This is a genomic window from Pseudorhodoplanes sinuspersici, from assembly GCF_002119765.1.
Lineage (GTDB): Bacteria > Pseudomonadota > Alphaproteobacteria > Rhizobiales > Xanthobacteraceae > Pseudorhodoplanes > Pseudorhodoplanes sinuspersici.
Map to the genome: position 1 here is coordinate 2,380,999 of NZ_CP021112.1, position 229,906 is coordinate 2,610,904.

Sequence of the window (229,906 nt, forward strand, 5' to 3'; positions counted from 1 at the left end):
TCGGGGACGAGAATGGGCAGCCCGTCCCGCAAGGTGTTTCTGGTGAGATTCTTGTTCGGGGCGATCCGGTGATGGCCGGCTATTGGCAGAACGAAGAGGCCAGCGTCGCGGCTTTGCAGGATGGCTATCTGCATACCGGCGATGTCGGCGCTCTTGATGCCAATGGCTATCTGTTCCTGAAGGATCGCTCCAAGGATCTGATCATTTCCGGCGGCTCGAACATCTATCCGCGCGAGGTGGAGGAGGTGCTGTTGCGTCATCCCGGTGTGCGGGAAGTCTCTGTGATCGGCCGGCCTGACCGCGAATGGGGTGAGGTGGTGGTGGCCTATGTGGTAGGTGACGCCAGCCCGGTCGATCTCGACAGCCTTTGCCTGAACGCCATAGCGCGCTTCAAACGGCCAAAGAAATACATCTTTGTCGACACGCTGCCCAAGAACAATTACGGTAAGGTGTTGAAGACGGTATTGCGCGAACGAGAGTCAGGCCACCCCTAACCCAAACCTGCTGCTTGATCCGCGTTTATCCTCGCGATTGGCGGATATCCCGATATGCCTAACCCGGCTGTATTGTCGCGGTGTGCAAGCCATGATCCTCTTGAATGCAGTGCTGAAAGCGCTCTCGGATTCATAGCCGAGCGACAGAGCGATGACCGAAATGGAATCGTTGGACTTTGATAGCTTCTCTCCAGCCAGCAACATCCGCCACCGCGTAAGATATTCAATCGGCGTTTCTCCAACCTTGTCTTTGAATTTCTGAGCGAAGGTGGACCGCGACATTCCTGCGCACTCCGCTAGAGCGTCCAATGTCCAGCGCCGCGCCGGATCTGAGTGAATCGCGCTGATCGCCGCGCACAACTGCTTATCTGCAAGAGCGTAGAACCACCCGGTCCCGCCTTCGATACTGTCAGTCAGGTGCAATCGCAGGGCCTGAACCAGCATCATGTGAGCAAGGTGTTGTGCGACCAGAAAGCTGCCTGGCTGCCGTGCGTGCAGCTCCTGCATCATCCGCTCCACCGACCAGCGCAGCGCCGCCTGCTCTGTTTCTTTCCGGATATGCACAATGGGTGGCAACATCCGGAGCAGGACATCGCCATGATTGCCGCTGACGGCGAAGCGGCTGCCGACCAGAAAGAAATCACCGCCGCCATTGTATGTGACGACACCGCCATCCCGTGCCGGTGGAAAAATTGTGCCGGCATCGACAGAAGGCAAAGTCATATCGCTGGCCAGACGGAAAGGCCGCCCGCTCGGCAACACGAAGCAGTCTCCTGCCTGTAGGCGCACCGCGTCTGCAACACCGTCCACGCCGAGCCAGCACGCGCCGGAGATCACCGCATAGCATTTGATACGACCATGCTGATCGGAAAATTGGATCGACCAATCGCCGCCCGCATCGAAGCCAGCGGACACATAGCTGCGTGGTTTCAGCAGCGACAGCACATCTGAGAGCGGATCCATAGGCACCTTTATTTCCGCAATCGTTCGGACAGTCCATATATCCGGCCATGTATCCGGACGATTGCGAAGAAAATACGGACTTTGCAGCATAGCTCGTATTTCTTCGGGCTTCTAATTTGGGAGCATCTCGTAGAGGTGATCCCGCGTGTCATGCACGCATCTGACCATGATCGCGACAATTTTAGGTGTGGTTCGCCGGTTGACCGCGCGAGCAGCCAACAAGCCGCTGCTAAGCGGATGGAGAAACATTCATGACAATGTTTACGATCAATAGGCAGGCAGTGAATGTCGCCGCCGAGCCCGATACACCGCTTCTCTGGGTAGTTCGGGAGCATCTGAAACTCACCGGCACCAAATTCGGCTGCGGCATCGCGCAATGTGGCGCCTGCACCGTTCACGTTGATGGCGAACCGACACGGTCTTGCCAGACCCAACTCCAGGACGTCGCGGGTAAAACCGTAACAACGATCGAAGGTCTATCTCCGAACGCCAGTCATCCACTGCAGAAAGCCTGGATCGCCGAGCAGGTGCCGCAATGCGGCTATTGTCAGTCCGGTCAGATCATGCAAGCGGCGGCACTTCTCAAAGACAATCCCAAACCCACGCGCGAACAGATCATCGAACACATGGATGGCAACATCTGCCGCTGTGGGACCTATGTGCGAATTATCAGCGCCATCGAACGCGCCGCGCGGGAGGCTTGAACGATGACGAGAACACTGCAGCTAAGTACCGGCACACTCTCACGGCGCAGCTTTCTCGTCACACTCGGAGGGACCAGTGTCGCGGTCGCGTTCGGCAGTCTGTCCGATCGTGCTTTCGGGGCTATTGTGGCGCCGGCGATCGAGGGCGATTTCCAGCCGAATGCATGGGTGAATATTGCAGCCGACGATAAGGTAAGCATCATCTCGCCCGCATCCGAGATGGGCCAGGGCATCATGACAACGCTGCCGCTGCTCATTGCTGAAGATATGGACGCCGATTGGGACAAAGTTCGCATCGTCCAGGCTCCGTCCGACGCGAAGAAATACGGAAACCCGGGCTTCTACGGCATACAGCTCACCGGCGGTAGCGAATCCACGCGCGGCTATTACGAGCTGCTGCGTCTCGTCGGCGCGCAGACTCGTAAGATCATTCTGGCGAGCGCAGCCGGCATGCTGAAGGTTCCCGTGAGGGAGCTCGCAACCGAGCCCAACAAGGTTGTGCATAGAAGATCGGGCCGCTCGCTCAGCTACGGTGATGTCGCAAGGTTAGGAAAACTCCCAGACCCGCTGCCGCAGGCGACGAAGGCCGATCTGAAGCCGTTGGCCCAATGTCGCTATATTGGCAAGTCGAGCGTGCCTCGCATCGACGTGCCTTCCAAGGTCGACGGCAGTGCGATATTCGGCATCGACGTGCAACTGCCGAATATGCTGTACGGAGCCGTGCTGCGTGCGCCGGTACAAGGCGAGAGGCCGGAGGTGATCGACGATGCCGCGGCCAGGGCCATAAATGGTATCACGCACATTGTTGTGCTGCCTTATGGCGTGGGTATTATCGGCGAAACGGTAGAGGCGACAAAGAAGGCCAAGGAATTGCTCAAAGTCACCTGGAGCAATTCGTCGCGGATCCGCAACTACACGAGCGATCGTCTGCTGGAACAATACCGCAGCATTGGCCGCGATCTCACCAAAATTGGCGTCAATGCTTTCGCGGAAGGTGATGCACTGGCCGCAATCTCGAAGGCCACCACGGTCATCTCAGCCGATTACATGAGCGATCATGTCTACCACGCAACGATGGAGCCCATGAATGCCACGGCACTCGTGACAGGCGAAACCGTGGAAGTGTGGGCTCCGACACAGGGACCAACGGGCACGCAGGGCTTTGCCGCGAAGGTGGCCGGCACTACCCCTGATAAGGTCAAGGTGAACACGACGCTGCTTGGCGGCGGTTTCGGACGCAAGGCTGAGGACGACTTCATCATTGATGCCGTGTCGCTGGCCAAGCAGGTGAAGGGCCGCCCAGTCAAGGTCATCTGGAGCCGCGAAGACGACGTCCAGCACGACAAGTACCGGCCGCTCGAGGCGCAACATGTGCAAGTCGGACTCGATGCCAATGGCAACATCGTCGGTTGGCGTCACCGCATCGTGGCAGATTCCGTTTTCGCCCGCACGATGCCCAAATTGTTTGAGAAGGAGAAAGGCCACGACGATGTCGTGACCGAGGGCGCGCGTTTCAACTATGCCGTGCCGGCACATCAGATCGACTACATCCGCCAGGATAATGGCCGCGACGTCGGCTTCTGGTTCGCGGTCGGGGTTGGTTACACTAGGTTCGCCATCGAATGCGTGATCGACGAAATCGCGACCGCCAAGAACGTCGACCCTTTGGCACTCCGGTTGCAGCTCCTGAAAGATCAGCCACGCGCGCGCAAGGTCATCGAGACTGTCGCCCAAATGGCGGAGTGGAACCGCAAACGCGATGGACGTGCGCTCGGCCTCGCCTATTCCGATGCCTTCGGCTCCCATTGCGCACAAATCGCCGAGGTGTCGCTCAACCGGCAAAGCGGCGAGATCCGCGTGCACACCGTGTGGTGCGCTGTGGACGCAGGAATTGCAGTCCAACCGCTCAACATCGAATCGATGATGATCACCGGGATCACAAACGGTGCAAGCCATGCGCTGTTCGAGCAGATCAATATCGTCAATGGCGAAGTGCAGGAATCGAACTTCGACACGTATCGAGTAATCCGCATGTCCGAGGCGCCTGACATCAAGGTCACCGTGATTCCGTCATCTGATAATCCGATTGGGGGCATTGGCCAAGCTGGCCTTCCGCCGACCGGGCCCGCGATTGCCAACGCGGTAGCGCGGCTCACCGGCGGCGTGCGGCTTCGGCACTATCCATTCCTGCCGGAGCGGGTGAAAGCGGCGCTCAACGCCTGAATTCCAAAGCTTGCTCTTTGTCTTATTGCTGCCATCGCGGCTGCGGGCGCAGTCACGGTGCATAAATTCAAATATAGGGGGAAAGTCGTAGTGCGCATCTTCGTCACCGGAGCTACAGGCTTCGTCGGCTAAGCCGTTGTTCAGGAACTCATTAGCGCGGGTCATCAGGGCTTGCCCGCTCGGTTGCAACCGCTACCGCTCTTCTCGTCCCGACCAACGCGAAGAGCGCCGCCTACAATCCGCTGCTCGAAGTCCGTCGCGGTCAGTGGGAAGTGCGCGACGTGCAGAACGTGGCCGACGTGCTGGTCGATCCGGAAGGATCGTTGGAGAGACGGATCATTGGGAGAAGACCAGTCACGCTGCCGGTGTAGCGTCCTTTCTGTCTGATCCTAAGCGTCCCATCGAGACCACGCTGGTCGCGATGATGACCACGCCGCACCTTGGCAAGGAGGGACCGCACCCCGTCGTCGCTTCCGCCGCGAGAGAGTTGCTTAACAAGTCCGACAGCGCTCGATCTCGTCGTTCCGCTTTCTGACCTCAGCCGCACCAAGCCGTTGATCCGCCGATCCTCAACCAGATCGACCGTCGGTTCACCGAGGACCTCCACACGACGACGCGTCGCAACGCCTATCTCGGTATTCGCGAGGCCGTTGAGTCATTGTAAAGCATACAAGCGACGCCGGGCGCGTTGTCTTGTCCGGTAGACGACAGCAGATCGCACTCTCTCTTCGAGAGACCAGATTTTTGACCCACATTGCTATCATCACCGCCGACACCACTCGCGCCATCATCGGAATCGAGCTCACGTGCTCTATCGACGGATCGCTGTCACAAGCATCACAACATAGGCATCGGTGGCGTGGAATTCGACGATTACTTCGCCCGGTTGCGGCTAACTTGTCATCACACTAACCTCGTGCTCGGCTCTGACCTTACCCTGCGGCTTCACCAACGATGGCCTGCCGGTCGTGCTGCAGATCATGGGGCTTCGCGCACGACGACAGAGGCGATCCGTCGAGCGATACAGTCAAGAGAGCCTTACGCCCAACAGCCGACGACAACGCCTAAATGCTGAGAGGCTGTTGTGCTTATTTGATTTATCGCGCGGGAATGTAGGGCACCTCAGCCGCCGCACTTCGGCAGCAGAGTTGTTACATCGCGGACCAGAGCAGGCAGGGTCTGTTCCGCCGCCCGCTTGCCGGTCACGAGGCTCTCGGTGTAGTTCTTGACCACCTCGATGATTTTCAGGGAGTTATCGCCGGGGAACGAGGTCCATTCGGTGAGAACCGGCAACTGCTGGATGCTGGTCGTGTGGTTCTGGTTCTTGCCATAGAAGTCGCCAAGCATTTCTGGCTTCTTCACCGCGATCTCGTTGCCTGGCATATAGCCCGTATAATTGACCATTAGGGTCTGGCCGACTGGGCCGGTAACGAATTTCACATATTCCCAGGCCGCCCTCTGACGCTCGGCATCTTTTGCGAACACCATCGCCACGTTTCCACCCGCTGGCAGTTTGCCGTCGGTCGCAGCGAGGGGGAAGACGATCGTCTTAAAGGAAAACTTGCCAGCGATCTGGCGCTCTGCCGCGGCCACATAGGACGTCGAATCCGCGAGGATCCCGATTTTGCCCGCAACGAAGGACTGCCGCGCCTGGCCGAGCGCGAGGTTGGGCATGCCCGACTTGCCGAAGGCTTCCAGCGTCTTCAGCGCCCACATGCCCTTGTCGTCGTCAAAGGCGACGCTGCAGCCATCTGCCTTCAGGATGCGTCCGCCTCTGCTTGTAACCAGTGACTGGAACAGCCAATTCCCAGTCTGCTCCCACTGATAGTAGACGCCGGTGACCGATGTGCCGGCGTTCGCCTCAATCGCCTTGCCTGCCGCGAGAAGTTCGGGCCAGCTCTTGGGCAGCGCCGCGACATCGATGCCCGCTTTTGTAAGGAGGTCGGTGTTCACGTAAAGCACCGGGGTGGAAACGGCGAAGGGGAGGCCATAGAGTTTACTCTTCCATGTCCCGAGCGTTGCGAGCGTGGGATAATAACCCAGTGTGGCAAGGCCTCCATCTTGCGCGGCGAACGCATCCAGCGGCGTCCCAAGCCCTCGGTCCACGAACAGCCCGATCTGGTTGATGCCGTTGAACGCCACGTCCGGGAGGCGGCCTGTGATCTGGTCGCGCAGGATCTGCTGCGCCGCTTCTTCGTAACCCGCCACCGGATTGCGGAACTTCACCTTGATATCGGGATGCGCCTCGGTGAAACGCTTTGCCAGTTCCTGATGCAGTGCATTGAAGGTGCCGGGCGTGGTGTAGAGCACATCCAGCGTGATCTCCGCCCGAGCGGAATTCGCGCTTATCGCCAGGAACACGGCGGCGCCTGCGACGGTCATCCGGTTGAACATGTGGGGATCTCCAGTTGGGGTTACTTTGTGATCGTGACGGCGAGGCCGTCGATGAAGCGGCGTTGCGCGAACAGGAAGCCGAGGAGGAGTGGCGTGACGATGATCACCGCGCCGGCCATGAGCGGGCCTAGGAATTGCCCAGCTTCATCGTCGCGAAAGAGCAGGATGCCGAGCGCCGGCGTGGATATTTCCTCGCTGCGTACTGCGATCAGCGGCCAGAACAGATCATTCCAGTGCGCCACGACGGAGAAGATGCCAAAGGCGGCCAGTGCTGGTGCGCTCATTGGGATCATAATGCGCCAGATGATTTCGAACTCGCCGAGCCCGTCGAGCCGCGCGGCGTGGATGAGGTCGTCGGGGATGGAGCGGAAGAATTGCCGCAGCAGGAAGATGCCAAAAGCGGAGATTACCCAGGGCAGAATCAGCGCTGCATAAGTATCCAGAAGTCCGAATACATACAGCATAACGAAATGCGGAATCGCGAGCGCTTGTGGCGGCACCAGCAAACCCACCAGCACAGCCGAGAACAGCGTGTCGCGGCCATGAAAGCGCAGTTTCGCCAAGGCATAGGCGCAGGGAACGCAGACCAGAAGCTGTAAAGTAAAGATCGCCGTGCAGATGATGAGGCCGTTCAGCAGAAAGCGGAACATCGGTGCTGCAGTGAGCGCAACGCCATAATTCTCGATGCCGGCGAAGGTGGTCGGCCAGAGGCGGAATTCGGCTTGGAAAATCTCATCCGGTGGCTTGAGCGACAGGCTTACCATCCAAATGAAAGGCAGCAGCGCGAATGCCGCCGTGCCAACGAGAAGGACATGCCGTGCGAGGCGGCCTGCCAATCGGCGGGGGGTGGAATGCGCAATCACGCGTAGTGGACCCGCCGCTCGAGGAGTTTGGCTTGCGTTAGCGTAAGCGCGACGACAATAGCGAGATAGAAGACGGTCAACGCTGCTCCGTAGCCAGTGCGCAGGAAATCGAAGCTCTCGGTGTAGAGCCGGTGCAGCAGCACTTCGGAGGCATAATTCGGCCCGCCTTGGGTCAGCACGCGAACGCTGTCGAACACTTCGAAGGCGCGGCTCGCCGTAAGGATGACGATGAACATGATGACTGGCCCGAGCATGGGCAGGGTTACGATGCACAGGCGGTCCAGGATGCCGTCGGCCCCGTCGATAGCGGCCGCGTCATAGAGCTGCTGCGGTATGGACTTGAGCCCGGAGACGAATAGCACCATGGCGAAGCCGAAGCCCTGCCATATGCCGATCACGGCGAGGGCGATGAGGGCCGTGCTCTCGTCCCGTAGCCAGTTCATCCCTGTGATGCCGACCGCGGCCAGGGCGCGGTTCACGAGACCGATCGTCGGGTGGAGCATGGTGCCCCAGACGATCGCCATGGCCGACATGGTGGACATCACTGGGAGGAAATGCATGGCGCGGTAGAAGCCGCGCAGGCTTGGACTGGCCTCAATCACCAAGGCCACGACGAGGCCGAGAAACACCGTGCCGGGTACGACGAGCGCGACATAGAGAAGCGTGTTGCCCAGAGCCTTCCAGAAGGTCGGATCATCGAACAGCGCCGTGAAATTCGTGAAGCCTATAAATTGAAAGCTGGTACTTCCCAGTTGCCAGTCTGTTAGAGAGAACAATACGACGGCGGCAGCCGGGCCGAATAGAAGACCGATCAAGAGTGCCAGCGCAGGCGATACAGTGAACCAGCCGACCTTGGCTTCGCTCGATCTCGTTGCGGCGCTTTCTCTTGCAGGGGGCCTGACAGGGCGGTTCTCATCGAGGGCTGTCACGCTCATGCCGCCGCTCGCTCAATGCCGTTGAGGCGCCGCCCCAGGCTGTCGAATTGCATGAGGCGGGCTGGGTCAACCGATAGGCCGACAGAACGGCTCGGTTCGAAACGTGGTGCGTCGGGACGTGTACGTATCACGATCGATCCCGCATCATTCGCGAGCGTCACATTCAGAAAGATGTCCGAGCCGAGATTCTCGATGCTCGCAACGACCCCACGGACTGCACCATGGCTGGGAGCAGCGATTTTTGGGTCCTCAGGACGGAAGGCTATCTGTGTCGCTTTCTCATGCATGCCCGCAGGCAGCCCACCACCGAGCGCGATCCAGGATGTGCAAGAGACGACGTTGATCTTCGGACTGCCGATCATCTCGGCGACACGTAAATCCTGCGGATCGCGATAGAGCACTTCGGGCGGCGCGACCTGCAGCAGTTCTCCTCCCAACATCACGGCAATCCGGTCCGACATTGTCATCGCTTCGGATTGATCGTGGGTGACATAAACGAACGTGACACCCAGACGGCGATGCAGCGCCGTGATCTCGGTGCGCATCTGAACCCGCAGCTTGGCATCGAGATTGGAGAGTGGTTCGTCCATGAGAAAAACGGCAGGATGCCGCACCATCGCGCGGCCGAGCGCAACCCGCTGACGCTGTCCGCCGGAGAGCTGGCCCGGCTTACGATGGAGCAAATGCGCCAAGTCGAGCATGGCAGCAGCCTCTTGGACTTCGGTGCGGATTGCCTGCTCCAGGCGGCGTCGACGTGGGAAGGCATAGCCGAGCAAGGGCAGCCTCTCAACAAAGTTCAGACGCCGGGCGCGTAACGGAAGAGCGATATTGTCGAAGACGGTGAGGTGAGGGTAGAGCGCGTAAGTCTGGAACACCATCGCGATGTCCCGTTCCTTAGGACGTTCATCGTCCACGCAATTTCCGCCCATGCGAACTTCACCACTATCCTGAGCTTCCAGCCCGGCAATGATGCGCAACAGTGTTGATTTCCCGCAGCCGGAGGGGCCGACAAGCGTAAGGAATTCGCCGTCATGAATATTCAGCGAAACGCGATTGACGACTGCGTGTTCACCGTAGCTCTTTTCGATGGCGCGCAGTTCGAGTTCAGCCATGGCTGCTTCCCATCAACGGCATCTGAAGCGGACGCCCATCCATGCCTGAAATCGGGAGTCCAAGATGAGTGAGGATTGTCGGTGCGATATCGACGACGCAGGCGGGATCGGATCTGACCGCATCCGTACCGAAGCCTTGTCCGGCAATCATAAGGAATGGCGCCTGTTCGCTTGCGCCAAGTCCGCCGTGCTGACCCGCCCCGATAACGTCGGCCTTATCGCCAGCGCGCTGTGCGGTAAGACTCGTGCCAGCTATGCCGAAGCAGTTCGGAGCATTGCTTGAGCGCATCGAAAGCGCGAAAATCAAACCATGCTCCGAAGCTTGTCCGATCGACGGCAGATCATTCCTGCTGATAACGGTCTCGGCCCAATCGCAGCTGGCCAGGAACTCCGAGATCAAAGATTCGCGCGCGGAGAGATCGGGATGCAGGTAGATGAGCGCCGACGTGCCGTTGGAGGCGACAATGACATCACCTGAGTCGAGGCTGTCTTTCAGGCCGGCAGCGATAAGTTCAGCCTCGATGTCGATCACACCCTCGACGGTCTGATGGCCGTGGTCCGACCCAACCAGAAAAAGGACCTTCTCGCTTTCCGGAAGAGTGGCCACCGCGTCCATAACGCGTCCGGCATTACGATCCGCCTGTTGGAGAACGGCGATGTGATCAGGTGAGCCGAGGGGTTTTGCGTGTTGGGTTGCATCAGGCTCCCCGAGCCAGAGGATCGCCAGGGCGGGCACGTTCGAACGCGTGAGCACTGCCTCGTCGATGAAGCGCTGGGTCATTGCCCGCTCGCCCGCTTCATCAAGCGTGACGCGAAGCTGCTTTTTCTCGGGGACGGGAATGCGGCCGGGACCAAACGATCCGGCGCGGTGATAGACGTGACCATACCCATCGGGATCGTGGGCATACGCTGCGCCGGGCGACACATTATTAAAGACGATGGCGCCACCGCTATCCTTGACCCGTTCAGCCAGTGTCGGAACGTGGAGCGAACGGCCGGTCACCCGGCGCTTATGCTGAAGGAAGTCGGGATGGCCGGCATCGTGCCGCACGAGGTGACCGTCTTTCAGGAGCGCCATTGTGTTGCCTTGCAACCCGTGGCGAGCGGGATAGCAGCCGGTGGTGAGGCTGGCCGAGACGACGCGCGTGCAGGAGGGGAAGATTGTGCGGTAATTGGCAAACTGCTCTGACTGTCTGGCGAATGCCGCAAGATGCGGGGTGGTCTCGGTTGAGATGAGATCACGTCGCAGGCCGTCGAGAATGACGAGGATGGCGCGATGCATGTTCACGTCGCCACATCGTTCAGCAAAACGGAGAAGACGTCGTAGTTGCGAAGCTGTAACGGCACGGGGACGTTGTCTTTCAGCGGATGCGAGAGAATGAACGGGACGACCTGTTCCTCGAGGCCGCCATGGGAACGCAAGCGTTCGCCGGAAAGCTGCGACAAGTCGTGGTCGCGCGCATGGGCGCCCAAAGCGACACCCTTCCTCGCCACCACGGCGATATCTCCCTCGCGATCGGCCGGAAGGTCGAAACGCAGGCATGCCTCCTCACGTGGTGAGGCCATGGCCACACCGGGTGTCTGCCGAATGACATCGATCACCTCGGAGTGGGACAGCCCGGGCCGTTGAAGGTGGACACGGACAAAGCCCCCGAGTGCACCGTGATGGCGAACGAAGGGATCGGTAATCGGGCAAATAACGCGCGTCGTGCCGGGGCCGAACGCGGCGTCCAGCAGATCGCTGAGATAGATGACGTTGGGCGCGCCGTCCGCAACCGACATATCGCTCATGCCGTGGTCGGCAACGATTCCGAGGCGCGCGCCAAGCGAAAGGATCTGTGCCAGTCGCTGGTCCACCTCACGCATGAATTCTAGTGCTTCCGGCGCATGCGGTGCGTGCTTGTGCTGCACGTAGTCGGACAGCGAAAGATAGGTCAGTTCCGGCCGTTGTGTCTCAAGCAGGCGGATTCCGGCATCGAGGACGAACAGGGAGAGGTCGGCGGAATATTGGTCCGGCGCACGGCGCCCCACGAGCGCTTCGATCTCGGCAACGCCGTTCTCGGCCTCGCTCGCCTCGTCGGCTTTTTCAGCCGAAAAGGCGATGCCTTCGAGCCCATCTCTCACAAGCCCATGACCCAAGGCCTTGCGCAATTTGTCCTTGGCGGTGACCGCGGCAACTTTCGCGCCAGCTTCCGAGAACCCCGCAAGGAGTGTCGGCGCGCGCATCGGCGTCGCATCGACCATCATGATCTCCGCACCGGTTTCACGATCGAGGTAGAAGTTGCCGGAAACGCCGTGAACGGCAGGCGACACGCCGCAGACGATCGACACATTGTTGGGGTTGGTGAAGGTCGGCATCGCAGCAAGCGCCAAAGTGGCAAAACCCTCGCGCCGCATGCGGTCGATGGTAGGGATGACGCCGGCCGCACTTGCCGCTTCGATATAGGCGGGATCACATCCGTCGAAGCAGACGACGACCGCCGGTTGTTTCGGCCACGCATAAGTGCGCCCGTTGGCGGTGACGGCCGGTCGGTCGGCAGTATGGGAAAATGTGTCGGACGTCGCCCGGTTCGGCCGGCTCATCGGAATATCCGTGGGTTTTCCGTTGTGAGGCTTCTGATGTCTGTTGGCAGGGATAGGTAGCAACGCCATGCGACACATTTGTGACTTAAGAGGTACATTTGATCCCGTTTGAAATTCGTGAGACATGGGATCAGCGGCAGCCGGCGAAGCCGGATCCATCAACGGGAAGAAAAGAGGGCTCGCGTGAGCCAGAACAACGGCGGATCGACAGCAGACATCGAGAGCGGAGATGCCAGCGCCGATGCAGCGCTCATCGCCCGCATCTGCTGGTACTATTTCAAGGAAGGGCAGACCCAGGATGCCATTGCGCAGCGGCTGAAGATCACGCGCAAACGGGTCAATCGCATTCTTGGCGATGCCCGCGAGAATGGCTTCGTCCAAATTACGATCACTGATCCAGTTGGTGTCTGCGTCGCGCTGGAAGCGGGTCTTGTCGAGCGTTTCGGTCTAAGGCGAGCCATCGTCGTGCCCGCACCCATGGCCGAAACCGATGTTCGCGTTTTTCTTGGAGCGGCGGCGGGGCGCTATGTTTCTGAAGCTCTTCCACCTGCAGGATCGCTGGGCATCACGTGGGGTGGCACGATTAACGCCGCGGCGCAAAACGTGAAGCGCAGAGCGCGGGATGGAAGTCGTGTGGTGCTCTTGTGCGGCGGGCTGGCGCAGGGCACCCACGTCAATCCTTTCGACAATGCGGCCATGATGGCGCGGGCGCTCGATGCGACGTGCTATTACGTCACCGCTCCGATGTTTGCGGAAACACCAGCGCTCCGGGATGCACTCGTTGCCAGTGAGCCTGTCCGGTCCGTGTTGGCGATGGTGCCCAAGCTTGATTTGGCGTTGCTCAGCGCCATCGATCTGTCGGAGCAATCCAAGGCGCTCGAATACGGCGTGATCTCAAGGGAGACATGCCGCTCGCTGCTGGATGCGGGAGCCGTCGGAGACATCTGCGGCCACTATCTTAATGCAGACGGCCAGGTGATCGAGCACCCGCTCACAGCGCGGGTTGTCAATCCGGCGCTCAAGGACCTGCTCGCGATCAAGGAGCGTGTACTGGCCGCCGGAGGTCTGCAGAAGACCGCGATCATACGCGCGGCCATACGTGCAGGTTTGTGTGATGTGCTGATAACCGACGAAAGTGCTGCACGCGAACTCATTGCCTAGCCTATTTCGGAAGCCGACTGCGCGTCGGATCATGCCCGCAACAGTGATGGGATAGTGATCTCACACAGAATACCGCGTCAGGCAGCGATTGGCGGAGGCGGCGAGATACAACTCGCCTGGCGTCGTCGCTGAGCTCTTCCGCGAGCGGGCTTGTGTATCCCCGACCGTGCGTTTGTCCGGTTTGATGTTCCGCATATTCGGGGGAGACTTCCCCTGCCGCGTGTGCAAGGCCGGGATGCCAACGCCGCACTACGTAACCTTCCGCGGTCGAGTGCTCCGGCTTGAAACGCCTTAGCGCGCTCTCAAAATTTCAAGGTGATTTCAATAACATCAGTGTTCGCAGTTTTATTCCGACCGGCGCACCATCAGCCTCTCCGGCCCCATTCTTTCTCATCCGCGCCCGTTCGCCGATCTGCAAGAACCCTCGTAAAATCAGTCATTTCAGAATACATTGACGCCCGGCGCGGTTCGCGACCGTCCGTGGGCATCCGGCCTCTCCGGGTACACTGTGGTACACTGGAAGTGCCGGGTACACTGGCGGTCCGCTTGCGAGGGACCTATTCCCATGGATGAATGTCCGTCGTCAGATAATTTGAGACTGATCGGGCGTTTTACGAAGGGAGGCTCTGGCTCATCTGGGTTGGAGTTAAGCGGCTTGCACTCGATGCTGCAAGCGACGGTTTGCGATTGTCTCGCGCTTGATGCGCTGACGTTCTGCGAGGATCGTCTTGGCCCCCGAGTAAACGTCGGCCGGTGTGAGGTTGTCGATGCTCTCGTGATAGCGGACGTGGTTGTAATGCTCGACGAAGCCAGTGATCTGCGGCTCGAGATCACCGGGCAAGCAGTAGTTATCGAGCAGGATGCGGTTCTTCAGCATCTGGTGCCGGCGTTCGATCTGCCCTGGGTCTGGGGATGATATGGAGCTCCGCGCACATGCTGCATGTCTTTACTCTTAAGCCACGCGGCCAAGTCGTCCGCGCCGTAACTCGATCCGTTGTCGCTCAGAAGCCGCGGTTGCTGCATGACGGTGACGTGGTCGAGGCCGGAAGTCACGAGTGCCTGGTCGAGCGTGGCGGTGACGTCGGAGGCGCACATCGTCGGTCCCAATCTCCAGGCCACGATGTGGCGTGAGAAGTCGTCGAGCACGGTCGACAGATAATACCAGCCCCAGCCCGTGATCTTGAGGTAGGTGAAGTCGGTCTGCCAGAGCTGGTTGATGGCAGTGGTCTTGTGCTTGAACTGATTTGCCGCCTTGATCACCACATAGGCCGGACGGGTGATCAAGTCATGCGCCTTCAGCAACCGATAGACCGAAGCTTCCGAGACGGAGTACTTCTGTTCATCCATGAAGCGCACGGCCAGCTCACGCGGAGACAATTCCGGGTGGTGTGCGAGGCCAGATCATCGATCTGGCGCTTGAACACCCGCAAGTCCAGACCTTCGACAACGGGAGCAGGCGAGCGAAAGCGGTAAATGGAGACGCTACGCGTTGAGTGTCTGGTTAGGTGACTTCCTGGCGCTTTCCTTTGGTGGTGTTCGACCTGTCGCGTTTGATGAAACTGATCTCCCCGTTGCTCTCAAGGCACGCCGCTTCCACGTCGGCAATATCGGCGATGCCTTGCTGGCGCGCCTGACTGAGCAGGTCGTCGGCGCTGATCATCTCTCGCCTCATGTTCTTAAATAGCATCTTGCCGTCACGGACCAGCGGAAGCGGCGCCGGCTTGATTAGCCAGCCGAAGAAGCGGCTCCTGTAGCCCAACCAATCGAGGGCGAAGTCCCAAAAAACAATCGTGAGAACGAGAACGATGCCTTCCGAGACGGATCGATACTCCCTTGCAAAAGCGTTCTGCGCGGCGTCTGCAATGATAACGATAACAAGAACGTCAGTGAGCCCGATCGCGGCAGACTGCCGTCCAACCATAAATCGAAAAATCAAGAATAGGCCCAAATACATCAACGTCCCGCGAAGTATCATCTCCGCGATTGAATGAGTTGGCACGAACAGTTCGTACCAATCGACGCTGATTAACGTCTCCATAGCAAAATACAAATGCAAACATCCACCGACGCCTAACGAATGACAAGGTGTGTGGTTCCGAAACCCGGATCGAGGGTGACGCGGTCCGGCCTATGGACCTGGGTGTCCTTGCGGGTATATCCAATGGCGTCGGCCGGATCACGGCATCGACCGACAGGCAGGCAATATTGTGACAGTGCTACCCGCCCAGAAAATCCCGATGACAGATAGCAAGCTTAGAGTAAGAGAAACACGTCGAAGGAAGGGTTGCGATCTGAGAGCGCGCGTACGCGCGCTCATTATGGCCGTTGCACATAGAACCGTCAGAGCAATAAAGCTGGCGGCGACGATGATTGCCGGTAGGGCAGTTTCAGAAAGTGTGCGTGAGCACACAATTGTCGTCGCCCCGTAAATGATGAGCAAGTGCGTGGCCCAGACCAGCGGCCCGATGAGGACAAGCAGTAATGTCCTGAGAAGAGGCTGCGTATAAGCGTGCTCAGTTGCTGGGACATCTCCAGACATGATATCTATCCGATCGCACGCGGAAATCCGTGCACCAAAATAAGCCCGAATAGTCCCTGACACGCCGTGTAGAAAGCCAGCAGGGCAGTATTGTCGAACGTAACTCGCCGTTTGCGGTCGAGCTTCCCCGCGGCGTAGCGTGCCGCAGTGAAAAGCGACATGACGAGAACGGCGACTGCAATCTGGCCGGTCAGTGCGCTCGCCATATAGACCATTGCAGCATAGGAGTTGTCGGTCGGCCGCAGTCCCGCGTACCAGTGTGCGATCACCTCGATCGCAACTCCTCCGACGAGGCAGGCGGTGCCTATCGTCAACAATATTATGGAGCGGGCGCTGCGTCCCCCAGGGTGTGGAAGCACGCGGCCAGCGCCGAAAAAGGCAGTAATACCGAGAAATAACAGCAGCCCTGATATAACTGGCCACTTGATTGCGGGCAGTTTCATGCCTCCGGCAATCCAGTCTTGATACGATACCGTCCACAGGTACAAGTACGAAAAGACATACGACAGAAAGAGCGATCCGGCGACCAGCATTAGTACCACCATCGCCCACCAGGAATGCGATGCAGGACCGGTCACGTAGACCGGAAGCTTAATATCCTTGCTAATGCTGACCGGTCCGTGTCCTGGTCCGGGGTCGAGCGACCAGGCCCAGACAATGCAGGCGACAACGGCAATCGCGCCGCATAACAGTGCTGGCACGACCAGCTTGACGGTAAGCAACAGGAAGAAGGCAGCTGTGAACACTGCTGCTACGAAATGTGTCCAGCTCGGTCCAGGCATTTGGATGATATATTCCGGCTCTGCTTCGATCGGCGACGTTACAATTGTCTCACGGTTGCCGGTGGGCGCGTTCGGCAAGTAGTAATGTCCAGCTTCGACATCAGCGGCGAGATTGCGCTGATCCCAGAGCGGCTCGCGGCTGGTCACATGTGGGATGCTCCGCGTCGAATAGACGTCGCTCGGCAGCCATTCGAGCGTGCCGGCGCCCCATGGATTTCCGCCGCCAGGACCAGGCCGGAACCGGATCACGAGGTCGATCACAAAGATCAGGACACTGGCCGCGAAGATGAACGCACCGACGGTTGACACTGTGTTCAGCAGGTCCCAACCGAGCACGCTCGGATATGTCCAAACCCGTCTCGGCATCCCCATCAAGCCGGTCAAATGCATCGGGAAGAAGGCGACATTGAACCCGATAAACATCAACCAGAAGACCCAGTGGCCGAGACGCTCGGACAGCGGATTTCGACTGACCATTGGTGTCCAGTAGTAGAATGTCGCGAAAAGTGGAAACACCATGCCGCCAATGAGCACATAATGAAAATGAGCAACGACAAAGTAGGTATCGTGAACCTGCAAGTCGAACGGAACCATCGCGACCATAACGCCAGTCAGGCCGCCGAGCGTGAAGATGAAAAGAAAGCCCAGCACGAACAACGATGGTGTGTTGATCCGAAAGCGCTCTTTGCCGGCGGCTATCGTTGCGATCCACGCAAAGACCTGAATGCCGGATGGGATCGCAACCGCCATGCTGGCAGCCGAAAAAAAGCTCATGCTGAGCGCTGGGATGCCAGTCGTGAACATGTGGTGTACCCACAGCCCGAAGCTGAAGAAACCGGTGGCGATGAGCGCAACCACGATAAGGTGATATCCGACCAGCGGTGTGCGAGCCATAGTCGGAATCATCATTGAGACAAGCCCGGCGGCGGGCAGAAAGATTATGTAGACCTCTGGATGGCCGAAGAACCAGAACAGATGCTGCCACAGGAGAGGATCGCCACCTTTGGCCGCAGTGAAGAACGGCCAGCCAAATGAGCGTTCGATTTCAAGCAACATCGTTGCGAGGATCACCGCCGGGAAAGCGAAGATGATCATTCCCGCGAAGATCAGCATGGTCCAGGCAAAGACAGGCATCTTGTTAAGTGACATCCCCGGCGGACGGGTGCGCAGAATGCCGACAACGATTTCGATCGCGCCCGCGATCGCCGATATCTCAATGAAGCCGATGCCGAGAAGCCAGAAATCCGCGTTGTTGCCCGGAGAATATTCGGTGAGCGTCAGCGGCGGATACATGAACCAGCCGCCCTTCGGCGCAAGGTCGTAAAAAATGGTCGAGAAAAACACCAGGCCCCCAACGATATAGGCCCAGATCGCGAATGCACTCAGCCTCGGAAACGGCAGGTCGCGCGCCGCCAACATTTGCGGAAGTAGCAGAACTCCGAGTGCTTCTATGGCTGGCACCGCGAACAGAAACATCATCGTGGTGCCGTGGACCGTGAAGAGCTGATTGTAGAGTTCCTGAGTGACGAGACGGTTGTCGCCGATCGCGAGCTGCGCACGCATGACCAGCGCGAGGGCGCCGGCAAGCAAAAAGAAAAGAAAGGCGGCCCCGAGATAGATCAGCCCGACGACGGTGTTGTTGACGGCGGTCAGTTGCCGGAATCCTGTCGGAGTTGCCCAGATGCGCTTGAGCTCCGCGACTTCGCCTTCCGGTCGCGGCGCCGGGTTCGGCAGGTCTGGCGCTGAGCATTTTGCCGTCATGACGCACCCCGCAAGGAATAGAGCAGCGCCAAACCGCCAAGATAAACGATGATGACTGCAGCCGAATCCATCCCCATACGCAGAATCGTGCGGTCGCGGCGCTCTGTGAGCCCGATCAGGAAAAGAGCGGTGACGGCGATGCCAAGGAGCGCGGCAACTGCCGAGAAGCTGCCAACACGGTTCATGACCGGGTCGCCGGATGACACCGCGTCGACTGCAAACAACAGTCCGACGTCGAAGAGGTTTGTGCCCAGAATGTCAGAGATTGCCATCGTGTAGAGGCCGAGACGGACGGCTGACAGCACCGTACTGACTTCGGGCAAGGAGGTCGAAATGGCGACAAGCACCGCGCCAACGAAGCTTTGCCCAAGGCCGGTCTGTTCCGCAATAATCTCCGCTGTGCGCGAAATCACATATCCTGCAGCCAAGATGGTCGCCGCTGCGATGACGGTTTTGGTGAGAATCTCATAAAGAGGCCCGTGCGTGGTCTGCTTTTTGGCCTCGCCGTCGCGCGGTGTCCTCGGTTCGATATTGCTTGCCTGCCAGGGACGGCGTCCCTCCGATCGGGAGAGCAGATAGATACTGCCGATCGCGAATGCGAGAATGAGCCATGTCCATGCGCCAATACCAAAAACGGAGACGTCGCCGACGAGAATCGCGATCGGTACGATGGTGAGTAACAGCACGTTGAGCGAGCCCTGCAGAATGACAACCGGATCAGGAACGACCGAGGTCAGCGCGCGGCGACCGATCGCAAAGTCAGCGACAGCAAGGATCGCGACCTGCATGGTGACGCCGCCGAGGATGTTGTTGACAGCCAGAGCGGCGCTTCCGGACGCGGCAGCGCTTACGCTGACCGCCAATTCGGGAAGAGAGGTCACACCGCCCAGCAGCAAAAGACCCAATAGCGCATGCCCAAAGTTCGTATGGACGCTGATGGCGTCGGCGTATCGCGAGATCTTGGCGCCGGCGATCCACACAAATGCTGCAGCCACCACAAAAATAATGACATTAATGATTAAGGGAAACTGCGAGAAATCGATCATGTCTATTTCAACGCGGCGAGAAATTGGGTCAGGGACTGAAGTTCGGCATCAGTGAAGATGCCAAAGGGAGGCATCCGGTTTTCCGGCTTGACATGTTGATTGTTCACGATCCAGCGTGCGAAGGCTTGCTCGTCATTTGGCAAGGCGCCCGCGGCAAGCGACATACGATTACCAACATGCGTGAGGTCGGGGCCGATCGTGCCAACGGCTGCAGTGCCACGGATCGTGTGACAGCTACCGCAACCGTGCGAGAGAAAGAGCATTTGACCAGCGGCTTGTTCGTTCTGATTGCGAGCCCCGCCTGCCTCGTTTGCTAGCCACTTAGCAAAATCATCAGTCGGCAAAGCAACAACATAGAAGCTCATGAATGCGTGGGCTCCGCCGCAATACTCCGCACATTGTCCTCGGCTAACCCCCGCCTTGTTTGCTACGAGATTCAACACGTTTTTACGGCCAGGGATCATGTCGAGTTTGCCGGCGAGCTTTGGCACCCAGAAACTGTGAATGACATCCGCGGTTGTGAGCTCAAGCCGGATCGTTTGCCCCACCGGAATGCGGATTTCGTTGGCGCTTTCGACGCGCGTACCGTCCGGCATTTTGTAGACGATGCGCCACCACCATTGTTCTGCCTTGACTTCAAGTTCGAGTGCGGGTTTCACAGCAGATTCGCCTGCGGATACATTCATGAGCAGCAACCCGTAGCCGAGCAGTGCAGTCAGGGAGACGACCGGGAAGACAAGGCCTCCGCCGACGACAAGCGCCTCGGTGCCGAGCCAGGCCGGGCGTCTAATGATCGCGGCGACGGCTAGAACAACAACGGTGACGAGGATCGTCGAGCCTCCCGCTGTCAACACCCAAAACAGGACCCACGTTCGTTCGGATTCGATCCCTTCGGGCGACAAAGCGGACTGCACGCCGCTACACCCGGCGAGCGCGACGGTTGCCGTTCCGGCGCAAAGCACGGGCGCGAACGGAGTTGACGCAGCGCTCATCGTTCTTTCCTTGCGCTGGTCTTGTCCTGGAGGGGCTGCGCTGTCGTGCCAAGGCTTTCGAAAAAGCCTGCGACGTCCCGTATCTGATCAGAAGTCATCCGCTTGGCGATCGGGGCCATGATCGCACCGTGGGCAGTGGTATCGCGCAGTCCCTGCTGCCACAGCTTGAGCTGATTGATCGTGTATGCCCCGTGCTGGCCCGCAAGAAGCGGAAAAGTGCCAGTGCTCCCGGTATGGCATGCGAGGCAAGGCGGGATGCCTTTGGAAGCGATGCCGAGCGTTGCTATCGCCTGGCCGCGCTCAATCTCTTCGGGCGTCGCATTCGATGGGGCGGCGAGAGCGGGAATGAGGCCTGCATAATATTTTGCGAGCGCGGCGATGGCGCTGTTGTCCAATTCGGCAGCGACCGGCTGCATAATGCCGCTTTCGCGCTGGCCGTCGGCATATTGCCGCAGTGCGGCCTGCAGATACGCCTCCGATTGTCCAGCGATGACCGGAACCAGATTGCTCACCGGTGGCGACGAGTCGAGGCCGTGACATCGCGCGCAGACTGAGATGGACTGGGTGCCGCTGCCAAAACGCGCCCGCTCGTTGGGGCTACGATGTTCGGACGCGTCCCGCGTCCGGGTCATTGTGGCGTATTCAACAGCGTCGAGTTTCGGCAGGGCGCGAAGGAATGCGACAATCGCCCAGACTTCGTCGTCTCGCGCAAGAGAAACCCAGGCCGGCATCCCGGTGTATTTGATGCCGTTTTTGACAATCCAGAAGAGCTCCTTGTCGGACCAGGTTTGGGTGCTCCTCGATAGGTCGGGAGGCGGCGGCAGCATGCGATGGACGATGGGATTGCTTCGTTCACCAGGTGCGCCGTGGCAGGGGACACACCCCCCCTGAAAATGGCTGGCTCCCAGGCGAATGAGGTTCGGATCATCAAGCGGAGGTGGGCTTTCGACGAACAGGCTGTGAGTTGCAACCGAGCGGTGCATTCCGAGTTCGAGCAGCCAACTGGTCCAGGGAAAATGTCCGCGGCTGGCTGCGACGCTGTACAGGCCAGACAAAGTGAACAAGGTAGCTCCGAGTAGCAGCACTGCGAGTGTCGCGCCGATCCACAATAGCGCCGGCTGAATGCGATCCGGCATGACAGTCATGAGACGCCGGTCCGCGGCACGCTGGCCAAAGTGAGTGGGGCCTGTTGTGTATCGAGAGCCCGGAGACCCCGAGATGCGAGAATGATGCCGGCCAAAACATATGTCGCGGGACACGCAAAGAGCATAAGGAGTCCCGCCAACTGCTGATCGCTGCTTATTTCAGCGATCGACTGAATATGACTTGATTCAAAGGTCGAGGCGTAGAGCGGTCGCGGAGCAAAGACGAGTAGAGCTCCCAACAGGCAAAACAGTTTTCCCGTCACCAACAGCGCGAGTGAGGCACGCCAAAAATCGCGAGCAGGCTGAACAAGAACAGAAAGCCAAAACCATAATGCGAGAAGGAAGAGAAGCGTTTGCGTTGCAGCGAGCGCCACGACTCCCGCGACTACAGCGGCAAATATGACGGGAACATGTGTCGTCCACAGCACGAAAATCTGAGCGAGCGTCGCTGCCGGCAATGTTTTCGAAATACACGAGCACGATCGCAAAGTCATTCCAAGCGGGAGGGATAGTGCAGCGAGCGCGAGCAGCGGTGCCGCTATATTCATGAGGCCAATATGCACAATCATGTGTCCGGCCACCGACCCGTGCCCGAACACTGGCGTTGAAGAAAGCAATATGATCACGATGGATGCGACATAACGGCGTGTCATAGCGTATCTCGTTCTCGCTGTCGGCAGAACGGCTATCCGATCATGAGGAAATAAGTTGCGGTCAGTGCGAGCAGCGCGAGCGCAACGGATGTCCAAAGGATGCGACGAATCGCCCCGCCCTTCACGATCCGGCCTGCGCGCGCCTCCGTCGGCGAGATCGTAGGATTGATATCGTCGCTTGATGCTTTTCGCTGCCTCAATCGACCCTCGTGGTATATGGCACAGCTGCTTTTGCTCGCTGTGAGAGAAACGTGACGCCGTCCTACTTGTTCCGGCCACTTGTCGTGCCGTAAGCGCACCGATTTGCGATCGTCGCATTGCCATTGCGAACTTGGTTACCGCCCTGGCCTTCAGTGGAATAATGACGCCATTGCGCTGACGAAGGAGCTAGTACGCCTTCCGGTAGCCGACCCATCTGGCCGTGCCGCTCCGGCTTCGGAGTGTACGCTGGCGAACCAATGTCGAACGAGGGCATTGGTTACAGCGAGGCGCTCTCAAGGTTCGCGCTTCACAGAAAACCAAGACAGACGAGGTGACGATGCTGAACTCGTAGCAGCTTCTGGCCTGATCGCGACATTGACGATTGCTTCCCCGGCCATGAGCCAAAGCAATCAACCGGGAGCGGCGGTGTCCCCAAAAGCCCAGACAACGACACAGCCTGCAGCGGCCGGCACCGCGTCGCAGCAAGAAGTGAGCTTCTTCACAAATGCAGAGCCGAACACCTGGCGCGCCTCCAAGCTGATCGGAATGGATGTCTACGGCGCCAACAACCAGGACATCGGCGAGATCAATGACGTCCTGGCCGATCGAAATGGTCAAATTAGAGGGCTTATCCTCGACGTCGGTAGGTTCCTCGGCGCCCTCTGTTCGCGAAGGGGGCGAGGTGCCATTCCACGGCGGGCTATTGATAAAGGGCAGTTCGCCGTGATGCTCGCTGATAGGCATCGCGGAAGCCCAATTCTTCGGCCAGAACGATCTCGCGGATATCCCCGTCGTAGCTGTCGCCCGCGACACGGTGCGGGCGAAAACCGTGCGAGAAGATACTGAATTCCATTGGCGCCTCCGGCCTCATCTGCGGTTGACACCAAGGGGCACTGGTCTTGCGTCAGGCGCGCGCCACCTGCCGCGTCGTGTTTTCGTCGCGATACTGGCTCCAGACATTGTCCAGGAACGCCAGGCTCTTGGGGTCGAGATCGATCTCAGGCTCGACATCGCGGTCCCAATGACCGTACTTGTCCTCGCCTGCGACCAGCATCGCCGATCGGCGAGCCATGGTCGAACGTGTATGCGCCGGCATGTAGAAGAACGCGATACCGATGCGCCGATCGTCGGAACGATTGGCGGGAGACCCATGCACCGTACGTTCGTGATGCATGGAGAATTCACCCGGCTCCAGCGGCATCTCGACGCCTTTGGCGTCATCGACAATAACTGTCTGACCACGCGCCAGAAGATTGTTGGCGTCATAAGTCTCTTCATGCTCTAGATCTGGCCCGCGGTGACTGCGCGGGATAACACTCATACACCCGGCCAATGAGTCCGCCTTCGACAGCGCCACCCACACCGTCACTTCCTCATGCGGGTCAAGACCGTAATAGGCTGAATCCTGATGCCAGGAGACGAAACGCGGATCATGTGCATTTTTGGCGAAGGCCGACGAACCGAACAGCAGGACGTCAGGTCCGATTAGAGCCTGCACCGCAGCGACGATGCGCGGATGGCGGGCAAGATCGACCATCCACGGAAACGCGAGGTGTGCCTTGATCTTCAGCCGTTTATTGACTTCCTCACCTGAGGCCTTCTCATACGCTTCGATGCGACGGCGATATTCAGCGGCTTCTTCAGCGCCAAAAGCGCGTATCGGCGACAGATAGCCTTCACGTTTGAAGAATTCGACTTGCTCTGAGGTGATTACACCGGTCATGTCTTGGCCTCGACTCGCATTGGCTATTTGTTTCGGCAAAAGAGTTCACGCACTTCCGCGTGCGACACGCGGGAGTTACAGAAAAGAGACGCAGTGTAGTTTTAAGATTTTCTGGCGGTCAAGCGACGCCGTGGTGATATTGTGAGCATGAGGCTGTGCAGATGAGACAAAAAATAAGCACCACAAAAAATCAGCCACGCCGCCGTGGACGACCGCAAGGCGATGAGGTGAAGATCGCCATCCTGAAGGCCGCGAATGAACTGCTTGAGGAGCAAGGATATTCAGGCTTCACGATTGAAGCCGTTGCCGCACGTGCGGGCGCTGCACGATCGACGATCTATCGGTGGTGGCCCAATCGCGGCGCGCTGGCGATGGCTGGCTTCCTCTCCGAGACGGCGCCGAAGATCGCATATAAATGGACGAAATCGCCCATTTCCGACATTAAACAGCAGATGATGATAGTCGCCGAAGTGTATGGCGACAAAGTCGGACGCACGATTTCCGCCCTTGTTGCACAAGGACAAGGCGATCCCGAAACACTGAAAGCTTTACTCGAAGGCTATGTCCGGCCTCGGCGCGATGAAGCCAAGCTTGTTCTGATGCGCGGCATTGAATGTGGCGAGTTGCGCAAGGACATCGATCTCGATGTCGTCGTCGATTCTCTCTACGGCCCGATCTGGTATCGCATTTTGGTGCCGCATGCGCCGATTTCCGCAAAATGGGCAGGCAAGCTTGCCGACCAGGTCTTCCGCGGGCTGCGAGCGAGATAAAGGACAGTCTGTTTCTTTTTCTAAGGTAGGCACCCGCCAGTTCGACAAACTGGCACGCGGATTGCTGGAAATCTTCCAACTACGGGATGTGCTCCTTGCACGCAGGTGTGCAGCACGACATCGAGTTGGTGATGCAATGGTTTCGCCTTCGAATTGGAACAGCGTGCGCCAGGACAACGCTCTTGACTGCTTCGGCTTCACGCCGCGGTCTTGCCACGCATCTCAACGCACGATCACCCGTTTTCCCTCACAGCCTGGCCGTTGCATTTCAGTCATTGTCGGCGTCGATATGAAGGAGACCATCCGATGAAAGTGTCCGTCCTCATTGTCTCTGTTCTGGCACTCGCTATCAGCGGCGCTGCGCACGCCGATCCGGTCAAGATCGGAGTCATCCTGCCGCAAACCGGCGTCGGCGGCATTCTCGCCAAGCAGATGCAGGCGGCAATCGAGCTCGCCATGACTCATCTCGATGGAAAGATCGGTGGCCAGCCCACCGAAATCAGCTGGGGCGACAGCCAGGCCAAGGTCGACGTTGCGAAGCAACTGACGGACGAGATGGTAAAGTCGAAGAAAGTAAACTTCGTCGTCGGGCCGCTGTTCTCGTCGGAAATGATGGCCGTCTACGCACCGGTGGCGCGTACCGATACATTCGTCATCTCGCCCATCGCCGGCCCCGCGCCGATCGCTGGACAAGGCTGTGTCGCCAATTTCTTCAATGTCTCGTCGCAGAACGACCAGCAGGCCGAAGCGATGGGCGCCTATCTCCAGAAACTCGGCGTGAAGAAAGCCTACCTGATGACGACCAACAATCAGGCCGGCAAGGACATGATCAGCGGCTTCAAGCGGTTCTACAAGAACGAAGTCGTCGGCGAGGTCTATACGCGCTTCGGCCAGGTCGACTTCGCCGCCGAGCTGAGCGAACTGCGCAACGCGCAGCCGGACGCGACTTTCATCTTCTATCCCGGTGACATGGGCGTGCAGTTCGTCAAGCAATATGCGCAGGCCGGCATCATGAAATCGTCGCCGCTCTATACGGTCTGGACGGTCGATCAGGCCAGTCTGCCAGCGATCGGCAATGAGGCGATCGGCGTCAAGTCGGCCAATGTCTGGAGCATCGATCTTCCCAACAAGGTCAATGTCCGCTTCGTGAAGGACTTCGCCTCCAAGAATGGATTCCTTCCGAACGACTATGCCGCGCACGCTTATGACTCGATCATGCTGATCGACAGCGCCGTCAAGGGCGTGAAGGGTGACCTGTCCAGGAAGGATGATCTGCGCAAGGCCCTGACGCTGGCGCAGTTCGAATCCAATCGCGGCAAGTTCGCCTATAACAGCAACAATTTCCCGATCCAGGATTACTACGTCCGCGAAGTGGTCAAGGACGAGAGCGGCACCCTTGTCACCAAGACGATCGAGACGGTGATGACCGGCCAGAAGGACTCCTATTATCAGGACTGCAAACTGAAGAACTAGAGGGGGTTGCCGATCCTCATCGACGCACCGGACTGGAGACTGAAAGCTTGCTGTTTATCGAGCAAATTCTGAACGGGCTGCAACTCGGCATCATCCTGTTTCTGATGGCCGCGGGTCTCACCTTGACCTTCGGCATCATGAATCTTGTGAATCTCGCACATGGCTCCCTCTTCATGATGGGGGCTTATCTTGGCGTCACCTTCCAGGTCTGGACCGGGTCGTTCGTCGGCGGCCTCATCATGGGAACGCTCGGGACGTTCCTGATCGGCCTGCTGCTGGAATTCGTTCTGATCCGCTATCTTTACAAGCGGGACCACCTCGATCAGGTGCTCTGTACGGTCGGCATCATTTTCTTCTTCAATGAAGCGACGCGGATGATCTGGGGGCCAGAGCCCTTGCATGCGCCGATCCCGGCATTCCTCACCGGGACGATGGAGATTCTGCCGAGCGTCCCTTACCCGACCTATCGCTTTGCGATCATCATCGCGGGGCTTCTGGTTGCGGGTCTGCTCTATATCCTGATCTCGAAGACCCGCGTCGGCATGCTGATCCGCGCGGGCGCGAGCAACCGCGTGATGACGACCGTGCTCGGCGTCAACATCAACCTGATCTATGCGTTGATCTTCGCGCTCGGCTCGGCATTGGCGGGCTTCGCCGGCTTTGTCTCGGCACCGATCCTCACGGTTTATCCCGGCATGGGCGACAACATTCTGATTTTGACGCTGGTCGTGCTCATCATTGGCGGCATGGGATCGATCAAGGGCGCTTTCGTTGCGGCTTTCCTCGTTGGTCTCATCGACACGATCGGCCGCGCCTATCTCAAGCAGGTCATGGGTCTGTTTCTGCCGCCGGTTGCGGCCAACACGGTCGCGCCGGCGGTGGCATCGATGCTCATCTATGTGCTGATGGCGGTCATCCTGTTCTTCAAGCCGGAAGGGCTGATCCCGCCGCCGGGAACGCGGCGTGCCATCTCTGTCGCGGCTCATACGCACTCCTTCGAAGTCTCAGCTTTTGCCGGCCTGTTCGAACGCTGGCGTGTCCCTGTCCTGATCGGGCTTTGTGTCACGCTCACTTTAGTCCCGGCTGCGGCCTGGCTATTCGATGAACCCTTCTGGCTCGATCTCGTCACCCGCATGATGATCTTCGCCATCGCAGCGCTGAGCCTCGACCTTCTTCTCGGGCATGCTGGGCTCGTCAGCTTTGGTCACGCGCTTTATCTTGGTGTCGGTGCCTATGTGGTCGGCATCATGTCGCATCACGGCATCAATAACGGCTTCATTCAGTGGCCGCTGGCGATGCTGCTCTGCGCGCTGGTCGCGCTGCCGGTCGGCATGATCTCGCTGCGCACCAGCGGCACTTTCTTCATCATGATCACGCTGGCTTTCGCACAGATGATGTATTTCGCCAGTTCCAGCCTCTACAGCTATGGCGGCGATGATGGCCTGTCACTGAACCAACGCAGCCAGTTTGCCGGCCTTATCGATCTTTATGACGCGCTCCAGTTCTATTACGTCGTCCTGTTCCTCTTGGCGCTGATGGCGCTGTTCAGCTCGCGCATCATGCATTCGCGCTTCGGCAATGTGTTGCGCGGCATCCGCATCAACGAAACGCGGATGGAAGCCGTTGGCTATCCGATCTTCCGTTACAAGCTCGCAGCCTATGTCCTGTCGGCCGTCGGCTGTGGCCTCTCTGGCGCCCTGCTCGCCAACGCCGCTGAATTCGCCGGACCGCAATTCATGGAATGGTCGCGCTCGGGCGAATTGATGATCATGGCCATCTTCGGCGGCCTTGCCACGACCTTCGGGCCGATCATCGGCGCCTTCGCCTATCTTGGTCTCGAGAAATATCTCTCGGCCCTCACTATCCACTGGAAGCTGCTGCTCGGCCCGATCCTGATCCTGGTCGTCTTCCTTGGACGCGGCGGTCTCTACTCACTCCTGACGCCGGCGCCTGAAGCGTCTCGCAACGCACGGAGTTCATCACGATGGCGGAAGCCATACTTCGGACTGTACAACTCACGAAGCGTTTCGGTGGGCTGAATGCTGTCGATAATGTCGATTTCGATCTGACCGAAGGAGAACTGGTCGCCGTCATCGGCCCGAATGGCGCCGGCAAGACCACATTCGTCAATCTGCTCGCCGGTGCGCTGCGGCCCGATACCGGCGATGTCATCTATGACGGCACATCCATTGCCTCGCGCCCGGTCCATGCGCGCGCGATGTCCGGTATCACGCGCTCGTTCCAGATAGCCAGCATCTTTCCCGAACTAAGCGTGACCGAGAATGTGATGATCGCTGCACAAGCGCATGCTGGCCATAGCTTCCGCTTCTGGAAGCCGGTTCATTGCGAGGTCGCCCTTCACGCCACGGCAACAGAATGTCTCACCAGTCTTGGCCTTCAGGGCCATGCGCATCGCCCGGCCTGGTCGTTGTCGCATGGCGAGAAGCGTCTTCTGGAAATTGCCATGGCCTTGACCTCGAAGCCGCGTGTCCTGCTGCTCGATGAGCCGATGGCCGGCCTCGGCATCGAGGAAGCGCGCCACATGATCAATTTCATCCGCAAGCTAAAGAACGACTACACGATCCTACTGGTCGAGCATGACATGGATGCTGTGTTTGCGCTTGCCGACAGGATCATTGTGTTGGCCTCCGGTGCGATCGTTGCCAGTGGAACACCTGACGAGGTGCGGATCGATTCGGAAGTCCGACGCGCCTATCTCGGCGACGATGAGGAGGTGTGATGCTCAGTCTTTCCTGTGTTCAGGCCTCCTATGGTTCGAGTCAGGTTCTGTTCGATGTGAACCTCGATGTTCGTGATGGCGAAGTGGTCACGCTGCTTGGCCGCAACGGCATGGGCAAGACGACGACGGTATCGACGATCATGGGACTCGTCCCCGTCCAAGGTGGCAATGTAACCTTTGCCGGTCAGTCGATCGGCTCGTGGCCGACCTATCGGGTTGCGCGTGCCGGCCTCGCGCTGGTGCCCGAAGGTCGCCAAGTTTTTCCTAACTTGTCCGTACTGGAAAACCTCATTGCGACGGCAGCTAACCGAGGCGGCGTCTTGAAGCCATGGAATCTCGACAGCGTCTTCGAATTGTTTCCGGCGCTTGCCCCCTTGCGCAATCGCAGTGCCAGTGTGCTCTCCGGCGGTGAGCAGCAGATGCTCGCCATCGGCCGCGCGGTTATGACCAATCCAAAGCTGCTCATCCTCGATGAGGCAACGGAAGGCCTCGCGCCGAAGATCCGCGGCGAGATCTGGCAGGCTTTGTCGCGCATCAAGGCGACGGGTCAGGCTGTGCTGGTCATCGACAAGAACATGAAGGCGTTGAGCCGCATCGCCGATCGCCATTACATTCTGGATAAAGGTCGCACAGTGTGGATGGGCACGTCTACCGATCTCATGAATGATGACGAACTCCGACATCGTCTTCTGAGCGCCTGAAGCAATTTAGTTCAAATGGGTTGCGCAAGGGGACTTCGGCAAGACTTAGTCGCAGCACCCCCGATGTAACGGAGATAGGTCCGGACGGCAGGATTGTCAGCCAGTCCGCAGCCTCCTCTCCCAACATCCCAGTAGGTACAGCCCGCCCCCCGCAGCGGTCCCGTAGCTCAGCCGGATAGAGGAGACCGCTTCTTTATCCGGCTGAGCTACGGGACCGCGCGACGGGCCATGCAGCACGGGACGACGAGTGCACCGGTAATGATTCCTGGAAGCTCACGGGCGCGCTGGAAACGCCGGGTACATAGACGGGTACACTGAAAAATACTCGTCCAAAAACTCATGTTAGTTCAAATGGATAGAAGAAGGTTCGATCCCGCCCCTGGGCACCATAAATAGGCTAAATGGTTGACCTAGAAGGGCAATCGAGCGCAAAAAGTCTCTCAATCACCCGAGTGTAGCACACGGGTGACACGCATTGGCGCTGAGAACTGTCCGACCGACCAAGCGGCGAAGATCGTCGCACCATCAATTCAGAAAGCGTGTGCCTGCCGACGTGCTCGCGCTGGCGAGGGGACGGTGCATCACATTTCGTCTGCCAATCGGGCAGGGGAATGAGGTCTCTGTAGTCGTCACGGTCAGGCGGGAAATCTCGCTCTCATTGCGGACGCCCATTGCGATGCTCGCAAAGGAGCGTCACGCGGCTATCGTTCTTCAATTTGAACGGTGGTGCATCGCTGTCCGCACGGGACAGACAGACAGCCCACGCCAAGCGGACGATATTTCCGCGCCGTCGCTCCCCGTCTTGAATGAACAGACACCACTCACTTTTGAGGCATTGTGGAAGCTTTGGGAACGGGAAGCAAAACCAGCGCCAAGCACAATCTCGACGTGGTGGGGATACGTCCTACAATTCCAACAGCATCTAGGCCATAAGGATCCACGCCGCGTTACACCGGACGATGTGGTTGCGTGGAAGGATGCCTTGCTGGCTCGCGGTCTTACAAGCGTCCGAGATGGGCATCTCGCGGCGATCAAAACGCTTTTCAATTATGGGGTTGCCAATCGGCTATTGAAGCGCAATCCCGCGCAGGGTGTGACGACTGCCCGCAAGACACGGGCTGGCAAGCGCAGGCTTCCATATGATGACGACGAAGTCGCGCGGCTTCTTTCGTTAGCAGATCACGCAACGCGGTTATCGCGCCGATGGCTGCCGTGGCTGACAGCTTTCAGCGGTGCTCGCATCGGCGAGGTAGCGCAACTGTGGGGCAATCGTGTCGTCGTTGTGGACGGCATCCACGTCATGAAGATTGCACCTGCTGCCGATGGCGGAACGATCAAGAACGCCGGTTCTGAGCGCGACGTTCCGATTCATCCGGCCATTATAGAGCGCGGTTTTCTCGATTTTGTGCAGGCGAAGGGGGACGGGCCGCTCTTCTATGGCACCGGGAGGAAGAAGAAGCTAAAGTCCAACGGCAGGCCCTCGAAACATGCGTCAAAGGGGATAGCGAACCATCTCGCGACCTGGATTCGCGAGCAGGGGTTTACTAACCCGAGAAAAGACCCGAACCACGCGCTTCGACATTGGTTCAAATCCAAGTGCCTTAAGATGGGCACCCAAGACAGCGTTGTTGACGCCATTCAAGGGCACACACACGAGAGCGAGTCGGCAGATATCTATCGCCACGTCACTCTTGAGATGATGTCGGAAGCCATCAATCGGATACCCGTCCCCGTCATGACCGCGCAGCCAAATCTCATGAGGCTGCCCCAAACTGATCCGCACCAATCCCCGAATCCGTTGGCAGATGCCAGCGAGCGCCGACGCGCGCATTCGCGTCATTGAAGGAGCACTACCATGATCGACGTTGATAATATCGATCCCACCACGGACCGCGCGAGGTATGTCCTCGCGTTAGCCAACGCCCTCGAAGGCAACGAAGAAAACACGGTCGGCTCGACCGATACCGCGCTCATCTGCGAAGCATTGCGAGCCCAGAGCATGTTGATCGACGCCGGGCTGGCCTGATCACATCCAGCAACATGTCTCAACGAAACCTTGCCACCGACGCGATGTGCTGCCTCGCGTCGGTGTTTTTTTGTGCATGTCACCGACCTTTCTCGAAAGGGATGCCGAAACGCCCTCCTAAACCTTCCTACAAGCGTCTAGCGTTATCTCAACCAAGCTCAAAACCTGCATGGAGCACCAAAATGCGGATGGAATTGAACGGCAAGACCTACGTTGATCAGAAGTCTTGCGCGGGAATCGTGTGTCGGACTGAGAAGTGTCTGGCTGCATGGCGCACGCGCGGCTACGGCCCGTCGTACTACCGGGTCGGTGGTCGCGTGATGTACTGCCTCGACGATATTGTTTCGTTCATCAACGGCACGAAGGTCGAGGCCGCATAACCCTAGAAAAGCAAAACCCGCCGGGCCAACGGCGGGTGATGCAGAAACGAAAGTCTATCTGATGTATAATAACCATAGCGAAGCACGCGATGCGTGGCAAGGTTTCCGTAACAACAGCGGTATTCGCGCTTGCTACATCGAACGTGGATCACTGTTTGAAAGTCGCATCCGCTTCTATCATCGTAAAGGGGGCTTTTACGAGTTGAGCGTGCGCGATGTGCGCTTTTATCTCGACCTCATGTTTAGAGGAGGCACGGCACGTAGCCGCTTAATCCGCCTCTATAAGCACGCACGCCGTGCGGATTGCTTGGTCACGCATTATGCGTGACGTGGGACTTTTCGAGCGCGCTGCGATGGAGCTCCATCGCGGCGGTTACTCTCCACTGCCAATTTTCGCCGGTGGCAAGAAACCCGGGTTCTATGGCGGCCTTAGCGCCGATGGCACCAAAGGGCCTTGGTTTGGATTAAGTGATTGGCAGGACTTCTGCACGACTCGCGTGTCTGAGGCGAAGGCTGCTTCTTGGGGGCGGATGTCGGACCGCTACGGTGGAGGTATTGGCCTCGCCTGCGGTTATGGCGGGTTGGTGGCAATCGACATCGACGACGACGTGCTGATCGAACCGTTGACTGCGGTGTTGCCGTCGGTGGTGGTGGCCAAGCGTGGCCGGAAAGGGCTCACGGCGTTCTATCGTGGTGATCACCCCCGCGATGATGAGCAGTGGTGGCAGAAGCGCAACTACAAGACTGCTGAAAAGCGAGGCTTGCTCGACTTCCTTGCCGTTGGAGCGCAGACCGTTTTACCGCCAACGATCCATCCTGACATCAGCCAGCCGTACGAGTGGACCACCGAACGAACGCTAATCGACACGCCGCTTGCAGACTTGCCGGTGTTCACGGCAGCGCACCGCGCGAAGATGGAAGACCTGCTACGCGCGCACGGTTGGGATGCCCCAGCCCCGCGTCAGCAGAGTGAGTCTGTAGACCGGCCTGCGCGGTCGCAGAGGCCGGGGGCGTCGGATAGCGATTTTGATCGGGCTATCCGTGTCGCGCGCCCGCGATGGCTGCGACATCCGGCGCTTGGCCTGCAACGCCTGCATCGCGTATCCGGTGGATGGCGCGCGGTAGCGAGTTTTCGTGCGTCCGGCGGTGGGCGCGCTCTGGGCAAGCGCGGTCACAGTCTTTCGATCCGCGATAGCGGTGAGATCGTTGACCATGGAGGGCGCGGATATAATGACGTCACGCTAGTCGCGGAATGTCTCAATATCTCGAACGCTGAAGCCTTCGCATGGCTGCGCGTCCAGATCGGTTGGATCGATACGCCTGATCCGGTGTCGGCGGTGCGGGCGACGTACCATGATAATCGCGTCAGTCTTGAGGATGCCGCCGCGCGTCTACAGACGATTACAGGTACTGAGTTTGAAGCCGCCATTTTGAAAGGCATCGCGGTTAGAAATCAGACCGTACTCAAGCCGCTGCTAATCCAGCCAACGCATCCGGTCACGGTGGTTCGGTCGGAGGCAGGCGTCGGGAAGACACATGCAGCGCGTACCGGCATCGGGAAGCAGGCTCGGCTCGGCCGTCGCATTGGCTATGTTGTTCCACGCCATGACCTAGCAGAACAGATCGCAGCGGACCTCGCCCTGGATAACATCAAGGCCGAAGTCTATCGCGGCTATGAGAGGCCTGATCCGTTCGTGTCTGACCATGCCATGTGCCGCAATCTTCCGGCCTACAAGGCCGCGCGTGAACTAGGTGTTGGTATCAGGGAATCTATTTGTGAGCGCAGAATTGATAATGAGACCGTCCGGTGCCCCCTCGCGAATATGTGCGGCATGGAGCGCCAACGCGAGTCGCGTCCTCAAGTCTGGATCATCCCAGCGCCTTTGCTGTTTTCAAAGCGTCCGGACTTCATTTTCGGGCCCGATGCCATTGTGTTCGACGAGTCGTTCATTGACGGTGCAATAGGCGACACGGTGCAAATTGATGTTGCCGCGCTGCTCGAATCCAAGATCGAAGGCTGTAGCGACATTGACAGTGACGCCGTGTTGCCCTTCCGGATGCGGCTCGCCGATGCAGTCAAGATAAACGGCGACGGCCCGCTGTCCCGTGCTGCACTGATTAAGTCCGGTATCGACGCCGAAGATGCCTATTGGGTCGGTTGGCTTGAGCAGAAATGCGTTGACCAGCACCGTCTGCGACCGGATATGAAGCCGGGCGAGCTTAAAAGTCTCACCCATCGTCATGCGGCCCGGAACAAGCTGGCGCGGGATGCCGGGGCGCTCTGGCATGAGATCGCGATATTCCTTGAGGAACGGAAGATCGAAGCCATCATCGGTGACCGATCACAATCGGGGCGGATCACGGTGACGGGCGGCAAGGTTTTCGTAACGCCGCTACGAACGGTGCACCCGTCATGGTGTGATGCGCCGATGTTCGTTCTTGATGCCACCGCACCTCCCGCAGCGCTATTGCGAACCGCATTCGATGGTTTTGACGATGCAGGATTGTTGCGCACCGTGATTGAACAGCCGGATGTTGCCGCCAAGTGGCCTGAACACGTCCGAGTGCGGCAGATCATGGGCGCTCCGGTCAGCAAGGGAAAGCTGGGATTATGGAAAGCTCCCAAGCCCCGAAATGTGCGGGACGTTGTTCGGCTCATTCGTCTTCGAGCAGCGCTGGCCGCGCCCGACCGGATTGGCATCATCACCTACAAAGATTTGCTTGACCAAATCGAGGGCCAGCTTCCAGAAAATGTGACCGCTCGGCATTTCGGTGCTCTGGCGGGTATGAACGATATGCAAAACGTTGCGGGGCTGATCGTGATTGGTCGCCCCGCCCCTAAAAGGTCAGACGTTGAGGCCACCGCGTCCGTTTTCGCAGGACGCCCGGTCTCCGGTGGTGAGCGGTATTTTTTCGATCAACATCCGGGCGGCATCCGGCTTGCTGATGGCTCTGTCATTGCGGTCTCGGTGGACTGCCATCCTGAGCCGATTGCGGAGGCGCTACGCTGGCGCATTACCGTAGGCGAGTTGTTGCAAGCGGTCGGACGCCTACGGCCTCACAGACGTTCTGAGCCTTGTTGGTTGGACATCATATGTGACGTGCCATTGCCGGTCCCGGTTCATGAAGTGGCGCGGTGGGGTGATGTGGCACCGGGGGCGGAAGCTGACATGGCGGCGCAGGGCGTCATCCTGACGAATAACCGGGATGCCGTGACAGCCTTCGGGGTGTCGGACTGGGGTGCCAGAGGAGTCGGTGGTTTCTCTATAGAATCTCTTATTAGAGATTCCACCGACTCCTCTCCCGTTCGAAGGTTCACCTATCAGAAGGCTGGACCCGGCCAGAAGCGCTACTCTGGCCTCTGTCTTCCCGGTGTTCTACCCAGTGGCGCGACGTCGCTGCGAGCATGGCTGGAAGACCGGCTAGGACCGCTGGCGAGCCTCGACGTGGAGCGAGAGAAAGAAAACTTTAGGAGCCGTCTAACATGACCATTCGAGTAGCCCTTGCCGTCGTCGCCATGATCGTTGGCGTTGCTGAAGCAGCTTCAGCGGCACGGTTAGAGCGCGGTCAGTCCGGCGTTCTGAAAACAACGGCGCTGGCCTGCCCGACACACGACAGCATGCGAGCGGTCTTGAAAACTGCGGCTACTAACTTTGATGCGGCTCTCGCGAAGAGCGCAGGAGAGGGATGCAGGTCGTTTGACAAGGGGACGGAAGTCTTCGTCGTCGAAGTCCCGAACGCGATCCTAGCCTGCGTGCGGCCAAAGGGCGAGAAGTCGTGCGTGTGGACCGCGCAAGATCGCATTTACGCAATCGATTAAGAGGCGCCCGCTGGCGATGGTCGAGTTCGTGGTACAGTGGTGTGAGTTTCGCGCTATGGCGTGCACTGCTAAGTCGGCGCCTCAGTCAGGGTGCAATAAGGGTCGTTGTCTGGGCGTAACCGTCCGCACAAAACGGCTGCTGGCAAGCTTCTATCGGTTTGCCCGCAATGATACGCCAAAAGCCTCGTAGACGACCGTATCTGCTCAAAACAGACATGATGGCCCTGAGCGGACGTCAACGAGCCCTTGCGCCCGGTGGCAAGGCGATGAGGAAGCGCTATGCTCACAAACCTGCGCAGCCTGCCTCCCGCTCCATCGAGTGGGCATTTATCGCCTCTCTTCGGGCGTGGCTCCGCGACCGGATGAGGCTGACGATTTCGGCCTCGAACCGAATCCTCAACTTCGCTGCCTGTCTATCTAGCCATTCTGCTATGACCACCGCAGATTGATGATTGTCATAGATCATGTGGCGCAATCGCCTCGGTCCAACACCATCGGACAGGGTAATAACGCTCAGATCGCTGGCGATCTTATCTGGCACTGACTGTGAATTGATCTCGCAGCCGGATGTTCCGACCGCTAATTCTCGGCCGTATACGCATTTGAACAACCCAGCCACTCCGAGCAGTATTAGGCACGTAATTGGAATGCCAATCATGAAACCGAGCACCTTCGGAAGAATTTCCTCCAACCCAAAGAAGTCGAACACATAATAAAATAATGCGCGAGCTCCTTCGTTCGCGCCCATCAAATCACTTGCCAAAAAGAAACCAACAAGCACAACGCAGGTGAAAATCAGTGCCAAGTTATAGAAGATAAGAAGCCTGCTTAAGATTAAAAATGTTACTCGCGCCAATCGAGTGCCGATGGCGCCAGCAGCAAGCGTCAAGGACGCCTCGTCATCAATTGACCGTAGAACGAGTAACCTGACCGAATCGTGCAGACATATCGGGGCCATGGCTGTCGCCGACGCAAGTTCATTTATCTTTTTCTTCTCAGCATGAAGCGATTTTATGAACGGAAGGCACACTATCGCGAGACCGAGGGCCACGCCATAAAACGACCAAGAACTCGCTTCCAGACGCGATATGAACGGTAAAATCAGAAAGAAGAGGACAAGCAGCCCCGCGAATAGCACCGCATTTGTCTTTCTCGTCCGCTCAGGATCATTGTCTGTCGGCACAACTGACACAAACGGAGTTGCAAGAGTTACTAGGAGAGGCAAGATCGGAGTCAAATCATCCAAGCGGGCTAAAGCACGAAGCGCCAGATTTCCGCCGTGGCTATGTGCAATGACAACTTGAATTGACTTTGGAAAGAGTAAGCGTTCTTCGCGCAGATGCTTTGCGAGAGCCTCTGCGCCTCGATCGCGATGCATTATAGAATTTGCGCCAGACCAAAAAAATGGACTAGTGAGCGGAGCAAAGCCCCTGCGCTCTAACTCGAAATGCAATTGTTTTGCAAACCGAGACTCTTTGTCAAACCAGAAGGGGCTTCCTTTGCTGCTTCGCAACGGCATTCGAAGCGCCAAGCGTCCCCAAGTCCCATGTACGAGTGTAACCCTTAGTGGGATGTCCTGCGACATGAGCTATTCCGCGCGACTGAAGGATCGTTCGGCACGATTGTAGTAGGGAACGCGCATCCACTCAATTCCGCATTCGGGCCATCTGCGACCCAACGCAACATCCGTCGTGCGCAGCTGTTGGCTAACAGAAAGGTCTTAGACGCGCCCACCGCCGGTTCGGACAACTTGCAAACTGCAATGCTTTGGGTCCTTCCGAGGGCCTCCCCCTTGCGGGTGACGCGCGACCCCGGCCCCTTACCAGAGAATGGGTTTTCAAGGTCGGTTGTTGTTCTCCGCGTCGCCGTGGCTGCAATGTGGGGGCGATGCGTAACGGTGACCGAAGTTGACTTATAGATGACAGCGCGTTGCCCGATCTTGATGGGAGATTTCACTCACCCTCAAGAGGCCCCGTCCGATGCCTGCAACCGGTCCGCTTTACCCACATTATTTTAACGCCCGCGTCCCGACCAAGACGCGGAGCCGCAATCGACGTACTGCCGAAATCCCGGAACGTGCCCCGCCTCACGTCAGGCTATTTTTCAGCCTGTTAGGCATGCAGGGCCTTAAGTACGATGAGATAGAAATTGGATCAGGCGTGCTCCGCTCCACTCAGAAATCGTGGAAGCGCAAGAGTTTCCCCTCGTTGACCAGCCTTCAATCAGTCTTCTCTTTCTTGGGATGGGACTATGTGCCCGTGCCCTCGCTAGAAGCGATGCCCGGAGAAATTTCCGCCGAGCTTGTGAAGCTCGCCCGCCAGATTGAGGCCGACATTCCAGCGGTCTGGCGAGCGGCTGTCGCAGTCGGTGTTGAGCAGGCGCTACTCAACATGAGCATCGCGGAGAAACGCGCTGTACTTGAAGCACGTGCCGCCAACGATAACGCCCTGTGCAGGCGCGCTCGCAAGGTCTCAACCTCCACGGACTAAGGGCTACTCGACCGCTCTCTCTATTCTGCTCGCTTTGATCCACACTGCTTTTCGTCACTCACGCTCTGACAAAGCAAAAATGACAAACGCGGCGGTGGTGTTTCCTTTTCTTCCACCACCGTCGCGGTTTTCTATCCAAGGACCGACTGCATGAAACCGCTTTCTCGCCGAAAGGCCGCCGCATACCTCGGGTTCGCGCCGAATACACTCAAGTCGTATGAGGCGAAAGGGGCTGCTCCGACGCACATGCGCATCGGCAGCACTATCCGATATGCGCTCGCTGACCTCGACGCTTGGCGCGAGGCACATAAGGCCGGTGGCGCGCAATGATCATCACCGATACCCGTCCGCTGAGTGAATTGTACACCGACGACGTCGTTCGGCTTCACCGTGCTGAAATCAACCGCGTTATCGCGGAAGCCAAATTGCGGATTGAGGCGGCAAGGGCACGCCGCGAAGCCGCCAACACCCGTGGAGTCGAAAAATGAGCCGCGCAAGCCTTCTCGAAGACCTGAAAAGCGCCACGGCGGACTACGCCTCCGCTCGGCAAAAACTCGCCGACGCACAGTTCTGCCAACGGCATGGCATGGCGCACGACATCGCGGCTGCAACCATGATCGAACATACCGCCTACCAACGCTGGCTCCGCGCCGGTACTGCTTTCACACGCGGGCGCTAAAAAAGGAAATCCGATGGGCCTCATGGAAAAATTCTTTGGCAAAGCTACCACTATCACCTCGGCGATGATCCGCGACGAAATCGCGCGTGCCGAAAGCGAGGTAAAGGCGCTGGGTATCAAGCTCGGGGGCGCGCTTGCTGGCGTGGCTGCAATGTCGGATTCCGAGCACGTCAAGGCTGAGGGCGAGATCGCCGTGATCGAGCGCGCTATCACTCGCCTTGAAGCGCGAATCGAACATTTAAAGGCAGAGCTTCCCGCCGTGATCGTAGCGGAAGAAGCCACAGCAAAGACCGCCACCGACGAAGCATTGCGCCAGCGCGCCGAAGCGGCACGCAGGGCGAATACGGTTGAGGCAAAGAAGTTGCTTGCCCGCTATGATGACCTTGGATCGCAAATGGGCGACGTGTTCCAGCGGCTCAAAGAGATTGCCGATGAGGCGAACGCCATCAACTTGGCGCTGCGCGACAACCCGGTTTCAGCACCTGTCACGAGCTACCACGTCCTTTACCGCAAAGCCGCCGACCGCTACGCCAGCGAACAGCGCGAAGCCCGCCCTTGTTGGGTTTATCCCGATGGAACTATGGAACCGGCGACACTGGACGCGAACGGCAAAGTCAAACCGGTTGAGCCGAAGTGGCTTCACCATGAGCAGAAATTTGTAACGGCCCAACTCGAAAGCCGCGAGGTTATTATCGCTCGCACCTCGCCCCGACCCGGCCAATATGAACTTCCGCTGCCTGAAATTTTGGCTCCGGGATTTGCTGGAGGTGCCGCACATTGGCCGCGTAAGCGATGACCGCACCCTTAGAGATCGCGCTGGATTTCCCGTCGAGGTTTCGACGGGGCTGATCTATGACCGGCTGACGGCGTAACAGAATAGGCAGCGCGGCCCTGATTTTTGGACAAGTGCTGCAAACCCTTTCGGCGTGACTCCGGAGGTGATCGACGAACGCGACCTTCGTCACTTCACGTCTTGCCTCAATGCCCATTTCGGAAACTGACTAACATGGCTACCGGCTTCTCTGTATTCGTCAACATTGGCGGCAAGGTCAACCCCAGCCTCAATGCGTCAGTCGCCCAGGCGAAGTCGCAAGTTAGGGGACTTGAGGCGACACTCGCTGGCATCGGTGCGAGGCTCAATGCGCCATTTGTTGCCGTCAACAAGCATCTTGCAGAAACCTCTAAGCGAATGGCGATCGTGCAGCGTGCGGGCCGTAACGCAACGTTCGGCGTCACTGCACCGACTGGTTTTTTTTCTGTGAGCGCGATCAAGGCGGCGACGGAGCGCGACAAAGCCGCCAATCAGCTTGAAGCACTTGGCGGCGTTGAGCATTCCGAACGGCTGGCAATCGAAGGTTACGCCGACTCCATCGCTGAAAAGTACGGACGCGCCACCGACATTCTTAAAACGTTCAACGAGATGTTGAAGGCTGGATTCGACGTGAAAGCCGCGAAAGGTTCGATTGCTTCGATCCTCGAAGGCTCTGTCGTCGCGGGCGACATGTCCGGCGCGGATATTGCTGGCGCAGTGAGCAAAATTGTTACGCAATACGGTCTCAACATGAAGACCGTTGAGGATGCCAGCGCGAGCAGCCGTCGCATTGTGGACAATCTGGTTTATGGAGCAAATTCAACCAGTGCGACGATGCAGCACATGGTTGACGCCTATAAGTTCGTCGGTTCGGCCGCATCGGCGGCAGGCGAGTCCATTGAATCCACCAATGCCCTGATCATCGCTTTGTCAAAAGCCGGTCAGCTTGGTTCAGAGGCTGGCGTCGCGTTGCGCAGTGCCTATGTCCGCGTGCTCAAGCCGACGAAGGAAGGCCGGGCCACGATGGCGCGGCTGGGTCTCGATTACGGGAACTACGTTTCGGGCGGCAAGCGAACTGGCTCCGGTGTCGCGGCTGGATTGAGCGCCGCCGGATTCGACATGTCCGGCCATGAGAAGGAAATCGACGCGGCGCTGGCACAAAACGAGGGCAACACCGAAAAGCAACGCAAGGCGATCTATGACGCGGTGGTGGCTAAGTTTAGCTCGGAAGCCGCGAAGGACCGCGAGTCGGTGCTGCAAGCGGTGGACTCCGCTTTCACTATGGCTGGCAGCAAGATCGACCTCACTAAACTTCTGATCGACCTCAAAAAGCATGGTGCGAACCAAGGCGACCTCGCCCGTATTTTTGAGGGGCGACAGTCGGTTCGCATGTTGAGCCTGCTGAAGGCGGATCTTGAAGGCATCTTAAAAGACATCAATGAAAATGCGCCTAGCTATGGCGGAAAGACTTTCGCCAAGAGCAATCAGGGATTGCCCGAAGCCATCCGCAGGTTGGATGCGGCGTGGCAGGTTTTCAGCAATACCTTGGTGAAGGCTGTCACTCCCGAGATCGTCGGCATGATGGAGCGGCTCGCATCCACCGTGAAGAACCTCGCTGCGACCAGTCCCGGAATCCTCAAACTCGGTATTGGCTTCGCCGCGGCGGCGGCAGCCGCCGGACCGCTGCTCCTTGTCCTGGGTGCGGTTGGGCGTGTCGGACTGCTTGCCATGCGAGGGCTCAACTTCGCGCTGCTCGGCCTGCTCTTGCCCTTCCGGTTACTTGGCACGGCCGTGGCGGTTGGACTCGGTTGGGCCGCAACGCGCTTGAGCGCAATGGTGATCGGCCTGCGCATGCTGACGGCGCTCGGGGCCGGGGCAACGCTGGCTGCGCTCGGCGGCTCTCTGCTTGCGCTCGGCCGCGCCGTGCTCCTTTTCCCGGTCACGGCGCTTCGTGCCACCGGCCTTGCGATGTGGGCGCTAGTCGCTAACCCCGTTGGCCTGATCATTACTGCGCTGGTTGCCGCTCTCGCGGCGCTGGGCGTGTGGGTCTACAACAACTGGTCTGGTATCAAGCAGTTCTTCGCCGGGTTCGGCGAGGGCTTCATGAATGGCCTCGGTCCAGCCGCTGGATCAGTGAAGGCGCTCGCGGATGGTCTCGGCTCTGTCGTCAATTGGCTTAGCCAGGTGCTCGGGCCGCTCGATGCAACGAATGCGAAATGGCGTGAGTGGGGCGCAACGCTTGGCGGTGTCGTGGCGCAAGGTGTGCAGCTTGTCATTAGCGGCATATCCAATCTGATTGGCCTCCTCGGGACCGTGATCGGCAAGGCAATCGCTGCCGGTAGCGCAATCAAGGGAATGTTCACCGGCGCAGCCTCAGCACCGGCGGGCGGTGCGGCTCCCGCCGTGCCGTTGGCGGGTGCTCGCGCGCTCGGTGGGCCCGTGACCTTTGGCAAGCCGTACCTTGTCGGAGAGCGCGGCCCCGAGCTTTTCGTGCCCGGTTCGAGTGGCCGTATCGAGACGAATGACACGCTGCGTCGGTTGACGGCCGATGGCGCAACGGCAGTCGCGGCGACTGAGAGTAGGACGGTTCGAGGTGGAGCGATTTCTTTCAACCCCGTCTTCAATATCTCGGGGGACGATCCTCGCGGCATTGGTGTGCAAGTACGGGCTGAGATGCAGCGCTTCCTTGTAGAACTGGAATCAGAGCAGCGAGGGTTGTTGAGTGACTAGAGTCTAAGCCGCTTCTGCGTCTCTTCGGTCGCGCTCAATTCGCATGACCAAAACCCGCCGGACAGCGCCGTTCGCTTCGAACTCGACCTCATCCTCTTCATTCGCACCAACAAGTTGTTTGCCCAGAGGACTCGCTGCTGAAATTTGGCCATTGACCAAATCGTCACGATTCTCGGTCAGTTCAAAGCTGATCGTCCTATTTTCATCGATATATCGCACGACAAGACGGTCGCCAATCTTTGCGCCGGTCGAGGAAATTGCGCGGTATTTGGCGGGGGTACCTCCGAGAACCTGTGCTGATACGCGCTTCGTCTCACGATGCTCGGTGTAGACAGCAGGGGTGCTGATTCCATGACTCGGACGGATATTCAGCCGATCAAGCGTATCGAATAGGTCAGCCATACATCCGTCGGGGTCCACTGTGAAGCTGGACGACCAGCACCGCCAGAATTTCCAGCCAACGCGTTCGAGCACACGCTGTCGGGTCATATCGGCAGCCCACCGCTCCGGCCCGTGATACTTGTCACCATCGCATTCGATGGCGAGCCGTGCGCTTCCATCTCCCTCAACGACCATATCGATTGAAAAGCCCATCGCGCCGACTTGCGGGAGCACGCGGAACCCGCGCGCAACCAGTCGGCGCAGGATTTCGCGCTCGAAATCGGAATCGCAGCGTGCCTCCAAATCACCTGTAGCTTGGGGGCGCCCCTGCATCGGCTCGCGCATGTGGCGGATCACGTTCGCCTTGAGGTCCTTCGGATTAAGCTCCTCTTCACGAACTGATCGCACGAGGTAAAGCCGATCACGAGCACGCGACATTGCGACATTAAAGCGTTGCTCAAAGTGCAATGCAGTCTGTGCTTGCTTCTTGGCTGAATCAGCAACCATCGATAGGAAAACAATGTCTCGCTCGTTGCCTTGGAACGTTGCACTGTCGCCGCACGCAATTTTGTGCCGCATGACAAGCTCTTCTCCGAAACGCTCCAAGATCATCCGATTGATCAGTGCCGCCTGCTTCGAGCCGATTAGAGAGATAACGCCAATCGTCCGGAATGCATCCGCTTCGCCCTTTGTCGCGAGCGAAGGCGTTTCGATAATCTTGGCAATCTCGTCAACGATAACCTCCGCTTCGCGATGATTGATTTTGTCTCCGCTTCGAACGCCGTCCGGGACGTATATGTCCACAAGGGGCGGGTCGATACGCTCTTGAACCGTAGGGATTCGCAGAGGCACAAGCGCTTCGGTATAAAACTGAGTTGAGAACTGGATGATCGGCTCGACACATCGGAAGTGCTCGCGCAACATAACGAACTTGTCGGGAAACATGACCTTTGCAAGGTCGTAAAGCGACGATCCCGGCAAAAGGAGTGTCTTGAAAGGTTGTCCCGCAAGATAGGTGCGCTCTAAGCGATCAATCTTGGCATTCTCAATGAAAGCCGCCGAAGGGCTTACCTGTTTGTCGTCGCCTACTACCAAGATTTTCTTTCCACGCAACAACGCGGTTATTTCTTTAATGTCCGACTGAGACGCCTCGTCCATAATCACAAGGTCAAATGTGCCCACTTCGCCAGGCAATTGCTCGGCAACCCGCCATGAAGGCATAATCCAGCAAGGCACGCCGCCGTAACACGCAGCCATCGCCTGACGAGCCGCCCTTCGATGGCGCGAGGCACCAGCCCCTTGTCCTCCCCCAATTTTTCGCAGCGATGCAGCAAATGCCATAAGAGCCGCCTTCACAGGCCCGGTCATTGACTGCGCCAAGCCGTAGAACGTTCGCTCGCGGACGAGGCGCTCGAATGATTTTGATACCGCGTGGTCGAGGTTTGAACGCTCTCCGGCTAGAGTATGCATTAACTCCCGCTGATCGTTGCGCTGGAGAAAGTTCAGAGAAGTCGCCCAATCCCATGCTTCACGCCAATTCGCGGGTATGATGGGATCGGCATCTTGCGACGCCGGTTCTTGCCTTAAGCGCTGAGCCCATGCAGGAGCACCGGCATTTTCGATTTGATCGGCGATCAGGGCGATGGTCTCGAAGGTAATTCGGCGGTCTGCGATGTCGTTTAAAGTGTTCAAAAGGCTGTTCCAGATGGACTCAATCTTCTCTGGTGCTATGTCGCGCCTTCCGACGGCCTGCTCAAGAAAAGTCGCCACGATTGGGCCGAGCTTCTTAGCCGATGGTTTGAACAGACTTGCCACGCGGGCGACTTCCGCACGCGAAGCAGATAGGCGCGTTGCGGCCGCTGCATCCCGCAAGCAGTCGCGAAGCGCCTCCATTTTTGTAATGTCCGGCCAAAGGGAGCCGGGGGCTTTTGCAAGAACGTGGGGTAGGCACTCTGAAAGTTGCTCTTGCACCTGTGGTGCTATTTGGAGAACAGCCTTGAGCGTTGCGTTCAGTCCGCTAATGGCGGTTATCGTCACTCCATAGGCGGGTGATGTGCCAACATCTGTTGCGATAGCGTGCCACTTTGTCGTCACTTCCCTATGCCGCACTTGCCACAGATAAAACGACCGAACATGGGTCCATTCAGCGGCGGACTGCGGTGGACGGCCAACGATGCGCACTTCCTCGACAACGGGTTTTAATTTCTTTTCGGCGAATGCAAACAAGCCGAAGGCGTTCTGACCTTCCGAAAGCTTCTTTAGGATGTTGTCAAATTCGAAATTGGCTTCAGCGACGTTGGGCACAACTACAGGTGTTTGAACGTACCGGCGATATTCGTCCAGCAATGAAGATGCGCTGTCGATAAAGTCGAGCAAAGCAGGGAAGGCGGGTGGTCGCTCCGTCGCGCTATCCTCTGAAAACGCTCTTAGCCAAGTGTGTTGGTCGAGGTGTTTTGCAGATGCAATGAGCGTGTCCAGATAGTTCGCGGCCTGTTCGGCCAGCGCAACCGACTCTAGACTAGCGAGCTTCGGAGTGAAGTCTGTCACAGACGCTGCCCGCTCCGAATAGTCCTGCGACCTTGAAATGTCGTCATGAAGGCGAGCTAAAGCATCCGCCGATGGCAGATCGGATGTCGAAGGATATTCTCCGCCGAGATACTCAATTCTTTTCCCAAGCGACATGCGGCAGCGGCGAACGACGTCGAGGGCTTTCGGCTCGATGCCTGTTTCTGAGAAGAATGCGGCGGGCGCATCATCGAACCATTGACACGCTTCGCGCGATGAAACTACTGCCTTGGCAAGCTCTGCCGGAGAAACGCCCCGCCCCGGCACTTCGGAGAGCTGCACACGTGCGCTCTCTTCCATTTGGGCGTCGATTGCAGCGATGCGCTGACGCATTCGGACAATGGATGACTCCAAGTCCCTGATAAGACGCAATTGTTCGCCTGGCTTTACGCTTTGAACAATCGATTGGAGAACCCGAACAGCACCCTCCAGTTGCTTTAGGCCCTCGCGCTCCGAGGTCGTAATGCTGATGGAAAGTTCACGCACTTCCTCGGGAAGTTTATCGCGTAACACCGAAAGCGCCGCCTCGCCGTGCGACACGACTAGCACGCGGCGGCCCGTTGCGAGATAGTGGCAGATGATATTGGAGATTGTGTGCGTTTTGCCTGTGCCCGGCGGGCCTTGCACGACAACCCCATCTTCTTTCTCAAGCCGCCGAATAATCTCGACTTGCTCATCATTAAAGGGCATGGGGAAGAACAATTCTCCGAGCGGCGATGGCGGCTCGTCGGGTTCAGACATTACCGGCGCGCCACCCATCGTTTCCGAAAGGGGCTTCCATGCATCGGACTTTGATGCCTTCGGACCCATCACAAGGGTCGTCGCGGGACCAGGCAACTCTTCCTTATTTTCTTCGACTGACTTTTGTAGGTTCTGGATATCCTTTAGTACGAAGCTGTCGTTCCGTCGCCGCGCGAAGATGACCCAAGTGTCGGACACTGTGAGTTGCTCGCTGGCTGGAGGCACTTCGGAGGCAGGTTCGACGTGATCGCTGTCTGGCAGATAGCGGCCTTCCGCATCCAATTGCGACTGGCACGCTCTCAGGATCGGCTCGAAGGTTTCTCGTGCGAAAGGCGATACCCCATCGTCTTCCGCACTCAAAGCCAGCGCGCGCCTCGCTGTATTCTGCGCAAGCGGAACACCATCTAGGCGAAGCTCTTCGTAAGGGCGCAGGTTGATAACGGCGTCCGCTTGGCGTGGCCGGATACGAATTAGTCCGCCAGACTGTTCGTTAATCTCGACTTCGATGAGCCGCTCCAGCAGCGGCAGGTCGATGAGAACACCTTCTTTAATCCAGCGCGTGAGGCCAATGCCCCAGACAAGTTCGATTGCTGCATCCGGTCCGCCGAGTTCGACCTGTTGAACAGCTTCGAACAGTCGATGATAGAGTGTAATGCAGCGTCTTCTGGGTAATTCTTCATTCGCCCACGACAACCATGGACCTGCGATGTAGGCCGCAGCTTCGGCGCTAATATCTGGCCTGTCTTCGAGACGAAACCGGATGTCGAACTTTCCTTGATCCTCCTTCGCCAACGCAGGGTGGCAGTCTTCGATCCGCGCCCTCTTCTCGGCGACTAACTTATCTTTTTCAGTCAAAGGTACCGTTGCGATAAGGAAGTCGCGCAGTTTCGGTTCTTTCTCCGGATCATTCGAATTTTCTAGCCACTCAGCTAGTGAGTCCGATGCCTTGGGGGGATTATGTCTTTTGAGTCGCTCTATCGTCAGCCAAATCGGACCGTCATCATCTGACTGATCATGTTTCACACCAGGAAGGCCATGAAACTGGTGCTGATGGAATTGATAGGTTTGGCCGCTCGCAAGGCGATAGTCAGCAAGCTTAAACGCCGCCTTTTCGTCGAGCTTCACGACCTGTTCGACGTAACCGAGTAGTTCGTGCAACCGCTCGGCGGCGGTACTTCTGTTGTCGCTCAAAACTTCCCCCGTTCCGCAACTTACCGCGCGGCCCACCCCATTTTAAGCATGCAATTTAGAGATGCATCCCTTCAGAGCGGACCAAGCGGCCTCCTATTTTTTGAAGCTTGTCTATGCTAACACACTGATAACGTTAAACTCTAGGGGGGCGACGGATGGTGCAACCGGCCAGCAAATTTGCGGTTCCCCAAGCTCTTTTGGGAGGGATGAGCTGCGCCAGCGTTGGCCGTTCCCTGCCGAAACACCTGAAATCGACAGCGGTTTGGCACACCGCCTGCCCGTGTTGGCCAAGTCGGGCAACGGCAGTCCTTCTAATCAGCGCCGACCGCGCGCTTGGCGCAGGAGAGTCGCTAACGTCGAAGAGTGACGAGGCCTGCATTTTTGTCGCGCCGTGCGGCACTTACGGAGTCCAAGTCCAACTGGACCGAAAAACTCGTTCAATCGGCCCCTTATTCCACTTACGCTCTTCCCACATGCTCCGGCCGTCATGGGCCAGCTTGGCAGCATCTGTCATCGCGTCAAAGACGGCGCCGGAAATATACGACCCATAGCTTTCTTCGCGAATGCTACTAAGCTTAGCAGCCACGTTGGGGGCTCTGCCAATCCAAATAAGGTCATTGCTATTCCGGATTCCGGCGCGAACGACGAGTACATCGCTGGTATCGACACCAGCGCAATGAGCGAGCCTGAAGGTGCCATTGCGCAGTTTCTCAAACTTCGCTTCGAATTTCGGACGCAGCAGTTTTTGAAACATCCAATTTATTTGAAGTGCGCATTTCGTTGCATTGGTGTTCTTATGACCTTCCAAGAACACGCCCATGACCCGATCGCCATCAAAGCTACGGATTTCACCGTGATGCGCGCGGATGAGCCGAGAACTAGCGGCCAAGAATGCTTTGCAAATTCGCGCAGCAACGCGACTATCCCACATCGCCAGATTCGTTGAATCTGCAAGATCAGCATAGAGCAACGTAGCCTTTAAATTTACCCCACCACCCGCCAAGGCAACCGTGTCAGACGTTGGTACCGTTGTTCCGTCGCGGATGTCCCAAGCCTGACTGAGGACGCCATCAATGTCTGCCGCCAAGTCATCGCGCAGCGCCATTGTTCACTGCCTGACCATCAATCCAACTGGGTGCGTGAGTGCAACCGCCACCAAGAAAACGCCCACGGGGACGACGGATAGCGCGGACAATGCAAAGGCGACCTTCACAGCGTCAAACTTCATTTTCAAAATTTCAGAATTGCGCCACACCTGACCTAGAACGTCGTTCATTAACTGATCTTTGCTCTGCGCGATAAACTCACTCATGAATTTCGCTTCAGTTCGGTGAGCAATCTCGCGAAAGTAAAAAAGCGAGGCCGCTCCACCAGAGAGATTGGGAAAGATACAGCGATAAGTATAATAGATGCTAGTGACTAGTAGCCCTGAGCCAATAGCGCAGGGCAGGATGATGTACCAAACACCAATATCGTCGCGGTGGACGTTCACCGCCATAAAGGTCAATGCAGCGACATCGAGAGCGAAGAGAAAGGTTGCTTTGCTTTCAACTCGCGGAAAGAACCCCAAAATTCTGTCGAGTTGATTAGTCGCCACCTGAAATCGATCATCGTTCATAATCTGTCCAATTCAAATCACAGAGCTTGGCTGTCGATAAGATGCCGGTGAACCTAGCCTAGGTTGACTATTGCGAATCGCCTCGCATTCATCGAAGCTGTCAATATCTGTGTCCACTGACGGAAGCGTCACGATTTTTGGGCCAGACCATGCGGCCGCTGGCATTGCGGCAGTGCCGCCATTTTAAGATATTGGCCCGGACACTTTCCGGAAGACGCAGACTGTATGAAAAGCAATCCGCGCTATCGTTAGCGCGTGTGACGTATCGAGGTAAACATCAATGGGCTCTTGGAATAAGGATCGCGCGACCAAGCGCATCAACGACAAGATTTCCTCACTGCCTCTTAAAGATATCGAGATCAAGGACTATGTCCGCGATACAAACCTGACAGGGATACCCGGAACGGTCGCATACCGAGTGGACGGCGTTCATCTCTATGCGGACATCCTCAACCTTATCGACATGCTGCATGTGACGAACGTTGAGGGCGAGACATGCCATAAGCGAACACTACGTTTTCTCAATCTGCACTACCGGGCGGTTCATCGGATTATTGGCCGCGTGGACTCAATTCTGGTCGACTTTCATAATCAGCGATTGCATTCAGTTTTTGCCAAACCTTATGGTGAAGAAGCAAAGCGCGTGCACCGTGCGGTGGCGACCGGACAACTTATTATCGATGTTCTCGCGCGAACAGGCGAGGACGCAGACCATCCGTCCGCTAACATGCGAATTGGTGTCGACACAGGAAAAGCATTGGCCGTTAACAATGGTAGACGCGGTCATCGCGAACCACTTTTTCTTGGCGAACCCGCGAATCATGCAGCGAAACGTGCCACTGGCGGTGCTGCCACGGGTATCTATCTCACCAATTCCGCACGCAAAGTGATTGGCCTTCAAGAAGTAAAAAGCGAGGATACAACTCCGTTAACTACTGCGGAAATTGAGGCCAGCCAAAAGGCCGCTAACCTAGACGTTACGGTCGAGCAAATCGTCAAAGAGTGGAAGGAGGATTTGGAAAAGAATCCAATCGGCTCCTTCGAGTTCAAGGGCCACACCCCGCCCTACAAAACGCTCGACATAGAAACCCTCTCGGCGAAAAATTCGCGCCGCCAGGATGCCACAACGGTTTATGCCGATATCGACGGGTTCACAGCTTATGTGGGCCGCAACGTTGCCGACGACGACGATGCTAAGCACGTTATCCGTGCACTTCACGTCCTGCGTTCTGAACTCGACGCCGTTCTGATGGAAGACTTCGGTGGTCGTAAGGTGCGCTTTATCGGGGATTGCATCCACGGCCTTCTTGTCGAAGGGACCGCACAGACGACCGACGTCGAAGGGAGCATCAGTAACACGACGTTGTGTGCTGGCGGTATGCGCAGCAGCTTTGATCTAGCAATTAGCCGTCTCAAAGCCAACGGTACTGATGCGACCAGTCTCGGTCTAGCCATTGGATTCGAGTTTGGTCCAGTGAACGTGACCCGGCTCGGCATGAAGGGCGATCTTATACGCTGCTCGGTCAGCCGTGGTGTCGTCGCCGCCGAAAAGGAGCAGGCGCGGTGCAAAGGCACTGAAACTGCTATTGGTGAAATCGCCTACGACGAGGGTACCGATGCTGTTCGTGCCATCTTCGGCGACACGCGCGTGCGTTCAAAATTGGACTACGACACGGCGGTGAACGAAATGTCATCCAAGAACGACAAGACGGCTCGGGCAGCGAAGGCGCTGGCTAGTGGTCCCCTTCTCAAGCCCGCGACCGCTGCGGCTACGCCGCTGTCATTCCCTGACCGCGCGACCGGACCGGCGAAGCCCGACGGCTTTGCATGACGTGGTTTTTCTCTGATGTAGCCCGTTTCAAAGCCGAACGCGAAGCACTTGAATCCTTCGGGCTTACGCACAGTTGGTTCGTTTTTGACGGCTGGCGGTACGATGACCGGATGCGCCTTGTTCTTGACGCGGACATAGTTGTCGGTGGCAAGACTTGGCCCATCTATCTTCAATTTCCGCAGTTCTATCCTGACGCGCCACCTTCAGTGTTTCCTCGCGGCGATGACTCTCGTTGGTCCTACCATCAATATGGTGCGGGCGGTGAGCTGTGCCTTGAATACGGCGCCGATAACTGGACACTGGACTTAACCGGCGTCGATGTTATCGAGAGCGTTTATCGGTTGTTACAGGGGGAAAGTCCCGCGCCGGGAGAAACTCGCACAGTCGCGTCACGCCATTCGGAAAGTTTGGGACGGAGGCTGCGCTCAAAGACGTTCCGCTTTCTGAGGACACGCGCCGATACGGCTTTTCTCGCCGATATGACGGAAGGAGAGTATCGCACAGGAGCGGCGGTTTACTGCTTCCACAAGGATGCGATTGTCTTCGCTGTCCGGTCCCTCAACGGGGCCGCCGAATGGATTAACCCCGACGTCCCTGGACAGTTGGAGGATGAATATTACAAGCGGAACTTCGTTGCGCTGCGGCTTGGCGAAAAGACCGCACTTCCACCAACGAGCAGCCCTTCCGCTTTTCGTGAAGCTGCAGGGCTCGCGCAGGATGCTGGGCCAGTCGTCCTTGTGTTTCAGGGACAGGCGTCGCACGCGTTCTATCTCACGGCAGACAGCGTCATCGAAGCGTTCGTCATCCCGGCGCAGATGGAGGCGCGGCGCACTGATGCAGTCTTCGATGGCCTCAAAGATAGAAAGGTTGGACTCGTCGGCTGTGGTTCTCTGGGCAGCAAGATTGGAGCCATTATGACCCGCGCCGGAGTCGGTAAATGGTTACTTGTAGATGACGACCTCCTGTTGCCGGACAATTTCGTCCGAAACGAGCTAGATTGGCGCGACGCTGGTAGCCACAAGGCATCGGCGCTCGCACGTCGCATGGAGTATATCAATCCCGAGATCGACACGAATGTCTGGCTCACGGAGCTAGGCGCGCAGACAGCTTCTGAATCGGCCGAGGCAATCATGCTGCTGCTGGGCGAATGTGATTTGATTATCGATGCAACTGCCAATCACAGCGCTCTGAACATTATTTCAGCCGTCGCCAAGGTGAAGGAGAAGCCGGTGGTCTGGGCCGAAGTATTCGGCGGCGGTATAGGCGGCCTGATGGTACGCTACCGGCCGGGACTCGAGCCCTTGCCGCCTCTGATGCGCCGGGCAATCGAGAATTGGTTTCGTGACCAAAGCGCCCCGCCGGTCCGCAATGCCCGTTCTTATGAGTCCGGTGCCGCCGGAGATGTGCCGCTTATCGCTAATGATGCCGATGTGTCAGCAGTTGCCGCGCACACAGCGCGCTTCGCGATTGACCTTCTCGCTCGTCCGGCCTCAAGCTTCCCTCATTCGGCATATGCTATCGGCCTTGGCGTCGGCTCCGTGTTCACAGAACCATTCGATACACGACCCATCGAGGTCGGACAGCCGCCCGCCGAACAGCCGCCGCAATTGCTCAGCGAAGCTGAGACCAAAGCAGAATTGACAAGATTGATTGAATATTTTCAACGGAAGCCAGATGAAGTTGGTGTTGCCCCACCGAATAATCAAGCGCCTGCGACGTAAACTGCGCGGGCGCACCCGCGAAATTGGTGGCATCATTGTCGGCGAGCACGTCGGTCACGATGAGTTCCGTATCGTCGATCTCTCCTTTCAAAAGCGCGGTGGAACCTTTGCGCATTTTGTGCGCGATCCTGCGCATCACGAAGCTTTTCTGGATGATTTCTTCACCAGAACGGGAAAGGACTACAAACGATTCAATTATCTTGGCGAGTGGCATTCGCATCCGACATTCGACCCCTTACCAAGTGGGCCGGATATCAGAACGATGTTCAAATTGGTTGAGGACCCAGAGGTCGGTGTGAATTTCGCCATCTTGATCATTGCGCGGCTACGCGGATGGTCAACAGTTGAATTGTCGGCGACTCTATTTCGAACCGGACACACACCTGAACCGGTCCAAGTTGAAGTAGACGTCGCCCCTGATACGATCGATAAGCAAAGCACCTTCGAGAGGTTGCTTGCGCTTTTCTACAATGTTCGGACCTAGGCTCCTGCGTGCCTCCTCACGCCGCGCTGTTGAATTATTTTCCGAATCTCAGTGCACACCGGCCCGATGCGCGGCGTTAGCTCATCGGCAGTGGAGGGCACGATGTAAGATAGAGGGGTAATTCCCTTTAGGTCGGACGGAAGAACCAAGTCTGGCATCGCGGGGTGAACCAAGAATGTGCGATGGCGCCCGAGTCGACCAATAAACATCCCTAGCTCGAATACGACATTGTCGCGCATAGCTTGGCGAGAAGCGCCACGTGATTGCACGACGTCCTCAAATTTTGCGACGGCAACAGCGAAGTCTGAGCTCTCGACCGCATTTTCGAGCGCTTCAAGCGGATAGCTGCTCGCCCAAAAAACACCGTTAGTCCATACAACCGGCAACGCATCCCGTTGCAAACCAGACGAAATCTCATTGGCAACGTCTAGTGCTTCAACCGACGAAATGATGAATAGCCTAGGCTTATCATTGGGCGGCTTGATCAGCCGATTTCGGTCGAACAGTCTGTTTGAAAGAGTCCGCGCGATAAACTTCCAGGTGGTTGGATATTGATCGCACACTTCTATAAAAGTTCTACCCGACAATTGTAGCGCGACTACGGTACCGCTTGCAGAAACGGTTGCCGAACGCGGATTTGCAGAATCAATCGCTGACATCTCGCCAACATGATCGCCTGGACCCAAAGTCCGGACTTCGACACCGTTTGCGACCACGCTTACCGACCCGGCAATGAGAAGAAATACGTCGTTCTTGTCGTCATTCTGAACGATAAGGCTTTCGCCCGGCTTGAACTCTTTGAGGTCGCCGACAGCAATAATCGATTCAGCAATGAGTTTGTCGTTCTGAAGAAAAGGCTGTCGCAACAAAGCTTCGATAAGCGCATTGCGATTGTCGCCCTGAAAACGCTCGATCACGATATGCTCCAAAAAATCAGTGTCGTGCTCATCATGCCGCGCCGCAAACTTAATGCGTAGTCGGCACGGGGCACTAATTCAATTGCCGCAATCCGGAGGCTAAAAACAACCAGCATTTAAATCGTTGGCGCCATTATATCTAGTTGAACTCATTGAATAATGGCGGGCGGAGGGGGGGGTGGCCTCTGCCTCCAGATTCGTAGTCATCGAAATCTCGCTCGTCTTTGTGAGCCGTGTAGTCCGGACTTCCATTTGATTCGGTCAATTTTTTTCCAAGTTGGGCAGGCGAGATCAAAAATCCTTTGGCGGCATGGAAATAACCCACATGCACCCTAGATGGTCCGCCAATCCGGGAGGTTGCCGGTGCCACACACGAGTGCTACACAACGGCCAGTTAGGTGATTGAGAGAGTCGTTACGGCACTGTTGCGACTGAAAATCGCAGTGTCGGTGGTTCGATCCCGCCCCTGGGCACCAAAGGCGCCGATACGTGGGCAGCAAGCCTCGATATCATTGCAGTGGAATGTTCAGCTTCTGAACCAGGCTCATCCATTTTTCTAGATCAGTTGCGAACACGCGGCCCCATTGCTCGGCGCTGCCGCCAACGGCCTCAGCGCCGAGCTTCGCCACCATGTCCTGCAGCGGCGGCGTGCGGAGGATATCGTCAATCTCCGTATTGAGACGCTGAACGATCGCTTTCGGCGTTCCTGAACGCACAGCAACACCAAACCACTGGGAAAGGTCGACCTGCGGAAAGCCGAGCTCGCTCAAAGTCGGTACGTTGGGCAACGACGATAAACGGTTCTTTGTCGTCAGCGCATAAGCACGCAGTATGCCGGCCTCGATTTGAGGGATTGCGGGGCCGGCGCCGATGATGATGAGTGGCACCTGACCGCTGATGGCATCGGTCATGGCCGCGCCGCCACCGCGATAGGGCACATGCTGAATCTTCGTGCCGGCAAGAGAGTTCAGCCATTCCCCGGCGATATGATGTGAAGACGCGACGCCTGCGCTGGCAAAGCTCCATTCGTCCGGCTTTGCTTTTGCCGCTGCGAATACGTCGCTCAGGCTTTGTGTCGGCCGTTTGACGGTGCCGGCAATGATCATCGGCTGGTTTACGATCTGAATCACGGGGTCGAGCCCCTTACCGATGATGGGCGTGGGGTTTGCGTAGAGTACAGGCCCGGAAATGGTGAAGAGGGTATAGCCGTCTGGTTCTGCGTTTGCGGTTTCGCGGGCGGCTATCGCCTGGCTCGCGCCGCTCCGGTTCTCGACGACAATGGACTGGTTGAGCCGCTTCGAGAGTTGATCGGCGATCGCGCGTGTCAAAGGATCGGCCGAACCTGCGGGCGGTACGCCAACCAGCCAGCGAATGGGCCGCCCACGCGGCCATGTATCTGCTTGCGCCACAGCGCTTGTGGCTCTCGCGGCGGCGGTTGCGGCGACTACTCCAAGGATTGATCGACGACTAAGCATGCTGGTGTTTCCTCTCCTGTGGTCTTTTCTGTTATTGTAGAATTTGGCGTTGGCGTTCCGCCCGCCACGGCGCGCCCGAGATCGAAAGCTGCCGCCGGGCCGCCGATGCGTTCGATCAGTGCCGCCTGATCTTTTTTGGCTTCGAGGTCGACCGCCTCCGGATCGCAGATTGCTCTCAAGGCGCTTTCCATTTGCTCGAACACCATTTGGTGTTCCGGCGATAAACTGAGGTTCGTCGTTTCCTCGGGATCGTTCACCAGATCGAACAGTTCAGGTTCATGGCGGACGTAATAGTGATACTTCCAGCGCCCGCGCCGCAGCATGTAGGCGCCGGTATTCGATCCGACCGCATGATATTCGCTGAGCACCGTGCGACTGAGGTCCAACGGCTTTTTAGCAATTGCGTGCAAAGATTGACCGCTTGCATCGGGCAGAACCTCGGCGGCATCAAGCCCGAAGCTTTCGACCAGTGTTACTGAAACATCCAGCAAGCTGACCGGCGTAGCGCAACGCCCATGTTCGAAATCCGGACCCGCGATAATCAACGGAACATCGGTGGATTCGCGGTAGAGGTTTGACTTTCCCCACTGTCCTCGCGCACCAAGATTGTCACCATGATCCGATGCGTAGATAACACGCGTCGTATCCATCAATCCGGTGGCTTCGAGTGCGGTCATCAGCCGCCCGACATTGTGATCCAACCACGAGATGAGCCCGTAATAGGCCGCGATTGCAGTCTTTCGCTCGACATCATCCTTGAGTGTCGTCTCATGGCTCCAGAAATCTTCATGTTCCTGCAGCCAGGGATGCAGTTTGTAACCCGTGCGGGGATGAAGTTTCGGTTCAGGCAGGTCGTCGCGCCGATAAAGCTCAAAGAATTTTGGCGGTGCTACGAGGGGGAAATGCGGTGCGACGAATCCGACATACAGGCACCAGGGCTCGTGCGAAGTTCGGCTCCTGTCGTGCAGCCAGTCAACGGCAAGATCGGTGATGGCGTGATCGTAGCGAGTATAGTCTGATTCGCCCGGGCCGATGTAATCACCCAGCATTCGTTTGGCGTTCGGGCGGTTTTTCGGTAGCGGGTCACGGATCGAGGCCCAGACCATGCCGACGCCCTTATGGAGATGCATCGGGATATGTTCAGCGTCAAAGCCGGTCGGAAGATCCTCTTTCTGATAATGGAGCTTCCCGATCGATTCGACGGCAATGCCGGCGTCCTGCAGCGCATGCCCCCAGCTACGGATGCGGCCATCGTAACCGAAGGAATTATCCCAGTAACGGCAGCGATGAACGGCTTGGCCAGTCGCCATCGCGGCTCTGGCGGGCACGCAGATCGGGCTCGGCGTGACCGCATTGGTGAACATCGTGCCACGTGCCGCGAGACGATCCAGATTCGGCGTCGAGGCAAAGGGATGGCCCGCGCAGCCCATGGCGCGCGCCTGATGCTCGTCTGAAAGAATGACAAGCGTATTGGTCGGCGTCATGGCTCAGATTTCCAGAAAGTCGCGTCGGTCTGCCGCGACCTGCAACTTGTCGATGATACGAAGAAAAGTGGTGCGCTCCTGTGGGGTTAGTGCATCGAGCAACTGCTCTTGCCGCTGTTGCATCGCCGGCAAGACTTTGGCGTGCAAAGCGCGGCCAGCGCGCGTGAGCGACATATAAGCGCTTCGGCGGTCATCATCGGTGCGCCGGACGGAAATGAGGCCGCGCGTCTCGAGCGCGCGAAAAATTCGACTGATCTGCCCGGGGTCAAAACCGGCAAGATCTGTGATCGCGCTGCCGTTCATCTCGCCGTGCAGCGACAGCAGGGCAAGGATCCGCCATTCCGGAACACGCAGATTTCCGGCGCGTTTCAGAACGAAGCCCGCCTGGCGGTTGAGCTTCGCGCTGAGCGTCGACAGGCGGTACGTGACATAGAGTTGGAGCGGACGCTCGCCAGCCCCGTCAATACTCTTGAGTTTGCGGTTCTCGGGCATCTGCCTCTCCTTCGGTCCATTCTAATTGATTAATCAATATTTGATCAATCAAATATTTAAGGCGAAATGGCCACCTCCTTTTGCGGCGGTCACGCTCTCAAAACCGCGTGGGAAGGTTTACGGGCTATTTGTCGAACGGCAGCGATGCTTCCAGCTTGATTTCTTTCAGGATGACGTTCGAGCGAACATGCTTGATGCCGGGCAACCGGAACATGAAATCCTCAAGGAACCGGTTATAGGCGTGCATGTCGCGCGTCACGACGCGCAGGTGGTAATCGGCGTCACCCGTCGTCGCGAAACATTCCAGCACCTCGGCGCGCGCCGTCACGCGCGATACGAAGGTTTCGACAAAACTCGTGTCGTGCCGCTCCAGCGAGACATGGATGATGGCTGACATGTTAAAGCCCGCTTTCTCGCGATCGACCAGCGCGGTGTAGCGGCGAATAATCCCGCCATCCTCCAGCGCGCGAACCCGCCGCCAGCAAGCCGAAGTCGACATGCCGACGGTGTCCGCCAGCTCCTGGTTGGTCGCGCGTGCATCGCGCTGCAGTTGGGCCAGCACCCGCTCGTCCTGCGCTTCCAGCATTTTTCGACGTTGCTCCTGAAACGGTAATTCCTACCGTTTTGCGGTCATTGTTGCAAATTATTACCGATCTGGCCAACAGCATGCCTAAAATTGGTCTAATCTGCCACGCGGTCCGAGTCACAATCACACCGAAGAAATCGGCAAGCGGGAGAAGCCGATGCACCAGCCATCGCACATGCTGGACCATTACGAACTGGCTGACCGTTACCAGCGAACCAAGGGGCGAGTTTTTCTCACCGGCACGCAGGCGCTCGTCCGTGTTCTGCTCAATCAGGCGCGGAGCGACCAGCTGGCTGGTCTCGACACAGCGGGCTTCGTCTCGGGCTATCGCGGTTCGCCGCTCGGCGGGCTTGATCTTGAGCTCTGGCGCGCCCGCGAGCTGATCGTGCAGAACCGCATCGAATTTCTGCCCGCCGTCAACGAAGACCTCGCTGCAACCGCAGTGCTTGGCTCGCAACAGGTCGAGACTAACTCCGATCGCAAAGTTCAAGGCGTGTTTGGCCTCTGGTACGGCAAGGGCCCGGGCGTCGATCGGGCAGGCGATGCCTTGAAGCATGGCAACGCCTATGGCTCATCACCGCATGGTGGGGTGCTGGTCGTGGCAGGCGACGACCATGGCTGTGTGTCGTCATCGATGCCGCATCAGTCGGACGTCGCTTTCATGGCGTGGTTCATGCCGGTGCTAAACCCGGCTGATATCGGCGAGTATCTCACCTTCGGTGAATACGGCTATGCGCTCAGCCGCTTTTCCGGGATGTGGGTCGGCTTCAAGGCAATCTCGGAGACGGTGGAGTCGGCAGCGTCGGTCACGCTGCAGGCACCGCGCCTCTGGAGGCAGCCCGATTTCGAAACGCCGCCGGGTGGTCTGCATTATCGCTGGCCGGATCTGCCGGGACCACAGATCGAAGAGCGCATGGAGGCAAAGAAGCATGCCGTCTATGCTTTCGCCCGTGCCAATCCGATCGATCGCCGCATCTACAACATCGAGAATGCGCGCTACGGCATCGTCACGACCGGAAAGGGCCACCGCGATCTGATGGAGGCGCTGCGTCTTCTTGGACTCGATGAGAGAACATGCCGCAGGCTCGGGATCGATATTTACAAGGTCGGCATGGTTTGGCCGCTCCCGCTGCACGATGCGCTGGAATTCGTGAAGGGCAAGCACGAGATCCTCGTCATCGAGGAGAAGCGCGGCATCATCGAAAGCCAGTTCAAGGAATATTTTTACGACTATCCGGGGCGTAAGCCTGAGCGCATGGTCGGCAAACATGACGAGAACGGCAATCGTCTCGTGCCCTGGACCGGCGAATTGTCGCCACGTGCGCTTGCAACGATTGTGGCCGGGCGGCTCGACAACATGTTTCCGGAGCTGTCCTTGAAGGCGCGCGCGGAGGCACTCATGCCCACGGCAGACCGCCTCATCCAGATCGCGGGTGCCACGCGGACGCCATATTTCTGTTCGGGCTGCCCACACAACACATCAACGAAAGTGCCCGAAGGGTCGAAGGCGCTAGCAGGCATCGGGTGCCATTTTATGGCGAGTTGGATGGATCGCGAGACCTCCTCGCTGATCCAGATGGGAGGCGAGGGCGTGAATTGGGCTGCCTCGTCAAAGTTCACTGGCGCCGGGCATATCTTCCAGAATCTCGGCGAGGGGACCTACTACCACTCTGGTTCGATGGCCATTCGCCAGGCGATCGCGGCCGGCGCTAACATCACATACAAGATCCTGTTCAATGACGCGGTGGCAATGACCGGGGGCCAACCGGTCGACGGTCCGCTGAGTGTTCAGACGATCGCACATAGTGTGCGCGCCGAGGGCGTGTGGCGAATCGCGCTCGTGTCCGACGATCCATCGAAGTTCCGCGCCGACGATTTTCCGCCCGGCACGGCCATCCATCACCGTCGCGATCTCGATCGCGTGCAGCGCGAATTGCGCGACGTGACGGGCGTCTCGGTGCTGATCTACGAACAGACCTGCGCGACCGAAAAGCGGCGCCGGCGCAAGCGCGGCACAATCGAGGAACCGCAGAAATTTGTGGTGATCAACGACCTCGTCTGCGAGGGCTGCGGCGATTGCTCGGTGGAATCAAACTGCCTGAGTGTCGAGCCCAAAGAGACACCGTTCGGCCGCAAGCGCACGATCAACCAATCGACCTGCAACAAGGATTTCTCCTGCCTCAATGGTTTCTGTCCGAGCTTTGTCACGGTGGAGGGCGCCCGGCGGCGCAAGCCGCGCGCTTCGGACCATGATCCTGTCGGGCGCGCGCAGTCATTGCCCTTGCCGCCGCCGGTTGTGCTCGATCGTCCCTTCGATCTCCTGGTCACCGGTGTCGGCGGCACCGGAGTCATCACCATTGGCATGCTGGTGACGATGGCGGCGCATCTGGAAGGGCGGGGCGCGTCGGTGCTCGATTTCACCGGCTTTGCGCAGAAGTTCGGCCCCGTTCTGAGTTATGTACGCATCGCTGCGCACCCTGACGATATTTATCAGGCGCGGATCGATCAGGGCGCCGCGGACGCGCTGATCGGGTGCGATCTTGTGGTCTCGACGTCGCCAAAGGCGTCAGGCACGTATCGCCCCGGCATGTGCGCGGTCGTCAACACCGCCGAGATGCCGACCGGGGATGTTGTACGGTTTCGGGACGCCAGTCTTGCTATTCCGGCGAGGCTGCGCGCGGTGGAAAAGCTGATTGGTGCGGAGGCACTGAGATGCCTGAATGCCAACAAGGCGGCCGAAACATTGCTCGGTAATGCCGTGTTCGCCAACATGATGATGCTGGGTTTCGGTTGGCAGTGCGGTCTTGTGCCGGTCTCGCACGCCGCATTGATGCGCGCGATCGAACTGAACGGCGTCTCCGTCGAGCAAAACAAAGCGGCTTTCGCCTGGGGCAGGCTTGCCTGTGCGGACGCGGCCTTCTTCAGGCAGGCGATGGGCGGCGATGAACCCGCCCCGGAGACGCTCGACGACGTCATCACGCGGCGCGAGGTTTTCCTCACCGCATATCAAGGCGCTGCTTATGCGCGTAAGTATCGCGCGCTTGTTGACGATATGCGGCATGCTGAGGCGGCTTTTGGGTCGGACAAAGTCACCGATGCTGTGGCGCGTTCGCTGTTCAAGTTGATGGCATATAAGGACGAGTATGAAGTTGCTCGGCTGCATGTCGAGACCGGGTTCATCGACCGGTTGAGAGACGAGTTCGAGGGCGATTTCAAACTCACCTACCACCTTGCGCCGCCATTCATGCCGAGTACGCAGGACTCTCGCGGACGTCCGAGGAAGCGCGAATTCGGCCGTTGGATGCAAATTCCGTTTAAAATACTTGCCCGGCTGAAATTCTTGCGGGGTACGCCGTTCGACATTTTTGGTTACAGCGCCGAACGACGCATGGAACGCGACCTCATTGTCTGGTTTGAGGCCATTATCGCAAAGCTGCAATCGCAACTCAGTTCGGAGCGATTAGACAAGCTGGCAGAGATCGCCGAGCTGCCTCAGGATATCCGCGGATATGGACCCATTAAGCATCGAGCGATAGCAGATGTGCGTGCTGAGATGGAAAGAAGGCTACCAGGTCCGAGTGGAGTGACGGTTTCCTAGAGCGTGATGCCAAGAGTGCGATTCGAGCGAACCGGTACCCACTTCGCTCGAAAACCCTTCGCGGGGGGCTGATTATCCCGACCATCCTAGTCGCTGCGACGTTCGCTTCGCGGTTTCGATGAGATCATCGAGGTGCTGTTGGGGAATTTGACAAGCGAAGATTGGTTGCTAACGAGCGACATCGCGGCGCGGAGCTTGCCTTGCGGATCGCAAATCGGGGCCGCGAGCGCGCGGAAGCTATGGAAGACTTGTCCGTCGATCCAGGAAAATCCGTCCCTGCGAACCTTGTCGATGATTGATTGGATGTCCTTTTCTGAGGGTTTTCTGATCTTCCATTTGCTAAAGTTCAAACTTTAGAACTGATTTGGATCTCTCCCGCTCTTGATAAGCGAGAAAGATACGTCCAGCGGCAGAGTCGTAGATTGGCAGAACTGTTCCCAGACGAAGGTCCGACAGGATCGGCGCGACGTCATTGCGACCGGAACGCCAGCCGGCGTTGGTCTGCCACGCGGCGAATTTTTGAAGGCAGGTGATGAGATCCGCATAGCAGTCGGTGGCTGCAGAACATTGGTCAATCGTATGGCTGCCGACGTTTCGATAGACCGGTAGGAAAGATGCGTTTGTAGCGCTTATCCACTCACTCCCAAACGGCCGCGCGAAAAAGGCCGACATTCGCATGTCGGCCTTTTTCATTTTTCGTAAAATTTTAAGTCAGGCTTCGTTGAGCATTACTGATGGGCGAAGTCTTTCTGCACCAGCATGCGCACGTTGATGTCCGGATCCTGATCGATGTAATAGCTACCGGCTAGGGTTCCGGCTGGCTGAGGCTGGGCATTCCGTGATTGATTGCTCCTGACTTGAGCACGCGCCTTCCGTGCGCCACGATCGACAGCTCGAGCCTGCGCGCCGCGCGCTTCGATCGTTATCGTCGGCGCTGAGCGATAGGCCTGAGCAGTTGCAGGGGTGTTGCCGTGAAAATTGTCGATAACTTGGCCCTGTGCGGCGGAAGCGCCAAAAGCCAATGATGCGACAAAAAACGTGAACTTCGCAGCGTAAACAGCGAGGCTGGTGGAACGATATGTGGTCATTTCATCTCCATTTTTCTGAGCGATCCATCGATCGTCTGTGGATGATCGAAAGCTAATCGGCTTTTGTCGCAGAGATATCGCGGTGCGGGACGGCGAATGTCTTGGCTCGTCGCGCGGGGCGCCGCTGACACGCTTTGATACAATTTTCCCCAGCAGGCCGAATTGTTTGAGAGTATAAGGACTTATGGAGAGCTTCCATGAACCCGGTGCCGCATATCGCCGTTGTTGACGACCACCGCGACATTCGCGATCTGGTCGGCAAGTATCTTGACCGCCATGGCTATCGCACGAGCCTTGCCGAGAATGCGGCGGCATGCAGGCGTCTTGTCGAGCGCAATGCTATCGATCTTGTCGTGCTCGATATCATGATGCCGGGAGAGGATGGGCTGTCGCTCTGCCGTTACTTGCGGGAATCGACAAGTTTGCCGGTGATCATGCTCACCGCCATGGCGGAAGAGACCGACCGCATCGTCGGCCTGGAACTCGGCGCTGACGACTACCTCACCAAGCCGTTCAATCCGCGTGAGTTGCTGGCCCGCATCAAGGCGGTGCTACGCCGGGTGCAAAGCCTGCCGCCGCAGCGCGGGCAGATCAAGGCGAAGGAAGTGCGCTTCGACCGCTGGTCGTTGAATGTCGGACGCCGTGAACTGACCGACCAGGATGGCCTTGTTGTACCGCTCAGCACGGCCGAGTTCCGGCTGCTGAGCGTCTTCCTCGACCATGCCGGCCTCGTGCTCAGCCGCGACCAATTGCTCGACCTGACGGTCGGGCGAAACTCCGAGCCATTCGATCGCGCCATCGACAACCAGGTCAGCCGGTTGCGCAAGAAGATCGAAGCCGATCCCAAATCGCCCGCTCTGATCAAGACCCATTGGGGCGGCGGCTACAGCTTTTCAGCCGAGGTGCCAGCGCAATGATACGGTTGTGGAATCGCAGCCTGACCACGCGCTTTGTCGCCATCATGTTGCTGGCCCTGGCGCTGTCGCAGGGCATCAGCTTCCTGCTGTTCGCGGATGAACGCGGACAGGCTCTCTATCGCGCCATGAAGGCCGAATTCCTGAGTCGGTCTGCGACGGTGGCTCAGGTGCTCGAATCGACGCCGCCGGCGTCGCGGAACGATATTCTGCGCGCAAGCGACACGGGCTATTCGCGGTTCTGGGTGTCCCGCGATTTTCCCTCCGATGCGTCGCGCTGGCGCGAAGAAGCCAAGCTTCGCCTTGCCGATCCGTTGCCGAGCGTGGCCAGCCTTGCCAACCCGGTGGCCGAAGAACGACGTGCCGTCACGCCGGTCGTTGCAACAACGGCTGGGGTGACGAGCGTCGAGACTACAAATTTGCGCCCCTGGACGGACCTGCCGGCCCATGCCTGGCCGTTGTCCCGGCCGGCCAAATTCCTCTATCTTGATGACTCAAGCGGCATGGGCTTGGCTGTCCAGCTCAAGGACGGCTCGTGGCTCAGCACCGCCTTCGCCAAAAAGATGGTCAACCCCCTGTTGACCTCGCAATCGATCATCTCGCTCGCGGTAACAGCGGTCATCCTGTCGATCTGCGCCGCCTTTATCGCACGGAACATGACCCGCCCAATGCGGCGGCTGGCGGTCGCCGCCGAGGCGCTGGGCCGGGGTGAAACGCTGCAGCCGCTGCCGGAGCGCGGGCCCACCGAAATTCGCCAGACCGCCGAGGCTTTCAACCTGATGCAGGCGCGGCTGCAGCGCTTCGTCGCGGATCGCACCCGTATGCTGGCGGCAATCGGGCATGATCTGCGCACCCCGATTACCTCGCTGCGGCTGCGTGCCGAATTCGTCTCGGACGATGAGACCCGCGAAAAAATGTTGAGCACGCTGGACGAATTGAAGAGCATGACAGAGGCCACGCTCGCATTCTCACGCGAGCAGGCGATTGCCGAGGAAACCCGCAATGTGAATCTGTCGGCACTGGTGGAGAGCCTGTGCGATGACCTGGTCGAACTCGGCTACCACGTCTCATTCCTAGACTCGCCCAAAATCGGCTATCGCTGCCGCGCGGATGCGCTCAAACGCGCGGTGCGCAATCTGGTGGAGAATGCCGTGCGCTATGGCGAACGCGCACGCGTCAGCGTGGCATCGCGCCCCACTTCCATCGAAATCGTCGTCGAGGACGACGGACCGGGAATCCCGATCGAGACCATGGACAGCGTGTTCGCACCGTTCTTCCGGCTCGAGAATTCCCGCAATCGCGAGACCGGCGGCATAGGTCTTGGCTTGTCGATCGCGCGCAATATCGTGCGCCATCACGGCGGCGATGTGATCCTCAGCAACACCGGCTCGGGGCTGCGCGCGGTGATCAGTCTTCCCGTCGTGGAGCTGCGGACCGAGGGCAAGACCGCTGTTCGCCGTGTGCCCCTGGCCGGCCTTGGTCTGAGGCTCGATAAACGTTCGCCAGCGGTGTGAGGGTTCATCGCACTGCTGGCGGAGCCAATTGCCAAAACTTTTCGGCTGAGCGGCGAGGGTGAGCTGACGACATCAACGTGCCGCGATGCTTATCCGGGCCGGACGTTGCCCGCCTTGACGATGTCGGCCCATCGCGCCACTTCGGATGTGACGAACGCTTGGAATTCCCCCGGTGTGCTGCCGCTGACCTGAAAGCCTTGCGAAGCGAAAAAGGTCTTCACGTCATTGCTTTCCATCACGCTGCGGACCTCCTGGCTCAATCGTTCAACGATGGCCGGCGGCGTACCAGCCGGAGCAAACAGGCCTTGCCAGGACAGCACTTCAAAGCCCGGCAGCCCGGCTTCATCGATGGTCGGGACATCGGGGAGAAGCGGATTGCGACTCTTTGACGTGACAGCGATGGCGCGGATCGTACCCGCACGGATCTGAGGCAGGACCACCAGCAGATCTCCGAACATCGCCTTGATCTGCCCCGCCATGAGGTCGGTAAGCGCCAGCGCCGATCCGCGATAGGGCACGTGAACGAGCTTTGTATCTGCCTTGAGGTCAAACATGACACCGGTCAAATGCATCGAGGTGCCGTTGCCCGGTGTGCCATAGGTCAGGGTGTTGGGGTGCGCCTTGGCGAGGGCGATGAATTCGGCGAGGGTTTTCGCCGACACGGAGGGATGCACCACCAGAACCAGTGGCGCTGTCACCACCAGCGATACTGCCGCGAAGTCCCGCTGCGGCTGATAAGACAAGTTCGGAAAAAGACTCGGGGCGACGCCATGCGTTCCGGTTACGCCCATGAGCAGCGTATATCCGTCCGGTGCGGATTTGGCGACGTAATCCGAACCGATGGTGCCGCCGGCGCCACCGCGATTCTCCACGACGACGGGCTGGCCGAGACGTGTTCTCAATCCCTCCGCAAGCTGCCGGGCGAGCACATCCGTGCTGCCTCCGGCAGCAAAAGGCACAACGAGTCTGATGTTCTGCGAGGGCCAAGCCTGAGTCTGCGCTTGTGTTGTCACGTGGCTCGTTGCCAGCGCCAGGCTGGACAAACCGGTCATCAATGCTTGGCGACGCGTCAGCATGTCGGAGATCCTTGTACAAGAGAGGAAGAGGGTGATTGCCAGCCGCCTCCGCCTGCCGTTTCGATGACGAGCAGATCGCCGGCATTCCAGACAAAACGTGATTTGGATGCGAGCACCTCGATTTTTCCGGAACTGCGCTCGATCCAGGCTGCAGACGGAGCGCCATCGCCGCCACCCTGCGCACCGGACGCACCGCGCGTATGCCGTTCGCCGCGATAGGACACCATCGCGCTGCCTTCCAGCAGTCGATAGGCGCGATGGATGCCATCACCGCCCGCATGGAGTCCGGCACCACCTGAACCCCTGCGGCGCATCACCGCTTCGACGCGGACCGGTGCTGCGGTCTCCAGCACCTCTGCAGGCAGATTGCGCGCGTTGCTGACATCGGTGGAAATTCCTGACACGCCCGGCCCCGCGGGGCCGCCACCCGCACCGCTTGCGATGATCTCGGTGAAGAACCAGTCGCGCCCCGCAGCGTCCTTGCCGCCAGCCGACAGGACAACCGCGACAGCGCCGTTCGACGCATTGGCTGCATCTGCTTCGGCCAGGCGCGACATTGCCGTGAGCATGGCATTGCATGCCAGCTTCACCGTCGCGGTGCGCGCGTTGACAGCCGCGGGGAAGCGCGGATTGACCACGCTGCCTTCCGGCAGTTTCAACGTGACATGAGCGAGCATGCCGTGGTTCGGTGGCGCCTCCGGTGCAAGATGGCGCATCACCGCGAAGGCCGCAGCGACGAGACCGGACGGCGCGGCATTGACCGGGCCGATTGTCTGCGGTGACGAGCCAGCAAAGTCGATTTCGAGCCGTGGCTGTTCCTTGCCGCCGCTTTTGCGAAGCGTGACGCGCAAGGGCACAGGCTCTTCGCTCAATCCGTCGCCATCGAGCGCATCGTCCACAACGACGACATCGTCCCGCAACCGGCTTAATGCCGCTGCTGTCATCTGGCTTGCATGTTCGAGCAAAGTTTCGCTCGCTTGCGCGAATGCGGCGGGACCCATTGACCTGAGCAAAGTGCCAATCTCACGTGCACCCAGAGAGACGGCTGCCCATTGCGCACCCAGATCGCCGCGCAGCAGATCGGGCGTGCGGCTGTTGGCGGCGAGAATAGCCGCAACGTTTGCATCTTCCTTACCGCGTCGCCGCCAATGCACCGGCGGGATGCGCAAGCCCTCCTGGAATATTTCGCGGGCGTCGGGCGGAACGGACCCTGCCGCCAAGCCGCCGACGTCCTGATGGTGAAGAATGGTCGCCGCGAGAGCCACGGTACGATCATGAGTCCGGACGGGACGAACGACAATGATATCCGGCAGATGCGTGCCGCCGGACCATGGGTCGTTCTGCAGAAATCCGTCGCCTTCTTGCATGGAATCGGCCGGGAATACGTCGAGGAGCCCACGCACTGCAGGGATCATGCCACCGAGCAGCAGCGGCAGTGAACTGGCCTGGGCGAGGACCCGACCGTCCGGCAAGAATAGCGCGGCGGCGCAATCCATCCCCTCGCGCGCCACGACTGAACATGCCGCCCGGAGCAAGGAATCCTGCATGCGGTCGGCGAGGCCTTCCAGTGCGATGCGGAAGATTTCGTGCGCAGCCGCCGTGCGGATCGCATCACGGTCGTTCATGGCGCAGGATCCGTGGCGGTGAGCAACAAGGCAGCGTTCGGCAATATCTCGCACGTCCAATCCGGCGGCAGCCAAACCGTGGTGTCGATCGCATCGATCAGCGCCGGACCGGACAACCGCGCACCGATTGGCAGCGATGCACGCTCCCAGATCGGGCATGATGCTGGCGGATCGGTTGCAACAAGTCTTTGTTGAGCCGGATGGTGCAGCGTGCCGTTTCTGGTTGCATCAAATTGCAGGCCAGCTTCGTCGCCGAAAGACAGTGTTGCAATGCTCCGCAATGCGAGAATGCGCCGCTTCGTTTCGAAGGCATGGCCGCGCACGCGCTCATGCAATGCATCGAATCTTGCTGTAAGGGTGGTTGCGTCATCGCTTTCGCTCACGAAAGCGATAGTCAGGCTGTGACCTTGCCCTTGGTAACAAATGTCGAGTTCATGATGCACCGTTGCTGCACAATGGCCGCCCGACCACTGCATCAAGGTCTGGCGCAAGGAAGCGGTGTCTTCGGCGGCGAGCTCCGCCAGAACACTGATCGACGTCTGCTCAAGTGGCATGTCAATCGGCCGCTCTGTTTGCTCGCAAAGCCCGACATGCATGAGGCCGCCAGCCGCAAGAACGCCGGAAGCGCGCGGTACGATCACTGTCCGGCATCCGACGCGATCCGCAATCTCGGCGGCGTGGAGCGCACCGCCGCCACCTGCCGCGACCAGGACAGCGTCGCGCGGATCGATCCCGCGCGACAGCGCCTTGCGCCGGACTGCCTCTGCCATCATGGCCTCGGCCACCTTCACCGCACCGAACGCAACGGCCGGAGCATCCTGCCTGTTGATGCCGAGCCCGCCCACCATCGCATCCAGCGCAAGCTGACGATCGAGCATCAGATTGGCGCCCAGCTTTGCCGGCAGCAAACCCGCGAGCAGAGAGGCATCGGTCAAGGTCGGTGTATGACCTCCACGCCCGAAACAGGCTGGTCCGGGCGAACTTCCGGCGGAGTGTGGTCCGACACGGAGCAATCCGCCAACCATTTGAAGGATCGATCCGCCGCCAACAGCCACTGACGTCACATCCGCGGACGGCACGCGCACATCCAGTCGGCCGAGCGTCAATTCATTGGATGTCAGCACTGCGCCCTCGGCGACGAGGCAAATGTCGGCCGTTGTCCCGCCGATATCGAGGCCGATAGCCGGCCGGGTGGCCAAGGCATTGCGCACCACGTTCTCTCGGATGGCCTGCGCCGCTGCGGCAGGACCCGACATGGCGAGCGTTGACGGTGCTGCTGCGCATTTTGCGGAAGGAGCAAGACCTCCGACCGATCGCATGATCCAGGGTGCGGGCAAGCTTTGCCTTGCAAGAGACTGGTCGAGGCTTCGAAGATAGCCGGAGACCGTTGGCCGGATATAGGCGTCAAGGACCGTTGCAAGGCTGCGTTCGAATTCGCGCAGTCGCGGGTCGACCTGATGCGACAGAGAAAGATGAGCGTTCGGCCAACGTGCTCTCAATGCAGATGCGACAGCCAGCTCATGCGTGGGGTTCAGCGGCGCAAACAGAAGGCAGATCGCGATGGCCGGCATTTCTTGCGAACCAAGGCGCGCCGCGATCTGATCGGCCAGTTGCTCAAGTGCTGCGGAATGAAGCGGCACCACGATATTTCCGCGCGAGTCAACGCGCTCTGGCAATTCGAACCGCAGCTCTTCCGGACAAATGTCAGGAGGAACCGGTGGCTGAGGAAAAGGCTGATTGATATCCCGGCGATTCTGCCGGCCGAGCGTCAGGACGTCGGCAAAGCCTGCGGTGGTCACCAGCGCAACCGGCGGCTCGCGGAGTTCTAGGAGGGCGTTCGTCGCGATAGTGGTTCCGTGGCGCAACCGGGCGATGTGATGAGGAGCAATTCCTTCCTCACGCAAAAAGCTGAGGAGGCTAGTCGCAATGGATTCGGCCGTATCGGCCGAATCCCGCAATCGCTTTGCAGTGCGCCAGCGATCCTCACCTTTCGGTGGCTTGGCAACGAAATCGACGAATGTTCCACCCACATCGATGGCGATATCCCATCCTGCAACGGCTTCATTTGTTGTGATATCGTCTGCTGCTTGATCGACGGGAGAGGACAGGCGCCGCATCAGTTCATGTGTCCGAAGCGGTTCGCAGCGAAGGGCGCAAGATCGATTTGCGGCGATCGGCCGGCCACGAGATTTGCAATCTCCCGTCCCGTGCTCGGCGCGCCGCACATGCCAATGTGACCATGGCCGAAGGCCAGCCAGGCATTTTCAATCTGCGGGGCGCGATCGATGACAGGCAGACTGTCCGGCATGCAGGGGCGATGACCCATCCATTCCGTCGTATCGCTGGTGTCGAGATGCGGAAACATTTCGCGCCCTTTCTGCAGCAGTCCTTTTGCCCGCGCGAAATTGGGAGCGGCGTGAAGGCCGGCGAATTCCACCGAGCCAGCGAGGCGAAGCCCCATGCGCATGGGGTTCACCATCATATTATGTTCAACGGCCATAACGGTGTGCTTCAACTGGAGATTATTGCTGCGCACGGTCACGTGGTAACCACGTTGCGTCTCCAGCGGCACGCGCGCGCCAAGCTGCGTGGCGACTGCTCCGGACCAGGCGCCACTCGCGAGCACCACGCCTTCGCAACCGAGCGTCTTGCCGTCGTCCAGAACAAGGCCGGTAACGCGGTCGCGTGTTCGCTGCACAGCTTTGACATGTTGACGCTCGAATGTTGCACCATCCTTGATGCATTGCGCGAACAGGGCTTTGGTCAAAGCGGACGGGTCGAGCGTCGAGCCATTATCAGGCGCCAGAATGCCGAAGCGAAAGCGCCCTTTCAGATCCGGCTCAAGCGTCTCGAGTTCGTCCTGATCGACATCGCGCAATTCGACGCCGAGGTTGCGCCGAAGCGCCATCCCCCATTGCCATTGACGCGCGGTCTCGGCACTCGAGTAGACGTAGAGGCAGCCGCTGTGACGGACGAGGCCGGTTGCATTGGCACGCTGCAAAAGCGGCTCGTAGCATTCAAAGATCGGCGCCAGCAAACCGCGCAGCGCCGCCGCAATTCGCGTCACTTCGGCTGGTGAGGTGTGGCGCATGAAACGCAACAGCCAGGGCGCAGCAAATGGCGCATAGGACCAGCGAATCGTGAGCGGCCCGAGTGGGTCGAGCAGCCAGCCCGGCACCTTTTTCCACATTCCGGGCATGCCAACCGGAAGGCAGGCCGAGGGCGATAGGGAGCCGGCATTGCCAAATGAGGTGGCCTCACCCGGCTCCTTTGGATCGATGAAGGTGATGCGGTGACCGTCGCGCTGCAGCCAGGCGGCACATGCGGTGCCAACAATACCATTTCCAACGACAGCGATATGCATGACGCCCTGATGAAGTCTCTATGACTCTTTGCTTGTCATGCTATCCCGGTGCGCATCTTCCGCACAAGAACCGCAACACGCAGACCATCGTCCGGATCTATGTCCGGGTCCCGAATGAGGAAGTCACCAGCTCTTTTTGATGCCGGAATGGCCGGGACGACAATCCGAGGTCGGCAGAGCAGAGGGCGCCATGCGGGATTGAAAAGCACCGGCGGCTTGTCACAAGCCATGCTTTGACGAACTCGCGTGATGGATAGAACTTCTTTCGAGCCAAACGACGCGCTTATGAGTCCCGCCACAAGAAGCGCGCGTGTCTTACGGCTCCAGTTCTGTGTCCCAGTACAAATAATCCATCCAGCTATCGTGCAGATAATTCGGCGGGAACAGCCGGCCGTTACGATGCAGATGCTGTACGCTGGGCTGGAACGGCATCTGCGAGGGAAACATATGCGCTTCCGCCATCGTCAGGCTGCCCTTGCGCAGATTGCAGGGCGAACAGGCGGCAACGACATTGCCCCATGTGGTCTGGCCGCCGCGCGAGCGCGGGACCAGATGGTCGAAGGTCAGGTCATCGTCCGAACCGCAATATTGGCAAATGAATTTGTCGCGCAGGAATACGTTGAAGCGCGTGAATGCCGGATGCGAGGAAGGTTTGACGAAAGTTTTAAGCGATACCACGCTCGGGAGCTTCATCTCGAAGCTGGGCGACCGGACAGCGTGATCGTAATTGGCGACGATATTCACACGTTCCAGAAACACCGCCTTGATCGCGTCCTGCCAGGACCACAGCGACAGCGGGTAATAGCTCAAAGGGCGGAAGTCGGCGTTTAAAACCAGAGCCGGAAAGCCGCCGGAAGAAACGTGGACGTTCAAGCGATGGCGCTCCTTTCAAGCACCGGGATAAGGTACTCATGATAGGGGAGCGTGACGAGAATGTGAAGGCAGGCCGGGCGCTTACCGCATATGCGTAAAAACGCAGGAATATCGGGCCTTTGAGCTAGTCCGGCTCATCCCGCCTGCTTTCCAAGCGCTCCTAGAGGCCGAATCGCCGGGCCAGAAATTCGCCGCCGTGGCGCAGGCCTTCCTGGTCAATTCCGTGCCCCACACCGGACGAAATGTGCCATTCGACCGGCACGTCCAGCGCCGACAACGCCGACGATCCGTGAAACAGAGCCTGGACCGGGATCAGTTCGTCGGAATCGCCGTGGATCAGTAACACCGGCGGACGGGACACAATCTCACCCTGGACGGTCTCCGGCGGGCCGTCATTGGGCATGATGAACATGCCGGAATAGCCAACGATGGCCGCCGGCGGCGTGGCGCGGCGCAGCCCCGCATGCAGCGACATCATCGTGCCCTGGCTGAAGCCGACCAGCGCCAACGCGCTCGGCGGCAATTGCCGGCGCGCCAGTTCCTTGTCGATATAATCGTTCAGCGCCGGCGCGGCCTTGTTCACACCCAGCCAGCGCTCGTCCGGATCGCGGAATGTAAGGCCGAACCATTGGCGTCCGACGGGCGCCTGTCCGCAGGGCTCCGGCGCATGGGGAGAGACGAATGCGGTGTCGGGCAGCATCGGCTGCCACGCACGGCCGATATCGATCAGGTCGTTGCCGTCGGCGCCATAACCATGCAGGAAAACAACGAGACGCTTGGCCTTGCCGGATTTCGGCTCAAGACTTGGTCCGCTCAGTTCGGCCATTGCGTGTCACTTTCTTTTTCGGATTGGATTTTTTGTTCGTCGATTTCTTATTCGAAGATTTCTCGGCCGATGCAACGGCCTGGATTTGCTTCTTTGCCGGCGATGGTTTGTCGGGCACTGGAGCACCCTCGCGCCGTTTCACGACGTGATAGTGAGCCCATAGCAGATGCGCGGCCACTCCGCGAAACGGCCGCCAGGCATCGCCGATCGTGATCATTTCTTTCGTCGTCGGCCGCGCCTTGAGATTGAAGGCGATGCGCGCGGATTCCTGCAAGGCGAGATCGCCGGCTGGCCAGGCATCGGCATGGCCGAGACAGAATAGGAGATAGATATCGGCCGTCCACGGACCGATGCCGTGCATCGCGATCAGCATTTGATGTGCCGTGTCGGCGTCGCTCTGCGCGATGTGATCGAGGTCGAGATTGCCCTTGGCGATTTCGGTCGCGATCGCCTTGATCGATTTGATCTTCGCCGCCGACAATCCGAGACGGCCGAGCCTGTCCGCCCGTGCGCGTCGCAAAGCGTCATGGTGAAAAGGGTCGAAGGCCTCCTTCAGACGCGCCCAGATCGCGCCGGCGCTGGCCGTCGACAATTGCTGTCCGCAGATGATGCGGGCGAGGCCTGAAAAGCCGGGCTCACCCCGGCGTAGGGCCGGCTCGCCGGTCTTCTCCAGCATGGGGGCGAGGCCTGGGTCTGCCACGATCAGTTGTGCCAGTGCGTCGGCCAGGTCGGATTGGGAGTGGAGGAAGTGGGTCATCGGCGTGCGGCATACTCCGTCACCCTCTCCCCTTGCGGGAGAGGGCGGTTCCGAGCAAAGCGAGGAACCGGGTGAGGGGTTTGTTGCAGCAAGACTTTCATAAAGCTACCCCTCACCGGGCTCGCATCTTTGATGCTCGCCACCCTCTCCCGCAAGGGGAGAGGGTGAAACCGATTGCGCGGCTAAGACAGTAATTCAAATGCGTCCACCCGTTTTCCGTTTTGCGCCGTCACCAAACGGCTATCTGCATCTCGGCCATGCATTCTCGGCACTGCTGAATGCCGACCTAGCGCGCGCCGGCGGCGGACGCCTGCTGCTGCGGATCGAAGATATCGACCGGTCGCGATGCCGGCCTGAATACGAGCAGGCCATTTATGAAGACCTTGCCTGGCTTGGCATCGATTGGGAAAAACCGGTGCGGCGGCAATCGGAGCATTTTGACGCCTATCGTGATGCGCTGGAAAAACTGCGTTCTTTGGGACTGATCTATCCAACCTTCGAGAGCCGCGGCGAAATAGCGCGCATGATAGCGCAGCAAAGCAATGCGCAGGATTGGCCATGCGATCCGGACGGGGCGCCTCTCTATCCTGGAAACCGCAATGCGATGAGCGATGCGGAGCGGGAGGCGCGGGTCCAGGCGGGTGAGCCTTATGCGCTGCGGCTCGACATGGCCTCCGCCATCGCCCGCGTCGGTGCGCCGTCATGGAGCGAAACAGGCGGGGGCCCGACCGGTGAAACCGGCAGCATCGCTGTGCAGGCCTGGGGTGATGTGACCTTGGCGCGCAAAGACGTGCCGACCAGCTATCATTTGTCGGTTGTCATCGACGATGCATTACAGGGCGTGACGCAGGTGGTGCGCGGGCAGGATCTGTTCTGGTCGACCAGTGTGCACCGGCTGTTGCAGGCGCTGCTGGATCTTCCTGTGCCGGCCTATCGGCATCACCGGCTGATATTGGATGACGAAGGCCGGAAATTATCGAAATCCAGCCGTGCCACAGCGCTTCGGGCGCTTCGAGCCGAGGGGCGGACACCGGCGGACATTCGAAAGATGGTGGGTTTGGCGTCAGGGTGAATGGTCCCGGTCATGGGCGCGTGGCAGACTTGCTTCGAATCATGGTGGCGAAGCGACCAAAACGGAAAATGGCGAAGCGGAGCCCCAGTGCGCCGCGCACACCGTCGCGTGTCCGGTCTGAACGCCGTCAGATCGAAAATGCGCTGGCCGCGCTCGCTCATGACATTCGCACGCCGCTGACCGGCGTACTGGCGCTGTCCGAACTGCTCGCAGCATCCGATCTCCCCGAGCGCGAGCGCGGCTGGGCCAACGCCATCAAGCGGTCGGCAGAACACCTTTCGCTGTCGACATCGATCGTGCTCGATGCCGTGAAAGCCGATGCGACCGGGCTTGTCCTGCGCAAAGAGGTGTTTTCGCCGCGAGAACTCGCCGAAGACGTCGCGGCGTCGCTTGTCGCGCGCACGGACGTGAGCGGGCTTTCGGCCGGTGTGTCGATTGCCGAGGACCTTCCGGAAACGGCGAAGGGCGACCCGGTGCGGTTGCGCGCGGCGCTCGAAAATATCGCCGATAACGCGGTGAAGTTCACCGCGCGCGGCCAAGTCTCATTCAACGTCACCGCAAAGCTTGCGCCTCGCAATCGCGTGCAACTGACGTTTGCTGTTTCCGACAGCGGCATCGGCATGACACCGGCCGAGATCAAAAAGCTGTTTCGTCCCTTCGCGCAGGCCAATGAGGACATCTCGCGCCGCTTTGGCGGAACGGGTCTCGGTCTCGTTCTGGTGAGGCGGTTGGCGAAAGCGATGGATGGCGATCTCACCGTCACCAGCAAGCCCGGACAGGGCAGTACGTTCACGCTGACGGTGCAGGTGGCACCGGTGGCGACGTGAGTTTTCACCTGCCCCGTACGCACGACTTCACCCTCCCCCTCCAGGGGAGGATCGAAACAGAACCCGATTCAAGTTTTCAAACAGCCACGCGTCATCGTCGCCGCGGCGCGAATGCGCGCGGCCTTATAAAAGTGAGGGACGACGATGCGCCGGCAAGCGCAGGTCAGTCCTTGTGATGCTGCGCGGCTTTCACCGTGCAGCCGCCTCCCGGCGCATCGTCGGCAGCGATTATGCGGCCACCGGGCCGCGCTTTACGCCGGATGTTTTGTCGCGGGCTCAAACGCCTCCCGCGCACGTCCCTTCCGTGTCAGCCAGCTCCTGGCAGAGGCTCTTAGTGGCCTCGGGCGGAGCCCCGGTGCCGCCCGAGTGCGAGCTTGCGAAGCCCGCCCGCAGGCGCTGCATCCCGCTCCGCCATTCAGAACGCCTCCGGACGGCGCCCCTCACCTGAGCGAGACGCAGAAGGTATATAGTCCTATAGGAATTCTGTCAAGAGTGGAGCGGCGACTTCGCGACGACGCCGGACCTCTCCTCGACTTCGCAAGGCCGCAGCATCTGAAATCCAGGTGCGGTCGTGGGGACGCAAAATAATCTCGTAAGAGCACCGAAGGATGTTCGCGGCTCCTCCGTATCAGTTCCAGATATCACGGCGGCCGCCGCCTTTTCCGCCGCTGTGAGTTGGACTGGTAGGAGGATCTGAATGCGTTGGCTTTTTCCGGCTCTGACGGCGATCATGGTGCAGACTATTCCCTCGCTTGCATTTGCGATGTCACCGGCTCCTTTGGGAGAGCTCCGCACAGCGATCGGGGAGAGACCGATCGTACAAAAGGTCGCGTGCTGGCGCTATGGTTGGCGTGGTTGGGGTGTCTATCCGGGATGTTACAGACCACCGGTTTATCATCCGCCACGTGTTTATGTGGCGCCTGTCTATGTTGCGCCACCAGTCTATGCTCCGCCTCGTCGCTGCTGGATCAATGGCCGCTGGCGGGTTTGTTGATCTCGGCGTGCGTGGTTGGCGAAGCAAGATGGCGGTTGGGCCGTATCGGCAAATACCGACCGGCCGGACATAGACAAAGTTCATGATGGACACGGAGCCGGATGAGACTCTTGTCGTGCTGGTCGCAGCGCGCGACCAGCGTGCGCTCCGCGTCCTCATGGAAAGGCATATGCCGCGAGCGTTGCGTGTGGCGCAGCGCATTGTGAGCAGTGCTGCAGACGCCGACGATATCGGGCAGGAGGCTTTCATGCGCGTCTGGAAACACGCGGCATCATTCGATCCGGCGACAGCCCGTTTTACGACCTGGTTTTATCGCATCGTGCTCAATCTCGCCTTTGATCAGGCGAGAAAGCCTATTCACCGGCCGATTGAGGACGCGTCGGATGCCCATGCGCCCGGTATCGCTGCGGTTGACCGGATGATCGAACAGGAGCAGCAGATGATGCTCACCAACGCTCTAAGCCTGCTGACGGGTCGGCAGCGTGCTGCGATTGCGCTGTTCCATATGGAGGGCCTGAGCGGGAAAGATGCCGCTCAGGCGATGGGGCTGACCGAAAAGGCATTCGAGTCGCTCCTGACGCGTGCACGGATGGCTCTCAAGCAACATGTTGAACAAATCGGGCAGGGGCGCCGGAGCTACGCATGACGAGGCAAGAATTTCTGATGCTGGTTCAAACGTGGGGTGCCGATATCTCACGTTGGCCACGACCTCAACAGGGTGCAGCCCGGCGGTTTGCGCTCACTGACGAGGGAAAAGCCATTCTGGACGAAGCCATGAGCTTCGATCAGCTGCTGTCAATCAAGCCCGACATCAGGCCCGATCGACCCGCTGATGTCGCTTTCGCGGTGATGCAGCGCGTCGCGGCCGAGCGTCGGGCGCGGTGGCAGGATTGGCTGCCGCGTTGGTGGGTGCCAGCAAGTCTTGCCTGTTCGGCATTGGTCGGCGTTTCGCTCGCAGTTGCCATTCCGCCTGACCGTTATGCCGACAAGCCCGAGGCCACGATTGATTTTTTTCTTGACGGTGGCTCGGTGTCATTCTGGAGCGCACAATGAGTTCAAAATGGTTTGTGATAAACCGGCGCAACGGTTTGCTGCTCGCGTCACTTTGCCTGAATGCCGTCATGGCGGGCTATATTGCGACGGTGTGGATGAAGGCGGAGCGGCCCTTCGAAGCGCTTGCTGGGACGCGGATCATCGAACGTGTGGCCAGCAGGCTTCCGCCGTCCGATGCGGATATTCTCTGGCGCGTCTATCGCGACAAGCAGAATAAACTTGCAACAGCACGCGAAAACTATGTGTTGGCCCTGGTAAGGCCCGTCCGGCTTATCAGACAGGACAACCTCGACATCGACGCCCTGCGGAGCGCGATGTCCGACACGCGCGAGAAGCGTCAGAAGATCGGCGACCTGGTGGCTGAGACCTTTATCGATGCGGTGGCGAAGATGTCGGCAGAAGGGCGTCGCAGGCTTGTCGGTGGCATCGCAATGCGATGAGTCGAGCGATCGTCGCCCAAGCCCGTCTGCAGTTCCATCAGATCTGAGATACAGGAGAGATGAAAACCATGACCGAGACGCCATGTACCGTCGTGACTTGGCAGCGCTTTCAATGGATGGCATTCGCCACGGCTATTCTTGTTGCATCGTCAATGATGCCGTCGCCGGTTCTCGCACAAACGAAGACAGGCACGCTGCGCGATGCGTGCCGGGAAGACTATCAGCGATTCTGCGCAAACGTGCAGCGCGGTGGCGGCCGCATTCGTCAATGCATGCTCGAAAACGCCAGTTCGTTGACGCCGCAATGCCGGGACTCTTTGAAGGCCCTGCAGGAAGGTCAAAGGCAAAAATAAGGGCAAGCGGATTGAGGCAGGAAGGTTCAGTTGCCGTTCGTCCGCTCCACGATCCGAACAACGTCGGTCATGATCTGATTGATCTGAAAATCCTTCGGCGTGTAGACGGCGGTGACGCCAGTTTGCTTGAGCGTCAGCTCGTCTTCCGGCGGCACGATGCCGCCGACCACGACCGGTATATCGTCGAGTCCTTCAGCGCGCATGCGATCCATCACGTCGCGCACCAGCGGCACATGACTGCCGGATAAGATCGACAGCCCGATCACGTCGACGCCTTCATCCTTCGCGGTCTTGACGATCTCAGCCGGCGTGAAACGGATGCCGCCATAGATCACGTCCATGCCCACATCGCGTGCGCGAACCGCAATCTGTTCGGCGCCGTTGGAATGGCCATCGAGACCGGGTTTGCCGACCAGGAATTTCACGCGGCGACCGATCTTCTGCGACACGCGTTCAACCTCGGCGCGAACTGGTTCGAGCTGTTCGCCACCGACCTGACGCGCGGCTTTCGGCACGCCGGTCGGTGCGCGATATTCGCCGAACACCTCGCGGAAGATGGCTCCCCATTCGCCGGTGGTGACGCCGGCCTTGGCGCAGGTGATCGAGGCCGGCATGACATTGCGGCCTTCTGTGGCCGCAGCACGCAATTCCTTCAGCGCGGTTTCGACGGCGCCGGCATCGCGCGCCGCACGCCACGCATTCAGCCGCGCGATCTGTTCGGCTTCGACCTCATGCGGCACGGTGAGGATGGCATCGACGCCGCCGGTGAGTGGCGAGGCTTCGCTCTCGACGAATTTGTTGACGCCGACGACGACGCTGTCGCCGGCTTCGATCGCTTCCAGCCGCTTGGTGTTGCTCTCGACGAGCTGCTGTTTCATGTAGCCCATCTCGACCGCGGCGACCGCGCCGCCCAGCCGCTCGATGGTGGCCAGTTCTTCCTTGGCGGCGCGTTTCAGCTCCTCGACTTTTTTCGTGATCTCGATCGAACCATCGAAGATGTCGGCATAGTCGAGCAGATCCGATTCATAGGCGAGGATCTGCTGTGCGCGCAGCGACCATTGCTGATCGAACGGGCGCGGCAGGCCCAGCGCTTCATTCCAGGCCGGCAGTTGCACCGCGCGGGCGCGCGCCTTTTTTGACAGCGTCACTGCCAGCATTTCGAGGAAGATGCGGTAGACGTTGTTTTCCGGCTGCGGCTCGGTGAGGCCGAGCGAGTTGACTTGGACGCCGTAGCGGAAGAGGCGTTGCTTCGGATCGCTGATGCCGTAGCGCTCCGCTGTGATTTCATCCCACATCTCAACGAAGGCGCGCATCTTGCACATTTCGGTGATGAATCGCATCCCGGCATTCACAAAGAACGAGATGCGGCCGACCACTTCGCCCATGCCACCCTCCGGCACTTCGCCGGATTCGCGCACCATATCGAGGATCGCGATCGCGGTGGCCAAAGCATACGCAAGCTCTTGTACCGGCGTGGCGCCCGCTTCCTGCAGATGGTAGGAGCAGACGTTCATCGGATTCCATTTCGGCATCTCCTGCGTCGTGAACAGGATCGTGTCCTTGATCAGACGCATCGACGGGCCGGGCGGGAATACATAAGTACCGCGCGATAAGTACTCCTTGATAATGTCGTTTTGGGTGGTGCCGGTGAGTTTGTCGCGCGGCGCGCCGGTTTCGTCGGCCACCGCGATATAGAGCGACAACAGCCACGCCGCCGGCGCGTTAATGGTCATAGAAGTATTCATGCTCGCGAGCGGAATATCCGCGAGCAGCGTCCTCATGTCGCCGAGGTGCGAGATCGGAACGCCGACTTTTCCGACTTCACCCGCCGCCAGCGGATGATCGGAATCGTAGCCGGTCTGGGTGGGGAGATCGAAGGCGATGGACAGGCCCGTCTGACCCCTGGATAAATTCTGCCGGTACAGCGCATTCGACTTTTCCGCGGTCGAATGTCCGGCATAGGTCCGGAAGATCCAGGGCTTGTCCCGTTTCGGTGTGTCGTTCTTCTTGTCGACCATTCGATCTCCGAACCGGAATTTATCTAACGTTTGATCAAGCCGATGATCACGAGCAGGATCACGGCGCCGATCACCGCGTTGATGATGGCAGCGATAAAGCCGGTCCCGATCGCGATGCCAAGCCGGGGCAGCAGCCAGCCGGCGATGAAGGCGCCGACGATGCCGACGACGATATTGCCGATCAGACCGAAGCCGTAACCCGTGACGATAAGGCCCGCGAGCCAACCGGCGATGGCGCCGACGATCAGCCACACGATAATGCTCTCAATACCCATCTTCGTCTCCCCGTTGCGCAGGAGCCGCTGCTAAGCCCCGCCCCCGCGACTTGTTCAGTTTGCAGCGGAAGCATCGTAACGCGGGCGGAACCGCAAGTCAGTTTCACCGCACGATCGGGGACAGGCGGTAAAGCCGACAGACAGCGCCGATATTGCGTCGCAGCATATCTGATCGCGGGGTGCGTGCAACGGCTTGTTTGCAGGGAAAATTGCGGGTGGACGTCAGTCTGCCGGTGCAAAATTCTCGCGTTCGCGAATGACGCTGGCCTTGCCGTCATCCACAAGCACTTCTGCCGGCGCGGGGTGACCCAGGAAGTCGACCGGGCTCGCGGACAGTCCATAAGCGCCTGATTGAAGAATCGCGATCAGGTCGCCGGCCTGCAGCTTGGGCATGTCGACCTTGCGGGCGAGCGTATCGAGCGGCGTGCAGAGCGGGCCAACGATGCTGCAGGTTTCGGCGCGCGGCTCGGTCATGCGCGCCGGTGCGACGATGGGATAATCGCGTTTCATGACCTGGCCGAGATTGCCGGACGCGGCAAGGTGATGATGCATGCCGCCGTCGGTGACGATGAAGCGCGATCCGCGCGACATCTTGCTGGCGACAACGCGTGCGACATAGAGCCCGCCCGGACCCGCGAGATAGCGGCCCGGCTCGACAATGACGCGGGCGCCCTGCAGCAATGGGTCGGCCGCCTTCATCGCGATGAGCGGGGGGAGCCCTTTCCGAAGGGCGTCAAGGTCGAGTGTACGATCGCCGGCATAGTAGGGAATGCCGAGGCCGCCGCCGAGATCGATGCTGCGAAGCGTGCGGCCGCTGTCGCGGGCGATGCGTGCCGACAGGTCGAGGCCATGCTTCCATTGCGTGAGCAGGGTTTCAGCTTCGAGAATTTGCGTACCGGCAAAGAGATGCAGACCGGCAAGGTCGAGATGCGTCTTGCCGGCGAGAGCTGCCAGAACATCGCCAATCTGTTCTTCATCGAAGCCGAACGGCGATGGCTTGCCGCCCATGCGCATCGCGCCGCCTTGCGCCGATGCCACGGGATTGATGCGGATCGCCACTGCGACGGTCTTGCCATGACGCGCGGCAATGGCTTCGACGCGATCGATCTCCTCGAAACTCTCGAGATGGATTTCGCCGATGCCGCCCCGGATGACGTGTTCGAGCTCATCGTCACGCTTGCCCGGTCCGGCAAACAGGATGTTCTGCGGTTTTGCTCCGGCGCGTCTTGCACGTTCGTATTCGCCCGCGGACGCGATTTCGATGCCGGCGCCTTGCTGGACGAAGAGAGCGGCGACAGCCGGGTTCGGATTGGCCTTGATCGAGAAATAGATCTCGGCAAAGCCCGCCAGCGCTGCTTTGAGCTGCGCGAAACAGCGCCGCATGATGGCGGCGTCATAGATGTAAAGCGGCGTGCCGAATTCCTCAGCCAGCGATCGCACCGTTCGGCCGCCGACAACAAGATCGTTATCTTTGACCGAGAAATACTCGTTCACGAGCTGACCGGCGAGATCTTTGCCCGCGTGCTTGTCAGTGGCCAGCATGGCCTGCCCGCTCCGCGACCAGCGCCTTGTAATCGACCTTGCCATTCGGCGTGACCGGCAATTCGGACACAAGCTCGATGTCGCGCGGCATCATGAAGGTGGCAAGTTTCTCCGATGCGGCCTTGAGCGTCACCGGGACATCGACGGCGCCGTTTCGCGCCACTGCGACCGCATGCACACGCTGGCCGATCAGCGGGTCGGGCAGGCCGATCACGGCGATCTGCCGGAACTGGCCGGTGGCCATCAGCACTTCCTCGACCTCGGTCGGGCTGATGCGATAGCCGGACGACTTGATCATCGCGTCGTCGCGGCCGACGAAATAAAGAAAGCCGTCCTCGTCCTCGACCACGCGATCGCCGGAATAGCAGACGATATCGCCGCCGCATTCGGCAGGGATCAGCGGGTTTTGCCGCAGCACGCGCGCCGTGTCCTCAGGCCGCTTCCAATAGCCAAGTGAAACGGTCGGGCCGCGATGCACGAGGATGCCGGGTTCGCCCGGCTTTGCCCGTTTGCCATCGGCGGTGACGACAAAGACTTCGCATTCCGGAATGGCCTTGCCGATCGATGTGGGGCGGCGGTCGATTTCCTCCGGCGGCAAATAGGTCGACCGGAAGGCTTCGGTCAGGCCGTACATCCAGACGATGCGCGTGTCGGGAAGCAATTGCCGCAGACGGGCGGTCGTGGCGGAGGGCACGGCGCCGCCCGAATTGGTGATGTAGCGCAAGGACGGCAGGCTGGTCTTTTCCAGCAACGGCGCGGCACGTGTCAGGATCGACCAGATGGTCGGCACGCCGGCGAGACCGGTACAGTTGTGATCGCGGATGGCGCGCACGATCTCGTCACCGAAGCGGAAGGTCAGCAGCACCAGCGACGCCCGTTGTTCGACTGCGGTGAGAAGCTGGTTCAGGCCGTAGTCGAAACTGAACGGCAGAATCGAGAGGATGCGATCGTCGCCGGTGATGCCGAGATAGGTGCGGACGATGCGCGTGCCGGCGATCAGGTTGCGATGGCTGAGCATGACGCCTTTCGGGCGGCCCGTCGAACCTGACGTGTACATGATGGCGGCAAGATCTTCGCCAATGCATGGGGAGGGCGGGAGCGGTGTGTCCGCTTGCGGAATGCCGTCCGTGCGGAGCACTTTGAGCGTCGCAAGTGCGTTCAGTGTTTCGCCATGCGCGCCGGCAAGGTCGTCGTTGGTGATGAGGATGGCGGCTTCGCAATCCTCAATGATGTGGCGGGCCTGTGCCGGACGAAGCAGCGGATTGATCGGCACGAACACGCCGCCAGCCCGGCTGATCGCAAAGATCGCCGCGCATTCTTCGATCGATTTCGGCAAGAGGATCGACACGCGATCGCCGCGCTGCAAGCCCATCTGGTGCAGGGCCGCTGCATATCGGTGAACCAATGCCCGAAACTCGCCATAGGTCACGCTGCGCTGCGCCGTTATAAGCGCGGTGCGGCCGCCGTCATCGCGATCGGCCGCCTCCAGCAGGTGATGAACGAGAACGGGCGGGGTCGTCACGAGCGTTTGCGCTCCACGAAGGCAATCAGCTTGCCGAAGGTTTCGAAATTTGACGGCTCGAAATCGTCATCGGCAATGTCGATCCCCAGCCGCTCGGTGAGAAATGCTGCAAGATCGAGAATGCCGAGCGAATCGATCAATCCTCCCTCGAGCAGCAGCCTGGATTCATCGATCGGTGCTCCGGCGAGGCCTGGGAAGCGCTGGCGCAGATAGTCGGCGAGCAACTCTCGCGTATCGATCGTTTCGGGTGACAGCATATTCGCTCCAGTCATTGCGATGGTCATATTTGCAGGAAGACGAATTCGGAATACGCAAGGTCGCATTCCGGCGGTGCCGTCTTGCCTTTGAAGAAAGCGGGCGCCGGCCACCCAGTGAAAAAGCTGCCGGCGACACGTTCTTGAGCATTCGCATTCATCGCCATCAACAAGAATTTTTCGCGCAACAGAAAGCGCGCAATGGCCCCCATATGCGTTTTCACCAGGGAGCGGCTTTCAGCGTAGATAAGACGCGCGATCGGCACGCCGCGGCGCTGTGTTCTGGAAAAGATTAGTGGATGCAAGCGCTCGCCATCCCACAAGCCGGCAGGAGTACAGCCGAGCGCTGCGTGATCGTCCAGCATGCGCCGGATTGCAGGAGCGAATGCATCCGATGGCAGCTTGTGCCACGGGACGACATTGGCCTTTCGCGCCGGTTTCAGAGCCTGGAACGGCAACATGAAAATCAGCGTGCCTTCGGTCCAGTTGCGGAAACCGAAACGGCCGATCATCGCCCGTACCGGCTCGGTCGGTGTCAGGTCGGTGTAAAGCGTCGTTTCGCAGGACACGACCTGCTGCAACATGCGCGGCCCGCGCCAGCGATGACGCTCATCGATGTACCAGCTCGACAGATTGACGACGGGATAGCGCTGGCCGTCCTGTTCGCGTGCGCTCGGAATGGCCAGGATGACCCCGACGTCGTTCCCCTCTGCCTGCAGCAGGTAGCCGGTCCGCTTCGTGGAGTCGGTGGCACCATATCGCTTGAGCCGCGCCAGGCCGGATTCCCAGAAGGATCTGGGCGCAGCCGGGAAGCCGCGTGCAAGCACCGGCATCGCCTCGTCCAGGGATTGAAAGCCGATAGGCCTCAGCATGGGTCTCTTGCCGCGTCGGAAATCGGGTGAAACAAGCCTTGTTGGCAGCAAACCTTGAGAAAGGGCCTAAGAACGGGCGGTTCGCGACATCCTGACGCGGCCTTTAGGCCGGTTATTTCGCCGCACCCCGGTCAGAGTTCCCAAACCCGGTTTCAGAGTTTCAAACGCCGTCCGCGTGATGTCCGTTGCGGCGCAGCATGGTCTGCGTCACAATTGCCGACGCAGCGCGTCTAGTGGAGCGGATTTGACATTCGCTCTCATCTAGCCGCGGGCTCGCCAAGCGAATGTCAAATCCAAAGCTCCACTAGAATCCGTTACTTGCTAGTGGTCCTTTGATTCTAACATTCGCGAAAGAGCCTGCCGAGAAGGGATGCGAATGTTAGAATTGGACCACTAGCCGGAGGCCAATGCGATGACAGCCGTCGCCAAACTCAAGGCCGTGAAGGATCTTTATTCGGTCGGGGAAATCCCGCCGCTCGGGCATGTCCCCGAGAAAATGTACGCCTGGGCCATTCGTCAGGAGCGGCACGGCCCTCCCGAAGAGTCAATGCAGATCGAAGTGGTGCCGACCTGGCCGATCGGCGAGGACGAGGTGCTGGTGCTCGTGATGGCGGCGGGCGTGAACTATAACGGCGTCTGGGCCGGGCTCGGTCAGCCGATCTCGCCCTTCAATGTGCACAAGCATCCCTTCCATGTCGCCGGCTCCGATGCCTCGGGCGTGATCTGGGCCATTGGCGCCAAGGTGAAGCGCTGGAAGGTCGGCGACGAAGTCATCGTCCATTGCAATCAGGACGATGGCGACGATGAGGAATGCAACGGCGGCGATCCGCTCTTGTCGCCGTCGCAGCGTATCTGGGGCTACGAGACGCCGGACGGTTCGTTCGGACAATTCTGCCGCGTGCAATCGCGTCAGTTGATGCCCAAGCCCTCGCATCTCGCCTGGGAAGAAGCGGCCTGCTACACGCTGACACTGGCCACCGCCTATCGCATGCTGTTCGGCCATGCGCCGCATACGCTCAAGCCCGGCGACAATGTGCTGGTGTGGGGTGCTTCGGGTGGCCTCGGCGTGTTCGGGGTGCAGCTCTGCGCGGCGTCGGGCGCCAATGCGATCGGCGTGATCTCGGACGAAACCAAGCGCGATTATGTTCTGGGCCTCGGCGCCAAGGGCGTGATCAACCGCAAGGATTTCAAATGCTGGGGCCAGATGCCCACGGTGAATACGCCCGAATACAATGAGTGGGTGAAGGAAGCCCGCAAGTTCGGCAAGGCGATCTGGGACATTACCGGCAAGCGCGACGTCGATATCGTGTTCGAACATCCGGGTGAGGCGACATTCCCGGTGTCGTGTCTCGTGGTGAAGCGCGGCGGCATGGTGGTGTTCTGCGCCGGCACATCGGGTTTCAACATCACCTTCGATGCCCGCTATGTGTGGATGCGGCAGAAGCGCATTCAGGGCTCGCACTTTGCGCATCTGAAACAGGCCAGCTCCGCCAATCAATTCGTGCTCGATCGGCGGATCGATCCCTGCATGGGCGAGGTGTTTCCGTGGGAGAAGATCCCGACGGCGCATCAGCTGATGTGGAAGAACCTGCACAAGCCGGGCAATATGGCGGTGCTGGTCAGCGCCCCGCGTGTCGGCCTGCGCAATCTCGAGGACACGATCGAAGCGGCGGGCGGGTAATCTTGGAAGCCGCTCATTCCCGCACTCGGGTCCGGCTTCGCCGGCCCGAGCACAGGCTCCGGCGGGAATCCAGACTTGTGATTCTGAACAAAGAATTTTAGACGGCTTTCGCTTTTTCAATCCGTGCGGCGCGCATCTTCAGAATGGTGGCATTCAATTCGCCGCCATAGATGAAGATCGATGCGGTCCAGTACAGGAAGACCAGCGCGATCATCGGCGAAGCAAGGCCGGCATAATAGACCGAATAGGTGAAGGCGAAGTCGGCCAGATATCGCCCGAAGGCGACGCCGGTGATCAGCCACAAGACCAGCGTCGCCAGGATGCCGGGCGCGATTTCGCGCCAGCGCCGTTTGCCGGCCGGCAGCCATTTGTGGACGATAATCAACGGGACAACCAGCAGCACGCTCGCCGTGGCGAGGCGGATGAAGGTGACGACATCGCCGAACGGCTCCAGCGCCGGAAAGCGCCGCGTCAACGTGTTCCAGATCAGTGGCGCCAGCAGCACGAGAAACGAGATCGCCAGCATGCCGATGGCGGCAAGGATCACATAGCCGATGGCTTCGATGCGCAGGAGCCACATCGGCCGCGTCTCGACCACGGTGTAGGCGCGGTTCAAACCGATCCGCAAACTCTCGATGCCGCTGGACGCGAAAAACAAGGCGAGCGCGGCGCCGACCGTCAGCACCTGCCCATGCGCGCCGACCAGGACATTGTGGATCTCGCGCGAAATCGGCCCGGCCACTTCCTCCGGCCAGGCTTCTAGCAGGAGATTGGCGGCTTCGTCGGCGAGGTTTTGCGACCCCATCATACCGGCCAGCGCGGTCAGGACGAGGAAGAAAGGAAACAGCGCCATCAAACTTGACAGCGCGATATGGCTCGCAATCGCCCAGCCGTCGTCGGCGTTGAATTGCCAGAAGGCATCCAGCGCGACGCGCCATGTTTTCTTCAGAAACCGCAAACCGTGTTCCCCGCGCGGAAGATCTAAAATATTGCGCGCAGTCTAATGCAAAACCGGTAGCCAACGTTTCGCCGATCGCTCGCTGTAGCGACATAGGCAAATGCGCGCTATCTCTCAAGAGCGGCCTTGTCCGTGGCAAAGCCGATCAGGCCGCTTGAACCTCGATGAGGAATTGGCGGATCTGGGTTTCGAGGCCTTCCGCCTCCTGTGCCAGCGCGTCGGCCAGCACCTTCACATCGGCCGCGGTGGCGCGCGCCTCGAGCGTGGCACTTGCAACGCGGCTCATCGCATTGGCGCCGTTGCGGGCTTCGGTCGATGCGCTGTTGACGCCCTCGGCGATGATCGCGACAGCGGAATTCTGTTGTCCGACCGTTGCCGCCACACTGGCGGCCATGGCCGACATGTTCTCGATGATGCCGTTGACCCGTGCGATCGCCTGTGTGGCATCGGCGGTGGCCGACTGGATCGCGCCGATCTGGCAGGCAATGTCTTCGGTCGCGCGCGCAGTCTGGCCGGCCAGCGATTTGACCTCCGACGCGACGACGGCAAAGCCGCGTCCGGCCTCGCCGGCGCGGGCGGCCTCGATGGTGGCGTTCAACGCCAGGAGGTTGGTCTGGCCGGCGATGGACTGGATGAGATTGATCACTTCGCCGATGCGGGTCGCTGCCTTGGCGAGTTCAGCCATGGTGGCGTTGGTGCGGCGCGCTTCCGCAACGGCTTGCGTGGCGACATCGGTTGATTTCTGCGCCTGGGTGGCAATCTGACCGATCGAGGCGGCCAGTTCATCGACCGAGCCCGCGGCAGTGGTGACGTTGCTCGAGGCCGTCATCACGCGATCTTCCGCCGTTCGTGCTTGCGCAGACACGGCATCGGCTGACGCATTGAGGCGACCGGACGCAGCTTCAAGGCGTTCCGCCGCGCCGCGCACCTTGTCGAGAACGGCATTCACCGACCGTTCGAAATTCCCGATCTTTGCCGCGATGGCTTCGCCGCGGATTTCGCGCGCGCGGGCGGTTTCATTGTTGGCCTTTGCAAGGTGTTCGCGCTCGATCGTGGTGTCGCGGAAGACAAGCACGGTCCGCGCCATGTCGCCGATGGCGTGCCGCTCGTGCGTGGCCGGAATGTAAGCCGATGTATCGCCTTGCGCGAGCCGCATCATCGCAGCCGACAAGCCGTGGAGCGGGCGGGTGATGCTGCGTCCGATCAGCCAGCTCAGGATCAGGCCAAGCAGGACTGCGGCTGTACCGACCGAGAGAATGATCGCGCGTGTTCGATATTGTGACGCAGACAATTGCGCAGCATCGCGGTGCGCGCCGTCGCGGGCGTTGTCGATAATCTGGTCCGCTGCCGGCATCATCTCCTGCGTGTCGAGATCGATGATCTTGAGATTGGGGCGCAGCTTGTCGGCCACCGCAGACCAACTGGAAAAGGTGTCGGCGTAGGCCTTGACGCGGTTCTCGATCACCGCGCGCTGGTCCAACGTGCCGCCGATTTTCTTGATGGTGTTGGAGAAATTCTCATACTCGGAAAAGAACAGCGTATGCGACGTGCTGGTCGACTGGATACGCTGTTCGGCTTCGTATCGCCGCATCACCAGCAGGGATACGAGAAGTTTTTTGGCATCGGCATCGCCCAGCCAGTCGATCTTCTCGTTGATCACGCGTTCGACCGCGACGCCGGTGTCGTACAGCTTGCGTTGCAATCCTTCACTGTCGTTGTAACCGATGATGCGTTGCTCGTTGACCACGTCCCTGAACCGGTTGCGCACCTCCTTGAGACGCCCGGACAGCCAGGCGATCCGCAACCGTTCATGGTCGTCGACCGCTTCCTCGATGGCGGCGATTTGTTCCAGGGCTAGAGTATTTGCTTTTTCGAAGGCGCCGACCAGTTCGTCCGACGGCTGAGCCGCAAAATCGCGGGCGGTGATCCGCATCTGGTCGATGGCTTCCTTGAAGCTGTGGCTGGCTTCCGCAGTCAGGACGGCGCGGCGATAGCGCTCGAATGCATCGCCAACCTCGCGTTCGCCGGCGATATAGGATGCGCCATTGGCAATAAATCCGGCCACCGGAATCAGGGCCAGCAGGATGATCCGCGAGCGGACAGACAAAGCGCCGAGCCATCGGGATGGCCGGGGGCCCCGAAGCCACTTCAGCGGGTTGAGACGGCTTCCGGGAGGAGCGCTGACCATCGCTTGCCTGTGAATTGGGCAAGAAACAGGAAAGCCCCAAATGGTTAATTATTCAGTTACCATGAATGGTGAGCGAGTGAGTTGCTTTTGTGCGCCGCACCATTACTCTGACCGCCAAAGGCTTTAGAGTGCCAACTGTGACTTTGGGGAGAGTTACATGACCGCCGTACCGCAGCGATCCGAGACATCGAGCCAGTTCATTCCGCAGGCGGAGGACGCCGTCGGCGTCGCGGAAGCGCTGCTGTCCGACGCCACGATTGCGGTCCGAAAGCGTGTGGCGGTCGACGGCGGCGACACGCTGGGCCGGCTGTTCGATCGCGAGCAGCGCGCCACCCATGGCCTGGCCTGGCTCGCGACCTATGTCGAAGCGCTGCGCCAGATGGCTGCGTACGCGTCTCGCATGCAGGCCGAAGGCAAATTCGGCGAGATCGAAGAGCTGCAGGTCCGGATCGGCTTTGGCGAATATCTCGCGCAGATGTTCGGCGGCATTCCGATGAGCCAGGGCGAGATTCTTCGTCTTTCGGATCTTGGCCTGTCGCTCGCAGATGTCGCCGCACGTGTCACGCCCGTCTGTCAATTGCTGATCGATACCGGCAATACCGCGACGCGCCGGGCGCGTCTCGCCGAACTCATCAATCACAATCACGAGCCGACTTACGGCAATGCCGGTCTCGACGAGACGCTGGAAGCGATCCGCGAGGAGATGCGGAAATTCTCGGCGAGCGAAGTCGCGCCCCATGCGCAGCAATGGCACCTGAAGAACGAATACATCCCGCTGGACGTGATTTCGCACATGTCCGAACTCGGCGTGTTCGGGCTGACCTTGCCGGAAGAATTCGGCGGCATGGGGCTCGGCAAGGAGTCCATGTGCGTCGTGTCGGAGGAGCTGTCGCGCGGCTATATCGGAGTTGGCTCGCTCGGCACGCGTTCGGAGATCGCTGCAGAACTCATCCTTGGCAGCGGCACCGAAGAGCAAAAGCGCAAATGGCTTCCGGCGATCGCGTCGGGTGAAATCCTGCCGACCGCTGTCTTTACCGAGCCCAATACCGGATCCGATCTTGCGTCGCTGAAGACCCGTGCCGTGCGCGACGGCAATGTCTACAAGATTTACGGCAACAAGACCTGGATCACGCATCCGGTGCGCGCCGATCTGATGACGCTCTTGGTGCGGACCGACCCGAAGCAGAGCGGATATCGCGGCTTGTCGATGCTGCTGGCGGAAAAGCCGCGCGGTGATGATGGCAATCCGTTTCCTGCGCCCGGCATGTCCGGCACCGAGATCGAAGTGCTCGGCTATCGCGGCATGAAAGAATACGAAATCGCCTTCGATGGCTTCGAGGTGAAGACCGAGAATTTGCTGGGCGGGATCGAAGGCGCAGGCTTCAAGCAACTGATGCAGACCTTTGAGGCGGCACGCATCCAGACCGCAGCGCGGGCCATCGGCGTTGCGCAGGCGGCGATGGATCAGGGCCTCGCCTATGCGCAGCAGCGGTCGCAATTTGCCCGGCCGATCATCGAATTCCCGCGTGTCGCCGACAAGCTGGCGATGATGTCGGTCGAAATCCTGATTGCACGGCAATTGACCTATTTTGCCGCTCGGCAAAAGGATTCCGGCCGGCGCTGCGATCTGGAAGCCGGGATGGCAAAGCTGCTGGCGGCGCGGGTCGCCTGGGCTGCGGCCGACAATACCGTGCAGATTCACGGCGGTAACGGTTTTGCGCTCGAATTCCCGGCCTCGCGCATCTTGTGTGATGCGCGCATACTCAACATCTTTGAGGGAGCGGCGGAAATTCAGGCGCAGGTCATTGCCCGCAGGCTGCTCGACGGTAGCAACTGATATCCTTCCTCCGCGTTGATCGATCGCAAGGCGGGTGGCCGGGCATGGTGTTTGATGGCCGTCCGTTAGAGCATGATGCCGAAAAGTGTGAGGCGGTTTTCGGACGACATCATGCTCTAACTTATAAGAATCGATCACGTTTTATGATTTTGGATCGGTTCGATCCAAAATCATCGTGATCTTAGGAGGAGTTTTCAATGACGTCGACGAAATGTGTAAAGATCGGTGAGGGCGAGTGGGTGGTGGTGTGCGACGGCAGCAAGGCCCTATTTCTCCAAAATGCAGGGGATTCCAAGTTTCCAAATCTGCAAACGCGCGAAGTACTGGAGCAGAAGGTTTTACCGACCAGCGAGCTCGGCACGGATGCGCCGGGACGTTCCCATTCGTCGGTCGGGAACGGACGCTCGGCTGTCGAGCAAACTGATTTTCACACCCAGCAGGAAGATGAATTCTTGCGCTCGATCATCAACAAGCTCGATACCGCCGTCCAGGCGGGACAGATCAAGTCCATCATTCTGGTAGCGCCGCCGCGGGCGATCGGCGTGCTGCGGCAGGGGTATAGCCATGCGCTGAAGCATGCGGTGCGTGAGGAAGTCCAGAAGGACTACGTGAAGATGCCGGTCTACGAGATCGAAAAACATCTCGCGGCCTAACGCGTTGCAGAATGCTCTCAATCGGCCTCATGGTGAGGGGCGCTTCGCAGAAGCGCGTCTCGAACATCGCAAGTCGGCTATAGCCGACTTGCGCGCCAATCATACCGATCTTGGGTAAACCCAAGATCGGGTGGCCGCCCGCATCTTTCGAGACGGCGGCTTTGCCGCCTCCTCAGGATGAGGCGGAGAGATACAACCGACAGCTCTGATTCTTGCTTTGGGCCGCAGCTTTCGGGCCGGTGGTACTTCCATCGGCCCGGTGCTAGGACAGCCGGATGTCCAATATCTTCTACAATCTCATTCCGTTCGCCATCGGTGCCGTGGCTATCGTGCTGCTGCTGGGTCTCGCCAACATGCTGCGCGGCGGCTCGCCCTATACCTCGCAGAAGCTGATGCGACTTCGTGTGGTGCTGCAGTTTGTCGCGTTGGTGATTATCATGGCCGCCCTCTGGATGATGGGGCGTTAAAACCATGGTCGTCCTCAACAAGATCTACACCCGCACCGGCGACGACGGAATGACCTCGCTCGGCTCTGGCGAGCGGCGCAAGAAATACGATCTGCGGGTCGCAGCTTACGGCACCCTCGATGAAGCCAATGCCGCGATCGGCATCGCCCGGCTGCATACCGGGGAGGATCCGGTTCTCGATGCGATGCTGCTGCGCATCCAGAACGACATCTTCGATGTCGAGGCCGACCTTTGCATTCTCGATGACACCAAAGGCAAGGGGCCGGGCGGCGCCAAGCTCAACGTCACGGAAAAGCAGGTGCAGTGGATCGAACAGCAGATCGATACGTTGAACGATGGCCTGCCGCCGCTGCGATCCTTTATCCTGCCGGGTGGTACGCCTGCCGCCGCCTACCTGCATCTGGCGCGGACGATGTGCCGGCGTGCCGAACGGCTGATGATCGAATTGCGCGATCGGCCTGGCGAGGCGGTGACGCCGGAGGCGATCCAGTATGTGAACCGATTGTCGGATTTTCTGTTCGTTGCCGGGCGTCATGCCAATGACAGGGGCGACAAGGATGTGCTGTGGCAGCCGGGGCAGAACCGGTGAAGCCACGCGGGACGGACCGGTCGGTTCCGAGGGCGGTTTCTACGCGCGGCTTGGTCATCCATGTTTGACGGAGCAGCCTTGCCGTTGACACTCCGCCAATCCGTCTCTTAGTTAGCCGCCGATTTCGCATCTGCGAAGGGTGAAACATGAAGATTCTGGTGCCCGTCAAACGGGTTATCGATTACAACGTCAAGGTGCGGGTCAAATCGGACGGTTCCGGGGTCGAACTCGCCAACGTCAAGATGTCGATGAACCCGTTCGACGAGATCGCGGTGGAAGAGGCGATCCGTCAGAAGGAAGCGGGCAAAGCCACTGAGATCGTGGCGATTTCGATCGGACCGGCCCAGGCCTCCGAGACCATCCGCACCGCCCTGGCGATGGGCGCCGACCGCGGCATCCTGGTCAAGGTCGATGCCATGCCGGAGCCGCTGGCGATCGCGAAAATCCTCAAAGGTATCGTTGAGGCCGAGCAGCCTGGCCTCGTGATCATGGGCAAGCAGGCGATCGATGACGATTCGAACCAGACCGGCCAGATGCTGGCGGCGCTGCTCGGCTGGCCGCAGGGCACCTTTGCCTCCAAGCTGGTGATCGAAGGGGATAGCGTCGCCGTGACCCGCGAAGTCGATGGCGGCTTGCAGACGGTGAAGCTGAAAAGCCCGGCGATCGTGACGACCGATCTGCGGCTCAACGAGCCGCGCTATGCCAGCCTGCCGAACATCATGAAGGCGAAGAAGAAGCCGATCGATGAGAAAACGCCAGGCGATTACGGCGTCGATGTGAAGCCGCGGCTTGAGATCCTGAAAACGGTTGAGCCCGGCGGCCGCAAGTCGGGCGTGAAGGTGGCAACGGTGGCTGAATTGGTCGAGAAGCTGAAGAACGAAGCGGGAGTGCTTTAGATGACGACGCTGCTTCTTGCCAAACATGACAACAAGTCTCTGAAGGACTCGACGCAAAAGGCACTGACGGCCGCCAAGGCGCTCGGTGGCGAGGTCCATGTCCTGGTTGCCGGCAAGGACTGCCGCGGCGTTGCCGAGGAAGCAGCGAAGCTCGACGGCGTCGCCAAGGTGCTGCTGGCGGAGAGTGACACGCTTGAGCATCGGCTTGCCGAACCGCTGGCGGCGCTGATCGTGTCGCTTGCAGGCAATTACGACGCGCTGGTCGCGCCCGCGACGACAACTGGTAAGAATGTGATGCCGCGCGTCGCCGCCTTGCTCGACGTGATGCAGATTTCCGACATCACCAAGGTGGTCGCGCCGGACACCTTCGAGCGTCCGATCTATGCCGGCAATGCGATCCAGACCGTGAAATCGACCGACAAGAAGAAGGTCATCACGGTGCGCACCTCGACCTTCCAGGCGTCCGGCGAGGGCGGCTCGGCCCCGATCGAGACGGTTCCGGTCCCGGCCGATCCGGCCATTTCCAGCTTCGTCGGCGAGGAATTGTCAAAATCGGACCGGCCGGAGCTGACCTCCGCGAAGATCATCATCTCCGGCGGCCGGGCGATGCAGAACCGCGAAAATTTCACAAAATATATCGAGCCGGTGGCCGACAAGCTTGGCGCGGCGATGGGCGCTTCGCGCGCGGCGGTGGACGCCGGCTACGCGCCGAACGACTGGCAGGTCGGCCAGACCGGTAAGGTGGTGGCGCCGGAGCTCTATATCGCGGTCGGCATTTCCGGCGCGATCCAGCATCTCGCCGGCATGAAGGACTCCAAGGTCATCGTGGCGATCAACAAGGACGAGGAGGCGCCGATCTTCCAGGTCGCCGATTACGGCCTGGTTGCGGATCTCTACCAGGCCTTGCCGGAGCTCGACGCCGAGCTTGGCAAGATCAAGCGTTAACGGACCTGAGGTTTAATATCGCGGCCGGTGGTAACACGCTCAGGATCAGCGTAGAACACCGGCGCGATTTGGCAGAGAGAGACATGGCGCAGGCAGATATGGCGCAGAGCATTCGCAAGGTCGGTGTGATCGGCGCAGGGCAAATGGGCAGCGGCATCGCCCATGTCTGCGCGCTGGCCAATTTCGACGTGAAGATTCACGACGTGGCGGCCGACCGCATCAAGCAATCACTGGCGACCATCAACGGCAATATGGCGCGTCAGGTCTCCAAGAAGCTGATCTCCGAGGAGCAGCGTCAGGCGGCGCTGCAGCACATCAAGCCGGCGGCATCGATGGACGATTTCGGCGATTGCGATCTCGTGATCGAGTCGGCGACCGAGAAGGAAGACATCAAGCGGAAAATCTTTACCGAGCTTTGTCCGTCGCTGAGGCCGGATGCAATCCTCGCCACCAACACATCGTCGCTGTCGATCACACGCCTGGCGGCGTCGACCGATCGGCCCGAGAAATTCATCGGCATCCATTTCATGAATCCGGTGCCGCTGATGGAGCTGGTCGAGCTTATTCGCGGCATCGCCACTGGCGACCAGACCTTCGAGGCGAGCAAGGAATTCGTCGGCAAGCTGCACAAGACCATCGCGGTTTCGGAAGACTTCCCGGCCTTCATCGTCAATCGCATCCTGCTGCCGATGATCAACGAGGCGATCTACACGCTGTATGAAGGCGTCGGTAACGTCGAGGCGATCGATACGGCGATGAAACTCGGTGCCCACCATCCGATGGGACCGCTCGAGCTTGCCGATTTCATTGGTCTCGATACCTGCCTGTCGGTGATGCAGGTGCTGCACGAGGGGCTGGCGGATTCGAAATATCGTCCGTGCCCGCTGCTGGTAAAATACGTCGAAGCCGGCTGGCTCGGCCGCAAGACGCAGCGCGGCTTCTACGACTATCGCGGCGAAAAGCCGGTGCCGACGCGGTAGTGTGCGATAGCACTGCAACTCTCTCCGTTCATTCCCGCGCAAGCGGGAATCCAGTCTTACTCAATGCTGCTGCGAAACGCAGTTCTGGGTGCCCATTTTCGCGGGGACGAGCGGAAAAATCAGCCCTGTCTCAGTTCGGCTTCTGCGCGACGAAGCGTCCCTCTTTGTAAGTCGCCCCGAAATAAACATCGACGGCTTTGATCTGGTCTCCGTCGAAGGTGATGAACTCGGTATTTCTGAAACTCCGTCCGTCGTCCATCGTAAGCTTGTAGGTCACGAAAGCGCCGTCGCCGTGCTCGGAGATGCGCTCGATGGCGGCGTCCCGGATGCGCTCGCTGTTCGGCCAGCAGCGGGCGAAATATTCAACCCGGTCGATCGCATCGTCATAGGGGCTGGTGAAGGTGAAGTCCTTGGACAGGGCGTTTTCGACGACCACCCGATCCTTATTTATAAAGGCGGCGAAGTAGCTGCGAACGACGTCCGCCCGGCTGCGCTGTGGCATGGTCCGTCTCCCTGTCTTTGAAGCGCAACGCGTTTGCGCTACGTCGCGTTGTCCTGCGGAAACAACTTGAAATACGGCTCCGCTTCTTTCAGCACGCGGGCGAAGGACGGCCGCTGCATCAGCCGCTCGAGATAGGCGGCTGCATTCTTGTGGTTTTCCGCAAGCGGCATCACCTTGTCGGTGTAGAACAAGGCCGGCGCCGCCGCGCAGTCTGCCATGGTGAAATCGTCGCCCGTGATCCAGGTCTTGCCGTCGATATATTTGTCGACAAGGCTGCAGGTTATGTCGAGCGTGTTGCGGGCTTCCGCCACGCCCTGCGGATCCTTCTGCCCGGCAGGCCGCAATCGGTCGCCGACCACCTTTTGCATCTGCATGTTGAGATAGAGATCGAACATCCGGTCGCGCAGCCGCATCTGTAACGCCCGCGCTCCATCCTGCGGAATGAGCTGAACCGGGCCGGGATAATGCAACTGCAGAAACTCGATGATGATGCTCGTTTCAGTCACGGTTGCGCCCCGTGTCTCGTCGCGCAGCACCGGAAATTTCCCGATCGGCCACATCTTCCTGAGATTTGCGGCTGCGGTCTCGTCCATCAGATCGACGAGATGCGGCGTGAACGGCGTGTCGTTCTCATACAGCGCGGTCAGCACCTTCATGCAGAAGGATGAGAGCGGATGAAAATACAGCGTGAGGGACATGGTGAGATACCCGCCTTTGACATGTCGGTTGGGTTGCGCGCGCTCAACGATGCGATCCAAGTTTGCCTCTCGGGAGGCCGCGCTAATCCTACGATTTCGTCAATACGATATGCATGGCATTCGGCGTGGTGACGTGTTCGCTGCGCCGATAGCCGAGCTTTGGCAGATCGAGCCCAGCAAAAAGATGTTCGCCGCTGCCGAGCAAGATCGGAGAGACGGCAAAATGCATTTCGTCGACAAGGCCAGCCTGCAGATATTGCCGGATCGTGGCAGTGCCGCCGCCGACGCGGATGGTCTTGCCGTGCGCGGCGTCTCGCGCGCGTTCCAGCGCCGCGTGAATGCCGTCGGTGACGAAGTGAAATGTGGTGCCGCCTTCCATATCGATCGCGGGGCGCGGATGCTCGGTGAGCACGAAGACCGGACAGTGATAGGGCGGGTTGTTGCCCCACCATCCCTTCCATTCGTCATCCGGCCATTCGCCGCGGCTGGGCGCGAACATATTGCGGCCCATGATCCAGGCGCCGACGTTCTCGAAACCGCGCTTGGCAAAATCGTCATCAATACCCGTTGAGCCGCCGTCCTGCCCCATGACCATTGTCCGGAATGTGCGGGTACCCAACATCCACTGATGCAGCGCTTCGCCGCCGACACCGAGTGGATTGCCGCGGCTCTGATCGGGGCCGGCGCCATAACCGTCGAGAGAGATCGTGAAACCGTGAACGCTAAGTTTGGACATCAACGGGTCCTCCCTTGATCAAACTGATTGTGAAATGCAACTGGTTGCTCTATAAATAGTCTGATTGCATAACGCAAGCGGTTTTGAACGGGCAGGGCTGGCAATGAACGAGGCGCATCGATCAGGTTGTCCGATCAATCTCACGCTGGAGGTTGTGGGCGACCGCTGGAGCCTTCTGGTGATCCGGGACATCATCTTCGGTAACCGGCGGCATTTTCGGGAATTGCTGAACGGTTCTGAGGAAGGCATCGCCTCCAACATTCTGTCCGATCGGCTGAAGACGCTGCTGGAGCAGGGTATCCTCACCAGGGCAGATGACCCCACCCATAAGCAGAAGGCGATCTACAGTCTCACTGAAAAAGGCATTGAGCTATTACCAGTGCTGGCACAGATGGCGGCCTGGGGCCGCAAATATCTGCCCGTCACCGAAGAGCTCAGCATTCGTGCGCAATTACTCGACGAAGGCGGACCGAAGCTGTGGGCCGAGTTCATGGACGAATTGCGCGAGATGCATCTCGGTCCCGGCAAGCGGCTCAGGCCAAGGCCGCGTGCACCATCCGTCTTCGAGCGGCTGCGGGCGGCCTATGAAGAGGTGGTGGCGCGGCGGGAGAAGAAAGCCTGAGGCAATTGACGCTCAGGCTTTGTCGGAATGTCCAAGCTTCCGCTCCGGCGCAACGCGATCGCGGACCAGCTGCTTCAGCTCTTTCATTTCCGGAAAGCGGCCGCGTTCCTTGCGAGACCAGACGAGGTCGTTCTCAAGACGCACCTCGAACACGCCGCCGGTGGTGTCGGGCGTCAGGATCACCGAGCCGAGTTCTTCGGCAAAGGTGTGCATCAGCTCCTGCACCATCCAGTTTGCGCGCAAGCCCCAGCCGCAGAGCCGGCAATATGTGATCTCGACGGTTGGGCTTTTCGGCATCGCGGTCTCGCAGGATATCTGCGCGAACTGTTCCGGATTCCATGCGCGAGCGCAACGCCAGAATGAATGCCGCTGTTGCCAGACGACCAAGCGCAGCGATGATGAAGGCAGAGAAAGCGAAGAAGGTGCCGGCGATCCGGCCGGCACCCAGAGCATTCATCCCGTCCGGACGTCAGGCCGCGCGCCCCTGCTGCACAGTTTGCGGACCAGCATCGAGCATCGCCTGATTGCTCATCGGATCGAACGGTGCCGAGCAATGGTCGTGGGCGATCAGCCAGTGGCCGTCGATCTTGCGCAAGCAGACGGTCGAGCGCAACCAGCACCAATGTTCGGTGCCACTCGTGCTGGTGCAGCCGCAATGCATGGTCATGTGACCGAATGCAATGTGCTCGTCCGCCGTGACCGAAAGCTCACTGACCTCAATGGTGGCGGGCCCCGCCATGTGCGAAAAGCACATTTCCAGGTGCTTGCTGTAAGCATCGATGCCCTGGAACTGGAAAGCGGAGTGGCAGTCATACGACACCATGTCCGGCACGTAGCAGGCCCGAATGGCATCGAGGTTCATCGCGCGGCTGGCTTCGAGCCATTGCTCGAGGCGGGCGTGGACCGCGGCTTCATTGCTGCTTGTTGTCATCGCTTGCTCCTTGCTCGTGGTGTCGCCAGCGGCGTTACTTTTTGCGCCGGTAATGCGCGGTCATGAACTTCATCCATTGACCGTCCGGGCCTTTTGCCTGTGATGAGAGGACCCAGTGATCCTTGCTCTCGATGGTGACGATGTCCTGATAGGTCGTCATCGTGCCGTCGCCGCTCATGCTCGGGCCTTCGGTGTCGAGCGTCAGGACCTTGCCGGAGGCATCCAGTGTGCCCTCGTAGAGCCACATGTGAGTCATCATCGATGCGATGAAGCTGCCGACATAGCGCTGCTTCTGCGGATCGTAGCCCAGCGTGATGATGCTGTTCATCATGCCGCCGCCGGGCATTTCGCCCGAGCCCTCGCTGAGGAACCACAGGCCGCCGAGCGAGCGCGTGGTGCAGGTGCCGGTGTTTTTCATCGGCGGCTGGTCGGGACCCATCATGCATTCGCCTTCGAAGTCCCATTCGCCAACGAGTTGCTGCAGCCACTCGTGTTCCTGTTGCGGCTTGGCCATCATCGCGCATTCGGGGGCTTCGGTCATGGTATCAGTCATGTTTTCTCCTGTGAGGTTGCTTCCAAGTTTGTCGAGGCTCTGGCTCCAGCCGGCATCCATGCCGGCCAGCATTTGCGGGGCGGCCGGTGAGAAACCGGTCGCATGCGCGGTGACCGTCAGCCTGGTTTTGCCGCCATCGTCTTCGAAGGTGACGGTGGTCAGCGACTCCAGATGCGGGTTGCCGTTGGCATCTTCCGCAACAGCGACGAAGACGATGCGCGAGGGCGAGGCGATTTCGCGGAACGTGCCGGACATCGGGTAAACCGTGCCATCCGGTGCCCGCATATGGATGAGGATCTTGCCGCCGGGCCGCACATCGAGTTCGCAGACCGGATTGGTGAAATGCTGCGGCCCCCACCATTGCGCGAGCTGTTCCGCGTCGATCCAGGCCTTGAATACCTTGTCGCGCGGCGCATCGATGACGCGCGTGATCGTCACACTGCGTTCGGCGGTCGGCTTCAGGCTGGTGGCTGCAGTCATGCGATCCTCCTTTGGGTTTGATGTCGCGTTGAGTCGTCTATTGTTGTGCCAGCGTATTCAGGTCGCGCAGGCCTTTCTCGAATTCGCCGCCGAGCATCTTGTCGATGCTGGTGAATGTGCACATGACCTTCGAGACGATGTTCATCGGCCCGGACATGCTCCAGGTCACATTCGTGCCGTTGCCGTTTGGAGCGAGGTCGTATTCGACGATGTTGTGCGCGGTCATCGGCCTCGTCATGTCGAGATTGAGCGTGATCTTCGACGGGGTGGCCTGCGCGATCGTAAGCTTGCCGGCGCCGCTTTCGCTGTCGCCATCCCATTCCAGCGCCGCGCCGGCGCCCGTTTCCGGGCCGCTGAAGGTCTTCTTCATCGTCTTGCCCTTTTCAAAGGGAGACCATTCGGCGCCCCGGCGCAGATCGGTCAGGATGCCGTAGACCTTTTCCTGCGGGGCATCGATCGTCATCGCGCGCTGAACGCGGAAAGTGTCCGGCTGCGTGATCGATGCGTAGAGCAGGAGACCGGCAACGGCGACAACCAGAACGCCGATGGCAATGAGGATTTTTTTGAGCATGACGACTATCCGGTTTGAAAGATTGGCTTCGATTACGCCGCAGCGGTGCGGGAGCCGTCGGGGAGGGATTCCGCCTCGCGCTCGGCGACGATCTTCAGGTCCTTGAAGCCCTTCTCGAACTGATCGCCGCACATCTTGTCCACGTTCATGAACAGACCCATGACCTTTGACATCATGTTTGCGCGACCGTGGATGCTCCACGTCATCCTGGTGGCATCGCCCTGCGGTTCGAACGTGTATTCGACGATGTGATTGGCCTTCATCGGCTTGGTCATGTCGAGATTGAATGTGATCTTCGAGGGCGTGACCGCGGCGATCGTGAACTTTCCGGCGCCGCTCTGTTTGTCGCCGTCCCATTCCAGGGCCGAGCCGACGCCGGTTGCCGGGCCGCTGAAGGTTTTCTTCATGGTCAGCCCTTTTTCGAACGGCGACCATTCGACGCCGCGGCGAAGATCGGTGACGATGCCGATGATCTTCTCTCGCGGCGCATGGATGATTGCCGATCGCTCGACCCGGAACGTGTCCGGCTGCATCGATGCGTAGATCAGAAGGCCAATGACGGCGGCGGCCACGACGGCGAGGATGATGAGAGCGATGGTCATGATGTTCTCCAAAGGCGCGCCTGTTGCGCGAAAATTTTTGACGGGAATGACTGTGCGCGAAGCGCTTCAGGTTTTGGCAAGATAGTCGTCGAGCTTCTCGAACGAGCCGCCATAGCCCTGTTTCATCGAATCGAACATGCCGATGAAGGTCTTGGTTTCCGCCTCCGAGGCATTGATCGGCCGGCCGCGCAGCGTCAGCGTCGTCTGGCCGTTCTCTTCGGTCAGGGTCAGCGTGTTTTGTATTTCCAGCGGCCATGTGTCCTTGAGCTGCGGGAAGGGCGCGCGCGTGATGCCGCCGTCGAGATCCGCGAACGAATTGATGAACACGATGCGTTCCGGGGCGACGATCTCGCGATAGACAAAGCGGCCGAACATGTCGTGCCCCGGCTGAAACTGCATCGCGTAGTGAAAAATGCCGCCGGGCCGGAAGTCGAATGTCATGATACGGAGCGTGCAGCCTTTTGGACCCCACCATTGCGCAAGGCTGTCGGCCTCCGACCAGGCTTTCCACACCTTGTCGCGCGGCGCATTGAAGGTGCGGGTGATGACGAGTTCCTGCTGGGTGTCGAGCATGGTGTTGTTCCGTGATGGGTTGTGCTGATTGTGCTCAGGCTTTTGCCAAAGGATGCGCGAAACTCCAGGCATGGCCGAAGGGATCGAGCACCTGGCCATAGCGGTCGCCCCAGAAGGCATCCATCGGCGGCATCAGAATGGTGGCGCCGGCATCGGTGGCGCGCTTCACCGCCTCGTCGCAATTGGGCACAAAAAGATGCAGCACGAATGTGCTGGCACCGGCCGTTTTCGGGCCGACGATTTTGCCGCCACCGTGTTGCTCGCGGTATTCCGGGAAATCGTCCATCAGGAAGACGCGTGAGCCGTTCACTTGCAGTTCGGCGTGCATCAGCCGTTTGCCGTCCTCGGCCGGCATGCGCAAGACTTCGGTTGCGCCCAATGCCTTCTTGTAGAAGTCGATGGCATCGGCTGCGCCGTCGACGACGAGATGGGGAATGACGCCTTGTGTCTGTTCGGTCATGGTGATCTCCTTGATAGGTGTGTTGCAGGCGTGGGAGGGCATTCAGCCGTGCCGCATGGCACGCCCGCCGACATGTGAAGGTTCAGCTCTCGCTTACGACACGTCGATCAGAGATCGATGAAGGTCTTGAAGCCGCCCCAGAACATGCGTTTGGCGTCGAATGGCATTTTCTTCGGATCATTCATCATGTCGGCGAGACGCTTGTCCTTCATCACCTTTTTTATGATGGCATCGCGTTGCTTGCGCGATTTGTAGGTGATCCAGGAAAAGACCACGACCTCGCCTTTCTTCAGCTTCACGCTCTGCGGAAACGATGTCGATTTGCCGGGCTTCACGTCATCGGCGACACATTCATGGTAATCGATGGCGCCGTGCTCCTTCCAGACCTTGCCGGCGATTTTGGCGATGCGTTCGTAGTCCTTCAGCTTCTTCTTTGGAACCGGCAGCACAAATCCATCGACATAGGGCATTCGAAATCTCCTTGAGTGTTTTTATGGAACGGCTGTAGCTGCCTAATTTGAATGGCAACAGGATGACGCTTCGTCGCCAGCCACCCATCGCCCGGTCGGAGCGACGTGGCCGACAGCACCATAACGGTCATGATGCCGCACCCAGTCGGTGAGATCGAAATTCGGGCCTTGCTCGTTGCGGCCCTTGGGCGTGAGATCGAGCAGCATATACGAGCCGAGCACTTCCTCGCCGCCCCGGCCGAAGGTCGAGTAGGTATGGAAGATGTCGCCCTTCTCGTCCTTGTAAAAGATACTGAAGCCGGACAGGTCTTCCAGCGGAACTTCGGTTTCCTGGTAATTGTAGAAGGCCTTGCCGCTTTTCATCTGCTCGGGTGTGAACGAGACATCGAAATCGTAATTGAAGTCGCTGCCGAAGGACGACACCCACCTGAAGCGCCAGCCCATCCGCGTCTTGAAGGCCTCGATCTCGGCAAGGGGAGCGCGCGCAACGGATACGAAGCTGACATCGTGATGCTCGATATGCTGGAGCGCAGCTTCGACGTGATCGACCTCGAATGAACAGCCGACGCAGCCGTCCTTCTGTCCCGGCGCCAGCATGAAATGCTTGACGATGAGCTGGCTGCGGCCATCGAACAGGTCGGCGAGCGTCTTCTTGCCATCCGGCGTGTCGAAGACGTAGGTCTTCTCGACCTTGACCCATGGCAGGTCGCGGCGCTTTGCGCTCAGCTTGTCGCGCAGGTGAGTCATTTCCTTTTCTTCCGCGAGCAGAGCCTTGCGCTCTTTCAGCCAGGTGTCGCGGGATACGATGCGATGGTTCGTGGCATTGCTGACATCGGTCATGGGTGCCTCCTTACTCATTGTGCGTTTTGCGGGACCATGACAGCGGCGATGCGGCGGACGCTGTCGGCGGTATTCGTGCAGATCGGCTGCTCGATGATCTCGGCGAAGATCGAGCGATCGTTGGCCAAGGCACGGCTGCGATAATGGTCGATATGTTCGGCGATGAGGATCGCGCCGCTGAAGGCTGTTGCCGCCAGCGCGACGGCTGAGCCGAGGCGCAGCGCCAGCTGTGCGCCGGCGCGCCATATCCAGGCGGAAGCAAGAACAAAGAAGCTGCAGCAGATCATGGCGTCGTTCCCCAAACGTATTCGCCGTTGTTACATTCCGACCGGTGTCATCCAGCCGATCCCGGCTCCACCGGGCTGTTTCAGAATGGCGATGCGGCCCACATCCGGCACATCGAAAATCGGCCGCATCAATTGCGCGCCGGCTTTGACGGCCTTGGCGACGCGTGCGTCGACGTCGTCGACCGCGAGATAGGGCATCCATCCCTCAGGGACACCATCGAACTCCGGCGAGGTCAGCGGGAAGATCCCGGCGACCGGCTTGCCGTCATGGATGGCGCACCAGTAAGTGTCGCCCCGGTCCATCGGCATGGACACGAACGTCCAGCCGATGGTGTCTTGATAGAACCGCTTGTCGCGCTCGACGTCGCGGCTCGTGAGTTCGTTCCAGTGAAAGGTGCCGTGCTGTGGCATGGCGAACTCCAAACTTTCTTTGCGAAACGCCGTTCAGGCGGCCTGTGCTTCCCGCGCCGGGAAGGGATCGCGCCAGGCAGGAATCTCCTCGAGCACGGATTTCCAGCGAACGACGTTCTTGAAATCATCGAGCGGCAACTGGATACGATCGGCGTAAGGCAGCGTCACCGATACCGCGAAGTCAGCAACCGTCAGGTGATCGCCGAGAAGGAATGTCCGGCCGGCGAGGTGATCGTCCAGCACGGCGGCGAATTGCTTGAAGAACCCGGTGGATTCATCGACCGCCTTGGTATCGGGCTCACCGAGACCAAACTTCGGCTTGATGATGTAATTGAAATACAGATTGCCGGTGTGGCGCGTGAAGTGTTCTGAATTCCAGGTCAGCCACTTCAGAACGTCGATCTGCTTCTCGGGATTTGACGGCCAGAGATCCGACTTCGCCTTGCGGGCGAGGTGGCACATGATGGCGTTGGCTTCCCACAGCTTGGTGTCGCCATCTTCCAATGCCGGCACCTTGCCGTTCGGATTGATCGCGAGGTAATGCGGCGTCTTGTGTTCGCCCTTGGCGAGATCGACGCGGACGAAGTCCGCCGGCGCATCGACATACTTGGCGACCGCGCAGGCCTTCTGCGGGTTGATGGTTTCAAAGTAATAGAGCTTCATGACTTCTCTCCAATCCAGCGTTAAGCGAACAGTTTTTCCAGCGCGGCTCTGCTCACGCAGCCACTTTGAAGTCGGTGATCTGTGCATTGAGCGCGCGTTCAAAAGCGGGCCTCGCAGTGCAGCGCTTGACATAAGTCGCAAGGCGCGGGTCACTCATCACGATGTCGGTGTGACCGAGAATCCTGAGCACCGTGGTCATCATCAGGTCGCCGGCGGTGAAGCGTTCGCCATCGAGGTAAGGCTTGTCGCCGAGCGCCTTGGAGAGTCCGGCAAGGCGCTGCTGCGCGAACTGCACGGCGCCTGGACGTCGCAGCTTGGCCCATTCCTGATCTCTGTAGAACAAGTCGATCAAAGCCACATTCATGAGGAAGGGCTCGATGGAATTGAGCGCGGCGATCAGCCATTGTGTCGCCCGCGTTCGTTCTTTTGGCTGCCTCGGCAGCAGTATCTCACTCCGCTCACCGATGTAGAGCACGATGGCTCCCGATTCGAAGAGTACGAAGCCGTCTTCTTCAAGGATCGGCACCTGACCAAACGGCTGCAGCGAGCGATAATCGGGCTTGTCCTGATCGCCCTGTTCGAGGAGGCGCGTCCGGTAAGACAGGCCAGCCTCTTCCAAAGCCCAGCGCGCACGCAGATCGCGCACCTGGCCCTGAGCGAAATCCGGAACCCATTTGAAAGCAGAAATCGTGATCATCTGGTACGTTCCTTCGGTTTTCCGCAGCGTCAACGCCGGGCTTGACATAGGTCGAGAGGGCCGCGCGGCCTGACCGCTCAGGCGAAAAGCCGCTCCAGTTTGTCGAGCGAACCGCTCCAGCCGCGCTTGTGGCCGTCGCGGGCGGGTTCGTCGAAGAATTTCTCGTGCAGGAGCGTGAGCAGCGAGCCTTCGCCGTCGGGCTTGATCGTGACGGTGACGAGCGACTCGCGCTCCTTCATCGTGTGCCAGGCCCACGTGAAAACGAGTTTCTCGTTCGGCACCACCTCGCGATAGATGCCGCCGACCTGATGATATTCGCCGTCTTCGGTGTGGAAGCCGATGTTGAAGCCGCCGCCGACGCGCAGATCGATCTCTGCTTTCGTGACGGGACCGGAATCGGGCCCAAACCAGCGCACTATTTTTTGCGGGTCGGTCCAGGCGGCGTAGACTTTTTTCGCTGGCGCATTGAGACGACGTTTGAGGGTGAGGCTGGGTTTGACGGCGTCGTTGGTTTGGGCGAGGGACATGACTCTTCCTCCACGAAAGCGGCAAGACGATCGAGCTGCTGCGACCAGAACTGCGCATACCGGTTCAACCACCGCATGGCGTCCTCCATGGGCGCTGCTGTGAGTTCGCAAGTGACAACCCGTCCCGACTTCGAGCGGTGGATCAGCTTGGCATCCGACAACACGTCGAGATGCTTCATGATCGCCGGCAGGGAGACCGGGAAGGGTTTAGCCAGTTCGCTCACGGACATGCCGTCCTGCTCGGCGAGCCGCGCCAGAATGGCGCGGCGTGTCGGGTCGGAAAGCGCCGCAAACGTGCTGTTCAGTGGGTCATTTTGATAGTAAACCATGTGGTTAAGTATAGGGATGTGAGAGTGAGCGTCAAGCGGGAATTTCAGAATCCGCGAGAAATCGAAAAAGAGGATTTGCAAGAATGCGTTAGCGGTGTGTTAGGCGGATCGTAACGCTCTTTGCTCATTCTGTTCGCGGTGCGATGTGACCTAGGATGGCTGAAAGTGGCTGGCATTCAGATGAAGAAGATGAACTGGGTGAAGCCGCAATCAGCCTATGACAGCATGCAAGCGTGGCGTGCCAAGCGTCAGGCTGCCGTGGCGGAGTTCGAGTCGCTGTCGACGGCCACCGCGAGCGCCTTTAGTGCGGCGTGGTCCAACCAGATCAGCGGTCTTGGAGAGCTTGCCGCCAACGCGGCGCTACAGCGTGTTTCTGCCGAAGGCAAAGCCAAGATCGATGCGGCCACAAGCTCAATCGACGTGAGCGCGTAGGACCAAAGGACGCAATCGGAATATGGATGTTACCGCTCTCGCTGCCGCTTATGCCGGCGCGCAAACCTCCCAGGTGCAGATGGCTGCCGCGGCCAGGATGATGAAGATGAATGCCGAGGCGCAGGCCTCGATCATTCAGGTCATCGAGGCCGCGCAGGAGAATATGCAAACCGTCGCCGCGACGGCGGCCGGGATCGGCGAGAATCTCGATATTTCCGTGTGATTCCGCGGTTATTCGCCGATGATTCCACGGCTATTTGCCAGGCTTCCCGCGGTTATTTGCCGAGCGCCGTCTGTATGAATTTCACAGCATCGCCGCTGGCCCATTCGGCAGGGCCGGCCAGCGTCGCGACTTCGCAGCCGTTCTTGTCCACCAGCAATGTGGTCGGCATGCCAAAGGCGCGGCCTTTCTCCTTCAAGACCTGAAAGATGCGTGCGGTCGGATCGGCATAATAGGCCAGCGAGGTAATGCCGTTATCTTTCAGCCAGGTTTTCGCCTTTTCCGGATCGCGAGTATCGATATTGACCGCGACGACCTCGAAGTCCGTGCCGCCCAGCTTCTTCTGCAGTTCGTCGAGCGCCGGCATTTCCTTTTTGCACGGCGCGCACCAGGTGGCCCACAAATTCAGGAGGACCGTCTTGCCATTCCAGTCGGCCAGCTTGCGGTCCTGCCCGGAGGCGTCGCGGAAGGCGAGATCTGTTACCTGAATAGGGGACTTGGCCGGAGCCAGCGCCGCCACTTCGCCGCGGGCCAGTGGCTGCAATTTCTGCGCAAGCTGCGCGGCCGGCTGGCAGGCCTGCGGAACCGCCGGATTGCGCATGACCATGCCGATCCCGTATATCCCCGCCAGCCCCGCGGCGACGCCGGCGATCCCGCCCAGAAGCATGACAGTCACGCGCTTTTTTGCGAGGTCCCGGGCAGACATTGGCGAAGTCATGGAATTCAAAACCTTAAGGTCACGGTCATGAGCAACAAGATGTGGGGCGGCCGTTTTTCGTCGAGCCCCGATGCCATCATGGAGACGATCAACGCCTCCATCGACGTCGACCGGCACCTGTATCGTCAGGACATCGCCGCCAGCAAGGCCCATGCGGCAATGCTCGCCGACCAAGGCATCATTACGGCAGGTGACGCAAGCCAGATTGCCGGCGGTCTGGACACGATTCTGTCAGAGATCGAGGCGGGAAAATTCAATTTCCAGCGTGCGCTGGAAGACGTGCATATGAACGTGGAATCGCGGCTGGCCGAATTGATCGGGCCCGCCGCCGGCCGCCTGCACACCGCCCGTTCACGCAACGATCAGGTGGCGACCGATTTCAAGCTCTGGGTGCGCGATACCATCGACGGCATCGATGCCGCTCTGGCGGATTTCCAGATGGCGCTGACCGAGAAGGCCATCGAGCATGCCGATACGGTGATGCCCGGCCTGACGCACCTGCAGACCGCGCAGCCTGTGACATTCGGTCATCATCTGCTCGCGTATGTCGAGATGATGGAACGCGACCGCGGCCGCTTCACCGATGCACGCAAGCGTTTGAATGAATCGCCGCTGGGCTCGGCAGCGCTCGCCGGGACGTCGTTTCCGCTCGATCGCGAAAAGACCGCCAAGGCGCTCGGCTTCGACCGGCCGACGGGCAATTCGCTCGATGCCGTGTCGGACCGTGACTTCGTGATGGAAGCGCTGGCGGCTGCAACGATCTGCGCCGTGCATCTGTCGCGTCTCGCCGAAGAGATCGTGATCTGGACCTCACCGCTGACCGGCCTGATGCGGTTGTCGGACAAGTTCACCACCGGCTCCTCGATCATGCCGCAGAAGCGCAATCCGGATGCGGCGGAGCTGGTGCGCGCCAAGACCGGCCGAATTGCCGGCGCACTGCAGTCCATTGTGATGGTGATGAAAGGCCTGCCGCTCGCCTATCAGAAGGACATGCAGGAGGACAAAGAGGGGGCGATGGATGCGCTCGGTGCCCTGTCGCTCTGCATCGCCGCCATGACCGGCATGGTCCGGGATATCGAACCGGACGCGGCTCGCATGAAGAAGGCGGCCGGTGAGGGCTATGCGACCGCCACCGACCTCGCCGACTGGCTGGTGCGCGAACTCAACATCCCGTTCCGGCAGGCGCACCACATCACCGGGTCGATCGTGGCGGAGGCCTCCAAGGCGGGCCTGCCGCTGCACCGGGTGCCACTCGAGACCATGCAGGCCATCGAGCCGAAAATCACCGATGAGGTGTTCAAGGTGCTGTCCGTCGACCGCTCGGTGCAAAGCCGCGACAGTTATGGCGGCACCGCCCCCAAGAATGTCCGCCTGCAGGGCAAGCGGTGGTTGAAACGGCTGGAAAAGGGCCGGTCGTGAGGTCTCAGTGGACGGGAAGAAGAAATTTCGCCTTGTTCGGACGCTCTGATATGGTCCGCGCCGGTTTGGGGATGCTTTTTGTGACTCGGATTTCGCCTGCCTTATTATACCGTTTTGCCGCTGTTGGTCTGCTCATGCTGGCCCTTGGTTTGTCGGCCTGTGGCCGCAAAGGTCCGCTGGACGCGCCTCCGGGCGGGCTTGCAGCCGATGCGGACGGCTCGCTGGACAACGAGACCGATCAGGGCGGCGATGAAATCAAGTATCGACGCAGCAAGTCGAAAAGCTTGCCGATTATCAGAGGCCCCAATAAGCCGATTCCACTCGACGTCCTGATCGACTAGAGCATGATGCCGAAAAGCGCGAAGCGGTTTTCGGACGACATCATGCGCTAACTTATGAGAATCGATCACGTTTATGACTTTGGGTCGATTCGGCCCAAAATCATCGTGATCTAGACTGTCAATTTTGAGATCAACATGCACCATTTCGACTATCGCAACGGCGCCCTTCACGCCGAAGCGGTAGACCTCACCACGCTCGCCGCGCAGGTCGGCACGCCCTTCTATTGCTATTCAACGGCGACGCTTGAGCGGCATTATCGCGTATTCGCGGACGCCTTCGCCGATGTGCCGTCAATGGTCTGCTACGCGGTGAAGGCCAATTCCAACCAGGCGGTGATCGCGACGCTGGGCCGGCTCGGCGCCGGCGCCGATGTCGTCTCAGGCGGCGAATTGCGCCGGGCCAGAGCGGCCGGTATCCCGGCCAAGAAGATCATGTTCTCCGGCATCGGCAAGACCGCCGAAGAACTGGCGCTCGCGCTCGAGGAAGACATCTTCTGCGTGAATGTCGAATCCGAGCCCGAGCTGGAATTGCTGTCGCAGATCGCCGCGAGCAAGGGCCGCACGGCCGCCATTTCCATCCGCGTGAACCCCGATGTCGACGCGAAAACGCATGCGAAGATCGCGACCGGCAGATCCGAAAACAAGTTCGGCATTCCGATCAGCCGCGCGCGCGAGGTGTATCGTCACGCGGCGCAGCTTCCGGGCATTCATGTCGCCGGCGTCGATATGCATATCGGCAGCCAGATCACCAATCTGTCGCCGTTCGCCGACGCCTTCGCATTGCTGTCGGATTTCGTTCTCGAATTGCGTTCGGATGGACACACGATCTCGCATGTCGATCTGGGCGGCGGGTTGGGGATTCCCTATCGCGAGGGCGATGAGATCCCGCCGGACCCTGTCGCTTATGCAAAGGTGGTGAAGCAGGCGACACGCGATCTCGGCTGCAAGCTGATTTTTGAGCCCGGCCGCCTGATCGTCGGTAATGCCGGCATCCTCGTCACGCAGGTGCTGTTCGTGAAGCACGGCGAGGCCAAGACCTTCGTGATTGTCGATGCCGCCATGAATGATCTGATCCGGCCGACTTTGTACGAGGCCCATCACGATATCCTGCCGGTGAAGCAGGCCGCTCCGGGCGTCGCGACCATCCGGGCAGATATTGTGGGACCGGTCTGCGAGACCGGCGATTACCTCGCGCTCGGTCGCAGGATGCCGGAACCAAAGCCAGGCGATCTGCTGGCGGTGATGACCGCGGGGGCTTATGGCGCTGTGCAGGCTGGAACCTACAATACGCGTGCGCTCGTCCCCGAGGTCCTGGTCAACGGCGATGCCTGGTCGCTGGTGCGGCCGCGTGTGGAGGTTGAGACCCTGATCGGCCTGGACCGGATGCCGCCCTGGCTCTGACGGCGGCCCTTCCTGATCGGGCGGTTCTGGCATTTGGCCTGCGGCTTGCTTAATTCAGTCCATGTTTCGTGACTAACTGGCGTGGAGACGCATGTTAGGCTCGTGCGTTGGGATGAGTCCCGGGGCCGCTTCATCAGGAACTGAGCATTGGCCGAAAAATCCAGCCAACAGTCTGAAAACGCTAGAAATTCCGCCCAGCGCGAGGTTGATATCCTGTTGTCGCGCGGGATTTCACGGGCCCGCTGGTCGATTCTCTGGGAGCGCATCTGGCCCCCGCTCGCGGCTTTGGCGACGGTTATCGGCCTGTTTTTCGTATTGTCATGGCTCGGCCTCTGGCTGTGGCTGCCGCCATTGGGCCGCGCAGCGGGCGTGGTGATATTCGGGTTGCTGGCACTTGCGGCATTGTCACCCTTTGCCTTTGTCCGCAGGCCGAGCATTGCCGATGCCCTGACGCGTCTCGATCAGCGCAGCGGGCTACCGCATCGCCCTGCTGTCGCTCTGACCGACCGGCTGGCCACCAACGAGGGCGATGCGATGACGCAGGCGTTGTGGCGCGCGCATGTCGAGCGCGCCCTCGCTGCCGCCCGCAAGCTCAAGGCCGGCTGGCCATCCCCCCGTCTCTTGCTGCACGATCCGGTGGCGCTGCGCGCCCTCGTGCTGGTGCTGTTCGTTGCAACCTTCTTCGCGGCGGGTGGCGATCGCCAACGCCGTGTCGCGGCCGCTTTCAATTGGCAGGGCGTGGTGTCGCCGGCGAATTACCGTATCGATGCCTGGGTGACACCGCCGCAATATACGGCGCGCCCGCCAGTCATCTTGCCGGGGTTGCGACCGGGTGAAACGGCGCGGCCCACTGCAGCGCTTGCCGTTCCGACAGGATCGGTTCTGGTGGTGCGCGCCAGCGGTGCGACGGGGCTCAACGTCACCTTGCGTGGCGGCATTGCGGCTGACGAAAGTGCCAAACCAGCGGCCGAGGCCGCGCCTGCGGCTGGCACCGAAGAGCATCGTTATGTGATCACTGAGCAGGGCGCGGTCACATTGCGCGGCGCTGGCGATCCGATCACCTGGTCATTCACCGCAATTCCGGATCGCGCACCGACGATCGCACTGACGAAAGACCCCGAGCCGCAGGCGCGCGGCTCGCTGATGCTGAACTACAAGATCGAAGACGATTACGGCGTGACCGAAGCGCGCGCCAATTTCGCGCTGAAACCGCAACAATTCGACGATACCGGCATGAAGCCGGGAGGCTTCAAGGGCGCGCGGCCATTATTTGAAGCACCCGATATGCCGCTGGTTCTGCCACAGGCGCGCACGCGCAACGGCACCGGCCAGACGCTGCGTGATCTGTCCGATCATCCTTGGGCCGGCGCGGATGTTCAACTGACCTTGAGTGCGACTGACGAGGGCGGCAACGAAGGGCGATCCGAGTCATTCGACATGCGGTTGCCGGAGCGGCTTTTCACCAAGCCGATGGCGCGAGCGCTGGTCGAGCAGCGGCGTATTCTCGCCCTCGATGCAGAGACAAAGCCGCGGGTGCTGACAGCGCTGGATGCACTCGGGATCGCGCCGGAAGTCTTCCAGATCGAAGCTGGTGTCTATCTCGGCCTGCGCTCGATCTATTGGCAATTGACGCGCGCGAAATCCGATGACGCGCTGCGCGATGTCGTCGCCCGCCTGTGGGACATGGCCGTGCGGATCGAGGACGGCAATATTTCCGATGCCGAAGCCGCGTTGCGCGCTGCGCAGGAGGCGTTGCGTCAGGCGCTGGAGCGTGGTGCCAGCGAGGAGGAAATCAAAAAGCTCACCGAAGACCTGCGCGCCGCACTCGATAAATTCCTGCAGGCCATGGCGGAGGAGATGCGGAAGAATCCGCAGATGGCACGGCCGCTGGATCCGAACATGCGCCAGCTTCGGTCTCAAGATTTGCAGGACATGGTCAAGCGCATCGAGGAGCTTGCACGTTCCGGAGCAAAGGAGGCGGCGCAACGTCTGCTACAGGAACTGCAGCAGATGCTCGAAAATCTCCAGACGGCGCGGCCAGGCCAGCAGGATGGCGAGGACAGCGACGACATGATGTCGGCGCTCGACGAGCTCGGCAACATGATCCGTGAGCAGCAGCAATTGCGCGATCGCACGTTCCGTCAGGGGCAGGATCAACGTCGTGATCGTCAGCGTGGTCAACAGGGCCAGCAGGGACAACAGGGTCAGCAAGGTCAACAAAACCAGCAGGGCATGGGCGAATTGCGCCAGAACCAGCAAGCCCTGCGTGAGCAACTCCAGAAGTTGCTGGAGCAGTTGCGCCAGCGTGGCATGGGCCAGCAGGGCGAGCAGGGCCAGAACGGCATGGAGCAGCTCGGCCGTGCTGGTGAGGCCATGGGCGAGGCTGAGGGCCAACTCGGCGAGGGGGATGGCGAGGGTGCAGTCGGCTCGCAGGGGCGTGCGCTGGAAGCGTTGCGCCGTGGTGCCCAAGGCATGGCGCAAGCGATGCAACAGCAGCAACAGGGCATGGGTCAGGGGCCCGGGCAGCCTGGCCGCAACGGGCCTGCGCGCGCGCAGCAGGACACCGATCCGCTGGGGCGGCCGCTACGCGGTCGTGATTATGGCGACGATACGACAGTGAAAGTGCCGGGTGAGATCGACGTGCAGCGGGCACGGCGCATTCTGGAAGAATTACGCCGTCGCTTCTCGGATCCTGCTCGGCCGCAGATCGAACTCGATTATATCGAGCGTCTGCTCAAGGATTTCTGACGCGCATTGCTGTCAGGGCTCGGATAACAACAGCGCTTTGATCGCGCGTTTGACGTGACGGCGCAGCTGCGCGTCGTCCGGCATGGGAATGTTCGCGACCAGACGGCCCATCTGCAATTCTGTCAGGATCATGCCGTGAAAATGGCGGGCGAAGGCGTCGGCGCTCCCTTTCGGAATGCGCGCTTGCTTGTCGAGCAGGAGGAAGATCTTGGACAGCGCCTGATAAACCGATTGCGGACCGTCTACATAGAATGCCTGTGCAACCTCGGGAAAGCGCATCGCCTCGGCAATCACGATTCGGTGGCACAAGATGCCGTCCTCGGAGAGCACGCATTTCAAGAACTGGGTGCCAAAATTTAACAGGGTTGCAACAGGATCTTCACTGACGGGTATCGGATGCATGATCGGTTGCAGTGTTCTCCTGCATCGCTGCCGTATCGCCTCGGAGAAAAGCGCCTCCTTCCCGCCGAAGCCGCGATAGATGTCAGTCTTTGACCCACCGCTTCGCGCAATGATGTCATTGATGCTCACATTGTCGAAGCCTTTCCGGAGGAAGAGGTCGCCGGCGGCCTCCAGGAACTCCTCGCGACGTTTCGCTGCCTTCGCCGTCTTTGCCGCAGCAGGTGTTTTAGAAATGGCATCCTGAGGCATCGGCAAAGTTTCCAAAATTCTCAATTGACAGCAAAAGAAAGTAATGTACGTTACATTACTAACTTGTGAGGGCCCCGCGACTACATAATAATGTACGTTACATTATTAAAGGTAACGGACCCCAATTGACACAGCGGGGAAGACATCGCGGCTCGGGAGATTTCGGGGTCGCGGGAAAGTCCAAGGTGCAACTTTAGAACAAATGGTGCCGCGCCGTTCCGGCGCGCCTAATGCTGCGCGCAATTTTCTAACCGAGGGGATAATCATGAGCGTTCAGAAGACAATACTCGAACCGTCATGGGAGGCGAAATACGCCTATTCGCCGGCGGTCATTACCCAAGGCGGAAAGACAGTCTGGCTGGCCGGACATGTCGGCTTCGTCGACGACAACGGAGCCCCGCTGGAGGGAAACTTCGATGCCCAAGCGCGGCAGGCTTTCAAGAATCTTGAAAAGACGCTGCAACGGGCGGGCGGAAGTCTTACGGACATCGTCTGGATGACTGTCGCCATTTCCGATGGCCGGTATTCGCAGCGGTTCAGCGATATCCGCAAAGAAATCTATGGCAAGGATTTTCCCGCGAGCACGTTGCTGACAGCTGCGGCCTTCGCCGCCGCCGAGATTATGGTGGAGATAACTGCCATCGCAGTCGTCGCCGAGTAACAGGTCGTAGCCGGCTCACAGGCCGGTCACCGACACCTCATTGCTAAGGTTTGCCATGTCGCCCAACCAGATCGCCGCGGGTGGCCCGCTGGAACTCGTAGTATTCCCCGGCGGCTTCAACTGGCCGCTCTTCGTCGCCAATGAAAAGGGTTTTTTTGCCGGCAATGGCGTGGCCGTGAATATCACGCCGACGCCCGACTCCAAGTTTCAGTTGGTGGGGCTGATCGAAGGCCGGTTCGATATCGCTTTGACCGCAATCGACAACGTCATCGCCTATTCGGAGGGGCAGGGCACTGCGAAGACCGAACATAAGCCGGATATCTTCGCCTTCATGGGCAGCGATAGCGGATTTCTTCGGTTGGTGTCTGTCCCGGAAGTCACGCGTGTCGCGCAACTTGCCGGTAAGCGACTAGGGGTCGACGCGCTCACCACTGGATATGCCTTTGTACTCCACAAGCTTCTGGAGCTGGCGGGGATCAGACGGGAGGATGTCCAGTTTGTACAGGCCGGCGGCGTCAAGAGCCGCTACGACGCGTTGCTGCGGAGGGAATTTGAGGCGACGCTACTCGTTACGCCCTTCGAAGCGATGGCCGAGGCAGAAGGCTTCCACCGGCTGGCCAATGCGTCACAGGCGCTTGGCGCATATCAAGGTGTCGTCGCAGCCGCGCGGCGCCCGTGGGCGCGCGCGCATGTCGATGAGGTCGTCGAATTTATTCGCGGCTATCGTGCCGCGCTCGACTGGCTCTTCGATCATGCGAACAAGAGGGATGCGATTGAGATACTCAAGCGCAATGTGCCGGGCATGGACAATACCGTAGCTGGGAAATCACACGATTTCCTTCTCGACCCAGGCACGGGCTTCTTCAAGGATGCCCGCCTCGACGCCGAAGGTATTGCGAAGGTCGTTGCGCTTCGCAGTGAATACGGAGAGCCGCGCAAGCTGCTGGCCGATCCCGCAAGTTACTATGACATCGATTACCTGGCGAAGGCAGCTGGGTACAGCCCTGATCATATGACCTGATCGTGTCCACGCGTTAGTGGAGCTTCTTCGGCGCTGCCAAGGCTTCGCGCACCGCGCCGCAAATCGTCGCCAATGTGAACGGCTTGGTGATCACGTCGTGGATCAGCATTTCCAGCCCCGATGCGCGTTCACGCTGGTCGGCATAGCCGGTCATCAAAAGGATCGGCAAAGCCGGATAGTCGCGACCGGCTGCGAGCGCCAACGCAATGCCGTCCATGATCGGCATGCGGATATCCGTCAGCAGCAGATCGTAGCGGCCTTGGTCGCGTGAGAGCGTATCGAGGGCTGCCGCGCCGTCGCAATTTTGCACGACTTCATGGCCGTCCTGCATGAGCGCCCGCGCTACAAGTACACGTAACGAGTCTTCGTCTTCGGCCAACAAAATTCGCGCCATGCTCCCTCACATCAATTCGGTCTGGGCGTCGCGCCGGTTAAAAAATCGGACGGTGACGCTGATGGCATCCGCCGGCGGCGACGCCAGCCGTGAACGGAAGTTGAGGATTTCGCCAGGCGGCAGCAACGCGCGATTCGGTCGCGCGGTCCATGCATAGATTTCCTTACCGGCGCTATCAATGACGCCGAAACGCAGACGTGGCACCTCGGTCAGCCGGCCGGCCGTACTGACGATGTTGCCTTCGACGACCAGCATTGTCTGGCCGTCCTCAGTCTCGCGGACGGTCTTGATGTTGTCGAACACAAGCCCCCGCAAATTCACCGGCAGCCCGATAGCCGCATACAATGATGCCGTTTGTGGCAGGATACGCACCACCTGATGCCGTGCGACCACGAGCCCGCCAATCACAGCGAGCATGGCGCAGATTGCAACCGGAAGGCTGGGTTTGAAACCAAAGCGCCGACGTGCCATCTGACGCTGCGCCGTCCGGCGTGCAGCAAGGCTTTCAATGTCTTGCCCACCGTTGAAATCGCTCTTCGGATCCAGCGGCGGAACAATGGATGGACCCGCCTGCATCCGCGGTCCATCGGGAAATCCGGTGTTGTGGGGGGCCCCCGTGTCGAAGCCTGGTTCTTTGGTTTTATTGAAGATGTCCGTCTCGTCCAGGGGCTGGTCCCATACCGGACGGCTGGACGCGGTCAGGCCGATTTCCACCACATCGTCCAAAGCCGGCCGGATCATTGACGGGGCCGCCGCCGCGAGGGAAGGCTCGTCCGCCTGGAACACCGGCTGCGGGGGTTCTGCGAACCAGACGTTGTTGCAATTGACGCAGCGAACCGAGCGCCCCTTCTGCCCGAGACTTTCGGGGGTGACGCGGTAGGATGTTTCACAATGGGGGCAGACGATATCCATCGTTGATTCGGTCCGTAAGAATTTCCGGGGCCCGATGCTAGCGGCCGTCCGTTAACGAATCGGAAACCATAAAAGCGCTTGCTGCACCGGCTGGTGGGTGGGACTCAAAAGGACGGGGTCTTGGGCAGCTTGGGAACTCTGGCGGAGACAGGACACTAGGCGTGGTCCGATTCGAAAATGTCGGTTTGCGATACGGAATGGGGCAGGAGGTTCTGCGCGACCTTACCTTCCGCATCGAGCCGCAATCGTTCCAATTCCTCACCGGCCCCTCTGGAGCCGGAAAGACCTCGCTTCTGAAACTGCTATTCCTGTCGCTGCGGCCGACGCGCGGACTGATCTCAATCTTTGGCCGGGATACCTCGACACTGGACGGCGACGGCTTGTCCGCCTTGCGCAGGCGGATCGGCATCGTGTTCCAGGATTTCCGCCTTCTTGATCACATGACGACGTATGAGAATGTCTCCCTGCCGCTCCGCATCATGGGGCGCGACGAAAACACCTATCGCGCCGAGGTGGTCGAACTGCTGCAATGGGTCGGGCTTGGCCATCGCATGTGGGCGTTGCCGCCGGTGCTATCGGGCGGAGAAAAGCAGCGTGCGGCGATTGCACGGGCCGTGATCGCGCGGCCGCATCTGTTGCTCGCGGACGAGCCGACCGGCAATGTCGATCCGAGTCTTGGCAAGCGCCTGTTGCATCTGTTCCAGGAATTGAACAGATCCGGCACCTCGATTGTGATTGCCACCCACGATATCGCTTTGATGGATCAATTCGACGCACGCCGCCTCGTGCTGCATGGCGGCCGGCTGCATCTTTATGATTGAGAAAATCATGGCGCAGGCGCGCAATATATCCGATCAGCCAGCGGCGGGAAACGCACCGCTGCCGACGATCGAATCGTCGATCGTTCCGCATCAATCGATTGGCGGGCGGGCACTGATGGCAGTCGTTGCGATCATGACGTTCCTCGCGTCGCTGACGACCGGAGCCGTCATGCTGGTGCGCGCCAATGCCGCGGACTGGCAAACCGAAGTTCTGCGCGAAGTGACGATCCAGATCAGGCCGGGCGCCGGCCGCGATCTTGAAGCTTCGGTGAAAACGGCTGTGGACATTGCGCGCTCATTCTCCGGGATCTCGGACGTGCGCCCCTACTCAAAAGAAGAATCGGCGCAGCTTCTTGAGCCTTGGATCGGCTCCGGCCTCGCGGTCAGCGATCTTCCCGTCCCGCGGGTCATCATCGTCAAGCTCGCGTCCGGGGCGCAGCCAGATATTCCAGCCATGCGCAAGGCGCTGACCGACAAGGTGCCGGGCGCTTCGCTTGATGACCATCGGGGTTGGATCGACAGAATGCGGGCGATGAGCGATTTTGTGGTGGTTGGCGGTATTATCGTGCTTGGGCTTGTGATCGCTGCCACGATCCTCTCGGTCAGTTTCGCGACCAGCGGTGCGATGGCGGCGAATCGGCCGGTCATCGAGGTGCTGCATTTCATCGGTGCGCGTGATCGTTTCATCGCCGGCCAGTTTCAGCGGCATTTCCTCTGGCTGGGCCTGAAGGGCGGAGCGATCGGCGGCGCCGCGGCTATTCTGCTATTCGCGCTGATCGCCCCGATCGAAGCCATGATCCGTGGCACAGCGGGGGCGGAGCAGTTCGCGGCCCTGTTCGGCTCGATTACCATGGGTGCAACCGGATATGTTGTCATCCTTCTGCAGATCATCCTGATCGCGGCGGTCGCGGCGGAATCTTCGCGCCGGACCGTGAATCAGACCATCGCCTCGATCTGACCTGCTCGTGCTGCAGCGGACTGGATTTCACGCGATGCTTGGACGAGATTGAGGGTATGTCTTCAGCCAGGTCACAATCCCAACCCTCAGCAAAAAGCAGCCGCTGGAGTCGCATTGTGTTGCGGTTCGCGCGATGGTGTACCGCTGTGATTCTGCTGCTCCTGTTCGCGGTTGCCGGTGGTTTTCTATGGTTCCTGAGCGGCGTACCGGTCAGCGAGATCATCCTGAGCAGCCGGGCCGACGGCATCGTCGTTCTCACCGGCGGCGCCTCACGGATCGAGGATGCGATCGAACTCCTGGCGAAAGGCAACGGGCAACGTCTGCTGATCTCCGGTGTCAACCCGTCCACCAGCGAGCGCGAAATCACACGCTTGAAGCCAGAGCACGGCAACATCATCACCTGTTGCGTCGATCTCGACCGCACCGCAGTCAACACCATCACCAATGCCACCGAGACACGGCGCTGGGCCAAGAATCGCGGTTTCAAATCCTTGATCGTCGTGACGTCGAACTATCACATGCCGCGGGCGATGGCTGAATTGTCACATCAGCTTCCCGATATTTCTTTGGTTGCCTTTCCGGTCGTCAGCGAACAACTGAAAGCGGGCTGGTCGAGCGGCCCTACGCTCCGTCTCCTCTTTGTCGAATACGTGAAGTATATGGCCGCGATCGCGCGCATGCGGGTGCCGATCCTCGACCGGATGTTTGCGTGATCCTTTAACTGGGTAAGAGTCGTGATCCTTCTTCGATCCATCGCTTTCAATATCGTCTTTTATCTCGTGCTGTTCGTGTATCTGATCGCGGCTTTGCCAACCCTGTTGATGCCGCGGGGCGCAATTTTGGCGATGGTGAAGAATTGGAGCGCTCTCAATTTAACAATGCTGCGCGTGATGTGCGGCCTGACATACGAATTTCGTGGTATCGAGAAAATTCCGGCCGGCGCCGTGCTGGTCGCATCCAAACACCAATCGATGTGGGAAACCTTCGCTCTTCTCACGATCCTTAAGGACCCTGCTTATATCCTTAAACGCGAATTGATGTGGATTCCGTTCTTCGGCTGGCATGCCTGGAAGGCGCGCATGATCCCGGTCGATCGCGGGGCGCGGTCGCAAGCGTTGGCCAGTATGACGGCACACGCGAAAAAGGAAGTCGCGGCTGGTCGCCAGATCATTATTTTCCCGGAAGGCACACGGCGCGCGCCCGGCGCCGAACCGAAATACAAGTTCGGTGTTGCGTTCCTTTACAACGCTCTCGATATTCCCTGCGTACCGGTCGCGCTGAATTCCGGCGTGTTCTGGCCGCGTCGCTCGATCATGCGTTATCCAGGCGTCGTGCGTGTCGAGTTTCTCGATCCGATCGCACCGGGGCTCGACCGGCAGACGTTTTTCAATCAATTGCAAAATGATGTGGAGACTGCGACGGCAAAGCTTGTCGCAATGGCCGATCGCGACGTTGGCCTCACGCACCGTGATGGCTAAGTCGTCACCTGCGCGTCGTGCAGATGCGGTCCCTTCAGCCGTTCTGCCAAGGCATGCAACTCGGCATCGCGGCAACCGAGCGATTCCAGCTCGGCAACCGTTGCCAGCACATATTCGGGATTTGGGCCTGACCGACCATGTCCCTGACGGATCAGGTTCAGCCGCTCGTCGATGCTGAGCTTGCCGGCATATTGCGGATGGCCGCGGTCTACTACGTATGTCAGGGCTTGCACGCGGCGCTCCGGTTGCCCGAGCAGAGTTACACCACGCATCATTTCGAGATAGACCGAGGTCGCCTGTTCGCGCTCGCGCAAATAATGGATCGTTGCGTCCCTCTCCGCTGGGGCGACGCGAAAGGCGATGCCGCGGCACGCCCCGCCGCGGTCTAGACCAAGGACAAGACCTGGCCGTTCCGGTGTGCCACGATGTACGAAAGAATAGACGCAAAGCGACCGGTGCAGGCCAGTCACGCGGGCCGGAACCCGCTCGGTGAAGGCAAAGCCGGGCCGCCATAGCAGAGAGCCATAGCCAAACACCCATAAATCTTCTGGAATTTGATCTGGAGCGAGTTTCATACCAGTGTGGCGGTTCAGAAGTCCGCATCATTCCCGCGGCGAGTTCGAAATGCGGACTTCTGAACCAAAGCCACACTAGATTCAATGAGTTGCTAGTGTCCTTCGATTCCGAAGTTCGTATAAGAGGCGGCCGCGAAAGGATACGAACTTCGGAATTGGGACACTAGTGACTTGCGAGCATATGGGAATTAGCACGGCGTTTCCAAACATCGAAACGCCGCATTCACCCATCCTCACTCGGGGGGTATTTTGACGCGTTTTTACGCGAACCGGCCGTCGCCGGACGAAGCCGGCTATGGCCGGCGAAGGCCGGTACTCACTTCGCTCGAAAACGCTCTATTCGGATTTGAGTCCATGGATCAATACCGTCCCGCGCCGCCCCGTGGCGTAGAGGTGCCCCGCCGCCGGTCAATTGGCTGGCTCATCCCTTCATTGATTCTCGTGATTGTCGCGGCGGGTTGGTGTGCGTTCTGGTTTTACGCCGCCGATCGGGCCAAGGGCCTGATTGCCGGCTGGATCGAGCGCGAACAGCGGTCCGGCCGTATCTATACGTGTGGCGATCAAAGTCTCGGCGGCTTCCCGTTCCGAATCGAGTTTCGTTGCAACAATGCCGGCGCGGAGTTGCCGAAAGCCCGGCCGCCAGTGACGCTCACGGCATCCGGTATTCTCGCCGCGGTTCAAGTCTACCAGCCGACGTTGCTGCTGGCGGAAATCGAGGGACCGCTTGCGATTGCCGACCCCGGTCAGTCCCCGAAGATGACGGCGAACTGGTCGCTGGCGCAGATCAGCCTCCGCGGTACGCCGCGCGCTCCGCAGCGAGTCTCCTTCGCCGCCGATAACATGACAGTAGATCGCAGCGGTACCGATCAGCCGGAACGCTTGTTTGCCGCAACCCATGCCGAGCTTCATGGCCGTCTGGCGTCGGGCACAGTGACAGAAAATCCAGTCATCGATGTTGCAACGACCGTGACGGCTGCGACCGCACCAGGCTTGCATCCACTTACGAAGCAACCGACCGATTTCAATGGCGATGCGCAGCTCGTGGGTTTGCGCAATTTTGCGCCGAAGACCTGGCCTGAGCGTTTTCGCGAAATCCAGCAAGCCAATGGCCGCATCGACATTCGGAATGCGCGGTTGCGGCAAGGCGATCTGCTGGCGGTCTCGAACGGCACGCTGAAACTGACACCGTCGGGTTATCTCGACGGCGAATTGCAGGTCACGGCGACGGGGGTCGAGAAAATTCTGCCCGCCCTAGGCGTGGAGGCCTTGGCCCGCCAGGGCGGCAGCCGAAACGAAAGGCTGGGCGCCGCGCTGAAACTTCTCGACAAGATGGCGCCTGGTGCGATTGCCGGCGCAGTGTCGTTTCTCGGGGAGCCGGCGGAACTGGAAGGACGCAAGGCAACCAAGATGCCGCTGCGCTTCAAGGATGGCGTTGCAACGCTCGGTCCGGTGAAGCTCGGTCAAACGCCGCCACTATATTGATCAGTCGTCGTCCGACGCATAAGGCCGTGCAATCGGCGCCATCGGCAGCGGCGCATGCTGGCGGCCGAAATCTGGCACTGCTGAATCCTGACCGATATTGACAATGCCGCGACGGATTGCACGCGTGCGGGCGAAATGATCGAACAGCGCATTGCCGTCGCCGCGGCGGATCGCGCGCGTGAGCTTCGACAAGTCCTCATTGAACGTGCCAAGCATTTCCAGCACCGCGTCCTTGTTGTGCAGGAACACATCGCGCCACATCGTCGGATCGGACGCGGCGATGCGTGTGAAATCGCGGAAGCCGCCGGCGGAGAATTTCAGCACTTCGGATTCCGTCACCTCACCGAGTTCATTGGCGGTGCCAACGATGGTGTAGGCAATCAGATGCGGCAGGTGGCTTGTGATCGCGAGGACGAGATCGTGATGCTCCGGCGTCATCACCTGAACATTGGCACCAATCTTTTCCCAAAAGGCGCGCAGCGTTTCGACAGCAGGTTCTTCAGTGCCTTGCACCGGCGTCAGAATGCACCAGCGGTTCACGAACAATTCTGCAAATCCGGCATCCGGACCCGAATTCTCAGTGCCGGCGACTGGATGTGCGGGAATGAAGTGCACGCCAGCCGGCACGAATGGCGACATGTCGCGCACGACCGAGCCTTTCACCGAGCCGACATCGGACAGGATTGCGCCCGGCTTAAGGTTCGGCGCGATCTCCTTCGCGACCGGTCCACTGGCGCCGACCGGAATCGAGACGATGACAAGATCGGCGTCACGCACCGCTTCGGCATTGGTTTCTGTCACCTGATTGGCAAAGCCGAGTTCGCGGATCCGTTTGCGCGTTTCCGGCGAGCGTGCCGTAGCGACGATCGTTTTCGCGGCGCCGGACGCGCGTGCCGCGCGCGCAATCGATCCGCCGATCAGGCCGGTGCCGATCAGCGCGAGGCGGTTGATGATGGGCGCGTCAGTCATAACGTCAGGCATGCGTCATGAGCATCACTTGCTCATGAATTCGGTGAGCGTCTTGACTACCAGACGATTGGCTTCCTCCGTGCCGACCGTCATGCGCAGGCAATTCGGCAGCTTGTAAGCCCGCACCGCCCGCATGATGAGCCCGCGCGAGGTCAGCAGCGCATCAGCTTCCGCCGCCGTTTTGCCGGGTGTTTCCGGAAAATGCAGCAGCAGGAAATTAGCGACACTCGGCGTCACCTTGATGCCGAGCTTGCCGATTTCCTCGGTCAGCCAAGGCAGCCACTTCTCATTGTGCGCGCGGGCCTTTTCAATATGCGCCGTATCGCCAATCGAGGCGACGCCTGCGGCGATAGCCGGTGCGTTGACGTTGAACGGCCCGCGAATGCGATTGAGCGCATCGACGATGTGAGCCGGGCCATAGATCCAGCCGAGTCGCAGGGCAGCAAGCCCGTGAATCTTCGAGAAGGTGCGCAGCATTACGACATTCTCAGATGTCGCGACCAGTTCGATGCCAGCCTCGTAATCGTTGCGCTTCACATATTCGGCGTATGCCGCATCGAGCACCAGCAACACATGCGGCGGCAAGGCCGCATGCAGACGCTTCACCTCGTCGAACGGGATGTAAGTGCCGGTCGGGTTGTTCGGGTTGGCGACAAAGACCATCTTGGTCTTCGGCGTCACGGCCTTGATGATGGCGTCGATGTCGGTGGTGAAATTCTTCTCCGCCGCCACGACAGGCCTCGCGCCCGCACCAAGCGTTGCGATCGGATACATCAGGAAGCCGTGCGTGGTGTGGATCGCCTCGTCGCCATCAGCGAGATAGCCGCGCGCCAAAAGGTTGATCAGATCGTCAGAGCCTGCGCCGCAGATGATGCGGTTGGGATCAAGGCCGTAGGCTTTACCGATTGCTTCGCGCAAGGCGGTCGCCGCGCCGTCCGGGTAATCCTGCAGCTCCTGAGCGACCGACTGATAAGCCGCAATCGCATTCGGGCTCGCGCCCAGTGGGCTTTCGTTTGACGACAGCTTGTAGATCTTGTCGACACCCGGCGCGGAGCTCTTTCCCGGCACATAGGCGGCAATGTCGAGCACGCCGGAACGCGGCTGCGGGCGAGTCAAAGCAGTCATGGATTTCCTCGAACAATTCTAACGGGCGCAACTCTAACGGGCGACGGTATAGCGTGTCGCATGGCTGCCGACGAGGGCCGTGGAACGGACCGACGCGCCGGCTTTCACAAGGGCATCGGTGATAGCAGCAACGGTCTGGCCCTGCGGCACAGAAATCAGCAAAGCTGCCCCGTCGAAAGCGCCGTCCGGTTCGGCGATGACCTCAGCCAGCGGGGCCAATGTCCGGGCGGCGGCCGCGCCCCAGCCCGATACCCGAACGCTAAAGACCTCGACCTCGGCCGCGACGGCATCGGCAGCCGGATGCGAGATTGCAAAGACGGGCAATGACGCCGGATGATCGGGTCGCTCCACGAAGGGCAGGCGGGCGATGATTTTCGGCGCGCTCTCACCCTCGAGCGAGGCCCACCAGGCGCCGGAGCCTGCGACGGATGTGGCCGGCACCAGCGCCAGATCGCCCTTCGAGGCAGCCACCGCTGCAATGGCGCCCACTGCGCCAATATGCGGTACGAAAGGCACGGTAAAACCGAAATGGAAGCGGACGCTGTCCCGCATCGCTGCTTCGCCAACACTCAAGTCCCCATGGACGGAATAGGGCGCCTGCACATAGGTAAAAGTCGCGATGATGACCCGCCAGATGCTTTCGACCGTATCGAGCGGCAGGATACCACGGTGCCGCTCCACCAGCTTTCGCATCATCGAGGCTTCGCGCGCCGGGCGAAACGCGGAACCGGACTCCTGCGTGCCTTTCACGGCAATAAGATTGGCGATGATCTCACTGCGCTCGATCAAAAGCGCATGCATCGACGCATCGATACGATCGATTTCGGCGCGCAGGGCGGTCAGCGATGGGGCGTCTTTTTGGGCCTGTTTGGGCATGATGGGCTCGTTAACGACGGCTGGGCATTGATAGGTGGGCAGGGCCCCGAAATCAAAGAAAACATTGACTTAATTCACGTTAGGCCTACCTAAAACGGTCCGGCCGGGAGCCGGGCTAAAGCAAGAGCCGGGTTAGCAACGATGGCCGAGGCCAACCTGATATCCACGCCACAGGCGACACCGCGAGAGGCCGATGCGCCGCGCGATTCGCTGGTTGTGCGTTTTGGTGCGGACCAGCCGCTCAGGCTCGATTCCGGCGTCGAATTGTCGCCATTCCAGATTGCCTACAAGACCTATGGCCAGCTGAATGCCGACCGCAGCAATGCGGTGCTGATCTGCCATGCCCTCACGGGCGATCAGCATGTCGCCAGCGTGCATCCGGTGACGAAAAAAAACGGCTGGTGGGAGACCATGGTCGGCCCCGGCAAGCCGATCGATACCGAGCGTTATTTCGTGATCTGCTCGAATGTCGTCAGCGGCTGTATGGGATCGTCGGGGCCGTCGTCGATCAATCCGAAGACCGGCAAGCCCTACGGCCTCGATTTTCCGGTCATCACCATCCGCGACATGGTGCGCGCGCAGGCGATGCTGATTGATCATCTCGGGATCGAGATGCTGTTTGCGGTTGCTGGTGGCTCGATGGGCGGCATGCAGGTTCTGCAATGGGCGCAAAGTTATCCGGAGCGTGTCTTCTGCGTGCTGCCTCTGGCTTGCGCCACGCGGCATTCGGCACAGAATATCGCTTTCCATGAGGTCGGCCGCCAGGCGGTGATGGCCGACCCGGAATGGCGTGGCGGCCGCTATCTCACCGAGGGCACGAATCCACGCCGCGGGCTCGCGGTCGCACGGATGGGCGCGCATATCACCTATATGTCCGATGCGGCGTTGCATCGGAAATTTGGGCGCAAATTCCAGGACCGTAATAATCCGACATTCTCGTTCGATGCCGATTTCGAAGTCGAGAGTTATCTGCGCTATCAGGGCAGCTCGTTCGTCGAACGTTTCGATGCGAATTCATATCTGTATTTGACGCGGGCGATGGATTATTTCGACCTCGCTGCCGAGCACGGCGGCGTCCTGGCCAATGCTTTCAGGAATACGCAGACGCGTTTCTGCGTTGTTTCCTTCACCAGTGACTGGCTGTTCCCGACATCGGAATCGCGTGAGATCGTTCACGCGCTGAATGCCACCAGTGCGCGCGTATCGTTCGCGGAAATCGTCACCGACAAGGGCCATGACGCCTTTCTGCTCGACGAGCCGGAATTGTTTGCAATCGTCCGCGGCTTTCTCGATGGTGCCGCCAAGGCACGCGGCCTTGGTATAAAAGAATGAACATGCAAGCCCGCCCTTATCGCGAACTGGCCGCCGCCAATGGTGCGAGAAACACGACCAGCGGGCGCGTCGATCTTTTGGTGGTGGCGCAGATGGTCGAGCCAGGCTCGCGTGTGCTCGACGTGGGTTGTGGCGATGGCGAGCTTCTGAAGATCCTGACCGAGACCAAAAACGTCGATGGTCGTGGTATCGAGATTTCGCGCGAAGGCGTCAATTTCTGCGTGGCCAAGGGCCTCGCGGTGATTCAGGGCGATGCCGATACCGATCTGGCCGATTATCCCGACGATGCCTTCGATTATGTGATCTTGTCGCAAACGCTACAGGCGACGTGGCAGCCGCGTGTGGTGCTGGAGCACATGTTGCGTATCGGAGAACGCGCAATCGTCTCCTTCCCGAATTTTGGGCATTGGAAGATCCGGTTGATGCTGCTGCTGTTCGGGCGCATGCCGCGGACGGCCAACCTGCCGGAAACTTGGTACAATACGCAGAACATTCATTTCTGCACGATCCGCGATTTTCGCGATCTCTGTAACGAGGTCGGCGTAAAAATTGAGACCGCCGTGGCGCTTGACGCGTGGGGGCGCAAGCTTCGTCTCAACTTCCCGTGGTGGGTCTGGAATCTGTTCGGTGAGCAGGCTGTGTTTCGATTGAGTCGCCGCCGTTAACACTTGTGTCCGCATCTCGCTGCGCCATGTCGCGGAGGAATGCGCGGGCCATCGCCGGACGTCCTCGAGCATAACTCAGCTTCTTTATTTCAAATTGTAACGCCATGTGATCCCTCCGCCCGATTGTCGTCGCATTCTCGCCCGCATCCGCCTTCATCGCGCGTTCCGCAAACGCCGTCGTGCTCGCCACGGCGGCGTTTTGCTGAGTGCCGGTCGGCCGGGCGGGCTGAGCGGTGGGGTAATGAGTACAAGCGTGGGATTATTGATGACCTTTCTATCCAACAAGAAGAAATCAAAGACGTTCGCCGTTACGGCTGCGATCGCAACTGCCGTTATATTGACTGCTTTCCATTCGCCGGCCGAAGCTCGGCGCTACAAGCACAAGACCGTGCGGCACAGCGCGGCGGCCGTGGCTCCGGTCACGCCATTTGGCTTCAATTTCGGTGTGGCCAGCACCTCTGCGCATCGTGCGGCGCCGCGGACAGCCCATGCGCCTCGTGGCCGCTATGCGCATCGCGCGCGTCATACGACCCGCTATGCGAGCCGTCGCGGCCAGCGTATCGTGCGTCGCGTCGCGCCCGCCGCAGCGTCGTCGTCATTCGCACCGAGTGCCGGCTTTGGTTCTTCTAATCTGGTTGCGCAGGCCCGCCGCTACATCGGCACCAACCCGACCGGCATGGGTGCGCTCTGGTGCGCCCGGTTCATGAACATGGTGCTGGAGCGCGCCGGCCATCGCGGCACCGGCTCCAACATGGCAAGCTCATTTGCGAGTTATGGCCGTCGCATCTCTGGCCCGCAGGTTGGAGCCATCGCGGTGATGTCGCGCGGCAAGCGCGGTGGCCATGTCGGCATCGTGTCCGGCATCGATGCCTCGGGCAACCCGATCATCATTTCCGGCAATTACAACCGGCGTGTCGCGGAAGCGAAATACTCGCGCAACCGCATCTATGCCTACGTGATGCCGTAATGCGCCTGTTTGTGGCGTGAAGTTGTGTTGCGTTGATTCGTTGCGTGCTACGTAGCGTTGCGTAACAGTATAAAAGCCGCAGCCGTCGGCGTATCTGACGGCTGCGGCTTATTTTTCGGCTTAGCGATGGATCAGCGTGCCGGCGCCGTGATCGGTGAACAATTCGAGCAGTACGGCGTGCTTCACCTTGCCGTCGAGAATGACGACGCCTTCGACGCCCTGTTCGAGCGCGGTGATGCAGGTTTCCACCTTCGGGATCATGCCGCCGGAAATCGTACCGTCGGCGATCAGCTTGCGGATATCGTTCACCGACAATTCCGGGATCAGCTTCTTCGACTTGTCGAGTACACCCGGCACGTCGGTCAGCAGCAGCAGCCGCTTGGCTTTTAATGCGCCGGCAATATAGCCGGCAAAAGTGTCGGCATTGATGTTGAAGGTTTCCCCGGCCGGCCCCGAGGCGATCGGCGCCAGAACTGGGATCAGTTCACGGCCGATGATCTGATCGAGCACGGTGGTATCGATCTTCTCCGGCTCGCCGACAAACCCGAGGTCCACCACGTCGGCGACGGAGGCTTCGCTCGGCCCGCCGGCCTTGCGCGCGATCACCATGTTGCCGTCCTTGCCGCAGAGGCCCACCGCCTTGCCGCCAGCCTGATTGATGTGGCTGACGATCTGCTTGTTGATCGAGCCGGCCAGAACCATTTCCACGATTTCGACGGTCGCGGCATCGGTGACACGCAGGCCGCCTGAGAATTGCGATTTGATTCCGAGACGGCCCAGCATCGCCGCGATCTGCGGGCCGCCGCCATGGACGACCACCGGATTGATGGCGGTCTGCTCAAGCAGCACGATGTCGCGTGCGAATTCGCGTGCGGCCTCTTCCTCACCCATTGCATGACCGCCGTATTTGATGACCACGGTTTCTTCGTCATAGCGCTGCATATGCGGTAGCGCTTCGGAGAGGATGCGGGCCTGATCGTGCGGCGAGACGGTCATTGCAAACGTCCTTGATAGGCTTTTGGCAGGTTCTTTGCTGTCAAGACGGCGCTCTTTTAGCCGCCGTTCGTGAAATGCGGAAGAGGAGGGTCAGGAGCGCAGGGCAAGGAAAGCAGCAAGCGCCAGCAATGCCCAGCCGCCGATCATGACCATGCCGCCGGTGGGGGCGGCCATCGGAAAGAGCCGGTGCCCGGTATAGGCCCGCAAGGCCAGATCGCCCGAAAACAGAGCCACACCCAGAAGCAGCAGGATTGCTGCTCCAATTCCCAAGGGTCGATGAACCAGTCCACTGACAATCGCCGCGCAGGTCGCAATCACCGCCGGCGCATGAAACAGCAGCATGTGTCCGGCGCTGTCGAGACCGCTGCCTGGTTTCGCATGGGCTCCGGCCGCGGCAAAGATGATGCCGATACAACCGAATAGCGCAGCGATACCGATCAAAACCTGCAACATCGATCGTTCCTCACCCTCTCCGTTCAGCGATCAGCCGCACGATAGCCGCCCGCAGTTCGGGAATGCCGGTGCCTTCGCGCGACGACGTGGCCAGAACTTCAGGGAAGGCCGCGGCATTCTTGGCGATCTGGGTGGCGATCTCGTCGATGCGGGCAGCAAGATCTTTTGCAGGCAACTGATCGCACTTGGTCAATACGATCTGATGGCTGACGGCAGCCTTGCGCAGAAGCTCAAGCGCCGGCTTGTCAGCCTCCTTGATGCCATGACGGGCATCGATCAGCATGTAGACGCGGGCGAGATTGGCGCGGCCCTGCAGATAGGAATGGATGAGGTCGGTCCAGGCCTTCACCTTGGCCTTGGGCGCTTCGGCATAACCGTATCCCGGCATATCGGTGATCCGCAGGTCGTCGGGGCCTTGAAAGAAGATCAGTTCCTGCGTGCGGCCGGGCGTGTTGGATGTGCGCGCCAGCGCCTTGCGGCCAGTCAATGCGTTGATCAGTGACGACTTGCCGGCATTGGAGCGGCCGGCAAAGGCGATCTCGAGCCCTTTCATCGGCGGCAGCGTCTCCATCGACGCCGCGGCCCAGATGAACTGCCAGTCGCCCGCGAACAGCTTGCGTCCGGTCTCGATCTCGTTGCGCGTATAACCGGACGTCATGGCGTTTACCACAAACGCCGTCAGGACGACGGCGTTTGTGTCTTCTTTCGTCCAAACAGCTCGAGGATGTTGTCCCAGAGCTCGATCTTGGCGCCATGCTTCTTCATGATGAAGGATTGCTGCAGCACCGAGAGCGTGTTGTTCCAGGCCCAGTAGATCACGAGACCGGCTGGGAAGGTGGCCAGCATGAAGGTGAAGATCAGCGGCATCCAGTCGAAGATCATCTTCTGGGTCGGATCCGGCGGCGCCGGGTTGAGCTTCATCTGGAACCACATCGTCACGCCCATGATCAGCGGCCAGATGCCGAGCATGAGGTGCGGACCGATGACCGGCACGACCGACGGATCCCAGGGGATCAATCCGAACAGGTTGAAGATTGTTGTGGGGTCGGGGGCGGCGAGGTCGTGAATCCAGCCGAAGAACGGCGCGTGCCGCATTTCGATGGTGATGAACAGGACCTTGTAAAGTGCGAAGAAGACCGGGATCTGAACCAGAATTGGCAAACATCCGGCCAGAGGATTGATCTTCTCCTGCTTGTACAATTCCATCAGCGCCTGCTGCTGTTTGACCTTGTCGTCAGCATAGCGCTCGCGCAGCTGCATCATCTGCGGCTGCACCGCCTTCATCTTCGCCATCGAGGCATAGGATTTGTTGGCGAGCGGGAAGAACACGATCTTGATGATGACCGTGACGATCAGGATCGCGATGCCGAAATTGCCGAAGAACTTGAAGAAGAAGTCCAGCATCCAGAACATCGGCTTGGTGATGAAATAGAACCATCCCCAATCGATCAGCAGTTCGAAGCGATTGAGCTTCAGCGCGTTGTCGTAGCCGTCGACGACCGAGACTTCCTTGGCGCCGGCAAAGAGCCGCGCCTTGGCCGTGCCGGTGCCGCCTGCGGCGATCGTCACCGGGTCGAGCAGATAATCGGTCTGATAGGCCTTGCGGTTGTTCAGGTCGCGGGCCGAGAAATTGACCTTCAGTTTGGCGTCGGTTTCGGGCAGCAAAGTCGCCGCCCAGTATTTGTCTGTGATGCCGAGCCAGCCATTGGTGACGTCGAACGAGACCTGCTTTTCCGATTCGATCTTGCTATAGGAAAATTCCTGCAGCCCCTTGTCGCCCATCACGCCAACCAGGCCTTCGTGCAGGATGTAATAACCGAGCACTTCCGGCCTGCCTTGGCGCGAGATCAGCGCGTAAGGGTAGAGCGTCACCGGCTCGCTGCCGCGGTTGACGACCGTATCATTGAGCGTGAACAGGTAATTTTCGTCGACCGCGATGGTGCGGCGGAATTCGAGGCCCTCACCGTTGTCGTAAGTCAGTGTGATCGGCTTGCCGACCGACAGCGCGCCGCGGCCTTCCTGGGTCCAGACCGTGTTGTCATCGGGCAATTTGGCTTTGGCACCCGCGGCATTGGTCCAACCAAATTGTGCGTAGAACGGATGTGCACTGCCGGACGGAGCCAGCAGCACGATCGGCGGTGAGTTCGGGTCGACCGTTTCGCGGTATTTGACCAGCGCGATGTCGTCGATGCGACCTCCCTTCAGCGAGACCGAGCCCTTCATGGTGGGGGTATCGATCAAAACGCGGGGTGAGGTTGCGAGTGCGGCCTCGCGCGTCAGGTTGCCTCCGGCCGTCGCTTGCCCCGGCACCTGCGGCGTCGTGCCGGATTGCTGGGTCCCTGGCTGCGGCGTCGTGCTCGGGGTCGTCTGCGTCTGCTGCTGTTGTTGCGCCTGTTGCTGCTGCACCTGCTGCTGCCGCTGCTTTTCCAGTTGCGGCATGCCGACGAAATACTGCCAGCCAATGATCACGAGCACGGAGAGCCCGATCGCGAGCAGCATATTCTTCTGGTCGTTAATCATGAACTCCGGCTCGCAGGTTCAGGGATTTGGTTGCGCATCTCTTTTGGATCGGCGCTTGGCATGGACGCGCGCAATTGCGCGCTGGTAATCCTCAATCAATGCGGAAAAATCCGCAGATAACGCGGCCCGTCGTCCGACGAGCACATAATCATGGCCCGGGCGCAATGCATCCCCGGATTTCAGTCTCACGACCTCGCGCAAACGCCGGCGCACACGGTTGCGCTCGACGGCATTTCCGACCTTTTTTGAAACGGTGAAGCCGACCCGGACCGGACCCGGTTCCCGGCGGTCACGCGCCTGCAGAACGAAAGTAGCGGCCGGAACCTTGATTCCGCCCGCAGCGGCCAGAAAGTCCGCTCGTTGCCTGAGGCGCTCCATTGGCCATCACGACGGCCTTGCGGCCGCCGGATTTAAGCGCTCAGACGCTTGCGGCCGCGGGCACGGCGCGCGGCGATCACCTTGCGGCCGCCGACAGTGGCCATGCGGGCGCGGAAGCCATGGCGGCGCTTGCGCACGAGCTTGCTCGGTTGATAGGTCCGTTTCACGGGGTCGTTCTCCGCTGGTCGCGGCGCAATGCCGGATGTGTCGGGTGGTTCGCGTCGGCCGCTCGTCCGCAAAAAGGATGCGGGGCCGCCGACGTCGGAATTTGGGGCGGCTTATAAGGGAATAATGCCGCTTTCGTCAATGCGACCGGTGGGTCGATAGGGGCCAAACGGCGTTTAGTTTGCCCCGGCCTCATCTGGAACATCCCGGGCTTTCAGGCTAGAAATCCGATGACCCGAATATTATTACGCTACAACGAATGGTGGTGACGGGCCCACCAAGCCACAAGTCCCCAAAAAGTGCCGTAAACGACATCCTAAAGTCCTGTTTGACGTGCTATAAGTTGCGCCGCATCATATAATTGTTGCAGAGCTTGGGTGGGTCCTGGATAGGCTCCGTTTGGCGCGACAAGATGGCCGACTTCGATGATCAGTCCGGCCCGGTCCGTGTGCCGCGGTTCGGGCTTTCCGGAAAGCTCCTCGTCCTCACGGTGCTGTTCGTGATGATCGCGGAGGTGATGATCTATGTCCCTTCGGTCTCCAATTTCCGCCTCAACTGGATGAACGACCGGCTGGCGGCGGCACGGACGGCAGCGCTCGTTCTCTATGCTGCCCCGAGCGGGATGGTGCCGGACGATCTGGCGCGCGACATTCTCAACAATATCGGCGCGCAAGCTGTGGCGATGAAGACCGGCAACACGCGCCGGCTTTTGGCCGTCACCGAATTGCCGGAAGAGATCCATCGCAATTACGATATGCGCGACGTCACCTGGATCGAGGCGATCCGGGGCGCCTATTACGGCCTGACTGATCCGGCGTCGACGGTGATGCGGGTCATCGGTTCGGCGCCGCGGGATGGCGAATTTCTCGAAATTCTCATGCAGAACGGTGCGTTGCAGCGCGCGATGTTGCGCTTTTCGGGTAACGTGCTGATTGTCTCGCTGATCATTTCAGCTTCGACATTGGCGCTGGTCTATCTGGCACTGCATTTCATGTTCGTGCGGCCGATGCGGCGGATCACTCGCAATATCATGTCGTTCCGGGCCGATCCCGAGAATCCATCGCGCACGATCAAGGTGTCGCAACGAAATGACGAGATCGGCGTCACCGAACGCGAACTGGCGACGATGCAACGCAACCTGACATCGATGCTGCATGAGCGCAGCCGTCTCGCCGCGCTTGGTCTTGCCGTGTCGAAGATCAACCATGATCTCCGTAATATGCTGGCATCCGCGCAACTCGTTTCCGACCAGTTGTCGACAGTGCGCGATGCACGGGTGCAACGGTTCGCGCCGAAGCTGGTGCGCACGCTCGAACGTGCGATCGATTTCTGTCAGTCGACTTTGTCCTATGGCCGCGCGCAGGAAGCACCGCCGGACCGCCGGATGATCTCCCTGGAAGCACTGGTGGACGAGGTGCGCGAGAATCTGGGTTTCGGCAGGGACAGCAGCATCGGCTGGATCGTCTCGATCGAACGCGGCCTCGAGGTCGATGCCGATCACGATCAGATTTTCCGGGTGCTCCTGAATCTCGCCCGCAATGCCGCGCAGGCCCTGGAGGCGCGGGCGCCGAACAATGCGCTGCGGGACCAGATCCGCATGACCGGACGGCGCGAAGGCGGTGTGGTGGTGATCGAGGTGTCCGATACCGGCCCGGGCTTTTCGCCGCGTGCGAAGGAGCATCTGTTCGAGGCCTTTTCCGGCTCGACCCGCCCGGGCGGGACCGGGCTTGGCCTGGCCATTGCGGCGGAACTCATCCGCGCCCATGGCGGCGAGATCGGGCTGGTCGAGGGCACGATCGGCGCAACTTTTCACCTCACGATCCCGGACCAGGCGGTCGATCTGGATGCCTGGCGGGAGGAACGGGCCAGCGCCTGATTTCCCGGGCAACGCCCCCCGATGCTCGGAAAACCCTTGCCATTCCGGAGCCGGGGCGATAGCTATCCGGCCGTTGCGTTGGCCGTTCAAGCGCCTCTCTTACGCAGCACGCGCCCGTAGCTCAGCTGGATAGAGCACCAGACTACGAATCTGGGGGTCAGGAGTTCGAATCTCTTCGGGCGCGCCATTTGGTGCTCATCTGCGAACACCGCCGGCGACGACGTTCTGCTCGACAATTGCGTGTTCCAAATGGGTTTTGTCGCCAATGATGCGGACAGTCTCGTCAACAACCTCGACACTATCGAGGTCTTCCGAATAGCTGCGACCCATGCCTCACCGATTCACCTTCAAAAAAACGGTGAATCACAAAATCTGGAAAACGGAATCTGAGGATTCCGATTTTACGTCCGGCGCTTTAGCTCTTGGCTATCAAGCCGAAAAAGAGTCTCAGGCGATCACGCGGATCGGCTGTCCCGACAGCCAAGCCTCGATGTCCTCAACGACACCCGCGAAATAGGTCTGGTAACTGTTCTCGGTGACGTAGCCGAGATGCGGAGCCGCGACCACATTGGCGAGACTGCGAAAGGCGTGATCGAGCGGCAGCGGCTCTTGGTCGAAAACGTCAAGACCGGCGCCGCCAAGCCGTCCGCTCGATAATGCGGCAATTAACGCCGCCTCGTCGACGATCGGTCCGCGTGACGTGTTGAGCAGGATCGCGCCGGGCGGCAGCAGGGCGAGTTCGTCCGCCCCAATCAGGCTGCGTGTCTCCTGATTAAGTGGAATGTGGATCGAAAGCACGTCGCTACTGGCGAGCAAGGCCTGCAGCGACGGCGCATGGCCGATGCCAAGCGCGTCCGCGCGGCCCATCGCCTGGCTGCGGCTCCAGCCCTTGACCTCCATGCCAAAAGCCTTGCCATAGGTCGCGACGCGCGAGCCAAGCGTGCCGAGACCGATGATGCCGAGCCTGAGGCCGCTGAGATCGCGTCCAACCGTCAGCTGCCAGGGGCCGCCACGCCGGAGGTTCTCGACCTCGCGCGGGAGATGTCGAACGAGTGCCAGCAACAAGGCCCAGGTCATTTCGGCGGCCGAACCGGAAAAGTTCTCGGTACCGCAGACTGTAATGCCGCGCGCAGTCGCGGCGGCAGTGTCGATTGAGGAGTTACGCATCCCCGTGGTGATCAGCAGCTTGAGATTGGGCAGCCCAGCCAGGCGCGCGGCATCGAAGCGAGTGCGCTCGCGCATCGCCACGACGATGTCATAAGGCGCCAGTGCCGCCAGTAGCTCCGCCGTATCGGCGATGTGCTCGCGGAACGGTGTGAAGGCGACGCGGCCTTCGAGCCGAGCGAAATCAGCCCGGGACAGCGCGGCGTCCTGATAATCGTCGAGCAGGGCGCAGCGCAGCATGTTATGGCGTCCGTTCGGTTGCGGCGGTGCCGAGATAGCGACTCGATATCGCCTCCCGGTCCATCAACGTCGCGGTCGGACCTTCCAGCGTGATCGCGCCATTCTCGAGGACGTAACCATAGGAGCCGTGGCGCAAGGCCAGCGTCACGTTCTGTTCGACGACCAGGATCGCAAGTCCGCTCTCGCGGTTGATCCGGCCAAGGATGGCGAAGATGTCGCGTGCGACCAGCGGCGCCAGGCCAAGCGAAGCCTCGTCGACCAGCAGGAGTCGCGGTGCCCCGACCAGTGCCCGGCCGATGGCGAGCATCTGCTGCTCGCCACCGGACAGGAAGCCTGCCGGTGTCGTCCGGCGCGGCTTTAATTGCGGGAACCAGGCATAGACGTCGTCGAAATCCCGGCTCGCCCGGCGCTTTCGGCCGCTGAGCGCAAAGGTTGCGGCGGCGAGGTTTTCTTCCACCGTCATGGCCGGGAAGACGTGACGGCCCTCGCGGACATGCAGCAGGCCACGTTGCGCCAATTGGTGCGACGGGACCCCGGCGATGTCCTCGCCGAAGAAGCGGATCGTGCCGCGGCTGATCCGACCGTTCTCGAAGGGTAGGATGCCTGAGGCCGCCTTCAGCACGGTCGACTTGCCGGCGCCGTTGGCGCCGAGCAGGACGGTGAAGCCGCCCTCCGGCACCATAAGCGAGATGCCCGATAGCGCCTGCACGGAGTCGCCATAGCTGACGTCGAGCGTCGAGATGTCGAGGGTGGCCGTCATGGCGTCATTCGGTCTTCTGGAAGCCGCCGACTGGCGTCACGGTGAACTGTCCGTTTGGCCAGGAATAGCGGTAGATCACGCCATAGGGGATGCGTTGCTTCTCGAAGGAGATCGGCGTGCCGAAGATGCCGCCCGAATCCCAGTTCTTCAGCGCGTTGATCTCTGCCATCAGCGTGTCGCCGTTCAGCGGCTTGCCGGCGTCGATCGCTCTGCCGATCACCTCGCGCAGGATCATCGCGGTGGCCCAGCTCTGCATGTAGCCGATATTGGCGTAGCCGGTGTAGGGCTTGGCGGTCCAGGTCTTGAGGTAGCCGTCGATCACCTTCAGCATCGGCTCTTGGCGGTCCTTCAGTGCAAGCTCTACCGAGACAGTGCCGAGATAGCCGTCGACCGCCGCGCCGATGCCGCTGACGACGTCGGGATGCGAGCCAAAAAGCGTGCCCATGAAGGGCGCCTTGACGCCATATTCACGCGCCAGCTTGGCGATCTCGGGCCAGATGTTGCCGGCATAGCCGTGGAAGATCACATAGTCCGGCTTCGCGTTGCGAAGCTTGATCGCATGGGCGGTCACATCGACGCCGGTGAACTTGGTCTCTTCCTCGAGCACGATGTTGATGCCCATGGTCTTGGCCATGGTGCGGGCATTATCGAGCGGGTCGCGCCCGAATTCGGAGGCCGAATAGACGATCGCGACCTTTGGCGGGGTAGCCGCGCCTTGCGCCTTGATGTGCTTGAACAGCAGTCCGATCATGTCGGAATAGGTCGGCCCGACCAGGAAATGATATTTGTACTTGGCGACGTCGATCAGGTCGGAACTCGCGCCAGTATTGGCCATCAGCACCTTGTAGCGCTCGTTATTCTCGGGTGAGATCGCGCGCACGAATGGCGTGCCGTCGCCGGCCGCGAAGGTCAGATTGCCGTCGGCGGCGGCCTTCTTGAAGCCAGCGACGCCGAGTTCGACCTTGTACTCGTCGTCGTAATAGGAAGCGTCGATCTTGCGGCCTCTGATGCCGCCATTCTTGTTGATGTAGTCGATTGCGTGCTGCCAGCCGAGCTGCTGCGCCTGCCCGGTGACGGCGAGCGGGCCTGACAGGGGCACGGGGATCGAGAATTTCAGGTCCTGCGCCGCAGCCGGCGCGCTCATCAGGCAAGCCCCCAGCGCAAGCGGAGCAGCGAGCCAAAAGGTCTTGGTCATCCAGTGGGTCGTCATCGTGGTCTCCTCCTCGGGGTCTTGCCGGATGGCGCTCTGAGGCGCCTTCAGCCCTCCGGCCGGGAATCGAAGGTCTCGGTCCGCCCGAATGCTCGCTCGACCAGCCCGACCAGCCCGCGCGGCTCGAACAGCAGGAAACCGATGATCAGCGAGCCGAAAATGATCTCGCGCAAGGGCGCGATCAGGCCGGCAAGGTCGGCGCCCTTGCCGACCGCTGTCAGTCCGTATTGCAGCAGCTCCGGCATCAGGGTCATGAAGACCGCGCCCAGGATCGAGCCGAGGATCGAAGCGCGCCCACCGACGACGACTGCCGCCAGGAAGAAGACCGAGACCAACAGCGTGAACTGGTCGGGCGTAACGATGCGCAAAAAGGCGGCGCCGAGTGCGCCGGCTGCACCAGCGAAGGCGGCGCCGAGGCCGAAGGCGAGTAGCTTGGTGCGCACTACGTTGATGCCGAGCACTTCAGCTGCGTAGTCACGCTCGCGCACGGCGATGAAGGCGCGTCCGATGCGGGTGTGGAACAGATTCCGCGCCGCCACCAGCAGCGCCACCATGATGGCGATGGCGACGTAATAGAATCCCGTCTCGCCCATGCCGAACACATCGAGTCGAGGCAGCGACAGGCCGCGATCGCCGCCGGTCACGCTCGTCCATTGCTGGAAGATGAAGTAGAGCGAGTATTGTGCCGCCAGCGTTGCGATGGCGAGATAGACGCCCTTGATCCTGAGCGCGGGAATGCCGAAGACAAGCCCGACGGCGAAGGCCGCGAGCGCCCCGCCTGCAACATTGACCAGCAGCGGTGTGCCCAGATGCAACCACATCAGGCCGCTGACATAAGCGCCGACGCCGAGAAAAGCGGAATGGCCGATCGACAGCAGGCCGGCATAACCGACGGTGAGGTTCAGGCCGACGGTCGCGATGATGTTGATCGCGATGAGCGAGGCCATGTAGACGAAATAAACTCCCGCGAAGGCGGGAAAGAACACCAATCCCAAGCCGAGCATTAGCCACAGACCAAGCTGGACGCGCGGCGAGATCCGCAGACCGAGGCTCGCGGGCGCGGAAAGGGTCGTGCTTGCGCTGGCCATCAGATGCGCTCGATCCGGTTTTCGCCGAACAGCCCGGTCGGTTTCACCACCATGACCAGCAGGACGACGAGATAGGGCAAGAAATTCTGCCAGGCGGCGCCGAGATAGGCCCCGACAAGTGTCTCCATCCAGCCGATCAGGAGGCCAGCGATGCAGGCGCCGCCGACGCTGGTCATACCGGCGAGCATGACGACGGCGAGCACGTTGAACGCGACGAGGCCGAGCTGCGGCGTCACCCCATTGACCGATCCCGCGATGATGCCCGATGCGGCGGCGAGCATGCCGGCGAGGATCCAGGTCAACGAGAACACGCCCCGGATGTTGATGCCGAGCCCTTCGGCCGTGACCTGGTCGGAGGAGGTTGCGCGGATCGCCAGGCCTGCGCGCGAGAAGCGATAATAGGCGACGAAGCCCGCCGCGATCAGGCTGACGCCGACGAAGCCCCAGGCAAGCTTGCCGGGGATCAGCAGTTCGCCGATGAAGATCGGCTTGCGCGGCAGGATCTCGGAGAGCTGGAGCACGTTCGGTCCCCAAAGCAGCGCCGCAACGCCGCGGATGATCGAGCCGACACCGAGCGTCACCATCACCAGCACGACGGCGGGCCGGCCGAGCAGGTGTCGCAACAGGCCGCGCTCGATTGCAAGCGCCAGTACCGCGGAGCCGGCGAACGCCGCCGCAAGCCCTGCCATCCAGCCGAGCCCGAGCTGCTGGTCGGCCATGAAGAACAGATAGGCGCCGAACATCATCATCTCGCCCATGGCGAAATTGAAGACGCTGCTCGACTTGAAGATGATCACGAAGCCAAGCGCAGCCAGCACATAGATGCTGCCCGAGGCGATGCCGATGATGCTGTATTCGATAAACTGGAGCACGCTCTGATCGCTCATGCTGCGCCAAGATAGGCTTCGATCACGTCTGGATGCCGGCGCACCATGGCGACGTCGCCGGCGGCGATGACCTTGCCGAAATTCAGCACGACGACATGGTCGGACAGCCCCATCACCGCCTCCATGTCGTGGTCGATCAACAGGGTGGTAACGCCACCCGTGCGCATGAAGCTGCGGATCGCCTCGGCCATGCGGCGCTTTTCAGGTGGCGGCATTCCTGCGAAAGGTTCGTCCAGCATCAGCAGTCGTGGCCGCATCACCATGGCGCGCGCCAGTTCGAGCCGCTTCTGCTGGCCATAGGGCAGTCCTGCGACCGGCCTGTCACGAATCTCGGCAAGCCCGAGTGGCTCAAGAATCTCTTCGTCGATGCGGCGCGTCAGCGCGGCCTCTTCGCCTGCCGCCGGCCCCAGGAAGACGCTGGCGCTGAGCAGGTTTGCCCGGAGGTCGGCATGGGCGCCGAGCTTAATGTTCTCCAGGACGCTCAATCCCTGGAACAGAGCGATGTTCTGAAAGGTGCGGGCGATCCCCATGCGGGCTCGGGCATTGCTTGGTGTCGCCAGGAGGTCGTGTCCATCATAACGGGCCGTGCCAGCATTGGCCCGGTAGAAGCCGGAAATGACGTTGAACAGGCTGGTCTTGCCCGCACCGTTTGGGCCGATCACGGCCGTGACGCTATGCTCGCGCACCGACGCCGAGACGTCCGACAGCGCCTGGATGCCGCCAAAGCCCAGGGTAATTCCCTCAAGTGTCAGCAAATCCCGCATACGCCGGCGCCCATCCCCCCGAAACTCCGAATCGGCGCTGATCCGCGACCCGTGTCATTGAAGCGGAACGCTAACGGCATGGCGGGGGTACCAAAATGAGAAAGAAGCGCAAAGCATCATTGTGCCATGTGCAACGCTGCTGCCCGCGCGGCGCTGTACCCTCCACACAAGCAACATCGGGAGAACGATAGAATGATTAGAGTCGGCGATTTCGAGATCACGCGGATCGAGGAGATGGTGCTGGCCGAACCGGCCGCTACCTTCGCCGGCTTCGACGCGGCTGCGCTCTCTCAGCACCGCCATTGGCTGGTGCCGGACTATTTCGACGAGGCCGCAAATGCCTTCGTCACCTCGATCCATGTCTGGCTGGTCAAGACCCCAACGCTGACGATTTTGGTCGATACCGGTGGTGGTAATGACAAGCAGCGTCCCGCCTCGCCCCGCTTCCACCAGCGCCAGGCCCCCTTCCTGGACAAGCTTGCCAAGGCCGGCGTTACGCCCGAGTCTGTCGACATGGTCATTCTGACCCATCTCCATGTCGACCATGTCGGCTGGAATACGCAACTGGTCGACGGGCGCTGGCAGCCGACCTTTCCACGTGCGGCCTATGTCATGTCGAAGAGCGAGGTCGCCTGTCGCGATCCTAAGGCCGGAGCTGCCGACCAGCCCCCGGCCTTGCATCAGCCTTTCATCGACAGCGTCGAACCGATCCTGGAGGCCGGTCTCGCGCGTCTTGTCGACGGTGACGAGACCCTGGCCGAGGGCATCGATCTGATGCCGGTCCCCGGTCATGCACCGGGCCAGATGGCAGTGCGCCTGCGCTCGCGCGGCGAGGAGGCCGTGTTTATCGCCGATGTCATGCATCAGCCGATCCAGGTTCCTATGCCTGAGATCAACAGCAAATATTGCGAGAATCAGGACCTTGCGAGGGCGACCCGGGCGCGCATCCTTGCCTATGCGGCCGACACCGGCGCGATCATTCTGCCCGGCCATTTTGGTCGGCCCTACGGCGGAACAGTCGAGCGCGATGGAGCGGGAAAGTATCGCTTCCGCCCGCTTGCAACGATGCCATAAGCGATTTCGGCTTTAGGCCAGTCGCTCTCGGAAGACCGAGACGAGGTGGTCAACGAAGAGTTTGACCTTCGTCGTCGCCTGTCTTGTCTTCTGGTAGACGGCATAGACGCCATTCTCGAATTCGATATGGCTGACTTGATGCTCGGGGAAGAGCCGCACGAGCTCCCCGCTTGCCAGTTCGTCCTGGATGGACCAGTCCGGCATCAGCCCGACCCCGAGCCCGGCCTTGATCATGCGCAACAGGCTCTGGCCATTATCGGTCCGGAAACTGCCATCGACCGGGACCTCGAGGACCCGGTCGTCATCGCTGCGGAAACGCCAGACCGTCTGTCCGAGGTTGACCCGATAGGTCAGACAGTTATGTGCGGCGAGATCGCCCGGCTGCAGTACTGGCGGATGACTGGCGATATAGCTTGGCGCGGCGCAGACGATGCGGGCGCTCGATGTCAACTTGCGGGCGATCAGCGAGGAATCGACGAGTTTACCGATGCGGATATCGACGTCGAAGTTCTGCTCGACCAGCGCCACGACACCGTTCGAGAGCGCTAGATCTACCGTGATATCGGGATAGCGTGCCAGAAAGGCGGGCAAGGCAGGCACGATGACATGCTCGCCCACCAGCATGCGCGAATGCACCCGCAGGACGCCGCGTGGGGCGGCTTGCATCTGGGCGACGCTGTCGTTGGCCTCGGCGAGGTGCTGCAGGATCTGCTCGACCTGCCGGAAATAAGTCTCGCCTGCCTCGGTCAGCGCGAGCTTGCGGCTGCTGCGGTTGAGCAGCTTTGCATCGAGTTGGGTCTCCAGCGCTGTCATGTGGCGCGAAACCGATGCCGGCGAATAGCCGAGATTGCGCCCCGCCGCCGACAGGCTGCCACTATGCACGACACTGACGAACAGCTTCAGCGTTCGGACCCATTCCACGCGCGGTCCCTCCATTTTTTGCAAAGCTGTAAGGCATGGCGGGCCATGCCGCAATGAAGATGCAAAGATAGCTGCCCACCCGCCCCCACGTGGCAGCTTTGCGAATCCGGAAAGCATGCTCTCCGCCGGCCGACGATTCCGCTTGTCGGACGCCCTTGCTAGGACTGCCCAACCTTACGGAGGAGGCGCACTTGGCAGTCGGCCGTTATGTGAGCGATCTGGATACGGGCGATGTGCTCGGGCCGGTGGAGTATGTGCTCAGCCCGTTCGTGATCCGGGAATATGCGCATGCCAACGAGATGCATCACCCATTCTTCCAGGGGTTGCGCGAAGGGCTCGTCATGCCGCCGACGCTGATCCATCTCGACAAGCTGCGACTCTACAACCACGCCTGTCCAGCCGGCACCGGACCGGATGCGCGCATCCACTATGAGTACGACTGCACCATGCATGAGCCGGTGAGGGTCGGTGCGCGCCTCTCTGTCGGCGGCCGCGTCACGCAGCGCTTCACCAAGCGCGGACGCGACATGATGATCATCGAGATGGAACTGCACGATATTTCTAACGGGCACCTTCTGGTCAGCTACCGCGACACCGTGCTGCTGGCTTACGCCCAGAAGGACGTTGCGAAAGAGGCCGCCGCATCATGACCGGACCCCGTCTCCCTTTGCAGCCCGGTACCGAGATTCGCACCGCACCACGTCCGATGACGCGCGAGCGCATGCGTTGGTATGTCGATGCACAGCCAACCATCGGCGCCGATGACGGCCGCATCCACACTCAGCCGCCGACCATCCATGACGACGACGCTTATGCCCGTAAGAACGGGCTGCCCGGCATCATCGCCGACGGCATGATCTCGACCAACTGGATCCAGGGCCTGCTCTGCGATCTGTTCGGTGAGGCCGTCGCCAGCCGCAGCCGCCTGCGAACAAAATATATCGCACCGATCTACGAGGATCAGATCGTGATCGCGGCGGTCCGAGTGACTTCGGTCGCGCAGGCCGTGGCCGGCGTGACAAGCTACGCGCTCGATGTCTGGTGTGAGGACGATGCCGGCAAGAAGCTCACGGTCGGAGAGGCACTGGTTCATGTCGCCTAGGCCGGGTGCGCTCGATGGCATTCGCGTGCTTGATTTCTCCCGCGTTTTTGCGGGGCCGGATTCGACCCAGATCCTGGGGGATTTTGGCGCCGACGTGATCAAGGTCGAGGAGCCGACGCGCGGCGACGATGCGCGCTATTTCGGCGCGACCCAAGATGAGCTTGCGGCCTTCGGAGGCATCAGCCCGTCCTTCCTCGCCTTCAATCGCAACAAGCTGTCGCTTGCGCTCGATCTCGGCTGCGAGGCGGGGCGCAGTGTCGCCCGCCGGATCGCTGCCAATGTCGATGTCGTGCTGAATAATTTCCGGCCTGGCGCGATGGCGAAATGGGGCCTCGGCTATGACGACCTGAAAGCGCTCAATCCGCGCCTGGTCTACGCGACCTTCTATGCCTATGGCGCGGAAGGGCCGCTCGCCGATTTTGGAGCCAATGACTTGGCGCTTCAGGCCCATTCAGGGCTGATGAGCATCACCGGCGATGCCGACCGGCCGCCGGTGCGCTGTGGCACCGCGGCGATTGATCTGCATGCCAGCCTCGGCCTGGTCAGCGCGATTTCGCTGGCGCTGTTCCACCGTGAGCGGACCGGCGTGGGCCAGGAGGTCGATACTTCGCTGCTGCTCTCTTCGGCCCATCTGATGAACTATTTTTACGCAGACTACTGGATTAGCGGGAATACCCATGGCCGGATGGGGACCGCCAACCATCTCAGCGTTCCGAATCAGGCCTTTCCGGCCTCCGACGGCATGGTCATCATCATCGCGCCCAATGACGAGATGTGGCTGCGTTGCGCTCGCGCGCTAGATGCCGCTGCTCTCGATCGGCCGGAATTCCTGCACTCCAGCGCCCGGCTCTCGCGCCGGCACGAGGTTGTTGCGGCATTGAGCGCGGTGACGTCGAGACTAAGCTGTGCCGAAATCGTTGCGCGGCTTGGCGCCGTCAAAGTCAACGTCGCCAAGGTCAACGATATCGGTGAGGCAGCCGACCATCCGCAATTGGCCGCGGTCGGCGGCGTTGTCAGTTACGAGCGCCATGGCAAGCGGATTAAGGCAGTAGGCTCACCGTTCCGCATGGCGGCGACACCGGGCAGCGTCCGCCGCCCCGCCCCCGAGATCGGCGAGCACACCGACGAAGTGCTGGCGCAGTTCGGTTTGAGCGAGGCGGAAATCGCTGACTACCGGCAAGGCGGCGCTTTCGGGAGAATCGCCGGCGCGCCGAGAGAGCCGTCGTGATGCTTACTCCCCCGCTCCAGTCGCTCAAAGACGAGATCATCGGCCTGCGCGGCTACTGGCACCGCTTCCACGAAGGGTTGATCGCCTGGTCGCCACCCTTTCTCAAGGCCTATCTCGCCTTCCAATCGGCGCCGTGGCGCTCCGGCGCCCTCGAACCCATGGTGCGCGAATTCATCTACATAGCCGTCGATGGCGCGGTGACGCATCTCTATGCAAGCGGCCTGCGCCGTCACATGGACGATGCGCTGCGGCTCGGCGCAACCCGCGACGAGATCCTGCAGGTCATCCTGCTCACCGCCAGTGCCGCCGCCCATTCGACACATGAACTCGGCTTCTCGATCCTGGCTGAGGAGATGCCGGACGCAGTTGCCCCCAAACCCGACCGGAGGCACGCCGCGCTGCGCGAAGATTACCGTGCCGCGACCGGCTCATGGCCCGCTGTCGGAGATGCCGTGCTCGCGCTGGCTCCGGAGTTTGCCGAGGGGTTTCTTGGCTACCGGCAGGCGGCGTGGCAAGCCGGCCCCTTGCCGAATAAGACCAAGGCGCTTGTCCTGCTCGCTTTTCATGCCTCGCCGACATTGCTGAATCGCGAGGGTGCGCGCCATTACATGCGGGAGGCAATCCGCTTCGGCGCCAGTGCCGCCGAGATCTCCGAGGTGTTGCAACTCGCCAGTGCGATCGCCGTCCATACCTGCACCTATGCGGTGCCGGCGTTGATGGATGCTGTGGCCGAGTTCGAGGCCAGAGCCGCAGCTGGCGCCTGAGTGGCCTTGTGCATCTTGCAAAGGTGCTTTGCGTTCACTCGGCGCAGAGCCTGCTTGCTGATTGGTGGCCATCAGCGTTTGTCTTCTGCCGATGCGCCAACGCGCATGCCAGTTCTCTGATCGATAGAAAGTGCCCCGATGCCGTTCCAGAACTTCAAGGTCGAGGTCGCCGACTTCATCGCAATCGTGACTTTCGATCGCCCGCCCGTGAACGCACAGAATCGGGAGGCGCGTGAGGAGGCGATCACGGTCTTTGATCAGCTCAGTGATCGCGACGATGTCCGGGTCGTGGTGCTGACCGGCGCGGGAAAGACCTTCTCGGCCGGTGCGGATGTCAAGGAACGCGTCGGCATGGTGCAGGAGCCGGGGGATTATCTTCGACATAACCGGCTGACGCGCGAGTTCTTCTATGCCGTGGCGGACTGCACCAAGCCCGTGATAGCGGCGGTCAACGGGCCCGCCATCGGCGCTGGGCTTGCCTTGATGTTGGCTTGCGACATCATGCTGATGTCGGACACTGCCTATGGCGTGATGCCGGAGGTCGATGTTGGGCTTTCGGGTGGACAGAGCTTCATCATGGAGCATCTGTCTAAGTCGAAGGCGCGCTGGATGTATTTCACAGGGGCCAAAGTGCCGGCCCAGGAGTTCTATCGGCTTGGCATCGTCGAGCAGATTCTGCCGACTGAGGCATTGCTGCCGGCGGCCCTGGACATTGCCCGCATTATCGCGGCCAAAAGCCCGGTGGCGGTTCAGGCAGCCAAGCGCGGCTTCAATACGGTTGCCGAGATGCCGGTGCGGGAAGGCTATCGCTACGAGCAGTCGATCACGGTCGCACTCTCGCACAGTGAGGATGCGAGGGAGGCACAGAGGGCCTTTGTCGAGAAGCGCAAGCCCGTGTTCACGGGGCGGTGACTTGCGCAAGATTACAGATGCCGTGGCCATGAAAGCTGAAACATTTGACTATGTCATTGTCGGAGCGGGGTCCGCTGGTTGTGTGCTGGCCAATCGACTGACGGCGCATACGGCGGACTCTGTGTGCCTGCTCGAAGGCGGCGGGCGCGACAACTGGATCTGGTTTCATATTCCGGTCGGCTACTTGTTCGCGATCGGCAATCCACGCTCGGATTGGATGTTCAGGACCGAGCCGGTGCCGGGGCTGAATGGCCGCGCGCTCAACTATCCACGCGGCAAGGTGATCGGCGGGTGTTCAGCAATCAACGCGATGATCTACATGCGCGGCCAGCGTGAGGATTACGATCGCTGGCAACAGCTTGGTCTTGTCGGCTGGGGTTGGGACGATGTGAAGCCGTTCTTCCTCAAACAGGAAGACCACTTTCTCGGTGCAAGCGAACATCATGGCAGCGGTGGCGAATGGCGGGTCGATCAGCCGCGCATGCGCTGGGACATTCTGGATGCCTTTGCGGATGCAGCAGTTGAAAGCGGTATTCCGCGTACCGGGGATTTCAATACAGGCGACAATGAAGGCATCGACTACTTCCAGGTCAATCAGAAGAACGGCCGGCGTTGGTCGGCAGCGCACGGTTTTTTGCGCCCTGCATTGCAACGGTCCAATTTGAATCTGGAAACCGGTGCGCTCGCCACCAGGATTCTGTTTGAAGACGGGCGCGCTGTTGGCGTCGAATTCCTGCAGAACGGCGAGAAGAGACAAGTTCGAGCGCGACGCGAGGTGATCCTCTCGGCCGGAGCGGTCGCAACGCCAAAGTTATTGCAGCTATCGGGAATTGGCCCGGGCGGTTTGCTGCAGCAGCACGATATCGAGGTACTGCGCGATTTGCCGGGTGTGGGAACGAATTTGCAGGACCACTTGCAATTGCGGCCAATCTACAAGGTTGAAAGCGTCCGCACGCTAAACGAGCAATACAGATCGTTTCTTCGCAAGGCGCTGATGGCGTTCGATTATGGCCTGCGCCGGCGCGGCCCTTTGACCATGGCACCCTCGCAACTCGGCGCTTTCACGCGGTCGTCGGCAGAATATGAAACCCCAAACCTACAGTTTCATGTGCAGCCGTTATCGCTCGACAAGTTCGGCGACGATCCGCATCCGTTCCCGGCGTTTACGGCCAGCATCTGCAATCTCCGGCCAACAAGCCGGGGAACAGTTGAAATCCGTAGTGTCGATCCCGCCGCTGCGCCGGCGATTCAGCCCAACTATCTGTCGACCTTTGAGGATCGGCGTGTAGCCGTCGATGCATTACGTCTGGTCCGGCGTGTCGTATCAGCACCGTCATTGCAGAAATTCAGACCGCAGGAATACAAGCCGGGCGCGCATCTCACGAGTGATGATGAGCTTTTGAACGCTGCTGTGGATGTCGGGACAACGATCTTTCATCCCGTTGGTACCGCAAAAATGGGTGCTGAGGATGATCCTATGGCGGTGCTGGATGGTCGCTTGAACGTTCGTGGTATATCCGGATTGCGTGTTGTGGACGCATCGGTGATGCCAACGATCACCAGCGGAAACACGAATTCGCCGACGATGATGATCGCGGAGAAGGCTGCCGCGATGATCCGCGAAGATCGCAGCGCCTGATGAAGCAGGACCATTAGAGTATCGCGGCTCCAACCTGCGCCAGAGACGACCACCCGAGAGGCGGGAGCCCATGTCAACGCAGAAACCTCAATATCCTTCATAGTGTTGAGAATCTAAATTATAGATATATTTCAATAACATAGATGTTCGCAATTTTATTCCGACCGGCGCGCCACTCATTGACTTGATAAACAATCTGTTTCGTGATCGAGCGCGACAGTGGCCGCAGACTAAAAAATCCATTTAGTCTGCGGAAATTTCCAAAGATTTCTTGCAGCGGTCACGCTCGAGGATCGCAGCCTGCAAGCCGCCGCTCCCGATGCAATAAGATCGGCGCCACTTCTGCAAGATGTCGAGACGCGGCGGCGTGCCAAGCTCCGTCAAATCGATGTGCTGTTGCGCAGGGGCGGACGATCGGTCAAGCCTGCAAGGAAACCGAGATAGCGGAGCAGAGCTACAACCGGTGGCGCAATGAGTACGGAGGCTTGGAGATCGAGCAGGCCAAACGCTTCAGGCGGCTTGGTCGCTCATGTCATAGCCAAACCCTATGGGACTCGGATCGCAAGCATAATAGCCACCGCCAATTGATCGATAGCCGTTGGAGCCTTGCTACATAGCGTCTGTCGTAGCTTATGCGTGACCGAAGCTGGTAATGCTCTTCGGTATGATCGAAAAACTCGAATATCTCATCGCGCTGGCTCGTGAACGCCATTTTGGCCGGGCTGCTGAAGTCTGTGGTGTCAGTCAGCCGACATTGTCGATCGCTATCAGGACCCTTGAGGATTCGTTCGGGGTGCTTCTGGTGCAGCGGGGTGGGGCGCGGTTTCGCGGCTTCACGCCGGAGGGCGAGCGTGTTCTCGAGTGGGCCCGCCGCATCGTTGCCGATACCCGGGCGATGCATCAGGAGGTCGATGCGCTCAAGCGCGGCCTCTCGGGACACCTGCGGATCGCCGCCATTCCTACTGCCCTTGCGATGAGCGCGATGCTGACGACGCCTTACCGCGCGAAGCATCCCGATGTGAAATTCAGCATTCTCTCGCAAACCTCGATCGAGGTGCTGGGCATGATCGACAATCTCGAAGTCGATGCCGGCATCACCTATCTCGACAACGAACCCTTGGGGCGCGTCAGCACGGTGCCCTTATACGAGGAGGAATACAGGCTTCTGACCTCGCCGAGCGGCGCGCTTGGCAATCGCGATCAGGTCACCTGGGCTGAGGTCGGCAAGGTGCCGCTCTGTCTTTTGACGCCAGCCATGCAAAACCGGCGGATCATTGATCGTCTGCTGCGCGCGGCCGGTGTCGAGCCATTGCCGACACTCGAATCCAATTCCATGATTGTGCTGTTTGCTCATGTGCGCACCGGGCAATGGGCCAGCATCATGCCAGCCAAGCTCGCTGATACGCTCGGTTTGACCGATAGCATTCGCTCTATTCCGATCGTCGAGCCGGCTGCCACACATGCCGTGGGATTGGTTATTCCTGAGCGCGAAGTCACGACACCATTAATCGGTGCGTTGATCACCGAAGCGCGGCAGCTTGCAGGCGTGTTGTCGAAGCCGTCTTTACAAAATGGGGTTTTCGTCCACTGAGCGGCAATGTTTACATTCTTCAATCGATTGATTGCTGGCGGCTATAATTGCCGCCAATTATGTTTCCCAATCGATCCATTGTGCCCACGGCATTGATTAAGCGGAGCTTTCATCTAGTTTTTCTGCATTCTGATCTGCAGAAGAGTGGAAGCCGTGCCTTTATTCGAACCTTGGAATGTCGATCGCGCCTCGGCGATCATTGCGGAGTTCAGGGATCGCGAAGGGCCGATGCTGCCGATCCTGCATGCATTTCAGGACACATTCGGGTGTATCCCTGAAGACGCCGCGCCGCTGATTGCTGATAAGCTCAATCTATCGCGCGCCGAAGTGCATGGCGTCATCACCTTCTATCATGACTTCCGGCGCAAGCCCGCAGGTCAGCATGTTCTGAAAGTCTGCCGGGCTGAAGCCTGTCAGTCGATGGGGTGCGATGCGCTGATCGCGCGTGCTGAGACGAAGCTCGGTGTGTCGCTGGGTGAAACGACGGCAGACGGGCGCGTGACGTTCGAATCTGTCTATTGTCTCGGCCTTTGTGCAACAGCGCCGTCAGCGATGCTGGATGGCCGCGTGGTCGGCCGCCTCAATGAAAGACGGATCGATGCGCTCCTTGCGGAGGTGCAGCGATGAGCATTCGTGTCTTCATCCCGCGTGATGCGGGCGCCATTGCGGTCGGAGCTGACGAGGTCGTTGTGGCGCTGGAGAAGGCTGCAAAAAGGCGCGGTCTTTCGATCGAGATCGTGCGCAACGGATCGCGCGGTTTGTACTGGCTTGAGCCGATGGTGGAAATCGCGACCGGCAGAGGTCGCATCGCTTATGGCCCGGTGGATGCGGGCGATATCGATGAGCTCCTCGATGCCGGCATGCTGGACGGCGGCGCACATCGTCTCTGCCTTGGGATCACCGACGATATTCCCTGGCTGAAGCGGCAGACCCGTCTCACGTTTGCGCGCTGTGGTGTTATCGATCCGGTCTCGCTCGACGACTACCGCGCGCATGGCGGCTATCGCGGGCTCGAGCGTGCGTTGACGATTGGTCCGGAAGCCTCTGTCGAGGAAGTCTTCCAGTCCGGTCTGCGCGGGCGCGGTGGCGCCGGCTTTCCGACCGGCATCAAGTGGCGCACGGTGGCGCAGACCATCGCGCCGCAGAAATACATCGTCTGCAATGCCGACGAAGGCGACAGCGGCACCTTCGCCGATCGCATGATCATGGAAGGCGATCCGTTCGTGCTGATCGAAGGCATGACGATTGCCGGCATCGCCGTTGGCGCCACCAAGGGCTATATCTATTGCCGCTCGGAATATCCGCTGGCGATCGCGGTGATGAATGACGCGATCCGTGCCGCCCGCAGCAACGGGATGCTGGGCGCGTCGGTCTGCGGCTCCGATTATATGTTCGATCTCGAAGTTCGGTCGGGCGCCGGCGCTTATGTTTGCGGTGAGGAAACCTCGCTGCTGGAGAGCCTCGAAGGCAAGCGCGCGCTCGTTCGCGCCAAGCCGCCGCTGCCGGCGCATCAGGGTCTGTTCGGCAAGCCGACCGTCATCAACAATGTGCTGTCGCTCGCCACCGTGCCGATCGTTCTTGATAAGGGGCCGGAGTTTTACAAGGATTTCGGCATGGGCCGTTCGCGCGGCACGATGCCGATCCAGCTCGCTGGCAATATCAAACATGGCGGCCTGTTCGAGGTGGCCTTCGGCATCACGCTCGGCGAACTGGTCGAGGAAATCGGCGGCGGCACCGCCAGCGGCCGTCCGGTGCGCGCGGTGCAGGTCGGTGGTCCGCTCGGCGCCTATTTCCCGCCGTCGCTGTTCGACACCCCGTTCGATTACGAAGCCTTTGCCGCGCGCGATGGCCTGATCGGTCATGGCGGCATCGTCGTATTCGACGATCAGGTCGATATGGCCAGGCAGGCGCGGTTCGCGATGGAATTCTGCGCGATCGAATCCTGCGGCAAGTGCACGCCCTGTCGTCTCGGTTCGACGCGCGGCGTCGAGACCATCGACCGGATCATCAAGAATGAGAAGCGCGCTGAAAATCTCGTCGTGCTGGAAGACCTTTGCAACACCATGAAGTTTGGGTCGCTGTGTGCGCTGGGTGGGTTCACGCCTTATCCAGTCATGTCAGCGCTCACCCATTTCCCTGAAGATTTTGGCGCAGCCCCCACACGTCCGGAAGCTGCGGAATAGGAGAGGCCCGATGTCGCTCGTTCATGAGATTGATTACGGCACGCCCCGCTCGAAGTCGGAAAAGATGATCGAACTGACCATCGACGGTCAGACCATAGCGGTGCCGGAAGGCACCTCGATCATGCGCGCGGCGATGGAGATGGGCACACAGATCCCCAAGCTCTGCGCTACCGATATGCTGGACGCTTATGGCTCCTGCCGCCTGTGCCTGGTCGAGATCGAAGGCCGCCCCGGCACGCCCGCCTCCTGCACCACGCCGGTGATGCCCGGCATGGTGGTGAAGACGCAGACCCAGCGCCTGCAGCAGCTGCGCAAGGGCGTGATGGAGCTTTACATCTCCGACCATCCGCTCGACTGCCTGACCTGTTCGGCCAATGGCGATTGCGAATTGCAGGACATGGCCGGCGCGGTCGGCCTGCGCGATGTGCGCTATGGCTATGACGGCGAGAACCACGTCTTCCCGAAGCAGGATGGCGTCGCCAACGAGAACTGGCTCGCCAAGGACGAGAGCAATCCGTATTTCACCTACGATCCGTCCAAATGCATCGTCTGCATGCGCTGCGTGCGCGCCTGCGAGGACGTGCAGGGCACCTTCGCGCTGACGATTTCCGGCCGTGGTTTTGAGAGCCGCGTGTCGGCCGGCATGAATGAAAGCTTCCTCGGTTCGGAATGCGTGTCCTGCGGCGCCTGCGTGCAGGCCTGCCCGACCGCGACTCTGAACGAGAAGAAGGTGATCGAGGTCGGCGCGCCGGAACATTCGGTCGTCACCACCTGCGCCTATTGCGGCGTCGGCTGCGCCTTCAAGGCGGAGATGCGCGGCGAAGAACTGATCCGCATGGTGCCTTACAAGGACGGCGAGGCCAATCGTGGCCATTCCTGCGTCAAGGGCCGCTTTGCGTGGGGCTATGCCACCCACCGCGAGCGCATCCTCAATCCGATGATCCGCTCCAGCATCCATGAGCCGTGGCGCGAAGTGAGCTGGGACGAGGCGATCAATTACGCCGCCTCCGAGTTTAAGCGCATCCAGGGCCAGTACGGCAAGAATTCCGTCGGCGGCATCACCTCGTCACGCTGCACCAACGAAGAAACATTCCTCGTGCAGAAGCTGATCCGCGCCGCCTTCGGCAACAACAATGTCGATACCTGCGCGCGCGTATGCCATTCGCCGACCGGCTATGGCCTCGGTCAGACCTACGGCACCTCGGCCGGAACGCAGAATTTCGACTCGGTCGAGGAGACCGATGTGGCGCTGATCATCGGCGCCAATCCGGCTTCCGCGCATCCGGTCTTTGCATCGCGCTTGAAAAAGCGGTTGCGGCAGGGTGCAAAGCTGATCGTGATCGATCCGCGCCGCACCGAGATGGTGAAGTCGGCGCATATCGAGGCAGCTCAGCATCTCGCTTTGCTGCCGGGCACCAACGTCGCGGTCGTCACATCGCTCGCGCATGTGATCGTGACCGAGGGCCTCTACAACGAGGCCTTCATCCGCGAGCGTTGCAACTGGGAAGAATTCCAGCATTGGGCCGAATTCGTCGCCGATCAGCGCCACAGCCCGGAGGAAGTCTCGAAAGTCTCGGGCGTCCCCGCGCAGACCATCCGCGATGCCGCGCGCCTTTATGCGACCGGCGGCAATGCCTCGATCTATTACGGCCTCGGCGTCACCGAACACAGCCAGGGCTCGACCACGGTGATGGCGATCGCCAATCTCGCCATGTGCACCGGCAATCTCGGCCGTCCCGGCGTCGGCGTGAACCCGCTGCGCGGCCAGAACAACGTGCAGGGTGCGTGCGACATGGGCTCGTTCCCGCATGAACTGGCGGGCTATCGGCACATCTCGCTCGACGAGCCGCGCCAGCTGTTCGAGATGGATTGGGGCGTGTCGCTCGACAAGGAGCCGGGCCTGCGCATTCCGAATATGCTCGATGCTGCCGTCGATGGCACCTTCAAGGGCATCTACATCCAGGGCGAGGACATCCTGCAATCTGACCCCGACACCAAGCATGTGTCGGCCGGCCTTGAAGCAATGGAATGCGTCGTCGTGCAGGATCTGTTCCTGAACGAGACCGCGCGCTTCGCCCATGTGTTCCTGCCGGGCTCGACCTTCCTCGAAAAGGACGGCACCTTCACCAATGCCGAACGCCGCATCCAGCGCGTGCGCAAGGTGATGTCGCCCAAGAACGGCTATGGCGATTGGGAGATCACGCTGATGCTCTCCAAGGCGCTCGGCTATGAAATGCAATACGACCATCCCTCGCAGATCATGGACGAGATCGCACGGCTGACGCCGGGCTTTGCCAATGTCTCCTACGAGATGCTGGACGAGCGCGGTTCGGTGCAATGGCCGTGCAATGACAAGGCGCCGGAAGGCTCGCCGATCATGCATGTGAACGGCTTCGTACGCGGCAAGGGTAAGTTCATCATCACCGAATATGTGGCGACCGATGAACGCACCGGCCCGCGCTTCCCGCTGCTGCTCACCACCGGCCGCATCCTGTCGCAATACAATGTCGGCGCACAGACACGTCGCACCGAGAATTCGATGTGGCATGCCGAGGACGTGCTGGAAATCCATCCGCATGATGCCGAGCAGCGCGGCGTGCGTGATGGCGACTGGATCAAGCTGAGAAGCCGTGCCGGCGAAACCACCTTGCGCGCGCAGATCACCGATCGCGTGTCGCCGGGCGTCGTCTACACGACCTTCCATCACCCGGACACGCAGGCCAACGTCATCACCACCGACTTCTCGGACTGGGCGACCAATTGTCCGGAATACAAGGTGACGGCGGTGCAGGTGACGCCGTCCAACGGCCCGTCGGACTGGCAGCGAGAATATGAGGAATTCTCGCGGCAGAGCCGCCGTATCGCTCCGATGGAAGCCGCTGAGTAGGGCGAATGGTCCCGTCTTTTTCAATCGTTCCCCGCAAGTCGTGGCGTGCTGAGGCGGCGCGTCCCGGCATGACGAACGGGATGCGGGGAATTCCGGAAGAGACGGCCATTGTCTTGACCTACAACGGCGGTTCGCATGCGGTGATGATGGCTTCGCCGCAGGATCTGACAGACTTCGCGTATGGGTTCAGTCTTCACGAAGGTATCGTGACGAGACACGAAGACATCGCCAAACTCGACATCGTCGAACATGCCGAAGGTATCGAATTGCGGATGTGGCTGAGTGAGGACCATTCGCAAAAGCTAAACGAACGGCGGCGGCATATCGCCGGGCCGACCGGCTGCGGGTTATGCGGGCTGGAAAGTCTGTCCGATGCGATGCGGCCTGCGCCTTTCGTGTCGGGCAGCGGCTTTGTCATGTCGCCGCGCCAGATCATGCAGGTCCTGTCCGCCATGCCGCGCCTGCAGAACCTCAATCTGCAGACTCGTGCCGTTCACGCAGCGGCCTTCTGGGAGCCGTCGGCTGGTCTTGTCGCCTTGCGTGAGGATGTCGGCCGTCACAATGCGCTCGACAAGCTTGGCGGCGCTTTGGCTCGCATGGGGCGCTCCGGCAGCGGCGGCGCAGTGTTCGTCACCAGCCGTGTGTCGGTCGAAATGATCCAGAAGAGCACGGTGATCGGTGCGCCGGTCATCGTCGCCATGTCGGCGCCAACAGCGCTCGCCGTGCGGACCGCGGAGGCAGCCGGGATCACGCTGGTGGCCGTCGCCCGTGATGATGGATTTGAAGTCTTTACTCACCCTGTGCGTATCGAAGAGGATGTTGCCGCCCATGTCGCTTGATCAGCCGCATGACAAGTCGTCCGAGAAACTGGTTTATATGGCCAACCAGATCGGCAATTTTTTCGTCAGTCAGGGAGCGGATGAAGCTGTTGCGGGCACCGCTGAGCACATCAGGAAGTTCTGGGATCCACGCATGCGATCGACGATTTTCGCACATCTCGACAAGGGCGGTGCAGGGCTCGAGCCGCATGTGCGCGAAGCCCTGGTCAGATTGAAGGATACAGCCTCGACCTGAGGCGCTGCCTTGCCAAATCCCGTTCTGTTTGCAAAATACGGAAGTTACGCGCAATGGCGCAGGATTTTGCATGCAGCTATTCACGACCAGCGAGGCGGCCGAGTATCTCCGGATCAAGGAGCGGAAACTGTACGAGCTGGTCGCCGAGAACGCGATCCTCTGCACGAAGACGACCGGAAAGTGGTTGTTTCCCCAGACCGAGTTGGATCGCTGGATCGCTGGATCGCTGATAGCCTGACCCGGCCTGAGCGCATGAAGCGGACGGAGCCCATGCCGATTGTCGGTGGAAGTCACGATCCGCTTCTTGAATGGGCCTTGCGGGAAAGCGGCAGTGGTCTTGCCAGCCTGCCCGAAGGGAGCGCGGCGGGTCTTCAACGTTTTGTCGACGGAATGCCGTTGGCCGCTGCCATTCATCTGCATGCCATCGACGCCGACAGCGATGAAAATGTCGCAACGATGAAGAGCCTTTCGGTACTCCATGATTCCGTACTGATTGCCTTCGCGCGGCGTGAACAGGGGATCGTGGTTGCTGACGGAAATCCGCTAGGCTTTCGATCGATCTGCGATCTCGCGAACAAGCGCGTGCGGGTGGCGGTGCGGCCGGCGGGCGCAGGCGCCCAGTTGCTGCTGGAATCGCTGCTGACGCGCGAGGGCCTGGACGTCGGCAAGCTCAATATCGTTTCTCCACCCTGTTCAACAGGACCCGATATTGCGCAAGCGATCCGAAACGGTTGGGCCGATTGTGGCATCGCGACGCGGAGCGTCGCCAATGCAGCAGGCCTCGGCTTCGTGTCTCTGGTCTGGGAACGGTTCGACCTTGTTGTGAGGCAGCGCGATTATTTTCGGCCACCGCTGCAAACGTTTTTCTCTTTCCTGAAAACGCCGGCCATGCAGCAGCGAGCCGACGACTGCGGCGGCTATGATATTTCCGGCGCGGGACGGATCAGATTTGCGCCGTAACTGCGTGCTGGGCGGCGGCGATTGTGCTGGTTTGAATGCCTCCAAGCTATTGATGTTGCAAGAAAATATTTGAAGCTTTAAATGCGGCGTCGTTAGTTAGAGTTTTCAGGCGTGACGTATTCCACCATCTTCGACAGCGACGATCTGCTCAATCGCGCGATTGAAGCTCATTATACGGAGATAAAGTCCGCAGTCCGCCAGCGCGGTCATTCGAAAAGCGCCGCGGCCGATATCGTCCATGACCTCTATATCAAGCTGGCGGAAAGCCCGATGTCTTGCGCGATGAAGCGGCTAGCCTTGCTCCGTTTTATGCAATAAAATCGCTGTGTTATTCGACTTTAGGCGGGTCGCCGAATGAACCTGGGTATCCCGAGGAGATTTCGAAAAGCGCGCCGCTTTGATGTATCAGATGATCAAGACGTCGCCTCAGTGTCCGTTGGCCGGTTCTCGCATACGAGCTTGCGGGCAGGCGCGCGGACGACACTATTCGTCCTTTGAACGCGCCTTGTCGCCCGATTTGAACCGCGTCTTGGACGTTGATTTGGCAGGATCCACAAACGATGCGACGGAATGCTGCGCAAGGTATGCCGGGTAAGCCGGCAACCAAGAAAGCGCGCCCGAAATCGACAAGAAAAGCCTCGATCGCCACCTTGAGCATGCCGCTCAAGGAGCGCGCCTATCAACTCATCAAACATCGCATCCTCACCTGTGCATTCAAGCCGGGCGAGAATTTGAACGAGGCTGCCGTCGCCGACATGCTCAAACTTGGACGCACGCCCGTAAACCAGGCCTTCGACAGGCTAAGGTTGGAAGCTCTTGTCGATGTCATCCCGCGCAAAGGTATCGTCGTCCGGCATATTCATTTCGACGAAGTGCTGCAGATCAGTGAAGCCCGAATACTCAATGAAGCCTATGCGATACGTCTCGCCGCCGAGCGAGCAAGCACGGCCGAAATTTCCGCCATGCGCGAGATCCTTGCCGAAGCCGCACACCTCAACGGTGACATCGAACGCTTCATCATGCTGGATCGCGAATTCCACATGATGATTGCCAACGCCGCGCGAAACGAAGTGCTGTCCGATATCCTCCTCAATTTGAACGAAAGGTCACTCCGGCTCTGGTCCATCTCTCTTGCGGACGAGGAGCACAAGAAGAGTGTGAACACGGAGCACCACGAGATATTTCTTGCTCTCTGCCATCGCGATGCCAGTGCGGCCGAAGAAGCGATGCGTCGTCACATCGATTCCTTCCGGCTGACCATCCTGAAGAAATTGTCCGATCTTCAGAGCGATCTCGGGCAGATGCGCGAATCGTCTGCCGCTCAAAGGAAATCACTTTCGCTCCAGAAATAAAATCCGCGGCTGCGACAGGCCGGCGGAAAGGTTCCTCATGCAAAATTTCGCCTGCGCCGATGCTTCGGCGCAGGCGAACAATCGTCGTTGGAGTAATCTGATCTTAGGGAATCCGTGCGCGGGATTGCTTGACGATATTTTGCATCCGCGCGGACTCCTGAGCAATGAAAGCCTTGAACGCGTCGGGCTTATCGGCAATCACCGTCAGACCAAGGCTCTCGAGGCGGGACGTTACCTGCGGGTCGCGCAATGCATCGACAAAAGCTTTGTTCAGCTTCTCGACGATCTCTTTGGGAGTCGCCGCGGGAGCAACGAAGCCGTACCAGATGCCAGCCTCCAGATCCGGAGAGCCAGCCTGCGGAGACGCAGGCACGTCGGGAAGCTGCGGGCTCGGCGTCTTAGCCGTGACGACGATCGGCTTCAGCGTGCCACCGCGAACCTGCTGAACGACGTTCGACAGGTTATCGCAGATCATCGATACACGATCGCCCAATACGTCCTGAAGGGCCGGCGCGGGACCCTGATAGGGAATGTGAACGATATCGACGCCTTCGAGCACCTTCAGAGCCTCACCACAGATATGACTGGTGCTTCCGTTGCCGGCCGATGCAAACGACAGTTTGCCGGGCTCCGCTTTCGCCAGCGCTACCAGTTCCTTCAGAGTGCTTGCTTTCACCGAAGGATTGACGACGATCATATTCGGTGTCGACGCGGCATTGACGATCGGCGCGAAATCCTTCTCTGGAAAATATGTGGGCTTTTCGTAGATCCACTGATTGATCGCGAGCACGCCGGTCGTCGCCATCAAAAGCGTATAGCCATCGGGCGCGGATGACGCGACCCGCATCGCGCCGATCGAACCATTGGCACCGCCGCGGTTTTCGACAACGACCGGAACGCCAAGCGACTTCGACATCAATGGCCCGAGCAACCGTGGGATCATGTCGCTCGTGCTGCCGGCCGGAAACGGGACAACGATTGTAATCGGCTTGTCCGGGTAACCGGTCGCATGCACAGGCGAGGCTGCGAGAGCGATCAGTGAGGCTGCAAGAGCAGGAATGAGTGTCTTCAACTTCATGTTCATGGATATATCCCTCGAGGAGTTGATCATTCGGAGCCGGCTTCTCCAAATGTCGGCTGATGTCGTGAACAACCGAAGATCTTTTGCGGTCAACGCTTCCCTTGACGTCCTTCCTAGTTTTCAAACGCGACTGAATGGCTGAACGCCATCGACTGACGGTGCTAGCCACCCCTCTGCGCAACAATCGGCTCCAGCAACGCCGCCATCGACAACACATGCCGATCGGCGTCGGCCGCTGCCGCCAGCATGAGGCCAACGGGGGCCTCACCTTGCTTGTGGACCGGCAGCGAAATGGCACAGCCGTCCATCATGTTGATCAGGGTGCAGTTGCGCAGCGACAGCAGGTTGGCGCGACCATAGGCTTCATCCGATTGAAGATCGGCGATGTGTGGCGGCGTCAGCGCGACGGTTGGCAATACGATTGCATCGTAGGACGCGATGCGACGTGTCGCGCGCTCGATCAGCGATGCCCTGGCCGCCAAGAGGTCGATGTAATCGGCGGCACTCTGTTCCGTGCCGCGCTCGATGCGGATTGATACACGCGGATCGTAGCTATCCCGCTGTTTCGACAGCAGCCGGCGATGCCACGCGTAGCTTTCCGCCGCAGTGAATCCGCCTTTGGCGTTGATGGTCGCGACTTCGTCAAATTCCGGAACCGGAACGTGATCGATCCGAACGCCCTTGGCCATGAGCCGATGCAAAGCCGCGTCAAACGCCGATGCCACTTCGTCATCGAGATCGGTCAGCGCAACGCCAACCGGCACGGCCAGATGTAAAACGTCGATCTTCCGGGACAGCATTGGCCCGACCGGGGTATCTGACAGGACCGAATCCATGATCGCGCAACAGCCGACCGTGCGTGCGATCGGGCCGATGGAGTCGAGGTGAGACGACAGCGGCAATGCGCCACGCAAGGAAACGCGGCGTGCCGTCGGCTTGAAGCCGACCAGACCGGTAAAGGCCGCAGGGATTCGACAGGAACCGCCGGTATCGGTGCCGAGCGCAGCATGCGCCATGCCATCGGTCACGGAGATGGCGGCACCTGATGACGAGCCCCCAGGGACATGTCCCCGGTCGCGCCGCCATGGATTGAGTGGCGTGCCGTAATGTGGATTGATGCCAAGACCCGAATAGGCAAATTCGGTCATGTTGGTGCGGCCGATCACCACAAAGCCGGCACGCCGAAGGCGTGCAACGGCGGTGGCATCCGCCGAAGCGGGCGGCGCATCGCGCAGGACCATCGATCCGGCGCAGGTGACCTGTCCTTCGATATCGAACAGATCCTTCACCGAAACCGGAATGCCGGCGTAGCAAGACAACGGCGCACCCGCCTGGCGCAATCGGTCCATCGCATCGGCAGCCATCCGGGCCGCTTCGCTGTCGAGATGCGTGAAGACGCGAGATCCCTCACCCGCATCGTCCGTCGCCCGCGCCAGACACTCTTCGACCAGCGCACGCGACGTCGTGCCGCCCGATGCGAGCTCACGCGCGAGATCTTTCAGCGTCGGTCCGTCGAGCATTTCAGGAACACCCAACGCTCAAACCGGATCGAAATAGTGGATTTCAAGCAGGAGGCAGCCCTTCTCCGACTTGAAAGGGCCGTGATAGGCGCCAGGCGGACGGCACGCATAGGTGAAGGGGCTGAACGATTCACCGCCATGCCCTTTGTCGTCATTGCCAACTGTTAGATCGCCCGACACCAGGAAGACTTCCTCCCAATAGTCATGAACGAATGGGGCGGTCGTGTAGACGCCCGGATCGAACCGCAGCAGGCGTGTCCTGCTGCCGCGCTTGTTCACCTCATCCAGGCCACCGGCCAGGATCTTCTGCTGAATGCCTAACGGATAGCCCGCCGGCACTTCCCAGCCTGTTGTCAGATCAAGCGTATGAAATTCGTCGTGCAGTTTGTTCACTGGCATTTTTCGACACTCATTTTGGCAATCGGTGGGCCTGACCCGCCTGATGAGAAACCGGGGACCTCGTTTGTACCCCCCTCGGCTGAATGCATATTCCATCTGATACATCACAAATACAAGCCCAATACTCTTGCATCTTACGATTATAGAATAAGCTTGACCAAATGCTCCTCTAGTTGAAATATCAGAGTTAGGCGTTCTCGCCTACACGCTTGCACCAAGAAACGACGGGACTGCGACATCATGAGTAAGGGAGGCCAGCGCATATTGATCGCCGGGGCAGGGCCGGTCGGGCTGGTTGCAGCCGCTCACCTGGTTCGTCAGGGCGTGCCGGTGACGGTGTTGGAGAGCGGTTCGGAGTTGAGCACCGAGTCTCGCGCATCGACCTTCCATCCGCCCACGCTGGATATGCTGCACGAGATCGGCGCAGCCGAGCCTCTGATCGCGCAGGGTCTGATCGCACCGAAGCTGCAATATCGCTCCAAGCGCGACGGCGTCATCGCGCAGTTCGATTTTGGCGACATCGCCGACCTAACGGGGCACCCCTATCGATTGCAGGCCGAACAGTTCAAGCTCACGCGCATTCTGCTCGATCAACTGCAGAAATTTCCCGAATTCGAGATCGAGTTCGATGCCGCGGTCGAGCACGTCGAGCAGGATGAGAATGCGGTCAATGCCCATGTCCGGCGCGGCGCCTCACTCGAGACCCGCTCAGGAGCATGGTTGATCGGCGCAGACGGCGCGCGGAGCGTGGTTCGCAACGCGCTGAATATCGAGTTTGAAGGCTTCACCTGGCCGGAGCGCTTCCTGGTCGTCAGCACACCGTTCGATTACGATCAGGTGTTTCCTGATCTGGTGTCGGTGAATTACTTCGCCGATCCGGTCTGCTGGCATTTCCTGTTGCGGGTCGGAGATGTCTGGCGTGTGATGTTCCCGATTCCAGCCGACGTCAGCGACGACGACGCGCGAAAGCCGGAATTTGCACAGGGAATGCTCTCGCGCATCGTGCCCGGCGTCGATCGCTACGAAATCCGCCACACGACGCTTTACCGCGTTCACCAGCGGGTCGCGAAGACATTCCGGTCTGGACGCACCTTCCTGGTCGGCGATGCTGCACATATCAACAATCCGCTCGGCGGCATGGGCATGAATGGCGGCATTCACGATTCCATCAATCTGTCGCAGCGACTGGCCGCTGTCTGGAAGGGCAACGCTCCGGACAAGGAGCTTGACCGCTATGACCTGCAGCGTCGCCAGGTTACGCTCGAATATGTGCAGGCCCAGACCATCCAGAACAAGCGCGATCTGGAAGCCGCGGATGAAGCTGCACAGAACGAATTCCGCGACCGCCTCCGCCATACGCGGGATGAGCCGGACTTGCGTCGGACCTATCTGCAGAGAATTGCGATGATCAGCAGTCTCCGCCGCGCGGCCGAGCTTGGATAACTTCGGCCTTTGAAAAAGGACAACACATGACGGGCCGTACGCTCGCACTGACGTTTGCAACCCGCAACGGAACGACGCATGAGGACGTGACGATCACCCAATGCGTCGTTGCCGGCTGGACCGGCCGCGACAAGGTGGCGCTTGAAAAGCATATCAAGGAGCTTGAGGAGCTCGGCGTGAAGCGGCCAGCCTCGACGCCGATCTTCTACCGGGTGTCGGCGCAGCGCCTCACCACGGCCGACGCTATCGAGGTGCTGGGCCATACGTCCAGCGGCGAAGTGGAATATGCGCTGCTGCAGCATGCCGGTCAGTTGTGGGTCGGCGTCGGCTCCGACCACACCGATCGCGAGGTTGAAACCTACGGGATCACGGTGTCCAAGCAGATCTGCGAAAAACCGCTCGCTCCCGTTTTCTGGCCGGTTGAAGAGGTCGCGCCGCATTGGGACAGCCTGGTGTTGCGCTCCTATATTCTCGAGAACGGCAAGAAGACGCTTTATCAGGAAGGCAAATTGGCTGGCATGCTTTCGCCTGACGACCTCATCAGGGATTATACGTCAGGGAAAGCATTGTCCGACGGAACGCTGATGTTCTGTGGCACTTTCGCAGCCATCGGCGGCATCCGGCCTGCATCGCGGTTTGACTTTGAGATCTCCGACGAAACCCTGGGCCGCACAATCAGTTCCGGTTACGATTCTGTGTCTCTGCCGATATTGGGGTGAGATACTTCTGTAGGGCCAACGGACATCGAGCTATCCACCTCAGACGGATGATGGTTTTCATGGTTATCCCATTGGCCTCGGCAATGTTTTCTTCGGCGGGCAGCGAACCCTTCGTGGGTAAATGCGCGATATGAAAGTCTGAACGGCTAATTTCTGATGGAGTGGCCGTGGTCGAGTAATGGCGTAAACACTATGAGCCTGCACTCATCGGCGAAGTTATAGGTCTCCTGGGCCACAAACATCATCGCCCGGAAATGCTGCATCTGGATCGGAGTACGGCAATGCCACAATCTCTATCCTGCTGGTCCAAAATACCCACTCGCGGGGCCATTGTGGAAGCAGAGAAGCATTTCGGCATGTAGCCGACGGAATGCGCCGGTCAGAAGATCTACCGCGCGCGCTTGGTGGCAAGTGAGAGCCGCAGCAAGGATTGCGTCTCGTTCCAAACGTCGGTCCCGCGTTATTCAATCCTGACGAGAATGCCAATGAGATCGCAACGAACGCTGTAGCGACAAATGGCCGGTCCCGAAGGACCAGCCGCTGGATCTGGCGCCAGTCGTCGTTACCAACAGCGGCGCACCCATCGGCAGCGGCGGTAATATCCGTAACCGCGGCAAATGCGGACGCTGCGACAGCGCGGTCCGCGATATCTGCGGTAGGGACGATATTGCATCTGCTCGACGACATTCAGCATGCTCGCGGCGCCAGCAATAGCAGCCCCGTTAGCCGGCGCGGCCGATACACCACCGGTACCTGCAAGACTCAAACCGATGGCGACCAACATCGCTATAAGGAATGTTTTCATTGAAATCTCCGTTCTTCTTCCCAAGGCGCGGATATCGTTCGTCTCGGAGCGGCTAGTAAGTCGCCGATAACATCGGTCCGATCTGCCGAACCAGCTGTTCGTCCGATATTACCGCAGCGATCACAATAGAGATGTTAGCAGAGAAAGCAGCGACATTGGGATGGATTGGCAGCGACTCATCGTCGCCGCGGCAACGTACTGAACGAGCCGTCGTCGCGGACATTCTGCAGATCTTCCATGGTGATATCGCTCGGTAAGTGAGCGCATGATGCCACGGGCGTTTAGCGCGACAAAAGGGGTGCTGAGGGATCTGCGACCGAGGTGGGCAGAGCCGCTCGAATCTCAAACGCAGAGGCGGCGCATCCGACACGATTCGACCGTGTGACCTCCACCCCTCGGAGGCTGGAAAGACGGTTTGCGCGACCGGTTCGACCCGCACACCAGAGCGCGCTGAGACGCTGTAGTCGTTAGTTGGTTCTGGTTCTCGATACCGAAGCCAGTATTCCTGTGGCGCCCCCGAATTTCCGTCCTGGTACTTCCGTGGTGTTTCCGCGGAAAGAGTCCAAGGGAGCAGCGCAGCCGCAGGAGCAGGTCGCATGGCAAAGCTCCAGCAAGCGCATCGTCGATCACGCCGAAGCCGGCACGGGGCGCGGCCTAATAAAGTGGCTTGACAGCAAATCAAACCTCCCCATAATTAATTATCTGATTAATAAAATAACTAAGAGACGACGAAGGTTCGTCTCTGTTGCGCTCAATGTGCCGGGTGGAAGCGATTTCTGATGGACGGCTGTTTCGCCGTCGGTAACAAAACAGGAGGGGATATGAAGCAAGCCATTTTAGCCAATATTATTTTGGCTACTGTCGGATTGGCAGTTTCGGCACATGCGCAAGAGGAGATCCGGATTGGGCTTGTGGAGCCTTTGACGGGCTCGGTGGCCTACAATGGAAACTCGGTCGTCGAAGGTGCAAAACTTGCCATTGCGGAGGTCAATGCCGTCGGCGGTATTCTCGGCAAGCAAGTCCGGCTCATTGTTGAGGACGGGCAATGCAAGCCGGCAAATTCAGTTAATGCAGTCGAAAAGCTCGTCCAGAAGGACAAGGTCGCGGTTCTCGTTGGTGCATTCTGCAGTTCAGCAACGGCAGCAATCATGCCGGTGGCGCAGAAATATAAGATCCCGCTGGTCACTGGCGTATCGTCGAAAGCTGATCTGACGGAGCAGAGCAATCCGTACTTCTTTCGCGCGGCCGAGACCGATGCGCTGATGGCGCGAGCTTTTGCCAAGATCCTTGCAAAAGATCTGAAGCTCACGAGCGTCGCTTATATTGGCGTAAATGATGACTGGGGTCGTGGCGGTGTTGAGGAGTTTGCGCGCGATCTGTCCGGACTTGGAGTCAAGAAAGCGCTGGTCGAATATTTTGATCATGGCACTACGGATTTTTATACATTGTTGGCGAAGCTCCGGGCGGCAAAGCCGGATGGTATCTTTGTTGCTGCCGAAACGCAGGACGGATCGATCCTTGTCAAACAAATCCGCCAAATGGGGCTTAATACGAAAGTCTTTGGCGTCGGCTCGTGGGCAACGCCTGATTTCATCAATCTGACGGGAGAAGCCGCGGAAGGTATTCACGCTGCAGTCCCTTACGCTTCTAGCATGGATACGCCCCGGAATCAGGCATTCGTGAAGAAGTACGAGACGCAGTACAAGACGAAGCCCGGTAAGTACGGCGCCGCCGGTTACAACGCGATGAATATTGTCACGGCGGCCATTGCCAGAGCCGGCAGCACCGATCCGGAGGCGATCCGCGAAGCGCTGCACAAGACACGCTATGAGGCGCCGAATGGCGTCTACGAATTCACCAAAAAGGGTCAAGCTTACGGCTTCGAAGCGGTCCTCGTCAGAATCGAGGGCAAGGAACCCAAAGTCATCGCATCGACGCCCGTCGCGATGCACTAGCCGCAGCTGAGATCGCCTTCATCGGCCAAGTCCGGTGAAGGCTGCATGACTTTGCAAGGCGTGACATGGACCTCTTTCTCCAATTTCTGACAAACGGCCTCGTGATCGGCGCCTTCTATGCGCTGTCAGCGCTCGGGCTCACTCTGATCTTTGGGCTGATGCGTGTTGTCAATTTCGCGCATGGCGAGATCTATATGCTCGGCGGCGTCACGGGCTGGTTCTTTACATCCTATCTGGGCCTCAATTTCTTTGTCGGCCTTGCTCTCGTGACAGCGTGCATCGCGGTGTTGGGGTGGCTTGTGGACCGCTTCCTCATCGAGCGTGTGCGAGGGCAGGGGGAGGAGCCTGGCATTCTTCTTACAATCGGCCTCTCGATCTTCCTCGCCAATTTCACGCTGCTTGTCGTGGGGCCGGCGCCCTTGAAGGTCGCCGGCGCCGTGAGCGAGGCGCCGATCTTCATTGGGCCTATTGTCATCACCAAGCTTCGGCTGACTGCGGTCCTCGTGACAATCGCGCTCATCATGGCGGCGCATCTTCTCATCCAGAAGACGCGGCTCGGGCAGGCCATGCGGGCCACATTTCAGGATTCCATGGCGGCCAATCTTGCCGGCATCCGGACCAAACAGGTTTATGCCGCGACTTTTGCGCTCGGCTGCACATTAGCGGCACTATCGGGCATGTTGCTCGCCTCCATTTATTCGGCGCAAGCTTCGATTGGTGGTCTTGTCAGCTTAAAAAGCTTCGTGGTGGTGATTCTGGGCGGCATGGGTAGCTTTGCGGGCGCTATCGTTGGGGGATTGCTGCTGGGCGTCGCTGAGGCGATGTGGGGCGGTTATGTGGCCACCGGCATGGTCGATATCATCGGCTTCGTGCTCGTCATTCTGATCCTTCTGTTCCGGCCTCAAGGCATCTTCGCCTCCCACGCCGAAAGGGCATGATCAGATGAATATTGAGAGCAATACCCTTCTGACAGCGTTGGCGGCGGCGGTTCTCTTGCCCTTCGTCGTACATGATCAATATCTGCTGCACCTCGCGATCATGGCGCTGTTCTACGCCGTGCTTGCAAGCAGTCTGAATCTCGTTGTTGGCTATGTCGGCGAATTTTCACTTGGTCACACGGCCTTTCTCGGTGTCGGCGCCTATACGGCCGCGCTTCTCTCGGCCAAGCTCGGCTTCCCGATGTGGATCACAATTCCCGTCGCGGGTGCCACATCGGCCGCGTTTGGCTATCTGATTGGTGCGATCACACTTAGGCTTCAGGGGCCCTATTTTGTGATCGTCACCCTCTCTTTTGCGGAAGTCTTGAGGCTCGTTGCTAACAACTGGATCGGCCTGACCAACGGTCCCATGGGCCTTGCCGGCATCAGCCAGGACGGGATCGCCGACAAGCGCGCATTCTTTTACATCGTGCTCGGCATTGCCGTGCTGTCGTTTTATCTCTGCTATCGCTTCGTCTATTCCAATTCCGGCCGTGGTGCGGTGGCCGTTCGCGAGAATCGCTATGTCGCCCAGTCGATTGGCGTGAATCCTTTCGAATCGGCGATGCAAGCTTTCGTGCTGGGTGCGTTTCTTGCCGGCCTCGCCGGTGGATTTTACGCGCACTACATCTCGTTTGTCGGGCCCGAGGTATTCCAGTTCGCCTTTATGGCCAGCATGATCATCATGGTGCTGATCGGCGGCAAAGGAACGTTGGTCGGGCCGCTGATCGGTGCGGTGATCGTTACGCTGCTTGAGGAATATCTGCGCGAAGTGCAGCAGTTGCGCCTGACGCTGTTTGGTCTGATCGTGATGGCGATCGTCCTGTTCCTCCCCAATGGTCTTATGAGCTTGATCCCCCGCAGAAACGAAAGTCGAAATGTGGATCTTGTCGGCGCCGCTCCCGTCAAGGAGGGTTCGCTATGACGATTGTTGAGACCAGCCAGCCGCTACTAAGGGCCGAGAATCTCACCATGCGCTTCGGCGGGATCACCGCGGTGAAGGCGTTCGATCTGGAAGTCATGTCCGGCGAAATTGTCGGATTAATCGGTCCGAACGGGGCCGGAAAGACGACGTGTTTCAATATGCTGACGGGCTTTTATGCGCCCACCGAGGGGCGCGTTTGGTTCAAGGGTGAGGACATTACCGACAGAAAGCCTTACGCAATCGCTCGGCTCGGTATCGTGCGCAGCTTCCAGAAGACCAACGTGATGAAGAAACTTTCGGTCTTCGAGAATGTGTTGACCGGACATTATATGGAAGGCCGGCAATCGCTCGTCAGCACGTTCTTTCCGGCTGGGAAGGTGCGGCAGACCGAGAAAGCGTTGCGCGAAAGTGCTGCTGCCATTGTCGACATGGTAGGTCTCGGGCGTCGAATGAATGCCCCGGCTCACCTTCTCTCCTGTGGTGAATTGCGGCTCCTTGAGGTTGGAGTCGCGCTTGCTGCGAAGCCATCGCTTCTGATGCTCGACGAGCCGGCCGCAGGCCTCAATAGTCATGAGGCGGCCGCCTTCGGCGAGGTGCTGAAGACGCTTGTCGGGCGCAGCGTTGAGGCGCTGCTGGTTGTGGAGCACAACATGGGACTCGTTATGGCGGTCTCCAGCCGTGTGGTGGTGCTGAATTTTGGTCAAAAACTCGCTGAAGGTCTTCCTGCGGATATTCAATCGAATCCGGAAGTGATCGAGGCCTATCTTGGAAAGGCTGCGGCATGATTCCGGAAGGTGGTGACATGCCAGCGCTTGCCGTGAAAAACTTGCATGTCGCTTATGGCAGCATTGCCGCCCTGCATGGCATCTCGCTCGATGTTCAGAAGGGGGAAACCGTCGCACTTATCGGCGCCAATGGCGCTGGCAAGAGTACGACGCTGCGCGCGATTTCCGGTCTCCTGCCGGTGAGTTCAGGCGATGTCCTTTGGGAGGGCCGCTCGATCGCCAACCTCGCTCCCGATCGGATTGTCGCAGCCGGTATCGCGCACTGTCCCGAGGAGCGGCATGTTTGGCCCCATATGACGGTCGCGGAAAATATCGCATTAGGAGCATATCTGTGCCGCTCCAAAGAGGAGGTCCAGCGCCGCACCGGCATGGCTTTTCACCGCTTCCCTCGATTGAGGGAGCGAGCGCACCAACTGGCCGGCACGCTTTCAGGTGGCGAGCAGCAGATGCTGGCAATCGCTCGCGCGCTCATGTCGGAGCCTCGTCTTCTGATGTTGGACGAGCCGAGTCTTGGACTCAGCCCGAAAATGGCGGAAGAGGTGTTCGAGGTTGTGCGCTCGATCAATGTCCATGGCGTGACGGTGTTGCTGGTCGAGCAGAACATCCACAACGCCTTGAGCGTGGCGAACCGCGCCTATGTGGTCGAGACCGGCCGCATCGTCGCGAGCCGGCTGTCGGGAGAGTTGCGGAACGATCCCGAATTGTTACGGGCTTATCTGGGCGGTTGATATTCGGGGTAGACGGGTGAAGTGTCCTGAAATAATTAAATGATCAGATAATTATTTGTCTGGCTCCCGGTTGGAGGAAAACGACGGTGGGATCAAAGCTGAGAATTGGCATCATAGGTGGCGGTATTGGCGGTGTTGCCCTGACCGGCTGCCTCCTGCAGCGCGGTTTTGAGGTGCGCCTCTTTGAACGCGCGCAGGGCTTCGGTGAAGTTGGGGCGGGCATTCAGATGACACCGAATGCCGTCAAGGTCATGAAGGCGTTGGGACTGCTCGACAAGATGCTCGAGGCGGGGTTCCTGCCGCATGCGCTCGTCGGCCGTAATTGGCGAACTGCGCGCGAGAACTTTCGTACGCCGCTGATTGATGTGTGTCCGGTGCTTTATGATGCGCCGTTCATTCATATCCATCGTGCCGATCTTCACGCCATTTTAGCTTCGCTCGTTTCCGATGCGGTGCCGAGCTTCAATGTCAATTGCGTCGGTGTCCGTCATGAGAAGAACACTGCGGTTGCGATGTTCGCCGACGGCACCGAATACGAAGCGGATGTGATCGTCGGTGCGGACGGCGTCCGATCAATCGTCAGATCAGAGCTGTTTGGTGCGGAAGATCCACGCTTTACCGGTCATATGTGCTACCGGGCTGTCGTGCCCGTGGGCGGTGTGGTGGATTTCGTCAGTCCCGACACCTCGTTCTGGCTTGGCCCGAACGGTCATATCGTGACCTACTATGTGCGCGGCGGCCAGGCCGTGAACATTGTCGCGGTTGCCGAAACCAGGACCTGGGTTGAGGAATCCTGGAATGTTGCTTCAAGCAAGAGCGAGATGCTCGCTCAGTTTCAGAATTGGCATCGCAATATTCAGACACTCTTCGACCGGGTCGAAGATGTCTACAAATGGGGTCTGTTTGATCGGGACCCGATGACAAGTTGGTCCAAAGGGCGGGTGACGCTTCTCGGAGATGCGGCGCATCCCATGCTGCCGTTCCTGTCGCAGGGTGCCGCCATGGCGATCGAGGATGCGTATGTTCTGGCGGCTGCGCTGGATGGTCATGGAAGAGACGTGGCGTCAGCATTTCGAGATTATGAGGCGGAGCGTCTTCCGCGCACCAGCCGCGTTCAGCTCGAAGCACGAGAGCGCGGGCGCACCTACCATTTGCCGTCGGCATTCGCGCAGGCGAAGCGCGATTTCACCTATTGGGTCCGAGGTCTGTTCAATCCACAAACGTCAGGAATTCGGGCGAACTGGGTTTATGAGTATGACGCGCGCAAGTTCCGACCAAACGTAGCCGACAAATCATCGCGGCTTGTGGCCTGAAATAACGACCAGAGAAGTGTTTTGTAATGAGCAAAATATACCGCATCGGCCAAATCGTTCCGAGCTCCAACACGACCATGGAGACAGAGATTCCGGCTATGCTGAATGCGCATGCGCAGGCCCATGGAACGCGCTTCACCTTTCATGCGAGCCGCATGCGCATGAAAAAAGTGAAAAGGGAAGAACTTGCGGCGATGGATGCGGAGTCTGATCGTTGTGCGATGGAGCTGAGTGATGCCCATGTCGACGTGCTGGGTTATGCCTGTCTTGTCGCCATCATGAGTATGGGAAAGTCCTATCACCGTGTTTCACAAGAAAGGTTGCATGGCCATACGGTGGAGAATGGCGCGCCCGCGCCCGTGGTCACCAGCGCGGGCGCTCTGGTCGATGCGCTACATACCCTGAGCGCCAAACGCATTGCTGTCGTCGCGCCTTATATGAAGCCGTTAACGCAGCTCGTGATCGATTATATCGAGCACGAGGGTGTTGAGGTGATCGACTCGCGCGCTTTGGAGATTCCCGACAATATCGAAGTGGGACGGCACGATCCCGCCCGACTGCCTGATATTGTTTCTGGCATGAATGGCGTCGCTAATGTCGATGCCATCGTTCTCTCAGCCTGCGTGCAAATGCCGTCCCTGCCCGTGATTGCCGAAGTCGAGGCTCGTACAGGTAAACCTGTGATCACGGCCGCCGTTGCCACCACCTATGCGATGCTGAAAGCGCTCGAACTGAAGCCCTTTGTGCCGGGCGCAGGCGCGCTTCTGTCCGGCGCCTATTGAAGATCGGGGGGGGCATTTTGACCAGCACGTTCCAATACGGGGCCAATATTCGCGCTAACGGTATCCGTCAACATTTTCTGCGCTATGGCGGCGCAGGTCGAAATGTCGTGATCCTGCCTGGCATCACGAGTCCTTCCATCACGTGGGGGTTTGTTGGCGAGCGGTTCGGTCGCAACTTCGACACCTATATCCTGGATGCGCGGGGCCGGGGTTTGTCCGAGACGGGCGACGGTCTCGATTACAGCCTCGATGCCATGGCTGCCGATGCTGCTGCCTTCGTCACGGCGCTCGATCTTGAAGATTATGTGTTCGTCGGTCACTCCATGGGAGCTCGCATTGCGCTCCGTGCGGTGAGCCGCCATGGCGCCAAGCCCGGCGCAATGGTCATGGTCGACCCGCCTGTCTCCGGTCCAGGCCGCCGCCATTATCCGGCGAAGCTTCCTTGGTATGTGGACTCCATCCGTCTGTCCCGCGAGGGCTGCGATCAGGAAGCGATCCGTCCATTCTGCCCGACCTGGAGCGACGAACAATTGCGGCTGAGAGCTGAGTGGCTGCACACTTGTCACGAGGGCGCCATTGTCACGGCTTTTGAAGCCTTCAAAACCGACGACATTCATTCGGATTTCTCGCGTATCTCCTGTCCGTCGATGATGATGGTGGCCGGCCGTGCCGGTGTCATCCTGCCTGAAGACGAGAAAGAGATCAGCACGCTTCAACCCGCTCTCAGAATCGTCAAAGTGGAGAACGCCGGACACATGATCCCCTGGGACGACGAGGAAGGCTTTTACCGAGCGTTCGGAGATTTTCTCGGCAGAGCGGTCTGAATGGATTTCGAGCAACACTAATCAGATGTGAGGATCATCCAATGCCCGTCAGTGATGCCGATATGGTTCGTGCATGGACGCACGTTCTCAGCTTGTCCAAGCTTCAGCCGAAGCAGACAGTCACGATTCTGACCAGTCAGACCACGCATCCGCAAACATTATCGACCGCCATCATAGCGGCCTCCAATCTCGGCGCGACGGTAAATCGACTGGATTTGTCGCCTGTGAATGCGGAATTTGCTCATAGTCGGGATAGTCTGGCCTATCTCGGCACAACGCCCTTGACCGGTAACCGGCCAGCCATCGCTGCGCTGAAGGAGAGCGATCTTGTACTTGATCTCATGACGCTTCTCTTTTCGCCAGAGCAGGCTGAAATTCTGGAGAGTGGTACAAAGATTCTGCTCGCTGTCGAGCCGCCGGAGGTGCTGGTCCGTCTTCTGCCATCTCTGGAAGACAAGGCTCGTGTTGGGGAGTCAGCAGCGCTCTTGCAAGGTGCCAGGGAAATGCGAGTGACATCCAAGGCCGGCACTGATCTGCATCTGCCGATGGGAGAATTCCCTGTCATTCAGGAATATGGTTTTGTGGATGAGCCCGGCAGATGGGATCATTGGCCAAGCGGCTTCAGTCTTACTTTCCCCAACGAGGGCCAGGCTTCCGGCCGCGTCGTGCTTGATCGTGGTGATATCCTGTTGCCGATGAAAACATATATCAATACGCCGATCGAGATGATCGTCGAGAAGGGCTATGTTACGTCGATCAAGGGTGATGTCGATGCCGATCTCCTGAACGACTATATGGGATCGTTCGACGATCGCGAGGCCTATGCAATTTCCCACATCGGCTGGGGACAACAGAAGCGGGCCCGCTGGTCGACCCTCGGGCTCTATGATCGCGAACAGACCATCGGCATGGATGCACGGGCCTTTGAAGGGAACTTCCTATTTTCCATGGGCCCGAACAATGAAGCTGGCGGTTCGCGGACGACGGCGTGCCACATCGATATTCCCATGCGCAACTGCACCGTCTTGCTCGACGGTCAAGAAGTTGTGCGTGAGGGCAAGGTGGTGTCCTTGAAGCAGGCTGCATGACGAACGGCGCTTCTGAGGAAGATATCTACAGCCGGCAGGGATTCGGCCATTCTCTGGGGATCCAGGGACAGGTCGGGTTCCTGATGGTCGACTTCGTCAACGGCTTTTCCGATCCGGCCGTGTTCGGTGGTGGCAATATTGCTAGCGCCATTGAACAGACGCATGACGTGCTGATGCTGGCACGAAACCGCCGATGGCCGGTGGCTCATTCCCGGATTGTCTATGCCGACAACGGTGCGGACGCGAATGTGTTTTCGGCGAAGGTGCCAGGGATGTTGACCTTGACCGAGAACGCTTCGATCAGCGCCATTGTCCCAAGCCTGGCGCCGATCTCGGGTGAATGCATCGTACGCAAGACCGCGCCGTCGGCCTTTTTCGGTACGGGGCTTGCGCCCTGGCTGACGATGCACCGGGTCGAGACGCTTCTGATCGCCGGCTGCACCACCAGCGGCTGCGTGCGCGCCAGCGTGGTCGATGCGATGTGCCACGGTTTCCGCCCGGTTGTCATCGCCGATTGTGTTGGGGACAGGGCCATGGGGCCTCATCAGGCGAGCCTTTTCGATATCGCCCAGAAGTACGGAGATGTCGTCCGCAGAGCGAGCATTCTGGCTTTGTGAACCTCTGGCCGGGTGATAAAGCATCGGTGGTTATGTGGGGCTCGCATTCAATATGACGGGGCCCTCCGGTGCGGTTATTGCAGCTAGATCATGAGCACGTCTAAATCGAAACTTTCTGCTTCCGTCGGTGAGCGAAAAAGGGCCGGCGCTCGGGCGGGGGAGTTAAAAGAACGCCGCCGCCGAGCTGGGCCGGGCCGGCCTGAGGGCGTCAGCAATGTCCGCGATGAGATTCTCGACGCTGCTGAGATCGAGTTCGCCAGCCTGGGCTATGCGGGAACAAGCCTCCGCAATGTTGCGGAACGGGCGCATGTCACGCAGGCACTTATCAATTACTATTTTGGCTCTAAATACGGTCTTTTCGAAAGCGTCTTTCTGCGGCGGGCGCGACAGATTGTAGACGAGCGTATGAGACTCCTCGATGAGCTACGACGTTCGCATCGATCGTTTCAGGTCCGCGATGTCCTCAAAGCTTTTTTGATGCCAGCTTTGTCGATGCGAGAAACGCCGGGCGGGCGGATCTTCATGCGTCTGCAGGCCCGGCTGCATACTGAGCCGCCCGAGATCTCTTATAAGCTTCGTAATGAAGCCTATGATGAGTCGACCCGGATCTTTGCTGAAGCGCTGCATGACTTGTTGCCCCACCTTTCCGAAAAGGATGTCTATTGGCGTATGACCATGGTCGTTGGGGGATATCTCTATGCTTTCTCCGACACTCATCGTCTGGAGGTGATGGCGCCGGGTATCTGCAATCCCAATGACGTCGACGAAGTCTTGAGTGCCATCAGCAGCTTTATGACGGCTGGCATGCTTGCGCCAAGTCCAAAGGGGAATTCGGCAAAGCAGGAATCGGTTCGCAAGCCCAAAGCATTACTCACGGGGCGTACGAGACGGGGTACTTGACGGGTGCGACCTACGAACGAAATGCGCTCAATGCAGTGCTCAATCGGCGCGGCCGCCCTCAGTTACGAACACAACCCTTCCGTGTGCGGCGCGGCACTGCTCGCGCTATCACAGCCCGTCGCTGTGCTGGCGCCCGCGCCGATTGAGGCCCACCAAGAATGTCACGTAACGGCATAGGGCGGATCGTTGCATGGCCTTATATGGACCCGCACCGGTTTTAGTGAGAGACTACCTTCGACTAATAAGCCGGACGTTGATTCAATTCCGAGTCGTCACGATTTGATTCCTCGAAAAATTGTAGCGATCGGAAGGCGATTGTTGGTCCTTAACCGTGGCGAAAAATCCGACTTCGGGCGCATCTGCACCGTGTGGTGACAAGCTAGCGTTCTTGCGGAATCATCCAATTTTCGGAGTTCTCGATTCCGATCTTTTGGAACGACTTCGCGCGCATGCGTTGCAGAAAACTTTCTCCCACGGGACAACGATTTTTTCCAAAGGGGATGCGGGCAGCAGTCTGTTCGTGATCCTTGAGGGCCAGGTAAAAGTGATTTCTTTTTCGCCGTTGGGAAAGAACGCTGTGTTCAATGTGCTCAGCGCTGGCGATATTTTTGGGGAAATTGCCTTGCTGGATGGTGGCGAGCGCACGGCCGATGTAACGGCGGTCACCGATTGTAAGCTGATGGTGATCGAACGTCGCGATTTCTTGCCGCTTGTTCACGGCAGGCCGGATATTGCTCAGAAGCTGATCGAGGTTTTGTGCGCCCGACTGCGGAATACCAGCCGTCAAGTCGAAGAAGTCATGTTTCTGGATCTTGCTGCGCGGCTCGCGAAGGCTCTTATTCGCCTCCTTCCTCCAAACAGCAAAAGCGGTCACAACAAGCTGATGCTCACGCAGAATGAGATTGCGCAGATTGTCGGAGCATCCCGAGAAAGCACCAACAAGCAGCTTCGTGAATGGGAGGAAAAGAAGTGGGTTCGCCTCGAGCGAGGGGGGCTGATCGTGTTGTCACCTGACGCGCTATCGGTGCTGGCGGGCGCGGATGAATAAGCTCAGTTTGTGCCGAGGTGGCCGCTTTTTTCTCAATCCTGGCATTCGAGTTGGATTGTGAGTGGGCACAGCTCGTCTGTTTGTACGGGAACGTGACCGTGTGTCAGCCAGCGCATGTCCTCGATATAGGGTTCTATTGCGCTTGTGTCGGCACCACAATTACAGCTTGCGACAGCGTCGCCTGGTAGAAATTGCGCGAGGCATAGCAACACGGCGGACCCCAACGCCGCTTTCTTGAATATCTCCATGATACAACCTCCACTGTGCATGCCGGCTGAGCCAACGTGCTGGTGGGGCTTAGGCCCTCACTGCAGGGAGGTCTGTGAGATGGATTACTCAGGCTCTCATTATGGTGATCGTGAATCCCACATCATAGTTCCGCTATATACTCCCGATCGTGAGAGTAGCGCATGGTATAGTTTTCGATCGTCTGCATAACCTTATGGCCGGTCCGAAAGGCGTGAAGTAAATACGGATATCGACAACGTCGGCATATATGTGCGGCGTTTCGGCATGCCGTCCTCCATATGGAAGGTTTTATGTGATGTCGTCATGCCTTGTTCTGTAAGCCACATCACATTCGTACGGGTTAAAAACGCAAATTTTTGATGCTGCGCTCCTGGGGTGGGCGTCGTGGGCAAGTTTTTCCTTCAAATGTGATGCGGCTCACAGAGGCTATCCGACACGCTGGTCTAATGCGTTCGGTAATTCAGCCGCGATCGACAATTGGAGTATTCGACAAGTCCCCGGAACTTGCACTATCATTGCGTTTAATGGCGAGTGAATTGTTCTGTCTGCAAGTCGTTTCCCAGTCTGTCGCTTCGGAGAATGGCAATGAAACGGGCAATCACGCTTGCCGGCGGCGGTCCTGCAGCCGGTCTTCATATTGGTGCTTTGAAAAGATTGGAAGAGGCGAACATCAATTTCGATGTTTGGGCGCTATCCTGCATCGGTGCTTGGGTCGGAATTGTTTATAACCAATTCGAGAAGGGCCATCAGGCCGATCGTACATATGAGTTTTTCCGGAACGGCGTCTTCCGCGACGACGTTTCGTATTCACGCTTTCCGATCAACACGGTCTTTGGTCCCGATTGGGGTACGATCGGAAAGGCGGCAATGGAGTTCTTCTTAGACCCAAGGAGCTATCAAAATCTTTGGCTGCCTGACAAAGTCATGAAATCCGCACAGGAAACGCTTAATTTTCTCGATGATCGATCAAAGTGGAATGAGGGCGACGCAAATAATTGGATTCTCAATCACGTCATGGCGGTCAATCCATTTGTCCGCTTCTGGACATCGATGATGTACCTCTCCAACGTCGACGGTTTGTCTCGTATCTATTATCCGGGAAGCAGCTTTCTGAACGCGATTGATTTTCGGTGCCTTTCCGAGAAGGACAAGCCTTTCATTTTTCACAATGCGTGGAATCTGAGCAAGCAAAAGCTTGAGCTGTTTTCAAATCATCCAGGGGATGGTTACAGGCCAATAACAGCCCAGACGTTATGCGCTTGTTCTGCCTTGCCGTTTGTTGAAGGAACGGTGGATATCGACGGCGATACCTATTGCGAAGGGGCGTTGATCGATACGGTCAATTTCTGGCGGTTGCTCGAGGACAACAAGGATCTGGATGAAATCTGGGTTAGTAGAATTGTCGATGCTACCCAGGTCAAGGCTCCGAAAAACCTCACTGAAGCATTAGGTAATCTGTGCATGTTGTTTGCGGCGACGGTCGGCGAGGACGATATCAAGCTTTTCAAGCATCACGTACGAGAAGAAGGGAAATGGCACGGCAGAATCATCGAGATCAAGGTTGATGCCAATATCAACTTCGACTGGAGTCATGCCAATCTGGATAACGGCTGGGATCGCGGCTATCACGCAGCGGGCGAGGCTTTGAAGAACTATTCCTAGAGCGGATGCCGAAAGGAGGCAGAGGCAACGTCTTTCGGGCGACATCAAGGTCTAACGTGTAGAACCGATCAACTGTGGCTTTGGATCGAGTTGATCCAGGGGTGTCGTGATTTAGCTGCCGGCGTCCAGAAGCGACTTAGCTCGTTTCAGATCCAAAGTGTCATGACCTTCAGTGAAGCGTTCATAGATTGGTACGATGGTTTCGCGGCAGGCCTGAAAATCACCGCGTGTTATCTCGATAGCTGCCAAATCCGTAGCCAAACGCAGCGCGAGCGATATAGCGCGCTGTTTGTTTGCAATAGCAAGTGCGCTTTTCAGCAGAGAAGTTGACTTGTCTATCGCATCGGCGGCGCCATATCCAAATGCGACCTGCGCTTTCAGCCGCAACAACTCGGGTTCAAAAAGACGCTCGGAATTGTCTTGAACTACTGCAAGCCCCTTTTCGATAATTTCCCTGGCATGCTCCATTTTCCTCTGGGAAAGGTAGGTGTCAGCGAGCAACACATAGAGAGCGGTGATGCCAAGCTGATACCCCGATGTTTTGTACTCCTGCAGCGCTGGGACGACCTCTTCGGCGGTTTTGGAATCTGGGTCTAGCTTTGTCATGCTGATGCCGCGAACAGCCCGGGAAAGCCCACGCCATTGGCGAAATCCGTGCTCTTCTGACAATGCAAGACAGCGCTCCGCATGCGCAAGCGCAATGGAGGATTCTCCACGCAGAGCGTGCAAAACCGAGGCGTAATAGCAGGCATAGGCGAGCGAATGGGAGTGCCCAATAGTTTCCGCCCGCGCGATCGCCTCGGAGACACGGGCGACAGCGGTGTCGACCGATCCGAGAAGCCATAAGCACCACGACATCAGCGCCATGTCGGCGACACCGGCATCCTGTCCTGCAGCGCGAGCGGCCAGTCGCACCTCGTCGCTGCTGGTATTGAAGGCGTCCAGTGCGTGTTCGATGACTGTGCTGGCTTCCGTCAACTGTCCTAGGAATAGCAGGATCATGGCTTGCCCGCGCGTCGCGTTGAGAAGCGCTGGCTTGTCGTCCCTCTTGTGCGCACGCTCTAGCAGCACGCTGATTGTTTCGCGTGCAAGCGGCAATTCTCCACGTATGACGCTCGCGGTGGTGAGCCAAAACATGACCTGGAGATATTCCGGTGGATCGCCCAGTTGTTCGCACAGATCTCGAGAGCGGATGAAGGTCTCGACGGCCGCGGTTGAAGCCGGCCCCTGCGTTGCGATCAGACAAGGTCCCAGGGCTAACCTGAAATCGAGCTCTTGCCTGATCTTTTCGGGGCTATTCGGAACGCGAGGGAATGTAGCGAGGCCGCGTTGAAGGTGAGCGATTGCCTCGAGATTGGCGGATCGCATGGCCGCTTTTTTTCCGGCCGCGAGCCAGTAGTCACGGGCCCGGTCGACGAGTGTCGCTTCAGTAAGATGATGGGCCAGCGTCTCCGGCTGAGCCTCGACGATTTCGGGAAAGCGGCGTTCAAATGTGTCCGCAATTGCAGCGTGAAGCTGAATCCGGCGGCTCTTCAAGAGGCTCTCGTAGGCGGCATCGCGCACAAGGGCGTGCTTGAACGTGAAAACCGACTGGGGCATTTCGCCACGACAAAAGACCAGTTCCGAGCTGACAAGCTGCCCCAGCGCGGCATCAAGCCGATCCTTTGGCAAATCGGCAACGGCCATCAGAAGCTCGTAGGAAAATTGCCGGCCAACAACAGCTCCGATCTGCGCAATTTCCCTAACCGGTGCGAGGCGGTCGAGGCGAGCCGTCAGTGAAGCTTGCAACGTGGTTGGGATGGCCATTGTCGGTAACGGATGATCGAGCTCATAATGGTCATCGTGCTCATGCAGCAGCCGGCTTTCCAGAATCGTCTTGGTCAGTTCCTCGACAAACAGAGGGACGCCGTCGGTGCGCGCCAGAATTTCATTGACGACCGTGTCGGGAAGCACCTTTCCCGCTGCCACCTGCTGTATGAGGGCGATACCGCTGCTCTTGCTAAGGCGTGTGAGCGGTGTGGTTGTCACATGTGCGTGGCTGGGCCACGGCGGAATGAATTCGGGTCGGGCTGTGATCAGGACCAGTGCCCGCAAATGGCTGACATGTTCGACCAAGATGGTCAGCAGCTCGAGAGAGGTCGGATCAATCCAGTGGACATCCTCAAACAATAACAGAAGTGGTTGTTCGGCGGCTTGGCGCTCAAGAATTTCCATGATCGAGGCGAGGGTCTTTTCCTTATGCTTCTGCGGATTGAGCTCCGATGGCGAGTAGCCCACGTTCGGTGGCAACGATAGAAGGCTCGCCAATGTCGCCAGTGTTTCGGCGCTTTTGGGGTCCGACGCTGCGACGAATGTCTTCAGCTTTTCGAATTTTTCGACGGGTGAATCGCCGCGTTCGAAGCGCGCCGCACGCTCAATCTGACTAATAAAAGGAAAAAGAACGCTGTTGGTATGGTGGGCTGAACAATAATACCGGAAGGCAACGTGAGGTTCGGACTTTAGTCGTTCTTGCAACGCAAGAGCGATATGCGATTTTCCAATTCCCGGTTCGCCAGTCAGTACAAAGACGCGGCCTTCACCTTGTGCCGCGCTTCGCCAGCGCCGCATGAGCAGCTCGATTTCTTCTTCACGGCCGATCAGAGGCGAGAGCGCTGCGGGGTGTTGCGCTTCGAAGCGGCTCTCAGTTTCGATTGGGCGCACAACGCGCCAGGCGCGCAGCGGCTGTGACCATCCTTTAACGGTCGATGGGCCGATTTCCCGGTATTCGAACTGGCCTTCGGTCAGACGCCGTGTGTTCGGACAGATGACCACTGTGCTTGGCGCAGCGATCGTCTGAAGGCGTGCGGCGAGATTGGGGGTTTCACCAACGACGCCTTGTTCTTGATCGCTGCCGGCGATCAGAAGGTCACCGACAACCACCGTTCCAGTGGCGATTCCGACGCGGACTTGCAAACCAATTCCGCTTTCGAACTCAAGACCAGAAACCGCTTCGATCAGTTTGAGAGCTGCGCGAACGGCCTGTTCGGCATCATCCTCATGCGCTTCCGGATAGCCAAAATACGCAAGCACGCCGTCGCCCATGTAGCGCGCGACAATGCCGTTGTGATCCCGAACGACCTGTGTGATTTCCGAATGGTGACGGCTGATGATCGTGCGCAAATCTTCGGGATCGAGCCGGACTGAAAGCGCCGTGGAACCGACCATGTCGCAGAACAATACCGTAAGTTGACGCCGTTCAGCGGCGTCCCGTGTTTTTTCGGTGCCCCGCGACGGCTCGACTCCCGCCGTGCTGGTCAATTCAGTGATTGCCCGCAACAGCTTGCGACGATGCCCAAGCGGGATACCGATGTCCTTCAGGTCGGCTTCAGACAGATCGGGGAGTACCGAAAGATCGATTGCGTGCTCCTGAAAGAGCGGAAGATATTCCGAAAGGCCGATCGACCCGAGCCACTCGTTCAAACGGTTCATGAGAGCTGGCCTGCTGACTCAATCCGCACAGACTACCACAAAACGACGGAAAAAGCGCCGTGGGCTATCCGCGTTCGGGGATCGGCCTTGACGCCTTTGCGTGCAAACCGGTCGCACCGGCCTCCGTTTCCTGCCGTATTCAGTCGGCTACGGCGGCCTTATCTGCAAATTTTCGTCCAATGTGAGCTGCTTCACAGCGGCTATGTCGGCATAGGGTTAGTCTTAGGGGCGACCACAAAACGGAGGCGTCCCCATGAGTACGAAATGTCCGACACGGACTTCAGCGACTGAAAACAAATGTCCTGTGCCGCGGGTAACCTGGGGACACGTTGGCTGTCTAACAGCAATTGTGGGCGTATTTGCTTTTTTGATCATGAATAATGGGCCGCTTGGTGCGGCCAATAACAGCCCCGCGGAAAGTAAAATTGCCGGCCAAGGTGTCGTGACCGAGAATTCGAACGCGACGACAGCAGCTCTTCTTTCTCAAGGTCGGCCTGCAGAAACTCGTCCTATTCAACCGCCCAGCGATGCGGCACAGTTGCAAGCTGATTCCACCGCGCGGTCAGGAGGATTAGGTCTTCTTCCGTCTTTGGCTCTTGGCAATATACAAGCGGGAGCGGGGAGGTGCGACACCAGCGACGTTTGCCATTACAGCATGGCGTTGATCGGAGCCGAGGCACAAATGGCCGAGCGGTCAGAGGCTGGGACGGCCGTATCGCTTGAACCAATATGCGCGGCCAAAGATCTGGACGCGACTACGCGGACAGAGCAGGTTGGGACAATTGAAGTGCCATCGGACAAACTATGCTGATGACGGCACGTGCAAATTGTGCTCATGGCGCGGATCGCGGAAGCACTTGAGCAATGTAAACCACGGGTTGGGAGGCCCCCCGTAGACCTTTAGGTGACCCGATCTGAAGGGCAAGTGTCCCGCAGCGCTGACAGATAACTCCGGTCGGTTCGCTGGCGAGGAACCGTTCCGACATCGCGCACGTTCCAACCCGTAGCGGCTGGAGCCTTCGATGCTAACACGTCCCTATGCAATCATCGAAGCGCCTTCCACGCTGGGTCTTGCGGCTGACGGTGTGGAGGGCTTGCCCGATCGGCTGCTCGCGTTGGGCCTTGCTGAGCATATTCTCGCGCGCCGCGCTGGGCGGCTGGCTGTGCCGCCGAAGGATCGAACGCCCGATCCCGAAACCTGCACCCTGAACGCTAAGGCGATCACAACCTAGTTGTCCGAACTCGCCGATGCTGTAGAGGAGATATTGAATGCGGCAGAGTTTCCGGTGGTGTTGGGCGGCGACTGCACGATCCTCCTAGGCTCGATGCTCGCGCTGCTGCGGCGTGGTCGCTATGTCCTGTTCTTCATCGACGGCCACGCTGACTTCTTCCGCCGGAGGCCGAACCAAATGCTGAGGGCGCATCCATGGAGCTGGCCTTCGTCACCGGTTACGGGCCGGCACTGCTGACAAATCTGGAAGGTCGCCGTCCGCTGGTGCGGACAGAGGATGCCGTCGCGTTTGCGTATCGCGACCACGAAGACCAGGCCGCTTACGGCAGCCAGTCCTTGCCTCCACAGCTCCGGGCCTTCGATCTCTACGCTGTGCGCAGCCTGGGCGTGGAAAGCGGTGCCCATGCGGCAGTTGACCACCTGACGCGGGCAGAGCTGGACGGTTTCTTCATCCATCTGGATGCCGACTGTCTCGATGACGCAATCATGCCAGCGGTCGATTTCCGCATGCCGGGCGGGCTGTCACGGGATGAGCTCAAAGCGGCTCTTCAGATCATCCTGGCGAGCGGAAAATCCCCGCCAGCAAGCGATCTGACATGAGCTGGCGCTTTTTCACATCCGGATTTTGCGCATTAGCTGACTGTGCGGCGGATGTTTGTAGTGAGAAGACACGCTAACGCTCTCGAACGATGCGCTTTCCCCGTTTGATTCGTAGAGCAGGCTTGCGACTGGTCTCGGCGGAAGGATCTTCGCCGTAGGTATCAATGCCGACCAGAAAATCGGTGCCCGCGCGGATGACGTGTTCAGCCGCCAGCGTTGCGGCGGCGCGTTCATCGCCGACAATGATGGCGCGCAGGATCGCGGCGTGCTCGTCCCAAGCGCGGGCTTGGCGGGCGGGATCGGTAGGCGAGAACAGCATGGCGGTTCGCTGGCGCAATTTGGTCAGTAATTCGCCTAGCACCTTGTTCTGTCCCGCCGCCGCCAGTTCGTGATGGAACTGCCGATTGAGATCGGCAAGTTGGTCAAATCTCTTGGCCGCGACTGCCGCCGTTCCCTTATTCAGAACGGCCTCGATACGTTTAATGATCTGCTTGTCCTGGCGGCGCGCGGCAAGCCTGGCGTTCTGCCCTTCCAACAACGCCCGCACCTCGACCGTCTCGCGAGCCTCCTGGTCTGTCATGGCCATGACAGTGGCCCCCGGCGCGCGGTCACTTCCACCAGCCCCTCAGATGAAAGGGCACGAATGGCCTCGCGCACGGGATTGCGAGATACGCCCATCTCTTCCGCCAGTCGTCCCTCGACCAGCCGCTCGCCCGGTTTCAACTGGCCGGACAGGATGGCAAGACGGAGCTCTTCGATGACCCGGCCATGCAAAGGCGGATGATCATCGCCCAATCGCTGCTTCGAACTTCCGTATTTGATCGGCATGATGTGGACCCGTAAGCAGATTCTGCCAACGCGCATGTCCGGCTGGCGCAACTTTGACCAGAGCGCGTTTCAGCCAAAGGCGAATCTGGCGACCGGCACCGTATACAGTCTACAGTCAGCCGGGGCCACCCTTCATCCTTACGTGTGGAAATTTCTTCGTTGCTACAACGATTTGCGTGGATTTTCCGCAATTTTTGCGCCAAATCGCTCCACCTGATCCCGTATGGCGGCGGGATCAGGTGCCTTCGCCTTAGGACAATGCGCTGACGAGGAAGCGTGCCGACGCGATGAGCAGGAACAGGCCAAAAGCAATTTCCAGCCCACGCCGGGGTATGCGGTGTGCCAAATGCGCTCCGTAAGACGCAACGAAACCCGAGATCGGCGCCATGATTCCGAAGCCGATCAGCGAGACAAAACCAACGGAGAAGATCGGTAGCGAGCCTTGATGCGGCAGGCCGGCCAGCATGTATCCAATGGTCCCAGCGAGAGTGATTGGAACGCCAAGCCCAGCCGATGTCGCGATCGCACTGTGGATTGACTTGCCATAGAGCGTGAGGATCACGGTTGCCATCGACCCGCCGCTGACACCCATCAGCGATGAGAGCAGACCCACAACGAAACCATATGCAGTCATAGCCGCCCGGCCCGGAAGGTCATCGGCAATGCGCCACTTTTCATTTCCGAACAGGAGTCGCACGGCGATCAGGCATGCGATAAACGAAAAGATTACCTTGAATATGGCTCCCGGCGCGAAGGCTGCGGCCGTCGCGCCGATAGCTACGCCCACGACGGCGGGTACGCTCCACAGCCGCATGACTCGTTCAATCACCAATCCAGAGGCCTGGTGCGCAAGATAGGAGCGTATGGTCGTCGGAACGATGATGGCGAGCGAGGTCCCGATGCACAATTGCATACGGACGTCCTCAGGCACGTCGAGAAACCGGAATGCCTCGTAGAGTACTGGGATGATAACAGCCCCGCCGCCGATCCCGAACAAGCCGGCGAGAATCCCAGTCGCCATGCCTGCTGCGATGATTGCGGCCGTAAGCCAAAGCAATTCCTCGAACGTAACCCCTAGTAGCATTCCTGATCTCAAATTGGCGTGATGCCCCGCTACGCCAGACCGGATGGTCCGCGGGACTGCGAGCAATGGATGTCATGGTCAGAGTCGAATGATGCCGCTTGGGATTATATCGGCGTCGCCGAAGCATCTGGGCTCACCAGGATACGCTCACATCGCCGTTGACGAAGGTCTGGCAGGCCATGCGATAGCCCTCCTTGATCTGCTCCTCGGTCAAGTGCTTGCGTTCCTTGGCCTTGACCGTGTCGGTATGCTCGAGACCCTTCTCGATCCTGCACTTGCAGGTGCCGCAAAGCCCGCCGCCGCATTTGAACGGGATGCCGCCTTTTTCGCGCAAAGAGACCCTGAGCAGATTGCTATTTCCGGGTGCGCTGACCAACATGCTATTGTTGGTGAGGAAGGTGATCCGGATCACGATGTTGTCCACCAGGATCGGTCAACGTTGGATGATGGCAGCCTTGCGCAGCGCCGTTTCCATGGTGCCAAAGCTTGTCAAATGGTTCAGTTCGGTGAGCGCCTGCTCGGGACTTTCGAATTTCTCGAGAAACTTCGATGGCACGTCGTTGACGATCTCGGATTCTTCCTCGATCACCCTGATCTTGGTGTCCTTGAGCAATTCCGCGATCACGAAGTATGCTTTCTTGTGGCCGTAGAACAGATAATCATAAGCCTCGAGCGGACGCAGGCCGTCGACCAACTCGGTTCGAAACTGTCCGGGTTTACTGGTCAGAATCACGTACATTGGAAATCCTTCCGTCCTCATTCCTCGCCAGAACACCATTGCGCATGATCGCGCACGCAAACGTTCACGCTGATGCGGGCGCCGCCGGCTCAAGCGGCTGCAGGTCTTGGGCGAGCTCGATGTCATGATTGAGCCAAAGCTGGCAGATCAGGCGGTAACCCTGCTCAAGCCTGACGGCGCCCAACTGCTTTTTCTCCTTCCAGTTGGGCGCAGGAAGATGTTCGCCACCTTTGAGGATACGGCATGCGCACTTGGCGCATTTCCCCATTCCACATCCGTAACGCAGGTTGGGATAGGGAAACTGCTTAATACCCGCCCTCACGACGAGGTTGGTATTGTCCTTGACCTCGTCCTGATAGACCTGACCGTCTCGGTGAAGAACAACTTTGGGCACCTCGTCACGCCTGCAGCAATTCGCGTTCGGCTTGCGGCACCTTCTTCTCAACGAGATCAAGCTCCGACAGCGGGATGTCCTTTGCCACATAATCGTAATAGAGGGCGGTGGTGTAGAGCAGCCGCATCTGGGCGCCGATCTCGCAAATCTTGAGACACCGCTGCTGCAGCTCGACCGTATTGGCGTGTTCGAGGACGATCTGATAGCCACGCTCTCCGTGAATTTCGTCGGAGACGATGTGCAGATCGAAGAATTCGACTTCCTCATCGGTGAATTTGTACTTCTCGCGCAGCGTCGGTGTTTGCTTGCGATAGATGGAAGGGACTTGCGATTCCAGACCGACAACTAAGCCCGCTACGGCGACGATGGGGTCTTCACGCATCGCAACCGTATAGCACCAGCTCTGCAGGCCGCGAGTCGTGGCGGTCATGTTGTCCGGATCCTTGACGCGTTCCTCGGTCGTTCCGCAGGCTTTGGCAAAGCGGATGAGCAGATCGGTGTGACGATCGCCGCCGATCTCCTCCTCGTACATATTGGCCAGCAGAAAATCTTTCGCTTCGGTATATCGATCGGGCATTCGGGCGTAGATGTATGCCAGATACTCCGCGAACGGGCCGACATAGTGGAAGTGATTTTCGGCCCAGCGTGCGAGATGTGCGCGGCTGAGTTTGCCGCTGGCCCAAGCGATGCTGAAGGGCGCCTTGTTGGCGCTCTTGCCCTTGATGGCGTTTTCAAGGGCGCTTCGAAGTTCAACGTGATTCATCAATTTGGGCATTGCTGTGCTCCAGCTTGGGTTTGAAGAAAGCCTATCACGGTCTTTTTGTACATTGTATACCGTTTTATTTGATGGTCAATGCATAAAAATGAGCTTTTAGCTTACATTATTGGCTTGAATGTCGGATGACAGTATACAAAACTTATTCCAATTAGACGTTGAGGGGGTGGCTAATGGGACAACACATCACAATCACTGCCGCGCATTGGGTTTACTTGGCGGGCGTCGCGGCCATCGTGCTGACAATGATTTTACGGGCCAACGTCGTTGTGCCATCCATCGTGGCGACGTTTCTTGTTGCGCTTGCCTGGACACACAATCCGGTGAGCGCCTTTGGTAGTATCTTCAATGCGAGCTTTGTCGCGGCCAAGGAACTGTTCAATATTTTTCTGGTGATCGCTCTGGTCACAGCGCTGCTGAATGCGCTGAAGACGCTCCGCTCGGATGTCCGTATGATCGAGCCGTTCCGCGCGATCATAAAAAATGGGCATACGGCGTTCTTCGTTCTGGCGGCTGTCACCTATGTCATATCGTTGTTCTTCTGGCCGACGCCGGCGGTGCCACTGGTGGCGGCCGTGCTGTTGCCAGCGGCGATCGTCGCCGGACTTCCGCCGCTTGCAGGCGCAATGGCCATTGCGATTGCAGGACAGGGGATGGCCCTGTCGTCCGATTATGTGATCGGTGTTGCTCCGGGAATTAGTGCCAAGGCCGCCGGGGAAGCCATTAGTGCCGCCGCAGTAGCTGACCGTGCGCTGGTCTTGTCGCTGATCACGGGCGGCATTGCGTTGACGCTCGCCTATTTTTCCATTCGGAAGCTTATCCAGAAACCCAGCGAATCGCTGTTGGAAAGTTGGCAGGCGCAATCGGGTAATGGCGATCTCGCGCGGTTCGAAGCTGCCGGAAGTTTTGACAAGGCGGAGATCGCGCGAGGGACAGGCTACGACGGCTCGCTGACGGATGGTGTACAGCTTTGCAAGGAACTATCGGCGGTCGAGCTGCGGCGTATTGGCTGGTCCAAACTGTTTGCCATCGCGACCCCTCTTGCTTTCGCATCCGTGATCGCGGTCATGGTGCTGCCTAAGCTGGGAACCGGTCTGCCCGACCTGAAGGGTGGCGACGCCGCGGCATTGGTTGGGGGAATGGCGGCGATCTTGATGATCTGCGCGACATTCGCCGCCGATGGCCCATGGAGGTCGCTTGAGGTTGCTGCCGAGCATGTGACGGCCGGTTTCGTCTTTGCCTTTAGGGCTATGGGTTCGGTCCTGCCGATTGCGGGCTTTTTCTTCACGGGTGCCGGTGGTGATCTCGCCGCCTCCATTCTCAATGTACCAACCGGTCAAGCCCCGTCACTGCTGTTCGATCTTGTTCAGTCCGGGCAAGCGTTGATCCCCAACAATCATGTCTTTGTCGCCTTCGGCGTCCTGATCGTCGGTATGGTGACCGGCATTGACGGGTCCGGATTTTCCGGGCTGCCGCTCACCGGGGCGCTTTCAGGTGCGTTAGGGCCGACCGTCGGGTTCAACATTACGACCTTGTGCGCCATCGGCCAGATGGGCGCGATCTGGACCGGCGGCGGCACGCTCATGGCGTGGTCGTCCCTCATCGCGGTTGCAGGCTTTGCACGCGTGCCGGTGCTCGATGCAGTCCGGGCGCTGACGCTGCCGGTATTGGCGGGCCTTGTCGTATCGACGGTCTGCGCTGTGCTCTTCTGGAATTAAGGAAAGGCGATAACCTTATGGCCGAAGCTTCGATATCGATGAAGCGTGCTGCTGAACAACGCACGCAGACGATTGAAGAATACCACAACTATATCGACGGGAAATGGATTGCGAGCCGGAGCGGTTCGCAATTCGACGACATCAATCCCGCAGATACGTCCGACGTCGTCGGCCGTTTCCCGGCCTCTTCGGCCGCTGACGCCGAAGCGGCCGTCCTCGCGGCTTCGCTCGCCTTTAACGACTGGAAGAAGACGTCGATTTCGGCACGCGCCAAAGTCCTCAATCGCGCTGCCGATTATCTCGAAAACCATGTCGATCAGTTTGCAGAGGAATTAACCCGCGAGGAAGGCAAGGCCCTCAATCTGAGCAAAGACGAGATTCTGCGTTCGGCGCAGACATTGCGCTTCTATGCGGTGGAGGGGCAATCCTTCACCGGTGAGACCTTTCCGAACGACGATTCCGATATGGTGGTCTATTCGCAGCGAGAGCCGCTGGGAGTCGTCACGGTGATTACGCCGTGGAACTTTCCTGTGTCCATCCCGGCGCGCAAAATCGCTCCTGCTCTCATCGCGGGCAACACTGTGGTTTTCAAGCCGTCTTCGGATGCGCCATTGAGTGGCTATCGTCTCATGGAAGCGTTCGTCGCCGCCGGAATTCCCAAGGGCGTGCTCAATTTCATTACAGGCTCGGCGGCAGAAGTCGGTCCTGCCATCACCGAGCCGGCTGTCATTCGCGCGGTGTCATTCACGGGCTCGACGGCGGCCGGAGAGAAAATTCACCGCTCGGTCGCTTTCACCACACGCACACAGATGGAACTCGGCGGGAAGAATCCGCTGATCGTGATGGAGGATGCCGATCTCGACAAGGCGGTGGACCTGACGATCAAGGGCGGACTGTCGTTGAGCGGCCAGGCGTGTACCGGCACCAGCCGTGTTCTGGCCATGAAACAGGTCAAAGAAGAATTCACGGCGAAACTCGTTGCCAAGGTCAAGTCTCTTAAGATCGGGTGTGGCCTCGTTGCTGGCATGGATATCGGTCCGCTCGCGACTGCGAGGCAACTGGAAACTGTGCTGCGCTATGTCGAGATTGGTAAACGTGAGGCGACCTTGCTGTGCGGTGGCGAGCGCCTTACCGGCCCTGCTTACGATCGCGGCTATTACCTGTCGCCAGCCATTTTCACCGATGTGACGCAGGATATGCGGATCGCTCGCGAGGAAATTTTCGGTCCGGTGATCGCGATTATCGAGGTTACGAGCTATGCCGATGCGATCACGAAAGCCAACGATAGCGAATATGGTCTCTCGGCTGCGATTGCGACGCGCAATCCGCGCTACATGCACGACTTTGCACGGGACATTGAATCGGGAACGGTGAAGATCAATCGCACGACCACCGGCAATCTGATCAATGCGCCATTTGGCGGTCTCAAGCGGTCGAGCACATCCACATTTCGCGAATCCGGGCGAACGGGCCTGGAATTCTACACCCAGATCAAAACCGTCTATCGCGGTTGTTGATGCCAAACACGCTGCAGCGTCCGTTCCTTCCGGATTTCTGCGGCTGGCTATCTGTCTCTAATCCAACCCAGGAAAGACCTTATGAGAAATTCGTTTAAGCTGGAACTGAAGGAAGCCCGTCATATGGTTGCGGCGGCACTTCGGAAATCGGCAGAGATCGGCGTGCTGGAGACGGTATGCATCGTGGACGAGGGCGGCTACCCTCTGGCGCTCGAGCGCATGGATGGCGCGCGTATCACCGGACCGCAGATTGCCTGGAACAAGGCCTTCACCGCCGCTGGCCACAAGCGTTCAACCCATCTGTTCAATCAGATGCCCAATGGACCGGCGCTGCCCGGCAACGAAGCCTTCGGCATTCAGTGGAGCTTTGAGGGCAAGTTCGCCGTATTCGTTGGTGGCTATCCTATTGTCGTGGATGACGAAGTGATCGGTGGTGTTGGTCTGAGTGGCGGCAATGGTGAGCAAGACACGCTGTGCGGCGTCGCCGCTCTTCAGGCGCTGCACGAGTTGCTGGCGCCGGAAAAACGCCGTGTTCTGGTCCAAGCCGACATCAAGAAGTGACGCGCGGAGGTCTCATGTCCTACCGGGTGCAAGTGTTGCAAACGCAGGAAATGTTCGCCGTAAATCCCGATGAGTCGATCCTCGCTGCGGCCCAGCGGGCCAATGTGAATCTGGCGCATGACTGCACGCTGGGCGGTTGCGGGACCTGCCGCATCAAGTTGATCGAAGGCCGTGTCATCTACAACGAGCCTCCCTTCGCCTTGACGCCGGAGGAGGAGAGCGAGGGCTATGCGCTTGCCTGCCAGGCGATGCCGACGAGCGATCTCGTCATCAGCGCCGCAGCGCTTGCCGATGTGGTCGTGGAGCCGGCGCGTCACACGGCGATCATCAGCGACATACAACAGCTCGGTACCGATGTGAGCCGTCTGGTGCTTGAAATACCAGAAAACGATGTGCTGACCTATTTGCCGGGACAATACATGAATGTGTTGCTTCCGGACGGAAGCACACGCAGCTTCTCGATGGCTTCCGCCCCGAAAGACACGTTTGTTGACTTCCACGTGCGCAGGATCGATGGAGGCGCGTTCACCGAAGGGAAGCTGCCGTATATGCGTGCCGGCGACCGCCTCGACGTGGAGTTTCCACACGGTACTTTCGTTTTCCATGCGCGAGACGATCGGCCGCTTCTTATGGTGGCGACAGGAACCGGGCTCGCGCCGATCAAGGCGATCTTGGAAGCGCTCATGGACAATCCCGACTGTCCGCCTGTCAGCCTCTATTGGGGCGCGCGCAGCGCCTCCGATCTTTATCTGCATGACGAGATTCAGGCATGGGGTGAGCGGCTCTATGAATTTCGTTATGTTCCGGTGCTGTCGCGGCCGGATAGATCCTGGCAAGGGTGTCGCGGTTACGTGCAGGACGCGGTGGCGGGTGATCTCGACGATCTGTCGGACTATGCCATTTATCTTTGCGGATCGCCCGCGATGATCTTTGACGCCAAGCAAACTTTCATCACGCGAGGTGCGGCCATCGATCATATCTACACGGAAGGATTCACCTTCCAGCATGCACAATCGGCGGCCGCGTGATTGACGCAAGGCGTTGCTTTTTCGGCGCGCCTTTCAACGAAATGACCTCTGATGAAGATCGCGCAGATTCCCAAGATCAACCCTGATACCTTCACGACGCGACCCGAAATCGAGGGCACGTTCGGCGTGGTCGCCTCGACACACTGGATTGCCACCGCGGTCGGCATGGCCATCCTTGAGAAAGGCGGCAATGCATTCGACGCCGGTGTCGCCACCGCCTTCACGCTGCAGGTTGTGGAGCCGCATCTCAATGGGCCAGGCGGGGATGTTCCGATCCTTGTCCACGACGTCAGACGCGGCAAGACCGAAGTCATCTGCGGCCAGGGACCGGCGCCGGCGAGGGCGACGATTGCTCATTATCGTGCCCAGGGGCTCGACATCGTGCCAGGCACAGGTCTGCTCGCCGCCTGTGTGCCCGGAACGTTTGACGCCTGGATGTTGCTGTTGCGTGACTACGGCACTTTATCGCTTGCGGATGTGCTGTCGCCGGCGATCGCCTATGCGCAAAATGGTCATCCATTGCTTGAGCGCGCCAATGCGACCATTGCGACCGTCGCCGATCTGTTCCGGACCTACTGGCCGACTTCAGCGGCGGTCTATCTGCCGGGAGGAAATGTACCGACGACCGGATCGCTGTTCGCCAACCCGGCCCTTGCCGGAACCTACACGCGTATTCTCCAGGAGGCGGAGAAAGCGGGAGGTGATCGCATTGCGCAGATCGAGCGTGCACGCAGAGTATGGTCGCAGGGCTTTGTCGCCGAAGCGGTCGACCGGTTTTTCCGCACCCAGTCTGTGATGGATGTGTCCGGTTCGCCGCATCGTGGCGTCCTGACTGGCGAGGATATGGCGCGCTGGCAGGCACATGTCGAAGCGCCACTGACCTACGATTATCACGGCTACACTGTCTGTAAGGCCGGCCCCTGGAGCCAGGGGCCAGTGATGCTGCAGCAACTTGCATTGCTCAAGGGCTTTGATCTCACCGGTCTCGACCCCGTCGGGCCCGATTTCATTCACTTACAGATTGAATGCGCCAAACTGGCTTATGCGGACCGGGAAAAATTCTATGGCGATCCCGCCTTTGTCGACGTGCCGATGCAGACGTTGTTGTCTGACGCTTACAATGACGAGCGGCGCCGCCTCGTCGGAGAGAACGCGTCGCTGGAATTGCGGCCTGGCTCGGTCGAAGGATTCGGCGCCGTACTGGCGCTGCGCCGTGAGGAGGGACAACGCAGCGCCGTTGGAGCCCTGGGTTCGGGCGAGCCGACGGTCGGCCGCCTGGGCGAAGTTCGCGGGGATACGGTGCATTTCGATATCGTCGATCATGCGGGCAACATGGTCGCGGCGACCCCTTCGGGAGGCTGGCTACAGTCTTCTCCGGTCATTCCGGAGTTGGGCTTTGGGATGGGGACACGCGCGCAGATGTTCTGGCTCGAAGACAATCATCCCGCTTCGCTTGCGCCCGGCAAGCGGCCGCGCACGACATTGTCGCCGACCATCGCGTTGCGCGGCGGCAAGCCTTATCTCGCTTGGGGCTCGCCGGGCGGTGACCAGCAGGATCAATGGATTGCGCAGTATTTTCTGCGGCATGTCCACGCCGGAATGAATCTGCAGGAGGCGATGGATGCGCCGGCCTGGCACTCCGAGCACTTTCCGATCTCATTCTGGCCGCGCACGGCACGGCCAGGCGTACTGGTGATCGAGAGCCGCGTGCCGGATGCCACGATCAAGGAATTGCGCAAGCGAGGTCACGAGGTCGAGATTGGACCGGCCTGGTCGGAAGGCCGGCTGACCGCCGCTGCGCGCGTCGATCCGTTTCGCCGCGCGGCCGCCAATCCACGCGGAATGCAGGGCTATGCGGCGGGCCGCTAGTGAAGCGGATTTGACATTCGCTACCCACCTGGCCGCAGGCTCGCCAAGCGAATGTCAAACCCAAAGCTCCACTAGAATCTAATACTTGCTAGTGGTCCTTTGCTTCTAACATTCGCAAAAGAGCCTGCCGAGAAGGGATGCGAATGTTAGAGTCGGACCACCAGACCATAGCATCGGAAACGCCAAGCGACTTTAGGGCGAGGTCGTGCCCGGGTGGCATTGGAAGCGACGCGCTTATGACCTTGGATCGATTCGATCCAAGGTCATCGCGGTCCAGCAATGATATTGCCATCGGATCAGTCGGCAGAGCGGGGTGACCCGCTGCGCCGAAGCACGATCGTCTCAAGCGCCTGAATGGCGATGAACAGCACGGATGAGATGGCAGCCAAGATAACGATCGAGGTCATGACAAGATTCATCTGGAAGATCTGGCTTCCATAGGTAATGAGATAACCGAGCCCGGCTTTCGCCGCCTGAAACTCCCCAACGACCACGCCCACCAATGCGAGCCCGACATTGACTTTGAGAGTCGAAATCATGCTCGGCACACTGGCTGGAAGCACGATCTTACGAAGGATCTGCCATTTCGATGCACCGAACAATTGAACCAGCTTGATCTTGTCCGGATCAATGGCGTTGAAACCGGTATAGAGCATGATGATGGTGACAAAAACGCTCACAGCGATGGCCATGGCGTAGATGGAAGCCACGTCGCCAAGCCAGATATAGAAAATCGGCACCAGCGCGATTTTCGGCATGGCATTGAGCACGACGATGAACGGGTCGAGCACACGGTGAAGGAACGGTGAGGACCACAGCGCCACGGCGCAGACCAAACCAATTACCATCCCGCCACTGAATCCGATCACGGTTTCGCTGAAGGTCGTCCATGTATGGAGCACGAGGCTTCCGTCCTGCAACATGACCATGAGCGTTTTCGCGACGGCAGACGGATAGCTCGTCAGCATCGGATTGATCCACCCAGCGCGCGGGGCGATCTCCCATACAATAAGAAAAAACATGATCAGCCCGATTTGCCATGCCTGGATGGTGAGCGCCCGACGGCGCAGACCACGTAGATATGCCTCATAGGCCGCGCTTGGCGCGGCAGAAACCGGCGCAGTCGATGCGGCAGGTGCCGTCATTGCTTCAGTCGTCATGCGGCGCTCCTATTGCATGTGATGGGCGTCAAGTTCGTCCCATATCGTCTGGAAATACATGCCAAATTCTTGGCACTTGCGCGCTTGGAAGGGCGTTGGACGACTTGGCCCGAAGCTCGGATAGGCCACATCATGAATTGATTTGATGCGACCGGGGCGTCGGCTCATGACGATGACTCGATCGGCCATGCTGATGGCTTCGCCGATGTCATGCGTTACGAGGACCACGGTTTTCCTTTCATTGGCCAGAATTGCGGCGATCTCATCCGAAAGCGCGAGCCGCGTCTGGTAGTCGAGGGCGGAGAACGGTTCGTCGAGCAGCAGCAGTTCGGGATCTGGACACAGCGTTCGTGCGAGAGCCGCGCGCTGACGCATGCCGCCTGAAAGTTGACCTGGGAGACTGTGCATGAACTCACCAAGGCCATAGCGGGTTAGCAGATCTTCTGCACGGCCGCGCGACGCTTGCCGATCAAGACCCAGGAGTTCCGGGCCCAACAAAACGTTGTCGAGCACGGTCCGCCATTCGAGCAGCGTGTCCTTTTGGAACATGTAGCCGGCGCGGGGAGAGGGCGCGGTAACCTCTTTGCCGTTGATTTGAATGACGCCACGTGACGGCCGCATGAGTCCGGAGATGAGCGAGAGCAACGTGCTCTTGCCGCATCCCGATGACCCAACAATTGCGACGAATTCCCCCTGTGCGATGTCCAGCGATATATTGGAAAGGGCGAGCGTTTCGCGCTCGGGCGAGAAGTAGTTGAGTGTGACGTCGCGGATCGTCACGGCGGGGAGCGCTGTCCCCGCCGGCTGAGATGTTTCGATCATAAGGACCTCATTTGCTAGCGCTCTTTTTTTCGGCCGCGCCGGAAAATGTGGTGGTGACGATTTTCTCGTAAGGGACTTTCTTGTCGGCCGGCAGGACGCCGCCCATGATCATGATTTCCTGCGCCTTGGCCAGGCCGCCCTCATCGACAGACGTGCTGGAGGCCCAGATCGGCACCCCGGCACTCCGATATCGGCTTACGACCGCGATGTTGTCATCCAGGCTGAGCCCAGGAAAATAGGGCGCGATGGCTTCGGCGATATCCTTTTCGCTCGCGGTTGCGACCCAAGCCTGCGCCTTTGCGATCGCGTTCGTCCATTTTTGTGCAGCCGCCGGGTTCTTTTCAATCCAGCTGCGCTTCGCAAAGAACACCGTATAGTCCGCTCTCCCGACTTCCTTCCCGATGGAAGTGATCATGTGCGCCTGACCGGCCTTCTCCAGCTTGCTGAGGTTCGGCTCCATGAAGATGCCAAAATCCCCGGTGCCCGAAATCCATGCTCCGTCGCGCGCCGGAATACCGATATTCGTCACGACATTGCCGATGGTTGCGGCATCGACGCCGTGCTGCTTCAGCGTATAGTTGAGGTAGAGGCCAGGGGTGCTGCCAGGCCGCCAGCCAATGATCTTCTTGCCGTTGAGCATCGACCAATCGAATTTGTCGAGCTTTGTGCGTGACGCCAGGAAGAACCCGTCGGTCGCCGTGAGCGCGCAAAAGATAAGCGGCTTGTCAGTGGATTCGCTGTTGTAGATGTAGATCGGTACTTCCGGGCCGGCGAGTCCAAAATCGGCCTGGCCGGACAGAATCAAAGCGCCGGCACGGTCGCCGCCATTGGCCGTCACGAGTTCGATGTCGAGTCCTTCCGCTGCGGCAAAGCCTTTCGACAGGGCGACATACATCGGAATGTAGAGCTGCGATCGTATGACCTCGGCGAGCTTGATTTTGATGCGCTCCGCCGCAACGGCTTGCCAACTGAATGCGGTGATGAAGAATGCTGCACCGAGCAATCGGATGATGCGATAGACCATATCGTTGTCCCTTCCCCCTCTGAATCGACGCATGCATTGAATATTGTATACTAAGATTGGTCAACGCCTGCTGAGGCTCTCGCCGTCGAAAACGTTGGGCTCTCTCATTCAATTTCGATGCCAACGCGCCCGTCTGCTGCAGTGCAGCGTGTTTCCAAAAGCGGGTTTGGAAATCGCAGAAAATTGCCAATTTTCGGGTATTTTTGGTGATGGAGCAGTTCCGTCGGCCTGCTTCCTTTGCACAAAGATGATGCAATTTCGCGATGATTTTTGATGCTGATTTCCAGGCGAAACTTGCGTAACGTGAGAGTGTCTTCGATACGATTTTTGTATTTAGTATACCGAAATTCGGCTGTACGCTTTGGATGGGGACGGGAAAGGTGCATCGCAGACCTCAAGCTCGGATCGGCCGCGGCCATGCTACGGGATGTTTGAGCTATTTATCAAATCGGGTGTTTTGCTCACAGGTTGTAAGTTCTCCTGACCAGAATCGATGCAATCGCCGTACGTTTCATCAAGAGGGCGACGCGCCAGAGGACCAAATCAGGTTAACGCTGAACATCACTTCTTAAAATGGAGAAGAGGCCGATGCACAAATTGTCGATGCCGCCTGAACTGATAGAGCGTGTGACGAAACGGGCCGGGCGGCCGCATCCTTTCGATGTTATCGATCCGGCAAAGACGGCGTTCGTCGTCATCGATATGCAAAACTATTTTATGAAGCCGGGTTTTATGGGGGAGGTGCCTGAGGCGCGAGAGATTGTGCCGAACGTGAACCGCATGGCTGCGGCGCTGCGCACCCGAGGCGGGCATGTGGTGTGGGTCAAAAACGCCACCAACGGCACCCGCGAAAACTGGAGCGTAATGCACGATTGTCTCATGACGCCGCAAAATCGCGATCTGCGCTACGCGACCATGGACGTTGCGCATGAGGGGCACAGCCTGTGGCCAGAGCTTGAGGTGCGGCCGGAAGACAGTCAGATCGCCAAAAGCCGTTTCAGTGCCTTCATTGAGGGATCATCGAATATCGTGTCGTGCTTGCGGCAGAGCGGCATCGATACGCTACTTATAGGTGGGACTGCGACCAATATCTGCTGCGAAAGCTCGGCGCGTGACGCGATGATGCTAAATTTCAAGGTGACGATGGTTGCCGATGCGCTCGCGACCTATAGCGATGCCGAGCATAACGCCTCTCTGGCGACCTTTTATTCGATCTTCGGCGATGTGCAGACGGTCGATGAAGCCATCGCTTCTCTCGATCGCGGAAGAAGCATGGCGGCGGCCTGACGTCGCGTTATGCCGTCACGCGATCGTCGCGTATCAAGCCGGGCAACGAACAGGTGTTCGTGCGGCGCTCGAGCTGATGGCGTCGGATTTCTCGCGCTGCTACGTCCCAATGCACCTTGATCGATACCATCGTAACGGTGCTCGCCCGGAGTGTCGGCAGCGCCAGTGCGCCCCGTCGTGACGTTGCTGTGGCCCAAGAGAGGCAGGAGCCAGCAGACGAGTTGAGGGCGGTTTGACATCCATCGCCCCAGACGAAATGGCGTGGTTTGAAACAGTGCGGCTCGAAATATCTGAGAGACGGTTTCGTCGATACAAGCATCTGTATGCCACCAAAATGTGCAAATGGGCAGATTTTTAGCAGATGAATGGATCGCCACGGGCAATCAGCGTTCAAAATCTTGAGCGAATTCAGCTCCTCCCAGCGCGCTGCTTATTGGCACATCGATTGCTTACAAGCTGACCAGTCAATGACGACTGCCACCCACCGGGGTGCTGAAGCCAACGCTGGCTGAAGCGCAGGAATAGGTTAAGCGATCCAGTTCAGGGCGCTTGGTGCAGTCTGTCGTCAGCCATGCCTCGATGGCTCATTCCTGTTTCCGATTGGGTGTGCGGTTGGAACGCAGGGTGACGCATGAGCCAGGACGACGTATCGCGCAGACGGAAACTGCTTGTTCTCGGCAACGGCATGGCAGCCGGTCGCGTGCTGGAGGAACTCTTTGCGCGCGCGCCCGATCGCTATGACGTGACCATCTTTGGTGCCGAACCTCGCGTCAATTACGACCGGATCATGCTTTCACCCGTGCTGGCGGGTGAAAAGAAGTTCGACGACATCGTCGTCCATGACGACGCGTGGTACGCCAAGCACAACGTCGACTTGCGTAAAGGTGAGACCGTCGTCGCCATCGATCGCGCGGCCCGGAACGTGCGTACCCATTCCGGTATCGTCGAGCGCTACGACGATCTCATCATCGCGACTGGCTCCAGGCCGATTCTCATCCCTGTTCCCGGGGCCGAGCTTCCCGGTGTCGTCACGTTTCGTGATCTTGATGATGTGAACGCGATGCTCGCCGCTGCTTCTGGCGGCGGCAATGCGGTGGTGATCGGCGGTGGTCTTCTCGGCCTCGAAGCGGCGGCGGGCCTCGCAGCCAACGGAATGAGGACAACCGTCGTTCATCTCATGCCGACGCTGATGGAGCGTCAGCTCGATCCCAATGCGGCCTATCTTCTCCAGAAAGCGATTGAAAAACGCGGAATCGAAGTTCTGACCAGCGCCAACACCAACGCCATTCTGGGTGACACTCACGTGACCGGTGTGCGGCTTGAAGACGGCCGCACGCTATCGGCCGATCTCGTCGTCATGGCCGTCGGCATTCGCCCAAACATCGCGCTGGCGAAGGAAGCGGGACTGGAGGTCAAGCGCGGCGTTATCGTCGATGATCTGCTCAGGACCAGTGATGAGAACATTTTCGCCGTCGGTGAATGCGTCGAGCATCGTGGCCAGTGCTATGGTCTGGTTGCGCCGCTCTATGAAATGGCAAAGACGCTCGCCGCCAGCCTCGCCGGCGAACAGGTCAGCGGCTACACCGGGTCTGCTACCTCGACCAAGTTGAAAGTGACCGGCGTCGACCTCTTCTCCGCGGGCGATTTCTCCGAGGGCAACGAGAATGACGAAGTCGTGCTGCGCGATCCACGCCGCGGCATCTACAAACGTGTCATCCTGCGCGACAACAAGATCATCGGCGCGGTGCTCTATGGTGATACGGCCGACGGCTCCTGGTATTTCGATCTGCTCAAGAAGGGCGCAGACATCGCCGAGATGCGCGACACGCTGATCTTCGGCCAGGCCTACCAGGGCGGGGTGCCGATGGACCCAGCGGCCGCAATCGCAGCACTGTCGGAAGATGCGGAAATCTGCGGCTGCAACGGCGTTTGCAAGGGCGCGATCAGCCAGGCGATCATTACCAAGGGCCTGACGACCATTGATGACGTCCGCGCCCAGACCAAGGCGTCATCCTCCTGCGGCCAGTGCACCTCGAAGGTCGAATCCATCCTCAAGTTCACACTCGGCGACAGTTATTCCGCCGCCGGGCGCAAGGCGATGTGCAAGTGCACCGACCTCACGCACGAAGAGGTGCGCGGCTTCATCATCTCAAAGTCGCTAAAGTCGGTTCCCGCGGTCATGCAGGAACTCGGCTGGAAGACCTCCTGCGGCTGCCCGACCTGCCGGCCGGCGATGAATTACTATCTCCTCTGCGCATGGCCCGGTGAATACCGCGACGACGCGCAGTCGCGCTACATCAACGAACGCGTCCACGCCAACATCCAGAAGGACGGCACTTTCTCCATCGTTCCGCGGATGTGGGGCGGGGTCACGACGCCCGACGAGTTGCGCGCTATCGCCGATGTGGCGGAGCGCTTCAACATCAAGACCGTGAAGGTGACCGGTGGCCAGCGCATTGATTTGCTCGGCTTCAAGAAATCCGATCTTCCCGCAGCATGGGCGCAGCTCAACGCCGCGGGCCTTATGTCCGGTGCTGCCTACGCCAAGGGCTTGCGCACAGTAAAAACTTGCGTCGGCAGTGAGTGGTGCCGCTTTGGCACGCAAGATTCCACCGGCCTCGGCATCAAGCTCGAACGCTTCCTCTGCGGTTCCTGGACGCCGGCCAAGTTGAAGCTCGGCGTCTCCGGCTGTCCACGCAACTGTGCGGAAGCCACCGTGAAGGACATCGGCATCATCTGCGTGGAGTCAGGCTACGATATCCACATCGCAGGTGCTGCGGGCCTGCATGTCCGCGGCACCGATCTCCTTGGCCATGTCGACACAGAGGAGGATGCGATCGAATATGTTGCGGCCTTCATGCAGCTCTATCGCGAGCAGGCCGCCTATCTCGAGCGCGTCTGGAAGTGGGTCGAGAAGTATGGCCTCGACCGGGTCCGCACCGAGATCATGGATGACCACGACGGCCGCAAGGCGCTGCTTGAACGCTTCCAGAAATCGCAATTGGCCGTTCGGCGCGACCCGTGGGCCGAACGCGCCGCGGGCCGCGAGTTGCACGAGTTCACGCCGCTCGCCGCTCTCGCGCCGATCACCGCCGTCGCTGCCGAATGAGTGCCATGATGAAACAGGAAAAGGACTTCTGGTTCGACGTTGGCCCCCTCAACGCGATCCCGCCGCGCGGCGCCCGCACGGTGAAAACCCCGCGCCGCGAGATCGCGATCTTCCGTACCGCGAGCGATGAGGTGTTCGCGCTCGAGAACCGCTGTCCGCACAAGGGCGGTCCGCTCGCCGACGGCATCGTGCATGGCCGGAAGGTCGCTTGCCCGCTGCATAACTGGATCATCAATCTTGAAGATGGCGAAGCGACCGGCGCCGACAAGGGGTGCGCCCGCAGCTTTCCGGTCAAATTGGAGAACGGCCGCATCTATCTCGACATGAGCGTCGCAGCCGCTCTGTAACAAAAACAAACCTCGCTTCAATCGCCCAGGAAATCAGGGGGACCCTTCAATGGCCTATCTCGCTCCGTCGGAATTTGTCACCAAGATGGTGGACGCCGGCGAATCCAAAATCTTCATGTCGACGCGCGACACGATCATCCGCGCCTATATGGCCGGCGCCATCCTTGCGTTGGCCGCCTGGTTCGCGATCACGATCAACGTGAATACGGGGCAGCCGCTTCTCGGAGCGGTCCTGTTCCCGGTCGGTTTCAGTATGCTCTATCTTTTCGGCTTCGACCTCCTGACCGGGGTGTTTGTCCTGTGCCCGCTGGCCCTGATCGATGGGCGCCCGGGCGTGACGCTCAACGGTGTGCTCCGCAACTGGGGTCTCGTCTTTATCGGTAATTTCGGCGGCGCCTTCACGGTTGCGGTGATGGCGGCAATCGTCACCACCTTCGGATTCTCGTCGCCGCCCGATAAGGTTGGCGTTGCGCTCGGCCACATCGGCGAAAGCCGCACCGTGGGCTATGCCGCGCACGGTGCCGCCGGCATGCTGACACTGTTCGTTCGAGGCATGCTCTGCAACTGGATGGTCTCGGCCGGCGTGGTCGGTGCGATGATCTCCACCACGGTGCCCGGCAAGGTGCTCGCCATGTGGATGCCGATCATGTTGTTCTTCTATATGACCTTTGAGCACTCGATCGTGAACATGTTCCTGTTCCCGTCGGGTCTGCTGCTGGGAGGTCACTTCACGTGGTTCGACTATCTGTTCTGGAACGAGATCCCGACGGTGGTCGGCAATCTGGTTGGCGGCCTCGCCTTTACCGGGCTGACGCTCTACGCCACCCACATCAGGACCGCGCCGAAGCGCGGTATCGTTCCGGCCGAGTGATCTGGACATCGGCGCGGCCTCGGCCTGCTAAGGCCGAGGCATTTTGCCGAGGCATGATCCCGGAAATGAAACGGTTTTCGGAATAGGATCATGTCCAGACATGAGACGATGCCCGCCACACTGAAAATATCGGTCGGACAGCACTCCGACAAAGGCCGAAAGCTGGTCAACCAGGACTTTCACGGCGTACTGTTCCCGAAGGAGCCGCTGCTGAGCCTGAAGGGCATCGCCATCGTGCTCGCGGACGGGATCAGCAGCAGCAACGTCAGTCAGATCGCAAGCGAGTCGGCTGTAAAGAGCTTCCTGACGGATTACTACTGCACGTCCGAATCCTGGTCGGTAAAAACCTCGGCGCAGCGCGTGATCGCGGCAACGAACTCCTGGCTGCATGCCCAGACACGACGAAGCCAGCATGCTTACGAAAAAGACAAGGGCTATGTGTGCACGTTCAGCGCGATGATCGTCAAATCATCGGCGGCGCATCTTTTTCACATTGGCGACGCGCGCATCTACCGCCTTGTCGGCAACGGCTTGGAGCAGTTGACCGAAGATCACCGCGTCGTTCTGTCTTCGAAAGAGAGCTACCTCGGCCGTGCGCTCGGGGTAAATCCTCAGGTCGAAATCGACTATCGGATTCTTAAGGTCGAGAGTGGCGACGTTTTCCTGCTCGCGACGGATGGTGTTTACGAATATGTCGGTGCGCGCTTCATCAGCAAGGCGATTAATGACAGCGCGGATGATCTGGATGGTGCTGCCGCAAGCATCGTAGAAGAGGCCTACCAGAAAGGCAGCACTGACAACCTCACTGTGCAAATCGTCAGGATCGACAGCGTCCCGCATGGCGACGCGAGCGAGCTTTTCGGGCAAGCACCGGAGCTGCCGCTACCGCCGCTTCTCGAAGCGAGAATGGATTTCGATGGCTATAGGATCGTGAGGGAACTGCATAGCAGCAGCCGCAGCCATATCTATCTCGCGACAGACATTGCGACAGATATGCTGGTCGCGCTGAAAATCCCATCAATCGATCTGCGCAACGATCCTGCTTACATCAAGCGCTTCATGATGGAAGAATGGGTCGCGCGGCGTATCAAAAGCGCGCACGTGTTGAAGCCGTGTCTGCAGTCGAGAAAGCGCAGCTATCTCTACGTTGTCATGGAGTTCGTTGACGGGCAGACGCTGAAGCAATGGATGATCGATAATCCAAGGCCCGATCTGGAAACCGTCCGCGGGATGGTGGAGCAGATCGCCAAAGGCCTCCAGGCGTTTCACCGGATGGAGATGCTCCATCAGGACCTCAGGCCTGACAATATCATGATCGACAAAACCGGCACGGTGAAGATCATCGATTTCGGCTCCACGAGAGTGCAGGGCGTTGTCGAGGCGGCGCCCTCGACGGACGCGAACGATATTCTGGGGACGGTCCAATACACCGCACCAGAATATTTCCTGGGAGAGAGCGGATCGCTCTGCTCGGACATATTTTCGCTGGGAGTCATCACCTATCAGATGTTGACCGGGAGGCTGCCCTATGGCGCCGAGGTCGCGAAAGCCAGGACCAGGTCACAGCAGAGAAAGCTGAAATACGTTTCCGCCGTCGATGATAATCGGGAGATTCCGGCATGGATCGACGAGGTGCTCAGGAAGTCTGTGCAGCTTGATCCACACAAGCGCTACGCCGAGTTGTCCGAATATGTTTACGAGCTTCGGCACCCCAACAAAAGCTATCTAAACGCTCCGCCAACGCCGCTGATAGAGCGTAATCCGCTGCTGTTTTGGAAGTCTCTGACCTTAATACTCGCCGGTGTCGTTCTGTTGTTGCTATTCAGCAAATATCACTGAAGTCGATCGGGTTCGCCGGTGCAGACTATTGCTGGCGCATGTGGTCGCAAAACTATACTGCAGTCTCGCTGATCTAAGGTTCGCGGTCTGTTCGGACAAGGAAGTGTTTTCTGCTGCTTTGCGTGCACCGATGTGCTCACGTTTTTGCACGTGCTCCACGGCTCCGCGTCGATTTCTTTGAGGTGCTGATCTTTTGCGCGACTGAGCGGAGCGCTTCGGCCAGTTTTTGTACTGCGGGCGAGGGTGTTCGGTCGCGGATATGCGCCATCATGAAGGGTGATGGACCAGGGCTGGGCGGAAACGCCAGGATCTTAAGCTGCTTCAGGCCCTCGAAATAGCGGGCGATGTCCTCCGACAGTACCCAGAGCAGATCCGTGCGCCGGTTGAGCAGGCCCACATTCGTCTGGATCGAAGAGGACTCGACGACACAGACCCTTGGCCATGTCTTTGCGCGGCGGAACATCGCCTCCATTGCCGATCGCATCGGCGTCCCGACCTCGGGTAATATCCATTGCTGTTGTGCGAGATCGCTTAAACTCAAATTTCGCCGGGCCGCGAGCGGATTGTTAATTCCAGAAACGATCGTCATGGGCGGATCATACAAATCCTCGATCACCAGATCAGCATGTGCGCCCAGATTCTCAATCCGCCCGACCAGTAGATCAATCTTGCCGTCTCGCAGCTTCGCGACAAGCTCCTCCATAGGCCCTTCCTGAATCGCAATCGAAGCGCGGGGAGCAGATTGCAGCAGAAGATCGACTGCCGTCGGTATCAGAACATAACAGGCCGCAACGCCGGAGCCGATTGAGATCTGGCCGGTCAACCCCTGATCGATCGCCGCCAGTTCCTTGTCGATGCGATCAATGTCCACAATGATCGAATTGGCGCGGCGTAACAGGGTTTTACCGGCGGCCGTCGGACGCAATGTTCGGCCTGCGCGTTCGAACAACTGAATGCCGAGTTCGTCGGCGAGCGTGCGTAGCAGCCGCGAAGCCGCGGGTTGTGTGATGTTCGTCGCTTTCGCAGCAGCTCCCAAGGTCTCCGCGTGGTCGATCGCGGCCAGAAGCTCAAGCTGTGACAGTCGAATGATGCGCCGGAGACGTGCTGGCCGCCGAGTTGGCGCCGCCATGATTCATTCCCTCTTTGGTATGTTTCAGCTCGAATAAATCATTTGATTGTTCAGCTTGCAAGGCATCTAATTTGTGTTGCTGCTGAATGCTGGAAGCGCATCGTTACCAGAACAAGTTTTCGGACGGCAAATGTCATGTCCCAAAAGGTTGAGATCTACACATCGCGCTATTGTCCATATTGCAAGTCAGCAAAGATGTTGCTTGCCCGGAAAGGAATCCCCTTCGAGGAGATCGATATCGCTGCGAACGGAGAACGGCTGGAGGAAATGATCACGAGATCGGGTGGTGTTGCGATCGTCCCGCAGATATTTCTGGGTGAATGGCATGTCGGCGACAGTCGCATGCTTGAAGAACTCGATCGTCGCGGTGAACTGGAGCGTTTGTTGCCACCCGTGACGCCCGATTGAAAGTGCCGTCATGAGGCTGCCCAAGCACAAGTTCAGCCAATAGTCGTTTGAGTGGTTGCAGAGAGTGCGATGCGTGGAAGTTCACCAACGATAGCGATCGATGAAAACATCCCATTTCTGGTATATGTTATCGCCAATTTATCATTTGATTATTCTGATTTCAGATCGAATATAGGCGCTGCCTTGAGAGATGAAGCAGCCTTAACTTGGGAATAGCCGCGTGGGTTTCATCCGGACGTTCGATCTTTGGAGTGAAGACCAGCGCCGGCTGGCACATGATCTCAAGCGAAGGATTGAGAAGAATGGTCTCAGGCTCGTCCGCGTGGCCTGGGCGGATTCGCATGGCGTGTCGCGCGCGAAAACGCTGACGATACCGGCCTTTCTCGGCGCACTGGAGAACGGCTTCAACATCAATGTAGCGACAACGACGCTCGACGCTTCTGGCGCCCGCGTGTTTTCGTCATTCACGCGGGGCGGCGGGATGGGCCTCGACGAGATGACCGGTTCGCCGAATCTGGTGGTGGTTCCCGACCCCGAAACCTTCCGCGTGTTGCCATGGGAACCGGACGTGGGCTGGGTTCTGTGCGACGAATATTTCGTCGACGGCCAGCCGTTTTATTTTTCGACGCGTCAGCTATTGCGCAAGCAAATCGCTGCGCTTGAGAAGCGGGGGCTGCGGAGCGTCGTCGGCCTTGAGATCGAATGGTATCTCGCCCGCAACGCCGAGCCGGAACTGTCTTTTGATCATGTCGGGCGTCCCGGCTTGCGCGGAAGAGCGGTGCGCGTCATTCCGGCCGAGCCCGGATTCTCGCTTCACTCTGAAAGCAACATGGATCAAGTCCATCGCGTGGTCGCGGCCTTGGCGGATGCGTGTGAACATCTCAACCTGCCGCTACGCTCCATCGAGAATGAGTGGGGCCCCGGACAGCTTGAATGCACGTTCGCGCCGCGCATCGCGCTTGAGACCGCCGACAATCTCGTATTGTTTCGGTCTGCGGCCCGGCAAATCTGTCGTCGTCTCGGCTATGTTGCGAGTTTCATGTCTCGCCCCGGCTTGAAGAACTATTATTCAAGCGGCTGGCATCTGCATCAATCGCTGGTCGAGACCAATTCAGGCCGGAACCTGTTCGCGCCGGCGGACGTCGGTCAGCATCTCTCCGAGACCGGCAAATATTATCTCGGCGGTCTGTTGCATCACGCAGTGAGCGCGACCGTGTTCTCCAGTCCGACCGTCAATGGTTATCGGCGGTTTCGGGCAAACTCGCTCGCTCCCGATCGCGTCGCGTGGGGCGTCGATCATCGCGGTGCCATGCTGCGCGTGCTGAGCGGCGTCAACGATCCTGCCAGCCGCATCGAAAACCGTGTCGGCGAACCATCGGCCAATCCGTATCTTTATATCGCGTCGCAATTGGCGTCCGGCATGGACGGCATTGCGAACAAGTTTGATCCCGGCGCGCCCGACACCGATCCCTACAGCTCATTACGCCCGATGCTGCCAAAAAGCCTGTCGCAGGCGCTGAATGCGCTTGAGAAAGAGCCACTATTCGCGGCGGAGCTCGGTGGCCTCTTCATCGACTATTACCTGAAGCTCAAGCGCGTCGAGGTCGGGCGTTTCGAAGCCTTCCTGAAGGAGAACGGGCTGGTGGATGATGGCGAAACCACCACAGCCTGGGAGCACGACGAATATTTCGACACCTTTTAGCCGCAGCCCCGCGCCGCGGCACGGAGACTGCAGAAGGACACGAGGCCATGACGATCGCTCGCACGAAGGTATCCAATCGTCTTCGCAACGCTCCGCTCTATGACTGGGACGAGCTGGTGCAGGAGGATCGCGTTCACCGGCTGCTTTATACCGATCCGGCGATCTTCGACGCCGAGATGACGCACATCTTCGGCGGCACCTGGGTCTATCTGGCGCATGAAAGCCAGATACCCAATCCGAACGATTTCATCACGGCCAAGCTTGGACTGCGTCCGCTGATCATGACGCGCGATGAAAACGGCGTCATCCGCGCGCTCTACAATCGCTGCACGCATCGCGGCACGACACTGTGCCGCTGGGATCGTGGCAACAGCCGCTCGTTCCAGTGTCCCTATCACGGATGGAATTTCGCCAATACCGGCAAGCTGCGCGGCGTGCCCTGGGCGGATGGTTATGCCGAAAAGCTCGTCAAGGATCCGAAATACAACCTGGCGCAGGTGCCGCGCGTGGAATCCTATCGCGGCTTTATCTTCGGGACACTGAATCTCGATGCGCCGCCGCTTGGCGACTATCTCGGTCCGATCCGCAAACCGATAGACGAATGGCTCGACCGCAATCCGGGCGGCAAAGTCATCGTCTGTGAAGCAAACCGGCTGAAATACAAGGGCAACTGGAAACTCGCCTACGACAATTCGGGTGACGGCTATCACGTCGTCTACTCGCATCGCTCCTTGTTGGAGACGGAGAACCGCTTCAGGGACGAAGACACCTCGAAGGGCATGTCCTATTACCAGACGTCGTCACCGGACTCGTTACCGATGTACATCCAGTACATGGGCAACGGGCATCATTTCAAGGACAAGCGGCCGAACCTGCAGAGCCGGCCCGGTGGATTATGGGCGATCGAGTCTCTGCATCCGGGCATGGAGCATGTGCAAGGCAAGTTGCGCCAGCGTTACGGCGAGCGAGCCGAATCGATGCTGGATCTTGCCGGTTCGGAGCCCGTAAACATCAATGTCTTCCCCAACCTCTCGCTGCTCGGGAATCATATCCAGGTGTTCCAACCCGTCTCTATGGAGGAGACCGACGCGATTTGGTACGGCACCATGATCGAGGATGTCGACGGAACGCTCGGTGAGGATGTGGTCAAGGACATCAATGCGCTGCGGATGCGCACCCAAGAGGGTTTTCCGAATTTTGGCGAGGTCGACGACATCACCAATTTCGAGCAGATCCAGCGTGGCCTGATGTGCCCCGAGGACGAATGGATCTACATGAACCGCGGGCTTGGCATTCCGGATCGTATTCACACGCTCGAGGACGGCACCATCAAGGGGCCCGCGACAGATGAATTATTCATGCGCGAATATATTCGCGAGTGGAAACGTCTGATGAAGGCGGAACCGAACATCGCGATCGAGCGGGAGATTCGGGCATGAGCGCACAAGCAGCGGCCGATCCATCACGCTATTCCTATTATGTGACCGACGAGAGCTATAGCGAACTCGTCGACGACTTCGCAGATTGGCAACGCGATGATATGTCGGTGCAGGACGCGACGGAGCGAGATCTGTTCCGCAGTGCTGTCGAGCGCGAAGCGCGCATTCTCGACAGGCTGCTGTTCGAAGACTGGTTGAAGCTCTACACGCCTGATTGCTTCTATTGGGTGCCATCGACGCCAAATGGCGGCGACCCACGGCGTGAGATCGCGGTCATGTTCGATGACCGCCGCCGCCTGGAGGATCGCGTCTATCGTCTGCGAACCGGCTATGCGTGGTCGCAGGCACCGTCATCGCGGACATCGCGGCTGGTTTCGAACGTTGAAGTGTTTTTGTCGACGCGCGGCGACCAGCGCATGGTGAGATCCAATTTCGCGATCAGTGAATTCTGGGACGGAGAAATACGGGTGCTTGCCGGCTGGACTGGACACCGATTCCGGCGGATTGGTGGTGCCTGGCTGATCTCGGCGAAGCAGGTGAACCTACTCAATTGCGACCAATGCATTCGAAACCCGAGTATTATTCTTTGACACCGCTTTAGCGGTTTGGCGCAAGTTGACGGGACGAACGGCTCGCAAATAGGCGCCGCCGGGTGGAGTGACAGGCCTGGGCTGGCCGGGACGGTCTCGCTGACAACGGGCTTGCCAATATTTCGCCAAAGCATTCGGATACCCGTCGAGTCGCTCGGGGGGCAAATCATGAATCAATGGCACCGGTTTCCCGCTGTTTTGACGGCATCGTTGCCGGTCGCGGGCATAGCCCTACTCGTCCTGTTCACATCAGGAGCCGCGAAGGCGCAAACGGCGGCGGCCCAGTGCGAAGAAGCAGCCGAGATCGCTGTGCTTCCTTCGCCTGTTGCGCCGTGGAAGGGGGCGCCACTGCGTGTCCTCATTGCCGCGGAGAAGCCGTTTCAAGGTGAATTGTCGCTGATTGCGCCGAATGGAAGTATCGCCGCCAAAACGCGCGACCGGCATGGTGGCCCGCCCTATTTCTGGTCTGCCGAAGTCTCCGCACCGGCCGCTGGAACCTGGCGTGTCAGTCTTGCCCCCGACAATGCCTCATCCTCGTGCAGCAAAATCGAGCGCGAAGTCGTCGTCGCGGCCGCACAGCCGGCGAAGCCGCGCGCCGTGTCCGGCAGCGTCTGGCCGTTGCGCAACACTTGGAACCGCGAGACCGAAAATCTTTACTCCGCCTGGATCGAAACGCTGTTCGACGCGCCGCTCGACGCGTCGCCATCATGGCCGGCGTTACATGTCGTGCTGCGTGATCGTTCACGCAATTTCCTGTTCAATCACCTCGGTCTTGGTGAAGACCAGGCTGGCCTCTTCATTCGTCCCGATTGTGCCGACCTGCCGTACTTCCTGCGCGCCTATTTCGCGTTCAAGATGGGACTGCCATTCGGCTACGCAAAATGTACACGTGGTGGCGGCGGTCAACCGCCGCGCTGTCCGGCGTGGTGGAACATCCAGAACGAGGAACCACGGCGCGAAGCGCCCGAGGATCTGGTGGCATCGGCCGACGCCGCATCGCCTGGCACGCCGACGGGATCAACAGCAACGGCGTCCGCCAATCCGTTCGATCTGTTTCGTCAACCGACACCCAAATCCGCACCGGCATCGCAGAAGCCGGCTATGCGGACACCGGGCATCGCGGTGCCGCCCTCTGGCCCTGCTGTGAAGCCGCCAGCAGGACCTCCGCGGCGGCCGGCAGGACTCGTGCAAGGGTTCGGACATTATCTGAAGTGGAGCATCGGCGACGGCGTTCATTCCGGTGCGGGCAGAACCCGCGCCACCGACGACGGCGCCGATTTCTATCCCGTGGCTCTCAGCGAAGACACGCTGCGGCCGGGTACCGTCTATGCCGACCCCTATGGGCATCTTCTCGTGCTCGCGCGGCGCGTATCGCAGGCGGAAGGTGATGCGGGCGTCTTTCTGGCCGTCGACGCGCAGCCCGACGGGACGGTCGCGCGCAAACGTTTCTGGCGCGGCAATTTCCTGTTTGCGCAGGATCCGGCGCTTGGAGACGCTGGTTTCAAGCGATTCCGGCCAGTCATGCGCGACAAGAACGGCAATTTGCGGCGGCTGACGAATGCCGAAATCGCGAAAAACTCAGAATATGGCGATGTTTCGCTCGAACAGACGAAGCTCACGGTCGAAGCCTTCTACGATCGGATGGACGATGTGATGTCGCCATCGCCGCTCGATCCGGTGCGTGCCATGACCGAGGCGATTACCTCGCTTGAGGAGCAGGTGAAAGCGCGCGTGACATCGGTCGAGAACGGGCGGAAATTCCAGAATAGCGGCAAGGGCACAGCCAGCATGCCCGATGGTGCGGCAATCTTCGAAACCACGGGTGCGTGGGAGGATTTCGCAACGCCGTCACGCGATTTGCGTCTGTTGATTGCGATGGATGTCGTACGCAATTTTCCAGATCGCGTCGTCCGGCGCCCCGAACGATATGCGATGCCAGCGGGCAGGGCGGCCGGTGACGTGAAAGCCGAGCTGGACCGTGTGCTCGCGTCCGAGCTTTCATCGCGCAAGTTCTCATATCCGCGCAGCGATGGCTCGCAGTGGACGCTGACGCTCAAGGACGTCATCGACCGCGTGACCGATCTGGAGATGGCTTATAACGTGAATGACTGCGTCGAGCTTCGGTGGGGCGCTCCAGAGAAAAGCGAGGAAGCGTCGACCTGCAAGCAGTTTGCGCCGCAGGCGCAACGCGCGAAGATGGTCAATTACCGTGCCTGGTTCCACGAACGGCGCCGGCCCCCGCGCAGCTAGCAATCGTCAAATGGCGAATTTCTGAATTCGCTGCCACGGCGGTATCACCATCGTCGTGATCACCATCGTCGCGCCGGGCGTTTCAGAGACGCGGGCAATCGACGCGGCCTTTCGGATTTTGTGCAGGCCGCGTGCCGGGGGAGGGGTGCGTGCCGGGGCTCATGCGTTGTGGGAAAAATCCCACTAAATCTCCCATCCCCTTTATAATTCGGCTAAGCCCACGATCTTTCCCACCAAGTAAGGCCCGCAAATGCAACGTACCAAGCCGCCCTTCCGCGCCGATCAAGTCGGCAGTTTCCTTCGCCCCGAGCCGCTGAAGCAGGCCCGGGCCCAATACGAAAAGGGCGCCATCACTGCCGCACAGTTGAAGGCGGTGGAGGATGACGAAATCCGCAAGCTCATCGGCAAGCAGGAAGAGGTTGGTATGCAGCTGGCGACCGACGGCGAATTCCGGCGGTCCTGGTGGCACTTTGATTTTCTCGGCCTGCTTGATGGCGTGAAGCTGGTCAGCGCGGATCAGGGCATTCAGTTCGCCGGTGTGCAGACCAAGGCGCAGACCCTCAAGATCGATGGCAAGGTCGATTTTCCCTCGGATCACCCCTTCCTCGAGCACTTCCGATTTTTGAAGGCGAACACCAAAGTTACTCCGAAGATGACCATTCCGGCACCGACGGTGCTGCATTTCCGTGGCGGCCGCCGGGCGATCAGCGAGACGGTCTATCCGGATATGGACTCGTTCTTCTTTGATACCGGCAAGGCCTATGCGAAAGCGGTGAAGGAGTTTTACGCCGCCGGTTGCCGCTACCTGCAATTTGACGACACGGTCTGGGCTTATCTCTGCTCGCCTGCGGAATTGCAAAAGGCGAAAGACCGCGGCGACGATCCGGCCGGCTTGCAGGAAAAATACACCGACATGATCAATCTGGCGCTGAAGGACAAACCGGCAGACATGGTCATCACCACGCATGTCTGCCGTGGCAATTTCCGCTCCACCTGGATTTCCGAGGGCGGTTATGAACCGGTCGCCGAAGCGATGCTCGGCAAGTGCGACTACGACGGCTATTTTCTCGAATACGATACCGAGCGTGCCGGTGGGTTCGAGCCGCTGCGATTTCTGCCGAAGGGTAACAAGCAGGTCGTGCTCGGCCTCATCACCTCGAAGAGCGGCACGCTTGAAAACAAGGATGATGTGAAGCGCCGCGTCGATGAAGCAACAAAATTTGCGCCGCTCGAGCAATTCTGTTTGTCGCCGCAATGCGGCTTTGCCTCAACCGAGGAAGGCAACGTGCTCACGGAGGACCAGCAATGGGCCAAGATGCGCGAAGTCGTCGAAATATCGAAAGAAATCTGGGGCCAATAACCTCTCCTAACGTCTCCATCCGTTGATGATGAAGCCCGGCGCAGGCCAGCTGCGCCGGGCTTTTTGTGCGCAAATCCGATTTGCTGCGAAACAATACGCGCGGGCGTGAAAGTCAGAATGCCCATTAATTAAATACTAAAAGGTTTTGTAAAATATGATCCTTAAGAACAATTCTGAGTCGTAACCGACCGGCAGAAGGCCGCGAATGGCCGTATTTCGTCCCTTCTCAGAGTCAATCATGCATATCAGAAGCATCACGATCTCCGCCAAACTGTACATCCTGTTTTCCCTGCTCGGTTTCCTGACGGTGGTTCTGGCTGGCTACGCGGTATTCAATTCGCGCCACAATGCGGTGCTCTCGCATCAACTCGAATTGTCCTTTGCTGGCGCTCAGAACGTGGAGCGCGTCAACAGCCTGATCTATGCCGTCGTCATGGAATCGCGCGGCGTCTACATGGCGAGCGACAAAGCCGTTGCGAAGCGTTTCGGCGATAATCTGCTGGCTTTCAACGCTCAGATCACCAAGGTTGTCGATGCTTGGAAAGCAGTTGTTCAGGCTGACGATGCTGATGCTTTTCGCACATTCTCGCAACGCGTGGCGCAGTTTCAGGATTTCCGGAGGGAACTGGTGCGACTTGGCGTGGAAGTCAGCCCGGCTGCGGGTCGCGAGTGGGGGGACAATGATGCAAATCGCAGCGTCCGCTCCGCTCTGAACAAGGATCTTGAAGCGCTCGCGCTGCTTTATCAGAAGCGGACCGCCCGCATTAATGACGAGTTGTCCGTAGGGATTGACCGGATGACGATGGTCATGAGTGTGCTCGGTATCATCGCGATGGTGTTTGCAGTTTGCGGGGTCGTTTTCACCGGCAGAAGTGTCATCAATCCGCTGAAGAAGCTGGTGCAAACCATGGGTCAGCTCGCGAGCGGCGATTTGGCTGTCGAAGTGCTCGGTCAGAAAAGAGGCGATGAAGTCGGCGCGATGGCCAAGGCTGTACAGGTCTTCAAGGACAATGCGCTGGCACTCAAAGACTCTGAAGAGCGCGCTGCGGAACAGCGCCACATCACCGAACAGGAACGGGCCCGTAATGAGGCCGCAAAGGCGGAAGCGGCCCGTCAGGTTCAGATGGTTGTCAATGGTCTCGGAACGGGACTCGAACGTCTGGCGCAAGGCGACCTGACGTATCGTGTGGATGCGGATTGGTCGGCCGAATACGTCAAGATCCGCGACGATTTCAACATCGCGATTGGCCATTTGCAGAAAACGATCAGAAATATCGCAGTGTCAAGTTCGGAGGTCTCGAACGCGGCTTCCGAAATCTCCACCAGCACGACCGATCTTTCGCAACGCACCGAGGAGCAGGCTGCAAGCCTTGAAGAAACCTCGGCATCGATGGAAGAGATTGCGGCAACGGTGCGGAAAAACGCGGATAATGCGCAGCAGGCCAATAAGCTGGTGCAGGATACGCAGGGAATCGCAAACCGTGGCGGCAGTGTTGTGATGGAGGCCGTTACCGCGATGGCTCGCATCGAGGAATCCTCCGGGCGGATGTCGGATATCATCTCGGTGATCGACGAAATCGCCCGGCAGACCAATCTGCTTGCGCTGAACGCCGCAGTGGAAGCGGCGCGCGCCGGAGAGGCCGGCCGTGGCTTTGCGGTGGTTGCGTCGGAGGTGCGGAGCCTTGCCCAGCGCTCTTCGCAGGCCGCCAAGGATATCCAGGCGCTGATCGGCACATCGTCGGGGCAGGTGCGCGAGGGCGTCGAACTGGTCAATCGTGCGGGGCACTCACTCAGCGAGATTGTCAATTCGATCGAGAGCGTTGCACAGCTCGTTGCCGATATCGCCAATTCAAGTTCCGAGCAAGCGGTGGGCATTGATCAGGTCAACCTCGCATTGACGCAGATGGATGATGTCACTCAGCAGAATTCGGCGTTGGTTGAGGAAAATGCCGCGACCGCCAAGACACTGGAACAACAGCAAGTCGCGATGCATGAACAGGTGGCCTATTTTCGGTTTAGCGAGGAGCGGGACGAAGGTGCTCCGCCGTCACAGATGAAGATGCGCCGGTCAGCCGCGTGATATGCATAAACACCAAGACCGCGAAAATGGTATCGACGAACTCACTGTTTAAGTCTTTGAGGGTTCGCTTTTTCGATTAAAGTAACCTCCAGATATCTTCACGCCGAGTAAGCTGCGTCGATAAGAGACGCGCCAGTATTCGCGCGACGGTCGACGATTACGGTGATGCCCGGGTGCCCTTTACAATAAGCGTTGATTTCGCTGACAGATCCGCGCATTCACTCGGCCGGCATCTCAAAGAGAAATTCGCATGGCACACGTTGCGGCTGTCAATTGGCTCAACCGTCCGGTCGATGAAAGCCGAGATCACGTGCTCGGTCCCAGCAACGCCGAGATCACGCTGGTCGAATATGGCAGCTATGACTGCCCCTATTGCCGGCGCGCCAATGAGCGCATTGCCGATATCCGGGACCAGCTCGGCGACCGCCTCCGTTACGTGTTCCGGCACAAGCCGATCACCGGCAGCGAGATCGCGCGGCGCGCCGCCGACCTTGCCGAATGCGCCGCGACGCGCGAGCAGTTCTGGGATGCGCATGTCAAACTGATGTCGCGCTCGGCAACCCTGACGGAGGACGATTTGCGCGTCGTCCGGGCCGATCTTGGCTTGCCCGAGCATGGCGAGACCAAAGCAGGCGCCCGGCATAAGGTCGATGAGGATATCGCCAGTGCGAAGGCAAGCGGTGTGCGCTTCACGCCGACCTTTTTTATCAATGGCCGGCGCTATGACGGCGCCTGGGATGAGGCCTCGTTCTATGACGCGATGCTCGGCCGGCTCGGCCATCGTGTGCGCGCTGCTGCACTCGATTTTGCGAGCTGGGCGCCATCGACCGGCGCGCTGCTGCTGCTCGCGACCGTCGTGGCGGTGCTTTTGACCAACTCACCGCTGGGTCACGCGCTCGAGGAATTCTGGGAGCGTCCGTTCGGCCTCAGTTTCGGCGATGCCAACTTCTCGATGTCGCTACGGCACTGGATCAACGACGCGCTGCTCAGCGTGTTCTTTCTGGTTGTGGGGCTTGAGATCAAACGAGAATTCACGGTCGGCCGGCTCGTCAGCCGCCGCTCGGCCGCTTTGCCGATTGCGGGCGCCATCGGCGGCATGGCCGCGCCGGCGCTACTCTATCTTCTCATTGTCCCGCAGGGGCCATGGTCGCACGGCTGGGGCGTGCCGATGGCGACCGACACCGCTTTTGCCGTCGCTTTGATCGCGATGCTTGGCGCGCGCGTGCCGATTGAATTGCGAATCTTTCTCACCGCAGCGGCGATTGTCGACGATATCGGCGCGATCATCGTCGTCGCGATCTTCTATTCGAGCAAGCTGGACTTCGCATGGCTCGCACTCGCCGTGATCGTTTTCGGCGCGTTGTTTGCCCTCAACCGCGCCGGTGTTTACCGTACTCTTCCCTATATGGTCCTTGGCACGATCCTGTGGATCTCCGTTCATGCTGGCGGCCTGCATGCGACGCTCGCGGGCGTGCTCCTTGCTTTCGTAATCCCGACGCTACCGCCCGCCGACCTCAAGGCGCTGATGGCGCAGGCAACAGCCATCATCAATGTGGAGTCACAGCGCGCACATGAAGCAATGCATCACGGCCCCTCTTCACTCGCCTTGCGCGGACTCGATGCCATTCACGACCGGCTTGAGTCACCCGCCGATCGGCTGCTGCGCCATGTCGAGCCGTGGTCCAGTTACGTCGTCCTGCCGCTGTTCGCGCTTGCCAATGCCGGCGTGATCATTTCAACGAGCGTGCTAGGCGGCGGCCATGAGTATCTGATGCTGGCGATCATCGCGGGTCTCTCAATCGGCAAGCCGCTCGGGATGACGCTGCTCTGCGCGCTCGCGGTATGGGTCGGCGTGGCCCGGAAACCGAAAGAGTATTCCTGGACGCATCTTGCCGGCGCCGGTGCGCTGGCTGGCATCGGCTTCACGATGTCGCTGTTCATCGCCGGCCAGGCCTTCGCCTTGCCGGCTGATTTCGCTGCGGCCAAGATCGCGGTCTTTGCCGCCTCGGTGCTGTCGGCGATCATCGGCATTGCAATTCTTCTGGCGGCTCCTGCCCAGGACAACGGGGCCGATGAAGAGTCAGGTGATAAACCGAGCAATGTCACCCCCGTATGATGGAAGCGCCTCGATAGAAGAAAGTAGCCGTACACAGCGATGACGAGAGCGCGCCTTCACCAGCCCAGAGGACGAACGGAACCTAGGCACCGAACGTTGGTGTGAAAATGGACCTTGTATTCAGCTTTCGCCCGCCTCAGATGACGATTTGTCGCTTGCGACCGTACCTTCTGCTCGCAGCGGCGAATGTCCGGATAGGATTCTGTTAGCGATAGTAGCGAAAAAGCCAATTCAGATCTTGGAAGTGCGAAGCAAGATTGGTTTGGTCCGATCGGACGGTAAAGGGGTGGCAACCGACAAAAATGAGAACCGGGATGCGAAGCGACCCCAAGCATCAAAAAAATGCTGACACAGCGGCTCATTCGCCAGATTTGGCGGCCAGACTGAATTCACTTCGACCGTCTCCGCTGACGTCTGCCAGTTCAATGCAGGCCATCATCAATGCGATGCCAAATCCAGTTATGTTAAAAGACCGATTTCATAGGTTAGTTCTTGTAAATGATGCTTTTTGCGAACTTCTGAATCAAACCCGGGAGGATCTTCTAGGCGAGGAAGGTGAGAAAATTCCCGATGACCAAAGGGATGTCTTCTGGGAAATTGATGACGAGGTCTTTAGAACCGGATTGCCGAACGAGAATGAGGAGGTTCTAACCGACGGTACAGGCTCGCTTAGGGTCGTTTTGACGAGGAAATGTCTGGTTACTTTGCCGACGCAGTCCGGTCAGCAGCAATTTCTGCTTGGAGTCATTACCGATGTGACCCGCTTTCGAGAGTCCGAAGCGCGGGCCCAATATTTGGCTGAACATGACGCGCTGACGGGACTGGCCAATCGCGCTCAGTTAAATGATCGGCTGGAAGCGGAGATAAAGGCGGCAGGCGGTACGGACAACAAACTCGCGCTGCTGTTGCTTGACCTCGACGGATTTAAAGAGGTCAACGATACGCAAGGGCATCACGTCGGCGATGAGTTGCTCAAGATAATTGCCAAGCGGCTTGCTGGGTTGGTTCGTGCGGGAGACGTCGTCGCACGATATGGAGGCGATGAATTCTGCATTTTGCAGACAAGCGCCGCGAGATCGGCTGACTTGGCCGAGAAGATCATCACGACGGTTGGTCGGCCCGTTTCCGTCAACGGCCGTCAACTTTGCGTAACGGCGTCGGTTGGTATTGCCATATTTCCCGAGGACGGGACCACGAGTGATGAATTGTTGCAGAGCGCGGATTCTGCACTTTACCACGTAAAACGATCGGGTCGCGCTGGCTTCTACAAATATCAGCCTGAGGTTCATCTTGATCAGTCGCAGCGCTGGAATGTTGAGCACGAGCTTCGCGAGGCGCTGGGTACCGATCAGCTTTCTTTGGAATTTCAGCCGCTCGCATCCGCACAAGATGGACAACTGCGCGGCTTTGAAGCGCTGTGCCGATGGCAACATCCAGTGTATGGCGAAATTTCACCCGACGTGTTCATTCCGGTCGCCGAAGCGACAGGGCTCATAAAAGAGCTTGGCGCTTGGGTCCTGCGAGAGGCCTGCCGTCAAGCAGCGCGTTGGGAGTGGCCGGTTCAAGTGGCCGTCAACGTATCGCCCTGTCAGCTCGAAGACCACAATTTCCCTGATATGGTATTCGACGCATTGAGAGAGGCAAATCTGCCGCCCCATCGTCTGGAGCTTGAGGTCACTGAAAGTGCATTGATCGGCCAATCGGATACCACCACAGAGGCATTGTCAGTTCTGCGGGCCAAGGGCATCGGCTTCGCGCTTGATGATTTTGGCGCTGGCTGGTCGTCGCTATCGACGCTACGCAAATTCAAATTTGATCGGCTGAAGATCGATAAGAGCTTTATCTGGCAGATCGAGTCCGATCCGCGGTCGGTTGCCATCGTGCGCGCCGTTCTCGGTCTGGCCAAGTCGCTCGGCGTTCCCGTCACAGCCGAGGGCATAGAGGACCAGGCTCAATTACTGGCACTCAGGAATATGGGATGCACCGAAGTCCAAGGGTTTCATCTCGGGCGACCCAACTCCGTCGCCAGCTTGCCGGCGCAGGAGCCTTGGCAAGCTATTAACGAGACAAACGAAAAGCCAAGTTGAGACGTCTTGTTTCCGCGACAAATCCATCGTTGGTTGCCCCCCTGAGTGCAGTGTCTGCGCAACGGGTGCGCAATAGTGAATATACCGAATTTAGACCGCTAACTGGTCCCGAGCGATCATATCGGCATTCCCGGTTGCTGGATCGGGCCGGAGTCTGGTCCGCAACGGTCTCGCGCCGCTGCGGCAAGTCCGTCCGGTGTCAAGATGTTCGGGGCCCAGCCCAGGCGTACGAGACTGGACGGATCGGCGACGAGCGGGTTAGCGAGCAGTCGGTAAAGATCCGAGCGGCCAGCGACACCAAAAGCCAGTTCTAAAATGACCTTGGGTACCGGGATGAGGGAAGGTCGGCGACCAAGCCCCCGTCGCATCGCGGCAACCATCTGCGGAACCGTCAGTGGCTGCGGTTCGGCGACGATGAGAGGGCGTTGCAACGGCCCCGGTGCGGAAAGCACACACTCGACGGCCCCAACCAAGTTGTCGAGCGATAAAAGTGAACGCCGTGCCCGCAACCCGCCGAGCGGCAGCGGATAGGGCGAGCGAGCGAGCTCAATAAGCCGCGCCATGTTTCCCTTCACCCCGGAGCCGTAGACGAGTGCGAGACGGAGTGCGACCCAATCCAGATCGAGCTTCGCGAGTTCTTCTTCCGCTGCTCGTTTCGATCGTCCATAGGCGTCAGTCGGTTTCGGCTCCGAGTCTTCGGTCAAAATCTGCAGGGCTGTTGGACCTGATTGTGCCCGGACCGAAGACATGAAGATAAACCGTCTGACGCCGGCTCGTTGTGCAGCTCGGGCAAGGGCGGCGGTCGCCGTGGTGTTGAGGAGGCGAAAGTCGCTTTCGGGGGCTCCAGACATGGTGGGCAGAAGAGCCGCCGAGTGGATCACTGTATCGACCCCGGATAGAGCCGCCGCCATGTTGATCGGTCGAGCAAGATCACCAATGACCGCACTCGCACAATTGATCGGAAGAGCATGTGGGCGGCGCAGCAGGACACGGATTCGATAACCGCGCCTCGAAAGCTCGCGGAGCAAGTATTGCCCGATGAAGCCGGTCGCGCCAGTAAGAGCAATGACAGATTCGTTCATAAGTCAAACTACCACGCGAATGTCGGCCATTTCGAGGACATGGTGACGCTGCGCTCGAACTCAATGCGTTTCGCGCCGGGATGCGCATGCGCGGATGACGGAGGAATGCTACGCAACCGTGCATCTAAGTCGCGAACAGGTGAAGAGAGTCCTCCACGCTGCCGAGTGGATGCGCAAGTTGTGCCATGGCCGAATCGTGTTCAATGTGTTGCTTGCGGTTCAGCGATATGCCGGGGAAGAGACCCGCTGCGTTCGAACATTCTCCATTTTGGATGCATGAAAGTGTATTGGAAGATGTCCGGTCAGTCTTTGACCGCTGTGTCCCGATGTATCGGGTCAATCCAAAATACCTGCTCCGGTTTCTCAACCGGCTCTATATCCAGATTGATGGCGACCGCTTCCCCATCGCTGCGCACGAGAACGCATTCCAGAACCTCGTTCTGGCTTGCATTGATCTCTTGGTGCGGTACGTATGGCGGTACGAAGATAAAATCGCCGGGGCCAGCCTCTGCGACGTATTGGAGCTGCTCGCCCCAGCGCATGCGGGCATTTCCGCGCACGACATAGATGACGCTTTCGAGATGACCGTGATGGTGTGCGCCGGTCTTGGCGTTCGGCCTGATGGTTACTGTGCCAGCCCAGAGCTTTTGTGCGCCGACGCGCGCAAAGTTAATCGCCGCCTTGCGATCCATGCCAGGTGTTGAAGGCACATTAGGATCGAGCTGGTTCGCAGGGATGACTCTGACACCGTCATGTTTCCATCGATCGTCGTGATCGTGCGAATGGTCATGATCAGTCATGGACTCACCGCTATCGCATGCCTATGAAGATTGGCTGAGGCATAAAGCAATTGAAGCGATGCCGCAATGTTTTGCCCGGACGGCTGCGGTGCACAGAACTGTGCTTTTTGGCGCTTCCGAAATCGAAGGATGAGCGCTTGTTGCAGCCGCTGAACATTATTATTGTCGGCGATGGATGAGGCTTTTCTTGTTTCAATCGGCGCCGTATTTCGCTGTCTTGAAGAAGCGGTTCCATCCTCCGGTCTGCGGCGAAGAGGGTAAGCCGTATTTCCACGGGACCGGCATTGGTTTAGGGGATTTCAGTTAGCGCGGAGAAGGGGCTATTGCGATGAGGGAAATGTTTGCCGTCCGGAACATGCTTGTTCTGCTCGCCGTCATGGCAGGGGGCGTTGCAGCCCTTGTCTGGTGGCTGTTCGCTTTTGGCTATCCCGGTGCGCCCTCTGTTTCTGCGAACCGCGAGAAGCCGGTGGTCGAGGCAGAGAGTCGTGAACCCGTAGCTGAAAAGTCCGCTCCTCCGGCGGTTGCGGCAGCAACTGAGGCCATTAAAGGGCTTGCTGACCAGCTTGGCGCTTTGAAACCTGAAGAGGCAGACGCTGCCCCCAAATTTGATGTCGCGCGCATTGAATCGAATGGTGAGGCCGTGATCGCGGGCCGCGCTGCGCCTGGGGCATCCGTGGAGCTCCTTCAGGATGGAAAGGTCCATGATCGAACTGTGGCGGATTCCTCAGGTGCGTTCGTGTTCATTCCTAAGCCGCTTCCCCTTGGACGTTACGATCTTACACTGCGCACAGTGGGGCCAGACGGCAAGGCGACAATGTCGAAGGGGGCGGTTGCCGTAAACCTGGGCTCCACCAAGGAAGAAAAGCAGGCTGCTGCGCCAGTTGCGCCGGCAGTGCCTCCTGTTGTGCTGTCAAAGCCAGCGGAAGACCCCGACGGGCGCTTTCAAGTTGAGGCGGTGGAGGCAGAAGATGGGGGCAGGCTCCACGTCTCTGGCCGTTCTGTGCCGGGCTCGATTGTGCGACTCTACCTGAATGATGCCTACATTGCGACTGGTACGGCTTCGGCAGATGGGCGTGTTCAATTTTCCATTCGCGGTGGCGTTAAACCCGGCGAGTATCGGGTCCGGCTGGACCACATGAATGCGGCGGGTAACGTGTTGTCACGCGCCGAGAAAGTATTCAATGCCTCGACGACATTGGCGGACGCAAAGCCTTCTGCGTCGTCTCCGGAAGTGGTAGGCACGCTGCCCAGTTTGGGCTCCGCACCACGATCCCCGACTTCGACCGAAGCGCAGACATCCCTGCGTGCCGTAAGCGGGGCTGGTCAGCAGATTTCAACGTCGCAGCGTGAGAATGCAATCGCGCCGATCAGTCAGACATCTCCGCGATTGCCCGTGACGGGTAAAGACGCAGCGCAGCCGCGCCCGATTCAAGAGACCAATCCATTGGTCGCGACTGGCTCGACGGATCAGCGCAGTATCGTCGTTGTGCCAAGAATCGATACAAGAGTGGTCGTTCGCGGCGACAGTCTCTGGCGCATCAGCCAGGCTACATATGGCCACGGCAAGCGCTACACCGAGATTTTCACGGCCAACCGCAGTCAAATCCGCAATCCCAACCTTATTTATCCGGATCAGATATTCGTTTTGCCAAACGCCTTGCCGAAATAGTTGGTCGGCAAGCGACATGTGATCCGTTTACGCGGAACCGGCCTTCGCCGGACGAAGCCGGCCATGGCCGGCGAAGGCCGGTACCTACTCCGCTCGAAAACGCTTTAGCGGTCCGTTCGATCATCGTTCGAGCGTGCATCGAATTTCACCCCTTGAGCGGGTTCAGAACCGCGCCTGCACGGTTTTGCCGTTGGGCGGGCTGATCTGCAGCACGCCTTTGGCGTCGGCCGGCAAGGCACCTTCGGCCTTGCCGCTGAGGCGCGATGGTTCGGCCGGCTCCAGCACAATACGCTGGCTCTTACCCTGAACGGACAGGATCACGAGTCCCTTGTAGCCTTTTGTCGGCTGCGGCTTGTTGTCGTGGTCCATGACATTGACATCGATCGCGCCGTCGCGCGTGAACAGCTCGATGTGATAGTCACCGGCTTCAACCAGTCGTCCACCATTGGGACCCTTTTCGCCATGCTTGTGCTGGGCGTAAGCGCCGGTTGCAAGCGTCAACGAAACAAGCACCAAAAGAGCTCTGAGCATTTCATTCTCCGTTCAGTTGATCAGTAGGATTGGCTTGCTGAAGCAGGCGCATCCGGCGTCCCGGCTTCAGTGGCTGTGACCGTGCGCAGGCGCTCAACGGCCTTGCGGCCGAAGGCGAGCACCAGCAGTGGCGTCACAAAGGCATCAAGCAAGGTCGCGCTGATCAGCCCGCCGAAAATCGTCACTGCGACCGGATGCAGGATTTCCTTGCCCGGGCTTGCGGCGTCGATCATCAGCGGCACCAGGGCAACGCCTGCCGAAAGCGCGGTCATCAGAACCGGCGTCATGCGCTCAAGGCAACCGCGTGTCACCAGATCGCGGCCCCATGGGATTTTTTCATGCAGATGAAGGTTGATGATGTGGCTGATCTTCAGGATGCCATTACGCGCGGCGATGCCGGTCAAGGTGATGAAGCCGACCATGCTTGCAACCGACAAGGGCTGCCCGACGATCCACAATGCGGCCACCGATCCGATCAGCGCCAGCGGCACGCTGCCGATGATAATGAACGACAGCACGGCGGATCGGTAACGGCTGTAGAGAATCGAGAAGATCAGAAGCAGCGACACGATCGAAAGAAGACCGATTGTCCGGGCTGCCTGCTCCTGGGCCTGGAACGTGCCTTCAAGGCTCACGAAATAGCCTTCCGGCATTCTCGTTTCAGCGATCACGGTGCGGATCTGTTCTACCAGTTTCGCCATATCGGCACGCCCATCGCCGTTGGCGAGCACCACAAGGCGCCGCCGCCCGTTCTCGCGCAGGATCTGGTTTGGCCCCGTTGTTTCCTTGATCTCGGCGACCTGTCGGGCGGGAATCCAGCCGGTCGGCGTTTCAATCAGAAGATCGCCGAGTCCCTGCGTGGTGCGAAGGGTCTCCGGCAGACGCATCACAACATCGAAGCGGCGATAGCCATCGACGACACGCGAGACCACCCGGCCATTCGAGAGCCGGCTGATTTGATCCACCACGGCGGCGGGCTGCACGCCGTAAAGCGCGGCTCTGCCGTAATCGACCCTGATTTCGAGCTGCGGGATACGCACCTGCTTTTCGATTTGCAGATCGGTCAGGCTTGGAATCGCGGCCAGCCTGGCTCGCAACTCTTCGGCTTTTGCACGCATGAGATCGAGATCGTCGCCGAAGATCTTCAATGCGATTTCCGATCGAATACCGGACAGCATGTGATCGAGCCGGTGCGCAATCGGCTGGCCGACATTGACCGATAGCGGCAACATCGACAATCGCGACCGGATATCGGCGACGATTTCGGGCTTCGAGCGGGCGGAAGGAGCAAGGCTCACTTCGAATTCGCTGACGTGGATGCCCTCGGCGTGCTCGTCAAGTTCGGCGCGGCCGGTCCGTCGCCCGACGGATTTCACTTCCGGCACTTGCATGATCAACTTTTCGGCGACGGTGCCGACGCGGTTGGATTCCGCGAGCGAGACACCGGGATTGAAGTTGACCATGATGTTGAACGTGCCCTCGTTAAACGGAGGCAGGAACGAACGCGGCAGCGCGAGCGCAGCAGCACCAGCCACAATCACCATCAGAATCGTAGCGCCGAAGATCAGGCCGGTATGGCCATAAGCGCGCGAAAGGGCCGCGCCATACCATCGCTTCAGGACGCGGACGAGACCGCTTTCATGCTCGTTCAGGCTCTTTAGGCCCGGCAGCATGAAGTAGGACATCACCGGCGTGAGCGTGACCGAGACCAGAAGGCTCGCCAGGATCGACACAATGTAGGCGATGCCCAGCGGCGCGAACAGGCGCCCCTCGATGCCGCCCAGCGCAAACAGCGGCACAAACACAAGGACGACGATCGCCGTTGCATAGACAATGCCGGACCGCACCTCCTGCGACGCACTGACCACCACGTCGGATACCGAACGCGGATTGCCAAGCAGCCGGTTTTCGCGCAGGCGGCGGAAGATATTCTCGACATCGACAACGGCATCATCGACCAGTTCGCCGATCGCAATCGCGATGCCGCCGAGCGTCATGGTGTTGATCGAGAGGCCCGCGAAATAGAACACCACCGCAGTAATGAGAATCGAGGCCGGGATCGCGGTCAGCGAGATCGCCGTTGTCCGCCAGTTCAGAAGGAACAGAAACAGGATGACTGCGACGACGGCAAAGGCCTCCAGCAGCACGATCTGTACGTTCCTGATCGACGTCTCAATGAAGTTCGCCTGCCTGAAAACGAGGTTGTCCGCCTTGATATTGTGCGGAAGCCCGGCATTCAGCTCCTTGAGGGCCTGTTCGATGTTCCGCGTCAGCGTGATGGTGTCGACATGCGGCTGCTTCTCGACCGAGACCAGCACCGCCGGCGCGCCCATATAGCCGCTGTCACCGCGTTTGGTCCGAGCGGCGAATTCGACGGTCGCAACCTGATGCAGGAAGACCGGCCGACCGTCGACCTTTGCCACCACCATATTGCGCAAGTCATCGAGGTTCGTGGTGCGGCCGATATTGCGGATCAGGTATTCGCGCGCGTTCAGATCGGTAAAACCGCCGCCGGCATTGGTGCCAAAGGAGGCGAGCGCCTTCTCGATCTGCTCATAATTGACACCGAGCGCGCGCAGGGCCGGCGGTTGCGGCGACACGCGATATTGCCGCACCTCACCGCCCATCGGGATGACTTGCGCGACACCGGGTATGCTGAGCAACCGCGGCCGGATGGTGAAATCCGCCGTTTCCCGCAGCTCCATCGGTGTGGCGCGATCGCTAGTGACGGCGACCATAATGATCTGCCCCATGATCGAGCCGATCGGCCCCATCATCGGCGTGACATTCGCCGGCAATTGCTCGCGCATGAGGTTCAATCGCTCGGCTACGAGTTGCCGGTTGCGGTAAATGTCGGCGCTGTTCCAGTCGAACTCGACATAGACGAAGGACAATCCGACGCCCGATACCGAGCGAACGCGCGTGACGCCCGGGACGCCGTTCATCTGCGTCTCGATCGGGAATGTCACCAGCAATTCGACTTCGGGCGGCGCGAGGCCTTCAGCCTCGGTCATAATCGTAACGACCTGCTTGTTGAGGTCGGGCAGAACATCGACCGGCAATCGCGTGATGCTGAAGGCTCCGAGGGCCATGAGTGCGGCGCTCAGCGCCAGGACCAGCATCCGGTTGCGGACCGATTGGCTGACGAGGAAAGTGAACATCGGCTCGTTCCTCAGCGCACGTGATCGAGCAATTCGGCGCCCTGGACGACAAGCCGCTTGCCGGTCTCAAGTCCTGCAGCGATGAGAACGCGATCGGCATCCAAAGGCTCGATCCGCACCGGCCGCGGCTCGAAGCGCTCCGCATTCGTATGCTCGAAGACAAAGTCTTGACCGTTAGCGGTGCGCACGACGGCACTGCGAGGGGCGGCGATGCCGCTGCGCTTCTCGCCGGTTTCGGCAAATACGGTCACGAACTGGCCGACACGCAGATGGGTGCCTGCATCGCTGATCGAAAAATGCACCGGGACCGACTGGCTGCGATCGGCCAGACCCGAACCGCGGAAAGCGAGCCGCAGCGACTGGCCGTTGCTCGTCTTTGCAGAGGCTGAGCCGATGCCGGGAAGAACATCGAAGCTCAATGCCTCGACCCACAACTTGCCGGGCGTGACGATGTGAAAGACGATGGCATTGCTCTGGGCGATCTGACCGTTGACCGGCGTACCGTCAGCGATGACGCCGGAGACCGGCGCGATCAGCGGCACTGGCTCGCGCCGCACCGTCTCCAGTCCCGATCTGCGGTCGCGCAAGCCTTCAAGCTCGAGCTTCGTCTCCTCGACCTGCGCGCGCGCCACTGCACCGGTCGTGACCAGGCTTTCCTGCCGTGCGAGCCGCCGCTGCACGATCGCAATCTGCTGATCGAGCTCGCCCTGTTTCTGACGCATGTCGGAGACATCGATCGCCTGCAGAGGCGGTGTGACATAAGCCAGCACATCGCCCTGCTTCACGGTCGTTCCGAGGCGCGGAAAGCCGCCGCGCGGTGGCGACAGCATGCCGCCAAGAGCGGTTTGCACATAGCCGCTGGCATTTGGATCGGGGATGACGCGTCCCGGCAACTCGGTTGAGCGCTGGAACATGCCTTCCCGCGTCCGGATTGTGCGCAATCCGAAGATCCGCTGGATTGGTTTCGGCACGAAGACAGCGCCATCTGGCTGGCGCTGCGCGCGTTCTTCACTGGCCACGATTGTTGCAGGCTGTTCCTCGCCATGGCCCTCATGGGCTTGCGCATCATTTACCGCGAGCGACGCCAATCCGATGATGAGCAGGGCACCAGCCTTGCCCCTGCTGAAACGAAACACCGAAACAACAATTGCACCCAACACAAAGCCAAGCAGTGCAGCAAACAATGGCGATTGCGGCAAAGGCCCAAACACACCTGCCAACACTCCGGTCCTGGATACGGCGTTGTCCGGACCCGATATCGATGGTGAAGGAATATCGATAGTCACCGGCAATATCTCGCTGTTGCCGTTGGCGCTTACGGTGGCGATGAGATCGAGATGTCCCCCCTTGGCGATGAAGGGAGCATCGAGGCGATAAGCACCATCACCCAGCGGCTTTGCCGTCATCGGACCATCGGGTGTTTCGATTTCAATCGTAGCATCGTTGATCGGCGCATTGCTTGCGTAAGCATCGACATAGAACAGCAGCGCATTGCCCTGTGCCACGGCGACAAGCTCGATATTGTCCGAATGGGCCTCGCCGCGCGGCGATATGCTCGCGGGCGCCGCCGGCGTTTCCGGTCCGTGGTCATGGCCTTCGTGTGCCCGGACCGAAGGCGTGGCAGAAATAACGGCCAGCGTCGCTGCAATGAGCGCGCCTGTGATAGTGCGGAACA

The 229,906-nt window shown here is 59.3% G+C and carries 211 protein-coding genes, 2 tRNA genes and 6 pseudogenes (2 of these 219 running past the window's edge); 116 read left to right on the forward strand and 103 right to left on the reverse strand.

What is annotated here, in order from left to right; translation table 11 throughout:
• Window positions 1-494: the 3' end of an AMP-binding protein gene (locus CAK95_RS11540; protein WP_086088052.1), read on the forward strand. It extends 1,015 nt beyond the left edge of the window; only the last 494 of its 1,509 coding nucleotides appear in the window; its start codon lies off the left edge, out of view; the stop codon is at window positions 492-494.
• Here CAK95_RS11540 and CAK95_RS11545 read toward each other — a convergent pair.
• Window positions 480-1,457: an AraC family transcriptional regulator gene (locus CAK95_RS11545; RefSeq protein ID WP_086088053.1), complete on the reverse strand. Its 978-nt coding sequence runs from the start codon at window positions 1,455-1,457 to the stop codon at window positions 480-482. The two genes, CAK95_RS11540 and CAK95_RS11545, sit on opposite strands and share 15 nt — an antisense overlap.
• A gap of 251 nt (window positions 1,458-1,708) precedes the next feature.
• Here CAK95_RS11545 and CAK95_RS11550 point away from each other — a divergent pair, with 251 nt between their 5' ends.
• The 3 genes and pseudogenes from CAK95_RS11550 to CAK95_RS11560 all read left to right on the forward strand — a co-directional run.
• A complete protein-coding gene (locus CAK95_RS11550; protein ID WP_086088054.1) occupies window positions 1,709-2,161 on the forward strand; it encodes a (2Fe-2S)-binding protein in 453 nt (150 codons plus the stop codon).
• A gap of 3 nt (window positions 2,162-2,164) precedes the next feature.
• Entirely contained in the window at window positions 2,165-4,384 is a 2,220-nt protein-coding gene (locus CAK95_RS11555; RefSeq protein WP_086088055.1) for a xanthine dehydrogenase family protein molybdopterin-binding subunit, read from the forward strand.
• A gap of 200 nt (window positions 4,385-4,584) precedes the next feature.
• Window positions 4,585-5,018 (forward strand): annotated as a pseudogene (locus CAK95_RS11560) (conjugal transfer protein TraG); the annotation flags it as partial.
• A gap of 488 nt (window positions 5,019-5,506) precedes the next feature.
• Here CAK95_RS11560 and CAK95_RS11565 read toward each other — a convergent pair.
• Genes CAK95_RS11565 through phnA form a run of 6 tightly spaced genes read right to left on the reverse strand, consistent with a single transcriptional unit; the run spans window position 5,507 to window position 12,271 of the window.
• The gene (locus CAK95_RS11565) at window positions 5,507-6,778 is read right to left on the reverse strand and encodes an ABC transporter substrate-binding protein (protein ID WP_086088056.1); all 1,272 of its coding nucleotides are present in this window, start codon (window positions 6,776-6,778) and stop codon (window positions 5,507-5,509) included.
• A gap of 20 nt (window positions 6,779-6,798) precedes the next feature.
• A complete protein-coding gene (locus CAK95_RS11570) occupies window positions 6,799-7,638 on the reverse strand; it encodes a carbohydrate ABC transporter permease (protein WP_425349706.1) in 840 nt (279 codons plus the stop codon).
• Window positions 7,638-8,576 carry a carbohydrate ABC transporter permease gene (locus CAK95_RS11575; protein WP_086088057.1) on the reverse strand — a complete coding sequence of 313 codons (939 nt, stop codon included), beginning with the start codon at window positions 8,574-8,576 and terminating at the stop codon, window positions 7,638-7,640. The genes CAK95_RS11570 and CAK95_RS11575 overlap by 1 nt, the downstream gene beginning before the upstream one ends.
• The gene (locus tag CAK95_RS11580) at window positions 8,573-9,688 is read right to left on the reverse strand and encodes an ABC transporter ATP-binding protein (RefSeq protein WP_086088058.1); all 1,116 of its coding nucleotides are present in this window, start codon (window positions 9,686-9,688) and stop codon (window positions 8,573-8,575) included. The genes CAK95_RS11575 and CAK95_RS11580 overlap by 4 nt, the downstream gene beginning before the upstream one ends.
• Window positions 9,681-10,970 (reverse strand): alkaline phosphatase family protein, encoded by a 1,290-nt coding sequence (locus tag CAK95_RS11585; protein ID WP_086088059.1) that lies wholly within the window; start codon window positions 10,968-10,970, stop codon window positions 9,681-9,683. Before CAK95_RS11585 ends, CAK95_RS11580 begins: the two co-directional genes overlap by 8 nt.
• A 2-nt stretch (window positions 10,971-10,972) precedes the next feature.
• Window positions 10,973-12,271 (reverse strand): phosphonoacetate hydrolase, encoded by a 1,299-nt coding sequence (gene phnA, locus CAK95_RS11590; protein WP_086088060.1) that lies wholly within the window; start codon window positions 12,269-12,271, stop codon window positions 10,973-10,975.
• A 183-nt stretch (window positions 12,272-12,454) separates the two neighbouring features.
• Between phnA and CAK95_RS11595 the strand changes: the two genes are divergently transcribed.
• Complete coding sequence (locus CAK95_RS11595; RefSeq protein WP_086088061.1) at window positions 12,455-13,432, forward strand: sugar-binding transcriptional regulator; 978 nt, start codon at window positions 12,455-12,457, stop codon at window positions 13,430-13,432.
• 646 nt (window positions 13,433-14,078) lie between these two features.
• Here the strand turns inward: CAK95_RS11595 and CAK95_RS11600 are convergent.
• From CAK95_RS11600 to CAK95_RS11630, 7 genes and pseudogenes are all read right to left on the reverse strand, one after another.
• Window positions 14,079-14,815 (reverse strand): annotated as a pseudogene (locus CAK95_RS11600) (transposase); the annotation flags it as partial.
• Window positions 14,816-14,933: 118 nt separating this feature from the next.
• Entirely contained in the window at window positions 14,934-15,482 is a 549-nt protein-coding gene (locus tag CAK95_RS11605; RefSeq protein ID WP_245303719.1) for a DUF421 domain-containing protein, read from the reverse strand.
• 494 nt (window positions 15,483-15,976) lie between these two features.
• Window positions 15,977-18,514, reverse strand: a complete 2,538-nt coding sequence (gene ctaD / locus CAK95_RS11610) for a cytochrome c oxidase subunit I (RefSeq protein WP_086088063.1) — start codon at window positions 18,512-18,514, stop codon at window positions 15,977-15,979.
• Window positions 18,511-19,560, reverse strand: coding sequence for a sodium:calcium antiporter (locus tag CAK95_RS11615; protein ID WP_086088064.1), 1,050 nt, complete (start codon window positions 19,558-19,560; stop codon window positions 18,511-18,513). The genes ctaD and CAK95_RS11615 overlap by 4 nt, the downstream gene beginning before the upstream one ends.
• Before the next feature lie 2 nt (window positions 19,561-19,562).
• Window positions 19,563-20,552 (reverse strand): c-type cytochrome, encoded by a 990-nt coding sequence (locus tag CAK95_RS11620; RefSeq protein WP_086088065.1) that lies wholly within the window; start codon window positions 20,550-20,552, stop codon window positions 19,563-19,565.
• The gene (locus CAK95_RS11625; RefSeq protein WP_086091355.1) at window positions 20,549-21,688 is read right to left on the reverse strand and encodes a c-type cytochrome; all 1,140 of its coding nucleotides are present in this window, start codon (window positions 21,686-21,688) and stop codon (window positions 20,549-20,551) included. Before CAK95_RS11625 ends, CAK95_RS11620 begins: the two co-directional genes overlap by 4 nt.
• Window positions 21,689-21,693: 5 nt before the next feature.
• Window positions 21,694-22,350 carry a cytochrome c oxidase assembly protein gene (locus CAK95_RS11630; RefSeq protein WP_157699597.1) on the reverse strand — a complete coding sequence of 219 codons (657 nt, stop codon included), beginning with the start codon at window positions 22,348-22,350 and terminating at the stop codon, window positions 21,694-21,696.
• A gap of 747 nt (window positions 22,351-23,097) precedes the next feature.
• On the opposite strand from CAK95_RS11630, the pseudogene CAK95_RS30460 reads away from it, so the two are divergent.
• Window positions 23,098-23,205, forward strand: a pseudogene (locus CAK95_RS30460) (PRC-barrel domain-containing protein); the annotation flags it as partial.
• A 46-nt stretch (window positions 23,206-23,251) separates the two neighbouring features.
• On the opposite strand, the gene CAK95_RS29930 reads toward CAK95_RS30460, so the two are convergent.
• Together CAK95_RS29930 and CAK95_RS11640 are read right to left on the reverse strand one after the other, a co-directional pair.
• A complete protein-coding gene (locus tag CAK95_RS29930) occupies window positions 23,252-23,404 on the reverse strand; it encodes a hypothetical protein (RefSeq protein WP_245303721.1) in 153 nt (50 codons plus the stop codon).
• A gap of 51 nt (window positions 23,405-23,455) precedes the next feature.
• Window positions 23,456-24,274, reverse strand: coding sequence for a phytanoyl-CoA dioxygenase family protein (locus tag CAK95_RS11640; protein ID WP_086088068.1), 819 nt, complete (start codon window positions 24,272-24,274; stop codon window positions 23,456-23,458).
• 161 nt (window positions 24,275-24,435) lie between these two features.
• Between CAK95_RS11640 and CAK95_RS11645 the strand changes: the two genes are divergently transcribed.
• The 11 genes and pseudogenes from CAK95_RS11645 (at window position 24,436) to CAK95_RS11685 (ending at window position 36,184) form a co-directional block, all read left to right on the forward strand.
• Window positions 24,436-25,044, forward strand: coding sequence for a TetR/AcrR family transcriptional regulator (locus CAK95_RS11645; RefSeq protein ID WP_086088069.1), 609 nt, complete (start codon window positions 24,436-24,438; stop codon window positions 25,042-25,044).
• 306 nt (window positions 25,045-25,350) lie between these two features.
• Window positions 25,351-26,517: an ABC transporter substrate-binding protein gene (locus CAK95_RS11650; protein WP_086088070.1), complete on the forward strand. Its 1,167-nt coding sequence runs from the start codon at window positions 25,351-25,353 to the stop codon at window positions 26,515-26,517.
• Between the two features lie 104 nt (window positions 26,518-26,621).
• Window positions 26,622-27,464: pseudogene (locus CAK95_RS29935) on the forward strand (branched-chain amino acid ABC transporter permease); the annotation flags it as partial.
• Between the two features lie 180 nt (window positions 27,465-27,644).
• A pseudogene (locus tag CAK95_RS29940) lies at window positions 27,645-28,556 on the forward strand (branched-chain amino acid ABC transporter permease); the annotation flags it as partial.
• A complete protein-coding gene (locus CAK95_RS11660) occupies window positions 28,502-29,257 on the forward strand; it encodes an ABC transporter ATP-binding protein (RefSeq protein WP_086088072.1) in 756 nt (251 codons plus the stop codon). The pseudogene CAK95_RS29940 and the gene CAK95_RS11660, both read left to right, overlap by 55 nt.
• Window positions 29,257-29,958: an ABC transporter ATP-binding protein gene (locus CAK95_RS11665; protein ID WP_086088073.1), complete on the forward strand. Its 702-nt coding sequence runs from the start codon at window positions 29,257-29,259 to the stop codon at window positions 29,956-29,958. Before CAK95_RS11660 ends, CAK95_RS11665 begins: the two co-directional genes overlap by 1 nt.
• A 676-nt stretch (window positions 29,959-30,634) precedes the next feature.
• Entirely contained in the window at window positions 30,635-31,801 is a 1,167-nt protein-coding gene (locus tag CAK95_RS11670; RefSeq protein WP_147413643.1) for a site-specific integrase, read from the forward strand.
• Between the two features lie 12 nt (window positions 31,802-31,813).
• Window positions 31,814-31,984, forward strand: a complete 171-nt coding sequence (locus CAK95_RS29155) for a hypothetical protein (RefSeq protein ID WP_157699598.1) — start codon at window positions 31,814-31,816, stop codon at window positions 31,982-31,984.
• A 182-nt stretch (window positions 31,985-32,166) separates the two neighbouring features.
• Window positions 32,167-32,364, forward strand: a complete 198-nt coding sequence (locus CAK95_RS11675; protein ID WP_120265399.1) for a DNA-binding protein — start codon at window positions 32,167-32,169, stop codon at window positions 32,362-32,364.
• A 320-nt stretch (window positions 32,365-32,684) separates the two neighbouring features.
• Complete coding sequence (locus tag CAK95_RS11680) at window positions 32,685-35,852, forward strand: bifunctional DNA primase/polymerase (RefSeq protein WP_086088076.1); 3,168 nt, start codon at window positions 32,685-32,687, stop codon at window positions 35,850-35,852.
• Window positions 35,849-36,184, forward strand: a complete 336-nt coding sequence (locus CAK95_RS11685) for a hypothetical protein (RefSeq protein WP_086088077.1) — start codon at window positions 35,849-35,851, stop codon at window positions 36,182-36,184. Before CAK95_RS11680 ends, CAK95_RS11685 begins: the two co-directional genes overlap by 4 nt.
• 283 nt (window positions 36,185-36,467) lie before the next feature.
• On the opposite strand, the gene CAK95_RS11690 is transcribed toward CAK95_RS11685, so the two are convergent.
• Complete coding sequence (locus CAK95_RS11690; protein ID WP_120265400.1) at window positions 36,468-37,769, reverse strand: alpha/beta fold hydrolase; 1,302 nt, start codon at window positions 37,767-37,769, stop codon at window positions 36,468-36,470.
• Window positions 37,770-38,163: 394 nt separating this feature from the next.
• Between CAK95_RS11690 and CAK95_RS11695 the strand changes: the two genes are divergently transcribed.
• From CAK95_RS11695 to CAK95_RS11710, 5 genes are all read left to right on the forward strand, one after another.
• On the forward strand, window positions 38,164-38,673 hold the full coding sequence (locus tag CAK95_RS11695; RefSeq protein WP_086088079.1) for a hypothetical protein: 510 nt from the start codon (window positions 38,164-38,166) through the stop codon (window positions 38,671-38,673).
• Window positions 38,674-38,999: 326 nt separating this feature from the next.
• Window positions 39,000-39,161 (forward strand): hypothetical protein, encoded by a 162-nt coding sequence (locus CAK95_RS29160; RefSeq protein WP_157699599.1) that lies wholly within the window; start codon window positions 39,000-39,002, stop codon window positions 39,159-39,161.
• On the forward strand, window positions 39,158-39,352 hold the full coding sequence (locus CAK95_RS11700) for a hypothetical protein (protein WP_086088080.1): 195 nt from the start codon (window positions 39,158-39,160) through the stop codon (window positions 39,350-39,352). The genes CAK95_RS29160 and CAK95_RS11700 overlap by 4 nt, the downstream gene beginning before the upstream one ends.
• A gap of 22 nt (window positions 39,353-39,374) precedes the next feature.
• A complete protein-coding gene (locus CAK95_RS11705; protein WP_157699600.1) occupies window positions 39,375-40,148 on the forward strand; it encodes a hypothetical protein in 774 nt (257 codons plus the stop codon).
• Between the two features lie 210 nt (window positions 40,149-40,358).
• Window positions 40,359-42,893, forward strand: a complete 2,535-nt coding sequence (locus CAK95_RS11710) for a phage tail tape measure protein (RefSeq protein WP_086088082.1) — start codon at window positions 40,359-40,361, stop codon at window positions 42,891-42,893.
• A 3-nt stretch (window positions 42,894-42,896) separates the two neighbouring features.
• Here the strand turns inward: CAK95_RS11710 and CAK95_RS11715 are convergent, their stop codons facing one another.
• From CAK95_RS11715 to CAK95_RS11725, 3 genes are all read right to left on the reverse strand, one after another.
• On the reverse strand, window positions 42,897-47,771 hold the full coding sequence (locus CAK95_RS11715; protein ID WP_086088083.1) for an AAA domain-containing protein: 4,875 nt from the start codon (window positions 47,769-47,771) through the stop codon (window positions 42,897-42,899).
• A gap of 400 nt (window positions 47,772-48,171) precedes the next feature.
• On the reverse strand, window positions 48,172-48,876 hold the full coding sequence (locus tag CAK95_RS11720) for an adenylate/guanylate cyclase domain-containing protein (protein WP_086088084.1): 705 nt from the start codon (window positions 48,874-48,876) through the stop codon (window positions 48,172-48,174).
• Window positions 48,877-48,879: 3 nt separating this feature from the next.
• Complete coding sequence (locus tag CAK95_RS11725; RefSeq protein ID WP_086088085.1) at window positions 48,880-49,389, reverse strand: Pycsar system effector family protein; 510 nt, start codon at window positions 49,387-49,389, stop codon at window positions 48,880-48,882.
• Between the two features lie 280 nt (window positions 49,390-49,669).
• Between CAK95_RS11725 and CAK95_RS11730 the strand changes: the two genes are divergently transcribed.
• Genes CAK95_RS11730 through CAK95_RS11740 form a run of 3 tightly spaced genes read left to right on the forward strand, consistent with a single transcriptional unit; the run spans window position 49,670 to window position 53,425 of the window.
• Entirely contained in the window at window positions 49,670-51,220 is a 1,551-nt protein-coding gene (locus CAK95_RS11730) for a transcriptional regulator (protein WP_086088086.1), read from the forward strand.
• A complete protein-coding gene (locus CAK95_RS11735; protein ID WP_086088087.1) occupies window positions 51,217-52,941 on the forward strand; it encodes an E2/E1-associated domain-containing protein in 1,725 nt (574 codons plus the stop codon). Before CAK95_RS11730 ends, CAK95_RS11735 begins: the two co-directional genes overlap by 4 nt.
• Window positions 52,895-53,425, forward strand: a complete 531-nt coding sequence (locus tag CAK95_RS11740) for a Mov34/MPN/PAD-1 family protein (protein ID WP_086088088.1) — start codon at window positions 52,895-52,897, stop codon at window positions 53,423-53,425. Before CAK95_RS11735 ends, CAK95_RS11740 begins: the two co-directional genes overlap by 47 nt.
• Here the strand turns inward: CAK95_RS11740 and CAK95_RS11745 are convergent.
• A complete protein-coding gene (locus CAK95_RS11745) occupies window positions 53,422-54,342 on the reverse strand; it encodes a TIR domain-containing protein (protein WP_147413645.1) in 921 nt (306 codons plus the stop codon). The genes CAK95_RS11740 and CAK95_RS11745 overlap by 4 nt on opposite strands.
• A 388-nt stretch (window positions 54,343-54,730) precedes the next feature.
• On the opposite strand from CAK95_RS11745, the gene CAK95_RS29165 reads away from it, so the two are divergent.
• Window positions 54,731-54,818 (forward strand) — tRNA-Phe (locus CAK95_RS29165).
• A 33-nt stretch (window positions 54,819-54,851) separates the two neighbouring features.
• Here the strand turns inward: CAK95_RS29165 and CAK95_RS11750 are convergent.
• The 4 genes from CAK95_RS11750 to CAK95_RS11765 form a co-directional block, all read right to left on the reverse strand.
• Entirely contained in the window at window positions 54,852-55,817 is a 966-nt protein-coding gene (locus CAK95_RS11750) for a Bug family tripartite tricarboxylate transporter substrate binding protein (protein WP_086088090.1), read from the reverse strand.
• Window positions 55,787-57,301, reverse strand: a complete 1,515-nt coding sequence (locus tag CAK95_RS11755) for a sulfatase family protein (RefSeq protein WP_086088091.1) — start codon at window positions 57,299-57,301, stop codon at window positions 55,787-55,789. Before CAK95_RS11755 ends, CAK95_RS11750 begins: the two co-directional genes overlap by 31 nt.
• A gap of 3 nt (window positions 57,302-57,304) precedes the next feature.
• Window positions 57,305-57,793, reverse strand: coding sequence for a MarR family winged helix-turn-helix transcriptional regulator (locus tag CAK95_RS11760; RefSeq protein WP_086088092.1), 489 nt, complete (start codon window positions 57,791-57,793; stop codon window positions 57,305-57,307).
• A gap of 124 nt (window positions 57,794-57,917) precedes the next feature.
• Window positions 57,918-58,379 (reverse strand): Lrp/AsnC family transcriptional regulator, encoded by a 462-nt coding sequence (locus CAK95_RS11765; RefSeq protein ID WP_086088093.1) that lies wholly within the window; start codon window positions 58,377-58,379, stop codon window positions 57,918-57,920.
• 157 nt (window positions 58,380-58,536) lie between these two features.
• Here CAK95_RS11765 and CAK95_RS11770 point away from each other — a divergent pair, with 157 nt between their 5' ends.
• Window positions 58,537-61,977, forward strand: coding sequence for an indolepyruvate ferredoxin oxidoreductase family protein (locus CAK95_RS11770; protein ID WP_183044245.1), 3,441 nt, complete (start codon window positions 58,537-58,539; stop codon window positions 61,975-61,977).
• A 339-nt stretch (window positions 61,978-62,316) separates the two neighbouring features.
• Here CAK95_RS11770 and CAK95_RS30465 read toward each other — a convergent pair whose 3' ends face one another.
• Together CAK95_RS30465 and CAK95_RS11785 are read right to left on the reverse strand one after the other, a co-directional pair.
• Window positions 62,317-62,670, reverse strand: a complete 354-nt coding sequence (locus CAK95_RS30465; protein ID WP_086088095.1) for an IclR family transcriptional regulator domain-containing protein — start codon at window positions 62,668-62,670, stop codon at window positions 62,317-62,319.
• A gap of 35 nt (window positions 62,671-62,705) precedes the next feature.
• Window positions 62,706-63,065, reverse strand: a complete 360-nt coding sequence (locus CAK95_RS11785; RefSeq protein ID WP_086088096.1) for a hypothetical protein — start codon at window positions 63,063-63,065, stop codon at window positions 62,706-62,708.
• Window positions 63,066-63,262: 197 nt separating this feature from the next.
• Here CAK95_RS11785 and CAK95_RS11790 point away from each other — a divergent pair, with 197 nt between their 5' ends.
• Complete coding sequence (locus CAK95_RS11790; RefSeq protein ID WP_086088097.1) at window positions 63,263-63,982, forward strand: response regulator; 720 nt, start codon at window positions 63,263-63,265, stop codon at window positions 63,980-63,982.
• Window positions 63,979-65,493, forward strand: a complete 1,515-nt coding sequence (locus tag CAK95_RS11795; protein ID WP_086088098.1) for an ATP-binding protein — start codon at window positions 63,979-63,981, stop codon at window positions 65,491-65,493. The genes CAK95_RS11790 and CAK95_RS11795 overlap by 4 nt, the downstream gene beginning before the upstream one ends.
• An 89-nt stretch (window positions 65,494-65,582) precedes the next feature.
• Here the strand turns inward: CAK95_RS11795 and CAK95_RS11800 are convergent, their stop codons facing one another.
• The 7 genes from CAK95_RS11800 to CAK95_RS11830 form a co-directional block, all read right to left on the reverse strand.
• Window positions 65,583-66,569 (reverse strand): Bug family tripartite tricarboxylate transporter substrate binding protein, encoded by a 987-nt coding sequence (locus tag CAK95_RS11800; RefSeq protein WP_086088099.1) that lies wholly within the window; start codon window positions 66,567-66,569, stop codon window positions 65,583-65,585.
• Complete coding sequence (locus CAK95_RS11805) at window positions 66,563-68,194, reverse strand: hydantoinase B/oxoprolinase family protein (RefSeq protein WP_086088100.1); 1,632 nt, start codon at window positions 68,192-68,194, stop codon at window positions 66,563-66,565. Before CAK95_RS11805 ends, CAK95_RS11800 begins: the two co-directional genes overlap by 7 nt.
• Window positions 68,191-70,311: a hydantoinase/oxoprolinase family protein gene (locus CAK95_RS11810; protein ID WP_086088101.1), complete on the reverse strand. Its 2,121-nt coding sequence runs from the start codon at window positions 70,309-70,311 to the stop codon at window positions 68,191-68,193. Before CAK95_RS11810 ends, CAK95_RS11805 begins: the two co-directional genes overlap by 4 nt.
• Entirely contained in the window at window positions 70,311-71,558 is a 1,248-nt protein-coding gene (locus tag CAK95_RS11815; RefSeq protein WP_086088102.1) for an NAD(P)/FAD-dependent oxidoreductase, read from the reverse strand. Before CAK95_RS11815 ends, CAK95_RS11810 begins: the two co-directional genes overlap by 1 nt.
• A 315-nt stretch (window positions 71,559-71,873) precedes the next feature.
• Window positions 71,874-72,431, reverse strand: coding sequence for an HNH endonuclease (locus CAK95_RS11820; protein WP_086088103.1), 558 nt, complete (start codon window positions 72,429-72,431; stop codon window positions 71,874-71,876).
• Window positions 72,432-72,591: 160 nt separating this feature from the next.
• The gene (locus CAK95_RS11825; RefSeq protein WP_086088104.1) at window positions 72,592-73,257 is read right to left on the reverse strand and encodes an alpha/beta hydrolase; all 666 of its coding nucleotides are present in this window, start codon (window positions 73,255-73,257) and stop codon (window positions 72,592-72,594) included.
• Window positions 73,229-74,014, reverse strand: coding sequence for a DNA-3-methyladenine glycosylase family protein (locus CAK95_RS11830; RefSeq protein WP_086088105.1), 786 nt, complete (start codon window positions 74,012-74,014; stop codon window positions 73,229-73,231). Before CAK95_RS11830 ends, CAK95_RS11825 begins: the two co-directional genes overlap by 29 nt.
• A 199-nt stretch (window positions 74,015-74,213) precedes the next feature.
• Between CAK95_RS11830 and gluQRS the strand changes: the two genes are divergently transcribed.
• The 6 genes from gluQRS to CAK95_RS11870 all read left to right on the forward strand — a co-directional run bounded on the left by gluQRS (window position 74,214) and on the right by CAK95_RS11870 (window position 78,753).
• The gene (gluQRS, locus tag CAK95_RS11835; RefSeq protein ID WP_086088106.1) at window positions 74,214-75,086 is read left to right on the forward strand and encodes a tRNA glutamyl-Q(34) synthetase GluQRS; all 873 of its coding nucleotides are present in this window, start codon (window positions 74,214-74,216) and stop codon (window positions 75,084-75,086) included.
• Between the two features lie 68 nt (window positions 75,087-75,154).
• Window positions 75,155-75,913, forward strand: a complete 759-nt coding sequence (locus tag CAK95_RS11840; RefSeq protein ID WP_183044246.1) for a sensor histidine kinase — start codon at window positions 75,155-75,157, stop codon at window positions 75,911-75,913.
• Between the two features lie 1,079 nt (window positions 75,914-76,992).
• Window positions 76,993-77,553 (forward strand): RNA polymerase sigma factor, encoded by a 561-nt coding sequence (locus CAK95_RS11855; RefSeq protein ID WP_245303841.1) that lies wholly within the window; start codon window positions 76,993-76,995, stop codon window positions 77,551-77,553.
• Complete coding sequence (locus CAK95_RS11860) at window positions 77,550-77,960, forward strand: hypothetical protein (protein WP_086088111.1); 411 nt, start codon at window positions 77,550-77,552, stop codon at window positions 77,958-77,960. The genes CAK95_RS11855 and CAK95_RS11860 overlap by 4 nt, the downstream gene beginning before the upstream one ends.
• Window positions 77,957-78,400: a periplasmic heavy metal sensor gene (locus tag CAK95_RS11865; RefSeq protein ID WP_086088112.1), complete on the forward strand. Its 444-nt coding sequence runs from the start codon at window positions 77,957-77,959 to the stop codon at window positions 78,398-78,400. The genes CAK95_RS11860 and CAK95_RS11865 overlap by 4 nt, the downstream gene beginning before the upstream one ends.
• A gap of 68 nt (window positions 78,401-78,468) precedes the next feature.
• A complete protein-coding gene (locus CAK95_RS11870) occupies window positions 78,469-78,753 on the forward strand; it encodes a cysteine rich repeat-containing protein (RefSeq protein WP_157699602.1) in 285 nt (94 codons plus the stop codon).
• Window positions 78,754-78,779: 26 nt separating this feature from the next.
• On the opposite strand, the gene CAK95_RS11875 is transcribed toward CAK95_RS11870, so the two are convergent.
• The 6 genes from CAK95_RS11875 to CAK95_RS11900 form a co-directional block, all read right to left on the reverse strand.
• Complete coding sequence (locus CAK95_RS11875) at window positions 78,780-80,771, reverse strand: protein meaA (protein WP_086088114.1); 1,992 nt, start codon at window positions 80,769-80,771, stop codon at window positions 78,780-78,782.
• Window positions 80,772-80,794: 23 nt separating this feature from the next.
• Window positions 80,795-81,046: a GlsB/YeaQ/YmgE family stress response membrane protein gene (locus CAK95_RS11880; RefSeq protein WP_086088115.1), complete on the reverse strand. Its 252-nt coding sequence runs from the start codon at window positions 81,044-81,046 to the stop codon at window positions 80,795-80,797.
• Between the two features lie 222 nt (window positions 81,047-81,268).
• On the reverse strand, window positions 81,269-82,588 hold the full coding sequence (gene lysA / locus CAK95_RS11885) for a diaminopimelate decarboxylase (RefSeq protein ID WP_245303722.1): 1,320 nt from the start codon (window positions 82,586-82,588) through the stop codon (window positions 81,269-81,271).
• Window positions 82,575-84,110, reverse strand: a complete 1,536-nt coding sequence (locus CAK95_RS11890; RefSeq protein WP_086088117.1) for an AMP-binding protein — start codon at window positions 84,108-84,110, stop codon at window positions 82,575-82,577. The genes lysA (CAK95_RS11885) and CAK95_RS11890 overlap by 14 nt, the downstream gene beginning before the upstream one ends.
• Window positions 84,107-84,367, reverse strand: a complete 261-nt coding sequence (locus CAK95_RS11895; RefSeq protein ID WP_086091357.1) for an acyl carrier protein — start codon at window positions 84,365-84,367, stop codon at window positions 84,107-84,109. Before CAK95_RS11895 ends, CAK95_RS11890 begins: the two co-directional genes overlap by 4 nt.
• A gap of 23 nt (window positions 84,368-84,390) precedes the next feature.
• Window positions 84,391-85,236 carry a hypothetical protein gene (locus CAK95_RS11900; RefSeq protein ID WP_086088118.1) on the reverse strand — a complete coding sequence of 282 codons (846 nt, stop codon included), beginning with the start codon at window positions 85,234-85,236 and terminating at the stop codon, window positions 84,391-84,393.
• Between the two features lie 412 nt (window positions 85,237-85,648).
• On the opposite strand from CAK95_RS11900, the gene ccrA reads away from it, so the two are divergent.
• Window positions 85,649-86,917: a crotonyl-CoA carboxylase/reductase gene (gene ccrA / locus CAK95_RS11905; RefSeq protein ID WP_086088119.1), complete on the forward strand. Its 1,269-nt coding sequence runs from the start codon at window positions 85,649-85,651 to the stop codon at window positions 86,915-86,917.
• Window positions 86,918-87,014: 97 nt separating this feature from the next.
• Here the strand turns inward: ccrA and CAK95_RS11910 are convergent, their stop codons facing one another.
• On the reverse strand, window positions 87,015-87,875 hold the full coding sequence (locus CAK95_RS11910; RefSeq protein ID WP_183044247.1) for a YihY/virulence factor BrkB family protein: 861 nt from the start codon (window positions 87,873-87,875) through the stop codon (window positions 87,015-87,017).
• 145 nt (window positions 87,876-88,020) lie between these two features.
• The gene (locus tag CAK95_RS11915) at window positions 88,021-89,982 is read right to left on the reverse strand and encodes a methyl-accepting chemotaxis protein (protein ID WP_183044248.1); all 1,962 of its coding nucleotides are present in this window, start codon (window positions 89,980-89,982) and stop codon (window positions 88,021-88,023) included.
• Between the two features lie 238 nt (window positions 89,983-90,220).
• Here CAK95_RS11915 and CAK95_RS11920 point away from each other — a divergent pair, with 238 nt between their 5' ends.
• The 7 genes from CAK95_RS11920 (at window position 90,221) to CAK95_RS11950 (ending at window position 96,430) form a co-directional block, all read left to right on the forward strand.
• Window positions 90,221-91,900, forward strand: coding sequence for an acyl-CoA dehydrogenase family protein (locus CAK95_RS11920; RefSeq protein WP_086088121.1), 1,680 nt, complete (start codon window positions 90,221-90,223; stop codon window positions 91,898-91,900).
• Between the two features lie 197 nt (window positions 91,901-92,097).
• Complete coding sequence (locus CAK95_RS11925) at window positions 92,098-92,553, forward strand: host attachment protein (RefSeq protein WP_086088122.1); 456 nt, start codon at window positions 92,098-92,100, stop codon at window positions 92,551-92,553.
• 275 nt (window positions 92,554-92,828) lie between these two features.
• Window positions 92,829-93,020, forward strand: coding sequence for a twin transmembrane helix small protein (locus CAK95_RS11930; RefSeq protein WP_086088123.1), 192 nt, complete (start codon window positions 92,829-92,831; stop codon window positions 93,018-93,020).
• 4 nt (window positions 93,021-93,024) lie between these two features.
• Window positions 93,025-93,609: a cob(I)yrinic acid a,c-diamide adenosyltransferase gene (locus CAK95_RS11935; protein ID WP_086088124.1), complete on the forward strand. Its 585-nt coding sequence runs from the start codon at window positions 93,025-93,027 to the stop codon at window positions 93,607-93,609.
• Window positions 93,610-93,755: 146 nt separating this feature from the next.
• Window positions 93,756-94,505: an electron transfer flavoprotein subunit beta/FixA family protein gene (locus CAK95_RS11940; protein WP_086088125.1), complete on the forward strand. Its 750-nt coding sequence runs from the start codon at window positions 93,756-93,758 to the stop codon at window positions 94,503-94,505.
• Window positions 94,506-95,450, forward strand: a complete 945-nt coding sequence (locus CAK95_RS11945) for an electron transfer flavoprotein subunit alpha/FixB family protein (protein ID WP_086088126.1) — start codon at window positions 94,506-94,508, stop codon at window positions 95,448-95,450.
• 98 nt (window positions 95,451-95,548) lie between these two features.
• Complete coding sequence (locus CAK95_RS11950; protein WP_086091359.1) at window positions 95,549-96,430, forward strand: 3-hydroxybutyryl-CoA dehydrogenase; 882 nt, start codon at window positions 95,549-95,551, stop codon at window positions 96,428-96,430.
• 130 nt (window positions 96,431-96,560) lie between these two features.
• Here the strand turns inward: CAK95_RS11950 and CAK95_RS11955 are convergent, their stop codons facing one another.
• The 3 genes from CAK95_RS11955 to CAK95_RS11965 all read right to left on the reverse strand — a co-directional run bounded on the left by CAK95_RS11955 (window position 96,561) and on the right by CAK95_RS11965 (window position 98,366).
• The gene (locus CAK95_RS11955) at window positions 96,561-96,932 is read right to left on the reverse strand and encodes a nuclear transport factor 2 family protein (RefSeq protein ID WP_086088127.1); all 372 of its coding nucleotides are present in this window, start codon (window positions 96,930-96,932) and stop codon (window positions 96,561-96,563) included.
• Between the two features lie 38 nt (window positions 96,933-96,970).
• Window positions 96,971-97,630, reverse strand: a complete 660-nt coding sequence (locus tag CAK95_RS11960) for a glutathione S-transferase family protein (protein ID WP_086091360.1) — start codon at window positions 97,628-97,630, stop codon at window positions 96,971-96,973.
• A gap of 88 nt (window positions 97,631-97,718) precedes the next feature.
• Entirely contained in the window at window positions 97,719-98,366 is a 648-nt protein-coding gene (locus tag CAK95_RS11965) for a dihydrofolate reductase family protein (protein ID WP_086088128.1), read from the reverse strand.
• A 103-nt stretch (window positions 98,367-98,469) separates the two neighbouring features.
• Between CAK95_RS11965 and CAK95_RS11970 the strand changes: the two genes are divergently transcribed.
• Window positions 98,470-98,988, forward strand: coding sequence for a winged helix-turn-helix transcriptional regulator (locus CAK95_RS11970; protein ID WP_086088129.1), 519 nt, complete (start codon window positions 98,470-98,472; stop codon window positions 98,986-98,988).
• A 12-nt stretch (window positions 98,989-99,000) separates the two neighbouring features.
• On the opposite strand, the gene CAK95_RS11975 is transcribed toward CAK95_RS11970, so the two are convergent.
• The 15 genes from CAK95_RS11975 to CAK95_RS12050 form a co-directional block, all read right to left on the reverse strand.
• Complete coding sequence (locus CAK95_RS11975; RefSeq protein ID WP_086091361.1) at window positions 99,001-99,285, reverse strand: Rdx family protein; 285 nt, start codon at window positions 99,283-99,285, stop codon at window positions 99,001-99,003.
• Between the two features lie 172 nt (window positions 99,286-99,457).
• Complete coding sequence (locus tag CAK95_RS11980) at window positions 99,458-99,919, reverse strand: YybH family protein (protein WP_086088130.1); 462 nt, start codon at window positions 99,917-99,919, stop codon at window positions 99,458-99,460.
• A 34-nt stretch (window positions 99,920-99,953) separates the two neighbouring features.
• A complete protein-coding gene (locus tag CAK95_RS29620; protein WP_198343831.1) occupies window positions 99,954-100,952 on the reverse strand; it encodes a DUF1579 family protein in 999 nt (332 codons plus the stop codon).
• Window positions 100,953-100,989: 37 nt separating this feature from the next.
• Entirely contained in the window at window positions 100,990-101,523 is a 534-nt protein-coding gene (locus CAK95_RS11995; RefSeq protein ID WP_086088131.1) for an SRPBCC family protein, read from the reverse strand.
• Between the two features lie 32 nt (window positions 101,524-101,555).
• Entirely contained in the window at window positions 101,556-102,125 is a 570-nt protein-coding gene (locus CAK95_RS12000) for an SRPBCC family protein (protein WP_086088132.1), read from the reverse strand.
• 66 nt (window positions 102,126-102,191) lie between these two features.
• Window positions 102,192-102,698: an SRPBCC family protein gene (locus CAK95_RS12005; protein ID WP_086088133.1), complete on the reverse strand. Its 507-nt coding sequence runs from the start codon at window positions 102,696-102,698 to the stop codon at window positions 102,192-102,194.
• A 34-nt stretch (window positions 102,699-102,732) separates the two neighbouring features.
• The gene (locus CAK95_RS12010) at window positions 102,733-103,158 is read right to left on the reverse strand and encodes a VOC family protein (RefSeq protein WP_086088134.1); all 426 of its coding nucleotides are present in this window, start codon (window positions 103,156-103,158) and stop codon (window positions 102,733-102,735) included.
• A 107-nt stretch (window positions 103,159-103,265) separates the two neighbouring features.
• Entirely contained in the window at window positions 103,266-103,628 is a 363-nt protein-coding gene (locus CAK95_RS12015) for a DUF1428 domain-containing protein (protein WP_086088135.1), read from the reverse strand.
• Window positions 103,629-103,670: 42 nt separating this feature from the next.
• Complete coding sequence (locus tag CAK95_RS12020) at window positions 103,671-104,468, reverse strand: DUF899 domain-containing protein (RefSeq protein ID WP_086088136.1); 798 nt, start codon at window positions 104,466-104,468, stop codon at window positions 103,671-103,673.
• 14 nt (window positions 104,469-104,482) lie between these two features.
• On the reverse strand, window positions 104,483-104,755 hold the full coding sequence (locus CAK95_RS12025) for a hypothetical protein (protein ID WP_086088137.1): 273 nt from the start codon (window positions 104,753-104,755) through the stop codon (window positions 104,483-104,485).
• A gap of 30 nt (window positions 104,756-104,785) precedes the next feature.
• Window positions 104,786-105,166, reverse strand: a complete 381-nt coding sequence (locus CAK95_RS12030) for a VOC family protein (protein ID WP_086091363.1) — start codon at window positions 105,164-105,166, stop codon at window positions 104,786-104,788.
• A 33-nt stretch (window positions 105,167-105,199) separates the two neighbouring features.
• On the reverse strand, window positions 105,200-105,829 hold the full coding sequence (locus tag CAK95_RS12035) for a glutathione S-transferase family protein (RefSeq protein ID WP_086088138.1): 630 nt from the start codon (window positions 105,827-105,829) through the stop codon (window positions 105,200-105,202).
• 52 nt (window positions 105,830-105,881) lie between these two features.
• Entirely contained in the window at window positions 105,882-106,526 is a 645-nt protein-coding gene (locus tag CAK95_RS12040; protein ID WP_086088139.1) for a glutathione S-transferase family protein, read from the reverse strand.
• A gap of 77 nt (window positions 106,527-106,603) precedes the next feature.
• The gene (locus CAK95_RS12045; RefSeq protein ID WP_086088140.1) at window positions 106,604-107,053 is read right to left on the reverse strand and encodes an SRPBCC family protein; all 450 of its coding nucleotides are present in this window, start codon (window positions 107,051-107,053) and stop codon (window positions 106,604-106,606) included.
• Complete coding sequence (locus CAK95_RS12050) at window positions 106,942-107,382, reverse strand: ArsR/SmtB family transcription factor (RefSeq protein ID WP_086091364.1); 441 nt, start codon at window positions 107,380-107,382, stop codon at window positions 106,942-106,944. Before CAK95_RS12050 ends, CAK95_RS12045 begins: the two co-directional genes overlap by 112 nt.
• Window positions 107,383-107,547: 165 nt before the next feature.
• On the opposite strand from CAK95_RS12050, the gene CAK95_RS12055 reads away from it, so the two are divergent.
• Window positions 107,548-107,814: a hypothetical protein gene (locus CAK95_RS12055; protein ID WP_157699603.1), complete on the forward strand. Its 267-nt coding sequence runs from the start codon at window positions 107,548-107,550 to the stop codon at window positions 107,812-107,814.
• Window positions 107,815-107,836: 22 nt separating this feature from the next.
• A complete protein-coding gene (locus CAK95_RS12060) occupies window positions 107,837-108,037 on the forward strand; it encodes a hypothetical protein (protein ID WP_086088142.1) in 201 nt (66 codons plus the stop codon).
• 52 nt (window positions 108,038-108,089) lie between these two features.
• Here CAK95_RS12060 and tlpA read toward each other — a convergent pair whose 3' ends face one another.
• Entirely contained in the window at window positions 108,090-108,740 is a 651-nt protein-coding gene (gene tlpA, locus CAK95_RS12065) for a thiol:disulfide interchange protein TlpA (protein WP_245303724.1), read from the reverse strand.
• A gap of 39 nt (window positions 108,741-108,779) precedes the next feature.
• Between tlpA and argH the strand changes: the two genes are divergently transcribed.
• The 4 genes from argH to CAK95_RS12085 all read left to right on the forward strand — a co-directional run bounded on the left by argH (window position 108,780) and on the right by CAK95_RS12085 (window position 114,661).
• A complete protein-coding gene (argH, locus tag CAK95_RS12070) occupies window positions 108,780-110,171 on the forward strand; it encodes an argininosuccinate lyase (RefSeq protein WP_086088144.1) in 1,392 nt (463 codons plus the stop codon).
• A 50-nt stretch (window positions 110,172-110,221) separates the two neighbouring features.
• The gene (lptM, locus tag CAK95_RS12075) at window positions 110,222-110,512 is read left to right on the forward strand and encodes an LPS translocon maturation chaperone LptM (RefSeq protein ID WP_086088145.1); all 291 of its coding nucleotides are present in this window, start codon (window positions 110,222-110,224) and stop codon (window positions 110,510-110,512) included.
• A gap of 135 nt (window positions 110,513-110,647) precedes the next feature.
• Window positions 110,648-111,913, forward strand: a complete 1,266-nt coding sequence (lysA, locus tag CAK95_RS12080) for a diaminopimelate decarboxylase (RefSeq protein WP_086088146.1) — start codon at window positions 110,648-110,650, stop codon at window positions 111,911-111,913.
• 210 nt (window positions 111,914-112,123) lie between these two features.
• Window positions 112,124-114,661, forward strand: a complete 2,538-nt coding sequence (locus tag CAK95_RS12085; protein ID WP_245303844.1) for a TIGR02302 family protein — start codon at window positions 112,124-112,126, stop codon at window positions 114,659-114,661.
• Between the two features lie 12 nt (window positions 114,662-114,673).
• On the opposite strand, the gene CAK95_RS12090 is transcribed toward CAK95_RS12085, so the two are convergent.
• Complete coding sequence (locus CAK95_RS12090) at window positions 114,674-115,312, reverse strand: TetR/AcrR family transcriptional regulator (protein WP_086088148.1); 639 nt, start codon at window positions 115,310-115,312, stop codon at window positions 114,674-114,676.
• 265 nt (window positions 115,313-115,577) lie between these two features.
• Between CAK95_RS12090 and CAK95_RS12095 the strand changes: the two genes are divergently transcribed.
• Both CAK95_RS12095 and CAK95_RS12100 read left to right on the forward strand, forming a co-directional pair.
• The gene (locus CAK95_RS12095) at window positions 115,578-115,973 is read left to right on the forward strand and encodes a RidA family protein (protein WP_086091365.1); all 396 of its coding nucleotides are present in this window, start codon (window positions 115,578-115,580) and stop codon (window positions 115,971-115,973) included.
• Window positions 115,974-116,028: 55 nt separating this feature from the next.
• On the forward strand, window positions 116,029-116,994 hold the full coding sequence (locus CAK95_RS12100; protein ID WP_086088149.1) for an ABC transporter substrate-binding protein: 966 nt from the start codon (window positions 116,029-116,031) through the stop codon (window positions 116,992-116,994).
• Between the two features lie 13 nt (window positions 116,995-117,007).
• Here CAK95_RS12100 and CAK95_RS12105 read toward each other — a convergent pair whose 3' ends face one another.
• Window positions 117,008-117,388, reverse strand: coding sequence for a response regulator (locus tag CAK95_RS12105; RefSeq protein WP_086088150.1), 381 nt, complete (start codon window positions 117,386-117,388; stop codon window positions 117,008-117,010).
• 6 nt (window positions 117,389-117,394) lie between these two features.
• A complete protein-coding gene (locus CAK95_RS12110; RefSeq protein ID WP_086088151.1) occupies window positions 117,395-118,300 on the reverse strand; it encodes an MJ0042-type zinc finger domain-containing protein in 906 nt (301 codons plus the stop codon).
• Between the two features lie 161 nt (window positions 118,301-118,461).
• On the opposite strand from CAK95_RS12110, the gene ftsE reads away from it, so the two are divergent.
• The 4 genes from ftsE to CAK95_RS12130 all read left to right on the forward strand — a co-directional run bounded on the left by ftsE (window position 118,462) and on the right by CAK95_RS12130 (window position 121,557).
• Window positions 118,462-119,121 carry a cell division ATP-binding protein FtsE gene (gene ftsE, locus CAK95_RS12115; protein ID WP_086088152.1) on the forward strand — a complete coding sequence of 220 codons (660 nt, stop codon included), beginning with the start codon at window positions 118,462-118,464 and terminating at the stop codon, window positions 119,119-119,121.
• Between the two features lie 7 nt (window positions 119,122-119,128).
• Window positions 119,129-120,079 (forward strand): cell division protein FtsX, encoded by a 951-nt coding sequence (locus tag CAK95_RS12120; RefSeq protein WP_245303726.1) that lies wholly within the window; start codon window positions 119,129-119,131, stop codon window positions 120,077-120,079.
• Between the two features lie 146 nt (window positions 120,080-120,225).
• Complete coding sequence (locus CAK95_RS12125; RefSeq protein WP_245303727.1) at window positions 120,226-120,792, forward strand: YdcF family protein; 567 nt, start codon at window positions 120,226-120,228, stop codon at window positions 120,790-120,792.
• Window positions 120,793-120,813: 21 nt separating this feature from the next.
• The gene (locus CAK95_RS12130) at window positions 120,814-121,557 is read left to right on the forward strand and encodes a lysophospholipid acyltransferase family protein (RefSeq protein ID WP_086088154.1); all 744 of its coding nucleotides are present in this window, start codon (window positions 120,814-120,816) and stop codon (window positions 121,555-121,557) included.
• On the opposite strand, the gene CAK95_RS12135 is transcribed toward CAK95_RS12130, so the two are convergent.
• Window positions 121,554-122,132 carry a gamma-glutamylcyclotransferase gene (locus tag CAK95_RS12135; RefSeq protein ID WP_086088155.1) on the reverse strand — a complete coding sequence of 193 codons (579 nt, stop codon included), beginning with the start codon at window positions 122,130-122,132 and terminating at the stop codon, window positions 121,554-121,556. The two genes, CAK95_RS12130 and CAK95_RS12135, sit on opposite strands and share 4 nt — an antisense overlap.
• 354 nt (window positions 122,133-122,486) lie before the next feature.
• Here CAK95_RS12135 and CAK95_RS12140 point away from each other — a divergent pair, with 354 nt between their 5' ends.
• On the forward strand, window positions 122,487-123,614 hold the full coding sequence (locus tag CAK95_RS12140) for a DUF2125 domain-containing protein (RefSeq protein WP_086088156.1): 1,128 nt from the start codon (window positions 122,487-122,489) through the stop codon (window positions 123,612-123,614).
• Here the strand turns inward: CAK95_RS12140 and CAK95_RS12145 are convergent, their stop codons facing one another.
• From CAK95_RS12145 to CAK95_RS12155, 3 genes are read right to left on the reverse strand one after another with little or no spacing between them, the layout of a single operon-like run.
• Complete coding sequence (locus tag CAK95_RS12145) at window positions 123,615-124,583, reverse strand: prephenate/arogenate dehydrogenase family protein (RefSeq protein ID WP_086088157.1); 969 nt, start codon at window positions 124,581-124,583, stop codon at window positions 123,615-123,617.
• Window positions 124,584-124,607: 24 nt separating this feature from the next.
• The gene (gene hisC / locus CAK95_RS12150; RefSeq protein WP_086091367.1) at window positions 124,608-125,699 is read right to left on the reverse strand and encodes a histidinol-phosphate transaminase; all 1,092 of its coding nucleotides are present in this window, start codon (window positions 125,697-125,699) and stop codon (window positions 124,608-124,610) included.
• A gap of 42 nt (window positions 125,700-125,741) precedes the next feature.
• Entirely contained in the window at window positions 125,742-126,584 is an 843-nt protein-coding gene (locus CAK95_RS12155) for a chorismate mutase (protein ID WP_086088158.1), read from the reverse strand.
• A gap of 141 nt (window positions 126,585-126,725) precedes the next feature.
• Between CAK95_RS12155 and metX the strand changes: the two genes are divergently transcribed.
• From metX to CAK95_RS12170, 3 genes are all read left to right on the forward strand, one after another.
• Window positions 126,726-127,916 carry a homoserine O-acetyltransferase MetX gene (gene metX, locus CAK95_RS12160; protein ID WP_086088159.1) on the forward strand — a complete coding sequence of 397 codons (1,191 nt, stop codon included), beginning with the start codon at window positions 126,726-126,728 and terminating at the stop codon, window positions 127,914-127,916.
• A gap of 2 nt (window positions 127,917-127,918) precedes the next feature.
• Window positions 127,919-128,581, forward strand: coding sequence for a methionine biosynthesis protein MetW (metW, locus tag CAK95_RS12165; RefSeq protein WP_245303728.1), 663 nt, complete (start codon window positions 127,919-127,921; stop codon window positions 128,579-128,581).
• A 265-nt stretch (window positions 128,582-128,846) separates the two neighbouring features.
• Window positions 128,847-129,548 carry a TIGR02594 family protein gene (locus CAK95_RS12170; protein ID WP_120265402.1) on the forward strand — a complete coding sequence of 234 codons (702 nt, stop codon included), beginning with the start codon at window positions 128,847-128,849 and terminating at the stop codon, window positions 129,546-129,548.
• A gap of 120 nt (window positions 129,549-129,668) precedes the next feature.
• Here the strand turns inward: CAK95_RS12170 and argB are convergent, their stop codons facing one another.
• From argB to rpmH, 6 genes are all read right to left on the reverse strand, one after another.
• Window positions 129,669-130,544 carry an acetylglutamate kinase gene (gene argB, locus CAK95_RS12175; protein WP_086088161.1) on the reverse strand — a complete coding sequence of 292 codons (876 nt, stop codon included), beginning with the start codon at window positions 130,542-130,544 and terminating at the stop codon, window positions 129,669-129,671.
• Between the two features lie 90 nt (window positions 130,545-130,634).
• The gene (locus CAK95_RS12180) at window positions 130,635-130,997 is read right to left on the reverse strand and encodes a DUF423 domain-containing protein (protein ID WP_086088162.1); all 363 of its coding nucleotides are present in this window, start codon (window positions 130,995-130,997) and stop codon (window positions 130,635-130,637) included.
• 10 nt (window positions 130,998-131,007) lie between these two features.
• On the reverse strand, window positions 131,008-131,655 hold the full coding sequence (gene yihA, locus CAK95_RS12185; RefSeq protein WP_086088163.1) for a ribosome biogenesis GTP-binding protein YihA/YsxC: 648 nt from the start codon (window positions 131,653-131,655) through the stop codon (window positions 131,008-131,010).
• 20 nt (window positions 131,656-131,675) lie between these two features.
• On the reverse strand, window positions 131,676-133,514 hold the full coding sequence (gene yidC, locus CAK95_RS12190; protein ID WP_086091369.1) for a membrane protein insertase YidC: 1,839 nt from the start codon (window positions 133,512-133,514) through the stop codon (window positions 131,676-131,678).
• A gap of 21 nt (window positions 133,515-133,535) precedes the next feature.
• Entirely contained in the window at window positions 133,536-133,895 is a 360-nt protein-coding gene (gene rnpA / locus CAK95_RS12195; protein WP_086088164.1) for a ribonuclease P protein component, read from the reverse strand.
• A 32-nt stretch (window positions 133,896-133,927) separates the two neighbouring features.
• Complete coding sequence (rpmH, locus tag CAK95_RS12200; protein WP_010300405.1) at window positions 133,928-134,062, reverse strand: 50S ribosomal protein L34; 135 nt, start codon at window positions 134,060-134,062, stop codon at window positions 133,928-133,930.
• Window positions 134,063-134,472: 410 nt separating this feature from the next.
• Here rpmH and CAK95_RS12205 point away from each other — a divergent pair, with 410 nt between their 5' ends.
• Window positions 134,473-135,936 (forward strand): sensor histidine kinase, encoded by a 1,464-nt coding sequence (locus tag CAK95_RS12205; RefSeq protein WP_086088165.1) that lies wholly within the window; start codon window positions 134,473-134,475, stop codon window positions 135,934-135,936.
• Between the two features lie 110 nt (window positions 135,937-136,046).
• Window positions 136,047-136,123, forward strand: a tRNA-Arg gene (locus CAK95_RS12210).
• Between the two features lie 260 nt (window positions 136,124-136,383).
• Here the strand turns inward: CAK95_RS12210 and CAK95_RS12215 are convergent.
• Genes CAK95_RS12215 through CAK95_RS12240 form a run of 6 tightly spaced genes read right to left on the reverse strand, consistent with a single transcriptional unit; the run spans window position 136,384 to window position 142,049 of the window.
• Window positions 136,384-137,340: a D-2-hydroxyacid dehydrogenase family protein gene (locus tag CAK95_RS12215; protein ID WP_086088166.1), complete on the reverse strand. Its 957-nt coding sequence runs from the start codon at window positions 137,338-137,340 to the stop codon at window positions 136,384-136,386.
• Window position 137,341: 1 nt separating this feature from the next.
• The gene (locus tag CAK95_RS12220; protein WP_086088167.1) at window positions 137,342-138,100 is read right to left on the reverse strand and encodes an ABC transporter ATP-binding protein; all 759 of its coding nucleotides are present in this window, start codon (window positions 138,098-138,100) and stop codon (window positions 137,342-137,344) included.
• Window positions 138,101-138,104: 4 nt separating this feature from the next.
• Complete coding sequence (locus CAK95_RS12225) at window positions 138,105-139,310, reverse strand: ABC transporter substrate-binding protein (protein ID WP_086088168.1); 1,206 nt, start codon at window positions 139,308-139,310, stop codon at window positions 138,105-138,107.
• Window positions 139,311-139,357: 47 nt separating this feature from the next.
• Window positions 139,358-140,398, reverse strand: coding sequence for a branched-chain amino acid ABC transporter permease (locus CAK95_RS12230; protein ID WP_086088169.1), 1,041 nt, complete (start codon window positions 140,396-140,398; stop codon window positions 139,358-139,360).
• Window positions 140,398-141,285, reverse strand: a complete 888-nt coding sequence (locus CAK95_RS12235) for a branched-chain amino acid ABC transporter permease (protein WP_086088170.1) — start codon at window positions 141,283-141,285, stop codon at window positions 140,398-140,400. Before CAK95_RS12235 ends, CAK95_RS12230 begins: the two co-directional genes overlap by 1 nt.
• Complete coding sequence (locus tag CAK95_RS12240; RefSeq protein ID WP_086088171.1) at window positions 141,282-142,049, reverse strand: ABC transporter ATP-binding protein; 768 nt, start codon at window positions 142,047-142,049, stop codon at window positions 141,282-141,284. The genes CAK95_RS12235 and CAK95_RS12240 overlap by 4 nt, the downstream gene beginning before the upstream one ends.
• 192 nt (window positions 142,050-142,241) lie before the next feature.
• Here CAK95_RS12240 and CAK95_RS12245 point away from each other — a divergent pair, with 192 nt between their 5' ends.
• A complete protein-coding gene (locus CAK95_RS12245; RefSeq protein ID WP_198343833.1) occupies window positions 142,242-143,123 on the forward strand; it encodes an MBL fold metallo-hydrolase in 882 nt (293 codons plus the stop codon).
• Window positions 143,124-143,135: 12 nt separating this feature from the next.
• On the opposite strand, the gene CAK95_RS12250 is transcribed toward CAK95_RS12245, so the two are convergent.
• Window positions 143,136-144,044 carry a LysR family transcriptional regulator gene (locus CAK95_RS12250; RefSeq protein ID WP_198343834.1) on the reverse strand — a complete coding sequence of 303 codons (909 nt, stop codon included), beginning with the start codon at window positions 144,042-144,044 and terminating at the stop codon, window positions 143,136-143,138.
• A gap of 191 nt (window positions 144,045-144,235) precedes the next feature.
• Here CAK95_RS12250 and CAK95_RS12255 point away from each other — a divergent pair, with 191 nt between their 5' ends.
• The 16 genes from CAK95_RS12255 to CAK95_RS12325 all read left to right on the forward strand — a co-directional run bounded on the left by CAK95_RS12255 (window position 144,236) and on the right by CAK95_RS12325 (window position 159,736).
• The gene (locus CAK95_RS12255) at window positions 144,236-144,694 is read left to right on the forward strand and encodes a hypothetical protein (RefSeq protein ID WP_086088174.1); all 459 of its coding nucleotides are present in this window, start codon (window positions 144,236-144,238) and stop codon (window positions 144,692-144,694) included.
• A complete protein-coding gene (locus CAK95_RS12260) occupies window positions 144,691-145,146 on the forward strand; it encodes a MaoC family dehydratase (RefSeq protein ID WP_086088175.1) in 456 nt (151 codons plus the stop codon). Before CAK95_RS12255 ends, CAK95_RS12260 begins: the two co-directional genes overlap by 4 nt.
• Window positions 145,136-146,374, forward strand: a complete 1,239-nt coding sequence (locus CAK95_RS12265; protein WP_086088176.1) for a CaiB/BaiF CoA transferase family protein — start codon at window positions 145,136-145,138, stop codon at window positions 146,372-146,374. The genes CAK95_RS12260 and CAK95_RS12265 overlap by 11 nt, the downstream gene beginning before the upstream one ends.
• Window positions 146,374-147,138 carry a carboxymuconolactone decarboxylase family protein gene (locus tag CAK95_RS12270; protein ID WP_086088177.1) on the forward strand — a complete coding sequence of 255 codons (765 nt, stop codon included), beginning with the start codon at window positions 146,374-146,376 and terminating at the stop codon, window positions 147,136-147,138. The genes CAK95_RS12265 and CAK95_RS12270 overlap by 1 nt, the downstream gene beginning before the upstream one ends.
• A gap of 138 nt (window positions 147,139-147,276) precedes the next feature.
• Entirely contained in the window at window positions 147,277-148,050 is a 774-nt protein-coding gene (locus CAK95_RS12275) for an enoyl-CoA hydratase/isomerase family protein (protein WP_086088178.1), read from the forward strand.
• 28 nt (window positions 148,051-148,078) lie between these two features.
• The gene (locus tag CAK95_RS12280; RefSeq protein ID WP_086091370.1) at window positions 148,079-149,689 is read left to right on the forward strand and encodes a GMC family oxidoreductase; all 1,611 of its coding nucleotides are present in this window, start codon (window positions 148,079-148,081) and stop codon (window positions 149,687-149,689) included.
• Window positions 149,690-150,353: 664 nt separating this feature from the next.
• Entirely contained in the window at window positions 150,354-151,280 is a 927-nt protein-coding gene (locus tag CAK95_RS12285) for a LysR family transcriptional regulator (RefSeq protein ID WP_086091371.1), read from the forward strand.
• Between the two features lie 153 nt (window positions 151,281-151,433).
• Window positions 151,434-151,907: a formate dehydrogenase subunit gamma gene (locus CAK95_RS12290; protein WP_086091372.1), complete on the forward strand. Its 474-nt coding sequence runs from the start codon at window positions 151,434-151,436 to the stop codon at window positions 151,905-151,907.
• Complete coding sequence (locus tag CAK95_RS12295; RefSeq protein WP_086088179.1) at window positions 151,904-153,463, forward strand: formate dehydrogenase beta subunit; 1,560 nt, start codon at window positions 151,904-151,906, stop codon at window positions 153,461-153,463. Before CAK95_RS12290 ends, CAK95_RS12295 begins: the two co-directional genes overlap by 4 nt.
• A gap of 10 nt (window positions 153,464-153,473) precedes the next feature.
• Window positions 153,474-156,350, forward strand: coding sequence for a formate dehydrogenase subunit alpha (gene fdhF, locus CAK95_RS12300; protein ID WP_086088180.1), 2,877 nt, complete (start codon window positions 153,474-153,476; stop codon window positions 156,348-156,350).
• A 5-nt stretch (window positions 156,351-156,355) separates the two neighbouring features.
• A complete protein-coding gene (gene fdhD, locus CAK95_RS12305) occupies window positions 156,356-157,189 on the forward strand; it encodes a formate dehydrogenase accessory sulfurtransferase FdhD (protein ID WP_086088181.1) in 834 nt (277 codons plus the stop codon).
• A complete protein-coding gene (locus tag CAK95_RS12310) occupies window positions 157,179-157,424 on the forward strand; it encodes a formate dehydrogenase subunit delta (RefSeq protein ID WP_086088182.1) in 246 nt (81 codons plus the stop codon). Before fdhD ends, CAK95_RS12310 begins: the two co-directional genes overlap by 11 nt.
• Before the next feature lie 70 nt (window positions 157,425-157,494).
• Window positions 157,495-157,662: a helix-turn-helix domain-containing protein gene (locus CAK95_RS29955; RefSeq protein WP_245303731.1), complete on the forward strand. Its 168-nt coding sequence runs from the start codon at window positions 157,495-157,497 to the stop codon at window positions 157,660-157,662.
• A gap of 32 nt (window positions 157,663-157,694) precedes the next feature.
• A complete protein-coding gene (locus tag CAK95_RS12315) occupies window positions 157,695-158,384 on the forward strand; it encodes a substrate-binding domain-containing protein (protein ID WP_245303732.1) in 690 nt (229 codons plus the stop codon).
• 111 nt (window positions 158,385-158,495) lie between these two features.
• Window positions 158,496-158,702 carry a hypothetical protein gene (locus CAK95_RS12320; RefSeq protein WP_183044250.1) on the forward strand — a complete coding sequence of 69 codons (207 nt, stop codon included), beginning with the start codon at window positions 158,496-158,498 and terminating at the stop codon, window positions 158,700-158,702.
• Window positions 158,703-159,040: 338 nt separating this feature from the next.
• Window positions 159,041-159,736: a GntR family transcriptional regulator gene (locus tag CAK95_RS12325; RefSeq protein WP_245303846.1), complete on the forward strand. Its 696-nt coding sequence runs from the start codon at window positions 159,041-159,043 to the stop codon at window positions 159,734-159,736.
• A gap of 103 nt (window positions 159,737-159,839) precedes the next feature.
• On the opposite strand, the gene CAK95_RS12330 is transcribed toward CAK95_RS12325, so the two are convergent.
• The 3 genes from CAK95_RS12330 to CAK95_RS12340 form a co-directional block, all read right to left on the reverse strand.
• Window positions 159,840-160,820, reverse strand: coding sequence for a Bug family tripartite tricarboxylate transporter substrate binding protein (locus CAK95_RS12330; RefSeq protein ID WP_157699605.1), 981 nt, complete (start codon window positions 160,818-160,820; stop codon window positions 159,840-159,842).
• 158 nt (window positions 160,821-160,978) lie between these two features.
• A complete protein-coding gene (locus tag CAK95_RS12335; RefSeq protein ID WP_086088185.1) occupies window positions 160,979-162,337 on the reverse strand; it encodes an amidase in 1,359 nt (452 codons plus the stop codon).
• 18 nt (window positions 162,338-162,355) lie between these two features.
• Window positions 162,356-162,736, reverse strand: a complete 381-nt coding sequence (locus CAK95_RS12340; RefSeq protein WP_086088186.1) for a cupin domain-containing protein — start codon at window positions 162,734-162,736, stop codon at window positions 162,356-162,358.
• A 240-nt stretch (window positions 162,737-162,976) separates the two neighbouring features.
• Between CAK95_RS12340 and CAK95_RS12345 the strand changes: the two genes are divergently transcribed.
• Window positions 162,977-164,179: an FAD-dependent oxidoreductase gene (locus CAK95_RS12345; RefSeq protein WP_086088187.1), complete on the forward strand. Its 1,203-nt coding sequence runs from the start codon at window positions 162,977-162,979 to the stop codon at window positions 164,177-164,179.
• A 26-nt stretch (window positions 164,180-164,205) separates the two neighbouring features.
• Window positions 164,206-164,898: a DUF2848 domain-containing protein gene (locus CAK95_RS12350; protein ID WP_086088188.1), complete on the forward strand. Its 693-nt coding sequence runs from the start codon at window positions 164,206-164,208 to the stop codon at window positions 164,896-164,898.
• 562 nt (window positions 164,899-165,460) lie between these two features.
• Here CAK95_RS12350 and CAK95_RS29175 read toward each other — a convergent pair.
• Window positions 165,461-165,703, reverse strand: coding sequence for a hypothetical protein (locus CAK95_RS29175; RefSeq protein WP_147413649.1), 243 nt, complete (start codon window positions 165,701-165,703; stop codon window positions 165,461-165,463).
• 471 nt (window positions 165,704-166,174) lie between these two features.
• Between CAK95_RS29175 and CAK95_RS29180 the strand changes: the two genes are divergently transcribed.
• The 14 genes from CAK95_RS29180 (at window position 166,175) to CAK95_RS12420 (ending at window position 179,556) form a co-directional block, all read left to right on the forward strand.
• A complete protein-coding gene (locus CAK95_RS29180; protein WP_147413651.1) occupies window positions 166,175-166,483 on the forward strand; it encodes a hypothetical protein in 309 nt (102 codons plus the stop codon).
• Between the two features lie 41 nt (window positions 166,484-166,524).
• Window positions 166,525-167,658, forward strand: a complete 1,134-nt coding sequence (locus CAK95_RS12355) for an ABC transporter substrate-binding protein (protein WP_086088189.1) — start codon at window positions 166,525-166,527, stop codon at window positions 167,656-167,658.
• A 65-nt stretch (window positions 167,659-167,723) separates the two neighbouring features.
• The gene (locus tag CAK95_RS12360) at window positions 167,724-168,596 is read left to right on the forward strand and encodes a branched-chain amino acid ABC transporter permease (protein WP_086088190.1); all 873 of its coding nucleotides are present in this window, start codon (window positions 167,724-167,726) and stop codon (window positions 168,594-168,596) included.
• Between the two features lie 4 nt (window positions 168,597-168,600).
• Window positions 168,601-169,560 carry a branched-chain amino acid ABC transporter permease gene (locus CAK95_RS12365; protein ID WP_086088191.1) on the forward strand — a complete coding sequence of 320 codons (960 nt, stop codon included), beginning with the start codon at window positions 168,601-168,603 and terminating at the stop codon, window positions 169,558-169,560.
• The gene (locus CAK95_RS12370) at window positions 169,557-170,345 is read left to right on the forward strand and encodes an ABC transporter ATP-binding protein (protein WP_086088192.1); all 789 of its coding nucleotides are present in this window, start codon (window positions 169,557-169,559) and stop codon (window positions 170,343-170,345) included. The genes CAK95_RS12365 and CAK95_RS12370 overlap by 4 nt, the downstream gene beginning before the upstream one ends.
• Before the next feature lie 17 nt (window positions 170,346-170,362).
• A complete protein-coding gene (locus tag CAK95_RS12375) occupies window positions 170,363-171,073 on the forward strand; it encodes an ABC transporter ATP-binding protein (protein ID WP_086091373.1) in 711 nt (236 codons plus the stop codon).
• Between the two features lie 86 nt (window positions 171,074-171,159).
• Entirely contained in the window at window positions 171,160-172,386 is a 1,227-nt protein-coding gene (locus CAK95_RS12380; protein WP_183044252.1) for an FAD-dependent monooxygenase, read from the forward strand.
• Between the two features lie 26 nt (window positions 172,387-172,412).
• The gene (locus CAK95_RS12385; protein ID WP_086088193.1) at window positions 172,413-173,168 is read left to right on the forward strand and encodes a maleate cis-trans isomerase family protein; all 756 of its coding nucleotides are present in this window, start codon (window positions 172,413-172,415) and stop codon (window positions 173,166-173,168) included.
• Between the two features lie 17 nt (window positions 173,169-173,185).
• Complete coding sequence (locus CAK95_RS12390; protein WP_198343835.1) at window positions 173,186-173,992, forward strand: alpha/beta fold hydrolase; 807 nt, start codon at window positions 173,186-173,188, stop codon at window positions 173,990-173,992.
• Window positions 173,993-174,033: 41 nt separating this feature from the next.
• Entirely contained in the window at window positions 174,034-175,080 is a 1,047-nt protein-coding gene (locus CAK95_RS12395) for a 2,5-dihydroxypyridine 5,6-dioxygenase NicX family protein (protein ID WP_086088194.1), read from the forward strand.
• Entirely contained in the window at window positions 175,077-175,697 is a 621-nt protein-coding gene (locus CAK95_RS12400) for an isochorismatase family protein (RefSeq protein WP_086088195.1), read from the forward strand. The genes CAK95_RS12395 and CAK95_RS12400 overlap by 4 nt, the downstream gene beginning before the upstream one ends.
• A 90-nt stretch (window positions 175,698-175,787) precedes the next feature.
• On the forward strand, window positions 175,788-176,597 hold the full coding sequence (locus tag CAK95_RS12405; RefSeq protein ID WP_086088196.1) for a TetR/AcrR family transcriptional regulator: 810 nt from the start codon (window positions 175,788-175,790) through the stop codon (window positions 176,595-176,597).
• A 331-nt stretch (window positions 176,598-176,928) separates the two neighbouring features.
• Window positions 176,929-177,645: a Crp/Fnr family transcriptional regulator gene (locus CAK95_RS12410; RefSeq protein WP_086088197.1), complete on the forward strand. Its 717-nt coding sequence runs from the start codon at window positions 176,929-176,931 to the stop codon at window positions 177,643-177,645.
• Window positions 177,646-178,479: 834 nt separating this feature from the next.
• Entirely contained in the window at window positions 178,480-179,556 is a 1,077-nt protein-coding gene (locus CAK95_RS12420; protein WP_086088199.1) for a patatin-like phospholipase family protein, read from the forward strand.
• 111 nt (window positions 179,557-179,667) lie between these two features.
• Here CAK95_RS12420 and CAK95_RS12425 read toward each other — a convergent pair whose 3' ends face one another.
• On the reverse strand, window positions 179,668-183,024 hold the full coding sequence (locus CAK95_RS12425) for an adenylate/guanylate cyclase domain-containing protein (protein ID WP_086088200.1): 3,357 nt from the start codon (window positions 183,022-183,024) through the stop codon (window positions 179,668-179,670).
• A 1,022-nt stretch (window positions 183,025-184,046) separates the two neighbouring features.
• Here CAK95_RS12425 and CAK95_RS30300 point away from each other — a divergent pair.
• Window positions 184,047-184,831: pseudogene (locus CAK95_RS30300) on the forward strand (arginase family protein); the annotation flags it as partial.
• 97 nt (window positions 184,832-184,928) lie between these two features.
• On the opposite strand, the gene CAK95_RS12435 reads toward CAK95_RS30300, so the two are convergent.
• The 7 genes from CAK95_RS12435 to CAK95_RS12465 form a co-directional block, all read right to left on the reverse strand.
• A complete protein-coding gene (locus CAK95_RS12435; RefSeq protein WP_198343836.1) occupies window positions 184,929-185,441 on the reverse strand; it encodes a GntR family transcriptional regulator in 513 nt (170 codons plus the stop codon).
• A complete protein-coding gene (locus CAK95_RS29625) occupies window positions 185,432-185,683 on the reverse strand; it encodes a GntR family transcriptional regulator (RefSeq protein WP_198343837.1) in 252 nt (83 codons plus the stop codon). Before CAK95_RS29625 ends, CAK95_RS12435 begins: the two co-directional genes overlap by 10 nt.
• Window positions 185,684-185,933: 250 nt before the next feature.
• Window positions 185,934-186,767, reverse strand: coding sequence for a sulfite exporter TauE/SafE family protein (locus tag CAK95_RS12445; RefSeq protein ID WP_086088202.1), 834 nt, complete (start codon window positions 186,765-186,767; stop codon window positions 185,934-185,936).
• A 133-nt stretch (window positions 186,768-186,900) separates the two neighbouring features.
• Entirely contained in the window at window positions 186,901-187,179 is a 279-nt protein-coding gene (locus tag CAK95_RS12450) for a 2Fe-2S iron-sulfur cluster-binding protein (RefSeq protein WP_198343838.1), read from the reverse strand.
• Between the two features lie 21 nt (window positions 187,180-187,200).
• Window positions 187,201-187,506: a ferredoxin gene (locus CAK95_RS12455; RefSeq protein ID WP_086088203.1), complete on the reverse strand. Its 306-nt coding sequence runs from the start codon at window positions 187,504-187,506 to the stop codon at window positions 187,201-187,203.
• A gap of 64 nt (window positions 187,507-187,570) precedes the next feature.
• A complete protein-coding gene (locus tag CAK95_RS12460) occupies window positions 187,571-187,900 on the reverse strand; it encodes a 2Fe-2S iron-sulfur cluster-binding protein (protein WP_086088204.1) in 330 nt (109 codons plus the stop codon).
• 4 nt (window positions 187,901-187,904) lie between these two features.
• Window positions 187,905-188,675: an iron-containing redox enzyme family protein gene (locus CAK95_RS12465; protein WP_086088205.1), complete on the reverse strand. Its 771-nt coding sequence runs from the start codon at window positions 188,673-188,675 to the stop codon at window positions 187,905-187,907.
• Window positions 188,676-188,848: 173 nt separating this feature from the next.
• Between CAK95_RS12465 and CAK95_RS12470 the strand changes: the two genes are divergently transcribed.
• The 5 genes from CAK95_RS12470 to CAK95_RS12490 all read left to right on the forward strand — a co-directional run bounded on the left by CAK95_RS12470 (window position 188,849) and on the right by CAK95_RS12490 (window position 195,368).
• Window positions 188,849-190,393 carry a hypothetical protein gene (locus CAK95_RS12470; RefSeq protein WP_086088206.1) on the forward strand — a complete coding sequence of 515 codons (1,545 nt, stop codon included), beginning with the start codon at window positions 188,849-188,851 and terminating at the stop codon, window positions 190,391-190,393.
• Between the two features lie 17 nt (window positions 190,394-190,410).
• A complete protein-coding gene (locus CAK95_RS12475) occupies window positions 190,411-191,910 on the forward strand; it encodes an aldehyde dehydrogenase family protein (RefSeq protein ID WP_198343839.1) in 1,500 nt (499 codons plus the stop codon).
• An 81-nt stretch (window positions 191,911-191,991) separates the two neighbouring features.
• Window positions 191,992-192,471, forward strand: a complete 480-nt coding sequence (locus CAK95_RS12480; protein ID WP_086088207.1) for a GlcG/HbpS family heme-binding protein — start codon at window positions 191,992-191,994, stop codon at window positions 192,469-192,471.
• A 14-nt stretch (window positions 192,472-192,485) separates the two neighbouring features.
• On the forward strand, window positions 192,486-193,499 hold the full coding sequence (locus tag CAK95_RS12485) for a 2Fe-2S iron-sulfur cluster-binding protein (RefSeq protein WP_086091378.1): 1,014 nt from the start codon (window positions 192,486-192,488) through the stop codon (window positions 193,497-193,499).
• Between the two features lie 51 nt (window positions 193,500-193,550).
• Window positions 193,551-195,368 (forward strand): gamma-glutamyltransferase family protein, encoded by a 1,818-nt coding sequence (locus CAK95_RS12490; protein WP_086088208.1) that lies wholly within the window; start codon window positions 193,551-193,553, stop codon window positions 195,366-195,368.
• 296 nt (window positions 195,369-195,664) lie between these two features.
• On the opposite strand, the gene CAK95_RS12495 is transcribed toward CAK95_RS12490, so the two are convergent.
• The 4 genes from CAK95_RS12495 to CAK95_RS29185 form a co-directional block, all read right to left on the reverse strand.
• Window positions 195,665-196,528: an ABC transporter permease gene (locus CAK95_RS12495; RefSeq protein WP_245303735.1), complete on the reverse strand. Its 864-nt coding sequence runs from the start codon at window positions 196,526-196,528 to the stop codon at window positions 195,665-195,667.
• A 9-nt stretch (window positions 196,529-196,537) separates the two neighbouring features.
• Complete coding sequence (locus CAK95_RS12500) at window positions 196,538-197,350, reverse strand: ABC transporter ATP-binding protein (protein WP_086088209.1); 813 nt, start codon at window positions 197,348-197,350, stop codon at window positions 196,538-196,540.
• Window positions 197,351-197,357: 7 nt separating this feature from the next.
• The gene (locus CAK95_RS12505; RefSeq protein ID WP_157699606.1) at window positions 197,358-198,374 is read right to left on the reverse strand and encodes an ABC transporter substrate-binding protein; all 1,017 of its coding nucleotides are present in this window, start codon (window positions 198,372-198,374) and stop codon (window positions 197,358-197,360) included.
• Window positions 198,375-198,478: 104 nt separating this feature from the next.
• On the reverse strand, window positions 198,479-198,760 hold the full coding sequence (locus CAK95_RS29185) for a hypothetical protein (protein WP_147413653.1): 282 nt from the start codon (window positions 198,758-198,760) through the stop codon (window positions 198,479-198,481).
• 202 nt (window positions 198,761-198,962) lie between these two features.
• On the opposite strand from CAK95_RS29185, the gene CAK95_RS12510 reads away from it, so the two are divergent.
• The 5 genes from CAK95_RS12510 (at window position 198,963) to CAK95_RS12530 (ending at window position 205,827) form a co-directional block, all read left to right on the forward strand.
• A complete protein-coding gene (locus CAK95_RS12510; protein WP_157699607.1) occupies window positions 198,963-199,661 on the forward strand; it encodes an isochorismatase family protein in 699 nt (232 codons plus the stop codon).
• Between the two features lie 631 nt (window positions 199,662-200,292).
• Complete coding sequence (nirB, locus tag CAK95_RS12515) at window positions 200,293-202,770, forward strand: nitrite reductase large subunit NirB (RefSeq protein ID WP_086088212.1); 2,478 nt, start codon at window positions 200,293-200,295, stop codon at window positions 202,768-202,770.
• Window positions 202,771-202,775: 5 nt separating this feature from the next.
• Window positions 202,776-203,117: a nitrite reductase small subunit NirD gene (gene nirD / locus CAK95_RS12520; protein WP_245303736.1), complete on the forward strand. Its 342-nt coding sequence runs from the start codon at window positions 202,776-202,778 to the stop codon at window positions 203,115-203,117.
• Between the two features lie 49 nt (window positions 203,118-203,166).
• Complete coding sequence (locus tag CAK95_RS12525) at window positions 203,167-203,988, forward strand: formate/nitrite transporter family protein (RefSeq protein ID WP_086088213.1); 822 nt, start codon at window positions 203,167-203,169, stop codon at window positions 203,986-203,988.
• 108 nt (window positions 203,989-204,096) lie between these two features.
• Window positions 204,097-205,827 (forward strand): bifunctional protein-serine/threonine kinase/phosphatase, encoded by a 1,731-nt coding sequence (locus CAK95_RS12530; protein WP_086091381.1) that lies wholly within the window; start codon window positions 204,097-204,099, stop codon window positions 205,825-205,827.
• 136 nt (window positions 205,828-205,963) lie between these two features.
• Here the strand turns inward: CAK95_RS12530 and CAK95_RS12535 are convergent, their stop codons facing one another.
• On the reverse strand, window positions 205,964-206,956 hold the full coding sequence (locus tag CAK95_RS12535) for a LysR family transcriptional regulator (RefSeq protein WP_086088214.1): 993 nt from the start codon (window positions 206,954-206,956) through the stop codon (window positions 205,964-205,966).
• Between the two features lie 135 nt (window positions 206,957-207,091).
• On the opposite strand from CAK95_RS12535, the gene grxC reads away from it, so the two are divergent.
• The 9 genes from grxC to CAK95_RS12580 all read left to right on the forward strand — a co-directional run bounded on the left by grxC (window position 207,092) and on the right by CAK95_RS12580 (window position 220,988).
• Window positions 207,092-207,364, forward strand: a complete 273-nt coding sequence (gene grxC, locus CAK95_RS12540; RefSeq protein WP_086088215.1) for a glutaredoxin 3 — start codon at window positions 207,092-207,094, stop codon at window positions 207,362-207,364.
• A 220-nt stretch (window positions 207,365-207,584) separates the two neighbouring features.
• Window positions 207,585-209,066, forward strand: a complete 1,482-nt coding sequence (locus CAK95_RS12545) for a glutamine synthetase family protein (protein ID WP_086088216.1) — start codon at window positions 207,585-207,587, stop codon at window positions 209,064-209,066.
• 47 nt (window positions 209,067-209,113) lie between these two features.
• Complete coding sequence (locus tag CAK95_RS12550) at window positions 209,114-210,505, forward strand: aromatic ring-hydroxylating oxygenase subunit alpha (protein WP_086088217.1); 1,392 nt, start codon at window positions 209,114-209,116, stop codon at window positions 210,503-210,505.
• Window positions 210,502-211,095: an aromatic-ring-hydroxylating dioxygenase subunit beta gene (locus tag CAK95_RS12555; protein ID WP_086088218.1), complete on the forward strand. Its 594-nt coding sequence runs from the start codon at window positions 210,502-210,504 to the stop codon at window positions 211,093-211,095. The genes CAK95_RS12550 and CAK95_RS12555 overlap by 4 nt, the downstream gene beginning before the upstream one ends.
• Before the next feature lie 168 nt (window positions 211,096-211,263).
• Window positions 211,264-213,345, forward strand: a complete 2,082-nt coding sequence (locus tag CAK95_RS12560) for a hypothetical protein (protein ID WP_086088219.1) — start codon at window positions 211,264-211,266, stop codon at window positions 213,343-213,345.
• 250 nt (window positions 213,346-213,595) lie between these two features.
• Window positions 213,596-214,705, forward strand: a complete 1,110-nt coding sequence (locus CAK95_RS12565) for a cobalamin-independent methionine synthase II family protein (RefSeq protein ID WP_086088220.1) — start codon at window positions 213,596-213,598, stop codon at window positions 214,703-214,705.
• A gap of 238 nt (window positions 214,706-214,943) precedes the next feature.
• The gene (locus CAK95_RS12570) at window positions 214,944-216,785 is read left to right on the forward strand and encodes a methyl-accepting chemotaxis protein (protein WP_183044253.1); all 1,842 of its coding nucleotides are present in this window, start codon (window positions 214,944-214,946) and stop codon (window positions 216,783-216,785) included.
• A gap of 250 nt (window positions 216,786-217,035) precedes the next feature.
• Window positions 217,036-218,901, forward strand: coding sequence for a Na+/H+ antiporter NhaA (gene nhaA, locus CAK95_RS12575; protein ID WP_086088222.1), 1,866 nt, complete (start codon window positions 217,036-217,038; stop codon window positions 218,899-218,901).
• Between the two features lie 425 nt (window positions 218,902-219,326).
• Window positions 219,327-220,988 (forward strand): putative bifunctional diguanylate cyclase/phosphodiesterase, encoded by a 1,662-nt coding sequence (locus tag CAK95_RS12580; protein ID WP_245303738.1) that lies wholly within the window; start codon window positions 219,327-219,329, stop codon window positions 220,986-220,988.
• A 116-nt stretch (window positions 220,989-221,104) separates the two neighbouring features.
• Here the strand turns inward: CAK95_RS12580 and CAK95_RS12585 are convergent, their stop codons facing one another.
• Both CAK95_RS12585 and CAK95_RS12590 read right to left on the reverse strand, forming a co-directional pair.
• A complete protein-coding gene (locus CAK95_RS12585) occupies window positions 221,105-222,070 on the reverse strand; it encodes an NAD-dependent epimerase/dehydratase family protein (protein ID WP_086088224.1) in 966 nt (321 codons plus the stop codon).
• Between the two features lie 302 nt (window positions 222,071-222,372).
• Complete coding sequence (locus tag CAK95_RS12590) at window positions 222,373-222,870, reverse strand: cupin domain-containing protein (RefSeq protein ID WP_086088225.1); 498 nt, start codon at window positions 222,868-222,870, stop codon at window positions 222,373-222,375.
• 337 nt (window positions 222,871-223,207) lie between these two features.
• Here CAK95_RS12590 and CAK95_RS29965 point away from each other — a divergent pair, with 337 nt between their 5' ends.
• Window positions 223,208-224,539, forward strand: a complete 1,332-nt coding sequence (locus CAK95_RS29965) for a LysM peptidoglycan-binding domain-containing protein (RefSeq protein WP_157699608.1) — start codon at window positions 223,208-223,210, stop codon at window positions 224,537-224,539.
• A gap of 162 nt (window positions 224,540-224,701) precedes the next feature.
• Here CAK95_RS29965 and CAK95_RS12600 read toward each other — a convergent pair whose 3' ends face one another.
• The 3 genes in view from CAK95_RS12600 to CAK95_RS12610 are tightly spaced (at most 20 nt apart) and all read right to left on the reverse strand, a layout consistent with a single transcriptional unit that may run on beyond the window.
• Window positions 224,702-225,070, reverse strand: a complete 369-nt coding sequence (locus CAK95_RS12600) for a hypothetical protein (RefSeq protein ID WP_086088227.1) — start codon at window positions 225,068-225,070, stop codon at window positions 224,702-224,704.
• A gap of 20 nt (window positions 225,071-225,090) precedes the next feature.
• Complete coding sequence (locus CAK95_RS12605; RefSeq protein WP_086088228.1) at window positions 225,091-228,231, reverse strand: efflux RND transporter permease subunit; 3,141 nt, start codon at window positions 228,229-228,231, stop codon at window positions 225,091-225,093.
• Between the two features lie 11 nt (window positions 228,232-228,242).
• Window positions 228,243-229,906: the 3' portion of an efflux RND transporter periplasmic adaptor subunit gene (locus CAK95_RS12610; RefSeq protein ID WP_086088229.1), read on the reverse strand. The gene runs 1 nt beyond the window's last position; the window shows 1,664 of its 1,665 coding nt (coding positions 2-1,665); the start codon is cut by the window's right edge — 2 of its three bases fall inside, at window positions 229,905-229,906; it ends in the stop codon at window positions 228,243-228,245.

Bases quoted from the DNA above. Each gene is read 5' to 3' on its own strand.
- CAK95_RS11575 (WP_086088057.1), bottom strand. From the start codon at position 8,576: ATGAGCGTGACAGCCCTCGATGAGAACCGCCCTGTCAGGCCCCCTGCA.
- CAK95_RS11825 (WP_086088104.1), bottom strand. From the start codon at position 73,257: ATGGCCGAACTGAGCGGACCAAGTCTTGAGCCGAAATCCGGCAAGGCC.
- CAK95_RS11550 (WP_086088054.1), top strand. From the start codon at position 1,709: ATGACAATGTTTACGATCAATAGGCAGGCAGTGAATGTCGCCGCCGAG.
- CAK95_RS12275 (WP_086088178.1), top strand. From the start codon at position 147,277: ATGCCGTTCCAGAACTTCAAGGTCGAGGTCGCCGACTTCATCGCAATC.
- CAK95_RS11815 (WP_086088102.1), bottom strand. From the start codon at position 71,558: ATGCATATCGCTGTCGTTGGAAATGGTATTGTTGGCACCGCATGTGCC.
- CAK95_RS29955 (WP_245303731.1), top strand. From the start codon at position 157,495: ATGCAGCTATTCACGACCAGCGAGGCGGCCGAGTATCTCCGGATCAAG.
- CAK95_RS29965 (WP_157699608.1), top strand. From the start codon at position 223,208: ATGTTTGCCGTCCGGAACATGCTTGTTCTGCTCGCCGTCATGGCAGGG.
- CAK95_RS12600 (WP_086088227.1), bottom strand. From the start codon at position 225,070: ATGCTCAGAGCTCTTTTGGTGCTTGTTTCGTTGACGCTTGCAACCGGC.
- CAK95_RS12350 (WP_086088188.1), top strand. From the start codon at position 164,206: ATGACGGGCCGTACGCTCGCACTGACGTTTGCAACCCGCAACGGAACG.
- CAK95_RS12120 (WP_245303726.1), top strand. From the start codon at position 119,129: ATGGCGCAGGCGCGCAATATATCCGATCAGCCAGCGGCGGGAAACGCA.
- CAK95_RS11705 (WP_157699600.1), top strand. From the start codon at position 39,375: ATGGAAAAATTCTTTGGCAAAGCTACCACTATCACCTCGGCGATGATC.
- CAK95_RS12580 (WP_245303738.1), top strand. From the start codon at position 219,327: ATGCAGGCCATCATCAATGCGATGCCAAATCCAGTTATGTTAAAAGAC.
- argH (WP_086088144.1), top strand. From the start codon at position 108,780: ATGAGCAACAAGATGTGGGGCGGCCGTTTTTCGTCGAGCCCCGATGCC.
- CAK95_RS11935 (WP_086088124.1), top strand. From the start codon at position 93,025: ATGGTCGTCCTCAACAAGATCTACACCCGCACCGGCGACGACGGAATG.
- CAK95_RS12400 (WP_086088195.1), top strand. From the start codon at position 175,077: ATGACGAACGGCGCTTCTGAGGAAGATATCTACAGCCGGCAGGGATTC.
- CAK95_RS12530 (WP_086091381.1), top strand. From the start codon at position 204,097: ATGCCCGCCACACTGAAAATATCGGTCGGACAGCACTCCGACAAAGGC.
- CAK95_RS12375 (WP_086091373.1), top strand. From the start codon at position 170,363: ATGCCAGCGCTTGCCGTGAAAAACTTGCATGTCGCTTATGGCAGCATT.
- CAK95_RS11970 (WP_086088129.1), top strand. From the start codon at position 98,470: ATGAACGAGGCGCATCGATCAGGTTGTCCGATCAATCTCACGCTGGAG.
- fdhF (WP_086088180.1), top strand. From the start codon at position 153,474: ATGTCGCTCGTTCATGAGATTGATTACGGCACGCCCCGCTCGAAGTCG.
- CAK95_RS11945 (WP_086088126.1), top strand. From the start codon at position 94,506: ATGACGACGCTGCTTCTTGCCAAACATGACAACAAGTCTCTGAAGGAC.
- CAK95_RS11930 (WP_086088123.1), top strand. From the start codon at position 92,829: ATGTCCAATATCTTCTACAATCTCATTCCGTTCGCCATCGGTGCCGTG.
- CAK95_RS12100 (WP_086088149.1), top strand. From the start codon at position 116,029: ATGTCGCCCAACCAGATCGCCGCGGGTGGCCCGCTGGAACTCGTAGTA.
- CAK95_RS12220 (WP_086088167.1), bottom strand. From the start codon at position 138,100: ATGACGGCCACCCTCGACATCTCGACGCTCGACGTCAGCTATGGCGAC.
- CAK95_RS12485 (WP_086091378.1), top strand. From the start codon at position 192,486: ATGTCCTACCGGGTGCAAGTGTTGCAAACGCAGGAAATGTTCGCCGTA.
- CAK95_RS11980 (WP_086088130.1), bottom strand. From the start codon at position 99,919: ATGACAACAAGCAGCAATGAAGCCGCGGTCCACGCCCGCCTCGAGCAA.
- CAK95_RS11950 (WP_086091359.1), top strand. From the start codon at position 95,549: ATGGCGCAGAGCATTCGCAAGGTCGGTGTGATCGGCGCAGGGCAAATG.
- CAK95_RS12470 (WP_086088206.1), top strand. From the start codon at position 188,849: ATGGGACAACACATCACAATCACTGCCGCGCATTGGGTTTACTTGGCG.
- CAK95_RS12015 (WP_086088135.1), bottom strand. From the start codon at position 103,628: ATGCCCTATGTCGATGGATTTGTGCTGCCGGTTCCAAAGAAGAAGCTG.
- lysA (WP_086088146.1), top strand. From the start codon at position 110,648: ATGCACCATTTCGACTATCGCAACGGCGCCCTTCACGCCGAAGCGGTA.
- nirB (WP_086088212.1), top strand. From the start codon at position 200,293: ATGAGCCAGGACGACGTATCGCGCAGACGGAAACTGCTTGTTCTCGGC.
- CAK95_RS12385 (WP_086088193.1), top strand. From the start codon at position 172,413: ATGAGCAAAATATACCGCATCGGCCAAATCGTTCCGAGCTCCAACACG.
- CAK95_RS12020 (WP_086088136.1), bottom strand. From the start codon at position 104,468: ATGACCGATGTCAGCAATGCCACGAACCATCGCATCGTATCCCGCGAC.
- CAK95_RS12445 (WP_086088202.1), bottom strand. From the start codon at position 186,767: ATGCTACTAGGGGTTACGTTCGAGGAATTGCTTTGGCTTACGGCCGCA.
- tlpA (WP_245303724.1), bottom strand. From the start codon at position 108,740: ATGTCTGCCCGGGACCTCGCAAAAAAGCGCGTGACTGTCATGCTTCTG.
- CAK95_RS12425 (WP_086088200.1), bottom strand. From the start codon at position 183,024: ATGAACCGTTTGAACGAGTGGCTCGGGTCGATCGGCCTTTCGGAATAT.
- CAK95_RS12525 (WP_086088213.1), top strand. From the start codon at position 203,167: ATGGCCTATCTCGCTCCGTCGGAATTTGTCACCAAGATGGTGGACGCC.
- rnpA (WP_086088164.1), bottom strand. From the start codon at position 133,895: ATGGAGCGCCTCAGGCAACGAGCGGACTTTCTGGCCGCTGCGGGCGGA.
- CAK95_RS11680 (WP_086088076.1), top strand. From the start codon at position 32,685: ATGCGTGACGTGGGACTTTTCGAGCGCGCTGCGATGGAGCTCCATCGC.
- CAK95_RS12110 (WP_086088151.1), bottom strand. From the start codon at position 118,300: ATGGATATCGTCTGCCCCCATTGTGAAACATCCTACCGCGTCACCCCC.
- CAK95_RS11730 (WP_086088086.1), top strand. From the start codon at position 49,670: ATGGGCTCTTGGAATAAGGATCGCGCGACCAAGCGCATCAACGACAAG.
- CAK95_RS11995 (WP_086088131.1), bottom strand. From the start codon at position 101,523: ATGCTCAAAAAAATCCTCATTGCCATCGGCGTTCTGGTTGTCGCCGTT.
- CAK95_RS11725 (WP_086088085.1), bottom strand. From the start codon at position 49,389: ATGAACGATGATCGATTTCAGGTGGCGACTAATCAACTCGACAGAATT.
- CAK95_RS12605 (WP_086088228.1), bottom strand. From the start codon at position 228,231: ATGTTCACTTTCCTCGTCAGCCAATCGGTCCGCAACCGGATGCTGGTC.
- CAK95_RS12045 (WP_086088140.1), bottom strand. From the start codon at position 107,053: ATGTCCCTCGCCCAAACCAACGACGCCGTCAAACCCAGCCTCACCCTC.
- CAK95_RS12495 (WP_245303735.1), bottom strand. From the start codon at position 196,528: ATGACGACTGAAGCAATGACGGCACCTGCCGCATCGACTGCGCCGGTT.
- CAK95_RS12405 (WP_086088196.1), top strand. From the start codon at position 175,788: ATGAGCACGTCTAAATCGAAACTTTCTGCTTCCGTCGGTGAGCGAAAA.
- CAK95_RS12270 (WP_086088177.1), top strand. From the start codon at position 146,374: ATGCTTACTCCCCCGCTCCAGTCGCTCAAAGACGAGATCATCGGCCTG.
- CAK95_RS12060 (WP_086088142.1), top strand. From the start codon at position 107,837: ATGGATGTTACCGCTCTCGCTGCCGCTTATGCCGGCGCGCAAACCTCC.
- CAK95_RS11800 (WP_086088099.1), bottom strand. From the start codon at position 66,569: ATGCTGACGCGTCGCCAAGCATTGATGACCGGTTTGTCCAGCCTGGCG.
- CAK95_RS29930 (WP_245303721.1), bottom strand. From the start codon at position 23,404: ATGGAATTCAGTATCTTCTCGCACGGTTTTCGCCCGCACCGTGTCGCG.
- yihA (WP_086088163.1), bottom strand. From the start codon at position 131,655: ATGACGTCCGGTTATACGCGCAACGAGATCGAGACCGGACGCAAGCTG.
- ccrA (WP_086088119.1), top strand. From the start codon at position 85,649: ATGACAGCCGTCGCCAAACTCAAGGCCGTGAAGGATCTTTATTCGGTC.
- CAK95_RS12215 (WP_086088166.1), bottom strand. From the start codon at position 137,340: ATGCTGCGCTGCGCCCTGCTCGACGATTATCAGGACGCCGCGCTGTCC.
- grxC (WP_086088215.1), top strand. From the start codon at position 207,092: ATGTCCCAAAAGGTTGAGATCTACACATCGCGCTATTGTCCATATTGC.
- CAK95_RS12230 (WP_086088169.1), bottom strand. From the start codon at position 140,398: ATGGCCAGCGCAAGCACGACCCTTTCCGCGCCCGCGAGCCTCGGTCTG.
- CAK95_RS29185 (WP_147413653.1), bottom strand. From the start codon at position 198,760: ATGCACCTTTCCCGTCCCCATCCAAAGCGTACAGCCGAATTTCGGTAT.
- CAK95_RS11770 (WP_183044245.1), top strand. From the start codon at position 58,537: ATGCACCAGCCATCGCACATGCTGGACCATTACGAACTGGCTGACCGT.
- CAK95_RS12500 (WP_086088209.1), bottom strand. From the start codon at position 197,350: ATGATCGAAACATCTCAGCCGGCGGGGACAGCGCTCCCCGCCGTGACG.
- CAK95_RS11840 (WP_183044246.1), top strand. From the start codon at position 75,155: ATGGCGAAGCGGAGCCCCAGTGCGCCGCGCACACCGTCGCGTGTCCGG.
- CAK95_RS12025 (WP_086088137.1), bottom strand. From the start codon at position 104,755: ATGATCTGCTGCAGCTTCTTTGTTCTTGCTTCCGCCTGGATATGGCGC.
- CAK95_RS11620 (WP_086088065.1), bottom strand. From the start codon at position 20,552: ATGAGCGCTGCGTCAACTCCGTTCGCGCCCGTGCTTTGCGCCGGAACG.
- CAK95_RS11880 (WP_086088115.1), bottom strand. From the start codon at position 81,046: ATGGGTATTGAGAGCATTATCGTGTGGCTGATCGTCGGCGCCATCGCC.
- CAK95_RS11720 (WP_086088084.1), bottom strand. From the start codon at position 48,876: ATGGCGCTGCGCGATGACTTGGCGGCAGACATTGATGGCGTCCTCAGT.
- CAK95_RS12295 (WP_086088179.1), top strand. From the start codon at position 151,904: ATGAGCATTCGTGTCTTCATCCCGCGTGATGCGGGCGCCATTGCGGTC.
- fdhD (WP_086088181.1), top strand. From the start codon at position 156,356: ATGGTCCCGTCTTTTTCAATCGTTCCCCGCAAGTCGTGGCGTGCTGAG.
- CAK95_RS11750 (WP_086088090.1), bottom strand. From the start codon at position 55,817: ATGCTTAGTCGTCGATCAATCCTTGGAGTAGTCGCCGCAACCGCCGCC.
- CAK95_RS12155 (WP_086088158.1), bottom strand. From the start codon at position 126,584: ATGCCCAAACAGGCCCAAAAAGACGCCCCATCGCTGACCGCCCTGCGC.
- CAK95_RS11700 (WP_086088080.1), top strand. From the start codon at position 39,158: ATGAGCCGCGCAAGCCTTCTCGAAGACCTGAAAAGCGCCACGGCGGAC.
- CAK95_RS12090 (WP_086088148.1), bottom strand. From the start codon at position 115,312: ATGCCTCAGGATGCCATTTCTAAAACACCTGCTGCGGCAAAGACGGCG.
- CAK95_RS11875 (WP_086088114.1), bottom strand. From the start codon at position 80,771: ATGGTCGACAAGAAGAACGACACACCGAAACGGGACAAGCCCTGGATC.
- CAK95_RS12455 (WP_086088203.1), bottom strand. From the start codon at position 187,506: ATGTACGTGATTCTGACCAGTAAACCCGGACAGTTTCGAACCGAGTTG.
- CAK95_RS11630 (WP_157699597.1), bottom strand. From the start codon at position 22,350: ATGACACGCCGTTATGTCGCATCCATCGTGATCATATTGCTTTCTTCA.
- CAK95_RS12135 (WP_086088155.1), bottom strand. From the start codon at position 122,132: ATGAAACTCGCTCCAGATCAAATTCCAGAAGATTTATGGGTGTTTGGC.
- CAK95_RS12265 (WP_086088176.1), top strand. From the start codon at position 145,136: ATGTCGCCTAGGCCGGGTGCGCTCGATGGCATTCGCGTGCTTGATTTC.
- CAK95_RS29155 (WP_157699598.1), top strand. From the start codon at position 31,814: ATGATCGACGTTGATAATATCGATCCCACCACGGACCGCGCGAGGTAT.
- CAK95_RS11670 (WP_147413643.1), top strand. From the start codon at position 30,635: ATGCTCGCAAAGGAGCGTCACGCGGCTATCGTTCTTCAATTTGAACGG.
- CAK95_RS11555 (WP_086088055.1), top strand. From the start codon at position 2,165: ATGACGAGAACACTGCAGCTAAGTACCGGCACACTCTCACGGCGCAGC.
- CAK95_RS11895 (WP_086091357.1), bottom strand. From the start codon at position 84,367: ATGCTGTCACCCGAAACGATCGATACGCGAGAGTTGCTCGCCGACTAT.
- CAK95_RS11690 (WP_120265400.1), bottom strand. From the start codon at position 37,769: ATGTCGCAGGACATCCCACTAAGGGTTACACTCGTACATGGGACTTGG.
- CAK95_RS12050 (WP_086091364.1), bottom strand. From the start codon at position 107,382: ATGGTTTACTATCAAAATGACCCACTGAACAGCACGTTTGCGGCGCTT.
- CAK95_RS12370 (WP_086088192.1), top strand. From the start codon at position 169,557: ATGACGATTGTTGAGACCAGCCAGCCGCTACTAAGGGCCGAGAATCTC.
- CAK95_RS11740 (WP_086088088.1), top strand. From the start codon at position 52,895: ATGAAGTTGGTGTTGCCCCACCGAATAATCAAGCGCCTGCGACGTAAA.
- CAK95_RS30465 (WP_086088095.1), bottom strand. From the start codon at position 62,670: ATGAAAAAGGCCGACATGCGAATGTCGGCCTTTTTCGCGCGGCCGTTT.
- CAK95_RS12010 (WP_086088134.1), bottom strand. From the start codon at position 103,158: ATGACCGAACAGACACAAGGCGTCATTCCCCATCTCGTCGTCGACGGC.
- CAK95_RS11785 (WP_086088096.1), bottom strand. From the start codon at position 63,065: ATGACCACATATCGTTCCACCAGCCTCGCTGTTTACGCTGCGAAGTTC.
- CAK95_RS12000 (WP_086088132.1), bottom strand. From the start codon at position 102,125: ATGACCATCGCTCTCATCATCCTCGCCGTCGTGGCCGCCGCCGTCATT.
- CAK95_RS11665 (WP_086088073.1), top strand. From the start codon at position 29,257: ATGCTCAGTCTTTCCTGTGTTCAGGCCTCCTATGGTTCGAGTCAGGTT.
- CAK95_RS29625 (WP_198343837.1), bottom strand. From the start codon at position 185,683: ATGCCGATCAAATACGGAAGTTCGAAGCAGCGATTGGGCGATGATCAT.
- CAK95_RS12505 (WP_157699606.1), bottom strand. From the start codon at position 198,374: ATGGTCTATCGCATCATCCGATTGCTCGGTGCAGCATTCTTCATCACC.
- CAK95_RS12235 (WP_086088170.1), bottom strand. From the start codon at position 141,285: ATGAGCGATCAGAGCGTGCTCCAGTTTATCGAATACAGCATCATCGGC.
- CAK95_RS12330 (WP_157699605.1), bottom strand. From the start codon at position 160,820: ATGAACATGAAGTTGAAGACACTCATTCCTGCTCTTGCAGCCTCACTG.
- CAK95_RS12105 (WP_086088150.1), bottom strand. From the start codon at position 117,388: ATGGCGCGAATTTTGTTGGCCGAAGACGAAGACTCGTTACGTGTACTT.
- CAK95_RS12225 (WP_086088168.1), bottom strand. From the start codon at position 139,310: ATGACGACCCACTGGATGACCAAGACCTTTTGGCTCGCTGCTCCGCTT.
- CAK95_RS12355 (WP_086088189.1), top strand. From the start codon at position 166,525: ATGAAGCAAGCCATTTTAGCCAATATTATTTTGGCTACTGTCGGATTG.
- CAK95_RS11920 (WP_086088121.1), top strand. From the start codon at position 90,221: ATGACCGCCGTACCGCAGCGATCCGAGACATCGAGCCAGTTCATTCCG.
- CAK95_RS12285 (WP_086091371.1), top strand. From the start codon at position 150,354: ATGATCGAAAAACTCGAATATCTCATCGCGCTGGCTCGTGAACGCCAT.
- CAK95_RS12310 (WP_086088182.1), top strand. From the start codon at position 157,179: ATGTCGCTTGATCAGCCGCATGACAAGTCGTCCGAGAAACTGGTTTAT.
- CAK95_RS11940 (WP_086088125.1), top strand. From the start codon at position 93,756: ATGAAGATTCTGGTGCCCGTCAAACGGGTTATCGATTACAACGTCAAG.
- CAK95_RS12360 (WP_086088190.1), top strand. From the start codon at position 167,724: ATGGACCTCTTTCTCCAATTTCTGACAAACGGCCTCGTGATCGGCGCC.
- CAK95_RS12095 (WP_086091365.1), top strand. From the start codon at position 115,578: ATGAGCGTTCAGAAGACAATACTCGAACCGTCATGGGAGGCGAAATAC.
- CAK95_RS11855 (WP_245303841.1), top strand. From the start codon at position 76,993: ATGGACACGGAGCCGGATGAGACTCTTGTCGTGCTGGTCGCAGCGCGC.
- CAK95_RS12465 (WP_086088205.1), bottom strand. From the start codon at position 188,675: ATGCCCAAATTGATGAATCACGTTGAACTTCGAAGCGCCCTTGAAAAC.
- CAK95_RS11965 (WP_086088128.1), bottom strand. From the start codon at position 98,366: ATGTCCAAACTTAGCGTTCACGGTTTCACGATCTCTCTCGACGGTTAT.
- lysA (WP_245303722.1), bottom strand. From the start codon at position 82,588: ATGCTGGCCACTGACAAGCACGCGGGCAAAGATCTCGCCGGTCAGCTC.
- CAK95_RS12585 (WP_086088224.1), bottom strand. From the start codon at position 222,070: ATGAACGAATCTGTCATTGCTCTTACTGGCGCGACCGGCTTCATCGGG.
- CAK95_RS12335 (WP_086088185.1), bottom strand. From the start codon at position 162,337: ATGCTCGACGGACCGACGCTGAAAGATCTCGCGCGTGAGCTCGCATCG.
- CAK95_RS11580 (WP_086088058.1), bottom strand. From the start codon at position 9,688: ATGGCTGAACTCGAACTGCGCGCCATCGAAAAGAGCTACGGTGAACAC.
- argB (WP_086088161.1), bottom strand. From the start codon at position 130,544: ATGACCGTCTCGCCGCACGATCAGGCCCGCATCCTCTCCGAAGCGCTA.
- CAK95_RS12550 (WP_086088217.1), top strand. From the start codon at position 209,114: ATGACGATCGCTCGCACGAAGGTATCCAATCGTCTTCGCAACGCTCCG.
- CAK95_RS11735 (WP_086088087.1), top strand. From the start codon at position 51,217: ATGACGTGGTTTTTCTCTGATGTAGCCCGTTTCAAAGCCGAACGCGAA.
- CAK95_RS11870 (WP_157699602.1), top strand. From the start codon at position 78,469: ATGACCGAGACGCCATGTACCGTCGTGACTTGGCAGCGCTTTCAATGG.
- CAK95_RS12140 (WP_086088156.1), top strand. From the start codon at position 122,487: ATGGATCAATACCGTCCCGCGCCGCCCCGTGGCGTAGAGGTGCCCCGC.
- CAK95_RS11545 (WP_086088053.1), bottom strand. From the start codon at position 1,457: ATGGATCCGCTCTCAGATGTGCTGTCGCTGCTGAAACCACGCAGCTAT.
- CAK95_RS11640 (WP_086088068.1), bottom strand. From the start codon at position 24,274: ATGACCGGTGTAATCACCTCAGAGCAAGTCGAATTCTTCAAACGTGAA.
- CAK95_RS11710 (WP_086088082.1), top strand. From the start codon at position 40,359: ATGGCTACCGGCTTCTCTGTATTCGTCAACATTGGCGGCAAGGTCAAC.
- metW (WP_245303728.1), top strand. From the start codon at position 127,919: ATGCAAGCCCGCCCTTATCGCGAACTGGCCGCCGCCAATGGTGCGAGA.
- CAK95_RS12565 (WP_086088220.1), top strand. From the start codon at position 213,596: ATGCAACGTACCAAGCCGCCCTTCCGCGCCGATCAAGTCGGCAGTTTC.
- CAK95_RS12510 (WP_157699607.1), top strand. From the start codon at position 198,963: ATGCACAAATTGTCGATGCCGCCTGAACTGATAGAGCGTGTGACGAAA.
- CAK95_RS11790 (WP_086088097.1), top strand. From the start codon at position 63,263: ATGAACCCGGTGCCGCATATCGCCGTTGTTGACGACCACCGCGACATT.
- CAK95_RS12240 (WP_086088171.1), bottom strand. From the start codon at position 142,049: ATGCGGGATTTGCTGACACTTGAGGGAATTACCCTGGGCTTTGGCGGC.
- CAK95_RS11805 (WP_086088100.1), bottom strand. From the start codon at position 68,194: ATGAACGACCGTGATGCGATCCGCACGGCGGCTGCGCACGAAATCTTC.
- CAK95_RS11760 (WP_086088092.1), bottom strand. From the start codon at position 57,793: ATGCCCGAGAACCGCAAACTCAAGAGTATTGACGGGGCTGGCGAGCGT.
- CAK95_RS12035 (WP_086088138.1), bottom strand. From the start codon at position 105,829: ATGAAGCTCTATTACTTTGAAACCATCAACCCGCAGAAGGCCTGCGCG.
- CAK95_RS11585 (WP_086088059.1), bottom strand. From the start codon at position 10,970: ATGCATCGCGCCATCCTCGTCATTCTCGACGGCCTGCGACGTGATCTC.
- CAK95_RS12420 (WP_086088199.1), top strand. From the start codon at position 178,480: ATGAAACGGGCAATCACGCTTGCCGGCGGCGGTCCTGCAGCCGGTCTT.
- CAK95_RS12145 (WP_086088157.1), bottom strand. From the start codon at position 124,583: ATGACTGACGCGCCCATCATCAACCGCCTCGCGCTGATCGGCACCGGC.
- nhaA (WP_086088222.1), top strand. From the start codon at position 217,036: ATGGCACACGTTGCGGCTGTCAATTGGCTCAACCGTCCGGTCGATGAA.
- CAK95_RS12340 (WP_086088186.1), bottom strand. From the start codon at position 162,736: ATGCCAGTGAACAAACTGCACGACGAATTTCATACGCTTGATCTGACA.
- CAK95_RS11960 (WP_086091360.1), bottom strand. From the start codon at position 97,630: ATGTCCCTCACGCTGTATTTTCATCCGCTCTCATCCTTCTGCATGAAG.
- CAK95_RS12555 (WP_086088218.1), top strand. From the start codon at position 210,502: ATGAGCGCACAAGCAGCGGCCGATCCATCACGCTATTCCTATTATGTG.
- CAK95_RS12535 (WP_086088214.1), bottom strand. From the start codon at position 206,956: ATGGCGGCGCCAACTCGGCGGCCAGCACGTCTCCGGCGCATCATTCGA.
- CAK95_RS11975 (WP_086091361.1), bottom strand. From the start codon at position 99,285: ATGCCGAAAAGCCCAACCGTCGAGATCACATATTGCCGGCTCTGCGGC.
- CAK95_RS11660 (WP_086088072.1), top strand. From the start codon at position 28,502: ATGGCGGAAGCCATACTTCGGACTGTACAACTCACGAAGCGTTTCGGT.
- CAK95_RS12490 (WP_086088208.1), top strand. From the start codon at position 193,551: ATGAAGATCGCGCAGATTCCCAAGATCAACCCTGATACCTTCACGACG.
- CAK95_RS12475 (WP_198343839.1), top strand. From the start codon at position 190,411: ATGGCCGAAGCTTCGATATCGATGAAGCGTGCTGCTGAACAACGCACG.
- CAK95_RS12170 (WP_120265402.1), top strand. From the start codon at position 128,847: ATGACCTTTCTATCCAACAAGAAGAAATCAAAGACGTTCGCCGTTACG.
- CAK95_RS11810 (WP_086088101.1), bottom strand. From the start codon at position 70,311: ATGCGGCGCCTGTCCTCTCCCGTCGATCAAGCAGCAGACGATATCACA.
- CAK95_RS12245 (WP_198343833.1), top strand. From the start codon at position 142,242: ATGATTAGAGTCGGCGATTTCGAGATCACGCGGATCGAGGAGATGGTG.
- lptM (WP_086088145.1), top strand. From the start codon at position 110,222: ATGGTCCGCGCCGGTTTGGGGATGCTTTTTGTGACTCGGATTTCGCCT.
- CAK95_RS11900 (WP_086088118.1), bottom strand. From the start codon at position 85,236: ATGCTGAGGCCTATCGGCTTTCAATCCCTGGACGAGGCGATGCCGGTG.
- CAK95_RS11685 (WP_086088077.1), top strand. From the start codon at position 35,849: ATGACCATTCGAGTAGCCCTTGCCGTCGTCGCCATGATCGTTGGCGTT.
- CAK95_RS12480 (WP_086088207.1), top strand. From the start codon at position 191,992: ATGAGAAATTCGTTTAAGCTGGAACTGAAGGAAGCCCGTCATATGGTT.
- CAK95_RS11645 (WP_086088069.1), top strand. From the start codon at position 24,436: ATGAGACAAAAAATAAGCACCACAAAAAATCAGCCACGCCGCCGTGGA.
- CAK95_RS11565 (WP_086088056.1), bottom strand. From the start codon at position 6,778: ATGTTCAACCGGATGACCGTCGCAGGCGCCGCCGTGTTCCTGGCGATA.
- CAK95_RS12345 (WP_086088187.1), top strand. From the start codon at position 162,977: ATGAGTAAGGGAGGCCAGCGCATATTGATCGCCGGGGCAGGGCCGGTC.
- CAK95_RS11765 (WP_086088093.1), bottom strand. From the start codon at position 58,379: ATGCTGGAAGCGCAGGACGAGCGGGTGCTGGCCCAACTGCAGCGCGAT.
- CAK95_RS11675 (WP_120265399.1), top strand. From the start codon at position 32,167: ATGCGGATGGAATTGAACGGCAAGACCTACGTTGATCAGAAGTCTTGC.
- CAK95_RS11830 (WP_086088105.1), bottom strand. From the start codon at position 74,014: ATGACCCACTTCCTCCACTCCCAATCCGACCTGGCCGACGCACTGGCA.
- CAK95_RS11865 (WP_086088112.1), top strand. From the start codon at position 77,957: ATGAGTTCAAAATGGTTTGTGATAAACCGGCGCAACGGTTTGCTGCTC.
- CAK95_RS12395 (WP_086088194.1), top strand. From the start codon at position 174,034: ATGCCCGTCAGTGATGCCGATATGGTTCGTGCATGGACGCACGTTCTC.
- CAK95_RS12560 (WP_086088219.1), top strand. From the start codon at position 211,264: ATGAATCAATGGCACCGGTTTCCCGCTGTTTTGACGGCATCGTTGCCG.
- CAK95_RS12280 (WP_086091370.1), top strand. From the start codon at position 148,079: ATGAAAGCTGAAACATTTGACTATGTCATTGTCGGAGCGGGGTCCGCT.
- CAK95_RS12435 (WP_198343836.1), bottom strand. From the start codon at position 185,441: ATGGCCATGACAGACCAGGAGGCTCGCGAGACGGTCGAGGTGCGGGCG.
- phnA (WP_086088060.1), bottom strand. From the start codon at position 12,271: ATGAGCCGGCCGAACCGGGCGACGTCCGACACATTTTCCCATACTGCC.
- CAK95_RS11625 (WP_086091355.1), bottom strand. From the start codon at position 21,688: ATGCCGGATCGCATTCAGCCGGCGCTATTGTGGATCGGCGCGACACTC.
- CAK95_RS12365 (WP_086088191.1), top strand. From the start codon at position 168,601: ATGAATATTGAGAGCAATACCCTTCTGACAGCGTTGGCGGCGGCGGTT.
- CAK95_RS29160 (WP_157699599.1), top strand. From the start codon at position 39,000: ATGATCATCACCGATACCCGTCCGCTGAGTGAATTGTACACCGACGAC.
- CAK95_RS12040 (WP_086088139.1), bottom strand. From the start codon at position 106,526: ATGATCACGATTTCTGCTTTCAAATGGGTTCCGGATTTCGCTCAGGGC.
- CAK95_RS12325 (WP_245303846.1), top strand. From the start codon at position 159,041: ATGCCGCTCAAGGAGCGCGCCTATCAACTCATCAAACATCGCATCCTC.
- CAK95_RS11650 (WP_086088070.1), top strand. From the start codon at position 25,351: ATGAAAGTGTCCGTCCTCATTGTCTCTGTTCTGGCACTCGCTATCAGC.
- CAK95_RS29620 (WP_198343831.1), bottom strand. From the start codon at position 100,952: ATGACTGCAGCCACCAGCCTGAAGCCGACCGCCGAACGCAGTGTGACG.
- CAK95_RS12205 (WP_086088165.1), top strand. From the start codon at position 134,473: ATGGCCGACTTCGATGATCAGTCCGGCCCGGTCCGTGTGCCGCGGTTC.
- ctaD (WP_086088063.1), bottom strand. From the start codon at position 18,514: ATGACGGCAAAATGCTCAGCGCCAGACCTGCCGAACCCGGCGCCGCGA.
- CAK95_RS12570 (WP_183044253.1), top strand. From the start codon at position 214,944: ATGCATATCAGAAGCATCACGATCTCCGCCAAACTGTACATCCTGTTT.
- CAK95_RS12005 (WP_086088133.1), bottom strand. From the start codon at position 102,698: ATGCTCGACACCCAGCAGGAACTCGTCATCACCCGCACCTTCAATGCG.
- CAK95_RS29175 (WP_147413649.1), bottom strand. From the start codon at position 165,703: ATGAAAACATTCCTTATAGCGATGTTGGTCGCCATCGGTTTGAGTCTT.
- metX (WP_086088159.1), top strand. From the start codon at position 126,726: ATGGCCGAGGCCAACCTGATATCCACGCCACAGGCGACACCGCGAGAG.
- CAK95_RS11795 (WP_086088098.1), top strand. From the start codon at position 63,979: ATGATACGGTTGTGGAATCGCAGCCTGACCACGCGCTTTGTCGCCATC.
- CAK95_RS12030 (WP_086091363.1), bottom strand. From the start codon at position 105,166: ATGCCACAGCACGGCACCTTTCACTGGAACGAACTCACGAGCCGCGAC.
- CAK95_RS12590 (WP_086088225.1), bottom strand. From the start codon at position 222,870: ATGACTGATCATGACCATTCGCACGATCACGACGATCGATGGAAACAT.
- nirD (WP_245303736.1), top strand. From the start codon at position 202,776: ATGATGAAACAGGAAAAGGACTTCTGGTTCGACGTTGGCCCCCTCAAC.
- CAK95_RS11955 (WP_086088127.1), bottom strand. From the start codon at position 96,932: ATGCCACAGCGCAGCCGGGCGGACGTCGTTCGCAGCTACTTCGCCGCC.
- CAK95_RS11615 (WP_086088064.1), bottom strand. From the start codon at position 19,560: ATGATCGATTTCTCGCAGTTTCCCTTAATCATTAATGTCATTATTTTT.
- CAK95_RS12260 (WP_086088175.1), top strand. From the start codon at position 144,691: ATGACCGGACCCCGTCTCCCTTTGCAGCCCGGTACCGAGATTCGCACC.
- gluQRS (WP_086088106.1), top strand. From the start codon at position 74,214: ATGCGTCCACCCGTTTTCCGTTTTGCGCCGTCACCAAACGGCTATCTG.
- CAK95_RS11695 (WP_086088079.1), top strand. From the start codon at position 38,164: ATGCCTGCAACCGGTCCGCTTTACCCACATTATTTTAACGCCCGCGTC.
- CAK95_RS11860 (WP_086088111.1), top strand. From the start codon at position 77,550: ATGACGAGGCAAGAATTTCTGATGCTGGTTCAAACGTGGGGTGCCGAT.
- CAK95_RS11755 (WP_086088091.1), bottom strand. From the start codon at position 57,301: ATGACGCCGACCAATACGCTTGTCATTCTTTCAGACGAGCATCAGGCG.
- CAK95_RS12180 (WP_086088162.1), bottom strand. From the start codon at position 130,997: ATGTTGCAGGTTTTGATCGGTATCGCTGCGCTATTCGGTTGTATCGGC.
- CAK95_RS11925 (WP_086088122.1), top strand. From the start codon at position 92,098: ATGACGTCGACGAAATGTGTAAAGATCGGTGAGGGCGAGTGGGTGGTG.
- CAK95_RS12315 (WP_245303732.1), top strand. From the start codon at position 157,695: ATGCCGATTGTCGGTGGAAGTCACGATCCGCTTCTTGAATGGGCCTTG.